160 protein-coding genes and 3 tRNA genes are annotated in these 176,136 nt (G+C 59.9%); 98 read left to right on the forward strand and 65 right to left on the reverse strand.

The genetic code is table 11. The annotated features are described in order from the left end of the window. Window positions 1–99: 99 nt before the first annotated feature. The 6 genes from RAE09_RS03780 to RAE09_RS03805 all read right to left on the reverse strand — a co-directional run bounded on the left by RAE09_RS03780 (window position 100) and on the right by RAE09_RS03805 (window position 5,794). Entirely contained in the window at window positions 100–582 is a 483-nt protein-coding gene (locus tag RAE09_RS03780) for a transcriptional regulator (RefSeq protein WP_150851695.1), read from the reverse strand. Then, window positions 575–784: a helix-turn-helix transcriptional regulator gene (locus RAE09_RS03785; protein WP_049377975.1), complete on the reverse strand. Its 210-nt coding sequence runs from the start codon at window positions 782–784 to the stop codon at window positions 575–577. The genes RAE09_RS03780 and RAE09_RS03785 overlap by 8 nt, the downstream gene beginning before the upstream one ends. Before the next feature lie 57 nt (window positions 785–841). Beyond that, window positions 842–1,699 (reverse strand): type IV toxin-antitoxin system AbiEi family antitoxin domain-containing protein, encoded by an 858-nt coding sequence (locus RAE09_RS03790; RefSeq protein WP_150851326.1) that lies wholly within the window; start codon window positions 1,697–1,699, stop codon window positions 842–844. A gap of 316 nt (window positions 1,700–2,015) precedes the next feature. After that, window positions 2,016–3,347, reverse strand: coding sequence for an amino acid permease (locus RAE09_RS03795; protein WP_394371991.1), 1,332 nt, complete (start codon window positions 3,345–3,347; stop codon window positions 2,016–2,018). 99 nt (window positions 3,348–3,446) lie between these two features. Next, entirely contained in the window at window positions 3,447–4,418 is a 972-nt protein-coding gene (gene dapD / locus RAE09_RS03800; RefSeq protein ID WP_239277886.1) for a 2,3,4,5-tetrahydropyridine-2,6-dicarboxylate N-succinyltransferase, read from the reverse strand. 17 nt (window positions 4,419–4,435) lie between these two features. Beyond that, window positions 4,436–5,794 carry an amino acid permease gene (locus tag RAE09_RS03805; RefSeq protein WP_316980993.1) on the reverse strand — a complete coding sequence of 453 codons (1,359 nt, stop codon included), beginning with the start codon at window positions 5,792–5,794 and terminating at the stop codon, window positions 4,436–4,438. Between the two features lie 89 nt (window positions 5,795–5,883). Between RAE09_RS03805 and dapE the strand changes: the two genes are divergently transcribed. From dapE to RAE09_RS03840, 7 genes are read left to right on the forward strand one after another with little or no spacing between them, the layout of a single operon-like run. Then, window positions 5,884–6,972 carry a succinyl-diaminopimelate desuccinylase gene (gene dapE, locus RAE09_RS03810; RefSeq protein ID WP_316980994.1) on the forward strand — a complete coding sequence of 363 codons (1,089 nt, stop codon included), beginning with the start codon at window positions 5,884–5,886 and terminating at the stop codon, window positions 6,970–6,972. A 3-nt stretch (window positions 6,973–6,975) separates the two neighbouring features. Next, entirely contained in the window at window positions 6,976–7,740 is a 765-nt protein-coding gene (locus RAE09_RS03815) for an LOG family protein (protein WP_005323540.1), read from the forward strand. Between the two features lie 14 nt (window positions 7,741–7,754). Then, the gene (folP, locus tag RAE09_RS03820) at window positions 7,755–8,567 is read left to right on the forward strand and encodes a dihydropteroate synthase (protein WP_316981090.1); all 813 of its coding nucleotides are present in this window, start codon (window positions 7,755–7,757) and stop codon (window positions 8,565–8,567) included. Beyond that, window positions 8,564–9,286 carry a glucosyl-3-phosphoglycerate synthase gene (locus RAE09_RS03825; RefSeq protein WP_316980995.1) on the forward strand — a complete coding sequence of 241 codons (723 nt, stop codon included), beginning with the start codon at window positions 8,564–8,566 and terminating at the stop codon, window positions 9,284–9,286. Before folP ends, RAE09_RS03825 begins: the two co-directional genes overlap by 4 nt. Window positions 9,287–9,289: 3 nt before the next feature. Continuing rightward, a complete protein-coding gene (locus tag RAE09_RS03830) occupies window positions 9,290–9,583 on the forward strand; it encodes a DivIVA domain-containing protein (protein WP_005327512.1) in 294 nt (97 codons plus the stop codon). Between the two features lie 12 nt (window positions 9,584–9,595). Next, window positions 9,596–9,763, forward strand: coding sequence for a DUF3117 domain-containing protein (locus RAE09_RS03835; RefSeq protein WP_005323535.1), 168 nt, complete (start codon window positions 9,596–9,598; stop codon window positions 9,761–9,763). 9 nt (window positions 9,764–9,772) lie between these two features. Further along, complete coding sequence (locus tag RAE09_RS03840) at window positions 9,773–10,639, forward strand: methyltransferase domain-containing protein (protein WP_316980996.1); 867 nt, start codon at window positions 9,773–9,775, stop codon at window positions 10,637–10,639. Window positions 10,640–10,978: 339 nt separating this feature from the next. Here RAE09_RS03840 and RAE09_RS03845 read toward each other — a convergent pair whose 3' ends face one another. Both RAE09_RS03845 and glgA read right to left on the reverse strand, forming a co-directional pair. Next, the gene (locus tag RAE09_RS03845) at window positions 10,979–12,421 is read right to left on the reverse strand and encodes a GH32 C-terminal domain-containing protein (RefSeq protein ID WP_316980997.1); all 1,443 of its coding nucleotides are present in this window, start codon (window positions 12,419–12,421) and stop codon (window positions 10,979–10,981) included. A 12-nt stretch (window positions 12,422–12,433) separates the two neighbouring features. After that, window positions 12,434–13,588 (reverse strand): glycogen synthase, encoded by a 1,155-nt coding sequence (gene glgA, locus RAE09_RS03850; RefSeq protein ID WP_316980998.1) that lies wholly within the window; start codon window positions 13,586–13,588, stop codon window positions 12,434–12,436. A 109-nt stretch (window positions 13,589–13,697) separates the two neighbouring features. Here glgA and glgC point away from each other — a divergent pair, with 109 nt between their 5' ends. Then, window positions 13,698–14,915 (forward strand): glucose-1-phosphate adenylyltransferase, encoded by a 1,218-nt coding sequence (glgC, locus tag RAE09_RS03855; protein ID WP_316980999.1) that lies wholly within the window; start codon window positions 13,698–13,700, stop codon window positions 14,913–14,915. On the opposite strand, the gene RAE09_RS03860 is transcribed toward glgC, so the two are convergent. Then, the gene (locus tag RAE09_RS03860; RefSeq protein WP_316981000.1) at window positions 14,912–15,559 is read right to left on the reverse strand and encodes an O-methyltransferase; all 648 of its coding nucleotides are present in this window, start codon (window positions 15,557–15,559) and stop codon (window positions 14,912–14,914) included. The genes glgC and RAE09_RS03860 overlap by 4 nt on opposite strands. A 151-nt stretch (window positions 15,560–15,710) precedes the next feature. Here RAE09_RS03860 and sigE point away from each other — a divergent pair, with 151 nt between their 5' ends. The 3 genes from sigE to RAE09_RS03875 all read left to right on the forward strand — a co-directional run bounded on the left by sigE (window position 15,711) and on the right by RAE09_RS03875 (window position 17,465). Continuing rightward, the gene (gene sigE, locus RAE09_RS03865) at window positions 15,711–16,340 is read left to right on the forward strand and encodes an RNA polymerase sigma factor SigE (protein ID WP_005323510.1); all 630 of its coding nucleotides are present in this window, start codon (window positions 15,711–15,713) and stop codon (window positions 16,338–16,340) included. A gap of 100 nt (window positions 16,341–16,440) precedes the next feature. Next, window positions 16,441–16,890: an anti-sigma factor family protein gene (locus RAE09_RS03870; RefSeq protein WP_316981001.1), complete on the forward strand. Its 450-nt coding sequence runs from the start codon at window positions 16,441–16,443 to the stop codon at window positions 16,888–16,890. A gap of 23 nt (window positions 16,891–16,913) precedes the next feature. Continuing rightward, complete coding sequence (locus RAE09_RS03875; RefSeq protein ID WP_316981002.1) at window positions 16,914–17,465, forward strand: twin-arginine translocase TatA/TatE family subunit; 552 nt, start codon at window positions 16,914–16,916, stop codon at window positions 17,463–17,465. A 4-nt stretch (window positions 17,466–17,469) separates the two neighbouring features. Here RAE09_RS03875 and RAE09_RS03880 read toward each other — a convergent pair whose 3' ends face one another. Further along, window positions 17,470–18,600, reverse strand: coding sequence for an Mrp/NBP35 family ATP-binding protein (locus RAE09_RS03880; RefSeq protein WP_316981003.1), 1,131 nt, complete (start codon window positions 18,598–18,600; stop codon window positions 17,470–17,472). A gap of 105 nt (window positions 18,601–18,705) precedes the next feature. Here RAE09_RS03880 and RAE09_RS03885 point away from each other — a divergent pair, with 105 nt between their 5' ends. Next, window positions 18,706–19,446, forward strand: coding sequence for a hypothetical protein (locus RAE09_RS03885; protein WP_316981004.1), 741 nt, complete (start codon window positions 18,706–18,708; stop codon window positions 19,444–19,446). 439 nt (window positions 19,447–19,885) lie between these two features. On the opposite strand, the gene RAE09_RS03890 is transcribed toward RAE09_RS03885, so the two are convergent. Both RAE09_RS03890 and RAE09_RS03895 read right to left on the reverse strand, forming a co-directional pair. Further along, on the reverse strand, window positions 19,886–23,608 hold the full coding sequence (locus tag RAE09_RS03890; protein ID WP_208853980.1) for a multifunctional oxoglutarate decarboxylase/oxoglutarate dehydrogenase thiamine pyrophosphate-binding subunit/dihydrolipoyllysine-residue succinyltransferase subunit: 3,723 nt from the start codon (window positions 23,606–23,608) through the stop codon (window positions 19,886–19,888). Window positions 23,609–23,785: 177 nt separating this feature from the next. After that, entirely contained in the window at window positions 23,786–24,520 is a 735-nt protein-coding gene (locus tag RAE09_RS03895) for a hypothetical protein (protein WP_316981005.1), read from the reverse strand. Window positions 24,521–24,636: 116 nt separating this feature from the next. Here RAE09_RS03895 and RAE09_RS03900 point away from each other — a divergent pair, with 116 nt between their 5' ends. From RAE09_RS03900 to RAE09_RS03910, 3 genes are all read left to right on the forward strand, one after another. Next, window positions 24,637–26,340 carry a carboxylesterase/lipase family protein gene (locus RAE09_RS03900; RefSeq protein ID WP_316981006.1) on the forward strand — a complete coding sequence of 568 codons (1,704 nt, stop codon included), beginning with the start codon at window positions 24,637–24,639 and terminating at the stop codon, window positions 26,338–26,340. Between the two features lie 81 nt (window positions 26,341–26,421). Beyond that, a complete protein-coding gene (locus RAE09_RS03905; RefSeq protein WP_005323497.1) occupies window positions 26,422–27,270 on the forward strand; it encodes a hypothetical protein in 849 nt (282 codons plus the stop codon). A 174-nt stretch (window positions 27,271–27,444) separates the two neighbouring features. Beyond that, the gene (locus RAE09_RS03910) at window positions 27,445–28,287 is read left to right on the forward strand and encodes a hypothetical protein (RefSeq protein WP_316981007.1); all 843 of its coding nucleotides are present in this window, start codon (window positions 27,445–27,447) and stop codon (window positions 28,285–28,287) included. Here RAE09_RS03910 and RAE09_RS03915 read toward each other — a convergent pair. Next, entirely contained in the window at window positions 28,284–28,802 is a 519-nt protein-coding gene (locus RAE09_RS03915) for a hypothetical protein (RefSeq protein ID WP_316981008.1), read from the reverse strand. The genes RAE09_RS03910 and RAE09_RS03915 overlap by 4 nt on opposite strands. Before the next feature lie 112 nt (window positions 28,803–28,914). Here RAE09_RS03915 and RAE09_RS03920 point away from each other — a divergent pair, with 112 nt between their 5' ends. Next, window positions 28,915–30,156, forward strand: a complete 1,242-nt coding sequence (locus tag RAE09_RS03920) for an MFS transporter (RefSeq protein ID WP_316981009.1) — start codon at window positions 28,915–28,917, stop codon at window positions 30,154–30,156. Window positions 30,157–30,170: 14 nt separating this feature from the next. On the opposite strand, the gene RAE09_RS03925 is transcribed toward RAE09_RS03920, so the two are convergent. After that, window positions 30,171–30,980: an Nramp family divalent metal transporter gene (locus RAE09_RS03925; protein WP_316981010.1), complete on the reverse strand. Its 810-nt coding sequence runs from the start codon at window positions 30,978–30,980 to the stop codon at window positions 30,171–30,173. A gap of 232 nt (window positions 30,981–31,212) precedes the next feature. On the opposite strand from RAE09_RS03925, the gene RAE09_RS03930 reads away from it, so the two are divergent. After that, entirely contained in the window at window positions 31,213–31,947 is a 735-nt protein-coding gene (locus RAE09_RS03930; RefSeq protein WP_005323492.1) for a hypothetical protein, read from the forward strand. A 745-nt stretch (window positions 31,948–32,692) separates the two neighbouring features. On the opposite strand, the gene RAE09_RS03935 is transcribed toward RAE09_RS03930, so the two are convergent. Both RAE09_RS03935 and RAE09_RS03940 read right to left on the reverse strand, forming a co-directional pair. Next, window positions 32,693–33,073: an Nramp family divalent metal transporter gene (locus RAE09_RS03935; protein WP_316981011.1), complete on the reverse strand. Its 381-nt coding sequence runs from the start codon at window positions 33,071–33,073 to the stop codon at window positions 32,693–32,695. 15 nt (window positions 33,074–33,088) lie between these two features. Further along, on the reverse strand, window positions 33,089–36,211 hold the full coding sequence (locus RAE09_RS03940; RefSeq protein ID WP_316981012.1) for a DEAD/DEAH box helicase: 3,123 nt from the start codon (window positions 36,209–36,211) through the stop codon (window positions 33,089–33,091). A 367-nt stretch (window positions 36,212–36,578) separates the two neighbouring features. Here RAE09_RS03940 and RAE09_RS03945 point away from each other — a divergent pair, with 367 nt between their 5' ends. Further along, the gene (locus RAE09_RS03945) at window positions 36,579–36,782 is read left to right on the forward strand and encodes a hypothetical protein (protein WP_005323488.1); all 204 of its coding nucleotides are present in this window, start codon (window positions 36,579–36,581) and stop codon (window positions 36,780–36,782) included. Here RAE09_RS03945 and RAE09_RS03950 read toward each other — a convergent pair. Then, window positions 36,769–37,164 (reverse strand): (deoxy)nucleoside triphosphate pyrophosphohydrolase, encoded by a 396-nt coding sequence (locus RAE09_RS03950; protein ID WP_316981013.1) that lies wholly within the window; start codon window positions 37,162–37,164, stop codon window positions 36,769–36,771. The genes RAE09_RS03945 and RAE09_RS03950 overlap by 14 nt on opposite strands. A gap of 133 nt (window positions 37,165–37,297) precedes the next feature. Here RAE09_RS03950 and RAE09_RS03955 point away from each other — a divergent pair, with 133 nt between their 5' ends. Then, window positions 37,298–38,644, forward strand: coding sequence for a YjiH family protein (locus RAE09_RS03955; protein ID WP_316981014.1), 1,347 nt, complete (start codon window positions 37,298–37,300; stop codon window positions 38,642–38,644). 8 nt (window positions 38,645–38,652) lie between these two features. Here the strand turns inward: RAE09_RS03955 and hutG are convergent, their stop codons facing one another. From hutG to RAE09_RS03975, 4 genes are read right to left on the reverse strand one after another with little or no spacing between them, the layout of a single operon-like run. Next, window positions 38,653–39,585: a formimidoylglutamase gene (gene hutG / locus RAE09_RS03960; RefSeq protein ID WP_316981015.1), complete on the reverse strand. Its 933-nt coding sequence runs from the start codon at window positions 39,583–39,585 to the stop codon at window positions 38,653–38,655. A 23-nt stretch (window positions 39,586–39,608) separates the two neighbouring features. After that, window positions 39,609–40,949 carry a YjiH family protein gene (locus RAE09_RS03965; RefSeq protein WP_316981016.1) on the reverse strand — a complete coding sequence of 447 codons (1,341 nt, stop codon included), beginning with the start codon at window positions 40,947–40,949 and terminating at the stop codon, window positions 39,609–39,611. Between the two features lie 18 nt (window positions 40,950–40,967). Beyond that, the gene (locus RAE09_RS03970; protein ID WP_316981017.1) at window positions 40,968–42,116 is read right to left on the reverse strand and encodes a CaiB/BaiF CoA transferase family protein; all 1,149 of its coding nucleotides are present in this window, start codon (window positions 42,114–42,116) and stop codon (window positions 40,968–40,970) included. A 27-nt stretch (window positions 42,117–42,143) separates the two neighbouring features. Beyond that, window positions 42,144–43,310, reverse strand: a complete 1,167-nt coding sequence (locus RAE09_RS03975) for an acyl-CoA dehydrogenase family protein (RefSeq protein ID WP_316981018.1) — start codon at window positions 43,308–43,310, stop codon at window positions 42,144–42,146. Between the two features lie 200 nt (window positions 43,311–43,510). Between RAE09_RS03975 and RAE09_RS03980 the strand changes: the two genes are divergently transcribed. The 3 genes from RAE09_RS03980 to RAE09_RS03990 all read left to right on the forward strand — a co-directional run bounded on the left by RAE09_RS03980 (window position 43,511) and on the right by RAE09_RS03990 (window position 46,589). Continuing rightward, complete coding sequence (locus RAE09_RS03980) at window positions 43,511–44,263, forward strand: IclR family transcriptional regulator (protein ID WP_316981019.1); 753 nt, start codon at window positions 43,511–43,513, stop codon at window positions 44,261–44,263. 108 nt (window positions 44,264–44,371) lie between these two features. Beyond that, window positions 44,372–45,925, forward strand: coding sequence for a histidine ammonia-lyase (gene hutH, locus RAE09_RS03985; protein ID WP_316981020.1), 1,554 nt, complete (start codon window positions 44,372–44,374; stop codon window positions 45,923–45,925). Window positions 45,926–45,998: 73 nt separating this feature from the next. Next, window positions 45,999–46,589 carry a flavin reductase family protein gene (locus tag RAE09_RS03990; protein ID WP_316981021.1) on the forward strand — a complete coding sequence of 197 codons (591 nt, stop codon included), beginning with the start codon at window positions 45,999–46,001 and terminating at the stop codon, window positions 46,587–46,589. Here the strand turns inward: RAE09_RS03990 and RAE09_RS03995 are convergent. Next, window positions 46,572–47,357: an SGNH/GDSL hydrolase family protein gene (locus tag RAE09_RS03995; protein WP_316981022.1), complete on the reverse strand. Its 786-nt coding sequence runs from the start codon at window positions 47,355–47,357 to the stop codon at window positions 46,572–46,574. The genes RAE09_RS03990 and RAE09_RS03995 overlap by 18 nt on opposite strands. Before the next feature lie 188 nt (window positions 47,358–47,545). Here RAE09_RS03995 and hutU point away from each other — a divergent pair, with 188 nt between their 5' ends. From hutU to RAE09_RS04015, 4 genes are all read left to right on the forward strand, one after another. Further along, the gene (gene hutU / locus RAE09_RS04000) at window positions 47,546–49,222 is read left to right on the forward strand and encodes a urocanate hydratase (RefSeq protein ID WP_179386344.1); all 1,677 of its coding nucleotides are present in this window, start codon (window positions 47,546–47,548) and stop codon (window positions 49,220–49,222) included. Then, window positions 49,223–50,392 (forward strand): imidazolonepropionase, encoded by a 1,170-nt coding sequence (gene hutI / locus RAE09_RS04005; RefSeq protein WP_316981023.1) that lies wholly within the window; start codon window positions 49,223–49,225, stop codon window positions 50,390–50,392. A 43-nt stretch (window positions 50,393–50,435) separates the two neighbouring features. Beyond that, complete coding sequence (locus tag RAE09_RS04010) at window positions 50,436–52,295, forward strand: DEAD/DEAH box helicase (RefSeq protein WP_239235734.1); 1,860 nt, start codon at window positions 50,436–50,438, stop codon at window positions 52,293–52,295. Between the two features lie 148 nt (window positions 52,296–52,443). Beyond that, complete coding sequence (locus RAE09_RS04015) at window positions 52,444–53,670, forward strand: HNH endonuclease signature motif containing protein (protein ID WP_316981024.1); 1,227 nt, start codon at window positions 52,444–52,446, stop codon at window positions 53,668–53,670. A 20-nt stretch (window positions 53,671–53,690) separates the two neighbouring features. On the opposite strand, the gene RAE09_RS04020 is transcribed toward RAE09_RS04015, so the two are convergent. From RAE09_RS04020 to putP, 3 genes are read right to left on the reverse strand one after another with little or no spacing between them, the layout of a single operon-like run. After that, complete coding sequence (locus RAE09_RS04020; protein WP_005327587.1) at window positions 53,691–54,140, reverse strand: hypothetical protein; 450 nt, start codon at window positions 54,138–54,140, stop codon at window positions 53,691–53,693. Window positions 54,141–54,184: 44 nt separating this feature from the next. Further along, the gene (locus RAE09_RS04025; protein WP_316981025.1) at window positions 54,185–54,763 is read right to left on the reverse strand and encodes an HNH endonuclease family protein; all 579 of its coding nucleotides are present in this window, start codon (window positions 54,761–54,763) and stop codon (window positions 54,185–54,187) included. 37 nt (window positions 54,764–54,800) lie between these two features. Further along, the gene (gene putP, locus RAE09_RS04030) at window positions 54,801–56,366 is read right to left on the reverse strand and encodes a sodium/proline symporter PutP (RefSeq protein WP_316981026.1); all 1,566 of its coding nucleotides are present in this window, start codon (window positions 56,364–56,366) and stop codon (window positions 54,801–54,803) included. Window positions 56,367–56,533: 167 nt separating this feature from the next. Here putP and RAE09_RS04035 point away from each other — a divergent pair, with 167 nt between their 5' ends. The 7 genes from RAE09_RS04035 to RAE09_RS04065 all read left to right on the forward strand — a co-directional run bounded on the left by RAE09_RS04035 (window position 56,534) and on the right by RAE09_RS04065 (window position 65,225). Then, complete coding sequence (locus tag RAE09_RS04035; RefSeq protein ID WP_316981027.1) at window positions 56,534–59,569, forward strand: DEAD/DEAH box helicase; 3,036 nt, start codon at window positions 56,534–56,536, stop codon at window positions 59,567–59,569. 3 nt (window positions 59,570–59,572) lie between these two features. Then, entirely contained in the window at window positions 59,573–60,394 is an 822-nt protein-coding gene (locus RAE09_RS04040) for an SWIM zinc finger family protein (RefSeq protein ID WP_284786633.1), read from the forward strand. Continuing rightward, window positions 60,394–61,512, forward strand: coding sequence for a metallophosphoesterase family protein (locus RAE09_RS04045; protein WP_316981028.1), 1,119 nt, complete (start codon window positions 60,394–60,396; stop codon window positions 61,510–61,512). Before RAE09_RS04040 ends, RAE09_RS04045 begins: the two co-directional genes overlap by 1 nt. Next, window positions 61,512–64,097 (forward strand): AAA family ATPase, encoded by a 2,586-nt coding sequence (locus RAE09_RS04050; RefSeq protein ID WP_316981029.1) that lies wholly within the window; start codon window positions 61,512–61,514, stop codon window positions 64,095–64,097. Before RAE09_RS04045 ends, RAE09_RS04050 begins: the two co-directional genes overlap by 1 nt. A gap of 4 nt (window positions 64,098–64,101) precedes the next feature. Further along, a complete protein-coding gene (locus tag RAE09_RS04055; protein ID WP_316981030.1) occupies window positions 64,102–64,617 on the forward strand; it encodes a MarR family winged helix-turn-helix transcriptional regulator in 516 nt (171 codons plus the stop codon). Next, window positions 64,614–64,913 carry a molecular chaperone GrpE gene (locus tag RAE09_RS04060; RefSeq protein ID WP_316981031.1) on the forward strand — a complete coding sequence of 100 codons (300 nt, stop codon included), beginning with the start codon at window positions 64,614–64,616 and terminating at the stop codon, window positions 64,911–64,913. Before RAE09_RS04055 ends, RAE09_RS04060 begins: the two co-directional genes overlap by 4 nt. A gap of 108 nt (window positions 64,914–65,021) precedes the next feature. Then, complete coding sequence (locus tag RAE09_RS04065) at window positions 65,022–65,225, forward strand: hypothetical protein (RefSeq protein WP_005323426.1); 204 nt, start codon at window positions 65,022–65,024, stop codon at window positions 65,223–65,225. A gap of 56 nt (window positions 65,226–65,281) precedes the next feature. On the opposite strand, the gene RAE09_RS04070 is transcribed toward RAE09_RS04065, so the two are convergent. Genes RAE09_RS04070 through RAE09_RS04080 form a run of 3 tightly spaced genes read right to left on the reverse strand, consistent with a single transcriptional unit; the run spans window position 65,282 to window position 67,861 of the window. Beyond that, complete coding sequence (locus RAE09_RS04070) at window positions 65,282–66,448, reverse strand: ABC transporter permease (protein ID WP_316981032.1); 1,167 nt, start codon at window positions 66,446–66,448, stop codon at window positions 65,282–65,284. Window positions 66,449–66,451: 3 nt separating this feature from the next. Next, on the reverse strand, window positions 66,452–67,351 hold the full coding sequence (locus tag RAE09_RS04075) for an ABC transporter ATP-binding protein (protein WP_179386357.1): 900 nt from the start codon (window positions 67,349–67,351) through the stop codon (window positions 66,452–66,454). A gap of 3 nt (window positions 67,352–67,354) precedes the next feature. After that, window positions 67,355–67,861: a hypothetical protein gene (locus RAE09_RS04080; protein ID WP_316981033.1), complete on the reverse strand. Its 507-nt coding sequence runs from the start codon at window positions 67,859–67,861 to the stop codon at window positions 67,355–67,357. Between the two features lie 98 nt (window positions 67,862–67,959). On the opposite strand from RAE09_RS04080, the gene RAE09_RS04085 reads away from it, so the two are divergent. Beyond that, a complete protein-coding gene (locus RAE09_RS04085; RefSeq protein WP_316981034.1) occupies window positions 67,960–68,757 on the forward strand; it encodes a MerR family transcriptional regulator in 798 nt (265 codons plus the stop codon). Between the two features lie 64 nt (window positions 68,758–68,821). On the opposite strand, the gene RAE09_RS04090 is transcribed toward RAE09_RS04085, so the two are convergent. The 5 genes from RAE09_RS04090 to RAE09_RS04110 all read right to left on the reverse strand — a co-directional run bounded on the left by RAE09_RS04090 (window position 68,822) and on the right by RAE09_RS04110 (window position 73,564). Next, window positions 68,822–68,895 (reverse strand) — tRNA-Arg (locus RAE09_RS04090). A gap of 53 nt (window positions 68,896–68,948) precedes the next feature. After that, on the reverse strand, window positions 68,949–70,532 hold the full coding sequence (locus tag RAE09_RS04095; RefSeq protein WP_316981035.1) for an alpha/beta hydrolase: 1,584 nt from the start codon (window positions 70,530–70,532) through the stop codon (window positions 68,949–68,951). Window positions 70,533–70,656: 124 nt separating this feature from the next. After that, the gene (locus tag RAE09_RS04100; protein WP_239228080.1) at window positions 70,657–71,277 is read right to left on the reverse strand and encodes a LutC/YkgG family protein; all 621 of its coding nucleotides are present in this window, start codon (window positions 71,275–71,277) and stop codon (window positions 70,657–70,659) included. Next, the gene (locus tag RAE09_RS04105; protein ID WP_316981036.1) at window positions 71,274–72,779 is read right to left on the reverse strand and encodes a lactate utilization protein B; all 1,506 of its coding nucleotides are present in this window, start codon (window positions 72,777–72,779) and stop codon (window positions 71,274–71,276) included. The genes RAE09_RS04100 and RAE09_RS04105 overlap by 4 nt, the downstream gene beginning before the upstream one ends. Next, a complete protein-coding gene (locus RAE09_RS04110; RefSeq protein WP_150851124.1) occupies window positions 72,779–73,564 on the reverse strand; it encodes a (Fe-S)-binding protein in 786 nt (261 codons plus the stop codon). The genes RAE09_RS04105 and RAE09_RS04110 overlap by 1 nt, the downstream gene beginning before the upstream one ends. A gap of 213 nt (window positions 73,565–73,777) precedes the next feature. Here RAE09_RS04110 and argS point away from each other — a divergent pair, with 213 nt between their 5' ends. From argS to thrB, 4 genes are all read left to right on the forward strand, one after another. Next, on the forward strand, window positions 73,778–75,430 hold the full coding sequence (argS, locus tag RAE09_RS04115) for an arginine--tRNA ligase (protein WP_316981037.1): 1,653 nt from the start codon (window positions 73,778–73,780) through the stop codon (window positions 75,428–75,430). Next, the gene (gene lysA / locus RAE09_RS04120; protein WP_316981038.1) at window positions 75,431–76,768 is read left to right on the forward strand and encodes a diaminopimelate decarboxylase; all 1,338 of its coding nucleotides are present in this window, start codon (window positions 75,431–75,433) and stop codon (window positions 76,766–76,768) included. A 174-nt stretch (window positions 76,769–76,942) separates the two neighbouring features. After that, the gene (locus RAE09_RS04125) at window positions 76,943–78,286 is read left to right on the forward strand and encodes a homoserine dehydrogenase (RefSeq protein WP_316981039.1); all 1,344 of its coding nucleotides are present in this window, start codon (window positions 76,943–76,945) and stop codon (window positions 78,284–78,286) included. 24 nt (window positions 78,287–78,310) lie between these two features. Further along, window positions 78,311–79,240: a homoserine kinase gene (gene thrB, locus RAE09_RS04130; protein WP_250409354.1), complete on the forward strand. Its 930-nt coding sequence runs from the start codon at window positions 78,311–78,313 to the stop codon at window positions 79,238–79,240. On the opposite strand, the gene RAE09_RS04135 is transcribed toward thrB, so the two are convergent. The 4 genes from RAE09_RS04135 to RAE09_RS04150 form a co-directional block, all read right to left on the reverse strand. After that, window positions 79,227–79,886, reverse strand: coding sequence for a helix-turn-helix transcriptional regulator (locus RAE09_RS04135; RefSeq protein WP_316981040.1), 660 nt, complete (start codon window positions 79,884–79,886; stop codon window positions 79,227–79,229). The two genes, thrB and RAE09_RS04135, sit on opposite strands and share 14 nt — an antisense overlap. 38 nt (window positions 79,887–79,924) lie before the next feature. Then, entirely contained in the window at window positions 79,925–81,757 is a 1,833-nt protein-coding gene (locus RAE09_RS04140) for an ATP-binding cassette domain-containing protein (RefSeq protein WP_316981041.1), read from the reverse strand. 3 nt (window positions 81,758–81,760) lie between these two features. After that, window positions 81,761–82,525 (reverse strand): molybdate ABC transporter substrate-binding protein, encoded by a 765-nt coding sequence (modA, locus tag RAE09_RS04145; protein ID WP_316981042.1) that lies wholly within the window; start codon window positions 82,523–82,525, stop codon window positions 81,761–81,763. A 66-nt stretch (window positions 82,526–82,591) separates the two neighbouring features. Next, window positions 82,592–82,852 (reverse strand): DUF2249 domain-containing protein, encoded by a 261-nt coding sequence (locus tag RAE09_RS04150; protein WP_040425040.1) that lies wholly within the window; start codon window positions 82,850–82,852, stop codon window positions 82,592–82,594. 66 nt (window positions 82,853–82,918) lie between these two features. On the opposite strand from RAE09_RS04150, the gene RAE09_RS04155 reads away from it, so the two are divergent. Genes RAE09_RS04155 through RAE09_RS04165 form a run of 3 tightly spaced genes read left to right on the forward strand, consistent with a single transcriptional unit; the run spans window position 82,919 to window position 86,531 of the window. Further along, on the forward strand, window positions 82,919–83,998 hold the full coding sequence (locus RAE09_RS04155; protein ID WP_316981043.1) for a hypothetical protein: 1,080 nt from the start codon (window positions 82,919–82,921) through the stop codon (window positions 83,996–83,998). Further along, window positions 83,985–85,163, forward strand: a complete 1,179-nt coding sequence (locus tag RAE09_RS04160) for a beta-carotene 15,15'-monooxygenase (protein ID WP_316981044.1) — start codon at window positions 83,985–83,987, stop codon at window positions 85,161–85,163. The genes RAE09_RS04155 and RAE09_RS04160 overlap by 14 nt, the downstream gene beginning before the upstream one ends. Further along, window positions 85,164–86,531: a multicopper oxidase domain-containing protein gene (locus tag RAE09_RS04165; RefSeq protein WP_316981045.1), complete on the forward strand. Its 1,368-nt coding sequence runs from the start codon at window positions 85,164–85,166 to the stop codon at window positions 86,529–86,531. A gap of 161 nt (window positions 86,532–86,692) precedes the next feature. Here the strand turns inward: RAE09_RS04165 and mobA are convergent, their stop codons facing one another. The 5 genes from mobA to RAE09_RS04190 all read right to left on the reverse strand — a co-directional run bounded on the left by mobA (window position 86,693) and on the right by RAE09_RS04190 (window position 91,924). Continuing rightward, window positions 86,693–87,265, reverse strand: a complete 573-nt coding sequence (gene mobA, locus RAE09_RS04170) for a molybdenum cofactor guanylyltransferase (RefSeq protein WP_316981046.1) — start codon at window positions 87,263–87,265, stop codon at window positions 86,693–86,695. Further along, window positions 87,265–87,744: a cyclic pyranopterin monophosphate synthase MoaC gene (gene moaC, locus RAE09_RS04175; protein ID WP_198492889.1), complete on the reverse strand. Its 480-nt coding sequence runs from the start codon at window positions 87,742–87,744 to the stop codon at window positions 87,265–87,267. The genes mobA and moaC overlap by 1 nt, the downstream gene beginning before the upstream one ends. A gap of 9 nt (window positions 87,745–87,753) precedes the next feature. Further along, window positions 87,754–88,953, reverse strand: coding sequence for a molybdopterin molybdotransferase MoeA (locus RAE09_RS04180; RefSeq protein WP_316981047.1), 1,200 nt, complete (start codon window positions 88,951–88,953; stop codon window positions 87,754–87,756). Between the two features lie 10 nt (window positions 88,954–88,963). Beyond that, window positions 88,964–90,076 carry a GTP 3',8-cyclase MoaA gene (gene moaA, locus RAE09_RS04185; RefSeq protein WP_316981048.1) on the reverse strand — a complete coding sequence of 371 codons (1,113 nt, stop codon included), beginning with the start codon at window positions 90,074–90,076 and terminating at the stop codon, window positions 88,964–88,966. A gap of 66 nt (window positions 90,077–90,142) precedes the next feature. Further along, complete coding sequence (locus RAE09_RS04190) at window positions 90,143–91,924, reverse strand: long-chain fatty-acid--CoA ligase (protein WP_316981049.1); 1,782 nt, start codon at window positions 91,922–91,924, stop codon at window positions 90,143–90,145. Between the two features lie 353 nt (window positions 91,925–92,277). Here RAE09_RS04190 and rho point away from each other — a divergent pair, with 353 nt between their 5' ends. From rho to RAE09_RS04290, 20 genes are all read left to right on the forward strand, one after another. Beyond that, window positions 92,278–94,125, forward strand: a complete 1,848-nt coding sequence (gene rho / locus RAE09_RS04195; RefSeq protein ID WP_316981050.1) for a transcription termination factor Rho — start codon at window positions 92,278–92,280, stop codon at window positions 94,123–94,125. Next, complete coding sequence (gene prfA / locus RAE09_RS04200; protein WP_040425038.1) at window positions 94,118–95,194, forward strand: peptide chain release factor 1; 1,077 nt, start codon at window positions 94,118–94,120, stop codon at window positions 95,192–95,194. The genes rho and prfA overlap by 8 nt, the downstream gene beginning before the upstream one ends. Window positions 95,195–95,200: 6 nt before the next feature. Beyond that, window positions 95,201–96,037, forward strand: a complete 837-nt coding sequence (prmC, locus tag RAE09_RS04205) for a peptide chain release factor N(5)-glutamine methyltransferase (RefSeq protein WP_316981051.1) — start codon at window positions 95,201–95,203, stop codon at window positions 96,035–96,037. A 32-nt stretch (window positions 96,038–96,069) separates the two neighbouring features. After that, window positions 96,070–96,738 carry an L-threonylcarbamoyladenylate synthase gene (locus RAE09_RS04210; RefSeq protein WP_005327639.1) on the forward strand — a complete coding sequence of 223 codons (669 nt, stop codon included), beginning with the start codon at window positions 96,070–96,072 and terminating at the stop codon, window positions 96,736–96,738. 12 nt (window positions 96,739–96,750) lie between these two features. Beyond that, window positions 96,751–97,926: an MraY family glycosyltransferase gene (locus RAE09_RS04215; RefSeq protein ID WP_316981052.1), complete on the forward strand. Its 1,176-nt coding sequence runs from the start codon at window positions 96,751–96,753 to the stop codon at window positions 97,924–97,926. A 16-nt stretch (window positions 97,927–97,942) separates the two neighbouring features. Beyond that, window positions 97,943–98,368, forward strand: a complete 426-nt coding sequence (locus tag RAE09_RS04220; RefSeq protein WP_034668137.1) for a hypothetical protein — start codon at window positions 97,943–97,945, stop codon at window positions 98,366–98,368. A gap of 463 nt (window positions 98,369–98,831) precedes the next feature. Beyond that, the gene (gene atpB / locus RAE09_RS04225) at window positions 98,832–99,632 is read left to right on the forward strand and encodes a F0F1 ATP synthase subunit A (RefSeq protein WP_005323384.1); all 801 of its coding nucleotides are present in this window, start codon (window positions 98,832–98,834) and stop codon (window positions 99,630–99,632) included. A gap of 104 nt (window positions 99,633–99,736) precedes the next feature. Continuing rightward, the gene (locus tag RAE09_RS04230; protein ID WP_005323383.1) at window positions 99,737–99,976 is read left to right on the forward strand and encodes an ATP synthase F0 subunit C; all 240 of its coding nucleotides are present in this window, start codon (window positions 99,737–99,739) and stop codon (window positions 99,974–99,976) included. Between the two features lie 43 nt (window positions 99,977–100,019). Next, window positions 100,020–100,589, forward strand: a complete 570-nt coding sequence (locus RAE09_RS04235) for a F0F1 ATP synthase subunit B (protein ID WP_005327643.1) — start codon at window positions 100,020–100,022, stop codon at window positions 100,587–100,589. A 6-nt stretch (window positions 100,590–100,595) separates the two neighbouring features. Beyond that, window positions 100,596–101,411 carry a F0F1 ATP synthase subunit delta gene (locus RAE09_RS04240; protein WP_200435193.1) on the forward strand — a complete coding sequence of 272 codons (816 nt, stop codon included), beginning with the start codon at window positions 100,596–100,598 and terminating at the stop codon, window positions 101,409–101,411. A gap of 60 nt (window positions 101,412–101,471) precedes the next feature. Then, window positions 101,472–103,112 carry a F0F1 ATP synthase subunit alpha gene (gene atpA / locus RAE09_RS04245; RefSeq protein ID WP_023021750.1) on the forward strand — a complete coding sequence of 547 codons (1,641 nt, stop codon included), beginning with the start codon at window positions 101,472–101,474 and terminating at the stop codon, window positions 103,110–103,112. A gap of 50 nt (window positions 103,113–103,162) precedes the next feature. Further along, window positions 103,163–104,152, forward strand: coding sequence for a F0F1 ATP synthase subunit gamma (locus RAE09_RS04250; RefSeq protein ID WP_316981053.1), 990 nt, complete (start codon window positions 103,163–103,165; stop codon window positions 104,150–104,152). A gap of 3 nt (window positions 104,153–104,155) precedes the next feature. Further along, the gene (gene atpD, locus RAE09_RS04255) at window positions 104,156–105,601 is read left to right on the forward strand and encodes a F0F1 ATP synthase subunit beta (RefSeq protein WP_005323378.1); all 1,446 of its coding nucleotides are present in this window, start codon (window positions 104,156–104,158) and stop codon (window positions 105,599–105,601) included. Window positions 105,602–105,611: 10 nt separating this feature from the next. After that, window positions 105,612–105,980: a F0F1 ATP synthase subunit epsilon gene (locus tag RAE09_RS04260; protein WP_005323377.1), complete on the forward strand. Its 369-nt coding sequence runs from the start codon at window positions 105,612–105,614 to the stop codon at window positions 105,978–105,980. A 185-nt stretch (window positions 105,981–106,165) separates the two neighbouring features. Continuing rightward, window positions 106,166–106,642: a DUF2550 domain-containing protein gene (locus RAE09_RS04265; RefSeq protein ID WP_005323376.1), complete on the forward strand. Its 477-nt coding sequence runs from the start codon at window positions 106,166–106,168 to the stop codon at window positions 106,640–106,642. Window positions 106,643–106,665: 23 nt separating this feature from the next. After that, a complete protein-coding gene (gene nucS / locus RAE09_RS04270; RefSeq protein WP_040425035.1) occupies window positions 106,666–107,358 on the forward strand; it encodes an endonuclease NucS in 693 nt (230 codons plus the stop codon). Beyond that, on the forward strand, window positions 107,358–107,642 hold the full coding sequence (locus RAE09_RS04275) for a hypothetical protein (RefSeq protein ID WP_083798067.1): 285 nt from the start codon (window positions 107,358–107,360) through the stop codon (window positions 107,640–107,642). Before nucS ends, RAE09_RS04275 begins: the two co-directional genes overlap by 1 nt. 10 nt (window positions 107,643–107,652) lie before the next feature. Next, window positions 107,653–107,961: a thiamine-binding protein gene (locus RAE09_RS04280; RefSeq protein ID WP_005323373.1), complete on the forward strand. Its 309-nt coding sequence runs from the start codon at window positions 107,653–107,655 to the stop codon at window positions 107,959–107,961. Beyond that, window positions 107,962–108,888: a tetratricopeptide repeat protein gene (locus tag RAE09_RS04285; RefSeq protein WP_316981054.1), complete on the forward strand. Its 927-nt coding sequence runs from the start codon at window positions 107,962–107,964 to the stop codon at window positions 108,886–108,888. A gap of 18 nt (window positions 108,889–108,906) precedes the next feature. Then, window positions 108,907–109,299, forward strand: coding sequence for an arsenate reductase/protein-tyrosine-phosphatase family protein (locus tag RAE09_RS04290; RefSeq protein WP_316981055.1), 393 nt, complete (start codon window positions 108,907–108,909; stop codon window positions 109,297–109,299). A 5-nt stretch (window positions 109,300–109,304) separates the two neighbouring features. Here the strand turns inward: RAE09_RS04290 and glgB are convergent, their stop codons facing one another. After that, the gene (gene glgB / locus RAE09_RS04295; RefSeq protein ID WP_316981056.1) at window positions 109,305–111,422 is read right to left on the reverse strand and encodes a 1,4-alpha-glucan branching protein GlgB; all 2,118 of its coding nucleotides are present in this window, start codon (window positions 111,420–111,422) and stop codon (window positions 109,305–109,307) included. A 44-nt stretch (window positions 111,423–111,466) separates the two neighbouring features. Further along, window positions 111,467–113,476, reverse strand: a complete 2,010-nt coding sequence (locus RAE09_RS04300) for a maltotransferase domain-containing protein (RefSeq protein ID WP_316981057.1) — start codon at window positions 113,474–113,476, stop codon at window positions 111,467–111,469. 58 nt (window positions 113,477–113,534) lie between these two features. Between RAE09_RS04300 and RAE09_RS04305 the strand changes: the two genes are divergently transcribed. The 6 genes from RAE09_RS04305 to RAE09_RS04330 are packed head-to-tail and all read left to right on the forward strand — an operon-like array spanning window position 113,535 to window position 119,182. Then, entirely contained in the window at window positions 113,535–114,356 is an 822-nt protein-coding gene (locus RAE09_RS04305; protein ID WP_005327654.1) for an ABC transporter ATP-binding protein, read from the forward strand. Beyond that, window positions 114,353–115,180 carry an NUDIX hydrolase gene (locus RAE09_RS04310; protein ID WP_316981058.1) on the forward strand — a complete coding sequence of 276 codons (828 nt, stop codon included), beginning with the start codon at window positions 114,353–114,355 and terminating at the stop codon, window positions 115,178–115,180. The genes RAE09_RS04305 and RAE09_RS04310 overlap by 4 nt, the downstream gene beginning before the upstream one ends. Continuing rightward, window positions 115,177–116,310: a THUMP-like domain-containing protein gene (locus tag RAE09_RS04315; RefSeq protein ID WP_316981059.1), complete on the forward strand. Its 1,134-nt coding sequence runs from the start codon at window positions 115,177–115,179 to the stop codon at window positions 116,308–116,310. The genes RAE09_RS04310 and RAE09_RS04315 overlap by 4 nt, the downstream gene beginning before the upstream one ends. A 24-nt stretch (window positions 116,311–116,334) precedes the next feature. Continuing rightward, window positions 116,335–117,117, forward strand: a complete 783-nt coding sequence (locus tag RAE09_RS04320) for an electron transfer flavoprotein subunit beta/FixA family protein (RefSeq protein ID WP_250412341.1) — start codon at window positions 116,335–116,337, stop codon at window positions 117,115–117,117. 8 nt (window positions 117,118–117,125) lie between these two features. Then, window positions 117,126–118,067 carry an electron transfer flavoprotein subunit alpha/FixB family protein gene (locus RAE09_RS04325; protein ID WP_005327658.1) on the forward strand — a complete coding sequence of 314 codons (942 nt, stop codon included), beginning with the start codon at window positions 117,126–117,128 and terminating at the stop codon, window positions 118,065–118,067. Continuing rightward, window positions 118,067–119,182 (forward strand): cysteine desulfurase family protein, encoded by a 1,116-nt coding sequence (locus RAE09_RS04330; protein ID WP_316981060.1) that lies wholly within the window; start codon window positions 118,067–118,069, stop codon window positions 119,180–119,182. The genes RAE09_RS04325 and RAE09_RS04330 overlap by 1 nt, the downstream gene beginning before the upstream one ends. Here RAE09_RS04330 and RAE09_RS04335 read toward each other — a convergent pair. Next, window positions 119,179–120,348 (reverse strand): HNH endonuclease signature motif containing protein, encoded by a 1,170-nt coding sequence (locus RAE09_RS04335; protein WP_316981061.1) that lies wholly within the window; start codon window positions 120,346–120,348, stop codon window positions 119,179–119,181. The genes RAE09_RS04330 and RAE09_RS04335 overlap by 4 nt on opposite strands. A gap of 208 nt (window positions 120,349–120,556) precedes the next feature. Between RAE09_RS04335 and RAE09_RS04340 the strand changes: the two genes are divergently transcribed. Continuing rightward, window positions 120,557–121,717, forward strand: a complete 1,161-nt coding sequence (locus RAE09_RS04340) for a glycoside hydrolase family 25 protein (protein WP_316981062.1) — start codon at window positions 120,557–120,559, stop codon at window positions 121,715–121,717. Here the strand turns inward: RAE09_RS04340 and RAE09_RS04345 are convergent. Then, the gene (locus RAE09_RS04345; protein WP_316981063.1) at window positions 121,698–122,534 is read right to left on the reverse strand and encodes a spermidine synthase; all 837 of its coding nucleotides are present in this window, start codon (window positions 122,532–122,534) and stop codon (window positions 121,698–121,700) included. The two genes, RAE09_RS04340 and RAE09_RS04345, sit on opposite strands and share 20 nt — an antisense overlap. A gap of 94 nt (window positions 122,535–122,628) precedes the next feature. On the opposite strand from RAE09_RS04345, the gene mnmA reads away from it, so the two are divergent. Further along, the gene (mnmA, locus tag RAE09_RS04350) at window positions 122,629–123,714 is read left to right on the forward strand and encodes a tRNA 2-thiouridine(34) synthase MnmA (protein ID WP_200435255.1); all 1,086 of its coding nucleotides are present in this window, start codon (window positions 122,629–122,631) and stop codon (window positions 123,712–123,714) included. On the opposite strand, the gene RAE09_RS04355 is transcribed toward mnmA, so the two are convergent. Then, the gene (locus RAE09_RS04355; protein WP_250409173.1) at window positions 123,707–124,075 is read right to left on the reverse strand and encodes a PH domain-containing protein; all 369 of its coding nucleotides are present in this window, start codon (window positions 124,073–124,075) and stop codon (window positions 123,707–123,709) included. The two genes, mnmA and RAE09_RS04355, sit on opposite strands and share 8 nt — an antisense overlap. 77 nt (window positions 124,076–124,152) lie before the next feature. Between RAE09_RS04355 and RAE09_RS04360 the strand changes: the two genes are divergently transcribed. Beyond that, window positions 124,153–125,067, forward strand: coding sequence for a uroporphyrinogen decarboxylase/cobalamine-independent methonine synthase family protein (locus tag RAE09_RS04360; RefSeq protein ID WP_316981064.1), 915 nt, complete (start codon window positions 124,153–124,155; stop codon window positions 125,065–125,067). On the opposite strand, the gene RAE09_RS04365 is transcribed toward RAE09_RS04360, so the two are convergent. Both RAE09_RS04365 and RAE09_RS04370 read right to left on the reverse strand, forming a co-directional pair. After that, on the reverse strand, window positions 125,064–126,185 hold the full coding sequence (locus RAE09_RS04365; protein ID WP_316981065.1) for an AAA family ATPase: 1,122 nt from the start codon (window positions 126,183–126,185) through the stop codon (window positions 125,064–125,066). The two genes, RAE09_RS04360 and RAE09_RS04365, sit on opposite strands and share 4 nt — an antisense overlap. A gap of 69 nt (window positions 126,186–126,254) precedes the next feature. Then, window positions 126,255–126,926: a 3'-5' exonuclease gene (locus RAE09_RS04370; RefSeq protein ID WP_316981066.1), complete on the reverse strand. Its 672-nt coding sequence runs from the start codon at window positions 126,924–126,926 to the stop codon at window positions 126,255–126,257. A gap of 45 nt (window positions 126,927–126,971) precedes the next feature. On the opposite strand from RAE09_RS04370, the gene ligA reads away from it, so the two are divergent. Next, window positions 126,972–129,041 carry an NAD-dependent DNA ligase LigA gene (gene ligA, locus RAE09_RS04375; protein ID WP_394371989.1) on the forward strand — a complete coding sequence of 690 codons (2,070 nt, stop codon included), beginning with the start codon at window positions 126,972–126,974 and terminating at the stop codon, window positions 129,039–129,041. Between the two features lie 10 nt (window positions 129,042–129,051). Here ligA and RAE09_RS04380 read toward each other — a convergent pair whose 3' ends face one another. Beyond that, window positions 129,052–129,711, reverse strand: a complete 660-nt coding sequence (locus RAE09_RS04380; RefSeq protein ID WP_150851473.1) for an ACT domain-containing protein — start codon at window positions 129,709–129,711, stop codon at window positions 129,052–129,054. 180 nt (window positions 129,712–129,891) lie between these two features. Between RAE09_RS04380 and gatC the strand changes: the two genes are divergently transcribed. From gatC to RAE09_RS04395, 3 genes are all read left to right on the forward strand, one after another. Continuing rightward, the gene (gene gatC / locus RAE09_RS04385; protein WP_218840749.1) at window positions 129,892–130,212 is read left to right on the forward strand and encodes an Asp-tRNA(Asn)/Glu-tRNA(Gln) amidotransferase subunit GatC; all 321 of its coding nucleotides are present in this window, start codon (window positions 129,892–129,894) and stop codon (window positions 130,210–130,212) included. After that, complete coding sequence (gatA, locus tag RAE09_RS04390) at window positions 130,213–131,700, forward strand: Asp-tRNA(Asn)/Glu-tRNA(Gln) amidotransferase subunit GatA (RefSeq protein ID WP_316981068.1); 1,488 nt, start codon at window positions 130,213–130,215, stop codon at window positions 131,698–131,700. An 86-nt stretch (window positions 131,701–131,786) separates the two neighbouring features. Then, window positions 131,787–132,281 carry an META domain-containing protein gene (locus RAE09_RS04395; protein WP_150851468.1) on the forward strand — a complete coding sequence of 165 codons (495 nt, stop codon included), beginning with the start codon at window positions 131,787–131,789 and terminating at the stop codon, window positions 132,279–132,281. A 73-nt stretch (window positions 132,282–132,354) separates the two neighbouring features. Here the strand turns inward: RAE09_RS04395 and RAE09_RS04400 are convergent, their stop codons facing one another. Further along, a complete protein-coding gene (locus RAE09_RS04400) occupies window positions 132,355–132,678 on the reverse strand; it encodes a hypothetical protein (RefSeq protein ID WP_005323344.1) in 324 nt (107 codons plus the stop codon). 47 nt (window positions 132,679–132,725) lie between these two features. Between RAE09_RS04400 and RAE09_RS04405 the strand changes: the two genes are divergently transcribed. From RAE09_RS04405 to RAE09_RS04415, 3 genes are all read left to right on the forward strand, one after another. Beyond that, window positions 132,726–134,102: an MFS transporter gene (locus RAE09_RS04405; RefSeq protein WP_316981069.1), complete on the forward strand. Its 1,377-nt coding sequence runs from the start codon at window positions 132,726–132,728 to the stop codon at window positions 134,100–134,102. Between the two features lie 24 nt (window positions 134,103–134,126). Beyond that, window positions 134,127–135,158, forward strand: a complete 1,032-nt coding sequence (locus tag RAE09_RS04410; RefSeq protein WP_316981070.1) for an ATP-dependent 6-phosphofructokinase — start codon at window positions 134,127–134,129, stop codon at window positions 135,156–135,158. 79 nt (window positions 135,159–135,237) lie between these two features. Next, window positions 135,238–136,206 carry a bile acid:sodium symporter family protein gene (locus RAE09_RS04415; RefSeq protein ID WP_394371992.1) on the forward strand — a complete coding sequence of 323 codons (969 nt, stop codon included), beginning with the start codon at window positions 135,238–135,240 and terminating at the stop codon, window positions 136,204–136,206. Between the two features lie 10 nt (window positions 136,207–136,216). Here RAE09_RS04415 and RAE09_RS04420 read toward each other — a convergent pair whose 3' ends face one another. Beyond that, window positions 136,217–137,002, reverse strand: coding sequence for a DUF4261 domain-containing protein (locus tag RAE09_RS04420; protein ID WP_179386406.1), 786 nt, complete (start codon window positions 137,000–137,002; stop codon window positions 136,217–136,219). 57 nt (window positions 137,003–137,059) lie between these two features. On the opposite strand from RAE09_RS04420, the gene gatB reads away from it, so the two are divergent. The 4 genes from gatB to RAE09_RS04440 all read left to right on the forward strand — a co-directional run bounded on the left by gatB (window position 137,060) and on the right by RAE09_RS04440 (window position 142,473). Continuing rightward, window positions 137,060–138,565: an Asp-tRNA(Asn)/Glu-tRNA(Gln) amidotransferase subunit GatB gene (gene gatB, locus RAE09_RS04425; RefSeq protein WP_040425024.1), complete on the forward strand. Its 1,506-nt coding sequence runs from the start codon at window positions 137,060–137,062 to the stop codon at window positions 138,563–138,565. A 137-nt stretch (window positions 138,566–138,702) separates the two neighbouring features. After that, on the forward strand, window positions 138,703–139,755 hold the full coding sequence (locus tag RAE09_RS04430; protein WP_040425022.1) for an NAD(P)-dependent alcohol dehydrogenase: 1,053 nt from the start codon (window positions 138,703–138,705) through the stop codon (window positions 139,753–139,755). A gap of 202 nt (window positions 139,756–139,957) precedes the next feature. Continuing rightward, window positions 139,958–141,385 (forward strand): YkvI family membrane protein, encoded by a 1,428-nt coding sequence (locus RAE09_RS04435; protein ID WP_005327691.1) that lies wholly within the window; start codon window positions 139,958–139,960, stop codon window positions 141,383–141,385. Window positions 141,386–141,402: 17 nt separating this feature from the next. Beyond that, the gene (locus RAE09_RS04440) at window positions 141,403–142,473 is read left to right on the forward strand and encodes an aldo/keto reductase (RefSeq protein WP_316981072.1); all 1,071 of its coding nucleotides are present in this window, start codon (window positions 141,403–141,405) and stop codon (window positions 142,471–142,473) included. Window positions 142,474–142,491: 18 nt separating this feature from the next. Here the strand turns inward: RAE09_RS04440 and RAE09_RS04445 are convergent, their stop codons facing one another. Continuing rightward, window positions 142,492–143,184 (reverse strand): LysE/ArgO family amino acid transporter, encoded by a 693-nt coding sequence (locus tag RAE09_RS04445; protein ID WP_179386409.1) that lies wholly within the window; start codon window positions 143,182–143,184, stop codon window positions 142,492–142,494. A 70-nt stretch (window positions 143,185–143,254) separates the two neighbouring features. Between RAE09_RS04445 and RAE09_RS04450 the strand changes: the two genes are divergently transcribed. The 4 genes from RAE09_RS04450 to RAE09_RS04465 all read left to right on the forward strand — a co-directional run bounded on the left by RAE09_RS04450 (window position 143,255) and on the right by RAE09_RS04465 (window position 146,043). Further along, the gene (locus RAE09_RS04450; RefSeq protein WP_316981073.1) at window positions 143,255–144,127 is read left to right on the forward strand and encodes a LysR family transcriptional regulator ArgP; all 873 of its coding nucleotides are present in this window, start codon (window positions 143,255–143,257) and stop codon (window positions 144,125–144,127) included. Between the two features lie 69 nt (window positions 144,128–144,196). Further along, on the forward strand, window positions 144,197–145,147 hold the full coding sequence (locus tag RAE09_RS04455) for a DoxX family protein (RefSeq protein ID WP_316981074.1): 951 nt from the start codon (window positions 144,197–144,199) through the stop codon (window positions 145,145–145,147). A gap of 82 nt (window positions 145,148–145,229) precedes the next feature. Further along, on the forward strand, window positions 145,230–145,736 hold the full coding sequence (locus RAE09_RS04460) for a hypothetical protein (protein WP_316981075.1): 507 nt from the start codon (window positions 145,230–145,232) through the stop codon (window positions 145,734–145,736). Next, a complete protein-coding gene (locus tag RAE09_RS04465) occupies window positions 145,729–146,043 on the forward strand; it encodes a transcriptional regulator (RefSeq protein ID WP_034668152.1) in 315 nt (104 codons plus the stop codon). Before RAE09_RS04460 ends, RAE09_RS04465 begins: the two co-directional genes overlap by 8 nt. Here the strand turns inward: RAE09_RS04465 and RAE09_RS04470 are convergent. From RAE09_RS04470 to RAE09_RS04480, 3 genes are all read right to left on the reverse strand, one after another. Next, the gene (locus RAE09_RS04470; RefSeq protein WP_316981076.1) at window positions 146,018–147,292 is read right to left on the reverse strand and encodes a glycosyltransferase family 87 protein; all 1,275 of its coding nucleotides are present in this window, start codon (window positions 147,290–147,292) and stop codon (window positions 146,018–146,020) included. The two genes, RAE09_RS04465 and RAE09_RS04470, sit on opposite strands and share 26 nt — an antisense overlap. Before the next feature lie 80 nt (window positions 147,293–147,372). Then, the gene (gene ilvD / locus RAE09_RS04475; RefSeq protein WP_316981077.1) at window positions 147,373–149,226 is read right to left on the reverse strand and encodes a dihydroxy-acid dehydratase; all 1,854 of its coding nucleotides are present in this window, start codon (window positions 149,224–149,226) and stop codon (window positions 147,373–147,375) included. Window positions 149,227–149,280: 54 nt separating this feature from the next. Next, complete coding sequence (locus RAE09_RS04480; protein ID WP_198492929.1) at window positions 149,281–149,823, reverse strand: PH domain-containing protein; 543 nt, start codon at window positions 149,821–149,823, stop codon at window positions 149,281–149,283. A 308-nt stretch (window positions 149,824–150,131) separates the two neighbouring features. Here RAE09_RS04480 and RAE09_RS04485 point away from each other — a divergent pair, with 308 nt between their 5' ends. From RAE09_RS04485 to RAE09_RS04525, 9 genes are all read left to right on the forward strand, one after another. Further along, complete coding sequence (locus tag RAE09_RS04485) at window positions 150,132–151,982, forward strand: acetolactate synthase large subunit (protein ID WP_316981078.1); 1,851 nt, start codon at window positions 150,132–150,134, stop codon at window positions 151,980–151,982. Between the two features lie 2 nt (window positions 151,983–151,984). Beyond that, window positions 151,985–152,503, forward strand: coding sequence for an acetolactate synthase small subunit (gene ilvN, locus RAE09_RS04490; RefSeq protein ID WP_316981079.1), 519 nt, complete (start codon window positions 151,985–151,987; stop codon window positions 152,501–152,503). A 99-nt stretch (window positions 152,504–152,602) separates the two neighbouring features. Continuing rightward, complete coding sequence (gene ilvC, locus RAE09_RS04495) at window positions 152,603–153,616, forward strand: ketol-acid reductoisomerase (protein ID WP_316981080.1); 1,014 nt, start codon at window positions 152,603–152,605, stop codon at window positions 153,614–153,616. Window positions 153,617–153,727: 111 nt separating this feature from the next. Continuing rightward, on the forward strand, window positions 153,728–155,518 hold the full coding sequence (locus RAE09_RS04500) for a GmrSD restriction endonuclease domain-containing protein (RefSeq protein WP_316981081.1): 1,791 nt from the start codon (window positions 153,728–153,730) through the stop codon (window positions 155,516–155,518). Continuing rightward, window positions 155,508–156,413 carry a hypothetical protein gene (locus RAE09_RS04505; protein WP_284786723.1) on the forward strand — a complete coding sequence of 302 codons (906 nt, stop codon included), beginning with the start codon at window positions 155,508–155,510 and terminating at the stop codon, window positions 156,411–156,413. Before RAE09_RS04500 ends, RAE09_RS04505 begins: the two co-directional genes overlap by 11 nt. A gap of 63 nt (window positions 156,414–156,476) precedes the next feature. Beyond that, a complete protein-coding gene (gene serA / locus RAE09_RS04510) occupies window positions 156,477–158,063 on the forward strand; it encodes a phosphoglycerate dehydrogenase (protein WP_302257530.1) in 1,587 nt (528 codons plus the stop codon). A 117-nt stretch (window positions 158,064–158,180) separates the two neighbouring features. Next, on the forward strand, window positions 158,181–159,200 hold the full coding sequence (locus RAE09_RS04515; RefSeq protein WP_302257532.1) for a 3-isopropylmalate dehydrogenase: 1,020 nt from the start codon (window positions 158,181–158,183) through the stop codon (window positions 159,198–159,200). Between the two features lie 178 nt (window positions 159,201–159,378). Then, entirely contained in the window at window positions 159,379–160,188 is an 810-nt protein-coding gene (locus tag RAE09_RS04520) for a fumarylacetoacetate hydrolase family protein (RefSeq protein ID WP_005327736.1), read from the forward strand. Between the two features lie 46 nt (window positions 160,189–160,234). After that, entirely contained in the window at window positions 160,235–160,756 is a 522-nt protein-coding gene (locus RAE09_RS04525) for a class I SAM-dependent methyltransferase (RefSeq protein ID WP_084771622.1), read from the forward strand. Here RAE09_RS04525 and RAE09_RS04530 read toward each other — a convergent pair. Beyond that, window positions 160,753–161,856, reverse strand: coding sequence for an isochorismate synthase (locus tag RAE09_RS04530; protein ID WP_316981082.1), 1,104 nt, complete (start codon window positions 161,854–161,856; stop codon window positions 160,753–160,755). The two genes, RAE09_RS04525 and RAE09_RS04530, sit on opposite strands and share 4 nt — an antisense overlap. A 100-nt stretch (window positions 161,857–161,956) precedes the next feature. Between RAE09_RS04530 and RAE09_RS04535 the strand changes: the two genes are divergently transcribed. Beyond that, the gene (locus tag RAE09_RS04535; RefSeq protein ID WP_316981083.1) at window positions 161,957–163,096 is read left to right on the forward strand and encodes an alpha/beta hydrolase family esterase; all 1,140 of its coding nucleotides are present in this window, start codon (window positions 161,957–161,959) and stop codon (window positions 163,094–163,096) included. 84 nt (window positions 163,097–163,180) lie between these two features. On the opposite strand, the gene RAE09_RS04540 is transcribed toward RAE09_RS04535, so the two are convergent. From RAE09_RS04540 to RAE09_RS04570, 7 genes are read right to left on the reverse strand one after another with little or no spacing between them, the layout of a single operon-like run. After that, window positions 163,181–164,662, reverse strand: a complete 1,482-nt coding sequence (locus tag RAE09_RS04540) for a choice-of-anchor M domain-containing protein (protein ID WP_316981084.1) — start codon at window positions 164,660–164,662, stop codon at window positions 163,181–163,183. Next, entirely contained in the window at window positions 164,659–165,567 is a 909-nt protein-coding gene (locus RAE09_RS04545; RefSeq protein WP_005323315.1) for an anchored repeat-type ABC transporter permease subunit, read from the reverse strand. Before RAE09_RS04545 ends, RAE09_RS04540 begins: the two co-directional genes overlap by 4 nt. Beyond that, a complete protein-coding gene (locus RAE09_RS04550) occupies window positions 165,564–166,298 on the reverse strand; it encodes an anchored repeat-type ABC transporter ATP-binding subunit (RefSeq protein WP_394371993.1) in 735 nt (244 codons plus the stop codon). The genes RAE09_RS04545 and RAE09_RS04550 overlap by 4 nt, the downstream gene beginning before the upstream one ends. Continuing rightward, window positions 166,285–167,163 (reverse strand): choice-of-anchor M domain-containing protein, encoded by an 879-nt coding sequence (locus RAE09_RS04555; RefSeq protein ID WP_316981085.1) that lies wholly within the window; start codon window positions 167,161–167,163, stop codon window positions 166,285–166,287. The genes RAE09_RS04550 and RAE09_RS04555 overlap by 14 nt, the downstream gene beginning before the upstream one ends. Continuing rightward, window positions 167,156–168,667: an anchored repeat ABC transporter, substrate-binding protein gene (locus tag RAE09_RS04560; RefSeq protein ID WP_316981086.1), complete on the reverse strand. Its 1,512-nt coding sequence runs from the start codon at window positions 168,665–168,667 to the stop codon at window positions 167,156–167,158. Before RAE09_RS04560 ends, RAE09_RS04555 begins: the two co-directional genes overlap by 8 nt. Beyond that, window positions 168,667–170,268 carry a choice-of-anchor M domain-containing protein gene (locus RAE09_RS04565; RefSeq protein WP_316981087.1) on the reverse strand — a complete coding sequence of 534 codons (1,602 nt, stop codon included), beginning with the start codon at window positions 170,266–170,268 and terminating at the stop codon, window positions 168,667–168,669. Before RAE09_RS04565 ends, RAE09_RS04560 begins: the two co-directional genes overlap by 1 nt. A gap of 36 nt (window positions 170,269–170,304) precedes the next feature. Beyond that, window positions 170,305–172,749, reverse strand: coding sequence for a choice-of-anchor M domain-containing protein (locus RAE09_RS04570; RefSeq protein WP_316981088.1), 2,445 nt, complete (start codon window positions 172,747–172,749; stop codon window positions 170,305–170,307). Between the two features lie 232 nt (window positions 172,750–172,981). On the opposite strand from RAE09_RS04570, the gene gltX reads away from it, so the two are divergent. The 3 genes from gltX to RAE09_RS04585 all read left to right on the forward strand — a co-directional run bounded on the left by gltX (window position 172,982) and on the right by RAE09_RS04585 (window position 174,896). Beyond that, window positions 172,982–174,475, forward strand: a complete 1,494-nt coding sequence (gene gltX / locus RAE09_RS04575) for a glutamate--tRNA ligase (protein ID WP_200435259.1) — start codon at window positions 172,982–172,984, stop codon at window positions 174,473–174,475. 237 nt (window positions 174,476–174,712) lie between these two features. Next, window positions 174,713–174,784: transfer RNA gene (locus RAE09_RS04580), tRNA-Gln, on the forward strand. A 39-nt stretch (window positions 174,785–174,823) separates the two neighbouring features. Beyond that, a tRNA-Glu gene (locus tag RAE09_RS04585) sits at window positions 174,824–174,896 on the forward strand. Between the two features lie 599 nt (window positions 174,897–175,495). On the opposite strand, the gene RAE09_RS04590 is transcribed toward RAE09_RS04585, so the two are convergent. Next, the coding region (locus RAE09_RS04590) for an IS30 family transposase (RefSeq protein WP_316981089.1) at window positions 175,496–176,136 on the reverse strand (641 nt) is incomplete at its 5' end.

A 176,136-nucleotide genomic window follows, 5' to 3' on the forward strand; every position in this document is an offset into this window, starting at 1 on the left:
GCGGTAAGTCCCCAGTCGAGAACCGGGAGAGCACGACGCGCGCGCCGGGCGTCCGCGGTGAGCGCGAAGGGCGGGTGGATGGAAGGGGCGGGAGGGGGATTAGTCTTCGAGCTCGGCATCGAGGCGAGCCTGGTCGCGACGGTGCTGGCGGCGACGAATGAAGGGGGTGAGGATGAGGACGGCGATAACACCGACGGCGGTGCCGAGGAGGTAAGAGGCGGGGCTGTGGCCGTCGGCAGGCGCGTAGGCGTTATAGGCAATGCCGGCGAACATGGCAATGAGCGGGATGAAGTAGACGGCCATTGCGGTCCAATTTCGGCCCACTGGTGGGGTGGCGACGCGTTGGCGCATCCACGCGGTGCCGATGGAATTGCCGAGGATGGATGGTACGAGCGCGAGGAAGCACAGCATGCTCATTCGGCCGGGGAGGACCCAGGCGAGGATTGCGGCGACGACGAGCTCGAGGAATGGGATGAGAGTGATGCCAATTGCGCAGGCTTTATAGAGCGTGTCGCGTTCGAATTCATCGCGAGTGGCGCGCTCGATTTCATTGAGGGAGTAGTTGGCAATGGCGTTAATCATGTTGTTCGGCTCCAAAGATTTCTTCGACGGATTTACCTAGTTCGTGGCAAATGTCCAGTGCGAGGTGCACGGAAGGGGAGTAATTGCCCCGTTCGATATTGGCGATGGTCTGGCGGGAGACGCCGGCTTTTTCAGCGAGTTCGGCTTGTGATAATTCGAGCCAGCGGCGCCATTTGCGGACCATGTTGGGGTGGTCGGCCATCTGGACTCCTTTACTCTGTGTCTTGCTTACATGTCCTAATGTAAAGGATAATTGCCATTAAAGCAAATGTTTCACACATAGATGCCACTTCCAGTAGGGCTGAGCTGCTGAGGTCGGAAGCTCAGGGTTGCGGCCTTTTAGCACCTCAAGAGTGGCTTTGATAAGCAGGATGGCTTCGCTGAGGTGGTATTTGATGTCGTCGGCAGTAAAGCGCAAAACCGTATATCCGTGGGCGACGGCCGCGTTTTGCTTGGAACGGTCAGCTTGAAATGCCTCGCTGTGTTTGTGGTATTCCCAGCCATCGACTTCCACAAGGAGCTTTCCAATCCTGAGATCAAAGCGATACCCCGCGATGAGAGCATTGTGTTCTGGGAAAATTCCTTCAGTGCGCAGCTTTCTGCTTAAAGTGCGCTCCGGTGGGCTATCCGCTCCAATCGCGGCGTGCCGGATCGTCTCTTTTAGACTCCTTGGGACGCGCCGCATTCGCCGACGGTCCGTTTCTAGACGGCCGGGGCCGTGTTTTCCTCGGTAATGTTCTTCCAGAAGAGGCCTGCACGCACGCGAAATCCTTCGCGCGGCCCACAACGGTTGCACCACCGGAAGGCCGTTGACATTGTGCGTGGCTTGAAGTCGCGAGTGCGAAACGCGAAAGTTCTTCCCTTTTAAGGTGCGCGGTCCCTCCGCTTCCAGAGGAAACGTCAGCTGCCGGCCGAGGTAAATCTCCTGCGCTGTCTTTCCCGTGAAATGGATGCGGCTGAGCCCATGCGCCAGCGCCCGCGCCATCGCCCAGGGCGTCCATTCATCGGTATAAATCCCCCTGTGCACGCGAAAGAGCTTCCCCTCGCGAACCTTGCGACGAATCGCATCCTTGCTCAAACCTTGCCCGCGCAGTTCCGCGGTAGTCCATTCCCCCATAGGGCTTAACCTAAGCGGTCGTGTTGGGCTGGAGCTATGCGCGTCGCGGCATCCTGTGGATAACACTGGGTTTGGGGGCGATTTTCCGCTGCGTGGTCCGGATAGCTGTGGATAACTTCCCTTCGCGCTCACCGACGGCCTCGGTTGGCCCTGATTTGTGCTCCCCGTGAGCGCGGCGGGAGGGGCGTGGGCAGAGCTCGCCCTAGGCGCTCACCAGGTGACGAAAAAGAGAGACCCCGCCTCGTGCCGGTGAGCGCGAAGGGCGGGAGTGGCCGAGGGAGGACGGAGGGGCGAGGTGAGCCTCTGGGATAAGGGGCTAGGTGAGGGGCAGCGTCGAGGTCGGGTTGATGCCGCGAACCTTGGAATTGATAACGCCGGCGATGGCGAGCACCACGAACATGGCGGCGGCGGAGAGGAGTTGGGTGCGGGCGGTGGCGTCGGTAAGCATGAGCACCGCGATGGCCGCAAAGAGGGCGAGGGCGAACCAGGTGAGGTAGGGGAAGGCCCACATGCGGATGGGGAGGGGATGGAGGGCCTCGAGCTGGCGGCGCAGGCGCAGCTGGCTGACGGCGATGAAGACCCAGACGATGAGCAGGGAGGCGCCGGCGGCGTTGAGCATGAAAGTAAGGAGCCAGCCGGTGTCGGCGTAGTTGAGCGCGACCATGACGGCCGAGAGGAGGACGGACAGGCCGATGGCGGTGGTGGGAACGCCGTCCTTATTGGTGGTAGTGAAGATGCGCGGGGCCTCGCCGCGGGAGGCTAGGGAATGCATCATGCGGGAGGAGGCGTAAATCTGCGAGTTGAAGGCGGAGAGCAGCGCGAGGACGATGACGACCTCCATGATGCCGGCCGCGCCCGGGATGCCGGCGCGCTCGAGGACCATGGTGAAAGGAGATTCCGCGGCCGTGGAGGCGCCGCCCAAGATGGAATAGGGCAGGAGGAACGTGATGACGAGGACGGAGCCCAAGTAGAACACGGAGATGCGCAAGATGGTGGAACGCACGGCGTTGACTAGGGATTTTTCGGGATCTTCGGATTCGGCAGAAGCGATGGCAACCACCTCGATGCCGCCGAAGGCGAAGGCTACGGCCAACAGGCCAGCCGCGACGCCGCCGAGGCCATTGGGCATGAAGCCGTCCTCAAGGAAGACGGAGGTGCCGATGAAGGAATGGCCGGGCAGGAGGCCCAGGATGAGCAGCGCGCCGATGATGAGAAAGGCCACGATGACAACGACCTTAATGAGGGCGAACCAGTACTCGAATTCGCCGAAGCTGCGAACGCGCAGCAGGTTGACGATGCCGAAGAGGGCCACGCAGATGGCGGCGGGAATCCACGGCGAGACGTTGAACCAAGAGCCGATGAAGCCGGCCGCGCCGGTGATTTCGGCGCCCAGCACGGCGACGGTGGCTAGCCAATAAATCCAGCCCTGGGTAAAGCCCGCCCAGCGGCCGATGCCGTGTTCGGCGTATTCGGAAAAGGAGCCGGAGGCGGGGATAACGGTGCCCATCTCGCCCAGCATCTGCATCACCAAAATGGCCAGAAAGCCTGCGATGACGTAGGCGAGGAGCACGGCGGGGCCGGCGGCGGAGATGCCGACGCCGGTGCCCAAGAAGAGTCCGGCACCGATGGTGGAGCCTAGCCCCATCATCGTCAGGTGGCGGACCTTCAGGCCAGAACCGAGGGTGGAGGAGTTATCAGTCACCCCTCCATCTTATTTTGCCCGATTGAGCTATAGGAATCGGGGGTATTAATTCTTGTGCAGCTCGTCGTTAAGCGCGACGGCCTCGGCCTTCCACTCCACGGCCTCAACCGCACCGGAGACGGAGTTGCGGCGCAGCAGCATGCCGGAGGCACCGGAGAGCTGGGAACCCTTGACGTTCTCGCCATTATCAACGCCCAGTGCTTCCGCGACCTTGCCAAAGACGGTTACCTTGGTGCCGGCGGTGACGTAGAGGCCGGCTTCGACCACGGCGTCGTCGCCAAGCGAAATGCCAATGCCGGAGTTGGCGCCGAGGAGGCAGCGCTCGCCAATGGAGATGACCTCCTTGCCGCCGCCGGACAGGGTGCCCATGATGGACGCGCCGCCGCCGATATCGGAGCCATCGCCCACGACGACGCCCGCGGAAATGCGGCCCTCCACCATGGAGGCGCCGAGGGTGCCGGCGTTGAAGTTGACGAAGCCCTCGTGCATGACGGTGGTGCCCTCAGCCAGGTGGGCGCCCAGGCGCACGCGGTCTGCGTCACCGATGCGGACGCCGGACGGCACAACGTAGTCCACCATGCGGGGGAACTTGTCCACGGAGTAGACAACGACCGGGCCGCGGGAGGCCAGGCGTCCGCGCACCATCTGGAAATCGGACACAGCGCACGGACCGTAGTTGGTCCAGACCACGTTGTTGAGGTGGCCGAAGATGCCGTCCATATTCAGGCCGTGCGGCTTGACCGCGCGGTGGGAGAGGAGGTGCAGGCGCAGGTAAGCATCGTAGGTATCGACGGGGGCGTCATCCAGATCCTTGATGGAGGTCTCAACGGCGACGCGGGCTACGCCACGCTCCTCGTCTGGGCCTGCCAGCGCGGAGAACTGCTGGGGGACCTCCTCCAAGCGCTTAGTCTCGGTGGTCTCTACGTTCTTATCGGTGTATACGGCCGGGAACCATACGTCCAAGACGGTGCCGTCATGGGTAATGGTTGCTAGGCCGCGTGCGGATGCAGAAGTCATGCCCGCTAGCTTAGCAACTACTTCCGCGCCTCCGCGCGCTGGCCGGTGGGAAGCACGAAAGACAAGATGACGAGCACCGCGGCCAGGATGAGCACCGAGATGACCTGGTTGCGCGCGGCCGGATCAAAGAGCATCAGCAGGGTCAGTCCGGCCAGGGCGGCGGCCGTAACCCACGGAAGCCAGGGGAATCCGGGTACGTGGATCTCGGTCAGCTCGCCATTATCGCGCAGGACGGGGTGCAACTTGATAAAGGAAGCTACGATGAAGGACCAGATGACCAGCAGGCACCCTCCGACCGCGTTGAAGAGGAAGGCCAGAAGCCCTGGCGGGTTCCAGAACTGCAGGCCCACCGAAGCGAAGGCGAAGACCATGGACAAGATGACGGCGTTGATGGGGGAGCCGGCACGATTTTGCTTCAGGAAGAATCCCGGGGCGCAGTGGTCTTTGGCCATATCGAAGACCAAGCGGGAGGTGGCGTAAATCTGCGCGTTGAAGGCAGACAACAGTGCTAGGGCGATAATCGCCTCCATGAAGCCGGCCGCAAAAGGAATCTTGGCGGCCGCGAGCACCAGGGTGAAGGGGGAATCGGCCGCGACATCGGCGTCCTGGATGGAGCTAAATGGCAACGCCATGGTGATCACCACGATGGAGCCGATGTAGAAAATCATGATGCGCACGATGATGGCGCGCACCGCGGTGGCTACGTTGTGCGCCGGATCCTCGGACTCTGCCGCCGCGATGGTCACCAGCTCGATGCCGCCAAAGGCAAAGGCGACGGCCAGCAATCCGGCGGCGAAGCCAGGAATGCCATTGGGCAGGAAGTTCTCGGTGAAATTGGTACCGGCCAAGGAGACATCCATGCCCGGCAGGATGCCCAGCGCCATGAGCGCGCCGATGACGAGGAAGGCGACGATGACGCCGACCTTGATGATGGCGAACCAGAACTCGAACTCACCAAAACCGCCCACGGCCGCGAAGTTGACCACCGCGAAGAAGGCCACGGCAATAAGCGCTGGAATCCACGGGGCAATATCGAACCAGTTGGAAATGATGGCGGCCGCGCCGGTGATTTCGGCACCCATGACCATGATCAGCATGAACCAGAAAATCCACCCCATGGTAAAGCGCGCCCAGTGGCCATAGGCCTGGCCGGCGTAGGTGGAAAATGACCCCAAAGAGGGGCGGGCGGCGGCCATCTCACCGAGCATCCACATCACCAGTGCGATGAGCGCGCCGGCTACGGCATAGGAGATGAGCACGGAGGTGCCGGAAATCTGGATGCCGAGGCCCACGCCGAGGAAGAGACCGGCGCCCACGGCGGAGCCAAGGCCCATCATCGTGAGATGACGGGATTTCAATTGAGTGGCTTCGGCCATTGTTATCACCTTAGGGAGGACGAATTATTTGCAGTGAAGTGAACTTTACACAATGCGGTGAGCTGCGCGGAGCGCTAGCATGGCGCTTTGTGACTATAGATCTATATGCAGACCCCATCGAACTAACCAAGGCGCTCGTAGATATTCCGAGCCCCTCCCACCATGAGGAGGCCATCGCAGACGCCATCGAAGAAGCGCTGCGCGGATTGGACGTCGAGGTTGCCCGCTACGGCAATACCGTGTGCGCCCGCACGAACCGCGGGTTGGATTCCCGCGTGGTGCTCGCCGGCCACATTGATACCGTTCCGTTGGCAGAAAATGTACCGCATCACATGGAGACCTCTGAAGACGGGGTAGAGATTATGTGGGGCTGTGGCACCGTGGATATGAAGTCCGGTATGGCCGTCTACCTCAATGCTTTTGCCCAGCTGCACGAAGCGGACGAGCTTAAGCATGACCTCACCGTCATCGCCTACGAGGGCGAAGAAGTAGCCACTGAATTTAATGGCTTGGGCCACCTGCAAAAGGACCACCCGGAGTGGCTCGAGGGCGATTTCGCGCTGCTAGGCGAGCCCTCCGGCGCCATGGTGGAGGCCGGCTGCCAGGGCTCCATCCGCCTGCGCGTGACCGCCCATGGCACTCGTGCGCACTCAGCCCGCGCCTGGCTCGGCTCCAACGCAGCACACAAGCTCGCGCCCATCATGAGCCGCATCGCCGCCTATGAGTCCCGCGATGTCACCATCGATGGCTGCACCTACCGCGAGGGCCTCAACATCGTCCACCTCGAGTCCGGCGTGGCCACCAATACGCTGCCGGATGAGGCATGGATGTTTGTGAACTTCCGCTTTGCGCCGGACCGCACGAGCGACGAGGCGCTGGACTATATGAAGTCCATCATCGGCGAGGAAGAAGACGTCACCATCGAGATCGATGACATTGCACCGGCCGCCCAGCCCGGTTTGGGCCAGCCGGCGGCCAAGGCGCTTATCGACGCCGTCGGGGGCAACGTTCGCGCCAAGTACGGCTGGACCGACGTTGCCCGCTTCTCTGAAATGGGCACCCCGGCCGTAAACTTTGGCGCTGGTGACCCTGGGTTTGCGCATAAGAAGGACGAGCAGGTTCCTACCGCGCAGATCACCGAAGTATCCACCGCCCTCTTGAACTACCTGAAGGGATAGACCATGACCCCTGAGCAGATGCGCACCCTGCGCGGCCCGATGTTGCTGCGCACCGAAGGCGAGCAGGCCTCCACCTTTGATCAGCGGCTCTTGGAGTCCGGCGCGGACCATGAGTGGCAGCATGCTGATCCGTGGCGCGTCCTGCGCATCCAAGGCGAGTTCGTCGCTGGCTTCGATGCGCTTTCCAAGCTGCCGAAGGCCGTTACCGTCTTCGGCTCCGCGCGCACCACGCCGGAGGATGCGAGCTACCAGTTGGGCGTCGAGGTTGGCCGCAAGCTGGCCGAGCACTCCTATGCCGTCATCACCGGCGGCGGCCCCGGCATCATGGAGGCAGCCAACCGCGGCGCCCATGAGGCCGGCGGGCTCTCCGTGGGCCTGGGCATCGAGCTGCCCCACGAGCAGGGCCTCAACGAGTACGTCGACCTGGGCCTGAATTTCCGCTACTTCTTCGCCCGCAAGACGATGTTCTTGAAGTACTCCCAGGCCTTCATTTGCCTGCCTGGCGGCATGGGCACGATGGATGAGTTCTTCGAGGTCATGTGCATGGTGCAGACCGGCAAGGTGACCAATTACCCCATCGTGCTCATGGGCACCGAGTACTGGTCCGGCCTGCTGGAATGGATGGACAACACGCTCGCGGCCAGCGGCTATATCAACGAAGGCGACCGGGAGCTTTTCCTGCTTACCGACGACCCCGATGAAGCCCTCGCCCACATCATCCAGCGCCACCAAGTCATGAGCGATAAGCGCATCAGGGAGCCGCGTTGAGCCTCGCGCGTGTGATGGCGATTGTCAATCGCACCCCGGATTCCTTCTATGACAACGGCGCAACCTTTGACCTTGACCCAGCGCTGCGCCGCTGCGATGAGGTGATTGCGGCCGGTGCGTCAATCGTCGATATTGGCGGCGTGAAGGCTGGCCCCGGCAAGGCCGTGGACGCGGCGGAGGAAATCGACCGCGTGGTGCCGACCATCGAGAAGGTACACGAGCGCCACCCGGACGTGCTCATCTCCGTCGATACTTGGCGCAGCGAGGTGGCAGAGGTCGCCATCGCAGCCGGCGCCGGCCTGGTCAATGATACCTGGGCCGGTTGGGATCCCGAGCTCATCGAGGTCGCCGGCCACCACCGTGTGGGCTACGTGTGTTCGCACACCGGCGGCATCACCCCTCGCACCAGGCCGCATCGCGTCCACTTCGACGACGTGGTGGCCGATGTCATCGCGGAAACCACCCAACTGGCCGAGCGCGCCGCCTCCCTCGGCTGCCCGGAGGAACTGACCTTCATCGATCCCACGCATGACTTTGGCAAGAACACCTTCCACGGGCTCGAGCTCCTGCGGCGTATCGACGAGGTCGTGGCCACCGGCTGGCCGGTACTCATGGCTCTATCGAATAAGGACTTCGTGGGCGAGACGCTCGACCGCGGGGTAGGCGAGCGCGTGGCCGGCACCCTGGCCGCCACGGCGTGGTCCGCCGCCCGCGGCGTGGCCGCCTTCCGCGTCCACGAGGTGGCCGAGACCGCCGATGTCATCCGCATGACCGCCGCCATCCAGGGCAAGGTGGCCCCGCTAGCAACCACGCGAGGCCTTGCATGAGCGTCTCCGTAATCATTCCAGCGCTCAACGAGGAGGGCACCGTCGCGGACGTCGTGCGCGCCTGCCTCGCCGATGACCCCCTGGAAGTGCTCGTCATCGACGCCGACTCCACCGACGCCACCGCCTCCCGAGCTGCCGCCGCCGGAGCGGACGTGCGCAATTGGCGCGATATCCTCCCGGAGGGACCGCGCCCCGGTAAGGGCGAATCCCTCTGGCGCGGGGTTGCCGCGGCGAAGGGAGACATCGTCGTCTTTGTCGACGCCGACCTCGAATCCGCTGCACCCGGCATGGTCTCGGCCTTGGCCGCGCCCTTCGCCGACTCAGCGGTGGAGATGGTCAAAGCCCGCTACCGCCGCAGCCTCAACGGCCAGCCCACCGGCGGTGGCCGCGTGACCGAACTGACCGCCAAGCCGCTCATCAAGCAGTTCTTTCCCGAGCTCGCCCACATCGATCAGCCCCTCGGCGGCGAATACGCCCTGCGCCGCGCCACCGCCCTAGAACTGCCCTTTGTGGAGGGGTATGGGGTGGAAGCGGGGCTAATGGTGGACGTCGGCAAGCGGGGCACAATCGCACAGGTAGACCTGGGCACGCGGGTACACCGCAACCGGCCGCTGCACGAGCTGGCGCCGATGGCCGAGGTAGTCGCTCGCACGCTGCTCGCCCGCGCCGGGGTCATCGCTCCCGTTGCTCAACGCCCGCCGCTAAAAGGTAAGGTTTAAGCCATGCTGTCTTGGATTATGCTCCTCCTTGTCCTCATCGCCCTGACCGTCATCGGCACCTGGGTGTGGGGCTCCATCTTTGGCCGCGGCGAGGTCATGCACCCGCTCGACGAGCCGCAGAAGGTGCGCGAAAATAACCGCGCCGCCCTCCGCGAAGGCCGCCTTGACCAGGTGAAATTCGAGGTAGTTCCTCGTGGATACCGCCAGGACCAGGTAGACGATCTCCTCGCGCAACTGGAGGAACAACTATCTTCCGCGCAGAAAAGGTCTAAGCTGGAAGGAAAAGAAGTTAACTAAAGGAGACTCACTATGGCAGCAATGAAGCCGCGCACCACGGGCGGAGAAATGGAAGCAGTAGAGGAGTCCCGCAAAATCGTCATGCGCATCCCCTCCGATGGCGGCGGGCGCATCGTCATCGAGCTGAGCAAGGACGAGGCCGCCGAGCTCGGTTCCCTGTTGACCGAGGTTTCTAGCTAGTCTAGGCACATGCTTTCTCATATCGTCGACATTCTGGCCGATCCCAACGATGGCACCGCGCTTTCTGGTGCCGATGATTTCTCTCGCCTCGTTTCGGAATCCGGCCACTCTTATGATGTGGCCAAGCAGGGCTACGTCACCTTGGCCGCCGGCGCTGGACTCAAGCACAAGGGCGATGACATGGATATGGTCAACGCCCGCGAGACCTATTTGGCCATGGGCCACTTCGCGCCCTTCGTTGAGGCCGTAACCGGGGCCGTCCAGGACGCACTGGATTCCGCCTCCCTGGCCGAGTCCAAGCCCGCCTCCCTCCTCGAGGTGGGCGCCGGCACCGGCTACTACCTGGCCCACACCCTGGACTCCATCGCGGAGGCCCGTGGCGTCGGCCTCGACATTTCCCCGCACGCCGCGAAGCACTTGGCTAAGTGCCACCCGCGCGTCGGCGCCGTCGTGGCCGATGTGTGGGAGCGCCTGCCCCTCCGGGATGAGTCCGTCGACGCAATCTCCGTCGTCTTCGCCCCGCGCAATCCCGCCGAATTCCAGCGCGTGCTCGCCCCAGGCGGCCAGGTCATCGTCTTGACCCCCGGCGCCGGACACCTGGATGAGCTGCGCGAGCCGCTCGGCATCCTCGGCGTGGAAGAAGGCAAGGTCGAGCGCATGTATGAGCAGGCCGAGGGCTACCTCGAGCAGGCGGCCGACCCGGTCGATATCTCGTTCCCCATCGAGCTTGATAAGGCCTCCGTCGCCGCCCAGGTGGGCATGAGCCCGTCCGCGCGCCACATCAGCGCCGGCGAACTCGCCGAGCGCATGGGCGCACTGCCCCCGACGCTCACGGTCACCGCCCGCGCCCGCTTGGACCGCCTCCGCGCCGTCTAGCTCCCGGCCGGCCGCAGCCACCTCCACCGCCCTTCGCGCTCACCGGCAGCGCGTGGGGCGGTTCTTTCGTTTCCCCGTGAGCGCGAGGGGAGGTATTCGCCCTTGCCGCTCACCGGCACACGCTTGCCGACGCCCCAGCTTCTCCCCGTGAGCGCGAAGGACGCGTGTGAGGGAGCTAGGGGAGACGCAGCCCAGCGATGTGGATTGAAAACGAAATCCCCGCTCTTGCCGCTCACCAGGGGAGGCGGGACCGCGGTGGGCGGCCGCGCCGGTGAGCGCGAAGGGCGGGGGGAGGGACGGAGAGAGACGGGTTGGGTGAGGAGGGGCGAGCCAGGAGGATTAAAGCTTGGAGCCGGAGCGCTGCCAGTCCTGCTCGATGACGGCATCGCCGGAGGTCTCGACCCGCAGGCCGGAGCAGCCGCCTTCGAAGTAGACGCGGGAGGCCATGGCGATGAGACCGCCGTCGACGAAAACCTCGACCGTGGAGCCGTCTTGGATGATGGTGAGGGTATCGGAGTCGCCTTCGGCAAGCGTGGCGGTGGCGGGTTCGGAATCGGCGAAACAGTGGTCGAAGGCCTTGTTCATGGAGCGATCGAGGCTGATGTCATCGCCGGAGTGGCAGATGGTGGCGGCGGGGTCACCGGCGCCGTCGAGAAGCGTGACAGTCACGCAGGAACCGGAAGGGACTTCCATGACGCCGGTCCAGGAACGGGCGTAGTCGGAGAGCTTGACGGCATCGGGCAAGCCGGGGGCGGGGGCTTGGTAGAGGACGCCGCCCTCGAGGGTGACTCGGCGGGGCAGGGACAGGGCATTGGCCCAGCCTTCGGCCTCCCAGGAAGCGTGCTTGGTGGCGTCGTCGCCGCGGCCGTTGCCGTTGAGGAGGCCGACGATGACGGCCCGCTCGTAGCGCTGCTCTGGGGTGAGAGTGCCGGTGGTCGTATTGGTATTGCGCGGGCGGGAGAAGTCGTGGCCGAAGTCTACGCGGCGGAAGCCGGAGACCACGGTAAAAGTAGTGCCCTCCAGCCGGCCGACGAGGTAGCCGGAGACGTCGCGGCCGCCGCGCTCTAGGGTGACGAAGAGGACGTCGTAGATATTGCCGTCGACCTCATCGCGCAGGCGGACCAAGCGCGGCGAGACGACCGGTGGGATGGGCGAAGTGGCGGGGACCTCACCTTCGAGGAAGCCAGGGTCGCCGTCGAACTTGAGGCTGCCGCGCAGCCGCCAAGACACGCCATCGGCAGATTCGAGGATGACGGGAACCGGGGCGTCGGAGTGGCCGGTGAGCGCGAGCATGAGCCAACCGTCGTGGCCGTCATCGCGGTCCTCGGAGGCCCAATCGGGCACCACGGAGGGGGAGCGGAAGTGATCAAAGTTGCGGGTATTGCCTACGACCTCGCCAAAACGGACGACATTGGGGTCGAGGGCCTGGGGGTCATCGGAGACTTCGCAGATCTCATCCACGTCAGCGTAGCGGGCGAGGTGAACGGCGATTCCGGCGGCGGTCACCGAAGTGAAGTAGAGGTGGATATCGTCCGGGCCTTGGGCTACGGAACCGGCACGCAGGGAGAGCTCGCCGCCAACGGGGGCGAGGGCATCGTCGCAGTCCAACCAGTCAAAGGGAGACTCTTCGGAGTAGGTGTGTCCCCAGCGGGCAGGGGAGTCCGCGGTGGGGCGGTACTGGTGGAACAGGTGCCAGGTATCGCCGTCACGCAGGATTCCAGCGGGGGCGTCGAGGACGCCGTCTTCGGGGACAAAATGCAGTTCGGGGCGGTGAGTTGTCACGGCTATCCTTCCTTAAATCAGGCTGCGGTAGATATCGACGGTCTGGGCGGCAATGGTAGCCCAAGAGAAATCACGGATGGCGCGCTCTCGGCCGGCGCGGCCAAATTCCGCGGCGCGCTCTTTATCGGCGGCGACGTCATTGACGGCGGCGGCGAGGTCGGCTTCGAAGGCGGCGGTAGCGGCGGCGTCGTAAGGCACCAGCACACCGGTCTCGCCATCGACCACAACCTCCGGAATGCCGCCAACGTTGGAGGCGACAACGGCCGTGCCGCAGGCCATAGCTTCCAGGTTGACGATGCCGAGCGGCTCGTAAATGGACGGGCAAACAAACACATCCGCACCGGAGTAAATCTGCTGGACCTCGTTGCGCGGGAGCATGTCCTTGACCCAGAAAATGCCATTGCGCTGGGCACGCAGTTCCTCCACCAGCGCCTCGGTCTCCGCCGCGATTTCGGGCGTATCGGGCGCGCCGGCGCACAGCACCAGCTGGATATCCGGGTCGAATTTCTGCGCCGCCTGCAGCAGGTGCTTTACGCCCTTTTGTCGGGTAATGCGGCCAACGAAGGCAACGATGGGGCGTTGCTTATCGACGCCCAGCTTGTCCAACACATCTCCCTCTCGTGGCTGCCATAGCTCGGTGTCGATGCCGTTGAGGACGACGTGGACCTTGGAGGCGTCGATCCGCGGGTAGGCATCCAAGATGGAGTCCTTCATGCCGGCAGAAACGGCGATGACGGCGTCGGCATATTCCATGGCGTTCTTCTCGGACCACGAGGAGACGTCGTAGCCGCCGCCGAGCTGCTCGCGCTTCCACGGGCGGTGCGGCTCCAGCGAGTGGGCGGTGACGACGTGCGGAATATCGTAGAGCTGGGCGGAGAGGTGGCCGGCGAGACCCGTGTACCACGTGTGGGAATGGGCGATGTCGATGTCAGAGGCGGCATCGGCCATGCGCAGCCCAGTGGACAAGGTCTTGAGCGCGCCATTGGCACCCTCGAGTGCGGGGTCCACGCCGTGCACAAAAACGTCCTTTTCTTCGCGCGGGGAGCCCATGCAGTGCACGGAGACATCGATGATATCGCGCATAAAACGGGTGAGTTCAGCTACGTGAACTCCGGCTCCGCCGTAGATTTCCGGCGGGTATTCTTTGGAAAAGATTCCGGCTCTCATGCCCACCCAGAATACGTATCTCTGGTGCCGCGTGCAGAAATACGGGATGGGGGTAAAAATGTGCTTATATCTGCTGCGGAATGTGGGATTAGCGGTTAGGTTTGAAAACGTGAGAAGCCTGCCAAATGTCCTAGCCATCGTCCTCGCCGGCGGCGAGGGAAAGCGCCTTTTTCCCCTGACCGAAGACCGCGCCAAACCCGCCGTGCCTTTCGGAGGTTCCTACCGCCTCATTGACTTTGTCCTGTCCAATCTGGTCAATGCCGGCTACCTCAAGATTGCGGTGCTGACCCAGTACAAGTCCCACTCGCTGGACCGCCACATTTCCCAGGCGTGGAACTTGGCGGGGCCGACGCCGCAGTACATTGCCTCGGTGCCTGCCCAGCAGCGCCGCGGCAAGCGGTGGTACAACGGCTCCGCGGATGCCATTGTGCAGTCGCTGAACCTCATCTATGACGAGAATCCGGATTACGTCATCGTCTTCGGTGCGGACCACGTCTACCGCATGGATCCGGCGCAGATGGTAGAAGAGCACATTGCCACGGGGCTGGATTGCTCGGTGGCCGGCATTCGCGTGCCGCGCTCGGAGGCGACGGCCTTTGGCTGCATCCAGGCCGATGGCATGGGAACCATCACGGAGTTCGTGGAAAAGCCGGCGGACCCACCGGCCACGCCGGACGATCCGAATATGAGCTATGCCTCGATGGGCAACTATGTCTTTACGGCGCAGGCGCTTATTGACGCCCTCTTGGAGGACGAAAAGAACGAGGATTCTGCCCACGATATGGGCGGCGATATCATTCCGTACTTTGTGAAGCGTGGGCAGGCGCATGTCTATGACTTCATGGCCAATGAGGTGCCGGGATCTACCGAGCGCGATCACGGCTACTGGCGCGATGTGGGCACCATCGATTCCTTCTATGAAGCGCACATGGACATGATTTCGGTGCACCCGATCTTCAACCTCTATAACCGGAATTGGCCGATTCACTCCACGGATGATTCCAATTTCCCGCCGGCGAAGTTCGTGCAAAACGGCATCGCGCAGTCCTCGATGGTGGCGCCGGGCTGCATCGTCTCTGGCGGCACGGTGCGCAATTCCGTGTTGGCGTCTGACGTCCACGTGGCCGATGGCGCCACGGTCGAAGGATCGGTCATCCTGCCGGGCGTGCGCATCGGCCGAGGTGCGGTGGTGCGCCGCGCGATCCTCGATAAGAACGTCGTCGTCAGCGATGGCGCAATTATCGGCGTGGACCGCGAGCGCGATGAGGAGCGCTTCAAGGTTTCTGACGGCGGCGTGGTCGTCGTCGGCAAAAACCAGAGGGTTTAGAGCTTCGTTACGAGGGTGAGCCCGGACCCCAGCGGCAACCGGGTCACGCTCGCGCCCTCGAGCTCGCGCAGGTACTCGTCTGCTTCGCGGGCGGCGGCGGTGTCGCGGTCGGTCCGGGAGACGTCGGCAAGCGTGCCATCGAGCAAAGAATTAGCCAGGACCAGGGTGCCGCCCTGCTGCAGCAGTGGCCACGCTGCCTTGATAATGGCGGGCAGGTCGAGCGCGGCGACGTCGGCGTAGATGACCTGGTAGGCGTCATTAGCCAGACGGCCCATGACCTCGAGTGGGCGAGACGGCAGGAAGCGGCCGCGCGAAGGCGCATAGCCCGCCTCGCGGAAGGCAGTCTTGGCGCTACGCTGGTGCTCTGCCTCGGGGTCGATGCAGGTCAAGATGCCGTTATCGGGCATGCCGGCAAGCAGGTAGAGGCCCACCACATTGGCGGCCGGGGTGATCGCCACGGATTGGGGGCGTTCGGTGGAACCGGCGGAGGCGGCCGTCAGGGTGGTGAGCAGCTGGCCCGTAGATTCATCTGGAACCGGCAGACCGTACTCATCGGCGTGGTCGCGCGCGCCACGCAGGGCTGCGGAGGGCTCGCTGGTGGTCTCGATATAAGAACGCAGTGCTTCATATGCGGTAGTAGTCACGTAATAAACCATAGGGAAAAGTGGCTGCCGATGTGGCAAAAACGCGCCTAGCCAGCGAGGTTGTGGTGGGTGGGGATAATGTGACGGACTCACAGGAAATTATCAGCACTGTGGCTGGAGTTTCACCTTGAAGTATAGAAAGATGACATGCATGACAACAACGAAGCGCGATGCCGAATCCCTTCAGCCCGCCACCCCTGAGGCGGAGTTGACCGGTACCGCGGCGTTCGATGCCGGTGAAGCCGACATGCCCGCTTGGGGTGACCTGGTGGCCGAGCATGCCGATGGCGTCTACCGCTTGGCGTATCGCCTCTCCGGTAATCAGCACGATGCAGAAGACCTCACCCAGGAGACCTTCATGCGCGTCTTCCGCTCCCTGGATAAATACCAGGCCGGTACGTTTGAAGGCTGGTTGCACCGCATTACCACCAACCTCTTCTTGGACATGGTCCGCCATCGCTCCAAGATCCGTATGGAGGCCCTGCCGGAGGATTATGAGCGCGTGCCCGGCACGGATATGACCCCGGAGCAGGCCTATACCGTGGCCAACCTGGACCCAGCGCTGCAGTCCGCACTCGATGGCCTGGCTCCCGATTTCCGCGTGGCCGTGGTGCTATGTGATGTCGTAGGTATGAGCTATGACGAGATTGCGGAGACCCTCGGCGTCAAGATGGGTACGGTGCGCTCCCGCATCCACCGCGGCCGTTCGCAGCTGCGTGCGGCACTCGAAAAAGAAGCGCAAACCAATGCGGAAACCCGCATGCTGCTGCGCACGCGTTAAACCATCGCGCGCTAAACTCTAAAGAAACTGCATAGTCCCCGCCGTCGGCGGGGACTTTCCGTGTCACTGAAGGCCAAGCAACTAGTGGAGGAGGGTGTCGATGGACTCGCTGCGGGGACGCCGAACCTTGTCCACGCTGAGCGTGCGCGGCGGATTCGATGCCGCCCAGGCCAAGGCCCGCGATAAGGCGAAAGCTAAGGCGCGGCGCAGCGATACCATCGGGCACCTTGGCCCAGAGGCTGTCGTTGCCTTCGTAGACGGGGAGATGGAGCCGAAATTCATGCACCGCGTGCGCATCCACTTGGTGCACTGCGCCGAGTGCCGGGCGGATGTTCACCAGCAGCGCCATGCCTCAGAGTGGGTTCGCCACTGCGCGGATTCCGCTAAAGTCAAGGCGCCGCAATCCCTGCTGGCAAAGCTCGCGGGCATTGCCACCGAAGAGGTTGCGCCCGGGCCGGATGCGACAACGCCCGTGCACCGGCCGCAGCAGGATTTCTTGGACAAGGTGGAAATGGTGGTTCGCGCAATCAAGCACAATCAGCGCGGCTAAGAGTGAGGGACTAGTATTTAACCGTGTTTTCTTCCATTGGTTGGCCCGAGATTTTCGTCATCGTGCTCTTGGGCATCATCGTCATCGGCCCGGAGCGCCTGCCCGAGGTGATCAAGGATGTGCGCGCGGCCATTTACGCGGCCCGCAAGGCCATCAATAACGCCAAGGCGGAGCTCAATGGCGAGATGGGGTCGATTACCTCGGAATTCGATGATATCCGCGGCCCGCTCACCCAAGCAGCCCAGTGGACGCGCCTCGGCCCGAAGGGCGCAATTACCAAGGCGCTTTTCGACGGCGACGATTCCGCCTGGGACGATTTCAACCCCAAGAAAATGGCAGAAAACGTCAAGACCGCTACCGCGCCACAGGAGCCGGAGGAACAGCCGCAGCCTCAACCGCAGCAGCAGCGCCGCCCGAGCTTCGACTACTCCCAGGTCTATGCCGAGCAGCCGCAGCCAGAGCCTCAGCAACGCCCTCAAGCGCCCCAGCCAACGGAGCAGCCCGCGCCAGAGAGAAAGCCGCCACGTGGTGGGGAAGAATCCACCGGCGGCGGCTTGTGGGGCGATGTAACCTAAGGCGTTAGTTCACGCCCAAGTTGAGGTTTTTGCCCATCAGGGAATCAGAACGTATGGCCAGCTTATCGGCCACTGCCTGGATCTGTTGGGCGGCGGGGGACTCGGGGGAATCGAGAACAATCGGTGTGCCGGCATCGCCACCGCTGCGCAGGGTGGGATCCAACGGCACGGAGGCCAGCAGTGGCACCTCATGGCCCAAGATGACGCCTAGGCGATCGGCCACAATCTGTCCGCCGCCAGAGCCAAAGACATCCATGGTGGAGCCATCCGGCATCACCATGGCGCCCATGTTTTCAATTACGCCGGCCACGCGCTGGCGGGTCTGCTGGGAGATGGATCCGGCGCGCTCTGCCACCTCGGCCGCCGCGGCCTGCGGGGTGGTGACAATGAGTAGCTCCGCATTCGGGATGAGCTGGGCTACGGACAAGGCGACGTCGCCAGTGCCCGGAGGCAGATCCAAGAGCAGCACGTCGAGGTCGCCCCAGAAAACGTCAGCCAGGAATTGCTGTAGCGCGCGGTGGAGCATGGGGCCGCGCCAGACTACCGGGGCATTACCCTCCACAAACTGACCGATGGAAATGTGCTTAATGCCATGAGAAATCGGCGGCAGCAGCATCTCATCATCGAGCACAGTCGGCCCGTCGGTGCAGCCCAAGAGGTTAGGGACGGAGTGGCCGTAGATATCGGCGTCCACAATACCAACCTTGAGGCCCTTCTGGACCAGCGCTGCAGCCAGGTTGACGGTCATGGAGGATTTGCCCACGCCGCCCTTGCCGGAGGCCACCGCGAAAACGCGAGTGGTGGAATCCGGCTTTGCAAACGGGATTTCCGGCTCGGCCTGGCCGCCGCGGAGCTTCTTCTTGAGCTCGCGACGCTGCTCATCGCTCATGGCTTCCATCGTCACCGTGACGTTTCCAACGCCCTCGATATCCTCTACCGCGGCGCGGGTATTGGACTCGATGGTGGACTTCATGGGGCAGCCAGCGATGGTGAGGTAAATTTCCACGGCTACGTCATTACCAGTGACGGTAACGGACTTCACCATGTTGAGCTCGGTGATGGGGCGGCCGATTTCGGGGTCTTCGACGCGGGAGAGTGCCTCGCGTACGGCGGATTCAGTAATAACGCTAGACATAACTCTTGCCATCTTAGTCACGCCGCAACAGGAGGTAAACACACCCTCGGTGTAGAATCAGCTAGACGCTCACGCGCCGCTAACTAAAAGGAGAAGAGTATCGCTATGCGCAGCTTTGCCCGTCCCGCCCGCACCATTGTCGGTGTGGTGCTGTCCGCAACGCTGCTTTCCGGCTGCTCTTCCCAGTTCGATACCAACCCCTTTGCCGAGAGTCCCCAGAGCGAGCCCATTGGCATTTTGGTGGATACCAATGAGACCGACCAGCTTGTCCTTGCGGAAATCTTCCGCCAGGAGCTGATGGGGCAGGGCCGCGAGGCGTCCATTGTGAAGGAAGACATCTTCCAAGAGACCAAGGGTGGGCGTTCCATGAACCCGGGCGGCAATTTCTATGTGGGCTGCACCGGCGCGTTCCTTAATATCCTCAATCCCGGTGAGGCGCGGGCGATTTCTAAGGATTACAAAAAGGCACAGAAAGCCTCCGAGCCCGGCGGCGAGGACTACCTGGCCCGCACCCACATTGCGCTCATGTCGAGCTTGCCCACGGATACCACCACGGTCGAGCCTTCCGGCGCCAGCGGCTGCGAGGAGGCTGAGCCCGAGTTGCCAGAGAATTTCGTGGTGCTCTATCAAGACGATCTTTTCGACCGCGAAGAGCGCCAGGCCGTGGCCTCGCTGACTAAGTTCATTACCCAAAAAGACCTCTCTGACATGGTCGAAGAGGTAGAAAACGACGACTCCAGCGCGGAGAAGGTCGTACGCTCCTGGATGAATTCCTCCGGTGGCGACATCGCCCATGAAGAAGGCGACTCCGATTCTTCCGGCGGGTCGAATCTCACTGGTTCTTAATATTTGACCGTTGGCAGGTTTGTTTGAGTTTCCCGGGCTTGTTGGCAACTTGGAGCTCCTGATGGGACCAACACCTCCACAGGATCAAGGACACGTGTGACTCGATATGGAACCATTCTGGGCTCGTGAATACCGACGCTAGTGCTTTTCATTGCTCCCGGGTTTGAGTGACAAGCATCCGCGACACGATTGGACATATCGAGTAAGCGCGCTAATTCTTAACCCGCTCCCTTGGCGCTCATGGGAAAGCGACCGCCAAGACAATAGTGTTCCGCTGGTGAGCGCGAAGGAATCGGAGATGAGAAAAGACGTGAGAGGGCAAGAACGCCGAGGGAGTGCTCCGGTAGAAGCAAGAACAGAAGCTTTACTAATGCTGGTGTCGGCATGAATAAACCCCAGTGAGGAGGTCCTCACTGGGGTTTAAACGGGGTAGAGGCGACTAGATGTCGAAGGCCTCTTCCAGCAGGTTCTTCTGCTCAATCTGGTGCACCTTAGCGTTACCGGTGGCAGTCGAGGACTGTGCGCGGCGGGAAACGCGAACCAGCTCCGGCATATCCGGAATCAGGGTGCGCAGGTGCTCGTTGTAGAACGGCCATGGGCCCTGGTTGGCTGGCTCGTCCTGAACGAAGCGAACCTGGGTGGCATTCGGGTAAGCCTCGAATGCTTCGCGCAGGCGGTTGAACGGAATCGGGTGGAGCATCTCCACGCGGACGATGGCGATGTCATCGCGGCCATCGGCCTCGCGCTTCTTCTCCAGATCCCAGTACAGCTTGCCGGAGACTAGCATGATGGTCTTGACCTTGTCGGTATCGCCGACCTTCTTGCCGTTGACATCAACGAAGTTCGGGTCATTGATAACGGACTGGAAGCGCTTGACCTCGGTGAAGTCTTCCACAGCGGAGGTGGCCGCCTTGTTGCGCAGCATGGACTTCGGGGTGAAGACGACCAGCGGACGCTTCATCTCACCGAGTGCCTGGCGGCGCAGCAGGTGGAAGTGGTTAGCCGGGGTGGAAGGCTGAGCCACGGTCATGGAACCCTCAGCGCACAGCTGCAGGTAGCGCTCGATGCGGGCGGAGGAGTGGTCCGGGCCCTGGCCTTCGTAGCCGTGTGGCAGGAGGAGTACCAGGCTGGACAGCTGGCCCCACTTGGCCTCACCGGAGGAGATGTATTCGTCGATGATGGTCTGGGCGCCGTTGGCGAAGTCACCGAACTGTGCCTCCCAGGCCACGAGTGCGTCTGGGTTGCCCACGGTGTAGCCGTACTCGAAGCCCATGCCGGCGTACTCGGTCAGCGCGGAGTTATAAACCATGAACTTGCCGCCGTTGCCCTTGGAGGTGGCGATGGCGTGCATCGGGTTGTACTCGTTGCCGTTGCGCGGGTCGAAGGTGACGGCGTGGCGCTGAGTGAAGGTACCGCGACGGGAATCCTCGCCAGCCAGGCGGACAACCTTGCCCTCGCCGGCCAGGGAACCGAAGGCGATGAGCTCGCCCCAGCCCCAGTCGATGCCGCCCTCACGGGAGGACTTCTCGCGCTCCTTGGCTACCTTGCCCACGCGCTTGTGGTACTCGAAGTCCTCTGGTGGGTTGCCATAAGCGGCGCCCAGCTCGGCGAGCTCCTCGGCGGTAATGGAGGTATCCAGGCCGCGGGTGAGCTCCTGGGAGGAGGTGATGCCGGTCTGCTCCTTCGGGCGAGCCTTGCCAGCTTCCTTGTGCTCAGCAAAGACGGATTCCATCTGGTCGTGGAAGTCGCGTGCGGCTGCCTCGGCGTCTTCGGCGGAGAGGTCACCACGGCCGATGAGGTCGTTGGTGTAGTGCTCGCGCACTGCCTTGTGCTCGTCGATGACGGAGTAGAGCTCCGGCTGGGTCATGGACGGGTCATCGGCCTCGTTGTGACCGCGCAAGCGGTAGACCATGAGGTCAATGAAGACGTCCTTGCCAAACTGGCGGCGGTACTCGGCTGCCATCTGACCAACCCAGACAACTGCCTCTGGGTCATCGCCGTTGACGTGGAAGACCGGGCAGTCGAAGCCCTTGGCCAGGTCGGTGGCGTAGTGGGTGGAGCGGCCGGAGTCCGGGGTGGTGGTGAAGCCCACCTGGTTGTTGACCACGATGTGGACGGTGCCGCCGTTGGTGTAACCGCGCAGCTGGGACAGGTTGATGGTCTCCTGAACAATGCCCAGGCCGGTGAAGGAAGCATCACCATGCAGCATGACCGGAACAACGGTGTGGCCCTCTGGGCCCTTGTCCAAGATGTCCTGCTTAGCGCGGGCGATGCCCTCCATGACCGGATCGACGGCCTCGAGGTGGGATGGGTTGGCGGCAAGGGTGACCTTGATTTCGCCATCGCCAAACATCTGCAGGTGGTGGCCCTCGGAACCCAGGTGGTACTTCACGTCACCGGAGCCGCCGAGCTGGCCGCCCTTGTAGTTGCCGTCGAACTCGCCGAAGATATCGGCCAGTGGCTTGCCCACGATGTTGAAAAGGACGTTTAGGCGGCCGCGGTGCGGCATGCCGATGACGACCTCGTCCAGATCCTGGCCGGCGGCGGTATCAATGATGGAATCCAGCAGCGGGATGAGGGTCTCGGCGCCCTCGAGGGAGAAGCGCTTCTGGCCCACGTACTTGGTCTGCAGGAAGTTCTCGAATGCTTCTGCGGCATTGACCTTCTGCAGGATGTACTTCTGCTCCGCGTTGGTCGGCTTCGGCATGCCCGCCTCCAGGCGGTCCTGCAGCCAGCCGCGCTCATCGCGGTCCAGGATGTGGGTGTATTCGGAGCCGACCTTCAAGGTGTAGGCGGCGCGCAGGCGGGACAGCACCTCGCGCAGGGTCATCTGCTCCTTGCCACCAAAGCCACCGACGTTGAAGGTGCGGTCCAGATCCCAAATGGTCAGGCCGTGGGTCGCGATGTCGAGGTCGCGGTGGTCCGGGTTAGGCAGGCCCGGCTGTACCCAGCCCAGCGGGTTGGTATCGGCCAGCAGGTGGCCGCGGGAGCGGTAAGACTCGATGAGCTGCATGACGCGGGTGTTCTTGTCCACGCCGGAGTTCGGCACGTCCTGTGCCCAACGGAACGGCTCATAAGGCACGCCCATGGAGGAGAAGAGGTCGTCCCAAAAGGCGCCGTCGACAAGCAGCTGGCCAATGGTGCGCAAGAACTCGCCGGACTCTGCACCCTGGATGACGCGGTGGTCATAGGTGGAGGTCAGGGTAACCAGGCGGCCGACGCCCAGGTCTGCCAAGCGGTCCGCGGAAGCGCCAGCGAACTCGGCCGGGTAATCCATAGAGCCCACGCCGATGATGGAGCCGGCGCCCTTAGTCAGGCGGGCGATGGAGTGGCGGGTGCCGATGCCGCCTGGGTTGGTGAGGTTAATGGTCACACCAGAGAAGTCATCCATGGTGAGCTTGTTCTTGCGAGAACGGGTAACGATGTCCTCGTAGGCCTCAACAAACTCGGAGAAGGACTTGGTCTCGCACTCCTTGATGGCGGCGACGACCAACGCGCGGGAGCCATCTTTCTGCGGCAGGTCAATGGCCAGACCCAGGTTAATGTGCTCCGGCTGGATGACATAAGGCTTGCCATCCTTTTCCTCGTAGCGCACGTTCATGTCAGGGTGCAGCTGTACGGCCTTAACCATGGCGTAGCCGATGATGTGGGTAAAGGAGATCTTGCCACCGCGAGTGCGCTTGAGGTGGTCATTGATCATGGAGCGGTTTTCCCACATGAGCTTGACCGGCATATCGCGCACGGTGGTAGCGGTAGGAATCTCCAGGGATTCCTCCATGTTCTTCGCAATGGCCTTGAACATGCCCTTGAGCTGGTGCTCCTCGCCGCCCTTGTAGTCTTCGATGCGGTCGAGCGGGGACTCGGACTTCTTCACGGACTGCTTGGCCTTAGCGGACTTTTCCTGCGCCTTGGCCACGGACTTATCCACGTTGGTCTCGCGGGCCTCCTGCTTGCGGGCGGTAGTCGTACCCTCAGTCTTCTTCGCGGCAGGCTTAGACGGCTTCTTCGGGGCTTCCTTGGCAGGTGCCTCAGACTTGGGCGCGCCGTTTGCTTCGAAGTAGTCGCGCCACTCCTTATCTACGGAGCTAGGGTCCTTGGAGTACTGCTGGAACTGCTCGTCTATCAGCCACGCATTGGGGCCGAAGATATTCGATGTGCTCACGGCAGGTATTCGCCTCATTTCTCTGCTTTAAAATGGTCGTTTATTCGACTTTAGTGCGGCCTTTGCACGAGCGCATGCGTCACTCGCCAAAGAGTCTGCCTACATGATACGGGTCATACCCCTAAACTCACTATGTTAGGGGTATCAATTGCCCCACTTATCGGTTCCCGGCTACCCCTAGGCTTGGGTGAGGGGAGAAAGCTGCTCGCTGGCGTGCTCGATGACCTGCTTGGCCAGCTTGCGGTTGGCGGTAGTGCCGAGCACGGCGCCGATGCCCATGGGCATGAGCTTGCTGATCCACGCCCACTCCAGGCGCTTGGTGATCTGCTTGGTAAAAAGCTTGGTCAGGCGGCCGTTGATTCCAGACAGCGTCGGGCCGGAGAAACGGGACAGGCTAGCGGCCGAGCGCATGCCCGCCACGCTATTGAGATCACCCACAAAGGTATCCACCAAAGCGGAGCCCTTCGAACCGGTCAGCACCAAAAGTACAAGGGCGCGGCGGCGCTCGGGGGACTTGATGTCATCGCCATGCAGGTAGGCCGAAGCCAAGATGTACCACGCGGTCGCCTCCAAAAAGACCACGGATTCGCCGGCGATGGTAGCTGCGCCGGTTACCAAGCCAACACCTGGGATGGCAGCGGAAGCGCCCGCGGCCGCACCCGTGCCGGAGGTGATATTGAGGAAGTGTTTGTCAATGAGCTCCTGCAGCTGCTGCGGGCTCGCGTCCTTATTGCGCTTCTTCAGGTTCTCGACGTACTTGATGATGACACCGGACTGCACGGCTACTGCGCGGTCCAGGGAATTGAGTAGGGCAGAGGTAAAGCGGTTGGTATCTTCCGGATCGATGTCATAGGTATCGACGGTGTCGACCTCGGTGGAGTGGTCCTTTTTATCTTTAGTAAATAAACCCATGTGTCTTTCTCTTTCGCTAAAACTTATCTGCGCCCAGCATAGTAAAGGCTCTATTAATGCGCCGCCGCGCCGCAACGAGATCGCCGAGGGCGTGCAAGCGACCTAAGCTAGTGGGTATGGTTACGCCGCACGAGAACAACCGCGACTCCGAGGGTTTCCCTCTGGAGGAGTCTTCCGCGGCGGCGCGCCTGAAAGCGGAGCAAGCCCACGAACGCGCCCGCCGCGCGCACGAGGAGGCCCAAAACGCCCTGGCAGATGAGCTCACCGTCCGCACTACCTCCGGGTGGGTGCGCGGCGTTATAGAGGAGGACCTGCGCACCGATCGCCCCATTAGCGCCGGGCCGGTGCTGACTTGGCGTGGTATCCCGTTTGGTGATACCACCGCCGGGGACAACCGGTTCCGCGCTCCGCAGCCCGCACCGGCCTGGGAGGGCGTGCGCGATTGCAGCCAGTTCGGCCCACCGGCCCCGCAGACCACGTATTCCTGGACCGACCGCATTATCGGCTCCGAGGACTGTCTGCACCTTGACATCGTGCGCCCGCGCACTGAAGAGAAGCTTCCCGTGGTGGTCTACCTACACGGCGGCAGCTTCATTATGGGCTCGTCCCACATGCTTATGCTCCGCGGCTTTGAGTTAGCCACCCGCATGGACGTGGTCTACGTATCCATTAACTTCCGCCTCAACTCCCTGGGCTATTTGGATCTGCGCAGCCTGGGCGGGGACTGCAGCGCTAACCCGGCGGTGGCCGATCAGATCCTGGCGCTGCAATGGGTGCGCGACAATATCGCGGCCTTTGGCGGCGATCCTGATTCCGTCACCCTCATGGGCGAATCGGCCGGCGGCGCGGCGGTGCTCACCCTCATGACGAGCCCGGCCGCGGAAGGCCTCTTCCACCGCGCTATTGCCCAGTCCCCGCCGATTGCCATGATCCATTCCCGCGCCCAGTCCACCTTGTGGGCGCGCGAGCTGGTGCACCGCATGGCCTTGCCCCGGCGCACCTCGGTGGAGGACCTGCGCCAGGAAAACTTTGCCGATCTGGTGCGCTCGGGCCAATCCATGATGTGGCGGGCCGGCGAGCTCATTCACCTCAATTCCTGCTACGCGCCCACGGTGGATGATGAGCTCATTCCGGAACACCCCATCGCCGCCTTCGAAAACGGGCACCAGCACCAGGTTCCGCTGCTCATCGGCACGAACTCGGACGAGGCTAGCTTTGGCAAATTCCTCTTCCAGCGCCAAAGCTCCCGCGAGCGCGCCGCCTTGCGCCTGCTGGCTTCCTTCGATCCCCAGCACGCCCCCGAGGTCGTAGCCGCCTATGACGGGGCGGTGGCCCGGGAGGACTTTGCGCACCTGCTTGCCGACGCCCTCTTTTGGGCACCCTCCACCCGCATCGCCACCGCCCATGCAAAAGTGGCGCCAACGTGGATGTACCGCTTCGACTTCGCCTCTGCCGTGCTCAAGTGGCTCGGCCTGGGCGCCATGCATTCGATGGAGCTGGGCAATGTCTTCGGTGACCCCTATTCCTCGCGCGCGTCTTTCCTTACCAATTGGGGCTCGCGCGCGGAGATGGAGGAACTTACCGCCACCATGCAGCAACACTGGTCCGCCTTTATCCACGGCGGCCGCCCGGAGATGAGTTGGCCACGCTACGGGTCCACTCAGCGCGCCACCATGATCTTCGATGCCGAGGCCTATATTGAGCACGCGCCCCACGAGCTCAAGCGGCAAGCCTGGGAGGGATACCACATGTTGGAGTGGGGAAGTGGGCGCCCGGAGCTGGTGAGATCTTTGGGCTTCCAACCATCCGGGTGGGAATAACGGTAGACTCCACAGTGACCGCGGGCGGCGGCTTGCCTACCGTGGGAACCTCTGCTTCCGAAGGATGGATTTTAAACCACCATGAGCTTTTTCGAAGATATTGCTTCTGCATTGGATGCCGAGGGCATCGAGTCCCGCGTCAACGATGACGTCATGTTCGTTCCAATCACCTCTGATCTGGAAATCCAATTTATTGAAATCGATCCGCTTCTTCCCGCCGCGAACGTCTACATTGCCGCGGCGGATGTTGATGAAGACGATGAAGAATTCGAGGCAGTCCTCGTCTCTGTCGCCTTCTCTGTAGACGATGCCGTGGAGGCGGTCTCCCGCCACATCGCTACCGATCAGGTGGTCACCGTCCTGCGGGACCTGCTGGAGGGCACCGATGAGCGCATCGCAGAACTGGAATTCGCCCAAGATGAGCTCAACCCGCACCTCGTCGTGGCCGAAGTGGCCAATGACTCGGAGCTGCGCGTGCTCGTGGAAACCATCGACGGTGTCCCGTCCGCCATCGTGCGCTTCCTTGCCTTCGACTTCGACGAAGACGATCTCGATGACATGGAGGATGAGGCAGTCGCCCTCGCCTGGGAAGTGGACGAAGAGGATGAGGACCTCGACGAGGCTGACCGCCTCGCCCTCTTTGATAACGCCGAGTTCGATGACGTTCCCATCGTGGAGGTTCCCGCCGAGGCCCTTGAGCTTGGCACCTACACCGACTTCGATCGCCTCTTTGATGTCCTAGGCCTCGTCTCCGAGCAGGCCCTGGACTGGGAAGCACAGCTCGTTTCCTTCGATGACGAAGACTACGAAGAACCTGACGTCTACGACATCTTCGGCGAAGACGACGAGGACGAAGACGAGGACTTCTTCGACGGCGACGATGCCGACCTGGACGACGAATCCGCCGCCCCCGCAGCCGACGAAAAATAATCCCCGCCTCCCCATAGCCCAGCCCCGCCGCCTTCCGCGGCCGGGCTGGGCCTTTCCCGTTTTAGGGGCCCTTTTGTGTTGCTACTTTCGCGCGCCGCCAATTAGGCTTTAGGGCGTCCCCAGCCTGCAGCTGGAAATCCGCCCTAAACCTAGCTCTGTGAGGAGGAGAAGACCATGGCGATGACCCGCGATACCACGTGGCGCTACGTCCTTGTTGTAGTAGCCGTGGCACTCTCGCTTGCCGCGTGGTTTTGCACCGTCTTTGGGGTGTACTCCACGGTAAATATGACTTTCGAGTCCTACCTGACCGCCAGCGTCTGGGTTCTCCTCCTAGCGGCCGCGGTGCTGCTATATACCTCGCAGCATGGGCTGGTGCCTAACTGCATCCTCCTGTATCCGATCTTCGGCGCCTCCATCAACCTGCTGTTGGGCTCGTTGACGGTGCGCACGCAGGTGCCGATGTTCTTCGATGCTGTCGGCACCGCCATCGTCGCCATCATCGCCGGTCCCGTGCTCGGCATGGCCACGGGGCTTACCACCACCGTATTGGGCGGAGCGTACTTTGCCTATAATCTCGCCTTTGCGCCCGTAGGTATCTTTATCGGTGCCGCAGTAGGCCTGCTGGCTCGCCGCGGGGTATTCAACAGGCTGTCCTGGATCATTTTCTCCGGCTCCGGAATTGGCATCGGCTGCGGCGTGATGAGCGTGTACGTGCTCATCTTTTCCTTCAACGGTCACCCGCGCAAGGGGCCACAAAACCTCACCAAGTTCTACGAGATGATTTTTCAAGACGAGCGCCTGGCCATCATCTTGCAGGGCCTTACCTCGGACATTCTGGATAAGGTCTTTACCGTCCTCATCGCCTGCTTGGTCCTGCGCTTTATGCCAAAGGTAATTGCCCGGCACTACACGGTGACCTTCAACCACGAGGTGATGAGGAAGGTGCTCCACGCGCCTGACCCACATGCAGAGTCAGACGCCTCTGCGCAGTCAACCAAGCAGCGAGCTACCGTTTAGGCGGCTTGGCTGAAGCCGGCGAAGAGTGACTCGGGGGAGTGGACCGGCTGATAGGAGCTATCCACGAGCCACACATAAGTGGCATTCGGGCCACGGGAGACCTCGTGGACTGCACCTACCATCTCTGCCGGCACGAGCGTGCGCACCCAGCCTTCTGCCACGGCGGGATCTACCGGCTGACCAAAGTTCTCGGTAATGCGGATGGTGATCAGATAGGCAGGAATGCGGTCTTGCCCAAAGCCGCGCACGCGAGCCTTCACGCGCGCGCCCACGCGGTGGCGGGTGATGCTCATGCAATACTCTCCGCCCGGTCCACCGGCGGGCGTCGGCAGTTGCTTTATCGGTGGGCGCCAGGTGGGAGTAGGGCGCGCCAGGGAGCGCGGGTGGTGCATGATGGCGGCGATGGAATTGATGGTGTCATATTCGTGGTAGAGCAAGTCCGCCGCAATCTCGGAAGCGGACTGAGGCAGGTTCATCGAGGTGGGCTGGGGAAACTTCTTTTGTACGTTGTGCATGGCCATCACACTAGAACCCAACGCGGACACAACCCCACCAAAAACAAACATATGTTCGAACATAAGTCGCAAATGGCTTTCCCTGACGCCAAGGATTAGAGTTGCAGCCGATATGATGAATACACGCAGTGGGGAAGTAGAACACGAGGAAGCGCCCAAGATTCCGCGCGAAATCTGGGTCATGGTCACGGCTGCCTTTATTATCGCTTTGGGCTACGGCCTCATCGCCCCGCTGCTTCCGCAGTTCGTGGTGAGCTTCGATGTCTCCATGGCTGCCGCGGGCCTTGTGGTCTCCATCTTCGCCGCCTCGCGCCTTATCTTCGCGCCCATGTCCGGATCGCTTGTGGATCGCGTCGGCTCGCGCCGCGTCTACCTCATCGGACTCATGACCGTCGCGGTGACCACGGGCCTAGTCTCCATTGCGCAAAGCTATTGGCACATCGTGGCCCTGCGCGCCCTGGCCGGCATTGGCTCGACCATGTTCACCGTCTCCGCCATGGGCCTTATCGTGCGCATGTCCCCGCCGACGATTCGCGGCAAGTGCTCTGCCACTTATGCCACTGCCTTTCTGCTCGGTAACGTCGCCGGCCCCGTTCTTGGTGCCAGCCTGTCCTTCCTGGGGTTCCGCTGGCCATTTTTCATCTACGGCGTGGGCGTGGCGCTGGCCGCGTTTGTCGTCTGGTGGCAAATGCCTCGCGTGAACCACAAACAAGCCAGCAAGGATAAGCTGCCGCCCATGCGCCTGCAGGAGGCCTGGGGCGATACCGCTTATCGCGCGGTGCTGACCTCCAACTTTGCCCATAGCTGGATCAACATGGGCGTGCGCGTATCTGTCCTGCCGCTTTTTGCCGCCTCCATCTTCCACAATGGCGCGGCCGCCTCCGGCTTGGCGCTCGCAGTCTTTGCGGCCGGCAACGCCATCGTGTTGCAGTTCTCCGGCAAGTGGTCCGATATCCACGGCCGCAAGCCACTTATCCTCATCGGCCTCCTTGGCTCCGCCATCTTCATGGTGCTCATGGGTATGGCCACCAGCGTGTGGTTCCTCCTGCTCGTTTCCGCCTTCGCCGGCGCCTCCTCCGGGCTTATCAACCCCTCCCAACAGGCCGCGGTGGGAGACATCGTGGGCAATGACCGCTCCGGCGGCAAGGTGCTATCCACCTTCCAGATGGCAGGAGACTTCGGCCAAATCTTGGGCCCCATGCTCATTGGCCTGCTTGCCGACGCCTCCGGCTTCCCCCTCGCCTTCACCGTCTGCGGTGCCATCGCCTTCATCGGCATCATCGCCTGGGCATTCGGCCGCGACCCGCACGCCGGGGTGGGGAACAAGCCGAAGCGAGTGCCGCAGGAGAAGTAGGTACTAGTTCTCGGTTAGAGAATTTCAGCCAATTGGGAAACGCAAAGATAAACGAAGGCAACGGAAATTACCGCCATCAAGGTGTTGACGATCCAACCGTTTCTCCATTGCTTTGGGGTGTGTTTGGTATTCAGCAGGACTAAAAGCGTAAGGCCTAAGAACGGCATAAACAAAGCGCCCAGGACTCCGTAAGCGATAATGAGTCCGGTTGGCTTTCCAAGGAGTAGAAGTAGCATTGGTGGGAAGGTCAGCCAGATGAGGTAAGCGCGGTAGTACTTTCCACCAGTACTGGTCCGGGGATCGCCTTGCGGGATCTTTTTGAGGTGACCGATGTAGTCAGCAAACATCAGGGATACACCGTTCCAAACACCAAGGCAGGAAGAGAACGCGGCGGAGAAGAACCCGACGATGAACAACTTGGACATGAACGTTCCGTAGCGGTCCTCGAGAACGTCCGCCATATCAACGAGACCCTGATCATTATCGGAGACCGCGACGTTGGCGCTGTAGAGGAGTTCGGCGCCCAGTGCCAGTGTGGCCAAGACAAAAATTCCGGTGACTGCGTAAGCCACTGCATTGTCCATGCGCATAACCTGCATCCATTTTGGCGTGTACCATTCCTTTTCTCGCAGCCAGTAGCCATAAGCGGCAAGCGTGATTGTGCCGCCCACTCCGCCGGCGATGGACAGTACATAGATGAAGGAGCCATGGGAAACTTGAAAAGTTGCAACATATCCAACCGCTAGGCCGCGTGAAACAGGTAACCACCAGGGGCAGAGTGGTAGGGGAATGAGGCTCGGGCCTGGGGTGACACGGTTACCCATTAGTGGGGTGCAGCCGGACAACGCGAGTAACTGGCGTGGTCATGGCTTCTTTCGCGCAGGGTCTACTTATTGCTATGGCCTGAAGTCGGGGACGTGTATCCCAGGGGTGTAACGCCTGGTAGACTCCCCGCCTTGATTTACCCCTAATGGGTAACTTAAACGTCTACCGCCGTGTCCCAGGACGGCCAGGACGGGTAGCCCTCATGTCCGGCCCGTGTCGTATGGTGTGTTTATGAACCGGTTGCAATTCTGGGAATGGGGTTTATGGCCCTGGCTGGGTGACGTTATCGCCTCCCAGCCGTTCCTCACTCTCATGGTGCCCGTGGCCACTCTCACGGGCGTGGTAATCACCACGAAAAGTAATGAACGTATCCGCCGCCGGGAACTCCAGGGGGAGGGAGAACGGTGGCGTTATGAGGTTGTGAGAGATAGCGCGGCGGTGCAACGCCAGGCGGTCCTCACGTTCCTGGCGGAGGTGGCAAACCTACAGGGCAAAATGGAGGCTAAAGCCAACGGAGCCGCCCTGGGGTACATGTCAGAAATAGATCAACTCGTTGATGATGAGCCCGGGGACTATGAGGTGGTTAACGGCCAAATAGATACCGCCCGCTGGTTTCTGAATGAGGCCATTACACGCGTCCTCACGCTGGAGTTGTCACTGGCGGATCCGGTGGTCCGTTCTAACGCCGTGGTCGTCCGCCAGGCTATGGAGACGGACAAGTCTAGGTACTACGCGCCGGAGGGAGAACCGAAACAGATACTCCCTAATCCCTATGTTGATGAATTACTAACGGAGACTTACCCCATGTCTAAGGCTGTAGAGACGGCCCTGGAGGACTTGAAAGAAACGGCCATTAACCGCCTCCACCCGCTCCCGCCGGAGCTGTCAGTGGAACAACCGCAGTCGAACTGGTGGCCGTTCGGAAAGAGGGGCACTCCATCGACTGCGAAAAGAAGTAGAAGATGACATGGCCCACACCAGTTACCTTTACATGGGCTTTAGGGGAAGGTGCGCGAGTTTCCAGCGCCACAATCTAGTTGATTTCCCAAACTTCCCAGGGCTCGTTTTTGACAGCCGGGACTTAAAGCCCTGCACCGTCCACCAAGGATTGTTGGTTCGTTCAAGTACCTTCATAACGTCTGCTTGCTGGGCCTGATTTTGAATACGTCGCCAATACCGTTTGAGCAATGGATTAGTGGGCCACACCGGTTTGTATGTCAAAGAGAGAGACTCACCTAGTCCGATTGCGCAACCGACAACAATCTCTCCCCGCCCATCGCACCTCATTTCGCTTATGTGACCCCGAAAACCGTCTTTGGGATAAATCAGGGAACTACCTTTTTCGAGCGCGAAAGTGTCCCCAAAAACGACCGTGCGAAACCCGTTGTTCGGTAGTAGCGCCGTTTCGTCATCAATGCGTCGGAGTTCTAAGCGTGGGCGAGAGGTCCGTTCAATAAGACCGAGAGTAGAGGCAACCAAAAGACCAGATATAACGCCCGAGACGGTTCCGTCTGTGATCCCGTTTGACCAGCACATTGAATGAGGTTTCCTTTACATAAATTCCATCACTGGGCGTTTGGACATTCTACCTAACGCATACGAAAAGGACCCAGGCCTTGAATTGGCCCCCGAAAGTTGGACTGGTTTAATTCTAGGCGGTTAGGGTTTCAAGGGTCTGATTTCGAAATAGGGGGGCAAAATACCAGGAAGTCTACCGACCCATTTCTCGCCACCTATGGAACATGGTGTTTCCGGTAGCAAGGCTATACCGTCCAACACTTTCGACTAGAACAATTTTCATAATCGTACGGATTATGACTGCCCACAAGAGAGCGTAGCCATAGCGTTGGCCCGCAATCATGGTGGCAACTAAGTCAGCTGCGCCGACACCAGTCGCTGCGGCAACATATCCCGGACCAATTAAGGTCCATTTCTCCCTTGTCTGGTTCGTCATTCCTTTGCCGTGCATTCCCCTGCAGGTCGGACGGCACTCGAGTCGCTGATTTGACTCATAGCACCCTCTTGATTGAGTGTGATTTTCAATCACTATAGGGAGAGTGGTGCTTGCTACCAGCAAAACGGGTGTATCCATTCCCTGAACGGATTTCTAGGCCACCGTTCTTCCCGCAGCATACAGAGCCTTAGGCATCGACCTTTGGAGCTTCCATTCAAATTGAATTGGTTTTTCCCCATGGTGGGATACATAGTCCACCGCGCCTAGATAGGTATATGCGCTCGCTGTCCCGACTTCGTTCTTCTTAGTAAAGCGCGAGGCAATAAGTATTTTTCCTTCACGTTCCCGATGGCCGATGTATCGCCTAGCCGCCTTCGATTTCAAAGTTGTTGTTGATTGAGATTCCCAGTGCAAAAGGTCGGGTGAAATTGGGTAGTCGCGGTAATTTGTCGAAGCACTAACCTGGTCGTCCTTTTGAAATGTCACCAAGAAGAGATCTGTGTTGATATCGGGAAAGTACTTCACTCCTTCGCGTGGCAGGTTTGCAAGTTGCTGAAGGCTTCCCGACTCTAAAGCACCAATGAGTTCGGCCAACGAGTAATCCGCATGCGTTTCCAAAACTGAACTATCGCTATGCTGTGGAACGATGCGCGAGGAGTCACTGCTCAGTTGCATGACCTGCTCCAACTCCCAAGCAACTTGTGGATGCTGGCGCAAAATCGTCAGGGCCGCGTCATAGGAACCAGGGTGCGGAGAATTTGAGTTCGCCCAGAATCCGAGTACGAGCATTCGGGTGAAGGCCTGGTCGGATGGCTCCATGTCGGCGTAGTGAAGATTTGGGGTGGAAAGGATGCGCAGATAGGCATCCATTCGGTGTGGATCGTTGACGTGAAGGAAGACTCGAATTCTATTAAGTAGAAATGATTCGGTCTCATCGGCTTTTTGCTCTAGTAGGCCTTCTTCTCGAAGGAGCCGCGTCCACGAATACTTCGACGGGCGGTAGATATCCTCTAGTTGCAGGTTAGAATCCTCAAGGAACTCTTTGAGATTTGTGGTTCGAATTTCAGAGAGCAATGCACGAACTTTGCGTAAGGAATTTCGCGAGATCTTCTTGACGTTGCGGAGAACCTGCTCGGTCGTCGATTGATCGAATTGAATATGCGAACCCGGTGGGGCGGTGGGAAAGCCCTGCTCAATTTCTTCAGCTAAGCGCTTACCCCGCTTCCGGGTTAAGGCATGGAACTTTCTCTCAAAATCAAAATCGACATGCTGCTGTCCAATGAAATCGAGAATGACGCAGGAGTCCTTGCCCGGAGATAGACGAAGACCACGACCCAGTTGTTGTAGAAAGACCACAGGGCTTTGTGTCGGGCGGAGCAAAAGAAGGGTGTTTACAGCAGGAATATCAACGCCCTCATTAAATATATCTACAGAGAACAGGACTTTGACGTCGCCAGTCTCCAGATCTTTAATGGCCTGAGCGCGATCGGTCGCGGTGAGATCGCTTGTGACCGCTCGCGCTGGGATTCCAAATTGCTGGAATTGGCGCGCCATATATTCTGCGTGAGCAATCGTGACGCAAAAGCCGATAGCCTTCATTTCTGAGAGATCGAAGATGCGTCGGTTTAGCTCGTTAACAATGAAGCGGGTGCGCTTTTCTCCCGCTTTGATGTAGAACTCGGAGAGCTCTTCGGTGTTGTAGTCCTTTTTTCCTCGGCTCCAAGTCAATGAGGAAAGGTCCGTTCCATCGGCAATCCCGTAGTAATGCATAGGGACTAAGAGCTGTAGACGCAAGGCATCCCACAAACGCAGTTCATGTGCTACGCGATAGTCAAAGTATTTCTGGACGTTTTCGCCATCACCACGTTCTGGTGTTGCCGTTAAACCCAGGAGCTCTTGTGGCTGGAGGTGGTCCAAAAGTGCTTTATAGGTGGGTGCCTGTGCGTGATGAAACTCGTCGATTACTACGACATCAAAATGCTTGCTATTTAGGTTTTGTAAACGGGAAGCGCTGAGAGATTGCACGCTGGCGAACACATAGTCCCAGCGGCGAGGCTGAGCGCCGTCGACTAGCAGCTCGCCAAAGTCCGCGTCTTTAAGCACTTCCTGGAATGTCCGGCGGGCTTGTTGAAGAATTTCTTTCCGGTGTGCAACGAAAAGCAGCCGAGGGCGTCGCTTCCATTGTTCGCATAGGTTCCGGTAATCCAATGCGGCAACTACTGTCTTTCCTGTTCCTGTAGCAGCAACCAGGAGGTTCCTATGCCGATCTTTTACCTCACGCTCTGAGCGTAGCGCCTCGAGCATTTCTTCTTGGTAGGGGTAAGGAGTTACCTCAAGGCCAGATAACTCCAGTTGGCGAAGTGCTCCGGAGTTTTCGCCACCCTTGGCAACGCGAAGAGACCGCTCGAGTCTCTCCATGTCGCGATTTGGGTCGAAGGTCTTGAAATGACTGTCGTGCCAGTAGCTATCGAAAGTCTTGATGAACTTATCGATTACTTCAGGAGTCGCGGTATTGGACCCGCGGACATTCCACTCCCAACCATCGACGAGAGCAGATCGGGAAAGGTTGGAACTGCCGATAAAGGCAGTATCGAATCCGGACTTTCGGCGGAATAGCCAAGCTTTGGCATGAAGGCGAGTGGATTTGTGCTCATAGCAAATCTTTACTTCGGCCTGATACTTTTCAACCAATCGCTCGAGCGCAGCTGCGTCGGACGCACCGCAGTAGGTAGAAGTGAGTAGACGGAAAGGGATCTCGTTATCGCGAAGGTACTCGAGTTGTCTATCAAGAACGCTGATGCCGGAGTTCTTGATGAACGCACAGAGCAGATCAACCGAATCAGCAGTTTTGATTTCTCTCTCGATTTCGCTGGTTAAACTAGATTCTCCCTGGGCATTGGTGAATAGTGCACTCTTGGTGAGAGACACATCCGGAAGCAGAGGAGGCTCTGCCAACCCGGAGTTGTATACGGCGTAGAGGAGTTCTTCGGAATCAATCTCTTCATCTTCACCCAGTAGAAGCGCGATGTTATTGATTAGGGCAACCCGGTCTTCGGGTGACTTCAAACCGTATAGCCGTCGCTCTAGAAGTGAACCAATGTGTTGTGAAACCGCCGAGGTATAGCGGCCATGAGCTTCTTCATCGGAGCTTCTTCCAATACCGAATCCTGCAGCAGGATGTTGGCTTAACGTTTCGTTCATGCGTTCACGGATTCGGGCCGTAATAGGGGTCTCGTAAACGCCGAAAGGTAGGGAAGAGTCAGGGTTAGCACTCATAATGACCAAATTCTAAAGGCTTCGGAATGCAAATTGGCTGATTCAAGGATTGGCGAAGTAATTTTTCTCCAGGCGGTGTTGCCCTTCAGTGATTTTGAGGCATGGCATTCACTAGAGTTCTTTGATCTCAATTAAGAAGATCAATCCCTGCAGCCTAGACCTATATCCCTGTCGATTGGAGATCGGATTGAGAAGTCCAAAGTGGTTACGTGATGAGATTCTTTTGGTCGCCGAAATTGGAATCCGTTTAGGATGGCCAGCTACAGGACCTAAGGAGGAAATATCTCGGGTTTCCAACCTACTGGCTAGGGGAGTCATGTATGGAGACGAGTTCCAACCAGGTCCGAAATTTAGGAATGTCAATGGCGTGAGCCGAAAATACTTTGATCTCTACTCGGCGCGTCCCTCCTATGAAGGACAAACGACTAATGGAGGGAAGGCAACGCAGGAAATCGCAGCATTGGCGGAATCCGATCCGCAATTGGTAGTGCGTTTGGCGGAGGATATCCGCCGCATGCTGGCAGAAGGCAAATACGAAAGGAAGACTCTTTCTTTCCTTAGCTGTGACTAGAAGCAATAGCTTCTACTGCTGGGATATCTGCGGGAGCCCACGCCAGGTGCGCGGCCTCTGTGGAGGTAACCCATTTTGTAGCGTCGTGATCGGTCAGGCGTAGGTCGCCGTCGACAAGCGTGCAATAGAAAGTGGTTAGCTCAATGGTCGCAAATTCGTACTCATAGGTTGTTGTCGTCACTTTCTGGCCGACCTCGGCGATGAGGTTGAGCTCCTCGCGAATTTCACGAGCTAGAGCTTGCTCAGGGGTTTCGCCAGGCTCGATCTTTCCACCCGGAAATTCCCAATGGCCTTCCAGTGGTTTGCCTGGTTTCTTGCGGCAGGCGAGGAACCACTCGCCGTCGTGGAAGACGGCGCCAACGACGCGTATGGGGTTAGACATAACTCCATTGTGCCTTGGATCTCGGAAACATCTAGACAGTGAGCTGTTACTTAGATAACATATCCCCAATGTTCGCGTAAGGCTGTCACGCGGGCTTGATTTTTGTATGCAAGCTTGAGGAGACGGTTTTACTGTGACTTCTACCGAATCTGTCTACACCTCGCACCAGAGCCATGACGGGGAAATCCCGCAGCCTGGGGGACGGTGGAAACTCTTTTTATATAGCGCCATCGGCGCGTTCGTATTCTTCCTGCCGGTGACGTATCAGGATAAGCGCTCCATTCCTTTGGACCACATGGTCACCATGGTGCGCGAGGGGATTCCAGCGGCGGTGCCGTGGATTATCTTTGCGCTTGCCGTCTATGGCACGGTGCGCAGCTTTACCACTGGGGCGTTTAAGGAAAGTGCGTTGCAGGCAGTCTTCGCGGTGCTCAATATTGTGGGCGCGGTGGTTTCGTTCCTGATGGTCATCGACGCGCTGCCGTGGGTGCTCGGTCACGAGGACCTGGTGCCATTCTTGTGGAACTCCATTGCCACTCCGGTAGGCCTCATCGTGCCGATTGGCGGTGCTTTCCTCGCGTTTCTCATTGGCTTTGGTTTGCTGGAATTTGTCGGCGTGCTCATGCAGCCCATCATGCGGCCGCTGTGGAAGACGCCGGGGCGCTCAGCAATTGACGCGGTGGCCTCGTTTGTAGGCTCGTATTCGCTGGGCATTTTGGTGACGGACCGCGTCTATCAAAAGGGCGGTTATACCGGCCGCGAGGCAGCGATTATTGCCACCGGCTTTTCGACGGTCTCTGCGGCCTTCATGGTCATCGTGGCTAAGCAGCTTGACCTGATGAATATCTGGGGCACCTACTTTATTGTCACGCTCATTGTGACCTTTGTGGTTACCGCCATTACCGTGCGTATTCCGCCGCTGCGGACCATCCCGGACGAGTATTTTGCAGACGCGCACCCAGATCCGGAAAAGCCGGTGGAGGGCTCGCGCATCAAGAACGCGTGGCGCGAGGCGATGCTGGCGCTGCAACGCGCGCCGTCGTTGTGGGAGTCCATTTGGGAGAACCTGCGCGATGGTGTTCGCATGGCGGCGGCGATCGTGCCGTCCATTATGTCGGTGGGTCTCATTGGCCTGCTGCTGGCGCGCTTTACACCCATCTTCGAGTGGATTGGCTACCTGTTCTACCCGTTCGCGTGGGTAGTGCAGCTGCCGGAGCCGGTCCAAGCGGGCAAGGGCGCAGCCATGGGCATTGCGGAAATGTTCCTGCCCGCCACCGCAGTGGCAGACAGCGACAGCATGGTGCTCAAGTTCGTCATCGGCGTGGTGGCAGTCTCTGCCATCATTTTCTTCTCCGCGCTGGTGCCGTGCATCCTGGCTACCAAGATTCCAGTAAAGCTGACTCACCTGGTCATCATTTGGTTTGAGCGCGTGGCGCTGACCATTCTTATCGCCACGCCGATTGCTCACCTGCTGTTTTGATTTAAGAGCTAGGCCCCGATGTGGGCCGTGACGATGTCATCGATAAGCCGCGCCGCCGCTTTGGCGGTGCGGTTATCTATGTCAAAGGTGGGATTGAGCTCGACGACGTCCACCAGGGCCAGCTTGCCCGTCCGTGCAATTGCTACGGCCATGGCGCGGATGCGCTCATAGCTAACGCCCAGCGACGCCGGGGCGGATACGCCCGGCGCGGTAGAAGCTGGCAGGACATCGAGGTCGATGGATAGGTGGACCTTGTCCTTGCCCTCGGTGGCGCGGGCGGCAAGCTCGCCGCACTCGGTCGGGGAGAGGTTAACGAGCTCTTCGTCCAGCGTGATGGCCACGCCGAGGGACTCGGCTTCGTCGAAAAGCACTGCGGTGTTATTGGGGCGGGAAATGCCCAACACGGTGTAATCGAAGTCGTCGGTGAGCTCCGAAATCTGCTTGAACGGGGTGCCGGAGGTGGCTTGGTCCGCCTGGCGTAGATCGAAGTGGGCGTCTAGGTTGATGATCGTGGTGGCGCCTACCACACGGTAGAGGCCGCGGTGGGAGCCAAAGGCAGTCTCGTGCCCGCCGCCCAGAACGATGGGGAGGGTGCCGGCTTCGACGAGTTCCTGCACTTTATCGGAGAGCGCGTCGTGGGCGCCGTCGAGGTCGTCGGCCTGGGTGGTGATCGTGCCGGCGTCGGCAAGCGCATGCTCATGGTGCACCGCCAAGGAACCGAGCGCGGAACGCAGCGCGGCCGGGCCTGCGGCTGCACCCTGGCGGCCGCCGTTGCGCAGCACGCCCTCATCGGAGGCAAACCCCAGGAGGGTTACTGGGGCGGGGGAGTCGGTGGACTGATTGATAACGCTATGCCAACGGGCATGCTCTGGGCCAGGGCCATCGGAGCGGCCGGACCATTCGGGGACGGAGGAAAATAGCGGAGCTTTTTCGGTATTCATGGTATTCAATGGTAGAGGGGGATTTACATCAGTGCAGCGATGCCGTAGGCAAACGGTGCGGCGATGATGGTGGACAAAATGACGCGCTCGAACCAGATAATGATGATGTTCTTAATGCTCAGTGGAATGTCCGTGGCCAGCACGGAAGGCACCATAGAGGAGAAGAAGAATACCTGGGAGACTGACACCATGGCGATGATAAGCCTCAGGACATCGGATTCCGCGCCGGCAACCAAGGTGGCTGGTAGGAAGAGCTCAGATAGGCCAATGGCGAGGGCTTCGGAGCCAAGGCCCGGATCCGGTACTCCCAAGATCCACAGCACTGGGTAGAACAGGTAGCCAAAATAAGTAAAGAACGGGGTGTAGAAGGCCACTACCAAGCCAAGGAAGCCCACGGACATGATGCCTGGTAGAACCTGCATGGTCATGAGCAGGCCATCGCGGAAGTTGTGCCACAGTACCTTCCAGAGCGGTGGCGAATCACGGAGAACTGCCTTGGCTTCTTCCCAGGCAGTGTGTGCCCGGCTGTCATCGACCTCGGATTCCGGGTTGGGTTCCGCGCCGGGGTAGTAATCCTCCGGGATGGTAGCGATGGGTGGAATGCGCACCATTATTACTGTCACCAGGAAGGTGACGATAAGGGTGGCTCCGAAATACATTCCCCACACACTCATAAGGTCTAGGGCGCGGGCGATGACCACCATGAATGTGGCGGAGGCGGTAGAAAATCCAGCAGCGATGATGGCTGCTTCTTTCCCGGTATATCCACCGGCCTTATACACGCGGTTGGTTACCAGCAGGCCTAGCGAGTAGCTGCCGACGAAGGAGGCCACTGCATCAATAGCTGAGCGCCCAGGCGTTTTGTACAGCGGCCGCATGATGGGCTGTACCCATACGCCCATGTACTCCATGAGGCCGAATCCAACCAGTAGGGCGAGGAAAATGGCACCCACAGGGATTAAGAGGCCTACGGGGATGACTAGTTTATTGAGGAGAAATGGACCAAGGTCTTCTTCAAAGACAAAGGCGGGGCCGAAATTAAACACCAGCATGGCCGTGATGAGCACCGCCAAGATATTCAAGAAGGCGAAGACCATGCGTGCGGCAGAGGACTTCCATGTGCCCGTGGCAAAGGGGGCGATGGCACCGGCCACGATGAGCAGCAGCACTACGTACTTGGAGCCGCCGCCTAGGGTGTCAGAAATCCAACTCACCAGGTGATCTAGCAGGATGGTGTTTTCTCCGCCGAAGGGAAAGGGGACGAAGAAGGCGAAGATGCCGAGTCCGCTATATACAAAGAATCGCCAGGTGTTTTTCACTGGAGGGGTGGAGGTTTTAGTGCGAGGATTTGTGGTGTCAGTCATGGTGTTTCCATTTCAGAATCATCCGCGCACCGGCTCAGCGAGCCATTCGGGGATATGGGCGTTGTGCTCTCCTAGTTGCGGTGCTGGCTCCGGCTGGCGGGAGCCAGTCAGACGCAGGGGAGAGCTTAAGGTAGTAAATCCATCGGATTCGGTAAAGAGAACTTCGCGTTCAGTGCCTACGTCTCCGTGCAGGGCTTCGTCAACGGAATGGACCGGCGCGGTGGGAACCCCGTGTTCTTGGAAGAGGGCGAGCGCTTGCTCGACGGTCTTGCCCCGCAGGGCGTCCTCAATAATGGAGCGGACTTCCTCGCGGCGCTCCTTGCGGGCGGGATTGGAGTTATACCGGGGGTCATCGACCATGTATTCCAAGCCCAAGGCGCGAGTCAGGCATCCGAAGAGCTTCTCATTCAAGATGGCGATGACCACCTCACCGTCATCCACACGGTAAGTACTGAAGGGGACGGTCATGGCGTGGTCGCTACCAACGGCCGTGGGTACCTCTTCTTCATACAGGTCTCGCATGGCCACCGATTCCAGGATGGACACCAAGGAATCAAACATGGCGACGTCAACGTGCTGTCCATGGCCGGTGCGATGGCGCTCCTGCAAGGCGCCGAGCGTGCCGATAGCACCATAGAGTCCGGGGATCAGATCGCCCAGACTGATGCCTACACGGGTGGGGCGCCCGCCTGGCCAGCCGGTTACAGACATGATTCCGCTCATCGCTTGTGCCACAAGGTCATAGGCAGGAGCCTTGCTCATAGAACCGCTTTGGCCAAAGCCACTGATGCTGGTGACGATGAGCTGCGGGTTGAGTTCCATAAGGGATTCTGGAGAAATGCCCAGTTTTTCCATTACGCCGGGGCGGAAGTTTTCTACCAGTACGTCGGCACGCTGCACCAACTCGCGCAACGTGTTCAAGTCTGCCTCTTCTTTGAGGTTCAAGGTGATGCCCTTCTTAGACCGGTTAAATAGCCGGTAGTAGGCGGAGTCACCTTTGAAATCTGGGCCAAAATTGCGGGAGTCATCACCCCAGGGGGTTTCGATTTTGATGACCTCGGCCCCTAAGTCAGCCAGAATCATCGAGCAAAAGGGACCTGCCAGCACGCGTGACATATCCAGCACGCGCAGGCCTTCGAGGGAGTGTGGGTGTCCGGTATCGACCATGGGGGAGCTCCTTTCCGGGGAAGTGGTTTAGACAAAGGCGGAAATGCCGGTGATGGAACGGGCAGCGACGAGTTGGTTGATATCGAAGGTGCCTTCGTAGGAGTAGATTGCTTCGGCATCGCAGAAGTGCTTGGCGGCGGTGTAGTCAGAAATGATGCCGTTTCCGCCGAGGAGTTCGCGGCCAAGTGCGGCGGACTCGCGCATCAACTTGGATACGTGTGCCTTAGCTAGTGCAGAGTGCTCGCCGCGGGTGTCTCCCCGGGCCTCCAGGCGAGTAAGGGCCGCCATCATGGATTCGGATGCGATGAGGTTGCCCAAAATGGTGGAAAGTTTGGACTGGTTAATCTGGAAGCTCGCCAGCGGCTTTCCAAATTGATTACGCTTGCCGGTGTAGTCCAAGGCAGTATCGAGCACGCCCATTTGCAGTCCTACTGCTTGCCAGCCCACTGTGGAGCGAGCGGACTTCAACACCTTGTTGGTGTCTTTAAAAGTATTGGCGTGGGCCAGCTTGTAATCATCTGGAACAAAGACGTCGTTAAGCGTGATATCGGCATTTTGCACAGCGCGAAGCGCAATGCGGTTGCGCATGAGAGTGGCTTTGTAGCCTTCCCAGGAGGTATCGACGAGGAACCCCTTGACGTGGTTGTCTTCAGGGTCACGAGCCCAAACGACGACGTAATCGGACCAGGTGGCGTTACCAATCCAACGTTTCGCACCGTTGAGGACCCACCCGCCGTCGACCTTCGTGGCGGTGGTGGACATATCTTGCGCGACGTCGGAACCGGCATCCGGCTCGGTTATGGCGAAGACGCCGGTTTTCTTTACCGCGTAGATGTCTGGGAGCCATCGCTCCTTTTGCTCCTCGGAGGCGAGAAGCTCAATGGAACCGGTGAACAGACCATCCTGGCCACTGAAAAACGTTCCGACGGAGGCATCTGCGCGGTGAATTTCCGCCGTGACTAAGCCAGCCAGCAGATGGGAGCGGCCCTGGTGGCGAACCAAGCTGATGATGTCGAGTTCTTGGATAGAGGGGAGTAGCTCGTGGGGGAATTCGCAGCGATTCCAGTAGTCGGTGGCGATGGGGCGAACCTTGTCGTGGGTCCAATCGCGGACCTTGTGGAGAATCTCAAGTTCTTCCGCGGGCAGGTCCTGCTCGAATCCGTAAAAGTCTCCGTCTGGGTAGCGGCCGGGCATAGGGTTCTCCAATCTGATAAGTTAGGCAAAACACATTCGGTGCCAGAATGTAATCTGTAACACTCTGTGTGAGTTAGACTACGGTGAGCGGAATGGGAAAGCACTAGTCGAATCGGGCGGAAAGTCTTGTATATGAGACCGTTAAGGAGTAAGTTATTTCTGTACAGTAATAGTTATTTCCATAGTGGAGGCGGGTGACCGTGGCTAAACCTCATGTTCCAGCGGCCAGAAACGTGCTCGCTATCTTGCGGCTGCTTTCCACTATTGATGTCCCAATCTCTGCCAGTCGCATCCGTACTGAACTGGACCTTCCCCGCTCGTCCACCTATCACTTGCTTAATGAAATGGTGGAATCCGGATTCGTAGTGCATATTGAGGAAAATCAAACCTACGGACTTGGTCTCGCGGCATATTCCATGGCTTCGGCTTATTCGACCCAGCAGCCCCTCGTGCGCTTGGCGACTAACCAGCTGCGCGACATTGCCACTTTCGTGGCTGGCTCCGGGCACATCGCCCGCATGTCTGGTGCTGAAATTGTCTACCTGCAAGAGGTTCGCGCGCCGGGCGCTGTGTCCCTGGTGACGGATAGGGGGGTTCGATTGCCCGCCTATAAAACTGCTTCCGGAAAGATCATGATGGCTTTTCAATCGGATAGTGAAGTGCGCGCTGCATTTTCGGATGAGGGGGCATCTGCCTATTTCGCTCCGTATAAAAAGCAGGTGGGCACCTTGCGTGCGCGCGGTTGGGCGGAGGAGAGGGAAGAGGTATCCAAGGGGCAGGCCACGGTTGCGGTGGCAGTCAAGGATCACCTCGCCCGGCCGTCGGCGGCGTTGGCGGTCACGTTTTCCATCAACGAGGAGAACCTTGCCAGGGAAGCCGTGGTGGTTGACCGGCTGGCGCTCTTGGCTGCAGAACTTTCGCGTCGCATTTATGGCAAGAAGGCGGCGGATTAACGACCGAGCCCTCGCATGGCGAAAATATGATGTAGCATACATCTATCGCGTTGGGTTGTCGCGCGACACATTTTTGATTATTAATCCCTACTCCAAGGAGTTTTTGCCATGCCTAACGCCTACCCATCCACCGTGACTGTAAATGTCGGCGCACTGAGCATCGAGGACGTCGTTGCCGTTGCCCGCTATGGGGCGAAGGTCGAGATTGCTCCAGAAGCCCTAGAAGAGGTGGCAGCTACCCGCGAGCGCGTGGAAGAACTGGCACAGGATCCCACCCCGGTCTATGGCATTTCCACCGGCTTTGGTGCGCTTGCCCGCCGCCACATTCCGGAGGAGATGCGTGCACAGCTGCAGCTTTCCTTGGTGCGCTCGCACGCTGCGGGCACCGGCCCGGAAGTGGAAGAAGAAGTCATCCGCGCACTGATGCTGCTGCGCCTGTCCACCTTGTGCACTGGCCGCACCGGCGTGCGCCCCGTAGTGGTGGAAACGTATGCCAAGGCCCTTAACGCCGGCATTGTGCCGGTGGTGCGCGAGTATGGCTCGCTGGGCTGCTCCGGCGATTTGGCGCCGCTTGCTCACTGTGCGCTGGCCCTGTTGGGCGAAGGTGAGGTGCGCGTGAACGGCGAGCTGCAGGATGCGGGCGAAGCCTTGGCCGCAGCTGGCATCGAGCCGCTGCAGCTGCGCGAGAAGGAAGGCCTAGCGCTTATCAACGGCACCGATGGCATGCTTGGCCAGCTTTGCTTGGCCATTACTGACCTGCGCGCGGCCGCAAAGACCGCCGATATTGCCACCGCCATGACCGTGGAGGGCCTGCTGGGTACCCTCGTGGTCTTTGCCGATGACCTGCAGCAGCTGCGCCCGCACCCAGGCCAGGCCGATGCCGCGGCGAATATCCTCCAGGTGGCCGAAGGCTCTGAGATCCTCGAGGCTGCGCTCGAGGAGTTCAAGAAGAACCAAGTGCAGGATGCGTACTCCGTGCGCTGCGCCCCGCAGGTAGCGGGCGGATTCCGCGATACCCTGGCCCACACCGCCCAGGTGGCCGAGCGCGAGCTGGCCGCCGCCGTGGATAACCCGGTGGTAACCAAGGACGGCCGCGTGGTCTCCAATGGCAACTTCCACGGCGCGCCGGTGGCCTATGCGCTCGACTTCCTGGCTATTGTCACCGCGGACTTGGCCTCCATTTCTGAGCGCCGCACCGACCGCTTCCTGGACCCGGCGCGCAATCGCGGCCTAAACGCCTTTCTTGCCGACGACCCCGGTGTCGACTCAGGCCACATGATCGCCCAGTACGCCCAGGCCGGCATCGTGAGCGAAATGAAGCGCCTTGCCACCCCTTCTTCGGCCGATTCCATTCCGTCTTCGGCCATGCAGGAAGACCATGTATCCATGGGATGGTCCGCCGCCCGCAAGCTGCGCAAGGCCGTCGATGGCCTGCAGCGCGTGCTCGCCGTAGAGATCCTCACCGCCGCCCGCGCCATCGACATGCGCGAGGGCACCCCGGCCAAGGGAACCGGCGCGGTGATTGAGAAGCTGCGCGAGACTGTGGAGGGCCCGGGCGTCGATCGCTACCTGTCCCCGGAAATCGAGGAGACTGTACGCCTAGTCAAGGAAGGCGCTCTTATCGACGCCGTCGAGGACGCTACTGGAAAGCTGCGTGATTAATATGTCGACCATTTCCTGGCATCCACAGACCGAACCTAACCCCTTGCCATTTTCGCCCTTTAAGGCGAGCACGGTGCCACGACCTATTGGTTGGCTTTCTAGCGTCGACGGGCAAGGTCGCGAAAACATCGCTCCCTATAGCCAGTGGCAAAACCTCACCTTCGATCCACCCATGGTGATGTTCTCTGCTAACCAGTACCCGGATGGTCGACGCAAGGACACGGTCCTCAACGCCGAGGAAACCGGCTGGTTCGTATGGAATATGGCTACCTATGACTTGCGCGAGGAAGTTAATAGGTCGGCCCAGGTACTCGAGTATGGCGAAAGCGAATGGGATCGCCTTTCCGTGACCAAGGAATATGCAGACAACCACCGCATTCCCATGGTGAAGGAATCGCCAGTGAAGTTCGAGTGCCAGTACAAGACGACCTTGCGCGTGCCAGGCAATTCCAAGGTGGGCACCATTGATCTCGTGGTGGCGGATGTCAAGACCATTCACATCGATGAATCCGTCATCGACGAGGACGGCAAGCTGGACATCCTCAAGATTAAGCCCATCGCGCGCATGGGCTACTTTGACTACACCGTGGTCACAGAGCGGTTTGAGATGCGTGTCCCCGGTTCCGATGACGCCGCGCGCGCCGGGCTAGAGGGCAGCGCGTAGCGCCTGGGCCATGGCCACCTGTCCTGCGTGGGTGGGGTGCATGGGGAAGGAATTGGTGTCCTTGCCCGTAAAGTCCACCCACGGCGAGGGGGAGCAGGCGGTGTGGTCTAGGGCGGCGTCGGCAAGCACGTAAGTAGCCCCATTGCGCTCGGCGGCCTCGCGCACCGCCTGGTTGATGCGCTCGATGGAGCCTGCCAACCATTCCCGGTCACTGGCCGGGATTTTTTCTATGTAGGGGCAGGTCTCTCCGTGCTTGATAAGGGGGAGGTAGCCGGTGGCAAGGACCTTCGCATTAGGGGAGCGGCGGTGAATCTCCTCGTAGACCTTGTCGAGCCGGCGGGGCAGATCGCGGATTTCTAAGTCAATCTGCGCGCCGGATTCCGCCTGGCAGATATCGTCCGTGGCGCACTGGGTAAGGCGCACGAAGCTGGCGTCATTGCCGCCGATGGATAGGCTCACCAGGTCGGTGTCCTCGCGCAGGGCATCCACCTGGGCGGGGTGCTCGCCGGCGGAGGAAAGCACGTCGAGGGTACTGGCGCCCTGGCAGGCAACATTGGTGAGCTCTGCGCCCATCTCCTTGGCCGCGAGCTCGGGGTAGGAATCCTGTGCGCGTACGCAGGTATTGGGCGGATCCAGTGGCAGCGTGGTCGAGCCCATGGCCGCGTAGGAATCTCCCAGCGCTACAAAGTGGGGTGGCTGCGGTTCCTCGGCGGGGGTGGAACAGGCGGCGAGGAGGGCCACGGAAAGGAGGGGGATGAACCGGCGCATGCAGGCCATCGTAGATCATTCCGCTGGTGTCTCATATACGAGACAGTTTGGGTTTGTGTGGCATGGTGCACAGGTCTAGGTCACAGTACCTTGTGACATGTGACGCTGAACAAGTCCTCGGGGACAGCCCCGGGATACCGGCCTAGGGGCTTGGGAGGGCGTCGAAAAAGCACGACGAAAGGAAGCCCATGTCTCAACCACGCGAAGTACGCGCGCCGCGCGGAACCGAACTGTCCGCCAAGTCTTGGCAGACCGAAGCGCCACTGCGCATGCTCATGAATAACCTCGACCCCGAGGTAGCTGAGCGCCCCGAGGACCTCGTAGTCTATGGCGGCACTGGCCGTGCAGCACGCAGCTGGGAAGCTTTTGACGCCATCGTAGAATCCCTCAAGGATCTCGAGTCCGATGAGACCTTGCTGGTGCAGTCCGGCAAGCCGGTGGGCATCTGGAAGACCAACGAGTGGGCACCGCGCGTGCTCATCGCTAACTCCAACCTCGTGGGAGACTGGGCTAACTGGGAGCACTTCCGCAAGCTCGAGGACGAGGGCCTCATGATGTACGGCCAGATGACGGCCGGCTCCTGGATCTACATCGCCACCCAGGGAATCCTGCAGGGCACCTTCGAGACCTTCGCGGCCGTGGCCAAGAAGCGCTTCGGCGGCAGCCTGGCCGGCACCTTCACCCTGACCGGTGGCTGCGGTGGCATGGGCGGCGCACAGCCGCTGTCCGTCACCCTTAACGGCGGCGCCTGCCTCATCGTGGACGTGGACGAGACCCGCCTGAAGCGCCGCCAGCACAAGCGCTACCTGGATGAGGTTGTCACCGACCTCGATGAGGCCCTCAAGCTGGTCCTCGACGCCAAGGAAAACAAGAAGCCGCTGTCTGTCGGCCTGGTAGGCAACGCTGCCGAGGTCTTCCCGGAGATTCTGCGTCGCCAGCGCGCCGGGGAATTTACCGTGGACATCGTTACGGACCAGACCTCCGCACATGACCCGCTGTCCTACCTTCCTTCTGAAATCACCATGGAAGATTGGCACAACGAGGCCAAGGCGGACCCGACCACCTTTACCAAGAAGGCCCGCGAGTCCATGGCTGCCCAGGTCCAGGCCATGGTCGAGTTCCAGGATGAGGGTGCCGAGGTCTTTGACTACGGCAACTCCATCCGCGATGAGGCCCGCAAGGCCGGCTACCAGCGCGCCTTCGAGTTCCCCGGCTTCGTTCCGGCCTATATCCGCCCGCTCTTCTGCGAGGGCCTGGGCCCCTTCCGCTGGGCCGCGCTTTCCGGCGACCCAGAGGACATTAAGGTCACCGACCAAGCCCTCAAGGAACTCTTCCCGGACAACGAGCACCTGCACAATTGGCTCGATGCCGCTGAGGAGTACGTCGAGTTCGAGGGTCTGCCGGCACGCATTTGCTGGCTGGGCTACAACGAGCGCCACAAGGCCGGCCTGCTTTTCAACGACCTCGTGCGCGAGGGCAAGATCAAGGCGCCGATCGTCATTGGCCGTGACCACCTGGATTCTGGCTCCGTGGCCTCCCCGTACCGCGAAACCGAGGCCATGCTTGATGGCACCGATGCCGTGGCTGACTGGCCGCTGCTCAATGCCATGACCGCCGTATCTTCCGGCGCTACCTGGGTTTCCCTCCACCACGGCGGTGGCGTGGGCATGGGCCGCTCCATCCACGCCGGCCAGGTTACCGTTGCAGACGGCACCGAGCTCGCCGCGGCCAAGCTGCGCGCGGTGCTCACCAATGACCCGGGCATGGGCGTTATCCGCCACGTCGATTCCGGCTACACTCGCGCGAAGGAGGTCGCCGACGAGCGCGGCGTCCGCATTCCGATGGAATTCAAGGCAAGGGACTAGATGAGCACACTTTTTACCGGCATTTCAGAACTCCGTACGGTCAGCGAGCGTGGCACGCTTAACGACGCCGCCATTATCGCCCAATCCGGCACCATCGCCTGGGTCGGCCCAGCCTCCGAGGCACCGGCCGCCGACGAGAAGGTGGACTTGGGCGGCCGCGCCGTCCTGCCCGGCTGGGTAGATTCGCACACCCACATGGTCTTTGACGGTGACCGCTCCGCCGAATTCGAGGCCCGCATCTCCGGCGGTTCCTATGAGGCAGGCGGCATCGCCGTGACCATGGACGCTACCCGCCAGGCCGGCACCGACCGCCTGGACAAGCTGGTGGCGGACCGCGTGGCCGCCGGCCGCCGCGGTGGCACCACCACCTTCGAGACCAAGACGGGCTACGGCCTAAATACCGAGTCCGAGGTGGAGGCCGCCAAGGTAGCCTCCCGCCACGTCGATGACGTGACCTTCTTGGGCGCGCACCTGGTCCCGCCGGGAGCGGACGCGGAGGAGTACCTTGACGAGGTCGTTGGCCCCATGCTCGAGGGCGTTGCTCCCTACGTGCAGTGGATCGACGTCTTCTGTGAGCGCGGTGCCTTCAACGAGGAACAATCCCGCCGCGTGCTGGAGGCCGGTAAGAAGTGGGGCCTTGGCCTGCGCGTGCACGGCAACCAGCTGGGCGAGGGCCCAGGCGTTGCCCTTGCCGTCGAACTGGGCGCCGCCTCGGTAGACCACGTCAACCACTTGAGCGACGAGGACGTCGAGCTGCTGGCCAATTCCGATACCGTGGCCACCATGCTGCCGGCCTGTGACCTGTCGACTCGCGAGCCGCTCGCCCCAGGCCGCGCGCTTCTCGACGCCGGCGCCACCCTCGCCATCGCCTCCAACCTCAACCCCGGCACGTCCTATACCTCCTCGATGAACTACTGCGTGACCACCGCGGTCCTGCAGCAGCACCTCTCCGTCGATGAGGCCATCCACGCCGCCACCACCGGCGGAGCGACCGCCCTGCGCCGCCACAACGTTGGCAACGGCCTCGACCCGCAGGGCCGCCCCGCGAAGGGCACCATCGTGGAGGGCGCCGCCGCGGACCTGCATGTGCTCGACGCCCCCAGCGCCGTGCACTTGGCCTACCGGCCGGGCATGCCACTGAGCTACCGCACTTTCGTCGCGGGCGCTTAGGATATGGAGTTTGGGGCGGCAATCGCGTAGGGTTGGTGAAGCAATGAGCATTACCGATAACGCCACCGGCGGCGTCAACGAGCCGGAAGATTTTAATAAGTCGGAATCTCAGGACAACTCGCAAGGTGTCACCAAGGACACCAGGGCTGCGAATACTTCTGAGGACACCGGCGCTGAGTCCCAAGATTCAGCCAACGACAACTCCCAGGGGTTCGCGCATCTTGGCCTGCCAGAGAAAATTCTGGAGGCCGTTGCGAAAGTAGGCTTCACCAAGCCGTCCCCCATTCAGGAAGAAACCATCCCGATCTTGATGGAAGGCCGCGACGTCGTCGGCCTCGCCCAGACCGGTACCGGCAAGACCGCAGCCTTTGCGCTGCCGGTTCTGTCGCAGATTGACACCAAGGCCCGCCATCCGCAGGCACTCGTGCTCGCCCCAACCCGCGAGCTGGCCCTGCAGGTGGCGGACTCCTTCCAGTCCTTCGCTGAGTCCCTCAAGGGCGTCGAGGTGCTGCCTATCTACGGTGGCCAAGCCTATGGCATTCAGCTATCCGGTCTGCGCCGCGGTGCGCAGGTCATCGTGGGTACCCCGGGGCGCGTCATCGACCACCTGGAGAAGGGCTCGCTAGACCTGTCCCAGCTGCAGTTCCTCGTTCTCGATGAGGCCGATGAGATGCTGAACATGGGCTTCCAAGAAGACGTCGAGCGCATCCTGGAGGACACCCCGGATCGCAAGCAGGTGGCGCTTTTCTCGGCCACCATGCCGAACGCTATCCGACGCCTGTCTAAGCAGTACCTCGACAACCCCGCCGAGGTCACGGTGAAGTCCGAGCGCCGCACCAATGACAACATCACGCAGCGCTTCCTCCTCATTCCGCACCGCGCAAAGATGGATGCCTTCACCCGCATCCTCGAGGTCATCAATTACGACGCCATCATCGTCTTCTGCCGCACCAAGCACGAGACCGAAGAAGTGGCCGAGACCCTGCGTGACCGCGGTTTCAGCGCCGCCGCCATCAACGGCGATATTGCGCAGGCGCAGCGTGAGCGCACCGTTGATCAGCTCAAGGATGGCCGCCTAGACATCCTCGTGGCTACCGACGTTGCCGCCCGTGGCCTCGACGTTGAGCGCATCACGCACGTGGTCAACTTCGATATCCCGAACGATACCGAGTCCTACGTGCACCGCATCGGCCGCACCGGCCGCGCAGGCCGCTCCGGCGAAGCCATCCTGTTCGTCACCCCGCGCGAGCGCCGCATGCTGCGCTCCATCGAGCGCGTGACCAACGCCCGTCTGGAAGAGATGGAACTGCCGTCCGTCGATGAGGTCAATGAAAAGCGCAAGGAAAAGTTCGCGCAGTCCATTACCAACTCCATGGACAATAAGCAGGCGGACTTCTTCCGCACCTTGGTGCGCAAGTACTCCGAGGACAATAACGCGGCCATGGATGACATCGCTGCAGCCCTCGCCGTCATGCTGCAGGGTGGCAAGAACTTCCTGATGGAAGACAAGCCGCTTCCTAAGCCGAAGCGTGACCGCGACCGCCGCGACGATCGCAAGCGCGATTTCAAGGGCGGCGGCAAGGGCCGTGGCCCCAAGCGGCCGGACGGAGACTTTGAGACGTACCGACTGGACGTCGGCAAGCGGCAAAATGTGCGACCAGGAGCCATCGTCGGTGCTATTGCCAACGAGGGTGGCCTGTCTGCCAAGGACTTCGGCCGCATCACCATCGCGGTGGGCCACACCCTGGTTGACCTGCCAAAGAACCTCGACCCGGCAGTGCTGGACCGCCTGAAGGATACCCGCATTTCCGGCCAGCTGATCAAGATTCAAAAGGACACCGGCCGCCCGCCACGCCGTGATCACGGCGGCGGACGCAAGCGCGGTGGACGCTGGCGCGATTAGCATTTTCGACTCAATGGGCCTCTTCGGAGGCCCATTTTTTCGTGCCCTTTGACCTGCAGTTTTACTATAAACGGGGGTAGTGTGTCGGAAGGGTTTTGTATACTGAAAGCGAAAACATGTTCTAGAGAAACTTCTGCGGGGGAAGTCCATGAATGCGCCCTACTTTGCCAATACCAATCCAGCAAATTCCACCTCACAAGCAGCAACAGACATTCGCAAGGCCGAATACCTCCTCTGGAAGCGCCTACATCCAGACCCGGATGACGATATCGAAATAATTAGCCAATCACTGTCGGATCTCACCGGAACACGGCAGTCCCGAATTAGAAATATCATTTTCGCCTTTGAGCGATTGCAGGAGCTGCCGCGCCTTAAAGCCCGGCAGGAAGAGCACTATCACTTAGATTTAGACCGCTTAATCACTATTGACCAGACTCTCTCCAAGTTGGGAGAGATTGACACCGAACAATGCCTGCTTATCGACGCCGAATTAACCACCTACCTCACCCCCAAACGCCCCAACCAAAAATTGCCGTCCCATCGCAACCTGCGGCGAAAGCTTCGGGAGCTCATTGTCCGCCTTGATCCGACCATCGCCGCACGCGACCCACGGCGCAAGGAGTCCTATCACCTCGAGCCTACGGGCGGGGAGTGGGCCGCAGTGTGCCTAGACGTGGGCTTAGAGACTGCCGAAATCATCGACCGAAATATTCGCGGTGTGGCCACGGAGAAGGACATTTCCTTGGCCCAGGCTGCGGTCGAGTTGCTCACCGGCGAGGCCGAAGCCAAGGCGAAGGTGGTGCTCAATATGTACCGCTGCGATCTGCCGGATGCTCCCGCCTTCGTCCAAAGCTTGGGTTGGGTTTCGCCGGAGGTGGCCGATGACATGCAATCGCGGGCCGCGACCGTGCGCGACATGGAGAAGGCGGCAGAAGATGAAAGCGGAAACTACGTCACACCGCCGCATATTCGCGCCTTTGTGGAAGGGCTCGATGGAACCTGCCGGTGGCCCGGATGTACGCGGCCGGCGATGGCTTCCCAGATGGACCACCGGCATGACTTCGCTGACGGAGGACCTACTTCGGCGGCAAACTTGACCTGCCTGTGTCAACATCACCACAACATCAAGACTGATGGGCGGGCGTTTTATATCAAGGACCCGATTAGCGGGGACGTCGTCTGGCTCTTTGAAGATTCGACTTGGGTCTATGACGAAGCCAGCGGGCCGCTCGCGCCGAAGAATCGGAGGTGGGCCCAGACTGTGGCGCAGGCGACGCGGCGGCGTCGAGAAAATGCGCACGAAGATGCGCAAAAGCTGAAGGAAGAGCTAGAAAACGAGAAAAGGGACAGTGAAGGCACTGTCCCAGAGGAGTAAATGGCTTTCTAGAAGGCCACTTAGAAGTTGACGTACATCAGGATGAGGCAGATGATCCACAGAAGGTTGAATACGCCGCCGAATGCGGACAGTGGCTTCTTAGCTGCCGCGTAGTCGAAGGATTCAGTGGACTCGAGGGCGGCCATCGCCTTCTTCTGCTTTGGCAGAATGACGAAGAAGAGCAGGCACCATGCGATGATGGCAACCAAGATGGCGATGTGGAAGTTCACTTCGGACTTGTAAGCGCTGATATCGGAAAGGAATACGCCGAGGCCGAGGATAGGCACGATGGCAGAGATGTAGCCGTAGGTATTGGTGATGTTGTGCAGGACGCGAGCGGAGCCGAGCGCCGCGTGGTCACCCTGTGCTGCCTTGGCCATTTGGGTCTGGAAGCTAGAGGTGGATACGCATACTGGGCCGATCAATAGAATGGCTGCGGCCACGTGGAGGAATACAAGGAAAGAAGTCATTGAAAGAACCCTTCAATCGCGGAAAGTTGCCACGTCAACCCTAATCAACTTCCGGTGAGTACGGCTAACCGACATTGCCTTTGCATCACCCGCACGTCCTTGGAAGGCAGGGGAAGGGAGTACTTTCGGGCGATGTCGGCGAGTCGGCGGGAGTAGTCGCAGCGGTTGGCGGGAGGTAGCCATTCCGCGGGGAGGGCGTCTGACTTTTCTTGGTTGAGCTCACGGCTGGTAGCTACGAGATTGAGCGGGTCGTTGCCAAAGCGGACCTTGGTTTCGCGGTCCCACTCGGAAGCGCCAAGGTCATAGGCCGCGGAGAGGGGAAAGATGTGGTCGATCTCAATGGGAGAGGTAGCGGGAATGGTGGTGCCACTATAGGGGTCATAAAGAGTTCCGCTGCGGGCGTGGCAGGAGTGGAGGGGATCGCTGGATTGGCTTTCTAGAATGACCTCGCGGGTGGTGCAGGCGCCGTGGGGTTGCCAGATGCCGAAGTCTTCGCGGTTGTAGCCGGTAGCTTCGGGGCGGGAGGGCAGCGTGGTGACGTCAAAATGCGGAAAAGGCCACGCATACCATGCGCCGATGAGGACGGTGATGCATGATAGCGCGGCCAGGTAATAGGACTTCATGTCCTATTGGACTGCGAGGGGCCCGCGTTGGTTCCGATTACTTATCAGTGACCTTTTCTGCGGCTTCCTCAAAGTCGAGGTCGGAGTTATTTTCCACGAGCTTGGCCAGCTTGGTGGCCTCTTCAAACTCGGCAACAACCTCCGGCTGTGGTTCCTTGGTGAGCTTGGTGACTACGACGGCCACGAGGAGGGCCAGGAAGAAGCCTGGGACCATCTCATAGAGGACGTCGGAAAGCGGGGACATGCCCCAGCCAATGGCCACGACGGCGCCGGTTAGCATGCCGGCAATCGCGCCGGTGGAATTGAAGCGCTTCCAGTACAGGGACAGCAGAACGATGGGGCCGAAGGCGGAACCGAAGCCTGCCCAGGCGAAGCCAACCAGGCCGAGGATGGAATCGGACGGGTTGATAGCCAGCAGGGCGGCGATGACCGCGATGGCAACGATGGCCGTGCGGGAGAGGTTGATGAGGACCTGCTCGCTGGGCTTCTTCTTAGCAAAGATGAGGAAGAGGTCCTCGATGAGGGAAGTAGAGACGACGAGCATCTGGGACGACATGGTGGACATGATGGCGGCCAGAACCGCGGTCAGGACGAAGCCGGCGGGCAGTGGGTGCATCATGGCCTGAGCCATATCCAGGAAGATGGTTTCGAAGTTGTCCTGGTCGGTGATGCTGTGGCCGGTCTGAGTGAAGTAAACGGTGCCAGAGAGAGCGACGAAGATGGCGCCGATGACGGACAGGCCCATCCAGGTAACGCCGTAGAAGCGGCCCTGGCGGGCGTCGGAAGGCTTACGCAGCGCCATGAAGCGGACCACGATGTGTGGCTGGCCAAAGTAGCCCAGGCCCCAGGCCAGGTTGCCGATGATGACGCCAGCGGAAACACCGGCGAACATGGAGAAGAAGTTGTCATTTTCCACTACGCCATCGGTGCCGTAGGCATTATTACTGGCGAAAGAGAAGATGGAGGCAGGATCGCTGAGAGAGACGATTGCCATAATTGGCACGATCATCAGGGCGACGAACATAAGCACGCCCTGGACGACGTCCGTGTAGGACACCGCCAAGAAGCCGCCGACGAAGGTGTAGAAGATGGTCACCGCGGCGATGACGAGCATGCCGGTGAGGTAGTCGCCACCGAAGGTGGACTCGAAGTAGCGGCCGCCGGAGACCATGCCGGAGGAGACGTAGAAGGTAAAGAAGAAGATGATGATGGCTGCGGAGATGATGCGCAGCAGGCGGGACTTATCGTGCAGGCGGTTTTCAAAGAAGGACGGCACGGTAATGGAGTTGGCCGCGATCTCCGAGTAGGAGCGCAGGCGCGGTGCGACCCACTTCCAGTTTGCCCAGCAGCCGACGAGCAGGCCGATGGCCATCCATAGCTCGGACATGCCGGAGAGGAAGAGCGCGCCAGGCAGGCCCATGAGGAGCCAGCCGGACATATCGGAAGCGCCTGCGGAGAGAGCCGCTACGAATGGGTGCAGGCCACGGCCGCCCAAAACATAATCGTCATATTGATCGGTTTGCTTGTAGCTCCAATAGCCAATGGCTGCCATTGCGAGGAGATACACGATCATCGCAATGACGTACCAAGTTGAATCTTGCACGTTTTACTCCTTGTAGATGTGTGATGACATTCTCACGTTAACGGGGTCACAAGGTTAACCCAAGCGAAAATACAGGTGTGGCGCAGATCTCCGTTTCGATTTTCTGTCGTTCAACTGGGAAAAGGGTGGAACATAACGAGCCTGTAACAAAACCAAAAGGGGCTGCTATGCTGGCGGCTATGGCTTCTTACCTCGTGCATGGACTGTGGCTCCCCGTTACGGGACTAGGTCTATGGATTGAACAGGTAGAAGGACACAAGATCGTCATGCCCAATGCCGTTCCTGAGGGCACCTTCCCGCCAGCGGTGGAGTCCATCTTGGCGAAGAAATCCTTCCGCAATCGAGCGCGGGTATCGCTGCGAACGCCAAAGGGCAAGGATGTCTCCCTGATGGTGCCCATGGCGATGTTCGGACCCGAAGAGGCCGTGGCGGCGCTTGCCCAAATGGAGCACCTGAACCACAAGCCGCCCGCCACCATTGCGCCCGACCTCCAGTGGCTGATCCATGCCTACAGCGGGCTGTGCAAGTTCGTGCGCGCTGGCCGCGTGACCTTCCGGCTGGCTTACCAGGCCAATGAGTGGTTCCCCATGTGGCAGCTGGCCTCGGGCTTGGGCGAGCGCGGTTGGCTCGCGGAGATGATGGCGGCCGCGCCGGGCATCTTGCACGTGAATAATCGGGCGCTCTCGGATGATATGGCCGATGAGCTCACCCACTGGATTGCCTTTCGCGAGCTGCGGCCCGTGGCGGAGGCTCCGCGCCCGATGCCGTGGCACGAGTTTGCCCGCGCCCTGCTCGATACGCGGCCGATCCGGCGAGGGCGCTCGCAGCTGCTGCGCGGGCTCAATGAGTGGAAGAATTCCATCTACGAGGTAGAACTCCAGCTGGTCTACATCGTGGAGGAGCCGCTTGACGTTGACCCGGATACAGCCAAGTGGCCAGTGCGCGTGCGGGTGCGCTCGGGCACGGATTCTCCGCGGCCGGTGTCGGCGCAGAGTTTGGATCGGGCGAGTGTGGAAAAGCTGCGCGAGGCCCACCGCAAAGCCGTGCGCATCGCACCCACGCTGGGGGAGACCGCGCAGCTGCCACAGCCTGGCGACGGCGACTGGGACGTCTACCTTGAAACCCACCAGCTCACCCATTTTATTACCCACGAAGTAGATAAGCTCAAGGCCAGCGGCGTGACCGTCATGCTGCCCAAAGCATGGGCGCAGATGGAGACTAAGGCCAAGTTGGAAACCCACGAGGCCCGCGATCCGGCCGAGGCCGCCACGAAGAAGCACATCGGCATGAATAAGCTGGTGGACTATAACTGGCGCATGTCCGTGGGCGATGTGGAGCTGACCGAGGAAGAGATGGAGGACCTGGTCAATTCCAAGTCCGGCCTCATTCAGCTACGTGGCAAGTGGGTCATGGCCGATAAGCAGGTCGTCTCCCAAGTCTCCGGCTACATGGACGCGCTGCGGGAGAAAGCCATCGCGCGCAAGAAGAAGGAGCTCGAGCAGCTAGCCGCCTCCGCGGAGATGGCTAAGCAGCTCGACGAGCCGGGGTGGCAAGCCCTGATGGCGGACGTGGAGCGCCGCCGCCAAGAATTCAACGAGGGCGGCGAGGAGCACGAGCAGGTCACCGTGGCCGAGCTGCGCGAGCTGGCGCTAGAGTCCATGACCCAAGAGCCCATTGAGTTCACCGGCAGCACCTGGCACACGGCGCTGCTCGGCGGGGTGGATAAGGTTGCCCCGGAGCGCGTGGAGATTCCCGCCTCCGTCCATGCGGAGCTGCGCGAGTACCAGCGCCGTGGCGTCGACTGGCTGTATTGGATGTCGCGCAGTGGCATAGGGGCAGTGCTTGCCGACGACATGGGACTCGGCAAAACCCTCCAACTACTGACCCTCCTCGCAGTGGAGAAGGACCGCGGTGAGCAGACCGGACCCACGCTCGTGGTGGCACCAACGTCCGTGGTGGGCAACTGGGCCCGCGAGGCCCAGCGCTTCGTCCCAGACTTCAAGGTCATGGTGCAGCACGGTCCCAGTCGCCCGCGCGGGGAGGACTTTGCCCAGGCTGCCGCCACATCCGACCTCGTGATTACCACCTACGGCACCGTGGGCCGCGACTTTAATGACATGGGCGAAGTCGGCTGGCAGCGCGTCGTCCTCGATGAGGCCCAGGCGATTAAGAACTCCGCGACGCGCTCGTCCAAGGCCGTGCGCTCGCTGCCCTCGGAACACCGCGTGGCGCTAACCGGCACCCCGGTGGAAAATCGCCTCTCGGAGATGCGCTCCATCCTGGATTTCTGCAATCCCGGCGTGCTGGGCACCGCCTCCTTCTTCCGCAATCACTTTGCTAAGGCCATCGAGCGCAATAATGACGAGGAAATGTCCGAGCGCCTGCGCCAACTCACCGCGCCGTTTATCCTCCGCCGCGTCAAGACGGACCCGAATATCATCGATGACCTGCCGGAAAAGTCCGAGCAGATCCTCACCGTATCCATGACCACCGAGCAGGCCGCCCTGTATAAGGCACTGGTCAACCAAGTGAAAAAGGACCTGCAGGAGGCGACGGGCATCAACAAGCGCGGGCTGGTGCTGGCCTCGCTGACCCGCATTAAGCAGATTTGTAATCACCCCGCGCACTACCTGGGCGATAACTCGCCGGTGACGCTCAAGGGCAAGCACCGCTCTGGCAAGGTCAAAGAGCTCATGCGCATCGTGGATGAGGCCACCGAATCCGGCGAGCGACTCCTGGTGTTTACCCAGTACAAGGCCTTTGGCGATATCCTGCAGCCGTACTTAAGCGACCAGCTCGGCCGCGAGATCCCCTTCCTCCACGGCGGGGTAAGCAAGAATAAGCGCGACCAGATGGTGGAGGATTTCCAGTCCGAGGACGGCCCACCGGCGATGATCCTATCGCTCAAGGCGGGCGGCACCGGCCTGAACCTCACGGCCGCCTCTATCGTCGTGCACATGGACCGCTGGTGGAATCCGGCGGTGGAAAACCAGGCGACGGACCGTGCCTTCCGCATTGGCCAGCGCCGCAATGTGCAGGTGTATAAGATGATCACCGCAGGTACGCTGGAGGAATCCATCCAGGATATCTTGGACGGTAAGACGCAGCTAGCCGGCGCCGTGGTGGGCGAAGGCGAAGGCTGGCTCACGGAGCTAGACCCAGATCAGCTGGCCGCACTCATGAGCTACCGGGGGAGGGAGTAATCCATGGCCGTCAAAGGCGACGACAACGTTATCTATGCCAATTTTGGCACTCGCAAACGGGTAAGCACCCCGGCCGAAGTCAATCACGTGGACCGCAGCGGGCGCATCCTGTCCACTACCGCATCGCGTATTGCTGCCTTTACCTCGCATGGTGCGGATCGCGGCCGAATTACCCGCGGCCGCCAGTATGCCGAGGGCGGACACGTCGTGGGCCTCGAGGTGCGCAATGGAGCCATCCATGGGCGCGTGGCCGGTTCCCAGAACGAGCCCTTTGCGGTGCTCATCCAGCTGCCGTACCGCAATAACGATGACATTGCCCAGCTGGCCACCGAGTTCGCTCGCACCCCCAATTCCGTGGCCAACGCGCGCAAGGGCCTGCTTTCCGACGCCGCCTTGGACACCCTCTTCGCCCCCGAGGCCGAAGACCTCCGCCTGACCTGCGACTGCCCGGATGGCGAGTACGTGTGCAAGCACATCGTGGCGGTGGGCGATAAGCTCGCCACCCGCGCTGATGCGGACCCGGCCGTCATCTTTAATATGCGCGGGCTGGACTTTGCCCGGCTGGAGCGCATGGTCTTAGAGCAGGCCAAGACGGTAAGCCGCGAAAGCTTTACCCCGAGCGACCTGTCCGAGGAAGAAAAGAATGACATCTTCTGGAACGGCCGCGAGCTGCCGAAGCTGCCGCAGCCCAAGGTAGCCCCAGCCATCGATGACTCCGATCCGGACCTGCTGCGCAAGGCCATGCGGTCGGTCTCGCATACCAACCTGGATCTCCTGCGCGCGGTATCCGATATTGAAGACCTCTACTACCACCTCTCGCACTAATGACTGCTACCACGTTTATCCACACCTCCGATTTTCAGCTGGGCATGACCCGGTGGTTCTTGAAGGGCGAGGCCCAAGGCCGGTTTAATGATGACCGCGAGGCCGCCATCGTGCGGCTAGGCGAGCTGGCCGAGGAGACCGGCGCGGAGTTCATCGTCGTGGCCGGCGACGTCTTTGAGCACAATGCCCTCTCGCGCGACATCCTTGCCCGCGCCACGGAGATGTTTAAGCGCCTGCCGGTGCCGGTTTATGTCCTGCCGGGAAACCACGACCCGCTGGTGGCGGATTCGGTCTTTTATAAGACCAGCGCAGAGAACGTCCACGTCATCGCAGACTCAGAGCCCATCGAGGTCGCACCCGGCGTGGAGCTGGTCGGCGCGCCGTACCTGTCCAAGCGCGCAAACCACGACTTGGTCCGCCAAGCGCTCGAGCCGTTGGCGCCGGCCGCGGGCATCCGCATCGCCGTCGGCCACGGCCAGGTGGATTCCCGCTCCGGCGAGGATGACGCCGATACCATCGACCTTGGCTTCGTCGAGGACTGCCTGGACCGCGGGGTGATCGACTACCTGGCGCTGGGCGATACCCACTCTACCGCCAGCCTCGGCACCACCGGCCGGGTGTGGTTTTCCGGCAGCCCGGAGACCACGGACTATAAGGAAACGAGCACCGGCGGCGGCGAATCGGATTCCGGCAATGCGTTGGTGGTGCGCGTGGGGGATAAGGTGGACGTCGACAAGCGCTGCATCGGCCGCTGGACCTTTGAAGCCCTCGATGCCGCCGTGGATTCTGCCGAGGACGTGGAGCGCTTCCTCGCGCGCTTAGGCGAGTATCCCGATAAGGTGCGCACGGCCGTGAAATATAGCCTGCGCGGCACGCTCGGCGTCGAGGCCCACGCCCGTCTGCAGCGTGGCCTGGACGAGTACGAAGCCGTATTTGCCTCCCTGCGCCCGCGCGAGCGCACCATGGACCTTTACCTGGAACCCAGCGAGGAGGAATTGGCCAGCCTCGATATTTCTGGCTATGCGGCCGAAGCGCTGCATGAACTGCTGGATAACCGCGAGGATCCCGTCGCCCGCGACGCCGCCAACCTGCTATTCCGCTTGGAGGGACAGTCCTAATGCGCATCCACCGCCTAGAACTCACCAACGTTCGCGGCATTGAGCACCTGGTCCTCGATGAGCTGCCCGAGACCGGCGTCGTGGTCATCCATGGCGAGAATGAGGCTGGCAAGTCCACCATCGTGGAGGCGCTCGACGTGGTGCTCACCGAAAAGCACAGCGGCCGCTCCAAGCGCATTCGCTCCCTGCAACCGGTGGGCAAGGACGTTGCCCCGGAAGTTACGGCCGAGCTAAGCGTAGGGGAGTACCGCTTCCGCATTGCCAAGCGTTGGCTATCAAAGAAATCCTGCGAGCTGAATATTTCTTCCCCACGGCCGGCGCAATTTACCGGCAGCCAGGCTGACGATGAGCTGGAGCGCATCCTCTCTGAGCACCTGGACCGCTCGCTTGTCGACGCCCTCTTTATGCGCCAAGACGACACCGGCGAGGCCATCTCTGCCGTCGGCATTCCTAGCCTGACCCGCGCGCTCGAGCGCGAATCCGGCCTGGCCGAGGACGAGGTTTCCGGCGACGATTCCGCGCTGCTCGCTCGCGTGGACAAGGAGTATCAGCGCTACTTCACCGCGGCGAAGGGTAACCCGGCCGGCGAGTACAAGGAATCCGCCGCAGCCCTAGCCCGCGCCGAAGAGGAATACACAGAAGCCACCCGCGTCCTGCGCGAGCTCGATTCCGTGGTCGAGCGCTACGAGCAACTCGAGCGCGACCAAGCCGCCGCCGAAGCCGAGCTCCCCGCCGCCCGCGCCGACCTCACCGACAAACAGGCGCAGGCCGAGGAAGCCGCTACCGCGCAGGCCACCCTGGACTCCCATAAGGCCACCCTGGCCCGTGCTTCAGAGGATCTTGCCCGTGCGAAAGCCGCCGTCACCGAGCGCGCCGAGCTCGTCACCGCGGCCGAGGAAGCCGCCACGGCCACCGAGGCCGCCCAGCATAAGCTCACCGCCGCCCAAGACAAGGCGAAAGGAGAAGCCGCGGTCAAAGAATTGCTGGAGAAGCAACTAGCGGAGGCCAAAGAGGACTATGCCGCCGCCCGCAGCACTTTAAAGCAGGCACGCCGCCTGCAGGATAAGCAGAAGTTTGAGCAGCTCAGCGCCCGTCTGGAATCGCTTGACAGCCTAGCCGCCAAAGTAGACCAAGCCCGTGCGACCATCGCCCAGCGCGGCCGCGAGGTCACCGCGGCCGATATCACCAGCCTGCATAAGGCAGACTCAGCGCTGTCGGTGGCCGAGCGCCTGCACGAGGCCGCTGCCGCCAAGGTCCATTTTTCCGGACCTGCTGGCTCCACCATCCGCGTCGATGGCGAGGACATCGAGTTGGATGAGGACACCGCCGTCGAGCTTGTCGATTCCCGCGTTATCACCATCGGCGATATCACCGCCCGCTTCTCGGCCGGTTCCTACTCTGCGGAGGACACCCAACGCGATGTGGAACAGGCCCGCACCCGGCTGCACGAGCTGCTCGATACCCTGGGCGTAGGTTCAGTGGCCGCGGCCGAGGAAGCCCATGAGACGCACCGTGCACAGAACGACGCCCTCGATGCCGCCACCCGTGCCCTTGCCGCGGAACTGGGGCCGGATGATTTGGGCGAGCTGCGCGCCCAGCATGCCGCACTGGCTGAGAAAGTCGCGGACCTTGCGGACGGGGAGGAGGTAGACCTCGCCGCCGCAGAGGCCGCGGAGGAAGAAGCCAGCGAAAAGGTCGATGCGCTCGACCGCGAACTCGTGCCGTACCGCGAAAGCCGCCTAGCCCATGAGGCTGTGCGCCTCGATGCCGAACTTGCCGCGGCCCGCGAAAACGCGCAGCGCGTGACCCGAGACCTTTCCTTCGCGCGTGAACGCGCCGCCGACGAGGACCTGCGTGCTGAGGTCGTTCGCCTGGAATCCGTAGTGGTGGACCTGCGCGGGCAGCTCGAAGAAATGGAAACCGTTGACCTTGCTACCGCGCAGTCCTTGGTAGAAGGCGCGCAGTCCCACCTGGATTACCTCACCGACCGCATCCAACGCTGCGAGGTAGACCTCGGCCGGCTTTCCAGCGAGGTGAACTTCCACTCCGGTGCCGCCGAGCGCGCCCAACAGGCCACCGCGGCGCTGGAGATGGCCCGGGCGGTATATGAGAGCGTGGACAAGCGTGCGCAAGCCGCCCGCTATCTGCGCGAACTGTTGCTCAAGCATCGCGATGCCGCCCGCCAGCGCTACGCCGCGCCCTTCGTGGCTGCACTGTCGCGGCTGGCCCGCACCGTGTACGGCGGCGGCATCACTTTCGAGCTCGATGACGACCTCCGCGTGACCACCCGCACCCAGGACAATGAAACGGTGAGCCTGGCCAGCCTCTCCGGTGGTGCCCGCGAGCAGCTGGCCATCCTCACCCGCTTTGCCATCGCGCAATTGGTGGGGCCGGAGTCGGTTCCCGTTATTGTGGATGACGCGTTGGGCTCTACCGATGCACACCGCCTGCAACTTATGGCCACGCTCTTTTCCCATGTCGGAAGGGACAACCAGGTATTGGTCTTTACCTGCATGCCGGAGCGCTACTCCCGCGTACCGGGACGCAGTGAGCGCGACATTGCCGCGCTCAAAGGGGTAATCTAGTGCCATGCCTTATCAAACTCGCTGGTTAGACGACGATGAGCAGGAGCTATGGCGCCTGCTCCTTGGCGCCGTGCGCAAGATCGATAGGGGAATGGAGGAAACGCTGAAAGCCGGCGGCGAGGTATCTGCCTCCGAGTTCGCCGTCCTTGTTGCCCTGTCCGAGGCACCGGAACAACGCCTGCGCTTGCACGAGCTGTGCACTCAGCTGGAGTGGGACCGCTCCCGCGCCTCCCACCAAGTAACCAGGATGGAAAAGCGCGGCCTGCTCACCAAAGAACCGGACGAGGACGATGCTCGCGGCATCAACGTGTGCGTGACTCATGTTGGCCTAGAACACTTGCGGCGTGCCGCTCCTGAACACGTGGAATCCGTGCGCCGCATGGTCTTTGACCACCTGCAACCCGAGGACGTGCCCGCCCTTCGGCGCTTTTTTGCCGGAGTACTACAGGTCAAAAACATCCCGGGCTATGAAGGGTACGTGCCAGATTCGCTACTACACGGAAAGGATCAAGCTCCATGATGGGACAAGAGCTCTTTGAGCACCCGAAGAAGCAATATAAGACCTACGGGATCACCGCGTTGGAGGAGCTTAGCCCGCGAATCGGCGATCCAGAGGTGCACTTGGACGACGTCGCCAGCGAGGACCAGGTTGCCGCCATGGAGGAGGCACTAGAGGCCTATCCAGATTCCGCTCTCACCTATGACCAAGACACCGAGCTGTGGATCGTCGGCGCGGAAGAGGACATTGAGCGGATGCTTGGTGACCGCGAGTCCTTCGTAGAGGCGCTGCTCAATGATGAGGACCCAGGAATTTAATCGCCGATTTTCGGTGTCAATCAAAAGTGCGAGGAATGCGGCCTTCTGGGCGCTTAACTGTTAAGATATCCGTAGTTAATCCTCGGTGGATCGAAAGGTTTTATCATTATGAACGAGCGTGAGGCTCAGGAACAGCGCGAAGCAGCAGCCCGCGATAAGAGCAAGGGCTGGGTTTCCGTCTTTGTGCAGTGGATCCCGAACATGCTGCTGGCACTGGTAATGGTTGCTGCCATGTTCTTCGGTATGTACTACATCGAGCACGGCACCTTGGACATCACTCAGCCGATCACCAACGAGTTCATTACTCAGTAGCTTCGGCACATAGAAGAATCCGGCTCCCGCACAATCGGCGGGGAGCCGGATTATTTTTATTTGCCCACCGCCTGGCGCCAGGTCATTTTGCGTCCATTATTCAAAATGGCGCGGCGGTAGATGTGACCGACCAGCACGATAATCAGTGCGGTCACCACAGCCATGAGCACATAGCTAGCTAGCAAGCCTAACCAGCTGAGGTTGCCCCCGGCCACCTGCATCGGAGCGACCAACATGGAAACCGGCGGCAACCAGGTCATTACCTGCATCCACGTGGCATCCAGGTGCATCCAGCCGAACATTGGTACATACATGGTGGCAAAGACGAGGAACAGGATAGGTGCCTGCGTGGACTGGAGATCCTCGGTGCGCTGCACCATGGAGCCGGCTGCAGCGTAGAGGCTGCCAAAGAAGAGCAGGCCGAGAATCTCGCCAACAAGGAGGACGGCTACCAAGCCGTAGTCCAGCTCGATGTCACTAGCCAATCCAGTCGTAGCAAGAGAGATAGCACCGCCGCCCAAAATGAGCAGCGTGGCTAGGAATCCAACGATGGTATTGCCCAGAATCTTGCCGGCCAAAAAGTCCACCGGACGCACGGAAGACAAGATAATTTCCACCACTCGGGACGACTTTTCCTCCGTGACGCGGCCACCAATCAAGCCGGCGAAGGTCATGACGGAAAAGACGACCACCATTGCGCCAATGAGGACCGTGGCTACGCCGGCCATCTTATGTTCCGTGCCGTCCTCTTCTTCTAAGTTCACCTGATTGACCGTGGTCGAGGGGGTAGCCTTTTCTAACTCTTGTGGGTCAATATTGAGCGTATCCAGCGCAGTTGCTTGTGCTTGAGAAGCAACGATTTGGTTGACGGTGGTGGTCACGGACGCTGGGGCATCCCCTTTGCTCACGAGTTCCCAGCCGTCGTTCTCGGCCGGCACTAAGGCGGCATCGGCGTCTTCATTCTCTACCATCTGCTGGGCTTCTGCGCGGTCTTTCGCCGCGGTGGCATCGATGCCGGAATCATCAAAAGCAGACGCTTCCATCCCCACGACGGCTACGGAATCTGGTTCGTCATCGCCGCTGAAGAAATTGATAGCGATAGGGCCGATAATGGCACCGAGGATGAGTAGCAGCATGGTGCCCACCACCATCTTCGACTTCAGCGCGACCGCCATCTCACGCTTGGCTACAACTCCGATGGTCTTCATTGCGGAATACTGCATGGCCTAGGCCTCCTCGTTCTGGTTGCTGGTGACGACGTCCTGGAAAAGCTCGGTCAGGTCTGGGATCTTGCGGCCGAAGGAATGTACCGGGCCTGCGGCTAGGGCTGCCTGCAGGATTGCCTGGTCATCGATGGTTTCATCGGCCTCGAGCACGACGGCGTCGGCAGTTTCTGCCACCAGCTCCGTGCCTTCCGGATACCAGCCGCGCGCTGGGGTAGCGACCTCAAAGCGGGGAGGGCCTTGGCTGCGCAGCTTATCGACGCCCCCTTCAGCCACCATATGCCCCTTCGTCACAATGCCCACGCGGTCACACAAGCGCTGCACCAGGTCCAACTGGTGCGAGGAGAAAATGACGGGCACGCCGCGATTGGCGCGCTCGCGCAGCATGTCTGACATGACGTTGACCGCAACCGGGTCCAGCCCGGAGAAAGGCTCGTCCAGAATCAGCATGTCGGGGTCGTGGATGAGGGAGGCCGCGAGCTGTACTCGTTGCTGATTGCCCAAGGAGAGGTCATCGAGCTTATCGTCCATGCGCTCGCCCAGCCCCAACTGTTCTAGTAGTTCAGTGCCGGCGCGCTTGGCGGCGGGCTTATCCATGCCGTGCAGGGTGCCTAAGAAGACCAGCTGGCTCAGCAGTGGCTCCTTTCCGTAGAGCCCGCGCTCTTCTGGCATATAACCAATGCGGCGGCGGTTATCGTCATTGATTGGGGCGTCATCGAAGTAGACCTCGCCAGAGTCTTTGGCTAGCACACCAAGTGCAATGCGCATGGTGGTGGATTTTCCGGCGCCATTGGATCCGACGAAACCGAAGATTTCGCCGTCACCAACGCTAAAGGTCATATCCCGCAGGGCTTGAGTCTCCCCGAAGGACTTATTGAGGTGGTCAATGGTCAAGGTGGGCATGTGTTAGTCCTCCGAGTTCTGGTTGAAGGTCAGTGCGTAGCCGACAGCGGGCAACGTGGCAGAGATGAAGTAACTAGAGAGCAAGTAGTAGCCAGCTCCAAGCAAATATTTGGTGCCAATAGTGCCGGTAATTCCTCCGCCTAGGAACCAATTGCCTACGAGAAGGGTGACAAGACCGCCGGCAAAAAGAAACGCGTTAGACAGCTGGAAAGCCTTCCGGCGCCACTGGTCGAGAACCCGGGCCTCGTACTCATCAAGAGAGGACAGCGGCTTGCGGTCTTTGGAATCAATGGACACCCGCAGAATGGTCCAGGGAATGCAAGAAAGCACCATTGCGATAGACATTCCTAACAGTGCCCAGTAAGAAGAAATCGCCAATGCGAGGATGAGAAAGATCGCGGATACAGCTACGCAGCCATACATTGCCGCGATTAATCCACGGGCGGGGCCGGGACGGCGGAACCGTTCGGCGCGGATCGTTGTTGAAACAGGGGCGTCGTTTGCTGTCATGCATTCAAGTGTTGCATAAACCCAACACTCTGGCAACAGTTTCTGCAGATTTTCTTTGGGGTTGACCCTGACGCGACGTTAGGCGCGACAATGTCACCATGGACGACATCGATGAAGTTCTTTATACCGTTGGCGAGGTAGCAGCGCTCTTCCGCATTACGGTGCGCACCTTGCACCACTGGGAGGCACAAGGCTTGCTGTGTCCTACGTGGCGCAGCTGGTCCAATTACCGGCTGTATACCGAGGAAGACTGCGCCCGCGTGCAGAAGATTCTGATCTACCGCGCTACCGGTATGAAATTGACCGATATTAAACAGCTGCTAGATGGCGATGCTTCCGATCTGGAACATTTGCGGAGGCAAAGAGAAAGCCTGCTCGCGCAGCGAGACAGTCTTCGCGACATGCTGGCAGCAATTGACACCTTGATGGAGGATGCAATGAATAACCGAAAGCTCACCACCGAAGAAATTGGGCAGATTGTCGGCGATGCCAACTTCGCCGCGCATCAACAAGAAGCCGAAGAAGCCTATGGATCGAGCGAGGACTGGTCTATCTATCAGCAGCGCACGGCCGGTTGGTCGAAGGATGACTGGAGTGATGCTCAAACCGGCGTCGCTGAGGTGGAAAAGGAGCTGGCCCAAGCCGTAGCGGGCGGTGTGGCTGCGGGGTCGGAGGAGGCCCAGGGGCTCGTCGACAAGCACCGCGCAGCACTCAGTGCCTTCTTTCCCGTCACGCCGGCAAAGCACTTCTTAATCTCGCGCGGCTATGTGGCTGATGAACGCTTCCGTGCCCATTATGAGGCGCAGCAGGAGGGGTTGGCGCAGTGGCTGGCAGACGCGATTGAGCATGCGGCTAAGGCGCAAGGAGTGGATACCGCAAACCCGGAGTGGAAATAATTAGCGGGCCGGAAGATAAATAAGCCGCTGACCACCAGAAAGTCCTGGTGGTCAGCGGCGTCTGTGTCCCCGACAGGGATCGAACCTGCGACCTTCGGTACCGGAAACCGATGCTCTAATCCGCTGAGCTACGGAGACATCGCTGGGAAAATTCCCAACGATGTGATTTTAGCGCATGGGGTAGTGGGGGACTAAATCAACCCTGGGGCGTCGGTGGTAGTGACTTCACCGGTGCGCAAGTAGTGCACGCCGATGTCGTCGACAACCTTATTCCCAGAGGCAAAGTGCCCATGACCGGGACCATGGACTGTGACCACGCGGGACTGCATCGGCTTGGAGAGGCTCGTGTGGTACTGGTACGGCGTTTGTGGATCGCCCGTCGCCTGAACTTGGAGGGGCTTGGTGGCGAGCTTGGAACCGTCGAGAGGCGCCTGGCCCGTGACCGGTGCGCGGCCACCGCAGCCCGCGCCGGAGCCGTAGAGGGAATTGAAGGAGGTGAAGGGATCAGCGCTGACGAATTTGGCCCACAGGTAGCTCGGGTAGAGCAGCGGATTTCCGGGCACGGTGTTTTCATTGCAGACAATGAGGTTTTGCATATTGATTGCCTGGGCTAGGGACTCTTGCTCTTTGCGCAGTGTCTCTGGGTCAGGCTGCTCGGTGTCCATGGGCTCGCTGCCATTCAAGTGCTTGGCAAAGGCATCCCACTGCGCAGGGACCGGAACGAGGATTCGCGTCATGTTCAATAGCGGGGAGGCTACCTGCACGGCGTTGGGGTTTTGAATCTTCTGGCTGAGGAACTCCGCCTGCACGCGCAGTGGGCCGGTGGCGGTCATAATGTCCGCGCCGGGCTGACCGGCAAATTCGAGGCCTGGAGGCAGGTCACCAATCTTGGCGTTCGGTGGCAGGACAGTAGGGCGTACACCTGCCTCGCGAGCTACCTTTTGAGACCACTTTTCGTAGACCTGCAGCGGGGTGGTACCGAGGTGGTACTTCGCATCATTTTTGGCAATGAAGCCGAAGAGCTCGTGCAGTCCCTTTTCATAGCCGCGCTGTTGCGAAGCAAAGATCCCATTCCACGCCAGCTTGGGGCTCATACCGGAATCCAATAAGACTTTGCCGGTGTGCTCCGGATACTTGGTGGCGTAGGCAGAGCCGAGGTACGTGCCATAAGAGGTGCCGGCGATGTCAATTTTTTCCTCACCCAAGGCGCGGCGCACCATTTCCCAATCCTGCAGGGTATTCGCGGTGGTCAGCGAATTGGTATAGCCAGGGGTGTGCTTTTCGCAGGCATCGCGCGTGAGCTTTCCCACCTGGAAGCTTTCCTGGAGGGGATCACTGGTGGCCGAAGCATCGCACTTGACTGGGGTGGAGCCTGGAAGACCGCGTGGCTGCACACCGATAGTGTCCCACTCGTCCCGCACGGCCTGTGGCCACGGAAAAGCGCTATTGCCGGCCCATCCATAAGCATCGGCATTTGGGCCACCAGGGTTGGTAAACAATGCGCCACGGCGGGCGCTTGGGTTGGCTGCGGGCACCCGCACGAAGCCGACGCTGATGGTGCCGGCCTTCGGATTGTCATAGTAGGTAGGGACTTCGATGCGTCCGCATTCAGCCGAGTCGATATCTACCTGCTCGGGGCAGTCTTCCCAGGAAATAGCGGGCTTGGTTTCCAGCGGTGCAGGTGCAGGCGCGGCCGTGGCAATCGGTGCAGTGATGCCCATGGTCAGTGCGGCAGCACCAAGCGTGGCCGCAAGCTTAGAAGAAAAAGAAAGCATAGGTTAGGTCTCCAGAATAAAAATGATTGGTAGACCTAGCCTATGCTTTTTTGATGCCTTTGGCATCATATTCACAGTAGGTGGGTGCCCTCACCGGCCGGGGCAGGAGAGGGGCTACGCATTACTACTTGACGATGACAACGATGAGGTCACGCGGGCCGTGTACGCCCTCGACACGAGTGAGCTCGATATCGGAGGTAGCGGACGGGCCGGAGATCCAGGTCGCTGGCTTCTCCGGGTTCATGCGGGAGATGACCTCGGGGATACCGTAGACGATCTCGTTCTGGTGGACGATGCACAGGTGGCGGTCCGGAACCAGAGTCAGTGCACGACGGCCGCAGCGCTCATCAGACTCGAGCACAATGGTGCCGGTCTGTGCGGAGGTGACGTGGGAATAAGTAACCACAGCGTCCGTCTCGTTCAGGGTGCGCGGATCGACGGACTTATCGTCCGGCTTGGCGTCGAAGCCCTCGAAGAGGGTGGCGTCCATGCCTTCGGCGTAACGAATGTCGTTGCACTCGCGGTCCTTGAGGATCGTGGCGATGGTCTGCTTGAGCTCGCCTTCCTCGGTGACGTGCACCTCGGCCTTGTAATCCTCGAGTCGGTCAATGAGCATATCGCGCAGCTCGTCCGCGTTCAGGGTGCCCTCGTGGTGGTAGTCGCGCGGGGCATCAACGTGGTCGGGGAGACCAGCCTGCTTCTGGGCGGAGCGGATGCGGCTTAGGATTTCCTGCTTTGCGTTCACTTTTTGGACTCCTCACGGGCCTCGGCAAGAAGTTCCTTGCCTTCTTCGGACTCGAACCACTGGCGGAAGGACTTCTTTGGCGGAACCGCGGTGTCGCGGCCCTCGGACCAACCGGACATAAACAGTGGCAGGGATTCGATGGTCTTGTTGGTGCCACCCAAGATGCGGCCCAAGGCGACCATGTGAGTTGCCTTGTTCCACAGCTTCGGGTTGCTCCACAGTAGCTGAATGGTCTTGAAGAGCTTCGGCTCGATTGGTGGGGTGGCGTGGGTGACCTTCTGGTGGCGGTTTTCCAAAATGACGTCGGAAAGCGGAATCTTCACCGGGCACACCTCGTCGCAGCGGCCGCACAGCGAGCACGCATAAGGCAGGCTGGCGGAAGGATCGTTGTGATCCTTCATGCCGGTCAGCTGCGGCGTCAGGGAAATGCCGATCGGGCCAGGGTAGACAGAGCCGTAGGCGTGGCCGCCGGCGCGCTCGTAGACCGGGCAAACATTCAGGCAAGCCGAGCAACGGATGCACTTGAGAGCCTGGTGGCCAATCGGGGAGGACAGGGCCGCGGTACGGCCGTTATCCAGCAGCACCAAGTGGAAGTTCTGCGGGCCATCGCCCTCAGTAACGCCGGACCACATCGAGGTGTATGGGTTCATGCGCTCCGCGGTGGAAGAACGCGGCAGCAGCTGGAGGAAGACCTCCAGGTCCTGGAAGGTAGGAACCAGCTTTTCGATGCCCATCACAGTAATGAGGGTCTCTGGCAGGGTCAGGCACATACGGCCATTGCCCTCGGACTCCACGATGTTGATGGTGCCGGTTTCTGCCACACCGAAGTTGGCGCCGGAGATAGCAACCTTTGCCTGCATGAACTGCTCGCGCAGGAACTGTCGGGATGCCTCGGCCAACTCTGCTGGCTGTGCCTGCAGGGTGTCATCGGTATTTGGCATCTTGTTAACGAAGATATCGCGAATCTCCGCGCGGTTGCGGTGGATTGCCGGAACCAGAATGTGGGACGGCTTATCCTCGCCCAGCTGCACGATGAGCTCGGCCAGGTCGGTCTCGCGAGCGTTGATGCCCGCTGCCTCCAGGTGCTCGTTCATGCCGATTTCCTGGGTGACCATGGACTTAACCTTGACCACATCGGTCTCGCCGGTAGCGCGAACCAGACCCTCAATGATCTGGTTAGCTTCCTTGGCATCGCGTGCCCAGTGGACGACGCCGCCGCGAGCCTTGACTGCCTCTTCGAACTGCTCGAGCAGTTCTGGCATGCGGGCGGCAACGTCTTCCTTGATGGCGGAGCCAGCAGCGCGCAGCTCCTGCCAATCATCCAGCTCCTCTACAGCATTGGAGCGCTTCTCACGAATGGAGGTGGTGGCGTGCTGCAGGTTGTGGCGCTGGGTGGCGTTATTCAGGCCAACGTGTGCCAGGGGAACAAAGGCCTTGCTGCCGCGCAGGTTGCCGTAGCCTTCCGGCGCGCGCGGTGGGGTGGTATCGAGGAAAGAGGTCATTAGAGCATCGTCTCCTTGGAGTAAGCGGCGGAGGTCGGAGTCCATGGGTGCTCCTTGGTGGAAGCCAAGATCTCAGCCATGTGAACGGCGCGGACGCCGGAACGCTGGCGGCTCAGGGCGCCACCGATGTTCATCAGGCAAGAAGAGTCACCGCCGGTGACGAACTCAGCCTCGGTCTCCTTGATGTGGCGAGTCTTATCGGTGACCATCGCGCGGGATACCTCTGCGTTCTTGATGGCGAAGGTGCCGCCGAAGCCACAGCATTCTTCCTTATTCGGAAGGGTGACCAGTTCGATGCCTTCGACTTCTTGCAGCAGCTGCATCGGGCGATCGCCCAGCTTCAGGAAGCGCAGGCCGTGGCAGGAAGAGTGGTAGGTCACGCGGTGCGGGAAGAATGCGCCCACGTTAGTAACGCCCTCGACGTCTACCAGGAATTCCGGCAGGTCCAGGGTCTTCTGGGTGGTCTTGCGAGCGCCGTCGACGTCGGCGGAGCTGCCGTAACGGTCGGCGATGCGCTCGTGCTGCTCACGAACGGCACCCACGCAGGAACCAGAGGCAGCAACAACGTAGTCAATGGAGGGATCTGCGAAGGCATCCGCATAGGAGCGGATCATACCCAGGGTTTCCTTCTGGTAGCCGGTATTGATGTGCATCTGGCCGCAGCAGGTCTGCTCCTCCGGGAAGACCACCTCGTGGCCCAAGCGGGAGAGAACCAGTGCCGTTGCCTTTTGTACGTCCGGGAAAAGGGCGTCACCAATGCAAGTGGAAAATAGCGCAATGCGCATACGGTGCTCCTCGTTGATTCTTGACATGGGGGGGTAGGCACAACCCTACTCCTTTTAAGCAGTACGTGCGTAATGCGTCCCTTTGTTGACCAGCAATTATTTCGCAATATCAATGTTGCAAAAAGCTCTTATCAAACGTTTGTCCTGCAAAGAGGAGTTTTCTGGCCCGGCCCTTTTCACACTTGACTTTTCAGTCCACTAGAATCGTGCGACATGACACCAGCTGATTTGGCCACACTGATTAAAGAAACTGCCGTTAAGGTCATGGAAAGCCATGAGCTTGATTCCTCCGTTTTGCCGGAAACGGTAACTGTAGAGCGTCCACGCAATCCTGAGCACGGCGATTACGCCACCAACGTGGCGCTGCAAGTGGCCAAGAAGGCCGGTGCAAACCCGCGCGAGCTGGGCGGCTGGTTGGCAGAGGCCTTGGCGGACAATGATGCCGTTGCAGAGGCCGATATCGCCGGCCCTGGTTTCATTAATATTCGCCTAGCTGCCGACGCCCAGGGCGAGATCGTCGCGCAAATCCTTCGCGCCGGCAAGGAGTATGGTTCTAACGATTCCTTTGCGGGTAAGAAGGTTAACCTCGAGTTTGTTTCCGCTAACCCGACCGGCCCGATCCACCTCGGCGGCACCCGTTGGGCGGCCGTGGGCGATTCCCTGGGCCGCGTGCTGGAGGCCTCTGGTGCCCAGGTCACCCGCGAGTATTACTTTAATGACCACGGCGGCCAGATTGACCGTTTCTCCCGTTCCCTGGTGGCTGCCGCGAAGGGCGAGCCGACTCCGGAGGATGGCTACGGCGGAGCCTATATCCAGGACATCGCCCAGGCCGTCGTGGAGAAGAACCCATCCGCGCTAGAGGGCAGCGACGAAGAGGTTCAGGAAGCCTTCCGTGCAGACGGCGTGGAGATGATGTTTGCGCAGATCAAGCAGTCTCTGCATGAGTTTGGTGTGGACTTTGATGTCTACTTCCACGAGAACTCCCTCTTCGAATCCGGTGCAGTCGATGCCGCGCTGGAAAAGCTCAAGGCCGAAGGCCATATGTACGAGGCTGAAAATGCCTGGTGGCTCAAGTCCACCGATTACGGCGATTCCAAGGATCGCGTGGTGGTCAAGTCCGATGGCAATGCAGCCTATATTGCCGGTGACATTGCCTACGTGGCCGATAAGTTCGACCGCGGACACGATTTGAATATCTACATGCTCGGCGCTGACCACCACGGCTATGTGCCACGCTTGAAGGCTGCCGCAGCCGCCCTGGGCTACAATGCCGACGCCGTCGAGGTGCTCATTGGCCAGCTGGTTAACCTCCTGCGCGATGGCAAGCCAGTGCGCATGTCCAAGCGTGCGGGCACGGTCATCACCATGGAAGATCTCGTGGCTGCCATCGGTGTGGACGCTTCCCGTTATTCCCTGGTGCGTTCCTCCGTGGACCAGAGCATCGATATTGACTTAGGCCTGTGGGAATCCCAGTCTTCCGATAACCCCGTCTACTACGTGCAGTACGGTCACGCCCGCCTGTGCTCCATCGGCCGCAAGGCAGCCGAGCTGGGCGTCGATGCGGAAGGCGCGGATCTCTCCTTGCTCACCCATGATCGCGAGGGTGACCTCATCCGCACCCTGGGTGAGTTCCCAGCCGTGGTGGAAGAGGCCGCGCAGCTGCGCGAGCCGCACCGCATCGCCCGCTATGCTGAGGATCTCGCCGCGGTCTTCCACCGCTTCTATGATTCCTGCCAGGTCTTGCCCAAGGCTGGCGAGGACGAAGCTCCTATCCACGGCGCCCGCCTCGCGCTGGCACAAGCCTCCCGCGTGGTCTTGGCCAATGCCTTGACCATGGTGGGTGTGAGCACCCCGGAGAAGATGTAAGTGGCGGATTTCAATGAGCTGCCGGCCCACGTCTGGCCGCGCAATGCAAAGCGCGAGGAAGACGGCGTAGTAACCATTGCTGGTGTTCCGCTGCCGGATTTGGCGGAGGAATTCCAGACCCCGCTCTATGTCTTCGATGAAGATGACTTCCGGTCTCGGTGCCAGGACATGGCCCGTGCTTTCGGTGGGCCCGAGCACGTGCACTATGCCTCCAAGGCCTTCATCTCAAAGAAGGTCGTTAACTGGGTCAATGAGGAAGGCCTGTGCTTGGACGCGGCCTCCCTCAACGAACTCAAGATTGCACTGGCTGCCGAGTTCCCAGCCGAGCGCATTACCACGCATGGCAATAACAAGGACGAAGAATACCTGCGGCTGTGTGTGGATGCCGGTGTAGGCCACGTCGTCATCGATAATGAGCACGAACTCGAAGAGCTCAACCGAATCGCAGGTGAGGCGGGCAAGGTGCAGCCGGTCATGATCCGCGTCAAGCCGGGTGTCGATGCGCATACGCATGAGTTCATTGCCACAGCGCATGAGGATCAGAAATTCGGCATTTCGCTCGCCACGGGTGCAGCCTTTGCTGCGGCCAAGCGTTGCTTGGAGGCGGACAACCTGCGCCTGAGCGGCCTGCATTGCCACGTGGGATCCCAGGTTTTTAATGCGGAGGGATTCAAACTTGCCGCGGAGCGCGTCATGGGGCTGTACCGCCAGATTTATACCGAGCTGGGCGTAACTCTAGAAGAGCTCGATCTGGGCGGCGGCTTTGGCATTCCCTATATGCCCTATGAGGAAGCGCTGGATATCGAGCGCGTGGCCGGCGATATGCTCGGCGCGGTCAAGCACACCGCAGAGGAGTTGGGCATTGAGGCGCCCTTCCTCTTGGTTGAGCCCGGTCGCTCCTTGGTTGCCGGCTCGGCGGTGACCGTCTACCGCGTGGGTACCGTCAAAGATGTAGAAACTGGCAAGTCGGATCTGCCGCTGCGCCGCTATATCTCCGTCGATGGTGGAATGTCAGATAATATCCGCCCGGCGCTCTACGGTTCGGCCTATGACGTGCGCGTGGTCAACCGCTTTAGCGATGGGGAAGAGGTGCCCTCCCGCGTGGTGGGCTTCCATTGCGAGTCCGGTGATATTCTCCTTGAGGACGGCGAGCTACCCAATGATATCCAGCCGGGAGACTTGATTGCCTTTGCTGCTACCGGTGGCTACCAGTACATGATGTCCTCGCGCTACAACGGTGCGGTGCGCCCGGCGGTCGTCGCCACGCGCGTGGGCCAGACCAAGCCCATGCTGCGCCGCGAGACCATCGAGGATCTTCTTTCCCTCGAAGTGGACTAGCCCACGCACTCGGTCCCCGTCACGAGGCCTAATTTAATTCAGGGCCTGTGACGGGGGCTTTTCTATCTATAGACCCATTTACAGCGAAAGTAGACAGCTTGTTCTGTATAGTGTCCTGTATCCGCAATTAGCGGGCACTAAACCTTTACCCCAACCGCACAATGGAGACGGATTATGGCTGCATCGACTAGCGAGCTTCAGGCACACGAGCATTCCGGCAAGGGCGAGGGCGAGACCGTTGGTATCGCGCTGCTGGGCTTCGGCACCGTTGGTGCTGAGGTCTTTCGCTTGCTGGGGGAGAATGCTCATGCCTTTGCTCACCGCATCGGTGGCCCAGCCGAGATTCGCGGCATTGCCATCCACAACAAAAATAAGCTGCGCCCGGGCGTGCCCCAGGAGTTGTTGACCGATGACGCCAAGGCGCTCGTCGCCCGCGATGATATCGACCTCGTGGTTGAGGTTATCGGCGGTATCGACTTCCCGCGCGAGTTGGTGCTCGCCGCACTCAATTCCGGAAAGTCCGTGGTGACCGCCAATAAGGCCCTGGTTGCCGCGCACGCAGACGAGCTCGCGGAGGCCGCCGACCGCGCGGGTGTAGATCTCTTCTTCGAGGCTGCCGTAGCCGCCGCGATTCCGGTGGTGGGCATGCTGCGTCGCTCTCTGGCCGGCGATCAGGTAGAGCGCATCTCCGGCATTGTCAATGGCACCACCAACTTCATCTTGGACGCGATGGAGTCCACGGGCGCTTCCTATGATGAAGCGCTGGCGGAGGCTACCCGTCTAGGCTATGCCGAGGCCGATCCCACCGCGGATGTAGAGGGCCATGACGCCGCCTCCAAGGCCGCCATCATGGCGTCTTTGGGCTTCCACACTCGCGTGAAGTTTGAGGACGTCCACTGCGAGGGCATTACCAAGGTCACCGCCGCGGATATCGCCGCGGCTAATGATGCCGGCTATTCCATCAAGCTGCTGGCCATTTGCGAGCGCCTTCAGCGCGAGGACGGCTCCGAGGCGGTCAATGCCCGCGTGCACCCCACGTTGGTGCCTAAGGAGCACCCGTTGGCTTCCGTGAGCGAGTCTTATAATGCCATCTTCGTCGAGGCCGAGGCCGCAGGTTCCCTGATGTTCTACGGCAATGGTGCGGGCGGCAATCCTACGGCGTCTGCCGTGCTTGGCGACGTCGTCGGGGCAGCCCGCAATATCGTCCACGGCGGCCGCGCACCGGGCGAGAATACCTATGCCAACCTGCCTATCGCAGACTTCGGTGAGGTAGAAACCCGCTACCACATCGATATGGAAGTCCAGGACCGCACCGGCGTCTTGGCCGCCATCTCCGCCGTGTTCGCTGACAATGACGTTTCCCTGCGCACCGTGCGTCAGGAAGACGGCGCGGACACCGCCCGCCTTATCGTGGTCACCCACGCCGCGAAGGAGGCCACCTTGGACACCATTGTGGCTGCTTTGGGCGAGCTCGAAGAGGTCAAGGCCGTTCATTCCGTAATCCGCCTCGGCAGCTAGCCCGGCCAAATAGACTGGATAGCTATGAGCATCGAAGTTGAAGTCGGCACTAAGGCAATCGTGACCGTTCCTGCCTCCACGGCGAACCTTGGCCCGGGTTATGACACCTTGGGCATGGCGTTGAGCCTGTATGACACCGTTGAGGTAGAGGTCACCACCTCGGGCCTTACGGTGGAAATTTTCGGCGAGGGCGCAGAGGACCTGCCACGCGATGGCTCCCACTTGGTGGTCAAGGCGATTCGCTCCGCACTCTCGGCGGCCGACGCCACCGTGCCCGGCCTGCGCGTGGTCTCGCATAATAATATCCCGCAGTCGCGCGGCCTGGGCTCTTCCGCCTCCGCCGCGGTGGCGGGCGTGGCCGCCGGCAATGCGCTGGCGGGAAGCCCGCTGACCCAAGAGCAAGTGGTGCAGCTTTCCTCCGCCTTTGAGGGCCATCCCGATAATGCCGCCGCCTCCGTGCTGGGCGACGCCGTGGTGTCGTGGACAAATGTTCCCGTCGACGGCCATTCTTTGCCGGACTACCGCGCCGCGTCCATCAAGGTGCACGAAGATATCCGCGCCACCGCGCTCGTGCCAGATTTCCACGCCTCCACCCAGGCGGTGCGCCGCGTCTTGCCGTCGCACGTGACGCATTCGGATGCGGCGTTCAACGTCTCGCGCACCGCGGTCCAGGTGGCGGCGTTGCAAAACTACCCGGATCTCCTGTGGGAGGGAACCCGCGATCGCCTGCATCAGCCGTACCGCGCGGATGTGCTTCCAGTGACCGCGGAGTGGGTGAACCGCCTGCGCAATCGCGGCTATGCGGCCTACCTATCCGGCGCCGGCCCCACCGTCATGGTGCTGCACACCGAGGATATTGAAGAGAGCATTCTTGCCGACGCCCGCGAGCAAAACCTCCGCGTCATCGACCTCACCGTCGCCGGCCCCGTCAGAGTGGAGCTTACGCAGGCTTAATCTTTAGCCGGCACACGTTGGGGTGCTGGCGCGGCACCAAGGTGATCGAGGTGGCATCATCGCTGGTTTCTTGCAGGAAGCCAGCGTGTACCGCGCACAGGAACGGCGAAGGCTCAATCCCCGAAGAGACAAACGGGCAGGCATGGAGCTCGATGTCGGTCGAGTCCGGCTTGGTGGCAGGATCAAAGCCCATATCGCGCAGGGTGGCAAAGAGCGTATCGAGCGCACCATTGGAGGCATCCGCGCCCGCGGCGCGCGCCCAGCGTCGCCCGATCTCGAGGGCCTTGGCTGAGGCGGCGTCATCAAGCTCTTCCTTATCCGCCAGCATCGTGGTCAGCACTTCCACCAAGGTGATGTATTCCTCGGCTACCGCTTTATTATCCGGTACGCGGGCCCGAAAGATGAGGGAGGGGCGCCCGCGGCCCTTACTCGGCGCGGACACCACGTTGACGGCCCCAGCGTTGACCAGTTCATCGATGTGTCCGCGGGCAGTGTTGACGTGCATGCCTAGTTCCTCGGCGACGGTGCCGGCCTTGGCGCCTTCGGGGTGGCGCTGCACAGCGGTGAGCACCTCGCGCTGCTTGGGCGAGAGGTTGAGGGCCTCCGGAAAAAGTTCGGTGGTGGACCGGGGAAGTGAATCAGGCATGGTGGGAATCCGCCTTGGGGTCTGCGAAAACAGAAATCTTAGTTGGGGTGGACAAAAACGTTTGCTTTAGACACTGTTAAGGATACGACGTTACCCACCGCGACGCCTAAAGCGAACTCGCGGTCTACCGGTACTGTAGCCTCGTGGCCTCCCAGATCAACGCGCAGCTGTGCCGCTGCGAGGCTGGTGGCCTCGACGGCCAAGACGCGCGCTGCCCATTGATTGCTGGCCTCTGGCGCCGCGCCAATTGTGGCCGCATGTGGGTCAAAGGTCACCGCCACCTCCTGTCCGGGCGCAAGAGACGAATGCTCCGTGGCTGCCAGAACGGAAATTTCGCCACACGCGACCTTGACGGTGGAGGCGCCGGTTTCGGTCACGGTTCCTTCGAGGCGGTTGAGACCCGCTAGCGCCGCAACGAAGCCTGTCGGCGGTGCCTCAAGCAGACGCGCGGTTGCGCCGTGCGCCCGCACCTGGCCGGATTCCATGACCAGCATGTCCTGCGCCAAGTGCGCAATATCGAGAGCATCATGGGTAACAAGCAGCGTGGTACGGTCTGCGCGGGCCGCGTGCAAGAAGTGGCGCCACCTCTCGGCCGATTTCACGTCGACTGCGGCAAGGGGCTCGTCCACAATCAGGACGGCTGGCCGTGCGGCTAGCGCGCGCACGAGCGCCACGTGGGCGGCTTGGCCGCCGGACAGGGCGGGAACGGGGACGTCGGCAAGCTCGTGCAATCCCGCTGCCGCCAGGAGCTCCTGTGCACGGGACTTATCTCGGGTGACCATGGACACCGCTTCCACGGCCGTCGAGCGCGGCGGCAACCCCGGCCGCTGGGTGAGCAAGACGACGTCGGCGCCCTCCGGCGAGACCTCCCCGCCGCTCAGGCGTCCGGCAATGCGCCCCATCAAGGTCGTCTTGCCGGAACCATTCGGGCCCACCACGGCCGTAATGGCACGCGGGGAAAAATCCGTGCGCATACCGTCGACGGTCACCGACAACGCCGGCGCATCAGTGGGCCGGGTAAGGTCGCGAAGCTTATCGACGTCCATCTCATGCAACCGCCTGGCCTGCGGCTGGTAGCTTCGCCGCCGCAGCACAGGCAAGCCCGCCAGCGCCAGGCAAGCCAAGGCCAACCCGATAAGTAGCGCGGAGAGCACGTATGCGCCATCCGCATCGACCTCGCGCTCCAAATAAATACCCAGGGGCATGGTGCGGGTGACCCCAGGCTGCGAGCCGGCGAAGGTAAGGGTCGTGCCAAATTCGCCCAGCGAGCGCGCGAAGGCCAACCCCGCACCCGTAGCCAAAGCCGGGGCGATGGACGGCAGGGTGATTTTGCCCAGGATCTCCCATCGCCCCATGCCCACGCCGCGCGCAGAGGCGAGGATTTCCTGGTCCAGCTGGCGCAGCGCCGAATCGACCGCCACCACCACAAAGGGCAGTGCCACAAAAGTCTGCGCCATAACGACCCCGGGGAAGGCGAAGGCGAAGTGGATGCCGAGGGCGTCGAGAAGCGGGGCCAGGTATCCCTTGCGGCCGAAAGCTGCGGTAAGGGCCAATCCGCCCACCACCGGTGGCATGGCCAGGGGCAGGTAGACCAAGAGGCGCACTACGGCGCTGCCGCGGCCGAGCTGCTGCACCCACAGGGCCAGCCCCAAGCCCAGCACGAGCGCAAGGATCATGGATTGGAAGGCTGCTGCCACTGAGATGAGTAGCATGTCCCGGATCTCGTCGCGCGCGAGGTAGTCGCCGATGCGCGCCCAGGGCACGCGCAGGCCAAGGGCGGCAACGGGGACGATGATGGTAGCTACCGCAATGAGGCCAATAAGGCCGATAAGGAGCGGGGCTTTGGGGCGAATGGGTTGTGGTGCAGACATAGCCTACTCCGCCGGGGTGAAGCCGCGCTCGCGCCAGGTGGACGCAAAGTCGCCGCTCAGGATATCAAGCACCGCGCGAGCCTGGTCGGGGTGGGATGCTTCTGTGGTAACGGCCCCCACAATCTGGTTAGTGAATTTCTCCGCGCCGGGAATGTCAATCACCTCGACATCATCGCCGGCCGCGGTGGCATCGGTGGAATAGACCCACCCAGCATCCGCCTCGCCCGAGGCAACCTTGCCCAATACGTCTGCTACCTGGCGCTCTTGGGAGGATGGATGGACGTCAAGGCGCTTTTCGTCGATGATCTGGGCGGAGATATCGCCGCAGGGAACCTGGGGATCGCACAGCACGAAGTGATCGGAGTGGGGGAGATCCTCCACGGAATGGATTCTCGCCGGGTTGCCTTTGGGCACAACCATGACCATGACATTGGTGGCAAGCACCTCGGGTGTGGCAACCGTGCCATCTTGCACCGCCTTATCCATGGTTTTCTTCGAAGCCGTGAGGAGAAGATCGGCTGGGGCGCCCTCGCGCAGCTTGCTCACCAGGTCGGAGGAGCCGCCATTTTCAAAGTTCAGATTTACCGGTGGTGCGAGCTGGCCGGCGCGCTGAGTGAGTTCATCATTGATGACGCGGGTGGAGGATGCAGCCAAGACATTGAGCGTGGCAGCATCCGCGTCCTGGGCGGAAGTCGTTGACGTTGGGGGAGCGCAGGCCGCAAGGGCGAATGCGAGGGCGGCGAGGAGTGCGGCGGCGCGCTTCTTCATCTGCGGAGGGCTCCTTCTATAGCGGCAGTGTGACCTACTCAGGATAGCCCTCCGCGCCGCGAGGGTTTAGCTCACGCGGGTGAACTTGATGTGGAAGTCGTTTTCTTCTTCCTTGAGGTAGTCCAGCTCGAAGCTTTCCTCGCGGGCCTCGACCTCCTTGAGCAGGGGAACCGGGTTATGCGGGGCGATGAGGATCATGGACTCGCCCACATTCAAGGTGCCCAGTGCGCCGTGGATGGCGCCGTGGCGAACGGCGTGCGGAATTTCGGAGGCATTCAGAGTTGGGATGGAGTGTGGCTTATTGGCATCGGAGATGGGCAGTTGCATAGCGAGTGGTCCTTTCTTAAGGGGTGCGAGTTTCGCTCTGTTAGCAATATTAGTACGATAAAACCCGTGCAAAATAATAGCGTGGCGCATCGCCTCATCTTCCTTGCCTTCGCAGGCCTATCGCTGCTGGTAGGCCTGGCTGCGGGCGCCACCCTATTGGGGTTGACCGCTACCCCTGGCGCGTCTTTCGCCGCCGACCACGGACCACTCATGGTCTTCGGTTTCGTGGGCGGAGCCATCGGCCTTGAGCGCACCGTTGCCGTGCGCACCTCCTGGGCATGGGCCGGGCCCGTGTTCCACGTCGCCGGCGTGCTGGGCATTCTCGCCGGCCTGCCGCGGGCGGTCCCGGCCGTGTGTTTTGCCGCGAGCTTCCTTGTCCTTGGTTTCATTTACGCCACCATCTATCGCCGTCAGGCGAGCCTCGCGATCCTGGTGCAGGCAGCCGGAGTTATCGGGGGAGTAGCAGCCGCCGCTCTGTGGGCCATGGGCCCGGGGTTCGCCGAGGCGATGCCGCTGTGCGTCCTCTATGCGGTGGCCACCATCATCGGCGAGCGCATGGAACTAGCGCGCGTCACCATGGCCGGAACCCGCGCCGAAAACCACCTCACCTTCCTGGTTCTGGGGCTGGCGGCGGCCAGTGTCATCTACGTGCTTGCCCCATCGGTGGGCTATCGCGCCATGGGCTTGGTGCTCATCGCCATCGCTGCGGCCACCGCGCGGGTAGACGTGGCCAAGAATCTGGTGCGCTCTCACGGCCTGCCGCGCTACTCGGCGGCGTGCATGTTGGCCGGCTACGGCTGGCTCGCCCTGGGCGGTTACCTCTGGCTGCTGCACGGGCAGTCCACCGGCTTTGCCTATGATGCCGCAGTGCACGCTATCTTCTTGGGCTTTGTCATGTCCATGATTTTCGCGCACGCTCCTATCATCTTCACCTCCGTGATCCGCCGCCGTTTGCCGTACCGCCCGGTGCTCTATGTGCCGGTGGCACTCTTACATGGCGGCCTTGCGCTGCGCATTCTTGCCGATTGCGCCGAGCACACCGCTGCCCTCCGCACCGGCGGGGTGGTTACGATAATCGCAGTGTTAGTTTTCCTCGCCTGCGGGATTGTCCTGACCGGAAAGGAGGCGCGCCGTGCGCATTCATGACGTGTCCCTAGCCGCGCGGGGCCGCTGGCATACCCTGAGCGGCGCCATTATTGGCCTGTGGATCCTTATTGGTCTCGGCCTACTCATCGCTGGCTCTTTGGGCGCTCCTGTGGTGTGGTGGGATATCATCCATCCCTTCACCATTGGTGCTCTGACCACGGCAATCATCGTCTTCTCCACCCATTTCACCGAGGCCTTGACCCGGACTGCGGGCGGGGACTATCGGGGCGTCGGCAGTCGCGTGGGCCTAGTGCAGCTCGGGCTTATCTTGCTGCTCATTGATAGGGCGGGGTATGACTGGGGCCCGCTTGCCGACGCCGCCTCTGCCCTCATTATCGCCGCCCTCACCTGGCACCTGTGGTTCATCGCGCGGCGCCTGCGCGGCTCACTGTCTGGTTCTTTTGCCGTAACCGTGCCCTTTTATATCGCGGCGGCCGTGTTCATGATTGCCTCCGTGGTGCTGGTCATCCTGAGCGGAAATGGGGTAGGCGAGTATTCCCTCCTTGTCGGCGCCCACTCGCGCGGCATGATCTGGGGCTTCGCGTGGCTTACCGTCATCGGCACGGTGGTCACATTGCTCCCCACGCTATCGGCCACCGCGATATCGCCCACCGCCCGCGCGCGCTGTACTCGCGCGCTCATTGTGCATTGCGTTGGCCTGTCCTTGGCGATGGCGTTATACGCGGTGGGCCTTACCCGCGCCGCAGGCGTGGCCCAACTGCTCGTGGTCCTCGCGGCGGTGCTCGTCATCCAGCCGGTGCTTGCCACCGTCATGGGGCGCTCGCCGCGGCTGACCACCGCCACCGTGTCCGTTATCGCCGGCCTGGTGTGGATGCTGGCGCTGTGTGCCGGTGACGCCATTTCCGCAGCGGTGGGCGCCTACCCGCGCACCATCACGCTGGTTTTGCTGCCCGCCTTCCTCGGTGCCGGCCTCTTGCAGTTGGTTACCGGTGTCCTTCACCACTTGCTGCCCATCCTTACCGGTGCGCGCCCTGATACCACCGAGCGCACCGGCTACGCCCGTCTGCTGCTCATCAACGTGGGCGGATTGCTGACATTGCTGGGCGCTAACGCCGCCGGGCTTATCATGATGGGGATAGGCCTTGCCGCCAACGTTATCGCCGTCGGCCGAGCCATCTACCTTAAGAAAAGACTGGAGAACTAAATGCTGAGCGTTTCTTCCTCACAACCTGCGGACAAACCCGCGCCGAAGGATTCCTCCTGGGCCTCGTGGCTGCTCATCGGCATCGCGCTGGCAGCGGTCATCGCGCTCGCGGTGGTCAATTCCACCGGCAAGGGCACGGAGTCCGCGGCACCGGTATCCTCCGGCGAAACGCAGACCATCGACGTGGGCGTAGACGGCATGGCCTTTACCCCCTCGTCCATCGATATCGAGCCCGGCACCCACCTGGTGGTCAACTTCACCAACTCCGGCGACCAAGTCCACGACCTCAAGATTGGCGACGCCGAGACCGGCCGCGTTGACCCCGGCGAGACCGTCCAACTCGATGCCGGAGTCATCGACTCCTCCGTGGAAGGCTACTGCACCATCGCCGGCCACAAGATGCAGGGCATGACCTTCAAAGTCAACGTGGGAGACGGCGCCGCTGCAGGACATGACCATGCGGTGTCCTCAGCTAGCAACCCGCACGTCAACGTGCCAACCGCCGCCGAACTCGGCGCACAGCGCGACGACTTTTCTGCCTTCGACGCCACCTTGCAGCCGGCCGCTGAGACGAAGACGCACAAAGAGACCTGGACGATGACCGAGGAAGTCGTGGAGGTTGCCCCCGGCATCAAGCAGATGCGCTGGCTCTTCAACGGCCAAGCCCCTGGGCCCACCCTGCGCGGCAAGGTAGGCGATAAGTTCGAAATCACCATCAAGAACGAGGGCTCCATGGCCCACTCCATTGACTTCCACGCCGGCGAGGTCAACCCAGATAAGACCATGAAATCCATCCAGCCGGGCGAGGAATTGACCTACAAGTTCACCGCGAACCGCTCCGGCATCTGGATGTATCATTGCTCCACGATGCCCATGTCCCTTCACATCGCCAACGGCATGGCTGGCAATGTCATCATCGATCCGCCGGACCTCAAGCCCGTGGACGCGGAGTACAACTTCATGGCCACCGACGTCTTCCTGGGCGCGGAATCCACCGGCGCCGACGCCCAGCGCGTTGCCGACGGCCGCTTCGACCTCATGGCCTTCAATTACTACCCGGGCCAGTATGACGCAGAGCCTATCAAGGCCAAGGTAGGCGATACCGTCCGCCTGTGGCTGACCAACCTAGGTCCCGACCAGCCGTTGAGCTTCCACGTTGTGGGCGAACAATTCGATACCGCCTACAAGGAAGGCACTTACCTCATCAAGAATGAGGACGCGACCGGTTCGCAAGCCCTGGACCTCCTCCCGGCGCAAGGCGGATTCGTCGAGATGACCTTCAACGAGCCCGGTACCTATTCCTTTGTCAATCACATCATGACTAACGCGGAGAAGGGCCAGCACGGCAAGTTCATCGTGACCGAGTAGCCCTCCAGCGGGACGGCCCCTCCCGCTCCTCCCGCCCTTCGCGCTCACCAGCGACCGTTCGTGGTCAATTTTCGTGCCCTCCGTGAGTGCAAAGGGCGGGTCTCTGTATTCGTCCACCCCTCGCGCTCACCGGGACGGTATTTTCGCGTTGGCTGCGGCTCTCAGTGAGCGCGAAGGGTGGTGTGGGGAGGCAACGCAGGAAGCTCGCGCAGCTCCGCACGGGTATCGTAGTCGCGTTCGGCGCCGGTACCGGGAATCTCGATGAAGTTGGCACCACGCATGAGGCGGCGGACGGAGACGTTCCGAGTCGTGGGAAGGGACTCGAGCTGAGCGCGGAGCGCGGGAGCGCGCCAGAGGGAACACAGCGGCTGGAGGTAGCCGTCGGCGGCGCGCGTGAGTACGGCATCGGCCGTGGAGGAGGCGAGGGTCGAGCGCAGACGGGGAAGCAGTAGCGGCGAATCGGGGGCATCCACGGCGAAAAGGGCGAGTTCGGAGCAGTGGGATAGCGCCTGGGCGCCAGCCGCGATGCCGGCGACGGGACCGCCGTAGAGCGGTGACTCGCACACCTGGGGCAGGCCGAGGCGATGCGGGGAGACGGCCACGGTTGGGGTGCCGTAGGGAAGCTGGGCGAGCAGGCGGTCGACAAAGCGCGTGCCGTGGACAAAAAGGGAGGCCTTATCGGCGCCGCCCATGCGCCTGCCGTGGCCGCCGGCGAGGATGACTGCGCCGAGCATTAGGACTCCGGGAGGGTGCGGGACCAGTCCCCGGAGCGGCCGCCGGATTTCGCCACGATTCCGCAGCGGCGGATATACGCGGAGCGGTCCACGCCCTTGACCATGTCAATGATGGCGAGCGCGGATACGTTCACGGCCGTCAGCGCCTCCATTTCCACGCCGGTGCGGTCGGCGGTGCGGACGGTGGCGGAGATGGACACGTGGTCGTCGGCAAGCGTGAGCTCGACTGCGCAGCCGTGCACGCCGATGGTGTGTGCCAACGGAAGTAGCTCGGGGACCTTCTTGGCGGCCGAGATTCCGGCAATGCGGGCTACCGCGAGGACATCGCCCTTGGGTACAGTGCCATCGCGCAAAGCGGTCATGACCTCCGGAGAACAGGCGACCTCGCCCTCAGCGGTGGCGGTGCGCACGGTGGGCTGCTTCTCGGTGACGTCGACCATGTAGGCGGCGCCGTCAGAGTTCAGGTGGGTAAATTCCATGGTTGCTCCTTAATACAGATAAACGGTGATGTCCTCGCCCATGGCCGGCGGCTCGGAGTCGATAAGGCAAAAGCCATTGGTGCCGGCCAGCGACACGACTCGGTGACTGCCGTGGGGCAGGTGCGAGGTGATGGCGGGCGCTGCCTGAAAGTCTACGGTGACGGGAACAATGGTCGGCCGGCCGCGGGAGGCGGGAAGGGGCGAATCCACCCGGGCGCGCAGGTTGACCCGCTGGCGTGGCGCGGGGTGACCGGACAGTGCGGCGATAAGCGGCCGGGCATACAGCTGAAAATCGACGAAGGCTGCCACAGGGTTTCCGGGCAAGCACAGCACCGGGGTGTCATTCCACAGGGAGTAGCCCTGCGGGGCACCCGGGCGCTGGTCGACGTGCCCGAACCACGGGGAGTCCGTGCGCCCGAGTACGGTGTGCACGACGTCGAAGGCGCCGGCTGATACGCCACCTGAGGTGATAATGAGGTCGTGGGAGGAGGAAAGTTCATCCAGCGCAGAGGCGAGGTCTGCAGGGGCATCACCCACGTGGACGTGTGCGTCTGCCCCTGCAAGGGCAGCGAGCATCGGGCCATTGGAATCCGGTAGTTGGCCGGGGGCGAGCTCTACTGGGGAAGAGACGAGTTCTTCGCCGGAAGAAATGACCGCGATGCGCGGGCGGCGGTAGGCCGTAACGGTATATACGCCGGCGGAGGTGAGGGCGGCGATGACGGCGGCATCGATAAGCGTGCCGGCGGTGGCGACTGGCGCGCCGGGCTGGATGTCCTCGCCGGCGGGGCGGATATGCGGCTTGGTGGGGGCCTCGGAGATGGTGACCTCGTCCGGAAGTGCTACCGGGCCGGCCGGGGTGGTGGTGTTTTCCACGGGAACGACGAGCATTCCTGCGGTATCGGCCACCGGGGCGCCGGTCATGATGCGAACGGCGTGGCCGGCGGGCACATCGATGGGAGCCGCGCCGGCCGGTACATCGCCGGCGACGGGGAGGGTCCACGGTGCGGAGGAGGAAAGATCCGCGGCATGGACGAGGAAGCCATCCATCGCCGAATTGGCATGGGGCGGCACGGGGAAGCGCGCGGTGGCGTCGGCAGCGAGGATGCGGCCGATGAGGGAGGCATCGACTGGCGCGGACTCGGCCGGTGGAGTGGAAGCCAGCGTGAGTACGGCGTCGAGGTGCGCGGAGATGCTGCGGGGCGTGGACATAAGACTCAGGTTAGCCGCCGATGGCGGACATCGGACGGTCTGGTTGGAGAAAGCTCTCGTCATCAATACCATGACCGGGCTTTTTGGTCCACATTTCCCCGGCCCAAGCCTCCATGATGTCCTCATCGCTCGCGCCGGAGCGCAGCAGGTCTCGCAGTGGGGTTTCGGAATTGCCAAAGAGGCAATTGCGAATGGCGCCGTCGGTAGTAAGACGGGTGCGGTCGCAATCGCCGCAGAAGGGGTGGGTGACCGAGGCAATGATGCCTAGCGTGCCGCGCGTGCCATCCGGAGCGCTGACCTCCCACAGGGCGGCGGGGGCGGAACCGCGCGGTTCGCGTGCCGGGGCCATGGAAAAGTGGGTGCGCAGGCGGGTGAGGATGTCTTCGGCCGTCACCATGTCTTCGCGGCGCCACTGCTCGCGGGGGCCAAGCGGCATCTGCTCGATGAAACGGAGCTGGGCGCCGTGGTGGACGGCATAGTCCGCCAGCGGAACGATGTCTTCTTCGTTGACCCCGGGCATGACCACGGCGTTGATCTTGATGGGATGCAGGCCCGCGGCATCCGCGGCGGCGATGGCCTGCAACACGTGGTCGAGCCGGTCACGGCGGGTGAGTGCGGCGTAGCGCTCGCGGTCGATGGTGTCGAGCGAGATATTGATGCGGTCGAGCCCGGCCACGGCGAGGGCGCCGGCGCGCTTTTCTAGGCCAAGCCCGTTGGTGGTCAGCGCGGTGGACGGGGAGCGGCCTTGGTCGGTGCGCAGCTGTTTGGTCTCGGCAATAATTTTCTCCAGCGACTTGCGCAGCAGGGGTTCGCCGCCGGTAAAGCGCACTTGGCGGATGCCCAGCTTGTCGACGCCTATCCGGATCAGCCGGATGGTTTCCTCATCGCTCAAGGTTTGCTCTGTGGGCATCCACTCCAAGCCTTCGGCCGGCATGCAATAGGTGCAGCGCAGGTTGCAGCGATCCGTCAGCGAGACGCGCAGGTCGCGGGCCTGGCGTCCATAGCGATCCACCAGTGCGCGCGTGCCATCAGCGGCCGGTGCAGGCAGATCCGCCGGCGGTTTCGCTCGGCCCACGGTAGGCAGGGGCAGGGAAACCACGGGCTGCTGGGAGGAAGAGGTCATTGGTGCCAGTCTAAGAGAGGGGACGAGGTACACCAAGCTGCAACGGCGACTGACGCGAATTTATTCCTAGTTTTCCCGGCTTAAATCGGCGGCGTTGGTGGCATCGAGGCGCTGGGATTCGCCTGGGCCCTTGAGCCGGATGATGTTGTACTCGCCCTCTGCCAGGTGGGCGCGCAAATCTTTCTTATCGAACTTGCCCACGGATGTCTTATCGATGGACTTCACAAAGGTCCAATACTCCGGCAGCATCCAGCTCGGCAGTTCCTTGCGCATGCTGGCGCGCAGGCGCTCTGCGGTTTCGATGGTGGGCGAGGCGCCCTCGGCCAATACTGTGACGGCGAGTGGGCGCTCGACCCATTGCTTATCGGGGTAGCCGATGACGGCGGCCTCGACGACAAGCTCGTCAGACATGATGAGGTTTTCTAGCTGCACGGAATAGATCCATTCGCCGCCGGAGCGAATGACATCGCGGGCGCGGTCCTCCACGGTAAGGAAGCCATCCTTGGTCACAGAGCCGACGTCGCCAGTGCGCAGCCAGCCATCGGCGGTGAACTTATCCTCCGCGGCCTCGACTTGTCTGCCGCGGAATTCGGAGGCGATTTCGCCCGGCTCAGCGGTGGGCGAGTGGTAGTAGGAACCGGTGACCAGGTTGCCGCGCACCTGCAGCTCGCCGGCATTGCGGTCGGTGCGAGCGACGACTTGCCCATCATTGACCACGCGGTATTCCAGCGAGGCGGGGATGCGGCCCTGGGACACGCGGTAGGCCCAGCGGGTATCGCCAGAGGCACCCTGGGGCGGGCGGGCAACGCTGCCCACGGTGGAGGTTTCCACCATGCCCCACACGTGGACCACATCGACGCCGTAGCGCTCCTCCCACATCTTGATCAGCGTCGGCGGAACGGGGGAGCCGCCGGCGTAGATCTCGGTGAGCGTCATGCGCTCTGGTGGATGGTGCATGTAGTGGACAAAGAGCTGAATCCAGATGGTGGGCACGCCGTGTGCCACGCGCGGAGAGGTAGCGGCGATGGCCTTGGCTAGGGTGGGGGCGGACACGTCGGCGTCGGGAAGCACCAGCGGGGTGCCCGTCATGAAACAGGTGAAGGGAACGCCCCAGCTGAGCACGTGGCAGATAGGAATGCAGCACAGGAAGGTCTCGCCGTGGGTAATGCACAGCGAGTCCGAGGAACGCAGCTGCATGGCCTCCAAATAGAGAGACCGGTGCGAATACAGCACTCCCTTGGGCGCGCCCGTGGTGCCCGTGGAATAGCACAGCGCCGCGGCCGTGCGCTCATCTAGTTCGGGCCAGTCATAGACGGTAGAGCGGCCGTCGATAAGAGCCTCATAGGAATACACCTCAACCCCGCGGGGGAAAAGGTGGGCAAACTGCTGCGCTGGTTGGGCGCCGGTGATGATGACGCTTCCCACCGAGTCGGTGCCCACGAGCACCTTGCCCAGTTGCTGCGCCAGGCGGGGATCGCACACGATGGCGGAGATTTCCGCATGGTTAATAATGTGGCGAATCTGGTCATTCATCAGCTGTTTATTCAGCGGGGCAAAAATTGCGCCCTTGCAGGCGGTGCCAAACATTACCTCCAAATGCTCGGCGCAATTCCACATAAAGCTGCCCACGCGCTCATCGCTGGTGATACCCAATTCATCGTGAATGGCGTGGGCGAACGCGGCGGCGCGGGCAGCGATATCGCGGAAGGTAACTTCCTCGGCCGGATCGAATTCCGAGCCGGTGCCCTCACCGTGCCAGGTGGTAACCGTGGTGTCCCCGTGTACCGAGGCACCGTATTCCAAAATGCGGGTCAGGGAGAGGGGGATATCCATCATCGTGGAAAGCATGCCTCTACTGTAGCGGTGTCATGGTGCGGGCGTTGCGCCCTATGCGTTATACTTGTTCGCGACTGGTAGGAAACCGGAAAGTTTAGCTCCCCTTTCCTATGCATTCGGGCCCAGAGAAGTAGTTTGCCCGCAGTCGTTTCTTGATTTCTTCCGGTTCGCGCACTCGTTGTGCGAAGTCTCCTCGAGGACACGGAAGAGGCCTCATACTTATTGCCCGGCAGGACGCGCATGCGCCTTGGCACGAGGGCGAGAAGTCCTAGAAAAATACACATTGGCTTCCAGTGCAACGCCGCGAGCATAGGCTGCGGCGGCTCCCGCATAATCGGACCTGGTCAAGCAACGAAAGGATATCCGTGAGCGAAACGGACAACACCGCAGCACAGGATCTTGCATCCCTGAAGCTGCCGGAATTGCGCAAAATGGCCGCAGAGCGCGGCCTACGTGGTGTCTCTGCCCTGCGCAAGGGGGATCTCATCACCGCCATCAAGACCGGACAGGTTCCGCCTAAGGCCAAGGCCAAGGTGGAAAAGGCCGCTCAGGTAGAAAAGGCGGAGAAGGCAGAGAAGCCTGAGAAAGCAGATAAGCCGCGCACTAAGGCGCAGGATGAAGCGCCGCACAAGGCAGAAAAGCAGGAAGAATCCGGCGAGAAGCAGGATAACCGCCAGCAGGGCTCTGGCGAGGAGCAGCGTTATGAGTCGCGCTCCCAGGCCCGCCGCGCTCGCCGCAACCGCGCCCGCCGCCAAGAGCGTCAGGAGCGCCAGGAACGGCAAGAGCGCGAGGAGCGCAACCGCAACGAGGAGAAGGGCGGCGCTAAGGACAACCGCGACAATAACTCCCAGGACGGCTCCGATAACCAGGGTGAGAAGAATGACCGCGGCGATAATAAGCAGCGCGGCAATCGCCACGAGGACAACAATAACCACGAGCGCGGCAACCGCCGTGGGCGCCGCAACCGCCGCAACCGCCGCGGCCGCGGAAATAACAATGACAATAACGGCGGCAACGATTTGCAGGTCCGCGAGGGCGATGAGCTGCAGGCCGTCGGCGGCATCTTGGACGTCGTAGACAATAACGTCGCCTTCCTGCGCACCACGGGCTACCGCGCTGCGGCTTCCGACGTCTTTGTGAACAACGGCATCGTCCGCCGCCTGGGCCTGCGCTCTGGTGACGCCATCACCGGCCAGGTCAAGGTCTCCGGCCCGACGCACACGCACGGCAATGGCCGCAACCGCCGCAAGTACAACCAGCTGGTACAGGTCGATACCGTCAACGGCATCGATCCGGAAGGCGCAAAGCAGCGCCCGCACTTTAATAAGCTCACCCCGCTGTACCCGAATAAGCGCTTGCGTTTGGAAACGGATCCGAAGATCCTCACCACCCGCGTCATTGACCTCATCATGCCGATTGGTAAGGGCCAGCGCGCGCTGATTGTCTCCCCGCCAAAGGCCGGTAAGACGACGATTCTGCAGAATATCGCCAACGCGATTTCTACCAATAACCCGGAGTGCTACCTCATGGTCGTCCTCGTAGACGAGCGTCCTGAGGAAGTTACGGACATGCAGCGCTCCGTCAACGGTGAGGTAATTGCCTCCACCTTTGACCGCCCGCCATCAGAGCACACCTCCGTGGCGGAGCTGGCTATCGAGCGCGCCAAGCGCCTGGTGGAGCAGGGCAAGGACGTCGTGGTCCTGCTGGACTCCATCACCCGCCTGGGCCGCGCTTATAACAATTCCTCCCCGGCTTCTGGCCGCATCCTCTCCGGCGGCGTGGACTCCAATGCGCTCTACCCGCCAAAGCGCTTCCTGGGTGCCGCCCGCAATATCGAAGAGGGCGGTTCGCTGACGATTATCGCCACCGCCATGGTGGAGACCGGCTCTACCGGCGATACCGTCATCTTCGAGGAATTCAAGGGCACCGGCAATGCCGAGCTGAAGCTGGATCGTGGCATCTCTGAGCGCCGCGTCTTCCCGGCCGTGGACGTCAATCCGTCCGGCACCCGTAAGGACGAGCTGCTGCTCGTTCCAGAGGAGGCACGCATCATGACCAAGCTGCGTCGCATCCTCTCCGCCCTGGATTCCCACCAGGCCATTGACCTGCTCATTAAGCAGCTGAAGAAGACCCGCTCCAATGGCGAGTTCTTGATGCAGGTGGCCTCCTCGGCCCCGATGGCTGCGGATAAGGATGAAGAAGATTATGTCTAATCAGGTTTCCCTCGTTGATGACATCGTGTCCGAGTACCAGGGCATCGAGATGCAGATGGCCGATCCGGAAGTCGCCGGCGACCAGAAGCAATTCCGCAAGCTCTCCAAGCGCTACGCGGAGCTGCGCCCCATCATCATGGTCAATGATGAGCTGACCCAGGCGCGCGAGGATCTCGCTGATGCCAAGGAGATGGCCTATGAGGATCATGACTTCCAGGAGGAAGCGGACCGGCTAGAAAAGTCCGTGGAGAGCTTGGAAGAAAAGCTCGCTGACCTGCTCGCGCCGCGCGATGAGCAGGATTCCGAGGACATCATTATGGAAATCAAGGCCGGCGCGGGCGGCGAAGAGGCAGCCCTCTTTGCCGGCGATCTGGCCCGCATGTACGAGCGCTATGCGGATAAGACGGGCTTTAATTGGGAGGTCTTGGGCCTCAATGAGTCCGATCTGGGCGGCGTGAAGGATATGACCATTTCCTTCCGTTCCAAGTCCCCGTCGCGCGATGGTGCCTGGTCCGTATTCAAGTTTGAGGGCGGCGTGCACCGCGTGCAGCGCGTTCCGGTTACTGAGTCCCAGGGCCGCATTCAGACCTCTGCGGCCGGCGTGCTGGTCTACCCGGAACCGGAAGAGGTCGAGTCCGTCAATATCGATGACAAGGATATTCGCGTCGACGTCTACCGTTCTTCCGGTAAGGGCGGTCAGGGCGTGAACACCACCGACTCCGCGGTGCGTATTACCCACCTGCCCACCGGGCTTATCGTGACCTGTCAGAAGGAGCGTTCCCAGATTCAGAATAAGGCGCGTGCGCTGCAGGTGCTGCAGGCCCGTCTGGATCAAATGGAGCGCGAGGCCCGCGAGGCTGAGGCCGGCGAGCAGCGAGCCTCCCAGGTGCGCACCATGGACCGTTCCGAGCGCATCCGCACCTATAACTGGCCGGAAAACCGCATCACGGATCACCGCATTGGTTACAAGGCCAATAACTTGGACTCCGTGTTGAACGGTGACATGAATGACCTTATTAAGGCCCTGCAGGACCAAGAGCGCGCTGAGCGCCTCGAGGCCGAGGGGTAAACCAGCGTGGATAACACGTATGGACGGGCGCTGCGCCGCGGGGTGCAGCGCCTTCGTGCTGCCGGGGTGGCCAGCCCTGAATGGGATGCACGCATCATGGCCGCGCACCTAATCCACTGCGGCCACATGGATATCCCGCTCGATCAGTCTCCTATGCCCAGCTTCGACGTGGCCTTTGATGCGCTGGTGCGCCGTCGGGAGGCCCGCGAGCCTTTGCAGTACGTGCTAGGCACCGCCTGGTTTGGCCCGCTGGAGCTCAAGGTGGGCCCGGGCGTGTTTATCCCGCGGCCGGAAACCGAGGTTATGGCGGACTGGGCGGTGCGCAATGCCGAAGGCCCGAGGCTGGTTGATTTGTGCACCGGCACGGGCGCGTTGGCGCTCTACCTCCACCACTATCTACCTGAAGCGCAGGTGAGGGCAGTTGAGCTTGCCGACGCCGCCTTGGCCTACACTCAAGCCAATACCCGCAACACCGGGGTAGAGGTCATCCAGGCTGACGCCACGGCCGACGATACTTTGGCGGACTGGAATGGGACCGTGGACCTCGTCGTGACCAACCCGCCCTACGTGCCAGAGACCCCGGATCTTGATCCCGAGGTCTATCATGACCCGCATAACGCGGTTTTTGCCGGAGCGGATGGAATGGGGGTCATCACCGGCCTTATCCCGACCATTGCGCGCCTTGTGCGCCCGGGCGGCAAGCTAGCCATCGAACACGACGATTCCACGAGCGAGGCCGTCCAAGCCGCATTGGCCCGACACGGCGGCTTCGAACAGATCGCCGCGCTGCAGGATCTGACGGGAACGCCCCGCTTTGTCACTGCGGTGCGCGGGGTAGACTAAGACACCATTAAGGGCAAGAAGGGGAAAAGATTATGCAAGGAAAGATTTTTAACTGCGCCGATGATGCCGAGCGCGAAGAGGGCATGAACATTGCGGTCAAGGCTGCGCAATCCGGTCGCCTTGTGGTCATGCCTACCGATACGCTCTATGGCCTCGGCTGCGATGCCTTTGATAATGATGCCGTAGCCAACCTCCTGGCCACCAAGCAGCGCGGCCCGGATATGCCGGTGCCGGTTTTGGTAGGTTCCTGGGATACCGTTCGCGGCCTCGTTGCTTCCTATACCGATACCGCGCGTGACTTGGTGGAGGCCTTCTGGCCCGGTGGTCTGTCCATCGTCGTCCCGCAAGCGCCGTCCCTGCCGTGGAACCTCGGCGATACCCGCGGCACCGTGATGCTGCGCATGCCTTTGCATCCCATCGCCATCGAGTTGCTGCGCGAGGTTGGCCCCATGGCAGTCTCCTCCGCCAATATTTCTGGCCACCAGCCACCAACCACGGCGCTTATGGCCAAGCAGCAGCTAGGTAAAGCCGTGACGGTTTACTTGGATGGGGGAGAGACGGCCGTCGGCAAGCCCTCGACCATCATTGACCTCTCCGGTGAGCGCCCATACCTCCTGCGCGAAGGCGCGCTTTCGGCCGAGGAAATCGGCGAGGTTATCGGCGTCGACGCGCAGACCCTGCGCACCCGCCCACAGGCTTAAGGGGGAATTCGCGTGAGCGGCAGTGGTGTCCCGCTGCGCGAGCTGGCCCTCGTCATCCTCGTCGCAGCAGCATTTACGTATCTCACCACCGGAGTGGTGCGCTCCTTTTTGGTGCGCACCGGCCGCGTGGCGGAGATTCGGCTGCGCGACGCCCACACACAGCCCACCCCGCGCATGGGTGGGGTGGCCATGTTTACCGGCTTCGTGGCGGCGATATTTCTCGCAGCCCAGCTTCCAGCCTTGACTCGTGGTTTTATGCCCGTCACTCCGGAGATGAATGCGGTGCTCTGGGCGGCCCTGGCGCTAGTCCTTGTCGGAGTGGTCGATGATTTGGTGGAACTGAGTGCCATAGTGAAGCTTTTTGGTCAGCTCTTTGCGGCCACCTTGATGAGCGGGCTGGGCCTTACCTGGACGCTGCTTTTCATCCCTTTTGGCGGCGGCACCACGGTCGTCCTCGACCAATTGCAAAGCACCCTGCTCACCGCATTCTTTACCGTTCTGCTGATCAATGCGATCAACTTTGTGGACGGACTCGATGGCCTGGCGGCAGGCCTTGGCATGATTGCGGGCGGGGCAATCCTGGTGTTTTCTTTGACGGTTCTCCACGACCAAGGCGGGGCAGTCTCGGCCTACCCACCGGCCATCATCAGCGCTGCCCTGGTGGGAATGTGCGCTGGATTCTTGCCGCATAACTTCGAACCGTCTCGCATCTTCATGGGGGATTCTGGCTCGATGCTTATTGGTCTTTTGCTCGCTGCGGCCTCGACTTCTGCGTCCGGCAAGATCAACATGTCGCTTTATGGCACGGTGGACATTGTCGCCTTGATGTCGCCCATCATTGTGGTGGTCGCAGCGGTGTTTATTCCAGTCCTGGACCTTGTCTGGGCTGTGATTCGCCGCCTGTCTCAAGGGCGCTCGCCGTTTTCTGCAGATAAGGCGCACATCCATCACCGCCTACTCTCGCTCGGCCATACCCACCGCCGGACTGTGCTGGTCCTTTACCTGTGGGTCTCCGCCGTGGCCTTTGGCGCGGTGTCCTTTTCCATCGTGCCCGCGCCGGTGGCCATTGGCGTCACCATCGTTGCCTTGCTCTTGGCATTCGCGGCAACCCTCGTACCTTTGCGGCAAGGAAAGATTGGTCCAACTGCGCGAGGGGCCGTCGTGGTGAAGGAATCCGAGCCCTCGTGAGGTAGGGTGTGTAGCCGTGAGTGACCAAATAGTGAATCCTGACTTTGATGATCCGCGACTTCCAATACAGCGAGCTGTAAGCCTAGGTGCAAAGGCTCTCCTTGCCATTACAATCGTTTCCCTCGCTGTGTGGGGCGGTATGAAGGGTATGCCGGGGGTATGGGGAGTTGCTATTGGTGCTGCCTTTGGCGGTGGTTTCGTGCTTTTTACAGCTGGGTCTGTCCTCCTTACCGCGAAATCTACCCCACCCACAACGATTGCCTTAGTTCTAGGAGGGTGGCTAATCAAGCTAATTGTCCTTATTGGTGTGCTTGCCTTGATCCGCGATCTGGATTTCTACGACACTTGGGCGTTGTTTATAACGGTGGTTTTAGCTCTCGTTGTGACATTAGGCACCGAGGTTTGGGGAGTCGTTACCTCTAGGGTTACCTACGTATCCTAAGTCCCATACGGTTACTCTAGCGACCTCAATTTGGGATGTGCTGTTCTTTGCATGTCGTGGCGGAGGACAGCTCTTTTTTATGTGCACTACCGGCCAGAAGTGGAAATGGGCACCCCCGAGGAGGAGGTGAAAGAGAACAGTGTGATGAACTCCACGTTCTTGAATTTGGCCGGAAAATAGCGGTTTTGATCCTTTGATCGCTGCTGTGGGAAAGATCAACTCGCAAACTGGGGCCCCCACGTGCAAAAACTCTTGATCTAGCTGATACTATTTCCCTCGGGTTACCGCGGTAGTTGGCACCAGCCTGCTTTCCGTCCTGGTAAATCCCTGCCTTGATCACGCTGATGTGCGACGGAGTCCGTGTTCAAGGCGGAGAGTTTGAGACGTCCATCGCACCACAGAAGCTTTCACAAGCTGTGTGGCCCGAACACGGGAGAGAACGCTGAGCGTTACAACATTGGCTATGAAAGGGCACTTCCATACGCCCGATCTAGGTGAAGAATTCTTCCCGGGGCAAATGAATGCTGACCATCTGTTTTTCGGCGACTTTGCCGGCGGATGGTTCGCGCTTGATCGCCTGATGCTGATTCGTATATTGATGACGCTGATTGTGGTGATCCTATTCTGGGCCGCCTTTAAGAACCCCAAGCTGGTTCCTTCCGGCCTTCAGAATGTGGGCGAAAACGCGGTCGACTTTGTCCGTGTACATATCGCTGAGGACATCTTGGGTAAGAAGGAGGGAAAGCGATTTCTGCCAATTATCGCTAGCATCTTCTTCGCGGTTTTGTTTATGAACGTTGCGACCGTTATCCCGGGGCTAAACGTCTCGCCAAACGGTCGTATTGGTATGCCAATTGTCTTGGCTGCCGTTGCGTATATCGCCATGATTTACGCCGGTGCTAAGCGTTACGGCTTGGGAAAGTTCATTCGCTCCTCTGTAGTGATTCCGAACTTGCCTCCGCTACTGCACTTGCTGGTGGTACCGATTGAATTTTTCTCTACGTTCATTCTGCGACCGGTTACCCTTGCTATTCGTCTCATGGCGAACTTCCTTGCTGGACACATCATCCTGGTTCTTCTCTTCTCTGCTACGAATTTCTTCTTCTGGCAGCTGAATGGGTGGACCGCCCTGTCTGGATTAACCGTTGTCTTGGGCTTGGCTATGAGCCTGTTCGAGATTCTGGTTATTTTCCTGCAGGCGTACATCTTCGCTCTGTTGACGGCGGTGTACATTGAGCTGTCCCTGCACGCAGATTCGCACTAAGGACGAGGTCGACGAGCGCGACCGAGTAAACCACCTAACTTCACAACATTGACATTCAGTCCGATTGTGGGCTGACACATTTACGAAAGGGAACGACTTTCACCATGAACGAGATCATTCTGGCAGCGGACGCCGCTTCTAAGTTTGAAGGCTTCGGTACTATTGGCTACGGCCTAGCAGCTATTGGTCCTGGTATCGGTATCGGCATCGTTGCCGGCAAGACCGTTGAGGCTATGGCTCGCCAGCCGGAGATGGCCGGTCAGCTTCGTACCACCATGTTCCTGGGTATCGCCTTCACTGAGGCCCTGGCACTTATTGGCCTCGTTGCCGGCTTCCTGTTCTAAAAGCTCGAGTTTTCCAAACCGAAACTTTTAAGACGGGAGACCTATGAATAACGTCGTTTATATGCTTGCTGCAGAAGGAGGGGAGAACCCGGGATCGGGTAGCTTCTCCGTGCTTCTGCCCAAGAATTATGACATTTTCTGGTCTTTGCTGTGCTTCATTGTAATTCTCTTGTTGTTCTGGAAGCTTGTGCTTCCGAAGTACACCAAGATGCTGCAGGAGCGTGAAGACCGGATCGAGGGCGGCTTGAACCGCGCTAAGGCTCAGCAGGCCGAGGCTAAGGCTGCTCTGGAAAAGTACAATGCTCAGCTGGCCGATGCCCGTGCAGAGGCAGCCGAGATCCGCGAGCAGGCGCGTGAGCGCGGTAAGCAGATTGAGGCCGAGGCTAAGACCAACGCGGAAGAAGAGTCCCGCCGCATCGTCGCCAATGGCGAAAAGCAGCTGGAGGCTTCCCGCTCGCAGGTTGTTACTGAGCTGCGTTCCGAAATGGGCCAGAACTCCATCAACCTGGCGGAGAAGATTCTGGGCGGCGAGCTTTCCGACGCCTCTAAGAAGTCCTCCACCATTGATGGCTTCTTGTCCGAGCTCGACTCTGTGGCACCGGCCGGAAAGTAGGCAACTATGAAGGCAGCTAGCCGCGAAGCACTCGCAACCTCGCAAACCCGCTTGGATGAGATCCTGGGAGGCGACAACAATGTCGCCACCGCCGCGCAGGCGGGCCTGGATATCTTCGAGGTTGTCGATGTCTTGGATGCAGACCGCGAATTGCGCGTCGCATTCACCGATATCGCCGCCCCGAGCGAGGCACGCAAGTCCCTGGCTGAGACCCTGTTTGGCCCCAAGATTTCCGATGGCGCATTGCGCATCATCCAGGAAGCTGCGGCCGCACAGTGGTCCACCCCGAAGGACTTTGTCAAGGGCTTGGTATCCCTGGGCCGCCGCGCACTGCTGCGCGGAGCTGAGGCGCAGGGGCAGCTGGGCCAGGTAGAAGACGAGCTCTTCCGCCTGTCCCAGATCCTTGACCGTGAGGGCGAGCTCACCCAGCTGCTTTCCGACCGAACTGCTGATTCCGCCCGCAAGCGCGGATTGCTGGCAAACGTGCTCTACGGCAAGGTCACGATGTTTACTGAGGCCCTCGTGCTTCAGGCCATCTCCCGCCCAGAGCAGAACCCGATCGATGACGTAGCCGCACTGGCCGATACTGCAGCTGATCTGCAGGACCGCACCATTGCGCGCGTTACCGCAGCGGGTGAACTAAACGAAGGCCAGCAAGCAGTACTCGCTGAGAAGCTGGGCAAAATTTATGGTCGTGCGATGTCCATTCACTCTGAGGTTGACACCAGCCTCCTCGGTGGCATGCGCATCCGCGTCGGCGATGAAGTCATTGACGGTTCTACGGCAGGCAAAATTGCCCGCCTGCGTGCCCAGATGGCATAGCCGAAACGACAGAAACGATTTAAGTAAGTGCTGGAAGATACTACCGAGAGCAGGAAGAACATGGCGGAGCTGACGATCTCCTCCGACGAGATCCGTAGTGCGATTGCGAACTACACCTCGAGCTACTCCGCGGAGGCCTCCCGTGAGGAGGTCGGCGTGGTCATTTCGGCAGCTGACGGTATTGCGCAGGTTTCTGGCCTGCCGTCCGTTATGGCGAATGAGCTGCTCGAGTTCCCAGGCGGCGTGATTGGCGTCGCACAGAACCTTGACACTAACTCCATCGGTGTCGTGGTCTTGGGCAACTTCGAGTCCCTCAAGGAGGGCGACGAGGTTAAGAGGACCGGCGAGGTTCTCTCCATCCCAGTGGGCGAGGAATTCCTCGGCCGCGTAATTAACCCATTGGGTCAGCCGATCGACGGCATGGGCCCAATCAACGCTGAAGAGGAGCGCGTCCTCGAGCTGCAGGCACCGTCCGTGCTGCAGCGCCAGCCGGTTGAAGAGCCAATGCAGACCGGCATCAAGGCTATCGACGCAATGACCCCGATCGGCCGCGGCCAGCGTCAGCTGGTCATCGGTGACCGTAAGACCGGTAAGACCGCGGTCTGCATCGATACCATTTTGAACCAGAAGGCTAACTGGGAGTCCGGCGACAAGGATAAGCAGGTACGCTGCATCTACGTCGCTATCGGCCAGAAGGGCTCGACCATCGCTGGCGTGCGCCGCACCCTTGAGGAGCACGGCGCACTGGATTACACCACCATCGTGGCCGCACCGGCTTCCGATTCCGCCGGCTTCAAGTGGCTGGCACCGTTCTCCGGTGCAGCGCTGGGTCAGCACTGGATGTACCAGGGCAACCACGTCCTGGTTATCTACGATGACCTGACCAAGCAGGCTGAGGCCTACCGTGCCATTTCCTTGCTGCTGCGCCGTCCGCCGGGACGCGAGGCATACCCGGGCGATGTGTTCTACCTGCACTCCCGCCTGCTGGAGCGTGCTGCAAAGCTTTCCGACGACATGGGTGCTGGCTCCATGACCGCCCTGCCGATCATCGAGACCAAGGCAAACGACGTCGGCGCCTTCATTCCGACCAACGTCATTTCCATTACTGACGGCCAGGTCTTCCTGGAGTCCGACCTGTTCAACCAGGGCGTTCGTCCGGCTATTAACGTCGGTGTTTCCGTCTCCCGTGTCGGTGGCGCAGCACAGACCAAGGGCATGAAGAAGGTCGCCGGTAACCTGCGTCTGGACTTGGCGTCCTACCGTGATCTGCAGGCCTTCGCGGCATTCGCATCTGACCTGGATGCTGCTTCCAAGGCTCAGCTGGAGCGCGGTTCCCGTCTGGTTGAGCTGCTGAAGCAGTCCGAGTCCTCCCCGCAGCCGGTGGAGTACCAGATGGTATCCATCTACCTCGCCGAGGCTGGCATCTTCGACGTCGTTCCCGTTGAAGACGTCCGCCGCTTCGAGGACGAGGTACACGAGTACCTCAACGCCAACACCCCAGAGGTCTTTGAGCAGATTTCCGGCGGCAAGCCGCTGACCGATGAGTCCAAGGACGCATTGGTTGCGGCAGCTAAGGATTTCCAGCCGACCTTCCGTACCTCCGAGGGCCACAACTTGGGCTCTGAGGCACCGGTAGAGCCTTTGGATGAAAGCGACGTAAAGAACACCGAGCTCAACGTCTCCCGCAAGACGGCTAAGTAGAGTTCAGAACTCATAACTAACCGTCTAGATTAAAGAAGGGAGGAGAAACGATGGCTAATCTTCGCGAGCTACGTGACCGCATCCGGTCCGTCAATTCGACTAAGAAGATCACCAAGGCCCAGGAGCTCATTGCTACCTCGCGCATTACCAAGGCGCAGGCTAGGGTAGAGGCCTCACAGCCGTACGCGGCTGAGATGACCAGCATAATGAACAAGCTGGCTGCGGCTTCTACGTTGGAGCATGACATGCTGCGTGAGCGTGAAGACGGAAACGTCGCCGCCATCCTCGTGGTCACTTCTGACCGCGGTATGTGTGGCGGCTACAACAACAACGTCTTCAAGAAGGCCGCACAGCTGCAAGCTCTCCTGGAAAGCAAGGGCTACGAGGTAGTTCGCTACGTCACCGGCAACAAGGGCATCGGCCACTACAAGTTCCGTGAGGATGAGGTAGTTGGCAGCTGGGGCGGTTTCTCTCAGGATCCAACTTGGGAGACTACCCACGATGTGCGCCGTCACTTGATTGATGGCTTCATTGCTGGTTCTCACGGCACTACCAAGGACCGTGACGGCCTGCATTCGCAGGGTGAGGGCAAAGGTGTACGCGGCTTTGACCAGGTGCACGTTGTCTACACCGAGTTTGAATCCATGCTGACCCAGACCGCGCGTGCGCAGCAGCTGTTGCCGGTTGAGCCGGTTATTCAGGATGAGGAGTATCACCTCGGGGACTCCGCTTTGTCGGATTCCGAGTCGGCGGACGATATTGCCGCTGGATTCGAATTCGAGCCAGACGCAGATACGCTGATGGAAGCGCTGCTTCCGCAGTACGTCTCGCGTATCCTGTTTGCTATGTTCTTGGAAGCTTCTGCTTCCGAGTCCGCTGCACGCCGTACAGCTATGAAGTCTGCTACTGACAACGCAACCGAGATGGTCGAGGACCTCTCCCGCGTGGCTAACCAGGCCCGTCAGGCACAGATTACCCAGGAAATTTCAGAGATCGTCGGTGGCGCTGGCGCGCTATCTGACAGCGCAGAAAGTGACTAGATTATGACTACAGCTCTGCAAGAGCAGAATGCACAGTCTTCGGCAGTCGCCGGTCGTGTCGTGCGCGTCATCGGTCCGGTTGTGGACGTGGAGTTCCCACGTGAGGCACTGCCGGCCCTGTACAACGCACTGCACGTCGACATTAAGCTCGAAGCTGTTGCAAAGACCGTCACCCTCGAGGTCGCTCAGCACCTCGGTGACAACCTTGTCCGTACCGTGTCCATGGCACCGACCGACGGCCTCGTCCGCGGTGCCGAGGTCATCGACTCCGGAAAGCCAATTTCCGTGCCGGTCGGCGACGTCGTCAAGGGCCACGTCTTCAACGCCCTCGGTGACTGCCTCGACGAGCCGGGTCTCGGCCGCGATGGTGAGCAGTGGGGCATCCACCGCGAGCCGCCAGCGTTCGACCAGCTCGAGGGTAAGACCGAGATTCTGGAGACCGGCATTAAGGTCATTGACTTGCTGACCCCGTACGTTAAGGGCGGCAAGATTGGCCTCTTTGGCGGCGCAGGTGTGGGTAAGACCGTTCTCATTCAGGAGATGATTACCCGTATCGCCCGTGAGTTCTCCGGTACCTCCGTCTTCGCCGGCGTCGGCGAGCGCACCCGTGAGGGCACCGACCTCTTCCTGGAGATGGAAGAGATGGGCGTGCTGCAAGATACCGCACTTGTCTTCGGCCAGATGGATGAGCCGCCAGGAGTCCGTATGCGCGTGGCTCTGTCCGGCCTGACCATGGCGGAGTACTTCCGCGATGTGCAGAACCAGGACGTGCTGCTGTTCATCGACAACATCTTCCGTTTCACCCAGGCCGGCTCTGAGGTTTCGACCCTGCTGGGTCGTATGCCTTCCGCTGTGGGCTACCAGCCAACCCTGGCTGATGAGATGGGTGTTCTGCAGGAGCGCATTACTTCGACCAAGGGCCGTTCCATTACGTCCCTGCAGGCCGTTTACGTTCCTGCCGATGACTACACCGACCCGGCTCCGGCAACGACGTTCGCTCACCTGGACGCCACCACCGAGCTGGACCGTGCTATTGCTTCCAAGGGTATTTACCCAGCAGTGAACCCGCTGACCTCTACCTCTCGTATCCTCGAGCCGGGTATCGTTGGCGAGAAGCACTACGAGGTTGCACAGCGCGTCATCGGTATTCTGCAGAAGAACAAGGAACTCCAGGACATCATCGCCATCCTTGGTATGGACGAGCTGTCCGAGGAGGACAAGGTCACCGTTCAGCGTGCCCGCCGTATCGAGCGCTTCTTGGGCCAGAACTTCTTCGTCGCACAGAAGTTCACCGGCCTGCCGGGCTCCTACGTGCCGCTGTCTGAGACCATCGATGCCTTCGAGCGCATCTGCGATGGCGAGTTTGACCACTACCCAGAGCAGGCTTTCAACGGCTTGGGTGGCTTGGACGACGTCAAGGCTGCATACGAGAAGTTGAACGAGAAGTAGGGAGAGGCACATGGCTGACATCACCGCCGAATTGGTTTCCGTCGAGCGCCTGCTGTGGTCTGGACAGGCCTCCATGGTCACGGCTGAGACCACCGAGGGTGAGATCGGCGTGCTTCCCGGTCACGAGCCAATGATCGGTCAGCTGATCGATAATGGCGTGGTGACCATCCACCCAGTGGACGGCGAGCGCCGCGTCGCCGCCGTGCAGGGTGGTTTCCTCTCCGTTACCCAGGACAAGATTACCGTCCTCGCTGATTGGGCCATCTGGTCCAATGAGGTGGATGAGGAGAAGGCTCAGAAGGATTTCGCTTCTGAGCACGAGCTCACCAAGTCCCGTGGCGAGGCCGCACAGCGTGCAGTTCGCCGCGCCAAGGCTTAATACCTTGGATTGGTAGGAGAGGGCAGCAATAGCCGCCCTTCCTGCTCTCTTAAGGCGCATCGGTTTATAGCCGGTGCGCCTTCTTCGTTTTTTCTTTGTCTTTTCTTATTGGCGTGTAGGACCTTCAAGGCGCTACAATCCAAAGAATCAGTTTCTCCACAGAGCGAGGATGGCGTGAAAGGCCCATGAATTCAACGGTGGTTGCAGTGCTTCTGTGGGCCCTTGCAGTGGCCCTGCTGCTAGTTATTTTTCTGGCTGCGCTTCGCTTTTTCACCGTGCGATCGCGCGGTACTTCAGTCCTTCTGCGTCGAGTTCCAGCTAAGAATTCCCTTTCCTGGCGCCATGGTTCGTTGCGTTATGAAGGCGAATTTGTGGAGTATTTCAAGCTCCGTTCTGTCTCTCCGCGCTGCGATCTGCGCATTAACCGCCTCGACATCGAAGTAGTGAGCACCCGCCCGCTTGATGATGACGAGGCTTCTTTTATGTCCGCTGCCACCGAGGTCGTTCGCTTTCGGGCCAAGGGAAAAGAATATGAGCTGGCGTCCGACGCACACGGCATCATGGCCTTCGGGGCGTGGGTAGAGGCTGCTCCATCAAAGCGCCAGCAGCGCTTTGATTTCCGGGAATTGCGCGAGCGTGCTACCCGTCAATCCAAGCGATAACTTCACCCGCTAGGGTAGAGAACATGCGTTTAGTAATCGCCCGATGCTCAGTAGATTACGTGGGCCGCTTGGATGCCCACCTGCCGATGGCAGACCGCCTGCTCATCGTCAAAGCGGACGGTTCCGTGTCCGTGCATGCCGACGACCGCGCTTATAAGCCGCTTAACTGGATGACACCCCCGTGCACCCTGAAGGAGTCCGCAATCGAGGACCTCGACGGTGACGATACCGGGGAAATCCTGTGGCTGGTGGAAAACCCTAAGGGTGAGCAGTTGCGTATAACCATCGAGGAGATCCATGAAGAAATTTCCTATGACATGGGCGAGGATCCAGGCCTAGTCAAGGATGGCGTCGAAGCTCACTTACAAGAGCTCTTGGCGGACCAGATTGATACCTTGGGCGAGCGCTACACTTTAGTGCGCCGCGAATATCCCACGGCCATCGGTCCTGTGGATATTATGGCTAAGGATGAGAACAATAATAACGTCGCCATCGAGGTTAAGCGCCGCGGTGGCATTGATGGCGTAGAACAGTTGACTCGGTATCTAGAGCTGCTTAACCGCGATGAGCTTCTCGCCCCTGTGTCCGGTGTATTTGCGGCCCAGGAAATCAAGCCGCAAGCTCGTACCTTGGCTGAGGACCGCGGCATTCGGTGCGTCGTACTGGATTACCAAGAGCTGCGCGGGCTTGAGTCCAATGAATTGCGACTGTTCTAATGCCACGGCGAAATAGGCGTAAACCCGTAGAAGTTCGATCCCTGCCTAAGGACGGCTCAACCTTCCTGGGCTCGCAAACGGTCGAGGGACCATGCTGGACGCACGGCGAGCCCTACGTCATGCGGCATATTGGTTCTGCTCGCGCTCAGAAGTACTACTTGTGCCCTGGCTGTAACCAAAACATTCCGCCCGGGGTAGCGCACATCGTCGCCTGGCCGCGGGACGTGGGCCGCCAGGGCGACGATCGCAGGCATTGGCACCGCCACTGCTGGGAGCGTAGGTAGACTAGCGGGCATGATTGTTGCATTTTCTGTAGCCCCTGCGGTGGTCAATAATGACTCCCAAGAAATGGCCGATGCCGTGTCCGAGGCTGTGCGCGTGGTCCGCGAATCCGGCCTGCCCAACGAGACTAATGCCATGTTCACCTTGCTAGAAGGCGAATGGGACGAGGTTTTTGACACGATTAAAAAGGCCACCGACGCAGTGCGTGCGGTTTCTCCACGCACTTCTTTGGTGGTCAAGGCCGATATTCGCGAAGGCGTAACTAATCAGCTAACGGACAAAGTAGATGCGGTTAACCGCCGCCTTGCAAAGGAGGACTAGATGACTTCACCAAATAATGCTTATGTAGGAGGAGCGCTCGACCTCAGCCAGGTCAAGGCGCGAGCCGAGGCTCGGCAAAAGGCACAGGAATCGCCGCAGACAAGTGTCGGCGGCGTCCAGCCCTTCTTCACGGTGACCGAGGCCAACTTCGATCAAGATGTGGTTCGCCGGTCTACGGAAGTTCCCGTCGTGGTCCTCATCGGTACTGCTCGCTCTACCCAGTCGGAGCAGTTGAAGACTGACCTTGCGGATATGGCCGCGCAAGGAAACTTGAGCTTCTTGGTTGCTTACGTGGATGCGGATGCTACTCCGCAGGTTGCGCAGGCCTTTGGTGTTAAGAATCTGCCGACAGTCGTGGCCTTGGGCGCTGGGCAGCCACTAACGAACTTTGAGGGTGCGCAACCCAAAGACGCCCTAAAGCAATGGGTAGATACCCTGGTGCAAAATGTTGGACCACAGCTGAAGGGCCTGCAAAGCAATGAGGCATCGGAACAGCCACAAGAGGAAGAAGAGGATCCGCGTCTCCAGGAAGCAGAAAGCTTTTTGAACGCCGGTGACTTTGATGGCGCTCTCAACGTCTACAACTCCATCTTGGAATCCGAGCCCGATAATGTGCAGATCAAACAGGCGCGCGACACCACAGTCTTGCTCCAGCGCCTCGATCCTGCCAACCAGACCGAGGACCCGATTGCGGCCGCGGAAGGGGATAAAGGGGACGTCGATAAGCAAATGCGAGCTGCCGACGCCGAAGTGGTTGCCGGCGCCCCAGAAAAGGCCTTTGATCGCCTCATCGAGACGATGAAGACAACGGCAGGCGATGAGAAAGCACGCGTTCGCGAGCGCTTGCTGGAGCTCTTCGGGCTCTTTGAGGGCAATGACCCGCGCGTGATGGAAGCTCGCACCAAGCTGGCAAGTGCCTTGTACTAGCTCGGGTAGTATAAAAGCATGACATCAGTGCTTTTCCTGTGCAATACAAATCGCGGCAAGTCGCAGATGGCTGCGGCGCTAGCCGCCAAGCATGCGCCTGACTGGGATATTTACTCGGCCGGGGTGCAAACTACCCCGGAGCATACCCAGCAGGGCATCAATCAAGAAGCCAAAGCTTCCCTCGCGAAGGTGGGAGCAGAAATGACAGGTACCCCTGCTCTAGTGGATCCCCACCTGGCTGCCGCTGTCGACCACGTCATCGTAGTAGGTGATGCGAAATATGAGGGGCCAGCGCAGCGGTGGGACATCAAGGATCCTTCACTGCGTGGTTTGGAGGGCGAAGAGCGCATGGATGCCCTTCGCGATGACATCGAAGCGCGCGTGGTGGAGTTCCTACGCGCGCAGCGATAGGCGTTTTATTTCTCCAGTACGTACCACTGCACCGAGTTAGCCGGTAGGTGAAGCGTGGCGGAGTTCTCCGCCACGTGAATGTGCTGGGGAAGTGGGTTCCCAGCGCCTTCGTAGACGGCGTCATCGGTGTTGAGTACCATCTGCCATTCGCCGTCCTGTGGAACCCAGAGGCCATAGTTGGGGATGGAAGAGCCAGAAAGGTTGCACACGGCGAGTAGAGCGGAGCCGTCCGCACCGTAGCGGACGTAACCCAGCACGTTATTCGTCGAGTCATCGGCCTTGACCCATTGGAAGCCGTCTTGGCTGAAATCCTGGCTCCACAAAGCTGGGGTATCGCGGTAGATGAGGTTGATATCGCGTACGAGGCGCTTAATGCCCTGGTGCCATTCATTGCCCCAACCATCGAGATTGCCCCAATCCACGGAATGCTCCTCGGACCACTCGGTGGTTTGGCCAAATTCCTGGCCCATGAAGAGCAGATTTTTGCCGGGGTGGGAGAACATGTAGCCATAGAGGGTGCGGAGTCCGGCGGCTTTATTCCAGTCGTCGCCAGGCATGCGCTGCCACAGCGAGCCTTTGCCATGGACTACTTCGTCGTGGCTAAACGGCAACACGTAGCGCTCAGAATAGGCATAGACCATGGAGAAGGTGAGCTCGCCATGGTGATAAGAGCGGTGGATGGGTTCGTGCTTGAAGTACTCCAAGGTGTCATTCATCCAGCCCATATTCCATTTCAGGGAAAAGCCTAGGCCGTTTTCAGAGGTGGGGGCGGTAACTCCCGGCCAGGAAGTGGATTCCTCGGCAATGGTGAGTACGCCTGGATGCGTGCGGTTGAGGGTGGCGTTGGTTTCCTGCAGGAATTGCACGGCCTCAAGGTTCTCGCGGCCGCCATATTGGTTGGGCAGCCACTCATCGCGGGAATAGTCCAGGTAGAGCATGGAAGCCACGGCGTCTACGCGCAGACCGTCGATGTGGAATTCTTCGGCCCAGTAGAGGGCGTTGGCCACGAGGAAATTGCGGACCTCGTTGCGGCCGAAGTCAAAGACATAGGTGCCCCAATCGGCCTGCTCGCCGCGGCGGGGATCGGGGTGCTCGTAGAGAGCCTGGCCGTCAAAGCGACCAAGGGCCCAATCATCCTTGGGGAAGTGGGCTGGCACCCAGTCTACGATGACGCCGATGCCATTCTCGTGCAGGGCATTGACCAGCTCTCGGAATTCATCCGGCGAGCCCCAACGCGCAGACGGCGAGTAGTAGCCAGAGACTTGGTATCCCCAGGATCCGCCGAAGGGGTGCTCGGCCACGGGCAAGAGCTCGGCGTGGGTGAAACCGTGCTCCTTGAGATAAGGGATGAGCTCCTCGCGAAGGCGGTTATAATTCGCCCCGACCTTCCACGAGCCGACGTGGACCTCATAGATGCTCATCGGGACATCGAGGTTTCCGGTGCGCTTGTCCATCCAGGCGGAATCGGACCAGGCGAAGCTGGTGGAATCCACGATGGAGTCCGTCTCCGGCGGGCAGGCGGTGCGCTTGGCTAGGGGATCGGCCTTGTCCTTGCGGCCCTCGTGGCTAAAGATAGCAAACTTATAGTGCTCGCCAGCACCGATACCGGGAACAAAGACCTCCCAGACGCCGGTAGAGCCGAGCGAACGCATCGGATATTGGGTGGGGTTCCAGCCACAGAAATCGCCCACGACGGCAACTCCCTGGGCATTGGGAGCCCACACGGCAAAGGAGACGCCGGACACGGTACCCATCTCGGTGTCATAAGAACGCAGGTTGGCGCCGAGAACGTTCCAGAGGCGCTCGTGGCGGCCTTCCCCAATCAGGTGCAGATCTAGCGAGCCGACGGTGGGAAGGAAGTGGTATCCATCGGCCACGGTGCGGGTAGGGGCCTCGGGGTAGGTGATCTCTAGGCGGTAATCGCAGTTATCGCCAATTTCCGCCTCCCAGATGTCATCGCCCACCGAATCCATGGAGAGGGTTTGCGTGGGGGTGTGCAGCTGGACCGCGGTAGCACCCGGTTGGCGGGTACGGATAGTACCTTCGTGCCAACCGTAGAAACCGTGCGGGTCATGGTGGCGGCAGTCATTGAGGCGAGCGAGGTCAGCGGCCGGGATAGTCATACAATCAGAGTACCTAGTTCGAGTGCGGTCCGGTGGGCGAATGTTTACGGGCGATAGTCGCTAACTACGCGCCAGGTGAGCTGTTCCTGGAGGTCGTGGTCGGCAGGGGGAAGGACGAAGACATGGGCGACGTCGCGAAGCGGCTCTAAGCGCACAAAGTTGCGCTCGGACCAGCGGTAGGCAGAGCCGGTAATCGTGTCTTGGACGGTATAGGACTCGCCGGGGTGGCGGCCGATAGCCTGCATATCTACCGTGACGGTGGCTTCTTGTGCATTGCGCGGATCCAGGTTGACCACAATGAGGACTACGTTGCCGGAGGCTGGATCCGCCTTCGAATAGGCAATGATGGCTTCATTGTCGGTGTCATGGAACCGCAGGGTGCGCAGTTGCTGCAAAGCGGGATTATCGCGGCGGATCTGGTTAAGCAGCCGGATATAGGACTCAAGGGAATCTCCTGACGCAGCCGCCGCCGCAAAATCGCGCGGGCGCAGTTCGTACTTCTCAGAGTCGAGATATTCCTCAGAACCTGGGGCTACCGGGGTGTGCTCGTAGAGTTCAAAGCCGGAGTACACGCCCCATAGAGGCGACATGGTCGCGGCTAGGACAGCGCGAATGGCGAACATGGCACGACCACCGGTCTGCAGGGACTCGTGCAGGATATCCGGGGTATTAACAAAGAGGTTGGGGCGGCAGATATCTGCCTGGTCGACGTGCATCTGGCCAAACTGGGTGAGCTCATGTTTAGAGGTCTGCCAGGTGAAGTAGGTATAGGACTGGGAAAAGCCCGCCTTCGCTAGACCGAAGAGGCGAGGCGCGCGGGTAAAGGCCTCCGCCAAGAAGATGACATCCGGATGGGTGGCGTGCACGCGGGTAATTAGCCAATCCCAAAAGTTTGCCGGCTTGGTGTGCGGGTTATCCACGCGGAATGTACTTACACCGGCTTCCACCCAAATCATCAAGGTTTCATAGATTTCGTGGTAGATGGCATCAGGAGCGTTATCGAAGTTAAGCGGATAAATATCCTGATACTTCTTCGGCGGGTTCTCAGCGTAGGCGATGGTGCCATCTGGAAGGACGGTGAAAAATTCTGGGTGGCTCTTCGCCCACGGATGATCGGGCGATGCCTGAAGCGCGAAATCAAGCGCTACCTCCAGGCCGAGTTCTTGGGCGCGGGAGACGAGCTTTTGGAAATCCTCCATCGTGCCCAAATCCGGATGGGTGGTGGAGTGGTCCTGGATGGCCCAGGGGCTTCCCACATCGCCGGGCTCGGCCACGACCGAGTTATTCTTTCCCTTGCGGTGCGCCTTGCCGATGGGATGGATAGGCGGAAAGTACACTGTATCGAAGCCCATATCGGCCACCCGCTCCAGTGCCTTGGCAGTGGTTTCGAACGTGCCGTGGACTGGATTTCCCTCTTCATCCCAGCCTCCCGTGGAGCGGGGAAAAAGCTCGTACCACGAGTTATAGAGTGCGGCCGGGCGCTCTACATATACCTCGTGGATTGCTCCCTCCACCAGTAGGTCGCGCAGGGGATGCGAATGCAGGATGCCTGCGACTTCTTCCGAGAGCGCTACCTGCACGCGCTTATCGACGTCCAAGGACTCATCCTCCAAGTCCCGAGCGGCCGCAAAGAGCGGTTCCACCACATCCGACGGGGTTTGCAGAGCCGCGCGAGAAAACAACTCTGCGCCATGCTGCAGGTCATTGGCCAGCTCAGCAGCGGATTGCCCAGCCGCCATCTTCTTGGCTACCGCGTTCTTCCACGTGGCGATGGGATCGGACCAGGCATCGACGCGGAAGTACCAGGTGCCTTGGGTGCCCGGGGTAAATACGCCGTGTACGCGATCCTGGTCATCGGGATCAACCTGCATGGTGACCGAGGAGGTAGCCGTGGTCCGTGCCGCCCACGCAGACAGAGTTGCCGAGACCGCGTCGTGGCCCTCGCGCCAGACGAGGGCGGTGACAGGAATTACCTCGCCAACAACTGCTTTGGAGGCTACAGAACCGGCGGAGATAAGCGGGCGGACATCGTCAATACCAAGGCGAGTAGTCATGCTTATAAGACTAATGCAGCTGTGTCAATTTCACCGGGCAAAGAACAAATCAGTCACAATGGAAGGCGTGAACGACGTAACTCCCACTGATCAAGATTGGCTCGTAGATTTTCGCGGCGTCGAGCTGCGCCGCGGCGGCAAGACCCTCGTCGGGCCCGTGGACTGGCAAGTAGAGCTCGATGAGCGCTGGGTCATTATTGGCCCCAATGGCGCGGGCAAGACCTCGCTGGTGCGCATGGCTGCGGCCGAAGAGTTCCCCTCGAAAGGCACCGCCTTTTTGATGGGGGAGCAAATCGGCAAAACCGACATGCGCGATCTGCGTGCGCTTATAGGCATCTCTTCCGCGGCGGTGCAATCGCGCATCCCGGATACTGAGCGAGTAGACGATCTCGTCGTCTCCGCAGGTTACGCTGTGCTGGGCCGCTGGCGGGAAGAATACCAGGACATGGATTTCTCCCGCGCGGATGACATCTTGGCCCAAGTTGGGGCCACCCACCTCAAAGAGCGCACCTGGGGAACCCTGTCTGAGGGAGAAAAGAAGCGCGTCGTCCTCGCTCGCGCGCTCATGTCTAACCCGGAGTTGCTCATCCTCGATGAGCCGTCCGCGGGAATGGACCTGGGAGGCCGCGAAGACCTCGTGGGATATCTTGGCAATCTAGCTATGGACCCCGATGCCCCAGCGATTGTCATGATCACCCACCACGTGGAGGAGATCCCCTATGGCTTCACCCACGCCATGCTGTTGGATGAGGGTAAAGTTGTGGCAAAAGGACTGATTAATTCCGTCCTCACCTCCGAAAATTTGACTCGCGCTTTCCACCAGCCCATTCAGGTGGACCGCATTGGACAGCGATACTTCGCCCGCCGAGCTTCTCTATGACCAATCCTTTTCATGACCGTCTCGATGCCATTGACGCCAGCGATACCACCGGCTTCCACGGTGGGCGCCTGGCGGCAACCGTCCTGCTTCTGCGGGACGGCGCTGATGGTCTTGAAGTGTGGGTACAAGAGCGCGTCCACACCATGCACAACTACCCGGGGCATTCAGTATTTCCGGGCGGCGGTGTAGACCCACGTGACTTTCCGCCGCGTTCCTGGGACTCGGGCGAGCTGTGGGCCGGAAAGTCTGTCATCTCCTTGGCGCGCCGGATGGGGGTGACCAAGTACAAGGCCCACGCCCTTGTTTTCGCCGCTGCCCGCGAGCTCTTCGAGGAGGCCGGCACCCTTTTCGCCATCCGCGAGGACGGCATTGTCTCCAATGCGCGGCGCTATCACAAGGAGCGAAAACTCCTCGAAAACCACACCATTTCCTTTACCGAATTCCTCAGCAATAACGGAATGCGCGTCGACGCCGATATGCTCCTTCCTTGGGCGCGCTGGGTAGGAAAGGGGAAAAGCCATTGGTTCGACACTTTCTTCTTCGTTGGGGTGTTGCCCTCCGGCCAGGAACCCGATGGGGATACCGATGAAGCAGATGATGCCGGATGGTTCTCCCCGCAGCTCATCCTGGACGGCTGGCGCGCCGGGCTGGTGCGCCTTGTCATCCCCACGTGGGCACAGATGCAAAGGCTGAGCAAGTATTCCTCCGTACAAGAGGTCCTAGAGGACGCGTCCTTTTCGGACCTGCGCCCCGTCATTGGGGATCCACGCGAAGATCCCCGTTACCGCGAATTCTTTTCCACCACCCCTGTAGACCGAATATGAGTTATACCCCCGCAGAAGTCGACTTCCTTGCCGAGCATCAAGAGGAAATAGCACACCTCGACCTCACCTTAACCAAGGCTTCTCGGCTCAAAGACGCCGAAATCCTCAAAGCTAAGTTCGGTGAGTATGGCCGTGCGGTCATGGAGCTGGTAACCGCCCGCAGTTCCGGCAAGCTCCCGCACGATTGGCTTATGGACGCAGACTCTGCCCAGCAAGCAACCCCCATCGAAGTGGCGGCGTATCGGACGAAATTCCTCGCCGAGCAGGGCGTGCGCAGCGTCCACGACGTCACCTGTTCCATCGGCACCGAAGGCTATAATTCTCCGCTCGACTATTTTGGCTCAGACCTGGATGAATCACGGGTAAGAATGGCCAGGCATAACCTTTCTTCCGCCAAGATTTTCCGCGCGGATGCGCTGACGACTACTACCACTGCCGATGTTCTCCTTGCAGACCCGGCCCGCCGCGCCGGTGGCAGGCGAATCACGCGGCCGGAGGATTTGGTGCCACCGCTCCCGGAGGTCGTCGATAAGCATCGCGACAAGGAACTGGCCATCAAGTGCGCGCCTGGCCTTGATTTTAGCGAGTGGGACGGCCTCGTTACCGTCGCGAGTGTCGATGGCGGGGTAAAAGAAGCCTGCCTTTATACCCCAGGCCTTGGCAGCGGCCGAAGGGCAGTGGTGATTCGCGGAGGCAAGCTAGATGTCCTCGATGACCACGCAGACAACCTACCCGATGCTGGAGACATTGGCAGTTACCTTATCGATCCGGATGGGGCCATCGTTCGAGCGGGATTGGTCCAGCACTACGCGGCCAGGGAAGGGCTGCATCAAATCGATCCGCGCATTGCGTACCTGACAGGAGAGAGGATTCCGGAGGGGACTTCGGGATTTCCATTCATAGAAAAAGTACCCCTAAAGAGATTAAAATCCGTACTTAAATCCTATGACGCAGGAAGCTTAGAAATCCTTGTACGCGGGGTAGAAGTGGACCCTGACCAGCTGCGGAAGAAGATGAAGCTGAAGGGCAAGAAACCATTTGCGGTCATCATTACGCGAATTGGCTCACAGGGAATCGCCTTGCTGTGTCAACCCCGAGTATCATCGTCCGAGGATAATTACGCAACATAAATATATCGGAAAGGTGAGTGCCCAATGCCAACTATCGTGGCTCTGGTCAAACACGTGCCGGATACGTGGTCTACCAAGTCTTTGAACGATGACCACACCCTGGATCGCACCTCCGTGGATAACGTCATTGATGAGGTTAATGAGTACTCCGTGGAACAAGCCCTGCGCCTGCGCGACAATAACCCCGATGCGGGCTACAAAGTCGTAGCACTGACGATGGGGCCGGCCCAAGCCGACGAGGCATTGCGCAAGGCTTTGGCCATGGGCGCCGACGATGCCGTGCTCGTCTCCGATGATTCCCTGGCCGGAGCGGACGCGCTATCGACCGCGTGGACCCTCAATGCCGCGCTCAATAAGCTTGACGACGTCCAGCTGATCACCGCCGGCACCGAAGCTTCCGACGCCTCCACCGGCCTGCTTGCCGGTCTGCTCGCCGAATACCGCCAGCTGCCGGCCCTTACCGGCCTGCACAAGGTAGAGCTAGCTGACGGCACCCTGCAGGGCACCCGCGAGGATGCGCGCGGCACCTGGGAACTTGAGGCGCCGTTGCCGGCGATCGTTACGGTGAACGATAAGAGCGACAAGCCGCGATTCCCCAACTTCAAGGGCCTTATGGCAGCTAAGAAGGCGGAAATCACCACCTTCACCCTGACTGACCTGGGCATCGAGGCCATCGCGCCGACGACCTCCGTGGTGGCCGCGGAGAAGCGCCCACCGCGCACCGCCGGCGAAGTTATCTCCGAGCCCAACCCGCAGGACGCAGCGAAGAAGATCGCTGACTTCCTGTCCGCTAAGAACTTGATTTAGGAGTAGATATGTCGCACGTTTACGTACTAGTTGAGCACGACGCGGACAACCTCCTTCCCGTTACCGGCGAGCTGATTACGGCCGCGCGGGAATTGGGTACGGTGTCCGCAGTGGTCGTCGGCAAGCAGGCCGATAAGTTCGATGCCGACCTTGCCGCCCTCGGCGCCGCACAGGTAGTTCAGGCAACGGCCGAGGATTATGACCAGCGTTTCCTTACCCCGGAGGTCGATGCCCTGCATGCGCTTGGCGCTGCGAACCCAGCGCCCATCGTGCTGGCCGCAACTCCGGCCAATAACGAGATTGCCGGCCGCCTCGCGGCTCGCCTCGCCTCTGGCGCGCTGGTCAATGTCAATGGCATCGCCGCCGATGGCTCCGCCCAGATGAGCATTTTCGGTGGTTCCTATGAGACCACCTCTACCGCCGCTGGCCAGTGCCCGATTTACACCCTCCGCCCAGGCGCGGTTGAGGCTGCACCACAGCAGGTGGAGGCGCAGCCGGCGCCGATGCCGTTGCCGGCCGCCACGGGCAAAGACGTCAAGGTAACTTCCTTTACTCCGGCACAGAAGTCCGCGCGACCGGAAATTACTGAAGCAAAGGCAGTCGTCGCCGGCGGCCGTGGTGTGGGTGACGAGTTCGGCGCCGTCGTCGAGCCGCTTGCCGACGCCCTCGGGGCCGCAGTCGGCGCCACCCGTGACGCCGTCGATGAAGGCTTTTATGACGCCGCCTATCAGATCGGCCAGACCGGTGTTACCGTCTCACCTGACCTCTACATCGGCTTGGGTATCTCTGGCGCTATCCAGCACACCTCTGGCATGCAGACTTCCGGCACCATTGTGGTGGTCAACCAAGACCAGGATGAGCCGTTCTTCCAGATCGCTGATCTCGGCGTCGTGGGTGACCTGCATGAAATCGCACCAGCCCTGACCGAGGAACTGAAGGCGCGCCAGTAATGCCGTACTACTTTGACTATGCCGCTACCCAGCCGATGCGCCAGAGCGCGATTGACGCGTGGGTGGCGGCGGCCGGCTCCCTCAACTCCGGCGCGCAGTATGGTTCCGGCCGCAAGGCTCGGTCCGTACTGGATGATGCCCGCGAAAAGGTCGCTTCCCTCCTCGGCTGCGAGCCCATCGAAGTCATCTTTACCTCTTCTGGCACTGAGGCGGACAATATCGCCATTCAGGGTCTCTACGCGGCTGGGCAAACAAACCGCATTATTTCTACCGCCATTGAGCACCCGGCCGTGCGCGATACCGTCTCTAAGCTGGAGAAAACCGGAGCAACTGTCGATATCCTTCCCGTCGACCGTTCCGGGCACATTGCAGATCTGTCGGCCCTAGACACGCTTGCCGACGTCGCTACCTGCATGTGGGCCAACAACGAGACCGGCGCCATTCAGCCCATCGAAGAGATAGCCACACGTGCGAATGCGACAGGCACACCCGTGCACGTGGATGCGGTGCAGGCCGTGGGCAAAGTTCCCATCAATTTTTCCGATCTAGGGATCACCAGCCTCGCCGCCAGCGCCCACAAGTTCGGTGGCCCTCGCGGCATCGGTCTGCTTTTGGCCAAGCGCAGTCCTGCGCCCCAGCCGATTGCCTACGGCGGTGGCCAAGAACGGGGCATCCGCCCTGGCACCGTGGACGTGGCGGGCGCTTCCGGTCTAGCTGCGGCGTTGGAGGAATCCGTCTCCGAAATCACCGCCCAGGGTGAGCGAATTGCTGCTCTCCGCAATAAGCTGCGCGGCGGAATCCTCGCCACCATCGATGACGTAGTGGTCAACTCTGCTGAGCCGTGCTTGCCTTCCCACCTGCACGTCTCTTTCCCCGGTGCTGACGGCGATAGCCTCATCATGCTGCTGGATTCCTTGCAGATCGAGGCCTCTACCGGCAGCGCTTGCAGCGCAGGCGTAAACCGCATGTCTCATGTCCTCGAAGCAATGGGCGTAAGTGAGGCGGAAGGAATCGGTTCCCTGCGTTTTACTCTCGGCAGGCTTACTTCGGAAGAGGATGTTGACTACGTCTTGGCTCATCTTCCGGAGGTTATTTCCCGAGCCCGTTCCGTCTAGCTATCATTCCTTTCTTTCGCCGCAGCTCGCCGGGCGGCGATAGCTTGGCCTACCGTTAGCGCCCAGTTCTTGTTCCTGGGCGCTAGCGGTCCTTGGGGCTCATCGTATTCCCAGCGGCCATCGTCAAAGAGCCATACTATGTCTCCAGTATGTGGATCCATGATGTAGAAGGCGCCACCATCAGTCTTGATGTTGTGATGGTGCTGGCACAGTGAGGCCAAGTTGCTTCCCGCCGTTTTTCCTCCCTGTGCATGGTCAATTCGGTGGTCCTTTTGGCAGTTCTCTGCCGGGCGATTACAACCTGGCCAGCGGCACACGCCATCGCGGCCTTCCACGTAGGCGCCAATGAGCGGGGGAGTAACGTAGCTTTCGCTTTCCATCCTTTTTGCAAGGTCCATATCCCGCGTCTGGGTGGGACGCAGACTGTCAGCGGTCTCAGGGCTTACCCATCCGAATCCCCGGATAAATGCGGGAGCAGCCTCCTGGTCGTGGGCTCGGTACATATGAAGAACCACTTTGGCCCGCGACTCAATTTCGCCCAGAATCAACTTGGCTAGGGCTTCAGCTTTCGTGAGGTTATGCTCTTCGGCTGCCTTACTAACGTGTTCATCGATGGCTAGCATGGTAACTTCATCGAATTCCACTGCTAGCCCGGCCTTCCCACCGAAACTGTGGTAGGTGAAATAGGAGTCGTTCCCTGCATCAGGCTCTCTATCTTCATTGGGGTGTGGGTCCTCTACAGCGATGAGGCCATTTAGTTTTCGCCGCAAATTCGTATTCGAAGGCAGTACCTGGCCGGGCTTGGTAGGGGTCAGGTAACGCGCAAGCTCTTGATCTATCCGCTCGAGAATTTCGGTCGGGATGTCGCCCAGCTTGCTAAGCACGGCGTCGATAGTAATAAGACGAGAGAAATCCAGGAAGTAATAGGTTTCCTGGAGCGCCTTTGTGAGTGGTAGCTCTGCGAGTCGATAAAGGGCCATGGTTATGTCCCGCGTGCGCCGCTCGCTTAAGCCCGTCCGAGCAGAAAGTGTGTGGCAGGAGATATCGAAATCGTCTTCTAGATCTGGCTTGACCTCTCTCCAGAATAGGTATTCTTGTTTCCTGATTTCTGTGACTTTTACTGCTATCGGATCGTTGGTGTCATTGACTATGTAGTAGGCGTCCAAGATTAAATCCCCCGAATAGTAGAACTAGTGTGCGTAATTTCATGGTGTTTATTTTAAGCCGTGCCCTGCCGCTCCGCAAGGGTTATGGGCAAATATGTGTTCTAAAGGGGTGTATTCCAAGAGGGGCGAAATGGAAGTAAAGAAAATTATTTCAAGTGGTGCGTGTTAAAGATGTGACAGGAGTGAAGGTGTTGCTAGACTCACGCGCATGACTTCAAAGAAAGCACTCCGAAAGAGCATTACTGCGGTAGTCACCGTGGCTGCACTAGCCGTAAGTGGTACTGCCGTCGCCCAGGCGGTGAGCTTCGGTGCACCTAAGGGCATTGACGTTGCAGCGCACCAGCATCCAGGCGGTACACCTATCGATTGGTCAAAGGTGCGTACCGACGGTCAGTCCTTTGCATTCGTGAAGGCTACCGAGGGCGGTGATTGGGTAAACCCCCACTATGTAGAGGATATTCAGGCGGCTAATGCTGCTGGACTCAAGACCGGTGCATACCACTACGCACGTCCGGCTGGCGACGCCAAGACTCAGGCGGCCAATTTTGCCGCGCAGATCGCCCTTGCCCCGAATCAGACATTGCCTCCTGCACTTGATATCGAGGTGACGGAAGGGAAGTCTGCGGCACAGCTGGAGCAGTGGATTGAAGAATTTACTAGCGAGCTCAAGCGTCTTACCGGTCGCACGCCCATGATCTACACCTACAAGTACTTCTGGATGGGGCAGATGAATAACTCCCAGAAGTTCTCGGATATGCCACTGTGGCTCGCGGCCTATCAGGACCAAGCACCTGAAGCGGTGGGCGGATGGAACGAGCTATCTTTCTGGCAGCGTTCTGGTTCTGGCAAGGTAGCAGGCATTTCTACCGATGTTGACATGAACCTGTTTAATGGTTCCAAGCAGCAGCTGCAGTCTTTCAGCGACGGCAACTACGTTGACGTCGGCGGCGCGCTAGAGCAGCTGGTTGTGAGCGATGGGCTTGACTTGAGCTCCGATAGTACGCCGCTCATCGGTGCTATTTTGGCCCTGGCGGCGGGGCTGATTGCGATTCCGCAGCTTGCCGACGCCGCCGAAAAGTCCGGCCTCGATCCCGAAGCAGCGAAGGGCTTGGCTTCCTTCGTAAAGACCCTGCAAGACAAGGATGCCCTTCCAGTGGAGGACTTGGGTGATATGGCCAAGGGCAACTTCTCCGTCAGTGACCTAGCTATCCTGCTGGACAATGCCGGTCACGTGAACAACGTTAAGTCAGGCAACGTCTCCGAGTCGGAGGTATCGGAAGTTAAGAATGCCGCCAAGAACGCCGGCGCTGACGTACCCGACTTTGATGCGGGTCAGGCGGCTACGCTGCTTAATCGCGTACTGCAGTAGCACCGGTGAAAAACGCGCGGGTCCAGGCCTCGTCTTTGTAATGGGCGGGCACGGCCCCGCCAAGGAGTGTCTTTGCCAGCTGGGCGGCTTCGACGGACCCCTCGGCTGGCATTTCTGTATCTGAGGCTACCAGGATGATGTTCCCGTAGCGCCGCCCCTTGAGCATCGGTGGGTCCGCGATGACGGCGAGGTGGTCAAATACTCGATCGAGGCCCGCCAGCTCGCTCTTTGCCAGCTGTAGATCGGAATGGTCGCCGCAGTTGGCTACGTAGAGACCACCCGGCGCCAGCGACTGCTTTGCAGCTTGAAAGAATTCCACGGTGGTGAGGTTGGCTGGTGTCTTGTCGCCAGCAAAGACATCGCGGATGATGATGTCGCGGCTGGACGGCAGGAACCCTTCGGTTTCTTTGCGTGCTTCGCCGGCGCGGATTTTGACGGTGGGGGATCGGGGGACGTCGAAAAGCGTACGCACCAACTCGCCCAACTTGGCGTCGAGTTCGACCACCGTGTGGCGGCTGCCCGGAAGCTTGCTGGCAAAATAGCGCGGAAGGGAGCATCCCGCGCCGCCTAGGTGGGTCACGCGGAGCTTTTTCGCGGGCCGAGTATTGAGGTGCTCAACCGCCGCCGCAATCCAGCGCATATACTCAAACTCCAGCTCCTCCGGCTCACCGAGCACAATGTGGCTGCTCGGCACGCCATTAACGTTGAGAATATAGGCGCCGTCGCGAAACTCATCCGGCACAACCTCGGCTGTGCCGGTAGAAATATCGTAGGTGCCGGTAATTCCCGGATCAGTGGAAGCTCGCTTTCTGCCCATGTCACACAAGCTTAGGGAATGGATTCGATTTAAACCGCGTTGGGGCTAGGGAGTAGACTTTCGGGCCTGTAGTCAAGGTGAAATGGGGAGCACAATGCGAGTATTGGTTGCCATGTCCGGCGGCGTGGACTCATCGGTTGCCGCCGCGCGTGCAGTAGAAGCCGGCCACGAGGTGATTGGCGTTCACCTCGCCCTGCACAAAGACGCGCAGCAGACCAGGGAAAAAGCCCGCGGATGCTGCTCACTGGAGGATTCGGCCGATGCCCGCCGCATCTGCGATAATCTGGGCATTCCTTTTTATGTCTGGGACTTTTCGGAAGAATTCAAAGAAGAGGTCATCACGGACTTCGTGGATTCCTACGCCCGCGGCGAGACCCCCAATCCCTGCTTGCGCTGTAACGAGAAGATTAAGTTCCGGGCGCTGCTGCAAAAGGGCATGGCGCTTGGCTTCGATGCGGTTGCGACGGGCCACTACGCCACCATCGATGAGGACGGCTATATGCGCCGGTCCTTGGACGAGAATAAGGATCAGTCTTATGTGCTCGGCGTGATTTCGGCCGAGGAGTTGGAGCACTGCTTTTTCCCCATCGGCGATACCCCTAAGCCGCAGATCCGTGAAGAGGCTGCGGCGCACGGATTTTCCACCGCGAAAAAGCCGGATTCCTATGACATCTGCTTCATTCCAGACGGCAATACGCAGGCCTTTTTGGGCGCACGCATTGGGCTGCGCCCCGGCATGATCGTGGATCAAGAGGGTACGGAGCTCAAGGAGCACGATGGCGCGTGGAACTACACCATCGGCCAGCGTAAGGGCCTGGACATTAAGGCGCCGGCTGCCGACGGCCGCCCTCGATACGTCACCGATATTGATGCTGCTACCGGCACGGTTACCGTCGGTGCCCGCGAGGACTTGGCCGTAACCTCGATTCAGGCCGATCGCCTGAAGTACCTCCACCCGGGCATGGATGGGGATTTCGAGTGCGAGGTTCAGGTGCGCGCACACGGCTCCGTGGTGCCATGTACTGCCCACGTTGACCGCGAGGCGGACGAGATGCGCCTCGAACTCAAGGAGCCGCTATCTGGTGTCGCCCGCGGCCAAGCGGCGGTGCTGTATTTGCCTTCGCCGGACGAGTTGGGAGACATCGTCATCGGCTCCGGCACCATCTGCGGAACTAAATAAGCACGCAGTTGGCGATGAGCCGATCTAGCGCTCGGACATCGATATTGGGGCCAATGTTGATTTTGAATTCGCCGGCCCTAGTCCACAGCTGCAGTTCGGCATTGAAGTCAAGGAGCTTTCCGGCGTTTTCCGTGGACCACATGGTGATGGAGGAATAGGGCAGGGAGTACATCTCTACCTTTTTGCCTGTAAGGCCTTGGGCATCGCGGATGATGAGGCGCCTATTGGTAAATACGGCGGCATCACGGACGGTCTTGAAAGCGCAGACAGGATATTCCTGGTCAGCCAAGACGGTGGAAATGTCCTGAGGGATTTCGCACTCGTTGTAGAAGGTCCAGCCGGAGTATTTTTCCACGCCCATAGTAAGGTTCCTTTCCAAGTGATACGTCGCGTATCGAATAGATAATTCTGAGAAATAATACTAGCGCCGAGGTGAATATGGACGCTTTTGGCTTAGGCCCCATGCCGGGATACTCCATGAGTGAGGCGGCAGACATCGTGGTGGGGGAGACGGGTGGTCTTCCGCACCTTCCGCAGTTGCCGGACCGCGGGATTCACGCTGGGGCCATTGGGCGAACAGCGGGCTTGTTGGAAGCAGTCTCCATTGACCGCGGACCACGATCGTGGGTACTCAGTGATCGGCCGCAGCTCATCTCGCATTGGATTGGCGACCAGTTGAGCCGGGACCTGGACGAGATTCAGGAGGTGTGGGGCGAGTCAGTTCCGCGCATCAAGGTCCAAGCGGTAGGCCCGTGGAGTTTGGCGGCCGCCGTGGAGCTAGGAAACGGGCACCGCGCGATTACTGATTCAGGTGCGTTCCGGGACCTGTGTGGTGCTTTATTGGCCGGAATTCAGGAACACACGGCGCAGGTGGCACAGCGCTTTGGGGCAGAAGTGCGTGTCCAGCTGGACGAGCCCCTGCTTGCCGACGTCCTTTCAGGCACCCTTCCAGGCACCACCGACTTCGATACGATTAGGGCTGTTCCCGCGGACCAAGTCAATGCGACTTTGGCGGAGTTTGGCGCGGATTACTTACGGCTTCGCGAGCCCTTATGGGAAGTGGCGGCGAAGACGGTGCTGCTCGATTTCGCTGGTCTAGCCTCGCCCGAGCATCTCGATGGCTTGGGGCAGTGGATTGATGGCGGCGCTCGCGTTGGTCTCGGCGTGGCAGGGCACGATGCTCGCACGGAGGCTATTTCTATTGCACAGCACTTCGACCGCATGGGATTGTCGCGGGAGCTAATTCCAGGGCAGGTTGATATCTTCCCGTGGCCGGTGGAAAAGGCCGCGCACAGCTATTCTTTTGCCGCTGAGGTGGCGGGCATCCTCATCCGTGACGTCGGCGATCTTTAATCGACGCGCCCGCGGCTATCCGTGGTGGTGAAGTATTCGCCCATATAGGGAATGACGTAGCGTAGCTTGCCATGTGCGGTGGGTTCGATGAGGTCGGCGTCGATAAGCCGCTGGCGGGTGGCCGACAAGGAGCGCACCGTGCGGTCCATGTGGCCCGCGATGTCTGCGATGGTGGCGATGCCATCGACTTCGACTGCGGCCATCGCTTCTAGGAACTCCCGCTGCGCCGGCGGCAGGGCTAGCGTCGCAGGCTGGTGCACCTGAGCGCCCATGATCGATATTGCATCAGGGGTGATGGAGGCAATTGTCTGCTGGGAAATGCCGCTTTCGTGGTTCCGGCGACTGCGCTCCCACGCTAGTGAGCCGACCAATTGCACGAGGTAGGGATAGCCGCGGGTGAGCGCAGCGGCGTCCGTAATCGCTTCGTGGCTAAACTCCAGCCCTGAGCCCGAGGCTGTATGTTCGAGCGCCTGCTCCGCATTGGCCGGCGACAAGGGGCCGAGCACGAATTTCTGGGCCCGGCGCAGGAAGGTGACCCCGGGCAGGTCCAACAAGTGGTTGACCCCCTGCGGCAGGCCAGCGGCCACCAAGGCGATATCGATTTCATCGCGCACCAAGTCTTGGTAGGCCACGGCGATGGTGGTGAGCTCTTCGACGTCGGCGTCTTGGACCTCATCGATGGTGAGGAGGATGCCGGTTCCCTTTAGCTCGGCGGAAAGCTCGCGTAGGCGGGTATTCAACGTGGGGGCGAAGCGGTCTTCCTTCTGGTGGTCGAAGCCAATCGATCCTACGCCGCCGATGCCGATGCGGCTGACCTTCTTCTTATCGCTGGGCGAGAGCCGCTCGAGGAGCCTCGGAATCGTGGTGTTGACCAGTTCCTCCACCATGGTGGAGCGCCCGGAGGCGCGTAGCGTTACCCAACCGCGCGCTTCAGCAATATCTTCCAACTCGTTGATAAGGACCGTTTTGCCGATGCCCCTAGCTCCGCTTAGCACCATGGACCGGGAGGCATTGCCTGCTGAACCATCGAGGGCAGTGCGGAAACTATCGAGCACGACGCCGCGGCCGACCCAGAACAGGGGAGGGGCGCCGAATGTCGGGCGGAATGGGTTGTCCATGCGGTTAGTGTAACCCGTTTTGTCGGAGATTTGGGAGACTTTCGGCTCGAAGTGGAGATTTGGGAGACTTTAACTGATGAGTGGCCACGCCGTCGAGACATCCGAGGCATCGCGGCCCTTGCCTTCCAGGTATTTCTTAAATGCAGTCCGATCCTCGTACCACTTGACGGCTTGGAACTCCATGAGCTCGTTTTCATCCATCTGTGCCAGGTTGGGGTAGTGCTGGCGTACCTGCTTCCACGCCACGCGGGCGGCCGCTAGGGCGTCGGCAGTAGCTTCGTGGGCGTTGCCCAACTCGACGCCATAGTGTTCGCACACTGCGCCAAGGGTTCGTTTTCCTTTTCGCCACTTATCGCTGACGCGGTCGATCACATAGGGGTCATAGACCGGGCCGGTTACCGTGAAATCGCCAGTGAGGCTGCGCAACACCGTGAGATCAAAGGCAGCGTTATAGACAATGAGCGTCAGGCCGTCCTCCCACGCGGCCTTGATGGCTTCGACCGTATCTTTTAGAACATCCTCATGTGGTCGCCCCTCTGCGCGAGCCTTTTCCGTGGTGATTCCATGGACATTGGTCGCTTCCTGTGGAATTTCGATTCCGGGATCGGCTAGGTGCTCAATTTTTTGCACATCGCGGCCGTCAATGCGGACTAGGGCAGAGGTAACAATGCGGGCTTGTTTAGGGTTGGCCGAGGTGGTCTCAAGGTCGAAGGCGAGCATGCGGGAGGCGTCGAAATTCATGATCCATACCTTAGTAGCTAGCCCCGACACGAGGGATAGCTACACTTGGGCAGCGTGACTAATCCAGTTGATCTGCACCGTGAATGGAACGACCTCGCGCAGGAAGTGCGCCGCCACCGCAATCTGTACTACAACGGTGAGCCGGCTATTCCCGACGCCGACTTTGATGCACTCTTTCAGCGCCTTCTTGCGCTAGAAGAAGAGCACCCAGAGCTTGCCGTGCCTGATTCGCCCACCCAGCAGGTAGGCGCCGCTCCGAGCGGCGGCGAAGATATTGAGCACCTTGAGCGCATGATGAGCTTGGACAATGTTTTTAGCGCTGGCGAGATGCAGGATTGGTTGGATAGAACTCCGGCACAAACTTATCTCACCGAGCTGAAGATTGATGGTTTGTCTATCGACTTGGTTTATCGTGATGGGCGCTTGACCACCGCCGCGACTCGTGGCGACGGCACGGTGGGCGAGGAGATTACTGCCAATGCCCGCGTAATCGAGGATATTCCGCATGAGCTTACGGGAACTGCTGAATACCCTGTCCCGGCGCTTATCGAGATCCGCGGCGAGGTATATATGCGACCCGAAGACTTCGGGGAGATTAATGAGGAACGCGCGGCTGATGGCAAGGATAAATTTGCCAACCCGCGCAATGCCGCGGCTGGTGGACTTCGCATGAAGGATCCCGCCGAGGTGAAAAAGCGCCGCCTGAAAATGGTGTGCCACGGCTTGGGTGCGCGCGAGGGATTCTCGCCCAGCTCACAGCACGATGCCTATAAGGCGATTGCGGCTTGGGGGCTACCCGTTTCCCCGTATACCAAGCAGGTGCACTCGGCCAAAGAGGTTCAGGAAGAGGTGGCGCATTGGGCAGAACACCGCCACGACGCCATCTTTGAAATGGACGGACTCGTAGTCAAGGTGGATGATTTGGCTTCGCAGCGCGCACTTGGTTCGACTTCCCGCGCGCCGCGCTGGGCCATTGCCTATAAGTATCCGCCGGAAGAAGTGACCACGAAACTCAAGAATATTGAGGTGGGGGTAGGCCGTACTGGGCGAGTAACGCCTTTCGCCATCATGGAGCCGGTCTTTGTCTCCGGTTCCACGGTGTCTATGGCAACCCTGCACAACCAATCCGAGGTCAAGCGCAAGGGCGTGCTCATCGGGGATACCGTCATTATCCGCAAGGCGGGCGAAATTATTCCGGAGGTCCTTGGGCCGGTGCGCGAGCAGCGCGATGGCAGCGAGTATGAGTGGACCTTCCCAGAGAACTGTCCCGCGTGTGGTACGAAATTGGCCCCGCAGAAGGACGGCGACGCCGATTGGCGTTGCCCCAATACACAGTCCTGTCCGGCGCAGCTCTCGGCACGCCTGGAGTATCTGGCTTCCCGCAAGGCGTTGGATATTGAGGCTTTGGGCGAGAAGGGTGCGATGGATTTGATCGACAACGGCATTCTCGTTGATGAGTCGGAGCTTTTTGAGCTCACCGCGGAAAAGCTATTGGCCTCAGATGTCTATACCGCAAAGAAGGACACCAAAGACAAGCGCTCTAAGAAGGAGGGCAACGTCAAGGTCAATACGGCTGGCCAGAATTTGCTAAACAACCTGGAGGAGGTCAAGGGACGCGACTTCTGGCGCGTCTTGGTCTCGCTGTCCATACGTCACGTGGGCCCGATTGCGGCTCGGGCGCTTGCCTCCCGCTATGGATCCATGGACAAGCTGCGCGCTGCGAAGACGGAGGAGCTTGCAGAGGTCGATGGCGTCGGCATGACCATCGCGCAATCCTTCCACGATTGGTTCGAGGTGGATTGGCACCGCACGATTGTGGACAAATGGGCTGCTGCGGGCGTGGCCATGGAGGTAGCGGCCGAGGAACACAAAGAGCAGACCCTCGAGGGCTTGACCATTGTGGTTACCGGCAGCTTGGAGAACTTCACCAGGGATTCCGCGAAAGAAGCTATTGTCTCTCGTGGCGGCAAGGCCACCGGTTCGGTGTCGAAGAAAACCTCCTATCTAGTAGCAGGTGCAAACGCCGGCTCGAAGGAGGATAAAGCTCGCGAGCTGGACATCCCGATTCTCAACGAGTCGCAATTCCAGCAACTACTAGAAACCGGCGAAGTCTAATTCGCTTCACTTACTTCAGGAAGCTGCCCAAGATAGTGCCGATGTGGCCCAAGTGCTCGACCTCGGAGGCGAGGTAGTCAGGGCCGCCGGTTCGCCCCATGGCGATGACTAATCCGGTATCGCCGAGTGGGGCGGCGGCGAGTGCTGAGTCAAGTAGTGACCAGCTTTCGGGTACCCACTCGTCGCGCTCGGGCTGGAGGACGCGGGCGCTTTCGACCTCAATGTCGTGGGGAACGGTGCCGTCATCCTCCGGCGCCGCATTGGAGGAGGCTAGGCGGCGGATGGGTTCGTTATTGTCAATGACGATGCACCAGGTGGAGGTGAGTGCCTTCGGGATCGCCGCGACAACCTCTTCCATAGCCGCAGTGACATTGGTGGCATGAGCTACACGCGCGAGCAGCTCGATCTGGCCGCGGCGGTCTACCCGGCCGCTAAACGGGCGGATGGAGTCAATTTCCACGCCGTCGACGGAGGAGGCGGCGGTGATAAGCACATCGGCCATGGCGCCTTGGGGTAGCTCAATGACGATGTCATCCATAACGGTGCCGTCGGGGAAGCTTTCTACGATATCGACCGATTGGATATTGCCGTCGACGAGTCCAAAGGCGTCGGCAAGCTGGCCCAGGCTGCCAGGGGAATCGGGGAGCAGTACACGGATCAAAAAGGACATGGTCTCGCACGCTTTCGGTAGCTTGTAGTCCCAAACATGATACGTGCGTCACAATGCGGGCTTCAAGCAACGCAAATTTGGGGTGACGCGGCAGCCGTCTCGGTAGGTGCAGTACCATGGGTCGTTAGCAATTCACATAGTACATGCATGGTGTGAATATTTTTCACCCGCATGTCGATTATGCAGATAAAGGATGGAGTTCGCGTGTCTGAGATTTCGCGTGATGAGGTAGCCCACCTCGCCAAGCTTTCCCGCCTGGCCCTCAGTGAGGAAGAGCTAGCCCAGTTTGCAACGCAGATTGATGAAATTGTTGATTCCGTTTCCGCTGTAGGAAACGTGGATACCGAGGGTGTGGAGCCGATGAGTCACCCGCACTCCGTGGACGCCCCGATGCGCGAGGACGTTATTGTGCGCACCCTTACTGCAGAACAGGCTTTGGATCAGGCGCCGGCCGTAGAAGATGAGCGCTTCGTTGTGCCACAGATTTTGGGAGGAGAATAAATGTCTAACCTGACCGTTCCTGCGGAGGGCTTGATCTCCCTGACCGCCGCCGAGTTGGCGGAAAAGATTCACTCCCGCGAAATTACCTCCCGCGAGGTTACTCAGGCCTTCCTGGATCGCATCGCAGAGACCAATGAGGAGCTTAATTCCTTCCTGCACGTGGGGGCGGAAGAAGCCCTCGCGGCTGCCGACGCCGTGGATAAGGCCCTCGATGCCGGCGAAGAGCCTGCTTCTGGTCTGGCAGGCGTGCCCCTGGCGCTGAAGGATTTGCTCGTTACCACCGATGCGCCGACCACCGCAGCGTCCAAGATGCTGGAAGGCTACGTTTCTCCCTACGACGCCACCGTGACCAAGCGTCTGCGCGAGGCCGGAATTCCCATCCTGGGCAAGACCAACCTGGATGAGTTTGCTATGGGTTCTTCTAATGAGAACTCTGCCTTTGGTCCGGCTCATAACCCTTATGACACCGAGCGCACCCCGGGCGGCTCGGGCGGCGGTACCGCAGCTGCACTCGCTTCCGGCCAAGCGCCACTCGGTATTGGTACCGATACCGGCGGCTCCATCCGCCAGCCGGCCGCGCTGACCAATACTGTGGGTGTAAAGCCAACCTACGGCACCGTGTCTCGCTATGGCCTTATTGCTGCGGCATCTTCCCTGGATCAGGCCGGCCCCTGTGGCCGCACGGTCCTGGATACCGCGCTCTTGCACGAGGTCATCGCCGGCCACGATGCCTTCGATGCGACCTCCGTGGATAAGCCGGTAGCACCGGTTGTCGCTGCCGCACGCGAAGGCGCCAAGGGTGACCTCTCTGGCGTCAAGGTGGGCCTCATCAAGCAGTTTGAACGCGATGGCTGGCAGGAAGGTGTAATGGAGAATTACCACGCCGCCGTCGAGCAGCTGCGCGAGCAGGGTGCCGAAATCGTTGAGGTTGATTGCCCGCACTTCGACGACGCCCTGGCGGCGTACTACCTGATTATGCCGTGTGAGGTCTCGTCCAACCTGGCACGTTTCGATGGCATGCGCTACGGCCTGCGTGCCGGCGATGACGGCTCCCACTCCGCGGAGCAGGTCATGTCCCAGTCCCGTGCGGAGGGCTTTGGCCCCGAGGTCAAGCGCCGCATCATGCTGGGTACCTATGCGCTGTCCGTTGGCTACTACGACGCTTACTATTTGCAGGCGCAGCGCGTGCGTACCCTCATTGCGCAGGACTTTGCCCGTGCCTTCGAGCAGGTTGACGTGCTCGTTTCCCCGACCACCCCGACTACCGCATTCAAGCTGGGGGAGAAGGCCGAGGATCCGATGGCAATGTATAACTTTGACCTGTGCACCCTGCCGCTGAACCTGGCCGGCCTGTGTGGCATGTCTGTGCCCTCCGGTTTGGCCAGCGATACCAACCTGCCCACCGGTTTGCAGATCATGGCTCCGGCTTTCGAGGATGACCGCCTCTACAAGGTGGGCGCTGCCTACGAGGCCGGCCGCGATAAGTAAAACGCCGCCTGTGGAGTCCCTGACGATTCCATAAGGATTTCTTTACCCCCGTTGAATTTATATTCGGCGGGGGTAAATTCTTGGGCATGCATTTCAAAAAGACCGCACTATTTTCGTTGTCCGCCGCTGCACTGATGGGCGCTGGTGCCGCCAACGCCGCGCAGGTCCCCGACATCGATCCGGGGTTTAGCATGACCGCGCCGACTCAGTCTGATCTGATTTCTCCGCTCCCGGAGGGCGTAGAGAAGCTGGAGCCTCACATTGAAGGACAGACCATCACCGGCGAGCTCCACTCCGTTAAGGAAGATGGCAAGCTGAGCGTCACCTTTGCCAAGGACCGCACCTTGGTAGTCAATGATGGCTGCAATATCTACACCACTACCTACGAGGTGGCTAAGGACGGCACTATCAGCGTGGGCGAGTTCAACTCCACCCGCGCGGCCTGCGACGAGCATACGCAGCAGCTTTCCGACGCCCTCCGGGGCCTCCTCGAATCCAACCCCTCCTTCTATAACCTCCCCGGCGGCACCGTCGCCTTGGGTAGCGAGAATGCTGCGGTTGAGTTCACGGTAGCCAAGTAGAAACTAGCGGCACACAGGATAAAAGAATGCGCACCATGTCTAGGGACGTGGTGCGCATTTGTGTGGGTGGGGACTATTTGGCGTCGGAAAGCGCATATGCCGCGCCCGCCGAGGCTGCAGTGACGCTCAGTACCGCCGGCCACGCACCGATCTTCTTAGCCAGCGGGTGGGAGGCGCCGAATGCGCCCACGTAGAGTGCGCACAGGCCGGCGGTGGTAGCCGGGGTGGTTTTCTTGGCCCAAGAGCGACCCGCCCATACACCGGCGGCGGCGAGGATTACGCCGCCCAGCGGGCGAATGCCGGTCTCGCGGGCAGTCACCCAGCCACCGATGAGGCCGAGGGTGACAGTGGTGGCGGTAGAAACGTCTTGGGGCTTTTTAATATCGATCATGGACATGCAGCCAGTCTAGGTCGACATTTCTCGGACCGCTAGACTCTAAGGCCATGACTGTGGAGACGCATCTGCCGCCCGAGCGCCAAGCATGGCGCGCCATGTTTGCATTGTCCCTCGGATTCTTTGTATCCCTGCTGGACCAATCCATGGTGGCGGTGGCGCTGCCTGACCTGCAACGTGAGCTAAACGCAGGGGTTAACCACACCATGTGGGTGTCCGCGGCCTATTTGTTGGCTGTGGTGGTGCCGCTGCTCTTTGCCGGCCGCTTGGGCGATGTTTTAGGCCAGCGCCGGATGTTCTGTTTGGGTGTGGGCATTTTCGGACTCGGTGCGGTGGCGTGTGCCGTGGCGCCCACAGTGGAAGTGCTCATTGCGGCGCGTGCCGTGCAAGGCGTGGGTGCGTCCCTCCAGATGCCACAGACCATGTCCGTTATCAATCGCATCTTTGCGCGCGAGCGCCGTGGGCGCGCACTGGGTGTGTGGGGCGTCATTGGCTCGGTAGCTGCACTTGCCGGTCCACTCGCCGGTGGCTTTCTGGTCGGGCACTTTGGGTGGCAGGCCGCCTTTTGGGTACACGTTCCCTTCGTGGTGCTAGCCATTGTCTTCGCGCTGCTGTGGGTGCCTGAGCTGCCCACGACCGCGCAGTCTATCGATGCGCCCTCGGCCATCGTGTCGCTCATCGCCTTGGCGGCAATCGTCTTTGGTATTCAGCAGGGCCCGGTGCTTGGCTGGGGATGGACCATTTGGCTGATCCTGCTCGCCGGAGTTGTCGCTAGCGTCTGGTTTATTCGATTGCAGGCAACTGCCCAGGCCCGCGGGTCGAGTCCGCTGGTGCCGCTGGCGCTATTTAGTGACCGCAATTATCTGGCGGGCTCTGTAGGCATCATCGCAATGGGGTTTATGGCTGCCGCGGTGATGCTGCCTATCATGCTGTGGCTGCAGACCATGCAGGGAGTGCCTGCGGGCGAAGCCGGCATCATCGTGGCTCCTATGGCGCTGGTGTCTCTCCTGATATCTCCGCTGGCTGGAATCATGGCGGATTATGTTAATCCGCGGATCCTGGGGGTGCTGGGATTTTCCATCCTGATACTTTCGCTCCTTGCAGCATGGTGGGTCATGCAGGTCGACGCCCTTCCGTGGGTGCTCGGTCTACCCATTGCCGGGCTCGGCGTGGGACAGTCCTTCATTTGGGGTTCCAACGCAGCTACCACCTTGCGCGATATCTCACCGGAACTTATGGGCGCTGCCTCCGGTGTGTACAACACCTCCCGCCAGGTGGGATCCGTGGTGGGAGTTGCCCTAGTTTCCGCAGTTATGCAAACAGGTAGCCCAGAGACAGCAATTATTAATTCGCTGCTCGTCATCGTGGCTGCGCTGGTGGTGGGCTTGGTTTCTGCCCTAGGTTTTAGGGACACTCTGCAGGCCTAAAAATCGCGCGCTAGATTGGTAGATATGCGTCTAGGTGTTTTAACGTCCGGCGGCGATTGCCCCGGCCTCAATGCTGTAATCCGTGCGGTAGTGCGTACCGCATCCAATGAATTTGGAGATACCGTTGTAGGTTATGAAGACGGCTGGGTGGGCCTGATGGAAGACCGCCGCCGCGATCTTTATGACGATGCGGAAATCGACCGTATTCTGTTGCGCGGCGGCACCATCCTGGGCACCGGCCGCCTGCATCCGGATAAGTTCAAGGCCGGCCTTGACCAGATTAAGTCCAACATGGCGGATGCCGGGGTGGACGCCCTTGTCGCCATCGGTGGTGAAGGTACCCTCAAGGGCGCAAAGTGGCTTTCTGATAACGGCGTGCCAGTAGTGGGCGTGCCGAAGACCATTGATAATGACGTTAACGCCACCGACTACACCTTTGGTTTCGATACCGCCGTTTCTGTGGCCACCGATGCTATCGACCGTCTGCACACCACCGCGGAGTCCCATAACCGCATCCTGATCGTGGAGGTTATGGGCCGCCACGTGGGATGGATTGCCCTGCATGCGGGCATGGCTGGCGGTGCGCACTACACCGTGGTACCGGAAGAGCCCTTCGATATTGCGGAGATTACGAAAGCGATGGAACGCCGTTTCCAGATGGGCGAGAAGTACGGCATTATCTGCGTGGCAGAAGGCGCCCTCCCGAAGGAGGGGACGATGGACTTCGAGGCCGGCGGCGTCGATCAGTTTGGGCATCAGATCTTTAACGGCATCGGCCAGGTAATCGGCGATGAAATCAAGGCTCGCACCGGGTATGACGTACGTACGACCGTGCTGGGCCATATCCAACGCGGCGGCACGCCGACGGCTTATGACCGCGTGCTTGCTACTCGCTACGGCGTGCACGCAGCGCGCGCCATCCACGAAGGTGAGTCTGGCATGTGCGTTGCCCTCCATGGCGAGGATATTGACCTCGTCCCGTTGGAAGATGCCGTGGGCACGCTGAAGACGGTGCCGGAATCGCGTTACCGCAACGCCCAGGCGCTCTTTGGCTAGGGGCATTCTGCGTTCCGAATATTAAGATAGCGCTCCCACTGGGTGGGAGCGTACTCTTTTGTCCATGAGTATCGATAGCATGACAGATAATCGGGTGAAGGTGCCCTCTGCGCCTTCCTCAGCGCAAGACCGCCAAGCGCTCATTGCAGCGCTAGGCTTTCCCGTGCTCGTGATTATCGGTGGGGTGATGGGATACCTCGCGCCAGAGACCGCAGCTTCCTTCGCCCCGCAGGTCACCCCGCTGCTGGGTATTGTCATGTTCGGTATGGGCCTAACCCTCAAGCCGGTGGATTTTGCCCTGGTAGCTCGCCGTCCACTGCCCGTTCTCATCGGAGTAGTAGCGCAGTTTGTCATCATGCCGCTAGTGGCGCTGTTGGTGGTCGCGGTGATGGATCTTCCTGATGCTGTAGCGGCCGGCGTTATCTTGGTGGGCTGCGCGCCCGGCGGCACGAGTTCCAACGTGGTGTCTTACCTTGCGCGCGGTGATGTGGCTTTGTCGGTGACCATGACGTCCATTTCCACCCTGTTGGCGCCGGTTCTTACCCCATTGCTGACCTTGTGGCTGGCAGGGGAGTACATGCCGGTCTCCGCCTCCGCCATGGCGTGGTCCATTGTGAAGGTCGTGCTCATTCCAGTAGTCGCCGGCATTCTCATCGGCATGCTGGTTCCGCGCGTGGTGGCAAAGATTAACGCGGCGCTGCCATGGATCTCGGTTGCGGCCATTTCGGCCATTGTGTGCATCGTGGTCGGCGGAGCGCACGACACCATCGCTACCGCAGGCGTACTCGTCTTTGCCGCAGTGGTAATCCATAACGCCTGCGGCTACGGCTTGGGCTACCTGGCCGGAATGCTGACCAAGCAGCCGGTTACCGCGCGGCGCACCATGGCCGTCGAGGTGGGCATGCAAAATTCTGGCTTGGCCACCTCCCTGGCATCGACCTATATGACCCCATTGGCCGCCCTGCCAGGAGCCGTCTTTTCGGTGTGGCACAACCTTTCTGGTGCGGTGCTGGCAGCCATCTGCCGCTATTCGGATTCCCGAAAGTAGGGGGATTCCGCTAGAAATTAATCGTGACCGCAGGATAGGACTCGTCTACAAACCAGGGCTCTTTCTGTACGGTGAGAGGTGGCTGGCCTTGCTCGAAAGAGAGGGTGTCGCCGTCTTTGACGGTGGCGCCTTGGAGCACGTGGTCTGCGATATTGGCCAGCTTGTAATAGAGATCGGTGGGATCCATGGATTTGGTGGCCGCCTGGATTTCGGGGTGTCCGGCTTGGACCAGCCCAACGGTATAACCCAAGATCTTGTTTTCTTTTTGGGTAAGCCACACCGGAGCGATGTGCATTGGAGCAAGGTTATCCCGAACGGCCTCGAGGAAAGTATTCGGCGCAATGGATACGTTTCCGCGGGGGTTGTGGACTATCAGGCAGTCGGGGTGCTCGGCTACCACCGCGGTGGCCTTGGAGAGCAGTTCAAGGTGTTCGCGGCGGGCCTCGCGGAATTGCTTCGCGCGATCATCTTCGGTCTCTTGGGGAAGCACGGATACGAGGATTTGTGCGGTGGCGGAATCGAGGCCGCGGGAATCCGCGCTCAAAATGGGGTGGAGGCCATAGCTATCGCGAGTGGGAGGGGTATCGACGGCTTGGTAGTGCAATAGGAAGGAATCATCAAGCTCGACCATGATGCTTCCCGGATTCTTGCCCGGCATGATATCTCCCAGGCGATCGCCAAAAGTGGTGGTCAGGCGTTCGCTTACCTCCTCAGGGGTAGGGGCAGTGCGGAAGACTGCGATGTTGATCAAAGGGGCATCGATAAGCGCGGCATCAACGCTATGTGGTGTAGTCATAATATTCAGCTTAGGGGCGTGAGCGCGCGGGCGCATCGACGTATTAAGATGGCACGCATGACTGCTGCGATGTATGACCTGATGGACTTCGATGAGGTCCTAGAAAAGTTCGAACCGGTAATGGGCATGGAAGTCCACGTAGAGCTGGATACGGAAACCAAGATGTTTTCTACCTCTCCTACGAACTTCAACGCAGCGCCTAACTCCAACGTTGACCCGGTCTCCCTGGGCCTGCCCGGTGCGCTGCCGGTAGTTAACTCCAAGGGCGTGGAGGGCGCCATCAAGATTGGCCTGGCGCTTAATTGCTCCATTGCGGAGTCCTCTCGCTTTGCCCGCAAGAATTACTTTTACCCGGACCAGCCGAAGAACTATCAGATTTCCCAGTACGACGAGCCGATTGCCTATGACGGCTACCTGGACGTAGTGCTGGAAGACGGCACCGAGTGGCGCGTGGAAATCGAGCGTGCCCACATGGAGGAAGACACCGGCAAGCTGACCCACCTCGGTGGTGCAGACGGCCGTATTCACGGCGCCACGGCGTCCCTGGTGGATTGCAACCGTGCGGGCATTCCTCTCATTGAGATCGTTACCAAGCCGATCATTGGCGCCGGTGAGCGCGCGCCGGAGGTGGCTAAGGCCTACGTTTCCGCGCTGCGTGAGCTCGTTGCAGCCTTGGGCGTTTCCGACGCCCGCATGGATCAAGGCTCCATGCGTGTGGACTCCAACTTGTCCCTGCGCCCGGTGGGCCAGGAAGAGTTTGGTACCCGCACCGAGACCAAGAACATTAACTCCCTGCGTTCCGTGGAGCAGGCGGTTCGCTTCGAAATGCAGCGCCAGGCGCAGGTGCTCGAAGACGGCGGCACCATTGACCAGGAAACCCGCCACTATCAAGAGACCGACGGCACCACCTCCAAGGGTCGTCCAAAGGAGACGGCGGAGGACTACCGTTACTTCAACGATCCGGACCTGCCGCCGGTCATCGCACCGCGCGAGTGGGTAGAAGAGCTGCGCCAGACCCTTCCGGAGCTGCCATGGGTTCGCCGTGCGCGCATCCAGGAAGAGTGGGGCATCAAGGATGAGGAGATGCGCGACTTGGTCAACGCCGGCGCCCTCGACCTCATCGTGGATACCGTTGAGGCCGGCGCGAAGCCGGACGAGGCGCGCTCCTGGTGGGTTTCCTACCTGGCCGGCAAGGCCAACGAGCAGGAGACCGATCTTGCTGGTCTGTCCATTACCCCGCAGCACGTGGCGCGCGTTATCGCGCTCGTCAATGAGGGCAAGCTGACCACCAAGCTCGCACGCAAGGCCGTTGATGGTGTGTTGGCGGGCGAGGGTGACGTCGACGAGGTCGTCGAAAAGCGCGGCTTGGAGGTCGTGCGCGATGACGGCGCCATCGAGAAGGCCGTAGATGACGCGCTGGCCGCCAACCCGGACATCGTGGAAAAGTACCGTGCCGGCAATAAGAAGGTCACCGGTGCCATCGTGGGTGCGGTCATGAAGGCCACCCAGGGCAAGGCCGATCCGGGCCAGGTCAATAAGCTCATCGCAGAGAAGCTGAACTAAGACCCCCACATAGCCAGCCGCGTTCATCCCTCTTCAACCGAAGGGACGTGGCTGGCTTTTTGGTTTTCCTCCCCTGTCGGAAACGGTGATAATTTTCGTTAGGCGAGGTCAGTGGGGTTAAGCGTAGGGTCGTGGGCATGACAATTAAGAGCAAAGTATTGCAAAAGGAAAGCCCTGAAGCTCCATTCAAGGTCGTAGAAATTGAGCGCCGCGATCCGCGCGAAGACGACGTGGTCATTGATATCAAGGCTGCGGGCATCTGCCACTCCGATATTCACACCATCCGCAACGAATGGGGTCAAGCCCACTTCCCGCTGACGGTGGGCCACGAGATTGCCGGCGTCGTGGAAGCCGTGGGCGATAAGGTCACGAAATTTAAAGTCGGCGACCGCGTTGGCGTTGGCTGCCTGGTCAACTCCTGTGGTGAGTGCGAACAGTGTCGCAACGGCCAGGAGCAGAACTGCATGAATGGCAATGTGGGCACCTATAACTCCGAAGACGTAGACGGCACCATTACCCAAGGCGGCTACGCCCAGAAGGTAGTCGTCAACGAAAACTTTGTGTGCACCATTCCGGAGGGTATCGACTTTGATGTCGCAGCCCCGCTGCTGTGCGCCGGAATCACCACCTATTCGCCGCTGGCTCGCTGGCAGGTCAAGGAAGGCGACAAGGTTGCCGTAGTGGGCCTAGGCGGCTTGGGTCACATGGGTGTGCAGATCGCTGCGGCAAAGGGCGCGGAAGTAACCGTGATTTCCCGCTCCCTGCGCAAAGAAAAGGAAGCCTATGAGCTGGGTGCGAAGCATATTCTGGCCACCGGTGAAGAGGAAGACTTCTTTGCCAACCACCGCGGCGAATTCGATGTCATCCTGTCCACCATTTCTGCCCAGTACTCCCTCGATGACTATCTGCAGCTACTGAAGCCGCGCGGCATCATGTCCGTTGTCGGACTTCCGCCGGAGGAGCTGGGGATCCATATGAGCAGCCTCGTCGGCGGCGGCAAGGTGCTTACGGGCAATAACATCGGCGGCATTGCAGAGACCCAGGAGATGCTGGACTTCTGTGCCGAGCACGGTATCGGCGCCGTCATTGAAAAGATCGGCGTTAACGATGTTGATGACGCCTATGAGCGCGTGGTGGCAGGCGATGTAAAGTTCCGCTTCGTGATTGATACCGCGACCTTCGACGACTAAAGCGTTAGGTTGATTTCGCCTAATCACCAAATGTGATTTATCACAACATCGGTATGTGTCAGTAGGTGTTTAACGGGTCACTTACGTACCATTCCTTAAGGAACGCATACCGGTGTTGTGGGACCCACGTGCTGGGGAGTGGGGGACAAGGGGCCGCGCGCACCAGTATGCGAGAGATATTCGCTACAAAAGTTAGGCAACCGTGTCTTCTAAAAACATTATCGCCATTGCCATGTCCTTCGTGGGCTTGTTGGTGGGCGCCGGCTTTGCCACGGGCCAAGAGGTGGTGCAGTACTTCACTGCCTTTGGTTCCTGGGGTATTCCCGGCATCATTATCGCCGCACTCATCATGACCCTTGCCGGTACCGTGTTCTTGCAGCTGGGCAGTTACTTCCACGCTTCTGAGCACAACACCGTTTTCCGCAATGTCACCCACCCGATCGTCTCCAAGTTGCTGGACATCGCGGTCATCATCACCCTCTTTGCTATTGGCTTTGTGATGTTGGCTGGCGCGGGTTCCAATATGGAGCAGCAATTTGGCTGGAAGACTTGGATCGGCTCCACGCTCATGCTGGTCTTGGTTTTGATTGTCGGCATGCTCGACGTGGACAAGGTATCCAAGGTTATTGGTGCCGTAACGCCGACCATCATCATTGCGGTCATCGGCGTGGCCATCTACACCGGCCTCAATATGCCGGATGACATCGGCGCCGCTATGGACGCCTCCAGCCAGATCGACACCCCGATTGGTAACTGGCTCATTTCCGCACTCAATTACAACGGCCTGGCGCTGATGCTCGCCGTGTCCATGTCCCTGGTTATCGGTGGCGACAATATCAGCCCACGCGAGGCCGGTTGGGGCGGCGTTGTAGGCGGCGTCATCTACTCCATCATGATGGGCCTTGCCGGATTCTCCTTGCTGATGAACTCGGACAAGGCACAAGGCTCCGATATTCCGATGCTGTCTTTGGTAGATAGCGTTAACCCGACGCTCGGCTCCATCATGGCGGTCATCATTTACATGATGATCTTCAATACCGCTATCGGCATGTTCTACGCGCTGGGCAAGCGCCTATCTGCCGGCCATGAGAAGCGCTTCCCGGTTATCTTTATCGTTGGCTGCTTGGCCGGGTTCGCCGTGTCCTTCGCCGGCTTTAAGACCCTGATGAACTACATCTACCCAGTCATCGGCTACATGGGCATTCTGATGGTGGCCATCTTGGTCTTTGCTTGGTTCCGCAGCCAGTCTCAAATCCAGGATGAGGCTGTGCGCCGTGAGCGCGTGCGTGCCCTCATGCACCTGAAGCTGCACCCAGACAAGGACTACGACGCCGAGCGCTACGACGATGAGATTGGCCAGCACATCGAGGACTCCAATATGGACAATGAGGCCCTCTACGATGAGCTGGTGGAGGAAGTCACCGAAGAGCTCGATGGTGACGACGACGTGGACTTTGACAAGGAAAAGTACGAAGAAAACCGCCACGACCACTCTTACTACACCGAGCGTGATGCGGTAGAAACTGACCGCACCCCGGAAGAAATTGAAAAGTGGGTCGAAGAAACCGGCGCATCCGGCGACCCTGAGGAAGATGAGGAGCTACCAAAGGCTGACAATTCCAAGAATTAAGCGGACAATGGGGTGCTATGAGTATCTATGCACCCGCATCTGACCGTTATGATTCGATGGAGTACCGCCGAGTAGGCAACTCTGGGCTGAAGCTGCCGGCCATTTCCCTTGGCCTATGGCAGAACTTCGGTGACGACCGTCCCCTGGCCACGCAGCGCGACATCCTGCGCGCGGCGTATGACCGGGGGATTACTCATTTCGATTTGGCCAATAACTATGGCCCTGAACCAGGTGCCGCCGAGGACAACTTCGGACGCATCTTCGCCCGCGATTTCCGCCCCTTCCGCGATGAAATGATCATTTCCTCCAAGGCCGGCTGGGTGATGAATGATTCGCCCTACGGCTTTGGTGGCTCCCGCAAGTACTTGGTGAGCTCCTTGGACGCTTCCCTGAAGCGCATGGGCTTAGATTATGTGGACATCTTCTACCACCACCGCCCGGACCCGGATACCCCGCTGGAGGAGACCTTGTACGCGCTGCGCGATATCGTAGCTTCCGGCAAGGCGCTGTATGTGGGCATTTCTTCCTATGGCCCGGAGCTCACCGCAGAGGCCGTGGAGTTTATGGAAGATGAAGGCTGCCCGTTGCTGATTCATCAGCCCAGCTATTCCATTTTGAACCGCTGGATTGAGCGCCCGGGCGAAGACGGCGAGTCGCTGCTTGATGTTACGGCGCGCAGCGGCCTAGGCGTCATCGGCTTCGGCCCGTTGGCGCAGGGCATGCTGACGGACCGCTATATCGACGGCATCCCCGCAGATTCGCGTGCGGCGAAGAATAAGACCCTGGAAAAGGACTGGCTCAATGAGGAAAACCTTTCCATGATCCGCTCGCTCAACGATATTGCAGGCCAGCGTGGGCAGTCTCTGGCACAGATGGCTATCTCGTGGGTGCTGCGTGATCAAGGTGATCGCACGCTTACCTCGGCGCTGTTGGGTGCTTCTTCGGTGGAGCAGCTCGAACACAATCTGGGCGCGCTGGATCACCTTGACTTCAGCGCGGAGGAGCTGGCTGCGATTGACGACGCCGCCCATGACGCCGGCATCAATCGCTGGGCCGGCGCCACTGCGTCGCGCGTGCGCGGCAACTAGGCGGGCGGAATCCCGGCCCTAGAGCAGGAGCAACTTGAGCGTTAGGCCAATCATGATGACGCCGATGCCGAAGTTGATCCAGCGCCACACTGTGGGCCGGGACAGCACGTGGGAAAAGCGCGCGGCGCCAAAGCCAATAAAAGGGAACCAAGTGAAGCTGGCGCAGATTGCACCGACGGCGAAAAGCCAGCGCCCCGATTCGCCATATTGATTAGCAATGCTGCCGAGCATGACCACTACGTCCACGTAGGCGCCTGGGTTGAGCCACGTTAAGGCCAGGGCGGTCAATAGCGGCTTGACCCAGGAGGGGGATCGCTTGATCTCGACGCGAGTTGCGGTCTTGGTCGTGTTGCGTGCCCGAGAGCCATCGAAGGAGGCGACTTCCTGCGGTACCTTTGGCTGCGTGGATTCGACCTCGATGGCCTCGCCTTTGGTTTTGAATGCATCGCGGAAGCAAGTGAAGGTGAAGTACGCCAGGTAAGCGGCGCCAACATATTTCAGAACCTGCAGGGCGTTGGGGAATTTTTCTACCAAGTAGCCCACGCCGGCCGTGCCGGAGGTGATCAGGATGACGTCGGAAAGCGCGCAGACGACAATGATGAGGCCGATGTGGTCGCGGCGGATGCCGTATTTGAGCAGCATGGCGTTTTGCGGACCGACGGCCACGATGAGCGATAATCCCAGGAAGAAACCAGCAAGCACGATGGACATGCCTTCTAGTGTGAATTCCCGGCCTGAATTAGTCCAGTTAATGAATCTACAGTTGGTTTAGAATAGCTTCATGAACCCGGTTCACTTAGAAACTTTGCTCGCCATCGTGGATGAAGGCAGCTTCGATGTTGCCGCAGCCGTGCTCGGCATCTCGCCGTCTGCGGTAAGCCAACGCATCAAGGCCCTAGAATCGAGCACCGGTCGAGTGCTCCTTCGCCGTGCCACTCCGGTAACCGCGACAGAAGCGGGGGAGATCCTGGTGCAATCCGCACGCCGCATGGCGTTGGTACAGGCAGAAACGGACGCGCGCCTGGGCCACCGCCTGGCCCGGGTCCCGCTCTCTGTCGCAGTGAACTCGGATTCCCTAGCGACATGGTTTCGTAGGGTCCTTAGCGATACCGCGCGGCGGGGTGATGTTGCCCTGCGCATCCGGATTGAGGATGAGGCGCGCACGCTGGCGATGCTGCGGCGGGGCGATGTGCTTGGCGCAGTGACGAGGGAGGCCACGCCGGTCTCAGGCTGCGAGTCTAGCTTTTTGGGTACGATGCGCTACTTCCCAGTCGCGGCACCACATATTGCAGAAAGCTTCCATAGCGGCCGGCTGACCTGGGAAACTATGCCCCTTGTGGGCTACGGACCCAACGATCAAGTACTGGATGATGCGATGCGCGAGCGCTTCATTGATTCGGCCGTGGTACGTGCCCGGGTGTCACAGATTCCCTCTTCCGAAGGCTACCTCGAGGCCGTTCGCGTTGGGCTGGGGTGGGGATTGCTGCCCCAAGCCCAAGCGCTGCCCCTATTGGCGGCGAAAGAGCTGGTGCTTCTCGACGACTCCCCGCTCGATATCGACCTCTACTGGCAGCGTTGGCGCTTGGAATCGGAGGTTTTAAGCGAACTTACGCGTTCGGTTCTCGAGGCTGTGAGCGACTTGGTGGCTACATAGCGCGCAAGCTCGTGCGGCGCGCCGTGGTGGGTACCACAAAAGTGCAGGCACGTGCCCTAAGTTGGAGCTATGAGCGATAAGCAGCAACCGGATAAAGCCACCCCGTTTGATGAGGATATGGACGTGCCAACCTACAACGCGAAGCCCGCTAGCAAGGATTCTGTCTCCGGCCAGGGAAAGTCGAAGCCGGGCCTCTTCGAGCGCGCCGGCCGCGCCGAGCCGCAGGAGATCAAGCCTTCCCAGGCGCAGCAGGACCACCCTGAAACCGAGGTGCTGTCCTATTCCAGTGCCAATGAAGCCGCACGTCAGGACAGTGGCGCCGGCGAAGAGACCGTAGCCTTCGCGCAACCGGAGTCCACCACGCCGGCTAGCGTAGAGCAAGAAACGGCACTTGCTACTGCCGACGCCCCCGTGGACAGCACCCTCAGCACCGAAACCGCAGAGGAGCGCGAGGCGCGCCTGCAGGCGGAGCAGGAAGAAAAGGAAGGCTATCAGCGCTATGGTCGCCGCGGCACCATCGACTTCGGCCTGTTTTTCATCCGCTTGGCGCTGAGCGCTTACCTTATCGTCGCGGGAGCAAAGACCTTCTTCACGCTTGGCGATAGCGAGGGCTTGTCCGGCCTGGAAGGCGATTTTGCCAACTATGCCTGGGATACCGCACTGTCTATCGCGGTGCCGACCATGCAGCTTATCGCTGGTGTGTTCTTGCTGCTCGGTCTCATTACGCCGCTGGCGGCCATGATTGGCCTGGTAGTGACCGGCTTTACCGCCGTCCACGAGCTAGCGCAGACCAATGCCGGCCTGGATGTCTTTAGCTGGCCGGAATCCGTATGGCTTTCCTTGGTCCTCTTTGTCATCGCAGTGGGCCTGCAGTTTACTGGCCCAGGCTTTATCTCTCTAGACTTCAAGCGCTCGTGGGCACGCCGCCCGCTGGGTACTTCCTGGGCCTTTGTGCTCATCGGCATCGCCATCCTCGCCGCACTCTGGTTCTTCGGCGCAGGCGTTAATCCGCTGAACTAATCGCCAATAGCTGTCCGTCGCAATTGCGGCGGATTTTCTTTTGCTCTTGCTTTCCATGGCGGAAAGTATGATACTTTCTAAAGTGGAAAACAACGAAAAGTCGAAGGTGAAAGGAACGGCGAGAATGGATGAAAGCGTGCACGAGGCACTGTCCTTCAACGAGGAAGTGGAGAAGGAGCAAAGCGGCAAGAGGCGGACCGTGATTAATGCCTCGCTCGCAGTAGTTCTTGCAGGAAGCTATTTCGTTATGAGCCAGTGGGAAGATGATATTCCTCTGTGGGCGTTCCTCGGCTTCATGATGTTTGGCCTCGGAGCGGCAATGTGGGTGGGTAGCCATCAGGGTGATGTGCGTCCGAGCTATAGGCAGGATCCATTCAACCAGCCGGAGCCGGATAAGAAATACTATTTCGGATTTTTTCTAATGTTTGCCCCTACGTTCTTCCAGACCTTTCTCGAAGGGCACATGGTAATTGCGGCCATCGTATTCACGCTGTGGGGCGTGGGCGTGTTTTGGGCTCTCAATTCGGGAGCAATGGATATGTCCACGCGTGGCCATGAAGACGGCAAGCAGGCGAGCGGTGATGAGTGAGCTTGATCCAGTAATTCACCCGCTCAACCGATTTAAAATTTGTGCGGTGCTCAACGCGGCTGGCGCAGTGGAAGGCGCCATCAACAAAGAGATGCGCTTTGCTGCGATTCGGGACAAGGTGAATCAATCCGATGCCACGCTGTCTAAGCAGCTAAGCGCACTGGAAAAAGAGGGGTATGTCAGTCGTTTTCGTGAGTATGGATCCTCGCGTGGCAAGGACACGGTATGGGTGATGCTCACGGCTAAAGGTAAGGCCGCATTCGATTCGCACCTTGCGGCGCTTAAGACGCTAGCGGGGCAGGAGTAGCGGTATTCGCGTTCCGGCTATTGCGCTGGGAGGCATAGAAAGCGGCTGCGAAAAGTGCGACGGTCAGTATGGTTAGCCACACGAAGTCATCCACCCAGAACTTCTGGTAGCGCTCCATGGCGTGGACATCGACTTGATCGCCCCACCACCACTTGGGCGGGACGGTCAGCAGCATGGCTGACCAGGCGACGAGGACGGTCAGCAGGCTGCCCGCGGCCCATCCAGATGGCAGCCAGGTCCAGGCGCGGTAGACAAAGACCGGGATGATGAGCGTGAGCCAGACCCAGTGGTGCGACCAGGAAACCGGGGAGATGAGGAGGAGGGTGAGGGCGGTGACCAATTGGGCGTCGACAAGCAGGTGCTCCTCGCACAGCCGCTTGATAAGCCACGCGGCGAATGCAATTACCACGAGGGAGGCGGCGATCCACGCGATGTTGATGGCCAGCCCATTGGCGTCCATGGCCTCGGAAGAAGAATACATGCGCTGAATGGCGCCCTTGATAGAGCTATTGGACTGGTAATCAGTCCCCACGCCGAAGTCGCCGCCAGAGCCCATATCGAGCAATTTGGAACTGAAGAACTCCACGAACGCGTCCCAGCGGAAGGCTGCGGCAAGGAGGGTGGCCGCAACAGCGGAAAGGAGCGCTGTGGCAATCTGCTTCCACTCCTTGCGCACGAGGAAATACAGCAACATAGCCAGTGGGGTAATTTTGATTGCGGCGGCCAAGCCAATCAAGATACCTTGGGGCAAGAAGCGCTTGCGCGGAACGAGGTCGAGGATAACCAGCGCCATCACCACGATATTGATCTGCGCAAAACCATTGTTGAGGTCAACTGGTTCGAAGCGCAAGGCAATGGCCCAAGTAATGGCGGTGACGGGCAGGAGGAACTCTGGCTTTTTCAGGACTGCCTTGAATACAAAGTAGAGGCATAGGAGCACGAGAAGGTCAGACAGGACGACCACGATGTCGCCTGCCATATCGTGGTCAATGCCATCGAAGGCCGTCAGCGGGACCATGACGAGCGCGCCAAAAGGCGGATAAATGAAGGGGAGTTCAATGTCCCCGGCCAGCATGGGCTCGCTATAGACGGAGCGATGCTCAAGGAAAGCCTTGACGCCCTCGCGGTAGACCACCATGTCAATGGGAAAGTCCGTAATGCGGGTGTCTTGAACAACCTTCCAGGCGCCACAGAGGAGCCCCAGCAGAGCTAAGGCATAACGGAAAAAGGGGGTGCGCGCTAGTTTCATCGCAGTACACTTTATGCGATCTGCAGGTAAACAGGCGCGCACCCCACCGAAGCTCATAGGGATTTAGCAGTTATCTCCTGCTAATTCACATAACCGTCAACCACGCGTACCGCGCCGCGATCGGCAGAGGTGGCCATAGCGGCATATGCGCGCAGCGCCTTAGTGATGGGGCGGTTGCGGTTCACCGGAGTCCACGGTTGTTCGCGCTGTTCCTGGGCGGCTCGGCGGCGCTCCAGCACGTCCTCGTCCACATCCAGGGTGAGTTGGCGCTCGTGGATGTCGATGGTGATGGTGTCGCCAGTTTCGATGAGCCCGATAAGGCCCTGGTGGGCCGCCTCGGGGGAGATGTGGCCGATGGAAAGGCCGGAGGTGCCACCGGAAAAACGGCCGTCGGTAATCAAGGCGCATGCCTTTCCCAAACCGGCGCCTTTCAGGAAGGAGGTGGGGTGGAGCATCTCCTGCATACCCGGGCCGCCGGACGGGCCTTCATAGCGAATGACCACCACGTCGCCCGGCTGAACTTCCTTGTTCAGGATTATCGATACGGCCTCCTCCTGGGATTCCACCACACGAGCAGGTCCAGAGAATGTCCACAGCTCTTCTTCAACGCCCGCTGCCTTGACGATGGCCCCGTCTGGAGCCAGGTTTCCGCGCAGGACAACTAGGCCGCCGTCGGAAGAAAAGGCGTGATCGGCGTCGTGAATGCAGCCATTGGCGGCGTCAGTGTCGAGCTCGTCCCAGCGGTTGGATTGGGAAAATGGTTCGGTAGTGCGCACGCCGCCCGGCGCGGCGTAGTACAGTTCGCGGGCCTCATCGGTGGCGTGGGGGTTGCGGATATCCCAGTCATCGAGCCACTGCTCGGCGTTGTCATAGAGCGCCGTATGTACCTTCAGGTTCAAGTGCCCGGCGCGGCGAAGCTCTCCCAAGATAGCGGGGATACCGCCGGCGCGGTGGACATCCTCAATGTGGTAGGTGCCATTGGGTGCGACCTTGGACAGGCAGGGCACGCGGTAGGAGATGTCATTAATGTCATCGAGGGTGAAATCCACCTCGCCCTCCTGTGCGGCTGCGAGCGTGTGCAGGATGGTGTTGGTGGATCCGCCCATGGCCATGTCTAGCGCCATGGCGTTGGTAAAGGCTTCCTTGGTGGCGATATTGCGGGGGAGAACGGATTCGTCCTCCTCGCCGTAATAGCGGCGGCACATATCGACGATGGTGGAGCCGGCCTTTTCAAATAGGCTGCGGCGAGCCGTGTGGGTGGCCAGGGTGGTGCCGTTGCCGGGCAGCGCCAAGCCGAGTGCTTCGGTCAGGCAGTTCATGGAATTGGCGGTAAACATGCCAGAACAGGAGCCGCAGGTGGGGCAGGCGGATTCCTCCACCTGGGTCAAGCCTTCATCAGATACCGCGTCATTGGCGGAGGCGGTGATGGCGGTGATGAGGTCGGTTGGGGCGTGGGCAACGCCATCAACTACGACGGCTTTGCCGGCCTCCATCGGTCCGCCGGAGACGAAAATGGTGGGAATGTTCAGGCGCAGTGCCGCATTGAGCATGCCCGGGGTGATCTTATCGCAATTGGAGATGCATACCAGGGCGTCGGCAGTGTGGGCATTGGCCATGTACTCGATGGAATCGGAGATGATTTCGCGCGAAGGCAGCGAGTAGAGCATGCCGCTGTGTCCCATGGCGATGCCATCATCGACGGCGATGGTATTGAATTCCTTGGGCACGCCGCCAGCCTCGCGCACGGCGTCGGCGACGATATCGCCAACGTTTTTGAGATGTACGTGGCCGGGGACGAATTGGGTGTAGGAGTTGGCGATGGCGACGATCGGTTTGCCAAAGTCATTTTCCTTGGTGCCGGTGGCCCGCCAGAGGGCGCGGGCGCCAGAGGCTTGGCGGCCGAAGGTAGTTACTTTTGAACGCAGCGGGAACATGGTTTTCAGTCACCATTCCTTCAAAGGATGTGGGGGAGAGTGTAGGCGGCGTATTTAGTTTTCGGCCGAAGGCTTGAGCTCGGGGTGGCGCTCGAGGTAGTCCTCATACTCTTCTTTGCTGAGGAGGACTTGTTGGCCGTCACGGTGGACAATTACCACCTTGTCATCTGCCGCTTCACGGCCCTGGGTAAGGGCGTCAGGGATGCGGCCGCGGGAGGCCTCCGAAAGTCGCGGGAGCGAGTTAAAGGTAACGCCGGGCAGGCTGTGCTCCGCGCCGGCCTTGGTGCGGGCGAAGGCGCGGGCGCGTTGGAAGCCGATTCCGGCAAAATCGTCCCATGCGATCTGGATATTTTTCCGGAATGCGTAAGAGATGGCGATTCCAGATTCGGAGACTTTGGTACGGGATTTTATGACCCACCACAATCCGAGGATGGGGATTATGAACAGCCATGCGAGGTATTTGGGGGCCCATCCGATGCTTAATAGAGCAATGGCGGACAGGATGAGGATGCCCAAGATGTGGTCGCGGGATGGCTTGAAAACCTCTGCCTGGGTGGTGGACTGACGAGGTTTGTTGTCCTTAGGTGGTGGAGTCATAGTGTGCAAGCCTAATTCACTAAGGCCGGCAAGGGCGAACCTATTTTTCAGGCGTGTCCCACCAGGTGGGAATGCGATCCCAAAAGGGGGTAATCTCCACGAGTGTAATACCTATCAATGTATAGTCATGCCCATGATCATTATTCGACTTCAGGTAGTACCAACGCGGTGGTGACCGCGACGCCTCATGACGTCGACGCATTTCGCCCCCGCAGACAGAAAAGCCCGCGGGGGCTTTGTTCATATCTGGAGCCGGTGCCAATGATGATCAGGACCAGTAATAGACCATTCCAAGGAGCACATTAACCGTGGTTACGACAACTTCGCCCACGCCCGCTTCGGTGGCTGCAGCCTCACGCGCCCACGCTCCGGAGCGGATGAGTGGTGCCCACGCCATTGTCCGCACTCTCGAAGACTTGGGAACCGATCTCGTCTTCGGCATTCCAGGCGGTGCCGTGCTTCCTCTATACGATGCCTTGCACACCTCGACCAAGCTGCGCCATGTGCTCACCCGCCATGAACAGGGTGCCGGCCACGCCGCCGAAGGCTACGCCCAAGCTTCCGGCAAGGTAGGCGTATGCATTGCCACCTCCGGGCCGGGTGCGACCAACTTGGTGACAGCGCTTGCCGACGCCAACCTGGACTCCGTTCCTATCGTTGCCATCACCGGCCAGGTGGGCAGCAACCTCTTGGGAACCGATGCCTTCCAAGAGGCCGATATTCGCGGCGTGACGATGCCGATTACCAAGCACAACTACATCGTGACGGAACCGAGCCAGATTCCAGCTGCCATTGCAGCCGCATTCCATCTGGCGTCTACGGGCCGTCCGGGGCCGGTCTTGGTGGATATCCCGAAGGACGTGCAAAACGGTGAATTGGAATATTCCTTCCCGGCTACGTTTGACCTGCCTGGATATAAACCGACGACCAAGCCACACTCTCGCCAGATCGCGCAAGCGGTTGAGCTCATTGCACAGGCAGAAAAGCCGGTCATCTATGCCGGCGGCGGTGTCATCAAGGCCGAGGCAGCCAAGGAGCTGCGCGAGTTTGCGGAATTTTCCGGAATCCCTGTCGTGACTACGCTCATGGCCTTGGGGGCCTTCCCGGAATCTCATCCGCTCCACATGGGCATGCCGGGCATGCATGGCACCGTCCCTGCAGTTGCGGCCATGCAGCGAGCTGACCTGTTGATTACTATCGGCGCGCGATTTGATGATCGAGTAACCGGTGATACCTCCACTTTTGCCCCTGAGGCCCAGGTAATTCATGCTGATATTGACCCGGCTGAAATTGGGAAAATCCGCGACGTTGCCGTGCCAATCGTGGGTGATGCCCGCAACGTGTTGGCAGGTCTCTTAAAGGAGTACCGTAAGAACTCCGCGGTGAAATCTCCGGAAGTAGGCCCATGGCGGGATTACCTCGATGGGCTCAAGGAACGGTTCCCCCGTGGCTATGATCCCATTCCGGATGGGCAGCTCAATCCCCAATTTGTGTTGGAAAAGCTGAGTGAAACCGTAGGTCCTGAGGCTATCTACTGTGCCGGTGTGGGACAGCACCAGATGTGGTCGGCACAGTTCATTGATTTTGAGCATCCACGCTCTTGGATCAACTCCGGCGGTGCCGGAACCATGGGCTATGCCGTGCCGGCGGCCCTTGGTGCCAAGGCAGCATGCCCGGATAAGGAGGTGTGGGCGATTGACGGTGACGGTTGCTTCCAAATGACCAACCAGGAGCTCACCACAGCGGCTTTGGAGGGCTTTCCGTTTAAGGTTGCCGTCATCAATAACGGCAACCTAGGCATGGTCCGTCAGTGGCAGACACTGTTCTTTAATGAGAACTACTCCAATACCAAGCTGCGAGAACGAGATGTCTATACCCCGGACTTCGTACGCCTAGCAGAGGCGCTGGGATGTGAGGCCATCCGCGTCACTTGTGAGGAAGGAGTGGTGCCAGCCATTGAACGGGCCCGCGCAATCAATGACCGCCCAGTGGTCATTGACTTCATCGTTGGTGAGGACGCCCAAGTCTGGCCAATGATCGGCGGTGGGGCGTCTAACGAAGAAATTCAATATGCCCGCGGCTTGCGCCCGCTGTTTGATGAAAATGAATCGGCAGCAGAAGCTCCTGCCGATATCGACGAGACTATCCAGGAGGTATAGGCATGGCCCCCAGTGACGTTTCCCGGCATACCCTGTCGGTCCTGGTAGAAGACGTAGAGGGAATCTTGTCGCGCGTGACCGGCATGTTTTCCCGGCGTGGGTACAGCATCATTTCGCTGGTTTCTGCCCAAACGGAAAATCCGGGGATTAACCGGCTGACCATCGTGGTCGATGCTTCCGAAAGGATTATGGAACAGGTGACCAAGCAGCTCAACAAGATTGTGCCGGTCATCAAGGTGGTGGAGCTCGAAGCAGACTCGACCGCGGCGCGAGCTCTGATGCTGGTCAAGGTGGCTGCGAATAATGCCAACCGGCCGCAGGTGGTCGATGCCGTTAATATCTTCCGTGCCCGCGTGGTAGACGTGGCACAAGAATCAGTGGTGGTGGAGGCTACCGGTACCCCTGGAAAGCTGGCGGCGCTTCTCGATGTCCTGGAGTCATTCGGTGTGCTCGAGCTGGTGCAGTCTGGTGACGTGGCCTTAGGACGTGGTCCCAAGGCGATGGCACCTCCGCGAAATTAAATCCCACTATATGGTCACCGTGTCTCGCACAGTGGTATAGTGCTAGGTGGGCCGTTGATTCATTGAACTTACAATTATTACAGAATTGAGGACTACGAAATGGCTATTGAAACCTTCTACGACGATGATGCGGATCTGTCTATCATTCAGGGTCGCAAGGTAGCCGTTATTGGCTACGGCTCCCAGGGGCACGCGCACTCGCAGAACCTGCGCGATTCCGGCGTCGAGGTTGTTATTGGTCTGCGTGAAGGCTCCAAGTCGGCGGCGAAGGCCGAGGAAGCCGGTTTTGAGGTCAAGACCGTTGCAGAAGCTGCCAAGTGGGCAGACGTAATCATGCTGCTGGCACCAGATACCTCTCAGAAGCAGATCTTTGAAGATGAAATTGCCCCCAACTTGGAAGACGGCAATGCGCTGCTGTTTGGGCACGGCTTGAATATCCACTTTAAGCTGATTGAACCACAGGCCAATGTCACCGTCGGCATGGTTGCCCCTAAGGGGCCTGGCCATCTGGTTCGCCGCCAGTTCGTTGACGGCAAGGGCGTTCCGTGCCTCATCGCTACCGAACAGGATCCTAAAGGCGAAGGCCATGATCTGACTCTGTCTTATGCTGCAGCCATCGGCGGTGCGCGTGCCGGCGTTATCCCGACGACCTTTGAAGCAGAGACGGTTACTGACCTCTTTGGCGAGCAGGCCGTCCTGTGTGGTGGCGTAGAGTTTCTGATTCGCACCGGCTTCGAGGTTCTGACTGAGGCTGGCTACGAGCCAGAAATGGCCTACTTTGAGGTGCTGCACGAGATGAAGCTCATCGTGGACCTGATGTTTGAGGGTGGCATCGCCAACATGAACTACTCGGTATCTGATACCGCCGAGTTTGGCGGCTACATTTCTGGCCCTCGCGTTATTGATGCCGATGCCAAGCAGCGCATGAAGGATATCTTGTCCGATATCCAGGATGGCACCTTCACCAAGCGCCTGCTTGCCAATATTGAGGGCGGCAACAAGGAGCTGGAGAATCTGCGTGAGGAATTTGCGCAGCACGACATTGAAAAGACCGGCATCAAGCTGCGCGATTTGATGAGCTGGGTCAAGAACCCGCTGGATGCTACGGCCTAGGAATAAAAGGCGGCGTCTGCAGCGCACACCCACGGTGAACAGGCATGTTTACCGTGGGTTTGCCTTATTTGTGTCAGGTAAAACTCCGGTGCGGGGAGTAGGATGAGGGCCATGGGCTTTACGACGCCAAGCTATGATCTCAAAGACCTTTTTGCACGAATTGATCGCGGGGATATCCAGTTACCTGACTTCCAGCGCAGCTATGCCTGGGATGAAGATCGTATTCGATCTCTTATTGTTTCCGTGCTGCGCGGTTATCCCATCGGCGCGCTCATGGCTCTTGACACCCGAAACGAAAAGATGCGCTTTCGTCCCCGTGCCCTTGCGGGCGCACCTGACACTGGCGTCGACCCCGGCTTGCTCCTTTTAGACGGGCAGCAGCGCCTGACCACCCTGTATCACTGCTTCAACGGCGAGGGCTTTGTAGATACCACTGACTTCCGCAAGAAGAAGATTCACCGCCGCTTCTTTATCGATATTCGCGCAGCCGTACGCGGCAATCTTATGCCGGATGATGCCATCTTCGCGGTCAATCAAGACGGCAAGATTTGCTCGCACTTCGCACCGGCAATCGAGAGCGAAATCCTAACGCGCGAAGATGCGCTAGAGAATATGTGCATTCCCGTGGCTTCTCTGCTCAGTGAAGACGGCGTCGGTATGCTTTTTGAACTTGCGGCGACCAAGCAGGAATACAGCGCGGAACTGGCGGCCTTTAATAATCGCATCATTCGGCCATTGTCCGGTTATGACCTGCCAATGATTCGACTTTCCCGCGAGACGGAGCGAGCCGGCATCGGCTCGATTTTTGCCCAAGCGAACTCGGTCGGCTTGCAGATGGACGTATTCGATCTGCTCACTGCCGTCTTTGCCTCTGAGGACCCCAGCTTCCACTTGGCCGCTGATTGGCAAGAAGTGGAAAAGGATCTGCGTAAGTCCCCAGCCTTGGATGGAATTGGGCGCACCGAGTTCCTCTCTGCAGTATCGCTTCTGGTCTCCGGTGAAAAGGGCTGTGCAGGTGGCCAGCGCGAGGATATTTTGAAGTTGTCATTGGCGGAGTACAAGTCGGCAGCCAACGATCTGCGCATTACCTTCCGTGAGGTATCAGAGTTCTTGGCGGAGCGGTGCATCCTCAGCATGGATCAGGTTCCGTTTAATGAGCAGATTGTTCCCCTGGCAGTCATTATCGCCCGCTTGGCCAAGCGCGGGGGAGCGCTTTCTACCGAGCAGTCCTGGAACCGTATCAACCAATGGTTCTGGTGTGGCGTCTTTGGCGAGCTCTACGGCTCTTCTGCAGTGCAGCTGCGTGCAGCTCGCGACGTAGATGAGGTCACCGAATGGGTAGCCGGTGCAACGGACGAGACGCCGAAGACCGTCGCTGATGCCACCTTCCGTGAATCCCGGCTGCTTTCCGTAGATGGCAAAGATGGCGTATGGCACGGACTCTATGCCCTCCTTATGGCGCGCGGCGCGAAGGACTGGCGCACTGGAAAGGCCTTCACTCGGCATACCTTTGAAGAGCTCAAGCCAGGCTTTTTCCCTGTGTTCCCGCTAAATTGGTGCAAGCGTCACGGAGTTGATCCCGTCTTGGCTGAGTCGGTGATGAACTACACCCCGATGGGCAAACGAACCGAGGTAGTGCTCGACGGTTTCGCTCCCAACCGCTACCTACCTCGCGTTCAGTCCAAGTCCATCATGGAAGATGCGCAATTTGATGAGGTGCTAGCATCCCACGAAATGAACCTGGAATATCTGCGCGCATCGCAGCCGCGTGAATTCCTTGCGGACCGCCGTCACCGATTCTTGGGCATTGTGGAATATGCTTTAGGTAAACCCGTTATCCGCGATGTGGATGAAGCAAACCTTTTTGGTGGAGAGGAAGGTCCGCAAGCTTTTGATCGCTAAATCTGTGCGCTTGGCCGCTACAGTGCTTGTTGCTTCTCTTGCACTAGCAGCCTGTGGCACTCCGGTCACAGAATCCAAGCTGGTCAGGCGTGGTCTGTCCGATCTGGATGAGTCCGAAATCGATCTCAGCAAGGCCAAGGCGGAAAACCAAAACCGTCTTATTGATCCGAAATTTGATGGCAAGTTGGTCATTGTTAATGACCCCATTGGAATTGAAGCCAGCCGCCTATTTTTTGAAGATTCGGATTCGCTTGTCCTTTTTTCCCCGGATGATAAATCCATTCTTCGTGCAGCAACCTTGGCGGTAAACCAGCATTTGCCGGCGGTGCAGTATGACGATGCTAGGCGTTTGGAAATCCATAAGCTGCTCACGGACTTGGGAGTAAGTCGCCTGGTGGTAGTCGGTGACGTGCCGTGGACGGAAACCTCTGGTGAATTCAGCGTGATCAAGGATCCAGGAACGCATAGGGCACTAGGGGAGTTCACGGCATTCCAGTATGGTTCCAAGGTGGTAGCCTCGCCGGAGCAGATGGTAAAGGATATCGCACGGCTGGATAAGACTCCCCATATGGAGCTGCGTCCTGCCTGGGTGCCGTATGAAGGCGAACTTGATGCTGGCGAGGAAAAGAATCAACCCATCCCAGCACAGTCCCGCAGGGACGGCCAGATGGCGCCAAATATTGTTGCCACTAAGGATAGCCCCATCGCAAACGTCATTACTGCGGCAGCCTACGGCGGAAGAGTTTTGGTCATGCCGACTGCCGATCCGCTAGCGGATAAGCACAGCATGGCTGCTGTAGCGGGCCTGGAGGACGGCACCTTAGTAGCCTTGGGGCCGGAATTCGGTCGAGTGAAAGAATTTAAGGCAAAAATCAAGCAGGGCACTCCTGACTGAACTACACTTCCTTGACACGCGGACAACCCGCGTGCACCGCATTTCACTTAAGCGAAGGAAGATATGTCGAAGCCGGTAGTCCTTATTGCCGATAAATTAGCCCAGTCCACGGTTACGGCCTTGGGGGACTCTGTTGAGGTCCGTTGGGTGGATGGGCCGAACCGTGCCGAGCTCCTCGCGGCGGTTCCGGAGGCCGAGGCTTTGCTGGTGCGCTCTGCCACAACCGTTGATGCAGAGGTATTGGAAGCGGCCACAAAGCTCAAGATTGTGGGCCGTGCCGGAGTGGGGCTGGACAATGTCGATATTCCAACGGCCACAGACAAGGGCGTCATGGTGGTCAACGCGCCGACATCTAATATTCACTCTGCGTGTGAACAGGCAATTGCACTGCTCTTAGCGACGGCGCGCCAGATACCAGCGGCCGACCAGTCCCTGCGCGAAGGGGAGTGGAAGCGTTCTTCTTTCAAGGGCGTAGAGGTCTATGGAAAGACCATCGGCATTGTTGGCTTTGGTCACATTGGCCAGCTCTTTGCCCAGCGACTGAATTCCTTTGAGACGACCATCATCGCGCACGATCCCTATGCCAACCCGGCTCGCGCGGCAGCGTTGGGCGTGGAATTAGTAGAGCTAGAAGAGCTGATGTCGCGTTCCGATTTCGTGACCATTCACTTGCCAAAGACTCCGGAGACAGCCGGAATGTTTGATAGGGAACTTTTGGCCAAGGCGAAGCCGGGACAGATTCTCATTAACGCTGCGCGAGGCGGTTTGGTAGATGAAGCGGCCCTGGCTGAGTCCATTGAGTCGGGACATCATCGAGGTGCGGGCTTTGACGTTTATGCCACGGAACCGTGCACTGATTCTCCGCTCTTTAAGCTGCCGCAAGTCACCGTGTCCCCGCACCTAGGCGCCTCCACTGTAGAAGCCCAGGACCGTGCGGGAACCGATGTAGCGGAGTCTGTCTTGAAGGCGCTTGAAGGAGAGTTTGTGCCGGATGCGGTCAACGTCTCTGGCGGGGCAGTGAGAGAAGAGGTTGCTGGTTGGTTGGACCTCGCCCGCAAGCTAGGACTTACTGCTGGCCGCCTTTTGGGACAAGCCCCCGTTGCCGTCGAGGTGGAGGCCTGTGGCGAGTTGTCTACCGAAGACGTGGAAGTGCTAGGACTTTCTGCCGTCCGGGGTCTGTTTAGCGGCGTGACTTCGGAGCCGGTGACCTTTGTCAATGCAATGCAGATCGCGCATAGTCGTGGGGTAGAGGTTGAGGTATCTACTAATGCGGAGTCCAAGGGGCACCGCTCTTCCCTGCAGGTGAAGGTTATTGGTGCTGATGGCGAGGTCTCCTCGCTCACCGGCGCGCTTATCGGCATCGATGGAACCGAAAAGTTCATTCGCATCAACGGCCGCGGCGTAGATATGCGTGCTACCGGCCGCAACCTCTTCTTCCGCTACGCGGACGCCCCAGGTGCACTGGGAACGGTGGGTACCAAGTTGGGTGCTGCGGGAATCAATATCGTCGCGGCTGCACTTACGCACGGTAAACAGGAATCTGATGCTGTGCTGATTCTGCGCGTGGAGGCCGAGGTACCAGAGCATCTCATCGCCGAAATTAATGCGGCCTTGGGTGCTGAATGCGAACAGTTGAACATGGAAGCATAAGGCTGCGGACTGCAACAGAATCTCAACCCGCGTGGTGCTAGGTAATTTCCTGCGCTACGCGGGTTTGTTTTGGTAGGGTAATCCCATATCCACTCTGTGAGAAAGGAATCCTACATAATGAAACTTGCGGTGATTGGCGGCGACGGGATTGGACCAGAAGTGACAGCCGAGGCACTCAAGGTGCTGCGAGCGGTTCGCTCCGATATCGAAACCACCGAGTATGACCTCGGTGCGCGGCGTTATCTGCGCAATGGGGAGCTTCTTGCGGACGCTGACTTGAAGAGCCTGCGAGAACACGATGCGATCCTGTTGGGGGCGATCGGCGCCCCAGGTGAGGTGCCGCCGGGCGTGCTGGAGCGGGGGCTGTTGCTTAAGATGCGGTTTGCGCTGGATCATCACGTGAACCTGCGTCCCTCTAAGCTCTATCCCACCGCTTCCTCCCCGCTGGCTGAACCGGGCGATATTGATTTCGTTGTGGTGCGCGAAGGTACCGAGGGTTTGTACTGCGGAAACGGCGGCACTTTGCGGGAAGGTACTGAGCATGAGGTAGCCAGTGAGGTATCGCAAAATACCCGCTTCGGCGTGGAGCGTGTAGTGCGCGATGCGTTTGCGCGAGCAGCGCAGCGCCATAAGCATCTGACCTTGGTGCACAAGACAAATGTCTTGGTCAATGCTGGTGGTTTGTGGCAACGCACTGTTAATGAAGTCGCCGCCGAGTTTCCAGAGGTTGAGGTGGATTATCAGCATATTGATGCGGCGACCATTTATATGGTGACCGATCCGGCGCGCTATGACGTCATTGTCACCGATAACCTTTTCGGAGATATTCTCACCGATTTGGCGGGCGCGGTAACCGGCGGCATCGGCCTTGCTGCCTCCGGAAACATCGATGCCTCTGGCGCGAATCCTTCCATGTTCGAGCCGGTGCACGGTTCTGCGCCAGATATTGCGGGAAAGGGGATTGCAGATCCAACGGCGGCAATCTTGTCCGCCGCCATGCTGCTTCGCCACGTAGGCGATGAGTCCAACGCCCAGCGGATTGAGGATGCTGTGGCACAAGATGTTGCGCACCGCGGCGATGGGCCGCTAAAGACCGTCGAAGTCGGTGACCGAATCGCCCAGCTTCTCGTCGCATAGAGGTGGGCTTCTTGTGCTGGGCGCTTGCCGACGCCCCAAGTGTCCAGCGTTTCCTAGCGTAGTCGGCACTGGGGTTAGTAACGGTGAGTAAGGGGCAACGACGATTTACTCAAATTAACTAATTAACACCGTATCCTTTGCACACATGTGAAGGTGGCTATTGAGTAGGATTGCCGCTATGCGTTTAGGACGAATTGCACACCCCGAAGGAATCTGTTTTGCCATTATCGATGGGCCAAAAGACGCCCCAATGGAAGAGTTGGTAGCAAAGGAAATTGCTGGCACGCCCTTCACCCCGCCGGAGCCAACCGGCCGTGAGTGGAAGCTTAACGAGGTTCGCCTCTTGGCGCCGACCCTTCCCACCAAGGTGGTAGCGCTTGGACGCAACTATGCGGACCACGTTGCCGAGGTTTTCAAAAAGTCTGCCGATAGCCTGCCTCCCACCATCTTCATCAAGCCATCTACCGCGGTCATTGGCCCGGATGCAGCGATCAAGATCCCGGACTACGCCACCAACGTCGAGTTTGAGGGCGAGCTTGCCGTGGTCATTTCTAAGCCGTCGAAGAATATCAAGGCCGAGAACTGGAAAGACCACGTGCTGGGCTATACCATCTGTAACGACGTTTCCTCCCGCGACCTGCAGTTTAAGGATGGTCAATGGGCTCGTGCCAAGGGGATTGACACTTTCTGCCCGCTCGGCCCGTGGATCGAAACCGATCTGGATAGCTTGAATCTAGACGATCAGAAGATTAATGCGTATCTGACGCACGAGGGTTCTCGCGAGCAAAAGCAGGATTCCAATACGGACCAGATGATCGTGAAGATGGGCGGCATTTTGGAGGAGATCTCCGCTGCCTATACCTTGCTGCCTGGTGATGTCATCACCACCGGCTCCCCGGCTGGCACCGCTCCTATGGTCCCAGGTGACACCATCGAGATCGAGATCCCGGGCCTCGGCACCCTGCGCAATACCATCCACCGTGCGTAACCCAAGCCACCACGAACACCGCGGCTACGTGCCCACCTCCGAGGAAATGGAGGAACGCTACCAGAGTACTGAGCGGGTGTGGTCGGGCAATCCCAATGCGACCCTTGTCGATTACGCCGCGGGGCTTAAGCCCGGTACCGCCCTCGACATTGGGTGCGGGGAAGGTGCGGATGCGCTCTGGCTAAAGAACCACGGCTGGGATGTCTTGGGCATTGATTTCGCCCCGACTGCCGTCGCACGCACTAGGGCCCGCGGTGTCGCGGCGCAGGTCGCAACGTTTAGTGACTTTAGCCATGAGCCCTTTGACTTGGTCAGCGTCCACTATGGCGGGGTACGCGCCACGCCAGAAGAGGTGGAGAAGCTAGAGCGTTTGGTGGCTCCAGGCGGAACACTGCTCTTTGTCCATCACGATATGGAGTCGGCTGAGATAGCGATGCCCGAATGGCTAGCGGAGAATCTGCAAGAGCTAGAGGCCGTCGAGCTGACCCGCCGCGAGCGCCACCTGACAGAAGGCGCCGGTGCGCACCACCGCAGCGACGTCGTGCTCGTCGCCAAGCGTGCAGCCTAGAGGCTGAGCGCCTTCAAAATGGTGCGCAGCTTGGCTGTGGTTTCTTCCAGTTCGGCCTGGGCGTCGGAATCGCCCACAATGCCACCGCCGGCCCAAGCACGCGCCGATAGCCCATCGCCGGCTACTTCTGCGCAGCGGATGGCTACCATGTACTCGCCGTCGCCGGAGCTATCGCACCAGCCGACTGCTCCGGCATAAAATCCACGGTCCGTTTCTGCCGTCTCAATGAGAGCTTGGGCGGCCTCTGCAGGGGTGCCACAGATGGCCGGTGTGGGGTGTGCTGCCAAGGCAAGTTCAAGAGCGGTCAAGTCTTTATCCTTGAGCGTTCCGGAAATCGGCGTGCCAAGGTGCCACATCTCATTGGTGCTAATAAGTTGCGGGGCGTCCGGGATGTCTAGCCGCTCGCATAATGGGCTAAGCACCCGGCGCAGGTGTTCCACTACAAAGGAATGCTCGTGGAGATCCTTGGCAGAATGCAAGAGATCTTGGCCTGCGATGTGATCCTCAGCCGCTGTGGCGCGGCGCGGTGACGATCCGGCCAAGGGGAAAGCAGACACCGTCGAGCCCTGACGCTTGACCAAAACCTCTGGGGAAGAACCAACCAGCATCGCGCCCGGCCGGCCGGCGGGGGAGAGATCGGCGATGAACCCATCGCGGTTAGCGGAAAGGTCGATAAGGCGCGCCGCGACCAGGCGCGGATCAATAGCCTCAGGAAATTCGATATCTACGGCGCGGGCCAAAACCACCTTGTCCAGTTTGGAGGTCTCGATGGTACCGATGGCTGCCTCTACGCGGCGCAGGTGCTCTTCGGGTTCCGGATCGAATCCAACCACTCGCGAGTTCAGGCTCTTATTCCGGTAGTAGGCGTGCGGCTCCAAGGGGCCCTCTTCGCGGATGATGGCCTCCGGCACCGTCAGTGCAGCGGGCGTGTCAGAGTCGAACGGAATCGCGCCGACCACCATGTCTACATCCTTGCTACGCAGGGCGGAAATCGCCGCGTCGGTGTCATTAAAAGTGTGGCGCGCACCTTGGGTACGGACAGACCCCGTTGCTCGCGAAAGCAAAAAATCGGGGGCGGTGCTTGGTCTGTCTTCGTGCATGGGGATCTAGCTTAGTGCCTTGGGCTTTTCTTACAGAATTGAGTATGCACTGGGCGTGTAAACAGTGAATCAAGTGAATGATGTGGTTAATTTTAACCTTGTGGCTAATGTTACTAAGTTTCTTTATCGTTCCCTATACCTGATCCTCGCTGCGGCGCTGGCTAGCGCTGCGCTTGTGTGCGCCGCTCCTGCCTATGCTCAAGAAGGGCCACCTCCCGCACCCGCCCCTGGCCCTGAAAATGCACCACAGCCAGCGCCAGCTCCAGCACCTGCTCCCGAAAATGCAAAGCCGGTTACCCCGCAGCCTGATGGGTCCCACCTAGTTCCAGAAGGTGTTAAGGAATCCACCCCGGCACCAGTAGAAGGCGGCAGCAGCGATGACAATGCAGCGCCTGGTCCTGAGGGATCGTCTCTTCCCGAGCCAGCGCCGCGGCCGGCAATGGTAGATACCAGCATCAATCCGAACCCGCCGTTTGCGCCGGGTTCCATGCAGTCCCTAGAAATGGAGCACGAGGGTAAGACCCGCAGGTACTTGGTGCGTATTCCAAACCACTATTCGCCGGAAAAGGCGGCCCCCGTTCTCTTCGGCTTCGGTGGGTGGGGAGATTCCCCGGAGAACTACTCCAGCTACGCACGCATGCAGACCACTGAGGCCAATAACGAGGCCATCATCGTCTATCCAGAGGGATTTGAGCGAGCCTGGGAGGCGGCGCCTTATGCTAAGACGCGCGATGGGGAGGATATCCGCTTTATCAAGCGCATTCTCGATTCGGTAGACAAGGACTACCACGTTGATCGAAACCGCGTATACGCCATGGGTATGTCTAATGGAGGCGGCTTTACCTCGGTGCTTGGCTGCCACGCACAGGACACCTTTGCCGCTGTAGCTATGGTTTCAGGTGCCTTCTACAACCCAGTTGAGGTCAACTGTGCCGATGCGCCGATGAATACCCTCATCATGCACGGCGTTAACGACAAGATGATGACTTATGAGGGCGGTGACCGACACGAGGCCGGTTACCTCCCTGTGCGTACGGTGCTCGGCGGCTATCTGAAGCGCAATCGCTGCGATATGACCTTCCAGTCCACTCCGGAGCTTGGCGGTTCAGAACGCTTGAGCTTTAACGGCTGCCAAAAGGATGTGCAGCTGGTCAAGGTTCCACAGGATCACACCTGGTTCTGGCAGCCAGATACTCCACGGGTGGTCTGGGACTTCCTCTCGTCTAAGACCAGGGTATAAAACAGCGGCGCTTAGCCACGGATAAGGCCCAGAGGAGAGATCCTCTGGGCCTAGTTTTATTGTTGGCTGCTCAAGAGCACTGTGCTAGTCGACGCGCGGCAGGTGGGTCGTAGCATCATCGGCAGGCTGCTGGGTTGGGGCCTTCTTCTTGCGGAAGAACTGGACATAGACCAACAGGCCGATGCCGAGCACCAGCGCGAATGCGCCTAGTCCCGCTAGAAGGCCCGCCCAGAAGCTGCTTTTTGCCAGGGTAGCGGTATACGCAGCGGCATTAGTCAGTACATTCTCAGAGTCCCTGCCTTCCGCAGCGCCGGCATCCGGAACCTGCTGTGCACTAACGGAGCCCGCAGCCTTGCCCTTAGTACGCTTAGTAGACTTTGCGTCCCGGGAGCCGGTGGATTTTTTGGCTGTGGAGTGGGAAGAACCGCTGGTGGAAGCAGAACGGTGCGAGCTCGTGCCAGTGGCCGCGCTTTTGCCGGATTTCGCAGTGGAGGCAGAATCATTCACACGGCTAGCAGAGTGGTGGGTGGTAGCCCCAGAACCAGAACCGGACTTTCGCGTAGTACCAGAGGTTTGAGCTGAGCCCGTGGAGGGCGTGCCATGTGGAGCTCCATCCTTCCCAGCGTCTTGTGCCTTGGTGCGGGTGGCCTGCTTGCGCTTGCCTGCTTTATCCTTGCCAGATTCTTTTTCGCCCTGTTGCGGATTACCGCCTTCTAAGAATTTCTGACCCTCCTGCAGGGTCTTGTCGAGCTCTTTGTCCAAGCCAGCGATGGCTTTGTCTACGTCTTTGACGTCTTTTTCCAGTTGCTTGGGGCGGCTATTTGAGTCACCACCGTTGCCGGTAGCAGCGTCAGCATCGGTATAGTCCACGCCGCACAGGTCTGTCGCCGTGGCCTGCTCGCCGACGAGGAAACCGGCATGGAGGTGGTGTCGGGAGCCGTCGGGAAGCTCAAAGGTAAAGCTCACCGCATAGGTACCCGGCTCGGTAAAGACAAAGGCCGGGTGGGAATGGGAGTTGCCGGGGTAGTCCCAGGCGGAGCCATCGGCAGTATCCATAAGTACCTTGGGGCCACCAAGCTCCATCTGATAGGCCACGATACGGCCATCCTCGGGGCCCTGCGCGATAGCCATGCTCAAAGTAGCGGTGTCTCCGGTGGCGAGGAGATCTTGAGATAGCTCTTGGGTATTAAAACCCAGCCACGGGGCGTTGGGATCTTGCGTTTGCGGCAGTACCCAGCCTTCATCGGGCAGGGAACTATCGCTGAGCTCGGAAAGCGGCTGCTTGAGGTCATCAGATACCTCAATGGCAAAGGACTCAGAGTCATGCTCGATGTCCTTATCATCATCTTTGACCTTGAAGCTGAGATCGCCGGAATCGCTGCTGAGCGCCATATCCTGGTGGCCCTTGGTGATGCGGTCGAAGTCGCTGGCAGAGCAAGAATCGGTGGATTCTTCTGCATATGCGGTGGCGGGCGCGAAGAGTTCTACTCCCGCTCCCGGAAGGGCGCCGAGGCTTATCAGTCCCGCGGTGCCGAGGGCCACCGCAGTGCGGCAGACAGGTTTCATGAGGAGACGGATTCCTTTCGTGGGGTGGGGTGTGGGGCGTCGGAAAGCGAGGCACCTGCGTGCTTGCGGGCGCCGAGCAGTGGATGGATGGCCCATACAACCAAGAAAATGGCGGTGAGGGTGAGCACGATGGTGGCGCCGGCCGGCAGGTCAATGGCCCACGCCAGGTAGATGCCGAGGAAGCTCGACAGCGCACCGATGAGGGCAGAAAGGCACATCATGGTCTTTAGATTTGTGCTTAGCAGGCGTGCCGTTGCGGCCGGAGTGATGAGCAGCGCGAGGACCAAGATATTGCCGATGGTGCTCACGGAAATGACCACTGCGGCCGTGACGCACAGGTACAAAATGATGTCCAGCACAAAGACAGGCAAGCCCATTGCGCGGGCGGTTTCCCGGTCCAAGCACGTGGCGTTGAGCTGGGGGCCAAAGGCAATAACGATGGCGACAACTACGGCGCACACGCAGCCCGCGACGATAATATCGGTGCGGGAAACGCCGGTGAGTGAGCCGAAGAGGAAGCTTGTCAGCGAGGCACTATAACCATCGGTGCGCGAGATTATCACCATGCCCAAAGCGAAGGCCGCGGCGAAGAAGATACCGATGATGGAATCCGCGCGCACGTGGCGACGCTGCGAAAAGGCGGCGATGAGTAACGCCACAACCGCACCAGCGACTGCGCCACCCACGAGCACCGAGGTCTGTAGGGCGAAGGCAATGGCTAGTCCCGGGAATACGGCGTGGGAGACGGCATCGCCAATAAAGGCCATGCCGCGCAGCACGACATAGCAGCCGATGACGCCGCATACGATGGCCGCAAGCAAAGAGATGCCTACCGCGCGGGCGAGAAAGTCAAGGTGGGGATTGACCAGGTCGCGCAGGAAATCGAGGAAGGAAATTTCTATCATGCGCTGACTCCAATGGCAGAAAGCAAAGGGGAACCGGCACGCACGCCAAAGGTTTTAGTCCACGGATCCGTCTGGTGAAGAAGGGTCGACGCAGAATCATCGGCTACCACGGTGCCGTTAAAGAGAATGAGGCGGTGGCAAGAATGTGCGGCTTCAGAAAGGTTATGAGTGGACATAATGATGGATGTGCCGCGGTGGGAAAGCTCTTCAAAAAGCTCGAGGAGCGATTCGGTATTGGGCGCATCTAGTCCGGTAAAGGGCTCATCGAGCAGCAGCACGTGTGGTTGTGTGGCGAGGGCCCGGGCGATGAGCACGCGCTGGCGTTGACCACCGGAGAGTTCTTCGATGGGGCGGGTAGAAAATTCTTCCATGTGAACCAGTCGGAGCGCCTCTGCTGCTGCGGCATGATCCTTAGCGCGCGGTCGCTTGAGCCAGCCGATAAGGCCGGTCCGGCCGCTGAGCACGGTGCGATAGACATTGATGGGAAAGCCCCATTCCACTTCGTGACGCTGGGGAACATACCCCACGGTGCCGGAGATGCTGCGAGTTCCGGAGGAAGGGATAAGCCCTAAAATGGCGCGCATGAGGGTGGTCTTACCAGCACCATTCGGCCCGAGGAGCCCGATGAATTCGCCGGGGTGGACCTCTAGATTGGCATCGCTAACTACGCTGCGGTGCGAGAGCGAGACATTTAGATCAGCAACGGAAATGAGCGGTTTAGCCACGGCTATCGCCCCGCTTAGCTGAACGCAGGGCGAGCCCTAGGGCCAGCAGTAGTACTACGGCGCCAACGCCGGCGAGGACAAAGACCCAGGTGGGAATAGACGAGCCCGCGGTCTGGGCATCGTCTGGATTCCAGGTAGTATCTTGGGCCGCTTGGACGTCTGCATCATCGCCCACGGCGAAGGTGAGTACGCCATCGGTGCTGAAATCGGCGCCGTCCTTGGTCTTGCCCTTCACCCTGATGCCCACCTGGTGAGTACCTGGCTCCGTAAACGTCCAGTTGGCGTGGGTGTGGGTATTGAGGTCTACCCAGAAGTCCTCATCGCTCTTCTGCGCGGTGGACCACAAGAGCTGTGGCGCTTCAAAGCCGCCGTTTTGTAAGAAGAGGGAGAAATCGCCTGGTCCGGAATGGCCGAGGAATTCCATGGTGACGCCGCGGTCGGCGGCGTCGACAAGGGAGGGCGCCTGGGTATTCCAGCCCAGCCAGGGAACGCCGACTTGCTCGGTTTGGGGAACCACCCAGACCTTATCGCCGGACTCAGCGCCAACGAAGCCAAAGTCATCCGTATCGGGAAGGGTTTGCTGTGCCTTATCGCCCACGGAAAACACGAGATCGTCTAAGTGACGCCAGACTGGCTTATCGCCGGCATCATCGCGAGCCATAAGCTCAGACTCCGTGCCATCAAGCAGGGCACCAACGTCTACGTGACCGGTATCGATGACCTTTTCTTCGCCTTGCGGGGCAACGTGTTCATCGGCACCGACCACCTGGGCCAGGTCGCCCGCCCAAGCAGGGCTGGTAGAAAGTGCCAGACCTGCAGTAAGGACGCAGGCGGCGGTGCGGGTGGCGGTACGAGTAGCGAATTTAAGCATTTTTATCTCCATGGGTTGGGTTGGGGTTCAGGCAACGCTGCAGGGAATCAGCGTTAAATTTCATAAGGTCGATATAGGAGCTGACGGTGTCATCGAACGTGTCGCCGTAGATGGGGCACAGCTCCACGCCTTGCTCCGCGGCAGCCTGCTTCAGGGTCTCGGCGCTTGCCTGCTGCACGGGTTCTACAAATACGGCTGGTAGATGGAGGTTCTCCAGCGTGCGGCGCAAGGAAATGACTTCGCGTGGGGAAGGCTCGATGGCCGGATTGGGAGTGACGAAGCCGGCCACCGACATGTCATATCCTTGCTCCAGATAGGCGTAGCCGTGGTGCGTGGTTACGAGGTGCCGGTTTTCTTTAGGGATAGAAGAAATGGCGCGGTCAACATAGGTATCCGTATTCCGCAGGCGCTGGGTATAGGCCTCCGCCCGTTGGCGGTAGGACGCCCCGTGGGAAGGATCTGCCTGCGCCATTTCCTCGGCGATGGCATCGACGTAGGCGATGGCATTGTCCACGTTGTGCCACAGGTGCGGGTCCACCTCGCCGTGGATGTGTTTTCCCAGCACCGCCTGCGGCAAGAGGTAGGTATCCGACCCCGGCCTGCCCAGGAAGCGGTAGGCCGGATCCGGCGGTATGGGCTGCAGTACCGAAGAGGGGATTGACACCACGGTGGTGGCAGGGTCGAAGCGCTTGTCCTGATCGCGCAGGTCAATGCGGTGCTTGGCTAGGTCACCTGCAATATCCAGGTGCCCGGAATCTATTACTTGCATGCCTTTAGGTGGGTTTACTCCCACGGCCACAGTGAGGTGTTGGACGTCGGTGCCCTCTGCTTGGAACCCGAGGTGGTAGATCCCCGGCTGGGAAAATCCCCAAGAGACGTGCGTGTGGGCGTTGGCCGGCAGCGTCACTGAGTCTTCTTTTCTATCGATGCCATCGGCCGAGTTAAAAAGGACCTCCGGGGTGCCGAAGGTAGAGACCACATAGGCCGCGACGTTACCTGGCCCATCGGCAGAGACCATGCGGAAGTCCACTCCGGAAGAACGCTGTTGTGCGCCGCTGATGCGCAGACCCAGCCAAATTGCCTCGAGCGAGACATCTTCTACCAACGGCACCAGAGTGGCACCGCGGGTGGAGGCAGCATCGGCGACTTCCACCACGGGGGCATCGGTGGATTCGTGCAGTGTATCGATGAGAGACTGCGGCTCCAGCAAGTAGCCATTGCTCAGTGCCAAATCGGCATTGGCAACATCGCGCACCGTGCGCAGCGTTGGCTCAAAGGTATGCGGATCTTTTCCGCTGGGGATAAGGCTTTGTACCCGGGCATCTTCTCCCGCGACGTTGCGCGCAAGATCCGCGAGAATCGGGGTGGTGGCCACCACGGCGAATTTTTCTCCGCTTCCGGTATCCAACGCAGCCGAAGGGGCACAACCAGTGGCCAGCAGGCAGGAGCCCAGCAGCGCGCCTATGGTCCGAAGCCTGCGTCTATGAGAAAGCGCACGCGCCATTAGTCCGCTGCCTTAGCTACAGCTAGACGGGCAATGCCTAGGCCGAGGAAGAGCATGCCCAAGCCCAACACTCCGATGCCGAAGGGAACAATAGGAGTCCCCGTATTGGCTAAAGAACCGCCCTTGCTGTGCGCCTGCCCGGACTGGCCAGTGTTTGATCCGGTGCTTGCGGCAGAGCCACCAGCGCTTGCCGACGCCCCACCTGCCGCAGCGCCATGCCCGCAGTCGCCGCCCTCCGGATTTACCGCAGCGCCCAAGTCGAAGTGACCATTGTCAAAGGCTTCAGCCGGCTTGTCGCCGCCGACCACGAAGTGAAGAGTCGCTTCACCGGCAACTTGCTTGCCCTCATTGGTCTTGGCCACCTGGCGAATGGTGACGTCATAGGTGCCCTGCGCACCAAAGACCCAGTTGGGGTGCACGTGCGTATTGGGGGCAATCGAATAGGTGCCCTCCGCCGCATCTGCATTGCCTCGGAACCACTCATCGCCCACGATCTTTCCCAAGCCGCCCTGGGAGTAGACCATCATCGGGCCGGGTCCCTTGAAGCCTGCTAACTCCCAGGTGACATCGCCAGGGATATTCTCGCGCATTGAAGGGCTTTGAGTATTAGCGCCGAGCCATGGCACACCATCGACCTGGGTAGAACCAATCATCCACGCCTGACCAGCTGGCACTGGGCCTACCTCTTGAGGGAGATCGACGCTGGATTTATCGGAGAGATAAAAGGTAGCGCCATCAGCATCGCGCCACTGGGAAGGGGAGACCGTATCGTCCTTGATTTGCGGAGTCATGCCTGGGGTGCACTCTTTATCCGTAGCTGCACCGGACTTATCTGCGGCTGCAGCGCCGCCCTTGTCTGCTGATCGTGGGGTGCTCGCAGTTTCCTCGTCATTGCTCACCTCGCCGGTATCAGCCGATCGATCGGCTGCGGGTGCATCGCCGCCGTCGCCCACCTCCCAGGTGTAGGTCACAGCATTGCTGGATTCGCCGTTGGAATGGGCTTGCACCGTCATGGTGTATGTGCCGGCCTCGCTAAAGGCCCAGTTGACGTGCCTGTGGGCCGGAGTGGGTTGATTGATGACCTCACCGCTGGTGAGCTCCATTGAGCCGGAATCGGTCACCGTCTTGACATCGCCAAAGCCGCTGGTTTCAAAAACATACACTGAACCAGGTCCAGAGACTTCGGCGAATTCTAGGTCAACGTTGTCAAAGCCGCCATCGCGTGCAGGCTGGGTATCCCAGCCCGGCCAAATGATGCGCTGGTCTTGCGATTGTGGCAGGAAGTAAGTGGGCTGGCCTATCTCCGGCACGGCCTCGGTGGCATCCGACCAGGCATCCTCGACAACCTTGAGCACCACATCATCGCCGGAGCGTGGAACGCCCGATCCAGTGATGTCTTCCTTCATTGACAGATGTAGCTGACCATCTGGGGCCGTGACATAGAAGGCGTCTACATGCCCAGAGTCGAAGACCTCATCAAAGGCAAGTGCCGCGGCGGGGGAGAAGAAGGCCAATGCTGTGGCAAAGACGGCGGCAAATACGTGAATAAATCGGCGCCGCAGCGGGACGCGCCGAGGGGCAAAGGATGGTGAATGATGCATTGTGGCTTCCCGTCTAGTTGGTGGGGTAGAAGAGGCTTAGAAGTTGAGGCCGAAGCGCTTGCGGATGAGGTCCTCGTTATCCCGGAAGAAGTTATAAAAGGCCTTGAAAACCACCACGAGAACCGCTGGGAGGACCAGACTCCACGGGCTAAACGAGGACCCTGTGGGCTCTTCTGGCCGGCCGGGGTGGGCTGGTGTGTCCGGGGTATCTGGGGCGGATGGTTGGGTGGAAGGCTCCTGGGAAGGCTCCGCGGAAGGCTTATCTGTTGGACTTTCGCTCGGCTCTCCGCTCTCGGCCGTGCCTGGCGCGCGGAAGGAACAGGACTCCAATGTCTTATCGCCTACGGCAAAGGTGAGGGTTTGGGGCGCGGACTTTAGTTCCTTGCCGTCCGTGCCCGTGGCCGTATAAGTAGCCTCAAAGGTGTACAAGCCAGGCTTGGAAAAGGCCCAGTGCGTATGGGTATGGGCCGGAAAGTTGGTTTCGATGGTGTAGTCCTTAGCCGCAGAATTGGCGAGGACCGAAAAACCTTTGCCATGGGTGCCATCGATAAATGCGCCCCACTCGGCACCGTCCGGCGTGGAGGTGGGCTTCAAGTTGAGGTTGACGGCATTGTCCTTGGTTGAGGAATAATCTAGGTCCTGGGTGTTATAGCCGGGCCAAATGATGTTTTGATCCTGGGTTTGTGGCAGGTGATAGAAGCGCTCACCGGGCTTTCCTAGGAAATCGAACTCTTTGCCCGCGAGCTTCTTATTGCGTGGGGTGAGCGCATTATCGTGTACGCCGAGTACAACGTCATCGAGTTTGCGGTCAACAGACTTCTTGTCCACTTGTGCCGTGTCATCGCGCAGAACCGTTGCAAAGCCTCCCTCGGCAGGCTGGGCTTTGATGTCTACATGACCACGGTCTAGTAGGTACTTTTCGCTGCATTGTGCATTGCCGGCTTGCGGTTCTTCGGTGCCTGGCTGCGGCGCGGAAGACGGAGTGTCTTCCTTGCCTGGGGTAGCCTCCGGTTCCTCATTGGAAGTGGAGAACTTCCCACTGGCTTCATAGTTTTCACCAAAAGCAAAAGACTCCGTAATAACGCTGCTAGCGTGTCCGGCCTTAACAGTGGAATGGGGGAAGAGGTTTACCTTGGCAAAATAGCCTTCGAAGTACTCGCCCTCATCAAAGGCGACCTCGCCGTGGCCGTTAGTAATAGGGGTTTCCAGATCCACGGTGGGGTATTTAGCCCCCTTCGTGTCATAGAGCCCGCCGGTGAGAAGGCCATTGAAGTTTTTATCCTCGGTATCCACCACAATCTTGGTGCCACCATTGCCCTGCTTGCGCATGCGGATGGTGTAGCCCAGCTCCTTTAGCTCGGTTTCCTCGGTGGGGGCAAGCTGGCGCGGCTGGGAGGTTTCCTGCCACGTATCAGCGGCGGCAGAAGAATCGGTGTGGCTGGATTTACCGGGTTGGAAGTCAAGGGGTTGGGATATCCAGCGTGGGGAATCGCCCTCAGGGGTAAAGACGGCCTGTACCTGGGACGGGTCGGGGCCCATATATTCATCCCACTGAGCATGCCCGTCCTTAACGGGGAGGTCGGTGAGGAAGTAGCCGTCGATAAGCAGCGTGAGGGTGCCTTGTGCCTTGTTCTTGGCGTCGAAGGAAATGGTGGTGAGCTTGTCGTCACCGTCTTTTTCGGGATTGGACTTGGGGGCCATGCGCAGGCTGTAGCCTGCAGCAGCGGCGTCGCCAGCTGCGGACTGTGCGAAGCGCTCCTTAAGGCTCGGCGTTTTTTCCTCTTTGGGCTTTTGCCCGCCAACTTGGATGGTGGTGGTCTGTGGCTCATTGGCTATGAGCTGGCCATCCTTTCCGCGCGCACTGGTGCGGTAGGTCAGGCGGTATCGTCCTGGCTTGGTAAACAGAGTGGAGTTGTGCGTATGTGTGCCGGCAACAAGGTAAGCAGAGTGCGGCGAATCCGGGAAGGAACCGAGCATGCGGTGCAGCTGGGTGCCGTCCTCATCTTCATCTTTATTGGTAAAAAGCTCCACCTCGCCGGGACCATCGACGCTGAGCAAATCAAGGAAGGCTACGCCATCCCGAAATTTGTCCGTGGGCAGGGAAGCGTCTGCGCCAAAGCCCAGCCAAATGGGCGAAGTATTACCGGATACCTGGTGCGGCGCTGTGTAATAAGTCGTGCCAGGGGCCCCAATATAGTCTTGGGTCCCATTTGCCGGAAGCGTATAGAGATACTGGTTGCTGTTATCCGTAGCGCTATAGCCCTTGCCCACCCAGGCAACAGTGTCTGCAATCGGGGGCTCTTGACCGCCAAACTCGGACTTCAGGACGAAATCGTTGTTCTCCCAGAAAGACTTGGGGGAGTCAACGTGGGTATTGGTAGCGATGTGCTTGCCATCATCGGGGCCTGCGACAGCCGTGGCGGGAGTGATAAGTGCCAAAGTGCTCAGCGTGGCAAGGAAACGGGTGCGTGGGGAAGCCACAGTTGGGAAGGCCTTTCTACAGTTCTCACAAGTTCACCAGAAACTATAGAAAATGAATCCCATAACCTGCTAGCCGTAATGGAAACCGATTTCACCGACCAGTGGCTTTGTAGTGAAACCCGTTTCCAATTACCCCAATTTGCGTGTAGGAATAGACTGCAAGCCGCTGCGCGCCGGGCAGGATTCAGGGGCGCTTGGGCTGGTGCGGACTGGAATCGGCGGCTCCACTACGATGGTGGGCATGACTGAAGTACGCGTTAGATTCTGTCCGTCCCCAACCGGCACACCGCACGTAGGCATGGTGCGCACCGCACTATTCAACTGGGCCTATGCCCGCCATACCGGTGGCAAGCTGGTATTTCGCATCGAGGACACCGATGCCGCCCGTGACTCTGAGGAGTCCTACCAGGCCATCATTGATTCCCTGACCTGGCTTGGCCTGGGCTGGGATGAAGGCATCAATGTTGGCGGCCCGCACGAGCCTTACCGTCAGTCCCAGCGCATGGACATCTACAAAGAGGTCCTAGACAAGCTTATCGACGGCGGATTTGTCTACCCGGCATACTCCACCGCTGAAGAGGTGGAGGAGCGCCACAAGGCGGCTGGCCGTGACCCGAAGCTGGGCTATGACAACTTTGACCGCGATCTCACCCAGGAGCAGATCGACGCTTTCGAGGCTGAGGGCCGCAAGCCGGTCTGGCGCCTGCGCATGCCGGAGCAGGATTGGACTTGGACCGACCTGGTGCGCGGGGAAATGACCTTCAAATCTGAAACCCAGCCAGATTATGTGGTTGCTCGTTCCAATGGTGCGCCCCTCTACACCCTGGTTAACCCGGTTGATGATGCCCTGATGCGTATCACCCACGTGCTGCGCGGTGAGGACCTGCTGTCTTCTACTCCGCGTCAGCTCGCGCTTTACGACGCCCTTAAGAAGATCGGCATCGCCGAGTTCACCCCAGAGTTTGGCCACCTACCCTTCGTGATGGGCGAGGGCAATAAGAAGCTGTCTAAGCGCGACCCGCAGTCCAACCTGTTTAATCACCGCGATAACGGCATTATCCCTGAGGGTATGCTCAACTACCTGTCCCTGTTGGGTTGGTCCCTGTCCGCGGACCAGGACATCTTCAGCATGGATGACTTGGTAGAAAACTTCGACGTCCACGACGTGCTGGGTAACCCCGCCCGCTTTGACCAGAAGAAGCTCGAGGCCATCAACGCTGATCACATCCGCCAGCTGGACCCAGAAGAATTCGCCTTCCGTCTGCGTAACTACTTAACCGAATACACGGATTTCCCGGCCGACTATGACGGCGAGAAGTTCGCCTTCGCCGCTGACCTTGTACAAACCCGCATCAAGACCCTGTCTGATGCGTATGGCCTCATGAGCTTTTTGGTGACCCCGGATGCCGACCTAAAGCTTGATGAGAAGGCAGCGAAGAAGAACCTCAAGGAAGAGGCAATTCAGCCGCTCGAGGTGGGTATCGAGACCCTCGAGGGCGTTGCGGAGTGGAAGACCGAGAATATCGAGGCGGCACTATCTAAGGCCCTTATTGAAGACCTCGAGCTGAAGCCTCGTAAGGCCTACGGAGCACTGCGTGTAGCCATTTCCGGCGCCCAGGTTTCCCCGCCGCTCTTTGAGTCCATGGAGCTGCTGGGCAAGGAGTCCACCCTGGCCCGCCTTCGTGCGGCCCGTGAAGTGACTCCCTACGTGCCGGCGGCACAGTAGGAGGAGTGCCTCCTGTAAGGCGACGATAGATATCTAATCCCGCCCTTCGATGCGGCGAATGACAGCTGAACTACAGCGCTGTCATTCGCCGCATTTTATTAACCTTCTACTGGCCTGAAAATGGGTCGTGCGCTGGCGATTTGGCAGTTTACGCGATGATCATTATAGTTATTACACGTTGCAGCGAGCAAGGGAGAACAGCCGAAAGGCGGTAAGCTTCCAGTGCAAGTTAGCAAATGGCCTATGGTGTAATTGGCAACACAGCGGTTTCTGGTACCGCCATTCTAGGTTCGAGTCCTGGTAGGCCAGCAGTGAAAATGCTTTAAACGGCAGGCTCACTAGTTCTAAGCCCCGTTCGTCTAGCGGCCTAGGACGCCGGCCTCTCACGCCGGTAACACGGGTTCAAATCCCGTACGGGGTACAAAGACCTCCAGCCCAAAGGCTGGAGGATTTTTCATATCCGGGGCAATGTCTTTTCCAGCGTCTTTTCCAGCGTCAGTCTGGGTTCCGACCACGACGCGAGCAAAACTGGTTATAACCTACCCCCAGACCATTAGCCTTATCTGCGCAGGCCGCAGCCTGCTGCCAACGAGACCAGGGCTAAGACCACCGCGAAGTTGTGCAAAACCCTTCCTGTCCTGCATGCGTAGGCATAGACTGCAAGTACAGCAGAAAACAAACAGAAAGGAGAGCGGGTGACAGAAAGCGAAACGCACCACAGCCAAGGCGCACAGCCCGAAAGCACAGCCAGGTAGTAACGCTATAATCCACAACTTCCTTCCCACCAACGTTTGTACGAAGTATAGGAGCCTGCAGCATATGCACTTCGACGCACAGCGCCATCCCGAGTCCTACTAGCACAGCGTTCTCGGCCACGGACTATCCACAGATTGCTTGCGGAATAACCACTGATTCGATCCGCACCTCGGCCACGAAGAACCCTCACTGCAGTACCGGGCTCGGGAATTTTTGCGTTTTCCTTCGCCTGGCGGATTCTAGGGGTCGTTGCAACGATGATGGTTAGTTTGGTTTGATGCTACCGGTTTGTGTGAGGGCGTTGGTCATGACTTCGGCTGGGGTGCGCCAGTTGAGTGCTTTGCGTGGTTTGTGGTTGTGAATGTTGGCGATCATTTCTAGGTCCTCGGCGCTGTAGATGGACAGGTCGCTGTTTTTGGGAAGGTTTCTTCTGAGCCTGCCGTTGGTGTTTTCGTTGCTGCCGCGTTCCCATGGTGATCCTGGATGGCAGAAGTAGATGGGAATGTCAGTGGCCATGGTAAAAGCTTTATGACCAGCCATTTCGCTTCCTTGGTCCCAGGTAATTGATGACCAGATAGCTTTATCGATTCCTGTAACTGCCTTGTGCAGGGCTGTGAATACTTCTTTGCTGGTATGCCTTCCCGGTAAGTGGCCAAGGACAACAAATCGGCTGACGCGTTCTACTAGCGTGATTACCGCTGATTGGTTGTTTTTACCGAGGATGAGGTCGCCTTCCCAGTGGCCTGGCAAAATACGTTCACTTACCTCATCTGGCCGGTCGTCTATGAGGATCATGTCGTCGACGAAGCGTTGCTGGGCAGGTGTGCTGGAGCGGGTTTGGCGTTTCTTGCGTTTCTTTCTACCGGTCGGCAAGTCCAGGCAAGTCCAGGCCAAGGTCTTCAAGT

The sequence above is a fragment of the Corynebacterium tuberculostearicum genome (assembly GCF_032821615.1).
In the GTDB taxonomy this organism is placed as follows: domain Bacteria; phylum Actinomycetota; class Actinomycetes; order Mycobacteriales; family Mycobacteriaceae; genus Corynebacterium; species Corynebacterium tuberculostearicum_H.

Bases quoted from the DNA above. Each gene is read 5' to 3' on its own strand.
- RAE09_RS03780 (WP_150851695.1), bottom strand. From the start codon at position 582: ATGATTAACGCCATTGCCAACTACTCCCTCAATGAAATCGAGCGCGCC.
- RAE09_RS03785 (WP_049377975.1), bottom strand. From the start codon at position 784: ATGGCCGACCACCCCAACATGGTCCGCAAATGGCGCCGCTGGCTCGAA.
- RAE09_RS03790 (WP_150851326.1), bottom strand. From the start codon at position 1,699: ATGGGGGAATGGACTACCGCGGAACTGCGCGGGCAAGGTTTGAGCAAG.
- RAE09_RS03795 (WP_394371991.1), bottom strand. From the start codon at position 3,347: ATGATGGGGCTAGGCTCCACCATCGGTGCCGGACTCTTCTTGGGCACC.
- dapD (WP_239277886.1), bottom strand. From the start codon at position 4,418: ATGACTTCTGCATCCGCACGCGGCCTAGCAACCATTACCCATGACGGC.
- RAE09_RS03805 (WP_316980993.1), bottom strand. From the start codon at position 5,794: ATGGCCGAAGCCACTCAATTGAAATCCCGTCATCTCACGATGATGGGC.
- RAE09_RS03815 (WP_005323540.1), top strand. From the start codon at position 6,976: ATGACCCCTGAGCAGATGCGCACCCTGCGCGGCCCGATGTTGCTGCGC.
- folP (WP_316981090.1), top strand. From the start codon at position 7,755: ATGGCGATTGTCAATCGCACCCCGGATTCCTTCTATGACAACGGCGCA.
- RAE09_RS03825 (WP_316980995.1), top strand. From the start codon at position 8,564: ATGAGCGTCTCCGTAATCATTCCAGCGCTCAACGAGGAGGGCACCGTC.
- RAE09_RS03830 (WP_005327512.1), top strand. From the start codon at position 9,290: ATGCTGTCTTGGATTATGCTCCTCCTTGTCCTCATCGCCCTGACCGTC.
- RAE09_RS03835 (WP_005323535.1), top strand. From the start codon at position 9,596: ATGGCAGCAATGAAGCCGCGCACCACGGGCGGAGAAATGGAAGCAGTA.
- RAE09_RS03840 (WP_316980996.1), top strand. From the start codon at position 9,773: ATGCTTTCTCATATCGTCGACATTCTGGCCGATCCCAACGATGGCACC.
- glgA (WP_316980998.1), bottom strand. From the start codon at position 13,588: ATGAGAGCCGGAATCTTTTCCAAAGAATACCCGCCGGAAATCTACGGC.
- sigE (WP_005323510.1), top strand. From the start codon at position 15,711: ATGACAACAACGAAGCGCGATGCCGAATCCCTTCAGCCCGCCACCCCT.
- RAE09_RS03870 (WP_316981001.1), top strand. From the start codon at position 16,441: ATGGACTCGCTGCGGGGACGCCGAACCTTGTCCACGCTGAGCGTGCGC.
- RAE09_RS03880 (WP_316981003.1), bottom strand. From the start codon at position 18,600: ATGTCTAGCGTTATTACTGAATCCGCCGTACGCGAGGCACTCTCCCGC.
- RAE09_RS03885 (WP_316981004.1), top strand. From the start codon at position 18,706: ATGCGCAGCTTTGCCCGTCCCGCCCGCACCATTGTCGGTGTGGTGCTG.
- RAE09_RS03895 (WP_316981005.1), bottom strand. From the start codon at position 24,520: ATGGGTTTATTTACTAAAGATAAAAAGGACCACTCCACCGAGGTCGAC.
- RAE09_RS03900 (WP_316981006.1), top strand. From the start codon at position 24,637: ATGGTTACGCCGCACGAGAACAACCGCGACTCCGAGGGTTTCCCTCTG.
- RAE09_RS03905 (WP_005323497.1), top strand. From the start codon at position 26,422: ATGAGCTTTTTCGAAGATATTGCTTCTGCATTGGATGCCGAGGGCATC.
- RAE09_RS03910 (WP_316981007.1), top strand. From the start codon at position 27,445: ATGGCGATGACCCGCGATACCACGTGGCGCTACGTCCTTGTTGTAGTA.
- RAE09_RS03915 (WP_316981008.1), bottom strand. From the start codon at position 28,802: ATGCACAACGTACAAAAGAAGTTTCCCCAGCCCACCTCGATGAACCTG.
- RAE09_RS03920 (WP_316981009.1), top strand. From the start codon at position 28,915: ATGATGAATACACGCAGTGGGGAAGTAGAACACGAGGAAGCGCCCAAG.
- RAE09_RS03925 (WP_316981010.1), bottom strand. From the start codon at position 30,980: ATGGGTAACCGTGTCACCCCAGGCCCGAGCCTCATTCCCCTACCACTC.
- RAE09_RS03930 (WP_005323492.1), top strand. From the start codon at position 31,213: ATGAACCGGTTGCAATTCTGGGAATGGGGTTTATGGCCCTGGCTGGGT.
- RAE09_RS03935 (WP_316981011.1), bottom strand. From the start codon at position 33,073: ATGGATACACCCGTTTTGCTGGTAGCAAGCACCACTCTCCCTATAGTG.
- RAE09_RS03940 (WP_316981012.1), bottom strand. From the start codon at position 36,211: ATGAGTGCTAACCCTGACTCTTCCCTACCTTTCGGCGTTTACGAGACC.
- RAE09_RS03950 (WP_316981013.1), bottom strand. From the start codon at position 37,164: ATGTCTAACCCCATACGCGTCGTTGGCGCCGTCTTCCACGACGGCGAG.
- hutG (WP_316981015.1), bottom strand. From the start codon at position 39,585: ATGAATACCGAAAAAGCTCCGCTATTTTCCTCCGTCCCCGAATGGTCC.
- RAE09_RS03965 (WP_316981016.1), bottom strand. From the start codon at position 40,949: ATGACTGACACCACAAATCCTCGCACTAAAACCTCCACCCCTCCAGTG.
- RAE09_RS03970 (WP_316981017.1), bottom strand. From the start codon at position 42,116: ATGGTCGATACCGGACACCCACACTCCCTCGAAGGCCTGCGCGTGCTG.
- RAE09_RS03975 (WP_316981018.1), bottom strand. From the start codon at position 43,310: ATGCCCGGCCGCTACCCAGACGGAGACTTTTACGGATTCGAGCAGGAC.
- hutH (WP_316981020.1), top strand. From the start codon at position 44,372: ATGCCTAACGCCTACCCATCCACCGTGACTGTAAATGTCGGCGCACTG.
- RAE09_RS03995 (WP_316981022.1), bottom strand. From the start codon at position 47,357: ATGCGCCGGTTCATCCCCCTCCTTTCCGTGGCCCTCCTCGCCGCCTGT.
- hutU (WP_179386344.1), top strand. From the start codon at position 47,546: ATGTCTCAACCACGCGAAGTACGCGCGCCGCGCGGAACCGAACTGTCC.
- hutI (WP_316981023.1), top strand. From the start codon at position 49,223: ATGAGCACACTTTTTACCGGCATTTCAGAACTCCGTACGGTCAGCGAG.
- RAE09_RS04010 (WP_239235734.1), top strand. From the start codon at position 50,436: ATGAGCATTACCGATAACGCCACCGGCGGCGTCAACGAGCCGGAAGAT.
- RAE09_RS04015 (WP_316981024.1), top strand. From the start codon at position 52,444: ATGAATGCGCCCTACTTTGCCAATACCAATCCAGCAAATTCCACCTCA.
- RAE09_RS04020 (WP_005327587.1), bottom strand. From the start codon at position 54,140: ATGACTTCTTTCCTTGTATTCCTCCACGTGGCCGCAGCCATTCTATTG.
- RAE09_RS04025 (WP_316981025.1), bottom strand. From the start codon at position 54,763: ATGAAGTCCTATTACCTGGCCGCGCTATCATGCATCACCGTCCTCATC.
- RAE09_RS04035 (WP_316981027.1), top strand. From the start codon at position 56,534: ATGCTGGCGGCTATGGCTTCTTACCTCGTGCATGGACTGTGGCTCCCC.
- RAE09_RS04040 (WP_284786633.1), top strand. From the start codon at position 59,573: ATGGCCGTCAAAGGCGACGACAACGTTATCTATGCCAATTTTGGCACT.
- RAE09_RS04045 (WP_316981028.1), top strand. From the start codon at position 60,394: ATGACTGCTACCACGTTTATCCACACCTCCGATTTTCAGCTGGGCATG.
- RAE09_RS04050 (WP_316981029.1), top strand. From the start codon at position 61,512: ATGCGCATCCACCGCCTAGAACTCACCAACGTTCGCGGCATTGAGCAC.
- RAE09_RS04055 (WP_316981030.1), top strand. From the start codon at position 64,102: ATGCCTTATCAAACTCGCTGGTTAGACGACGATGAGCAGGAGCTATGG.
- RAE09_RS04060 (WP_316981031.1), top strand. From the start codon at position 64,614: ATGATGGGACAAGAGCTCTTTGAGCACCCGAAGAAGCAATATAAGACC.
- RAE09_RS04065 (WP_005323426.1), top strand. From the start codon at position 65,022: ATGAACGAGCGTGAGGCTCAGGAACAGCGCGAAGCAGCAGCCCGCGAT.
- RAE09_RS04070 (WP_316981032.1), bottom strand. From the start codon at position 66,448: ATGCAGTATTCCGCAATGAAGACCATCGGAGTTGTAGCCAAGCGTGAG.
- RAE09_RS04075 (WP_179386357.1), bottom strand. From the start codon at position 67,351: ATGCCCACCTTGACCATTGACCACCTCAATAAGTCCTTCGGGGAGACT.
- RAE09_RS04080 (WP_316981033.1), bottom strand. From the start codon at position 67,861: ATGACAGCAAACGACGCCCCTGTTTCAACAACGATCCGCGCCGAACGG.
- RAE09_RS04085 (WP_316981034.1), top strand. From the start codon at position 67,960: ATGGACGACATCGATGAAGTTCTTTATACCGTTGGCGAGGTAGCAGCG.
- RAE09_RS04095 (WP_316981035.1), bottom strand. From the start codon at position 70,532: ATGCTTTCTTTTTCTTCTAAGCTTGCGGCCACGCTTGGTGCTGCCGCA.
- RAE09_RS04105 (WP_316981036.1), bottom strand. From the start codon at position 72,779: ATGACCTCTTTCCTCGATACCACCCCACCGCGCGCGCCGGAAGGCTAC.
- RAE09_RS04110 (WP_150851124.1), bottom strand. From the start codon at position 73,564: ATGCGCATTGCGCTATTTTCCACTTGCATTGGTGACGCCCTTTTCCCG.
- argS (WP_316981037.1), top strand. From the start codon at position 73,778: ATGACACCAGCTGATTTGGCCACACTGATTAAAGAAACTGCCGTTAAG.
- RAE09_RS04125 (WP_316981039.1), top strand. From the start codon at position 76,943: ATGGCTGCATCGACTAGCGAGCTTCAGGCACACGAGCATTCCGGCAAG.
- thrB (WP_250409354.1), top strand. From the start codon at position 78,311: ATGAGCATCGAAGTTGAAGTCGGCACTAAGGCAATCGTGACCGTTCCT.
- RAE09_RS04135 (WP_316981040.1), bottom strand. From the start codon at position 79,886: ATGCCTGATTCACTTCCCCGGTCCACCACCGAACTTTTTCCGGAGGCC.
- RAE09_RS04140 (WP_316981041.1), bottom strand. From the start codon at position 81,757: ATGTCTGCACCACAACCCATTCGCCCCAAAGCCCCGCTCCTTATCGGC.
- modA (WP_316981042.1), bottom strand. From the start codon at position 82,525: ATGAAGAAGCGCGCCGCCGCACTCCTCGCCGCCCTCGCATTCGCCCTT.
- RAE09_RS04150 (WP_040425040.1), bottom strand. From the start codon at position 82,852: ATGCAACTGCCCATCTCCGATGCCAATAAGCCACACTCCATCCCAACT.
- RAE09_RS04165 (WP_316981045.1), top strand. From the start codon at position 85,164: ATGCTGAGCGTTTCTTCCTCACAACCTGCGGACAAACCCGCGCCGAAG.
- mobA (WP_316981046.1), bottom strand. From the start codon at position 87,265: ATGCTCGGCGCAGTCATCCTCGCCGGCGGCCACGGCAGGCGCATGGGC.
- moaC (WP_198492889.1), bottom strand. From the start codon at position 87,744: ATGGAATTTACCCACCTGAACTCTGACGGCGCCGCCTACATGGTCGAC.
- RAE09_RS04180 (WP_316981047.1), bottom strand. From the start codon at position 88,953: ATGTCCACGCCCCGCAGCATCTCCGCGCACCTCGACGCCGTACTCACG.
- moaA (WP_316981048.1), bottom strand. From the start codon at position 90,076: ATGACCTCTTCCTCCCAGCAGCCCGTGGTTTCCCTGCCCCTGCCTACC.
- RAE09_RS04190 (WP_316981049.1), bottom strand. From the start codon at position 91,924: ATGCTTTCCACGATGATGGATATCCCCCTCTCCCTGACCCGCATTTTG.
- prfA (WP_040425038.1), top strand. From the start codon at position 94,118: ATGTCTAATCAGGTTTCCCTCGTTGATGACATCGTGTCCGAGTACCAG.
- RAE09_RS04210 (WP_005327639.1), top strand. From the start codon at position 96,070: ATGCAAGGAAAGATTTTTAACTGCGCCGATGATGCCGAGCGCGAAGAG.
- atpB (WP_005323384.1), top strand. From the start codon at position 98,832: ATGAAAGGGCACTTCCATACGCCCGATCTAGGTGAAGAATTCTTCCCG.
- RAE09_RS04230 (WP_005323383.1), top strand. From the start codon at position 99,737: ATGAACGAGATCATTCTGGCAGCGGACGCCGCTTCTAAGTTTGAAGGC.
- RAE09_RS04235 (WP_005327643.1), top strand. From the start codon at position 100,020: ATGAATAACGTCGTTTATATGCTTGCTGCAGAAGGAGGGGAGAACCCG.
- RAE09_RS04240 (WP_200435193.1), top strand. From the start codon at position 100,596: ATGAAGGCAGCTAGCCGCGAAGCACTCGCAACCTCGCAAACCCGCTTG.
- atpA (WP_023021750.1), top strand. From the start codon at position 101,472: ATGGCGGAGCTGACGATCTCCTCCGACGAGATCCGTAGTGCGATTGCG.
- RAE09_RS04250 (WP_316981053.1), top strand. From the start codon at position 103,163: ATGGCTAATCTTCGCGAGCTACGTGACCGCATCCGGTCCGTCAATTCG.
- atpD (WP_005323378.1), top strand. From the start codon at position 104,156: ATGACTACAGCTCTGCAAGAGCAGAATGCACAGTCTTCGGCAGTCGCC.
- RAE09_RS04260 (WP_005323377.1), top strand. From the start codon at position 105,612: ATGGCTGACATCACCGCCGAATTGGTTTCCGTCGAGCGCCTGCTGTGG.
- RAE09_RS04265 (WP_005323376.1), top strand. From the start codon at position 106,166: ATGAATTCAACGGTGGTTGCAGTGCTTCTGTGGGCCCTTGCAGTGGCC.
- nucS (WP_040425035.1), top strand. From the start codon at position 106,666: ATGCGTTTAGTAATCGCCCGATGCTCAGTAGATTACGTGGGCCGCTTG.
- RAE09_RS04275 (WP_083798067.1), top strand. From the start codon at position 107,358: ATGCCACGGCGAAATAGGCGTAAACCCGTAGAAGTTCGATCCCTGCCT.
- RAE09_RS04280 (WP_005323373.1), top strand. From the start codon at position 107,653: ATGATTGTTGCATTTTCTGTAGCCCCTGCGGTGGTCAATAATGACTCC.
- RAE09_RS04285 (WP_316981054.1), top strand. From the start codon at position 107,962: ATGACTTCACCAAATAATGCTTATGTAGGAGGAGCGCTCGACCTCAGC.
- RAE09_RS04290 (WP_316981055.1), top strand. From the start codon at position 108,907: ATGACATCAGTGCTTTTCCTGTGCAATACAAATCGCGGCAAGTCGCAG.
- glgB (WP_316981056.1), bottom strand. From the start codon at position 111,422: ATGACTATCCCGGCCGCTGACCTCGCTCGCCTCAATGACTGCCGCCAC.
- RAE09_RS04300 (WP_316981057.1), bottom strand. From the start codon at position 113,476: ATGACTACTCGCCTTGGTATTGACGATGTCCGCCCGCTTATCTCCGCC.
- RAE09_RS04305 (WP_005327654.1), top strand. From the start codon at position 113,535: ATGGAAGGCGTGAACGACGTAACTCCCACTGATCAAGATTGGCTCGTA.
- RAE09_RS04310 (WP_316981058.1), top strand. From the start codon at position 114,353: ATGACCAATCCTTTTCATGACCGTCTCGATGCCATTGACGCCAGCGAT.
- RAE09_RS04315 (WP_316981059.1), top strand. From the start codon at position 115,177: ATGAGTTATACCCCCGCAGAAGTCGACTTCCTTGCCGAGCATCAAGAG.
- RAE09_RS04320 (WP_250412341.1), top strand. From the start codon at position 116,335: ATGCCAACTATCGTGGCTCTGGTCAAACACGTGCCGGATACGTGGTCT.
- RAE09_RS04325 (WP_005327658.1), top strand. From the start codon at position 117,126: ATGTCGCACGTTTACGTACTAGTTGAGCACGACGCGGACAACCTCCTT.
- RAE09_RS04330 (WP_316981060.1), top strand. From the start codon at position 118,067: ATGCCGTACTACTTTGACTATGCCGCTACCCAGCCGATGCGCCAGAGC.
- RAE09_RS04340 (WP_316981062.1), top strand. From the start codon at position 120,557: ATGACTTCAAAGAAAGCACTCCGAAAGAGCATTACTGCGGTAGTCACC.
- RAE09_RS04345 (WP_316981063.1), bottom strand. From the start codon at position 122,534: ATGGGCAGAAAGCGAGCTTCCACTGATCCGGGAATTACCGGCACCTAC.
- mnmA (WP_200435255.1), top strand. From the start codon at position 122,629: ATGCGAGTATTGGTTGCCATGTCCGGCGGCGTGGACTCATCGGTTGCC.
- RAE09_RS04355 (WP_250409173.1), bottom strand. From the start codon at position 124,075: ATGGGCGTGGAAAAATACTCCGGCTGGACCTTCTACAACGAGTGCGAA.
- RAE09_RS04360 (WP_316981064.1), top strand. From the start codon at position 124,153: ATGGACGCTTTTGGCTTAGGCCCCATGCCGGGATACTCCATGAGTGAG.
- RAE09_RS04365 (WP_316981065.1), bottom strand. From the start codon at position 126,185: ATGGACAACCCATTCCGCCCGACATTCGGCGCCCCTCCCCTGTTCTGG.
- RAE09_RS04370 (WP_316981066.1), bottom strand. From the start codon at position 126,926: ATGAATTTCGACGCCTCCCGCATGCTCGCCTTCGACCTTGAGACCACC.
- RAE09_RS04380 (WP_150851473.1), bottom strand. From the start codon at position 129,711: ATGTCCTTTTTGATCCGTGTACTGCTCCCCGATTCCCCTGGCAGCCTG.
- gatC (WP_218840749.1), top strand. From the start codon at position 129,892: ATGCAGATAAAGGATGGAGTTCGCGTGTCTGAGATTTCGCGTGATGAG.
- gatA (WP_316981068.1), top strand. From the start codon at position 130,213: ATGTCTAACCTGACCGTTCCTGCGGAGGGCTTGATCTCCCTGACCGCC.
- RAE09_RS04395 (WP_150851468.1), top strand. From the start codon at position 131,787: ATGCATTTCAAAAAGACCGCACTATTTTCGTTGTCCGCCGCTGCACTG.
- RAE09_RS04400 (WP_005323344.1), bottom strand. From the start codon at position 132,678: ATGTCCATGATCGATATTAAAAAGCCCCAAGACGTTTCTACCGCCACC.
- RAE09_RS04405 (WP_316981069.1), top strand. From the start codon at position 132,726: ATGACTGTGGAGACGCATCTGCCGCCCGAGCGCCAAGCATGGCGCGCC.
- RAE09_RS04410 (WP_316981070.1), top strand. From the start codon at position 134,127: ATGCGTCTAGGTGTTTTAACGTCCGGCGGCGATTGCCCCGGCCTCAAT.
- RAE09_RS04415 (WP_394371992.1), top strand. From the start codon at position 135,238: ATGACAGATAATCGGGTGAAGGTGCCCTCTGCGCCTTCCTCAGCGCAA.
- RAE09_RS04420 (WP_179386406.1), bottom strand. From the start codon at position 137,002: ATGACTACACCACATAGCGTTGATGCCGCGCTTATCGATGCCCCTTTG.
- gatB (WP_040425024.1), top strand. From the start codon at position 137,060: ATGACTGCTGCGATGTATGACCTGATGGACTTCGATGAGGTCCTAGAA.
- RAE09_RS04430 (WP_040425022.1), top strand. From the start codon at position 138,703: ATGACAATTAAGAGCAAAGTATTGCAAAAGGAAAGCCCTGAAGCTCCA.
- RAE09_RS04440 (WP_316981072.1), top strand. From the start codon at position 141,403: ATGAGTATCTATGCACCCGCATCTGACCGTTATGATTCGATGGAGTAC.
- RAE09_RS04445 (WP_179386409.1), bottom strand. From the start codon at position 143,184: ATGTCCATCGTGCTTGCTGGTTTCTTCCTGGGATTATCGCTCATCGTG.
- RAE09_RS04450 (WP_316981073.1), top strand. From the start codon at position 143,255: ATGAACCCGGTTCACTTAGAAACTTTGCTCGCCATCGTGGATGAAGGC.
- RAE09_RS04455 (WP_316981074.1), top strand. From the start codon at position 144,197: ATGAGCGATAAGCAGCAACCGGATAAAGCCACCCCGTTTGATGAGGAT.
- RAE09_RS04465 (WP_034668152.1), top strand. From the start codon at position 145,729: ATGAGTGAGCTTGATCCAGTAATTCACCCGCTCAACCGATTTAAAATT.
- RAE09_RS04470 (WP_316981076.1), bottom strand. From the start codon at position 147,292: ATGAAACTAGCGCGCACCCCCTTTTTCCGTTATGCCTTAGCTCTGCTG.
- ilvD (WP_316981077.1), bottom strand. From the start codon at position 149,226: ATGTTCCCGCTGCGTTCAAAAGTAACTACCTTCGGCCGCCAAGCCTCT.
- RAE09_RS04480 (WP_198492929.1), bottom strand. From the start codon at position 149,823: ATGACTCCACCACCTAAGGACAACAAACCTCGTCAGTCCACCACCCAG.
- ilvN (WP_316981079.1), top strand. From the start codon at position 151,985: ATGGCCCCCAGTGACGTTTCCCGGCATACCCTGTCGGTCCTGGTAGAA.
- ilvC (WP_316981080.1), top strand. From the start codon at position 152,603: ATGGCTATTGAAACCTTCTACGACGATGATGCGGATCTGTCTATCATT.
- RAE09_RS04500 (WP_316981081.1), top strand. From the start codon at position 153,728: ATGGGCTTTACGACGCCAAGCTATGATCTCAAAGACCTTTTTGCACGA.
- serA (WP_302257530.1), top strand. From the start codon at position 156,477: ATGTCGAAGCCGGTAGTCCTTATTGCCGATAAATTAGCCCAGTCCACG.
- RAE09_RS04515 (WP_302257532.1), top strand. From the start codon at position 158,181: ATGAAACTTGCGGTGATTGGCGGCGACGGGATTGGACCAGAAGTGACA.
- RAE09_RS04520 (WP_005327736.1), top strand. From the start codon at position 159,379: ATGCGTTTAGGACGAATTGCACACCCCGAAGGAATCTGTTTTGCCATT.
- RAE09_RS04525 (WP_084771622.1), top strand. From the start codon at position 160,235: ATGGAGGAACGCTACCAGAGTACTGAGCGGGTGTGGTCGGGCAATCCC.
- RAE09_RS04530 (WP_316981082.1), bottom strand. From the start codon at position 161,856: ATGCACGAAGACAGACCAAGCACCGCCCCCGATTTTTTGCTTTCGCGA.
- RAE09_RS04540 (WP_316981084.1), bottom strand. From the start codon at position 164,662: ATGAAACCTGTCTGCCGCACTGCGGTGGCCCTCGGCACCGCGGGACTG.
- RAE09_RS04545 (WP_005323315.1), bottom strand. From the start codon at position 165,567: ATGATAGAAATTTCCTTCCTCGATTTCCTGCGCGACCTGGTCAATCCC.
- RAE09_RS04555 (WP_316981085.1), bottom strand. From the start codon at position 167,163: ATGCTTAAATTCGCTACTCGTACCGCCACCCGCACCGCCGCCTGCGTC.
- RAE09_RS04560 (WP_316981086.1), bottom strand. From the start codon at position 168,667: ATGGCGCGTGCGCTTTCTCATAGACGCAGGCTTCGGACCATAGGCGCG.
- RAE09_RS04565 (WP_316981087.1), bottom strand. From the start codon at position 170,268: ATGCATCATTCACCATCCTTTGCCCCTCGGCGCGTCCCGCTGCGGCGC.
- gltX (WP_200435259.1), top strand. From the start codon at position 172,982: ATGGTGGGCATGACTGAAGTACGCGTTAGATTCTGTCCGTCCCCAACC.